General features: G+C 34.9%; 197 protein-coding genes, 4 tRNA genes and 1 riboswitch (2 of these 202 running past the window's edge). Of the genes, 76 read left to right on the forward strand and 125 right to left on the reverse strand.

Annotated elements, in window-relative coordinates:
• Positions 1 to 136, forward strand: the 3' end of a protein-coding gene (locus tag OLM58_RS18105; protein WP_264530011.1) for an o-succinylbenzoate synthase. The gene continues 911 nt to the left of window position 1, outside the view; only the last 136 of its 1,047 coding nucleotides appear in the window; its start codon lies beyond the left edge, outside the window; its stop codon occupies positions 134 to 136.
• A gap of 47 nt (positions 137 to 183) precedes the next feature.
• Here OLM58_RS18105 and OLM58_RS18110 read toward each other — a convergent pair whose 3' ends face one another.
• Positions 184 to 735, reverse strand: a complete 552-nt coding sequence (locus OLM58_RS18110) for a hypothetical protein (RefSeq protein ID WP_264530012.1) — start codon at positions 733 to 735, stop codon at positions 184 to 186.
• Between the two features lie 19 nt (positions 736 to 754).
• Complete coding sequence (locus OLM58_RS18115) at positions 755 to 1,666, reverse strand: OmpA family protein (RefSeq protein WP_264530013.1); 912 nt, start codon at positions 1,664 to 1,666, stop codon at positions 755 to 757.
• 203 nt (positions 1,667 to 1,869) lie between these two features.
• Between OLM58_RS18115 and OLM58_RS18120 the strand changes: the two genes are divergently transcribed.
• Both OLM58_RS18120 and OLM58_RS18125 read left to right on the forward strand, forming a co-directional pair.
• Entirely contained in the window at positions 1,870 to 2,343 is a 474-nt protein-coding gene (locus tag OLM58_RS18120; protein WP_264530014.1) for a CYTH domain-containing protein, read from the forward strand.
• A gap of 5 nt (positions 2,344 to 2,348) precedes the next feature.
• A complete protein-coding gene (locus OLM58_RS18125; protein ID WP_264530015.1) occupies positions 2,349 to 3,314 on the forward strand; it encodes a YpdA family putative bacillithiol disulfide reductase in 966 nt (321 codons plus the stop codon).
• A 76-nt stretch (positions 3,315 to 3,390) separates the two neighbouring features.
• Here the strand turns inward: OLM58_RS18125 and OLM58_RS18130 are convergent, their stop codons facing one another.
• Both OLM58_RS18130 and msrA read right to left on the reverse strand, forming a co-directional pair.
• A complete protein-coding gene (locus OLM58_RS18130) occupies positions 3,391 to 4,959 on the reverse strand; it encodes a protein adenylyltransferase SelO (RefSeq protein WP_264530016.1) in 1,569 nt (522 codons plus the stop codon).
• Between the two features lie 81 nt (positions 4,960 to 5,040).
• A complete protein-coding gene (gene msrA, locus OLM58_RS18135; protein ID WP_264530017.1) occupies positions 5,041 to 5,574 on the reverse strand; it encodes a peptide-methionine (S)-S-oxide reductase MsrA in 534 nt (177 codons plus the stop codon).
• Positions 5,575 to 5,755: 181 nt separating this feature from the next.
• Here msrA and OLM58_RS18140 point away from each other — a divergent pair, with 181 nt between their 5' ends.
• On the forward strand, positions 5,756 to 7,243 hold the full coding sequence (locus OLM58_RS18140; RefSeq protein ID WP_264530018.1) for an aminotransferase class V-fold PLP-dependent enzyme: 1,488 nt from the start codon (positions 5,756 to 5,758) through the stop codon (positions 7,241 to 7,243).
• Positions 7,244 to 7,265: 22 nt separating this feature from the next.
• Here the strand turns inward: OLM58_RS18140 and OLM58_RS18145 are convergent, their stop codons facing one another.
• Genes OLM58_RS18145 through OLM58_RS18165 form a run of 5 tightly spaced genes read right to left on the reverse strand, consistent with a single transcriptional unit; the run spans position 7,266 to position 10,166 of the window.
• A complete protein-coding gene (locus tag OLM58_RS18145; protein ID WP_070908015.1) occupies positions 7,266 to 7,745 on the reverse strand; it encodes a nuclear transport factor 2 family protein in 480 nt (159 codons plus the stop codon).
• A 52-nt stretch (positions 7,746 to 7,797) separates the two neighbouring features.
• A complete protein-coding gene (locus OLM58_RS18150; protein WP_264530019.1) occupies positions 7,798 to 8,325 on the reverse strand; it encodes a hypothetical protein in 528 nt (175 codons plus the stop codon).
• Positions 8,326 to 8,335: 10 nt separating this feature from the next.
• Positions 8,336 to 8,812 (reverse strand): hypothetical protein, encoded by a 477-nt coding sequence (locus OLM58_RS18155; protein WP_264530020.1) that lies wholly within the window; start codon positions 8,810 to 8,812, stop codon positions 8,336 to 8,338.
• 6 nt (positions 8,813 to 8,818) lie between these two features.
• Positions 8,819 to 9,496 (reverse strand): peptidoglycan DD-metalloendopeptidase family protein, encoded by a 678-nt coding sequence (locus tag OLM58_RS18160; protein ID WP_264530021.1) that lies wholly within the window; start codon positions 9,494 to 9,496, stop codon positions 8,819 to 8,821.
• 4 nt (positions 9,497 to 9,500) lie between these two features.
• Entirely contained in the window at positions 9,501 to 10,166 is a 666-nt protein-coding gene (locus OLM58_RS18165) for a spermidine synthase (protein ID WP_264530022.1), read from the reverse strand.
• A gap of 5 nt (positions 10,167 to 10,171) precedes the next feature.
• Here OLM58_RS18165 and OLM58_RS18170 point away from each other — a divergent pair, with 5 nt between their 5' ends.
• Positions 10,172 to 10,780: a 1-acyl-sn-glycerol-3-phosphate acyltransferase gene (locus OLM58_RS18170; RefSeq protein ID WP_413614484.1), complete on the forward strand. Its 609-nt coding sequence runs from the start codon at positions 10,172 to 10,174 to the stop codon at positions 10,778 to 10,780.
• 86 nt (positions 10,781 to 10,866) lie between these two features.
• Here the strand turns inward: OLM58_RS18170 and OLM58_RS18175 are convergent, their stop codons facing one another.
• Positions 10,867 to 11,328, reverse strand: coding sequence for a helix-turn-helix transcriptional regulator (locus OLM58_RS18175; RefSeq protein WP_264530023.1), 462 nt, complete (start codon positions 11,326 to 11,328; stop codon positions 10,867 to 10,869).
• 312 nt (positions 11,329 to 11,640) lie between these two features.
• Between OLM58_RS18175 and OLM58_RS18180 the strand changes: the two genes are divergently transcribed.
• The 4 genes from OLM58_RS18180 (at position 11,641) to OLM58_RS18195 (ending at position 16,557) form a co-directional block, all read left to right on the forward strand.
• Entirely contained in the window at positions 11,641 to 12,795 is a 1,155-nt protein-coding gene (locus OLM58_RS18180; protein ID WP_264530024.1) for a M14 metallopeptidase family protein, read from the forward strand.
• Positions 12,796 to 12,872: 77 nt separating this feature from the next.
• Positions 12,873 to 13,352, forward strand: coding sequence for an Lrp/AsnC family transcriptional regulator (locus tag OLM58_RS18185; protein ID WP_008468989.1), 480 nt, complete (start codon positions 12,873 to 12,875; stop codon positions 13,350 to 13,352).
• Positions 13,353 to 13,442: 90 nt separating this feature from the next.
• The gene (locus OLM58_RS18190; protein ID WP_264530025.1) at positions 13,443 to 16,028 is read left to right on the forward strand and encodes a phosphoenolpyruvate carboxylase; all 2,586 of its coding nucleotides are present in this window, start codon (positions 13,443 to 13,445) and stop codon (positions 16,026 to 16,028) included.
• A gap of 13 nt (positions 16,029 to 16,041) precedes the next feature.
• Positions 16,042 to 16,557, forward strand: coding sequence for a DinB family protein (locus OLM58_RS18195; RefSeq protein WP_264530026.1), 516 nt, complete (start codon positions 16,042 to 16,044; stop codon positions 16,555 to 16,557).
• A gap of 269 nt (positions 16,558 to 16,826) precedes the next feature.
• On the opposite strand, the gene recQ is transcribed toward OLM58_RS18195, so the two are convergent.
• The 5 genes from recQ to aroB form a co-directional block, all read right to left on the reverse strand.
• Positions 16,827 to 18,935: a DNA helicase RecQ gene (gene recQ, locus OLM58_RS18200; RefSeq protein ID WP_264530027.1), complete on the reverse strand. Its 2,109-nt coding sequence runs from the start codon at positions 18,933 to 18,935 to the stop codon at positions 16,827 to 16,829.
• A 134-nt stretch (positions 18,936 to 19,069) separates the two neighbouring features.
• Positions 19,070 to 19,474: a DNA primase gene (locus tag OLM58_RS18205; RefSeq protein WP_264530028.1), complete on the reverse strand. Its 405-nt coding sequence runs from the start codon at positions 19,472 to 19,474 to the stop codon at positions 19,070 to 19,072.
• A 7-nt stretch (positions 19,475 to 19,481) separates the two neighbouring features.
• Positions 19,482 to 20,450 carry a deoxyhypusine synthase family protein gene (locus OLM58_RS18210; protein WP_017498535.1) on the reverse strand — a complete coding sequence of 323 codons (969 nt, stop codon included), beginning with the start codon at positions 20,448 to 20,450 and terminating at the stop codon, positions 19,482 to 19,484.
• Between the two features lie 107 nt (positions 20,451 to 20,557).
• On the reverse strand, positions 20,558 to 21,961 hold the full coding sequence (locus OLM58_RS18215) for a decarboxylase (RefSeq protein ID WP_017498536.1): 1,404 nt from the start codon (positions 21,959 to 21,961) through the stop codon (positions 20,558 to 20,560).
• Between the two features lie 298 nt (positions 21,962 to 22,259).
• Positions 22,260 to 23,327, reverse strand: coding sequence for a 3-dehydroquinate synthase (gene aroB / locus OLM58_RS18220; RefSeq protein ID WP_070908027.1), 1,068 nt, complete (start codon positions 23,325 to 23,327; stop codon positions 22,260 to 22,262).
• A 272-nt stretch (positions 23,328 to 23,599) separates the two neighbouring features.
• Here aroB and OLM58_RS18225 point away from each other — a divergent pair, with 272 nt between their 5' ends.
• Complete coding sequence (locus OLM58_RS18225; RefSeq protein ID WP_264530029.1) at positions 23,600 to 24,769, forward strand: proline dehydrogenase family protein; 1,170 nt, start codon at positions 23,600 to 23,602, stop codon at positions 24,767 to 24,769.
• A 133-nt stretch (positions 24,770 to 24,902) separates the two neighbouring features.
• On the opposite strand, the gene OLM58_RS18230 is transcribed toward OLM58_RS18225, so the two are convergent.
• Together OLM58_RS18230 and OLM58_RS18235 are read right to left on the reverse strand one after the other, a co-directional pair.
• Complete coding sequence (locus OLM58_RS18230; protein WP_264530030.1) at positions 24,903 to 26,210, reverse strand: OprO/OprP family phosphate-selective porin; 1,308 nt, start codon at positions 26,208 to 26,210, stop codon at positions 24,903 to 24,905.
• A 40-nt stretch (positions 26,211 to 26,250) separates the two neighbouring features.
• Positions 26,251 to 28,041: an ABC transporter ATP-binding protein gene (locus tag OLM58_RS18235; protein ID WP_264530031.1), complete on the reverse strand. Its 1,791-nt coding sequence runs from the start codon at positions 28,039 to 28,041 to the stop codon at positions 26,251 to 26,253.
• A gap of 264 nt (positions 28,042 to 28,305) precedes the next feature.
• On the opposite strand from OLM58_RS18235, the gene OLM58_RS18240 reads away from it, so the two are divergent.
• The 4 genes from OLM58_RS18240 to OLM58_RS18255 all read left to right on the forward strand — a co-directional run bounded on the left by OLM58_RS18240 (position 28,306) and on the right by OLM58_RS18255 (position 29,558).
• Positions 28,306 to 28,383, forward strand: a tRNA-Val gene (locus OLM58_RS18240).
• A gap of 75 nt (positions 28,384 to 28,458) precedes the next feature.
• Complete coding sequence (locus OLM58_RS18245; RefSeq protein ID WP_264530032.1) at positions 28,459 to 28,689, forward strand: GIY-YIG nuclease family protein; 231 nt, start codon at positions 28,459 to 28,461, stop codon at positions 28,687 to 28,689.
• Positions 28,690 to 28,813: 124 nt separating this feature from the next.
• Entirely contained in the window at positions 28,814 to 29,065 is a 252-nt protein-coding gene (locus tag OLM58_RS18250; RefSeq protein ID WP_264530033.1) for a GIY-YIG nuclease family protein, read from the forward strand.
• Between the two features lie 175 nt (positions 29,066 to 29,240).
• The gene (locus OLM58_RS18255) at positions 29,241 to 29,558 is read left to right on the forward strand and encodes a GIY-YIG nuclease family protein (RefSeq protein WP_264532451.1); all 318 of its coding nucleotides are present in this window, start codon (positions 29,241 to 29,243) and stop codon (positions 29,556 to 29,558) included.
• A gap of 99 nt (positions 29,559 to 29,657) precedes the next feature.
• On the opposite strand, the gene OLM58_RS18260 is transcribed toward OLM58_RS18255, so the two are convergent.
• Positions 29,658 to 30,557 carry a hypothetical protein gene (locus OLM58_RS18260; RefSeq protein WP_264530034.1) on the reverse strand — a complete coding sequence of 300 codons (900 nt, stop codon included), beginning with the start codon at positions 30,555 to 30,557 and terminating at the stop codon, positions 29,658 to 29,660.
• Positions 30,558 to 31,395: 838 nt separating this feature from the next.
• Here OLM58_RS18260 and OLM58_RS18265 point away from each other — a divergent pair.
• The 7 genes from OLM58_RS18265 (at position 31,396) to OLM58_RS18295 (ending at position 37,399) form a co-directional block, all read left to right on the forward strand.
• Complete coding sequence (locus OLM58_RS18265) at positions 31,396 to 32,442, forward strand: hypothetical protein (protein WP_264530035.1); 1,047 nt, start codon at positions 31,396 to 31,398, stop codon at positions 32,440 to 32,442.
• 25 nt (positions 32,443 to 32,467) lie between these two features.
• Positions 32,468 to 33,031, forward strand: a complete 564-nt coding sequence (locus OLM58_RS18270) for an adenylate kinase family protein (RefSeq protein ID WP_264530036.1) — start codon at positions 32,468 to 32,470, stop codon at positions 33,029 to 33,031.
• A gap of 144 nt (positions 33,032 to 33,175) precedes the next feature.
• Positions 33,176 to 33,757: a Crp/Fnr family transcriptional regulator gene (locus tag OLM58_RS18275; protein ID WP_264530037.1), complete on the forward strand. Its 582-nt coding sequence runs from the start codon at positions 33,176 to 33,178 to the stop codon at positions 33,755 to 33,757.
• Between the two features lie 74 nt (positions 33,758 to 33,831).
• Positions 33,832 to 34,779, forward strand: a complete 948-nt coding sequence (locus OLM58_RS18280; protein ID WP_264530038.1) for an NAD-dependent epimerase/dehydratase family protein — start codon at positions 33,832 to 33,834, stop codon at positions 34,777 to 34,779.
• A 226-nt stretch (positions 34,780 to 35,005) separates the two neighbouring features.
• Positions 35,006 to 35,083 (forward strand) — tRNA-Val (locus OLM58_RS18285).
• A gap of 234 nt (positions 35,084 to 35,317) precedes the next feature.
• Positions 35,318 to 36,022 (forward strand): purine-nucleoside phosphorylase, encoded by a 705-nt coding sequence (gene deoD, locus OLM58_RS18290; protein ID WP_264530039.1) that lies wholly within the window; start codon positions 35,318 to 35,320, stop codon positions 36,020 to 36,022.
• A 261-nt stretch (positions 36,023 to 36,283) separates the two neighbouring features.
• Positions 36,284 to 37,399, forward strand: a complete 1,116-nt coding sequence (locus tag OLM58_RS18295) for a nuclear transport factor 2 family protein (protein ID WP_264530040.1) — start codon at positions 36,284 to 36,286, stop codon at positions 37,397 to 37,399.
• A gap of 71 nt (positions 37,400 to 37,470) precedes the next feature.
• Here OLM58_RS18295 and OLM58_RS18300 read toward each other — a convergent pair whose 3' ends face one another.
• Both OLM58_RS18300 and OLM58_RS18305 read right to left on the reverse strand, forming a co-directional pair.
• Positions 37,471 to 38,310 carry an alpha/beta fold hydrolase gene (locus OLM58_RS18300; RefSeq protein ID WP_264530041.1) on the reverse strand — a complete coding sequence of 280 codons (840 nt, stop codon included), beginning with the start codon at positions 38,308 to 38,310 and terminating at the stop codon, positions 37,471 to 37,473.
• Positions 38,311 to 38,335: 25 nt separating this feature from the next.
• Positions 38,336 to 39,391, reverse strand: a complete 1,056-nt coding sequence (locus OLM58_RS18305; RefSeq protein WP_264530042.1) for a serine hydrolase domain-containing protein — start codon at positions 39,389 to 39,391, stop codon at positions 38,336 to 38,338.
• Positions 39,392 to 39,750: 359 nt separating this feature from the next.
• Here OLM58_RS18305 and OLM58_RS18310 point away from each other — a divergent pair, with 359 nt between their 5' ends.
• Positions 39,751 to 40,938, forward strand: coding sequence for a PQQ-binding-like beta-propeller repeat protein (locus OLM58_RS18310; protein WP_264530043.1), 1,188 nt, complete (start codon positions 39,751 to 39,753; stop codon positions 40,936 to 40,938).
• Between the two features lie 596 nt (positions 40,939 to 41,534).
• Positions 41,535 to 43,232, forward strand: coding sequence for a potassium-transporting ATPase subunit KdpA (gene kdpA / locus OLM58_RS18315; protein WP_264530044.1), 1,698 nt, complete (start codon positions 41,535 to 41,537; stop codon positions 43,230 to 43,232).
• Positions 43,233 to 43,370: 138 nt separating this feature from the next.
• Here the strand turns inward: kdpA and OLM58_RS18320 are convergent, their stop codons facing one another.
• Together OLM58_RS18320 and OLM58_RS18325 are read right to left on the reverse strand one after the other, a co-directional pair.
• A complete protein-coding gene (locus OLM58_RS18320; protein ID WP_264530045.1) occupies positions 43,371 to 45,158 on the reverse strand; it encodes a hypothetical protein in 1,788 nt (595 codons plus the stop codon).
• A gap of 17 nt (positions 45,159 to 45,175) precedes the next feature.
• The gene (locus tag OLM58_RS18325) at positions 45,176 to 45,589 is read right to left on the reverse strand and encodes a hypothetical protein (RefSeq protein ID WP_264530046.1); all 414 of its coding nucleotides are present in this window, start codon (positions 45,587 to 45,589) and stop codon (positions 45,176 to 45,178) included.
• 336 nt (positions 45,590 to 45,925) lie between these two features.
• Positions 45,926 to 46,129, forward strand: a riboswitch (cobalamin riboswitch).
• A gap of 462 nt (positions 46,130 to 46,591) precedes the next feature.
• On the opposite strand from OLM58_RS18325, the gene OLM58_RS18330 reads away from it, so the two are divergent.
• The 4 genes from OLM58_RS18330 to OLM58_RS18345 all read left to right on the forward strand — a co-directional run bounded on the left by OLM58_RS18330 (position 46,592) and on the right by OLM58_RS18345 (position 51,430).
• Positions 46,592 to 47,881, forward strand: coding sequence for a cell surface protein (locus OLM58_RS18330; protein ID WP_264530047.1), 1,290 nt, complete (start codon positions 46,592 to 46,594; stop codon positions 47,879 to 47,881).
• 43 nt (positions 47,882 to 47,924) lie between these two features.
• Positions 47,925 to 49,166, forward strand: a complete 1,242-nt coding sequence (locus tag OLM58_RS18335; RefSeq protein WP_264530048.1) for a hypothetical protein — start codon at positions 47,925 to 47,927, stop codon at positions 49,164 to 49,166.
• Positions 49,167 to 49,178: 12 nt separating this feature from the next.
• Positions 49,179 to 50,417: a hypothetical protein gene (locus OLM58_RS18340; protein WP_264530049.1), complete on the forward strand. Its 1,239-nt coding sequence runs from the start codon at positions 49,179 to 49,181 to the stop codon at positions 50,415 to 50,417.
• 65 nt (positions 50,418 to 50,482) lie between these two features.
• Positions 50,483 to 51,430 carry a DUF4465 domain-containing protein gene (locus OLM58_RS18345; RefSeq protein ID WP_264530050.1) on the forward strand — a complete coding sequence of 316 codons (948 nt, stop codon included), beginning with the start codon at positions 50,483 to 50,485 and terminating at the stop codon, positions 51,428 to 51,430.
• 142 nt (positions 51,431 to 51,572) lie between these two features.
• On the opposite strand, the gene OLM58_RS18350 is transcribed toward OLM58_RS18345, so the two are convergent.
• Positions 51,573 to 53,024, reverse strand: coding sequence for an FAD-dependent oxidoreductase (locus OLM58_RS18350; RefSeq protein ID WP_264532452.1), 1,452 nt, complete (start codon positions 53,022 to 53,024; stop codon positions 51,573 to 51,575).
• Positions 53,025 to 53,273: 249 nt separating this feature from the next.
• On the opposite strand from OLM58_RS18350, the gene OLM58_RS18355 reads away from it, so the two are divergent.
• Positions 53,274 to 54,650 carry a hypothetical protein gene (locus OLM58_RS18355; protein WP_264530051.1) on the forward strand — a complete coding sequence of 459 codons (1,377 nt, stop codon included), beginning with the start codon at positions 53,274 to 53,276 and terminating at the stop codon, positions 54,648 to 54,650.
• Positions 54,651 to 54,727: 77 nt separating this feature from the next.
• Here OLM58_RS18355 and OLM58_RS18360 read toward each other — a convergent pair whose 3' ends face one another.
• From OLM58_RS18360 to OLM58_RS18370, 3 genes are all read right to left on the reverse strand, one after another.
• The gene (locus OLM58_RS18360) at positions 54,728 to 56,293 is read right to left on the reverse strand and encodes a serine hydrolase (RefSeq protein WP_264530052.1); all 1,566 of its coding nucleotides are present in this window, start codon (positions 56,291 to 56,293) and stop codon (positions 54,728 to 54,730) included.
• A gap of 176 nt (positions 56,294 to 56,469) precedes the next feature.
• Entirely contained in the window at positions 56,470 to 57,270 is an 801-nt protein-coding gene (locus tag OLM58_RS18365; protein WP_264530053.1) for an MBL fold metallo-hydrolase, read from the reverse strand.
• Positions 57,271 to 57,341: 71 nt separating this feature from the next.
• Positions 57,342 to 57,905 carry a Crp/Fnr family transcriptional regulator gene (locus OLM58_RS18370; RefSeq protein WP_264530054.1) on the reverse strand — a complete coding sequence of 188 codons (564 nt, stop codon included), beginning with the start codon at positions 57,903 to 57,905 and terminating at the stop codon, positions 57,342 to 57,344.
• A gap of 255 nt (positions 57,906 to 58,160) precedes the next feature.
• Between OLM58_RS18370 and OLM58_RS18375 the strand changes: the two genes are divergently transcribed.
• A complete protein-coding gene (locus tag OLM58_RS18375; RefSeq protein WP_264530055.1) occupies positions 58,161 to 58,664 on the forward strand; it encodes a YfbM family protein in 504 nt (167 codons plus the stop codon).
• Positions 58,665 to 58,754: 90 nt separating this feature from the next.
• Here OLM58_RS18375 and OLM58_RS18380 read toward each other — a convergent pair whose 3' ends face one another.
• From OLM58_RS18380 to OLM58_RS18455, 16 genes are all read right to left on the reverse strand, one after another.
• Positions 58,755 to 59,174, reverse strand: coding sequence for a VOC family protein (locus tag OLM58_RS18380; protein ID WP_264530056.1), 420 nt, complete (start codon positions 59,172 to 59,174; stop codon positions 58,755 to 58,757).
• 72 nt (positions 59,175 to 59,246) lie between these two features.
• Positions 59,247 to 59,825: a YdeI/OmpD-associated family protein gene (locus OLM58_RS18385; RefSeq protein WP_264530057.1), complete on the reverse strand. Its 579-nt coding sequence runs from the start codon at positions 59,823 to 59,825 to the stop codon at positions 59,247 to 59,249.
• 22 nt (positions 59,826 to 59,847) lie between these two features.
• A complete protein-coding gene (locus OLM58_RS18390) occupies positions 59,848 to 60,405 on the reverse strand; it encodes a DUF4256 domain-containing protein (protein WP_264530058.1) in 558 nt (185 codons plus the stop codon).
• A gap of 69 nt (positions 60,406 to 60,474) precedes the next feature.
• Positions 60,475 to 60,855 (reverse strand): DoxX family protein, encoded by a 381-nt coding sequence (locus tag OLM58_RS18395; RefSeq protein ID WP_264530059.1) that lies wholly within the window; start codon positions 60,853 to 60,855, stop codon positions 60,475 to 60,477.
• Between the two features lie 26 nt (positions 60,856 to 60,881).
• Complete coding sequence (locus OLM58_RS18400; RefSeq protein WP_264530060.1) at positions 60,882 to 61,352, reverse strand: SRPBCC domain-containing protein; 471 nt, start codon at positions 61,350 to 61,352, stop codon at positions 60,882 to 60,884.
• Between the two features lie 7 nt (positions 61,353 to 61,359).
• Positions 61,360 to 61,683, reverse strand: coding sequence for an ArsR/SmtB family transcription factor (locus OLM58_RS18405; RefSeq protein WP_017498276.1), 324 nt, complete (start codon positions 61,681 to 61,683; stop codon positions 61,360 to 61,362).
• A gap of 147 nt (positions 61,684 to 61,830) precedes the next feature.
• Positions 61,831 to 62,202 carry a hypothetical protein gene (locus tag OLM58_RS18410; RefSeq protein ID WP_264530061.1) on the reverse strand — a complete coding sequence of 124 codons (372 nt, stop codon included), beginning with the start codon at positions 62,200 to 62,202 and terminating at the stop codon, positions 61,831 to 61,833.
• Between the two features lie 211 nt (positions 62,203 to 62,413).
• Positions 62,414 to 62,782, reverse strand: coding sequence for a hypothetical protein (locus OLM58_RS18415; RefSeq protein WP_264530062.1), 369 nt, complete (start codon positions 62,780 to 62,782; stop codon positions 62,414 to 62,416).
• A gap of 145 nt (positions 62,783 to 62,927) precedes the next feature.
• On the reverse strand, positions 62,928 to 63,860 hold the full coding sequence (locus OLM58_RS18420) for a transglutaminase (RefSeq protein WP_264530063.1): 933 nt from the start codon (positions 63,858 to 63,860) through the stop codon (positions 62,928 to 62,930).
• 18 nt (positions 63,861 to 63,878) lie between these two features.
• Complete coding sequence (locus OLM58_RS18425; protein WP_264530064.1) at positions 63,879 to 64,730, reverse strand: substrate-binding domain-containing protein; 852 nt, start codon at positions 64,728 to 64,730, stop codon at positions 63,879 to 63,881.
• Positions 64,731 to 64,779: 49 nt separating this feature from the next.
• Positions 64,780 to 65,253, reverse strand: a complete 474-nt coding sequence (locus OLM58_RS18430; protein ID WP_264530065.1) for a DUF4265 domain-containing protein — start codon at positions 65,251 to 65,253, stop codon at positions 64,780 to 64,782.
• 30 nt (positions 65,254 to 65,283) lie between these two features.
• Positions 65,284 to 65,676 carry a VOC family protein gene (locus tag OLM58_RS18435; protein ID WP_017498282.1) on the reverse strand — a complete coding sequence of 131 codons (393 nt, stop codon included), beginning with the start codon at positions 65,674 to 65,676 and terminating at the stop codon, positions 65,284 to 65,286.
• 4 nt (positions 65,677 to 65,680) lie between these two features.
• Positions 65,681 to 66,121 carry a DinB family protein gene (locus OLM58_RS18440; RefSeq protein WP_264530066.1) on the reverse strand — a complete coding sequence of 147 codons (441 nt, stop codon included), beginning with the start codon at positions 66,119 to 66,121 and terminating at the stop codon, positions 65,681 to 65,683.
• A 36-nt stretch (positions 66,122 to 66,157) separates the two neighbouring features.
• On the reverse strand, positions 66,158 to 67,027 hold the full coding sequence (locus OLM58_RS18445; protein WP_264530067.1) for a nucleoside phosphorylase: 870 nt from the start codon (positions 67,025 to 67,027) through the stop codon (positions 66,158 to 66,160).
• Positions 67,028 to 67,120: 93 nt separating this feature from the next.
• Positions 67,121 to 67,453 carry a translation initiation factor gene (locus tag OLM58_RS18450; protein ID WP_264530068.1) on the reverse strand — a complete coding sequence of 111 codons (333 nt, stop codon included), beginning with the start codon at positions 67,451 to 67,453 and terminating at the stop codon, positions 67,121 to 67,123.
• Between the two features lie 115 nt (positions 67,454 to 67,568).
• The gene (locus tag OLM58_RS18455) at positions 67,569 to 68,519 is read right to left on the reverse strand and encodes an isopenicillin N synthase family dioxygenase (protein ID WP_264530069.1); all 951 of its coding nucleotides are present in this window, start codon (positions 68,517 to 68,519) and stop codon (positions 67,569 to 67,571) included.
• Positions 68,520 to 68,690: 171 nt separating this feature from the next.
• On the opposite strand from OLM58_RS18455, the gene OLM58_RS18460 reads away from it, so the two are divergent.
• Together OLM58_RS18460 and OLM58_RS18465 are read left to right on the forward strand one after the other, a co-directional pair.
• Complete coding sequence (locus OLM58_RS18460; RefSeq protein ID WP_264530070.1) at positions 68,691 to 70,667, forward strand: dehydrogenase E1 component subunit alpha/beta; 1,977 nt, start codon at positions 68,691 to 68,693, stop codon at positions 70,665 to 70,667.
• A gap of 68 nt (positions 70,668 to 70,735) precedes the next feature.
• Complete coding sequence (locus OLM58_RS18465) at positions 70,736 to 72,478, forward strand: DUF885 domain-containing protein (RefSeq protein WP_264530071.1); 1,743 nt, start codon at positions 70,736 to 70,738, stop codon at positions 72,476 to 72,478.
• A gap of 245 nt (positions 72,479 to 72,723) precedes the next feature.
• Here OLM58_RS18465 and OLM58_RS18470 read toward each other — a convergent pair whose 3' ends face one another.
• Positions 72,724 to 73,131: a hypothetical protein gene (locus tag OLM58_RS18470; RefSeq protein WP_017498289.1), complete on the reverse strand. Its 408-nt coding sequence runs from the start codon at positions 73,129 to 73,131 to the stop codon at positions 72,724 to 72,726.
• Positions 73,132 to 73,260: 129 nt separating this feature from the next.
• On the opposite strand from OLM58_RS18470, the gene OLM58_RS18475 reads away from it, so the two are divergent.
• Positions 73,261 to 73,689 carry a hypothetical protein gene (locus OLM58_RS18475; protein WP_264530072.1) on the forward strand — a complete coding sequence of 143 codons (429 nt, stop codon included), beginning with the start codon at positions 73,261 to 73,263 and terminating at the stop codon, positions 73,687 to 73,689.
• Between the two features lie 73 nt (positions 73,690 to 73,762).
• Here OLM58_RS18475 and OLM58_RS18480 read toward each other — a convergent pair whose 3' ends face one another.
• Both OLM58_RS18480 and OLM58_RS18485 read right to left on the reverse strand, forming a co-directional pair.
• Positions 73,763 to 75,022: a mechanosensitive ion channel family protein gene (locus OLM58_RS18480; protein WP_264530073.1), complete on the reverse strand. Its 1,260-nt coding sequence runs from the start codon at positions 75,020 to 75,022 to the stop codon at positions 73,763 to 73,765.
• Positions 75,015 to 75,302: a DUF3817 domain-containing protein gene (locus OLM58_RS18485; RefSeq protein WP_017498293.1), complete on the reverse strand. Its 288-nt coding sequence runs from the start codon at positions 75,300 to 75,302 to the stop codon at positions 75,015 to 75,017. The genes OLM58_RS18480 and OLM58_RS18485 overlap by 8 nt, the downstream gene beginning before the upstream one ends.
• A gap of 103 nt (positions 75,303 to 75,405) precedes the next feature.
• Between OLM58_RS18485 and OLM58_RS18490 the strand changes: the two genes are divergently transcribed.
• The 4 genes from OLM58_RS18490 (at position 75,406) to OLM58_RS18505 (ending at position 80,462) form a co-directional block, all read left to right on the forward strand.
• The gene (locus tag OLM58_RS18490) at positions 75,406 to 75,936 is read left to right on the forward strand and encodes a DUF6155 family protein (protein WP_264530074.1); all 531 of its coding nucleotides are present in this window, start codon (positions 75,406 to 75,408) and stop codon (positions 75,934 to 75,936) included.
• A gap of 110 nt (positions 75,937 to 76,046) precedes the next feature.
• Entirely contained in the window at positions 76,047 to 77,588 is a 1,542-nt protein-coding gene (locus OLM58_RS18495; protein ID WP_264530075.1) for a DEAD/DEAH box helicase, read from the forward strand.
• A gap of 199 nt (positions 77,589 to 77,787) precedes the next feature.
• Entirely contained in the window at positions 77,788 to 79,122 is a 1,335-nt protein-coding gene (locus tag OLM58_RS18500; RefSeq protein WP_264530076.1) for a DEAD/DEAH box helicase, read from the forward strand.
• 83 nt (positions 79,123 to 79,205) lie between these two features.
• Entirely contained in the window at positions 79,206 to 80,462 is a 1,257-nt protein-coding gene (locus OLM58_RS18505; protein ID WP_264530077.1) for an NAD(P)/FAD-dependent oxidoreductase, read from the forward strand.
• 174 nt (positions 80,463 to 80,636) lie between these two features.
• On the opposite strand, the gene OLM58_RS18510 is transcribed toward OLM58_RS18505, so the two are convergent.
• On the reverse strand, positions 80,637 to 81,866 hold the full coding sequence (locus OLM58_RS18510; RefSeq protein ID WP_264530078.1) for a multidrug effflux MFS transporter: 1,230 nt from the start codon (positions 81,864 to 81,866) through the stop codon (positions 80,637 to 80,639).
• 153 nt (positions 81,867 to 82,019) lie between these two features.
• Here OLM58_RS18510 and OLM58_RS18515 point away from each other — a divergent pair, with 153 nt between their 5' ends.
• From OLM58_RS18515 to OLM58_RS18540, 6 genes are all read left to right on the forward strand, one after another.
• Positions 82,020 to 82,445: a hypothetical protein gene (locus OLM58_RS18515; RefSeq protein WP_017497466.1), complete on the forward strand. Its 426-nt coding sequence runs from the start codon at positions 82,020 to 82,022 to the stop codon at positions 82,443 to 82,445.
• Between the two features lie 111 nt (positions 82,446 to 82,556).
• The gene (locus tag OLM58_RS18520) at positions 82,557 to 82,940 is read left to right on the forward strand and encodes a hypothetical protein (protein WP_264530079.1); all 384 of its coding nucleotides are present in this window, start codon (positions 82,557 to 82,559) and stop codon (positions 82,938 to 82,940) included.
• Positions 82,941 to 84,290: 1,350 nt separating this feature from the next.
• Positions 84,291 to 86,207, forward strand: a complete 1,917-nt coding sequence (locus OLM58_RS18525; RefSeq protein WP_264530080.1) for a DUF294 nucleotidyltransferase-like domain-containing protein — start codon at positions 84,291 to 84,293, stop codon at positions 86,205 to 86,207.
• Between the two features lie 2 nt (positions 86,208 to 86,209).
• Entirely contained in the window at positions 86,210 to 86,806 is a 597-nt protein-coding gene (locus OLM58_RS18530; RefSeq protein WP_017497471.1) for a PolC-type DNA polymerase III, read from the forward strand.
• A 566-nt stretch (positions 86,807 to 87,372) separates the two neighbouring features.
• A complete protein-coding gene (locus tag OLM58_RS18535; protein WP_264530081.1) occupies positions 87,373 to 87,912 on the forward strand; it encodes an SRPBCC family protein in 540 nt (179 codons plus the stop codon).
• Between the two features lie 26 nt (positions 87,913 to 87,938).
• Complete coding sequence (locus OLM58_RS18540) at positions 87,939 to 88,157, forward strand: DUF4287 domain-containing protein (RefSeq protein WP_070908068.1); 219 nt, start codon at positions 87,939 to 87,941, stop codon at positions 88,155 to 88,157.
• Between the two features lie 58 nt (positions 88,158 to 88,215).
• Here OLM58_RS18540 and acs read toward each other — a convergent pair whose 3' ends face one another.
• The 7 genes from acs to OLM58_RS18575 form a co-directional block, all read right to left on the reverse strand.
• Complete coding sequence (acs, locus tag OLM58_RS18545) at positions 88,216 to 90,123, reverse strand: acetate--CoA ligase (protein ID WP_264530082.1); 1,908 nt, start codon at positions 90,121 to 90,123, stop codon at positions 88,216 to 88,218.
• Between the two features lie 504 nt (positions 90,124 to 90,627).
• Positions 90,628 to 92,097, reverse strand: coding sequence for a ketol-acid reductoisomerase (ilvC, locus tag OLM58_RS18550; RefSeq protein WP_264530083.1), 1,470 nt, complete (start codon positions 92,095 to 92,097; stop codon positions 90,628 to 90,630).
• A 60-nt stretch (positions 92,098 to 92,157) separates the two neighbouring features.
• Positions 92,158 to 92,679 carry an acetolactate synthase small subunit gene (gene ilvN, locus OLM58_RS18555; RefSeq protein ID WP_264530084.1) on the reverse strand — a complete coding sequence of 174 codons (522 nt, stop codon included), beginning with the start codon at positions 92,677 to 92,679 and terminating at the stop codon, positions 92,158 to 92,160.
• 85 nt (positions 92,680 to 92,764) lie between these two features.
• On the reverse strand, positions 92,765 to 94,453 hold the full coding sequence (gene ilvB, locus OLM58_RS18560; RefSeq protein WP_264530085.1) for a biosynthetic-type acetolactate synthase large subunit: 1,689 nt from the start codon (positions 94,451 to 94,453) through the stop codon (positions 92,765 to 92,767).
• Positions 94,454 to 94,611: 158 nt separating this feature from the next.
• Complete coding sequence (ilvD, locus tag OLM58_RS18565; protein ID WP_264530086.1) at positions 94,612 to 96,285, reverse strand: dihydroxy-acid dehydratase; 1,674 nt, start codon at positions 96,283 to 96,285, stop codon at positions 94,612 to 94,614.
• Between the two features lie 269 nt (positions 96,286 to 96,554).
• The gene (gene leuB, locus OLM58_RS18570; protein ID WP_264530087.1) at positions 96,555 to 97,673 is read right to left on the reverse strand and encodes a 3-isopropylmalate dehydrogenase; all 1,119 of its coding nucleotides are present in this window, start codon (positions 97,671 to 97,673) and stop codon (positions 96,555 to 96,557) included.
• A 100-nt stretch (positions 97,674 to 97,773) separates the two neighbouring features.
• The gene (locus OLM58_RS18575; protein WP_017497480.1) at positions 97,774 to 98,949 is read right to left on the reverse strand and encodes a 2-isopropylmalate synthase; all 1,176 of its coding nucleotides are present in this window, start codon (positions 98,947 to 98,949) and stop codon (positions 97,774 to 97,776) included.
• A gap of 155 nt (positions 98,950 to 99,104) precedes the next feature.
• On the opposite strand from OLM58_RS18575, the gene OLM58_RS18580 reads away from it, so the two are divergent.
• The gene (locus OLM58_RS18580; RefSeq protein WP_264530088.1) at positions 99,105 to 100,649 is read left to right on the forward strand and encodes a hypothetical protein; all 1,545 of its coding nucleotides are present in this window, start codon (positions 99,105 to 99,107) and stop codon (positions 100,647 to 100,649) included.
• A gap of 175 nt (positions 100,650 to 100,824) precedes the next feature.
• Here the strand turns inward: OLM58_RS18580 and OLM58_RS18585 are convergent, their stop codons facing one another.
• Complete coding sequence (locus OLM58_RS18585; RefSeq protein ID WP_264530089.1) at positions 100,825 to 102,480, reverse strand: M1 family metallopeptidase; 1,656 nt, start codon at positions 102,478 to 102,480, stop codon at positions 100,825 to 100,827.
• Positions 102,481 to 102,659: 179 nt separating this feature from the next.
• Between OLM58_RS18585 and OLM58_RS18590 the strand changes: the two genes are divergently transcribed.
• Positions 102,660 to 103,358 carry a carbohydrate-binding family 9-like protein gene (locus OLM58_RS18590; protein WP_264530090.1) on the forward strand — a complete coding sequence of 233 codons (699 nt, stop codon included), beginning with the start codon at positions 102,660 to 102,662 and terminating at the stop codon, positions 103,356 to 103,358.
• Positions 103,359 to 103,437: 79 nt separating this feature from the next.
• Here OLM58_RS18590 and hisIE read toward each other — a convergent pair whose 3' ends face one another.
• The 10 genes from hisIE to OLM58_RS18640 form a co-directional block, all read right to left on the reverse strand.
• Positions 103,438 to 104,034, reverse strand: coding sequence for a bifunctional phosphoribosyl-AMP cyclohydrolase/phosphoribosyl-ATP diphosphatase HisIE (hisIE, locus tag OLM58_RS18595; RefSeq protein WP_264530091.1), 597 nt, complete (start codon positions 104,032 to 104,034; stop codon positions 103,438 to 103,440).
• A 145-nt stretch (positions 104,035 to 104,179) separates the two neighbouring features.
• Positions 104,180 to 104,935 carry an imidazole glycerol phosphate synthase subunit HisF gene (hisF, locus tag OLM58_RS18600; protein ID WP_264530092.1) on the reverse strand — a complete coding sequence of 252 codons (756 nt, stop codon included), beginning with the start codon at positions 104,933 to 104,935 and terminating at the stop codon, positions 104,180 to 104,182.
• Positions 104,936 to 105,018: 83 nt separating this feature from the next.
• Positions 105,019 to 105,762, reverse strand: a complete 744-nt coding sequence (gene hisA, locus OLM58_RS18605; protein WP_264530093.1) for a 1-(5-phosphoribosyl)-5-[(5-phosphoribosylamino)methylideneamino]imidazole-4-carboxamide isomerase — start codon at positions 105,760 to 105,762, stop codon at positions 105,019 to 105,021.
• Between the two features lie 104 nt (positions 105,763 to 105,866).
• Entirely contained in the window at positions 105,867 to 106,448 is a 582-nt protein-coding gene (gene hisH / locus OLM58_RS18610) for an imidazole glycerol phosphate synthase subunit HisH (RefSeq protein WP_264530094.1), read from the reverse strand.
• Between the two features lie 69 nt (positions 106,449 to 106,517).
• Complete coding sequence (gene hisB, locus OLM58_RS18615) at positions 106,518 to 107,654, reverse strand: bifunctional histidinol-phosphatase/imidazoleglycerol-phosphate dehydratase HisB (RefSeq protein WP_264530095.1); 1,137 nt, start codon at positions 107,652 to 107,654, stop codon at positions 106,518 to 106,520.
• Between the two features lie 171 nt (positions 107,655 to 107,825).
• The gene (hisC, locus tag OLM58_RS18620; RefSeq protein WP_264530096.1) at positions 107,826 to 108,875 is read right to left on the reverse strand and encodes a histidinol-phosphate transaminase; all 1,050 of its coding nucleotides are present in this window, start codon (positions 108,873 to 108,875) and stop codon (positions 107,826 to 107,828) included.
• 193 nt (positions 108,876 to 109,068) lie between these two features.
• Entirely contained in the window at positions 109,069 to 110,361 is a 1,293-nt protein-coding gene (gene hisD / locus OLM58_RS18625) for a histidinol dehydrogenase (protein WP_264530097.1), read from the reverse strand.
• 127 nt (positions 110,362 to 110,488) lie between these two features.
• Positions 110,489 to 111,346: an ATP phosphoribosyltransferase gene (hisG, locus tag OLM58_RS18630; protein ID WP_070908082.1), complete on the reverse strand. Its 858-nt coding sequence runs from the start codon at positions 111,344 to 111,346 to the stop codon at positions 110,489 to 110,491.
• 309 nt (positions 111,347 to 111,655) lie between these two features.
• Positions 111,656 to 113,056 (reverse strand): sensor histidine kinase, encoded by a 1,401-nt coding sequence (locus OLM58_RS18635; RefSeq protein WP_264530098.1) that lies wholly within the window; start codon positions 113,054 to 113,056, stop codon positions 111,656 to 111,658.
• Entirely contained in the window at positions 113,057 to 113,722 is a 666-nt protein-coding gene (locus OLM58_RS18640; protein ID WP_264530099.1) for a response regulator transcription factor, read from the reverse strand.
• A 347-nt stretch (positions 113,723 to 114,069) separates the two neighbouring features.
• On the opposite strand from OLM58_RS18640, the gene OLM58_RS18645 reads away from it, so the two are divergent.
• Positions 114,070 to 116,160, forward strand: a complete 2,091-nt coding sequence (locus OLM58_RS18645) for an alkaline phosphatase family protein (RefSeq protein WP_264530100.1) — start codon at positions 114,070 to 114,072, stop codon at positions 116,158 to 116,160.
• A gap of 234 nt (positions 116,161 to 116,394) precedes the next feature.
• Here the strand turns inward: OLM58_RS18645 and OLM58_RS18650 are convergent, their stop codons facing one another.
• Positions 116,395 to 117,393: a zinc dependent phospholipase C family protein gene (locus tag OLM58_RS18650; protein WP_264530101.1), complete on the reverse strand. Its 999-nt coding sequence runs from the start codon at positions 117,391 to 117,393 to the stop codon at positions 116,395 to 116,397.
• 170 nt (positions 117,394 to 117,563) lie between these two features.
• On the opposite strand from OLM58_RS18650, the gene OLM58_RS18655 reads away from it, so the two are divergent.
• Positions 117,564 to 118,517, forward strand: a complete 954-nt coding sequence (locus tag OLM58_RS18655; protein ID WP_264530102.1) for a glycoside hydrolase family 68 protein — start codon at positions 117,564 to 117,566, stop codon at positions 118,515 to 118,517.
• A gap of 10 nt (positions 118,518 to 118,527) precedes the next feature.
• On the opposite strand, the gene OLM58_RS18660 is transcribed toward OLM58_RS18655, so the two are convergent.
• The 19 genes from OLM58_RS18660 to OLM58_RS18750 form a co-directional block, all read right to left on the reverse strand.
• Positions 118,528 to 119,493 carry a YeiH family protein gene (locus tag OLM58_RS18660; RefSeq protein ID WP_264530103.1) on the reverse strand — a complete coding sequence of 322 codons (966 nt, stop codon included), beginning with the start codon at positions 119,491 to 119,493 and terminating at the stop codon, positions 118,528 to 118,530.
• A 74-nt stretch (positions 119,494 to 119,567) separates the two neighbouring features.
• Complete coding sequence (locus tag OLM58_RS18665) at positions 119,568 to 120,464, reverse strand: LysR family transcriptional regulator (RefSeq protein WP_264530104.1); 897 nt, start codon at positions 120,462 to 120,464, stop codon at positions 119,568 to 119,570.
• A gap of 83 nt (positions 120,465 to 120,547) precedes the next feature.
• Positions 120,548 to 122,575, reverse strand: coding sequence for a hypothetical protein (locus tag OLM58_RS18670; RefSeq protein ID WP_264530105.1), 2,028 nt, complete (start codon positions 122,573 to 122,575; stop codon positions 120,548 to 120,550).
• Positions 122,576 to 122,660: 85 nt separating this feature from the next.
• On the reverse strand, positions 122,661 to 123,407 hold the full coding sequence (gene fabG, locus OLM58_RS18675) for a 3-oxoacyl-[acyl-carrier-protein] reductase (protein WP_017497500.1): 747 nt from the start codon (positions 123,405 to 123,407) through the stop codon (positions 122,661 to 122,663).
• Between the two features lie 260 nt (positions 123,408 to 123,667).
• Positions 123,668 to 125,038, reverse strand: a complete 1,371-nt coding sequence (locus OLM58_RS18680; protein ID WP_264530106.1) for a DUF4302 domain-containing protein — start codon at positions 125,036 to 125,038, stop codon at positions 123,668 to 123,670.
• Positions 125,039 to 125,064: 26 nt separating this feature from the next.
• A complete protein-coding gene (locus OLM58_RS18685) occupies positions 125,065 to 125,919 on the reverse strand; it encodes a putative zinc-binding metallopeptidase (protein WP_264530107.1) in 855 nt (284 codons plus the stop codon).
• A gap of 22 nt (positions 125,920 to 125,941) precedes the next feature.
• Positions 125,942 to 127,426 (reverse strand): RagB/SusD family nutrient uptake outer membrane protein, encoded by a 1,485-nt coding sequence (locus OLM58_RS18690; RefSeq protein ID WP_264530108.1) that lies wholly within the window; start codon positions 127,424 to 127,426, stop codon positions 125,942 to 125,944.
• A 13-nt stretch (positions 127,427 to 127,439) separates the two neighbouring features.
• Positions 127,440 to 131,159, reverse strand: coding sequence for a SusC/RagA family TonB-linked outer membrane protein (locus OLM58_RS18695; RefSeq protein WP_264530109.1), 3,720 nt, complete (start codon positions 131,157 to 131,159; stop codon positions 127,440 to 127,442).
• Positions 131,160 to 131,390: 231 nt separating this feature from the next.
• Positions 131,391 to 132,503, reverse strand: coding sequence for a FecR family protein (locus OLM58_RS18700; RefSeq protein ID WP_264530110.1), 1,113 nt, complete (start codon positions 132,501 to 132,503; stop codon positions 131,391 to 131,393).
• 91 nt (positions 132,504 to 132,594) lie between these two features.
• A complete protein-coding gene (locus OLM58_RS18705) occupies positions 132,595 to 133,206 on the reverse strand; it encodes an RNA polymerase sigma factor (RefSeq protein ID WP_264530111.1) in 612 nt (203 codons plus the stop codon).
• Between the two features lie 575 nt (positions 133,207 to 133,781).
• Positions 133,782 to 134,210 carry a hypothetical protein gene (locus OLM58_RS18710; protein ID WP_264530112.1) on the reverse strand — a complete coding sequence of 143 codons (429 nt, stop codon included), beginning with the start codon at positions 134,208 to 134,210 and terminating at the stop codon, positions 133,782 to 133,784.
• 141 nt (positions 134,211 to 134,351) lie between these two features.
• The gene (sucD, locus tag OLM58_RS18715) at positions 134,352 to 135,224 is read right to left on the reverse strand and encodes a succinate--CoA ligase subunit alpha (protein WP_017497509.1); all 873 of its coding nucleotides are present in this window, start codon (positions 135,222 to 135,224) and stop codon (positions 134,352 to 134,354) included.
• 84 nt (positions 135,225 to 135,308) lie between these two features.
• Entirely contained in the window at positions 135,309 to 135,671 is a 363-nt protein-coding gene (locus OLM58_RS18720; RefSeq protein ID WP_202704250.1) for a nuclear transport factor 2 family protein, read from the reverse strand.
• A gap of 2 nt (positions 135,672 to 135,673) precedes the next feature.
• Positions 135,674 to 136,603 carry a UDP-3-O-(3-hydroxymyristoyl)glucosamine N-acyltransferase gene (locus tag OLM58_RS18725; RefSeq protein ID WP_264530114.1) on the reverse strand — a complete coding sequence of 310 codons (930 nt, stop codon included), beginning with the start codon at positions 136,601 to 136,603 and terminating at the stop codon, positions 135,674 to 135,676.
• A gap of 116 nt (positions 136,604 to 136,719) precedes the next feature.
• Complete coding sequence (efp, locus tag OLM58_RS18730) at positions 136,720 to 137,286, reverse strand: elongation factor P (protein ID WP_017497512.1); 567 nt, start codon at positions 137,284 to 137,286, stop codon at positions 136,720 to 136,722.
• 94 nt (positions 137,287 to 137,380) lie between these two features.
• Positions 137,381 to 138,166, reverse strand: coding sequence for an acyl-ACP--UDP-N-acetylglucosamine O-acyltransferase (gene lpxA, locus OLM58_RS18735; protein WP_017497513.1), 786 nt, complete (start codon positions 138,164 to 138,166; stop codon positions 137,381 to 137,383).
• A gap of 73 nt (positions 138,167 to 138,239) precedes the next feature.
• Positions 138,240 to 139,628 (reverse strand): bifunctional UDP-3-O-[3-hydroxymyristoyl] N-acetylglucosamine deacetylase/3-hydroxyacyl-ACP dehydratase, encoded by a 1,389-nt coding sequence (locus OLM58_RS18740; RefSeq protein ID WP_026110093.1) that lies wholly within the window; start codon positions 139,626 to 139,628, stop codon positions 138,240 to 138,242.
• A complete protein-coding gene (gene lpxD / locus OLM58_RS18745; RefSeq protein WP_017497515.1) occupies positions 139,621 to 140,664 on the reverse strand; it encodes a UDP-3-O-(3-hydroxymyristoyl)glucosamine N-acyltransferase in 1,044 nt (347 codons plus the stop codon). Before lpxD ends, OLM58_RS18740 begins: the two co-directional genes overlap by 8 nt.
• A 39-nt stretch (positions 140,665 to 140,703) precedes the next feature.
• A complete protein-coding gene (locus OLM58_RS18750; RefSeq protein WP_264530115.1) occupies positions 140,704 to 141,933 on the reverse strand; it encodes an HD domain-containing protein in 1,230 nt (409 codons plus the stop codon).
• 221 nt (positions 141,934 to 142,154) lie between these two features.
• On the opposite strand from OLM58_RS18750, the gene OLM58_RS18755 reads away from it, so the two are divergent.
• The 5 genes from OLM58_RS18755 to OLM58_RS18775 all read left to right on the forward strand — a co-directional run bounded on the left by OLM58_RS18755 (position 142,155) and on the right by OLM58_RS18775 (position 146,433).
• Positions 142,155 to 143,708: a bifunctional response regulator/alkaline phosphatase family protein gene (locus OLM58_RS18755; RefSeq protein ID WP_264530116.1), complete on the forward strand. Its 1,554-nt coding sequence runs from the start codon at positions 142,155 to 142,157 to the stop codon at positions 143,706 to 143,708.
• An 85-nt stretch (positions 143,709 to 143,793) separates the two neighbouring features.
• The gene (gene tsaE / locus OLM58_RS18760; protein ID WP_264530117.1) at positions 143,794 to 144,201 is read left to right on the forward strand and encodes a tRNA (adenosine(37)-N6)-threonylcarbamoyltransferase complex ATPase subunit type 1 TsaE; all 408 of its coding nucleotides are present in this window, start codon (positions 143,794 to 143,796) and stop codon (positions 144,199 to 144,201) included.
• A 52-nt stretch (positions 144,202 to 144,253) separates the two neighbouring features.
• Positions 144,254 to 144,727 carry a GNAT family N-acetyltransferase gene (locus tag OLM58_RS18765; RefSeq protein ID WP_264530118.1) on the forward strand — a complete coding sequence of 158 codons (474 nt, stop codon included), beginning with the start codon at positions 144,254 to 144,256 and terminating at the stop codon, positions 144,725 to 144,727.
• An 83-nt stretch (positions 144,728 to 144,810) separates the two neighbouring features.
• A complete protein-coding gene (locus OLM58_RS18770) occupies positions 144,811 to 146,010 on the forward strand; it encodes an alanine dehydrogenase (RefSeq protein ID WP_017497520.1) in 1,200 nt (399 codons plus the stop codon).
• A 36-nt stretch (positions 146,011 to 146,046) separates the two neighbouring features.
• Positions 146,047 to 146,433, forward strand: a complete 387-nt coding sequence (locus OLM58_RS18775) for a DUF4258 domain-containing protein (protein ID WP_264530119.1) — start codon at positions 146,047 to 146,049, stop codon at positions 146,431 to 146,433.
• Between the two features lie 68 nt (positions 146,434 to 146,501).
• On the opposite strand, the gene OLM58_RS18780 is transcribed toward OLM58_RS18775, so the two are convergent.
• Complete coding sequence (locus OLM58_RS18780; protein WP_264530120.1) at positions 146,502 to 147,173, reverse strand: uracil-DNA glycosylase; 672 nt, start codon at positions 147,171 to 147,173, stop codon at positions 146,502 to 146,504.
• A 110-nt stretch (positions 147,174 to 147,283) separates the two neighbouring features.
• Between OLM58_RS18780 and OLM58_RS18785 the strand changes: the two genes are divergently transcribed.
• Together OLM58_RS18785 and OLM58_RS18790 are read left to right on the forward strand one after the other, a co-directional pair.
• Positions 147,284 to 149,449: an endonuclease MutS2 gene (locus tag OLM58_RS18785; RefSeq protein WP_264530121.1), complete on the forward strand. Its 2,166-nt coding sequence runs from the start codon at positions 147,284 to 147,286 to the stop codon at positions 149,447 to 149,449.
• A 211-nt stretch (positions 149,450 to 149,660) separates the two neighbouring features.
• A complete protein-coding gene (locus OLM58_RS18790) occupies positions 149,661 to 150,074 on the forward strand; it encodes a thiol-disulfide oxidoreductase DCC family protein (RefSeq protein ID WP_264530122.1) in 414 nt (137 codons plus the stop codon).
• A gap of 192 nt (positions 150,075 to 150,266) precedes the next feature.
• Here OLM58_RS18790 and ettA read toward each other — a convergent pair whose 3' ends face one another.
• From ettA to holA, 4 genes are all read right to left on the reverse strand, one after another.
• Positions 150,267 to 151,958 (reverse strand): energy-dependent translational throttle protein EttA, encoded by a 1,692-nt coding sequence (ettA, locus tag OLM58_RS18795; protein ID WP_026110094.1) that lies wholly within the window; start codon positions 151,956 to 151,958, stop codon positions 150,267 to 150,269.
• Between the two features lie 66 nt (positions 151,959 to 152,024).
• Positions 152,025 to 152,207 carry a CAL67264 family membrane protein gene (locus OLM58_RS18800; protein ID WP_017497526.1) on the reverse strand — a complete coding sequence of 61 codons (183 nt, stop codon included), beginning with the start codon at positions 152,205 to 152,207 and terminating at the stop codon, positions 152,025 to 152,027.
• A 69-nt stretch (positions 152,208 to 152,276) separates the two neighbouring features.
• Positions 152,277 to 154,244, reverse strand: coding sequence for a hybrid sensor histidine kinase/response regulator (locus OLM58_RS18805; protein WP_264530123.1), 1,968 nt, complete (start codon positions 154,242 to 154,244; stop codon positions 152,277 to 152,279).
• A gap of 555 nt (positions 154,245 to 154,799) precedes the next feature.
• A complete protein-coding gene (gene holA / locus OLM58_RS18810) occupies positions 154,800 to 155,804 on the reverse strand; it encodes a DNA polymerase III subunit delta (protein ID WP_017497528.1) in 1,005 nt (334 codons plus the stop codon).
• Positions 155,805 to 155,904: 100 nt separating this feature from the next.
• Between holA and OLM58_RS18815 the strand changes: the two genes are divergently transcribed.
• Genes OLM58_RS18815 through OLM58_RS18825 form a run of 3 tightly spaced genes read left to right on the forward strand, consistent with a single transcriptional unit; the run spans position 155,905 to position 158,268 of the window.
• Positions 155,905 to 156,351 carry a type I restriction enzyme HsdR N-terminal domain-containing protein gene (locus OLM58_RS18815; protein WP_017497529.1) on the forward strand — a complete coding sequence of 149 codons (447 nt, stop codon included), beginning with the start codon at positions 155,905 to 155,907 and terminating at the stop codon, positions 156,349 to 156,351.
• Between the two features lie 29 nt (positions 156,352 to 156,380).
• Positions 156,381 to 157,400: a glycosyltransferase family 2 protein gene (locus OLM58_RS18820; protein ID WP_264530124.1), complete on the forward strand. Its 1,020-nt coding sequence runs from the start codon at positions 156,381 to 156,383 to the stop codon at positions 157,398 to 157,400.
• Positions 157,401 to 157,434: 34 nt separating this feature from the next.
• Positions 157,435 to 158,268 carry a flagellar motor protein MotB gene (locus tag OLM58_RS18825; RefSeq protein WP_017497531.1) on the forward strand — a complete coding sequence of 278 codons (834 nt, stop codon included), beginning with the start codon at positions 157,435 to 157,437 and terminating at the stop codon, positions 158,266 to 158,268.
• 319 nt (positions 158,269 to 158,587) lie between these two features.
• Here the strand turns inward: OLM58_RS18825 and OLM58_RS18830 are convergent, their stop codons facing one another.
• The 3 genes from OLM58_RS18830 to OLM58_RS18840 all read right to left on the reverse strand — a co-directional run bounded on the left by OLM58_RS18830 (position 158,588) and on the right by OLM58_RS18840 (position 162,671).
• Positions 158,588 to 159,208 (reverse strand): L-threonylcarbamoyladenylate synthase, encoded by a 621-nt coding sequence (locus OLM58_RS18830; protein ID WP_264530125.1) that lies wholly within the window; start codon positions 159,206 to 159,208, stop codon positions 158,588 to 158,590.
• Between the two features lie 83 nt (positions 159,209 to 159,291).
• The gene (locus tag OLM58_RS18835) at positions 159,292 to 161,628 is read right to left on the reverse strand and encodes an ATP-dependent helicase (RefSeq protein WP_070908200.1); all 2,337 of its coding nucleotides are present in this window, start codon (positions 161,626 to 161,628) and stop codon (positions 159,292 to 159,294) included.
• Between the two features lie 275 nt (positions 161,629 to 161,903).
• A complete protein-coding gene (locus OLM58_RS18840; protein ID WP_017497536.1) occupies positions 161,904 to 162,671 on the reverse strand; it encodes a sulfite exporter TauE/SafE family protein in 768 nt (255 codons plus the stop codon).
• Between the two features lie 124 nt (positions 162,672 to 162,795).
• Here OLM58_RS18840 and OLM58_RS18845 point away from each other — a divergent pair, with 124 nt between their 5' ends.
• Entirely contained in the window at positions 162,796 to 163,317 is a 522-nt protein-coding gene (locus OLM58_RS18845; protein ID WP_070908108.1) for a hypothetical protein, read from the forward strand.
• A 145-nt stretch (positions 163,318 to 163,462) separates the two neighbouring features.
• Here the strand turns inward: OLM58_RS18845 and OLM58_RS18850 are convergent, their stop codons facing one another.
• Positions 163,463 to 164,362, reverse strand: a complete 900-nt coding sequence (locus OLM58_RS18850) for a patatin family protein (RefSeq protein WP_264530126.1) — start codon at positions 164,360 to 164,362, stop codon at positions 163,463 to 163,465.
• A gap of 90 nt (positions 164,363 to 164,452) precedes the next feature.
• Complete coding sequence (locus tag OLM58_RS18855; RefSeq protein ID WP_264530127.1) at positions 164,453 to 166,525, reverse strand: M1 family metallopeptidase; 2,073 nt, start codon at positions 166,523 to 166,525, stop codon at positions 164,453 to 164,455.
• Positions 166,526 to 166,619: 94 nt separating this feature from the next.
• Between OLM58_RS18855 and OLM58_RS18860 the strand changes: the two genes are divergently transcribed.
• Together OLM58_RS18860 and OLM58_RS18865 are read left to right on the forward strand one after the other, a co-directional pair.
• Positions 166,620 to 167,357 (forward strand): diphthine--ammonia ligase, encoded by a 738-nt coding sequence (locus OLM58_RS18860; protein WP_264530128.1) that lies wholly within the window; start codon positions 166,620 to 166,622, stop codon positions 167,355 to 167,357.
• Positions 167,358 to 167,366: 9 nt separating this feature from the next.
• Positions 167,367 to 167,870 (forward strand): hypothetical protein, encoded by a 504-nt coding sequence (locus tag OLM58_RS18865; protein ID WP_264530129.1) that lies wholly within the window; start codon positions 167,367 to 167,369, stop codon positions 167,868 to 167,870.
• A gap of 222 nt (positions 167,871 to 168,092) precedes the next feature.
• Here the strand turns inward: OLM58_RS18865 and OLM58_RS18870 are convergent, their stop codons facing one another.
• On the reverse strand, positions 168,093 to 168,635 hold the full coding sequence (locus OLM58_RS18870; protein WP_264530130.1) for a DUF1697 domain-containing protein: 543 nt from the start codon (positions 168,633 to 168,635) through the stop codon (positions 168,093 to 168,095).
• A 63-nt stretch (positions 168,636 to 168,698) separates the two neighbouring features.
• Complete coding sequence (locus tag OLM58_RS18875) at positions 168,699 to 170,474, reverse strand: hypothetical protein (protein WP_264530131.1); 1,776 nt, start codon at positions 170,472 to 170,474, stop codon at positions 168,699 to 168,701.
• 255 nt (positions 170,475 to 170,729) lie between these two features.
• Here OLM58_RS18875 and recG point away from each other — a divergent pair, with 255 nt between their 5' ends.
• A complete protein-coding gene (recG, locus tag OLM58_RS18880) occupies positions 170,730 to 172,838 on the forward strand; it encodes an ATP-dependent DNA helicase RecG (RefSeq protein WP_264530132.1) in 2,109 nt (702 codons plus the stop codon).
• Positions 172,839 to 173,098: 260 nt separating this feature from the next.
• Here the strand turns inward: recG and OLM58_RS18885 are convergent, their stop codons facing one another.
• From OLM58_RS18885 to OLM58_RS18895, 3 genes are all read right to left on the reverse strand, one after another.
• Entirely contained in the window at positions 173,099 to 173,701 is a 603-nt protein-coding gene (locus OLM58_RS18885; RefSeq protein ID WP_264530133.1) for a PAS domain-containing protein, read from the reverse strand.
• A 102-nt stretch (positions 173,702 to 173,803) separates the two neighbouring features.
• Positions 173,804 to 174,658, reverse strand: coding sequence for a hypothetical protein (locus OLM58_RS18890; protein ID WP_264530134.1), 855 nt, complete (start codon positions 174,656 to 174,658; stop codon positions 173,804 to 173,806).
• Positions 174,659 to 174,689: 31 nt separating this feature from the next.
• Positions 174,690 to 175,286 (reverse strand): TlpA family protein disulfide reductase, encoded by a 597-nt coding sequence (locus tag OLM58_RS18895; RefSeq protein WP_264530135.1) that lies wholly within the window; start codon positions 175,284 to 175,286, stop codon positions 174,690 to 174,692.
• Between the two features lie 716 nt (positions 175,287 to 176,002).
• On the opposite strand from OLM58_RS18895, the gene OLM58_RS18900 reads away from it, so the two are divergent.
• From OLM58_RS18900 to pheT, 5 genes are all read left to right on the forward strand, one after another.
• Positions 176,003 to 177,064, forward strand: a complete 1,062-nt coding sequence (locus OLM58_RS18900) for an efflux RND transporter periplasmic adaptor subunit (protein WP_264530136.1) — start codon at positions 176,003 to 176,005, stop codon at positions 177,062 to 177,064.
• Between the two features lie 153 nt (positions 177,065 to 177,217).
• Positions 177,218 to 180,313, forward strand: coding sequence for an efflux RND transporter permease subunit (locus OLM58_RS18905; protein ID WP_264530137.1), 3,096 nt, complete (start codon positions 177,218 to 177,220; stop codon positions 180,311 to 180,313).
• 77 nt (positions 180,314 to 180,390) lie between these two features.
• Positions 180,391 to 181,701 (forward strand): TolC family protein, encoded by a 1,311-nt coding sequence (locus OLM58_RS18910; protein WP_264530138.1) that lies wholly within the window; start codon positions 180,391 to 180,393, stop codon positions 181,699 to 181,701.
• A gap of 27 nt (positions 181,702 to 181,728) precedes the next feature.
• On the forward strand, positions 181,729 to 182,592 hold the full coding sequence (locus OLM58_RS18915) for a bestrophin family protein (RefSeq protein WP_264530139.1): 864 nt from the start codon (positions 181,729 to 181,731) through the stop codon (positions 182,590 to 182,592).
• 317 nt (positions 182,593 to 182,909) lie between these two features.
• The gene (pheT, locus tag OLM58_RS18920; RefSeq protein ID WP_264530140.1) at positions 182,910 to 185,330 is read left to right on the forward strand and encodes a phenylalanine--tRNA ligase subunit beta; all 2,421 of its coding nucleotides are present in this window, start codon (positions 182,910 to 182,912) and stop codon (positions 185,328 to 185,330) included.
• A gap of 237 nt (positions 185,331 to 185,567) precedes the next feature.
• On the opposite strand, the gene OLM58_RS18925 is transcribed toward pheT, so the two are convergent.
• Entirely contained in the window at positions 185,568 to 186,080 is a 513-nt protein-coding gene (locus OLM58_RS18925; protein WP_264530141.1) for an adenine phosphoribosyltransferase, read from the reverse strand.
• A gap of 116 nt (positions 186,081 to 186,196) precedes the next feature.
• Between OLM58_RS18925 and OLM58_RS18930 the strand changes: the two genes are divergently transcribed.
• From OLM58_RS18930 to OLM58_RS18940, 3 genes are all read left to right on the forward strand, one after another.
• Positions 186,197 to 186,270 (forward strand) — tRNA-Arg (locus OLM58_RS18930).
• Between the two features lie 148 nt (positions 186,271 to 186,418).
• Positions 186,419 to 186,492 (forward strand) — tRNA-Arg (locus OLM58_RS18935).
• 406 nt (positions 186,493 to 186,898) lie between these two features.
• Positions 186,899 to 188,509 (forward strand): serine hydrolase, encoded by a 1,611-nt coding sequence (locus OLM58_RS18940; RefSeq protein WP_264530142.1) that lies wholly within the window; start codon positions 186,899 to 186,901, stop codon positions 188,507 to 188,509.
• Between the two features lie 280 nt (positions 188,510 to 188,789).
• On the opposite strand, the gene OLM58_RS18945 is transcribed toward OLM58_RS18940, so the two are convergent.
• From OLM58_RS18945 to OLM58_RS18955, 3 genes are read right to left on the reverse strand one after another with little or no spacing between them, the layout of a single operon-like run.
• A complete protein-coding gene (locus OLM58_RS18945) occupies positions 188,790 to 189,746 on the reverse strand; it encodes an HTTM domain-containing protein (protein ID WP_264530143.1) in 957 nt (318 codons plus the stop codon).
• On the reverse strand, positions 189,736 to 190,221 hold the full coding sequence (locus tag OLM58_RS18950) for a hypothetical protein (RefSeq protein WP_264530144.1): 486 nt from the start codon (positions 190,219 to 190,221) through the stop codon (positions 189,736 to 189,738). The genes OLM58_RS18945 and OLM58_RS18950 overlap by 11 nt, the downstream gene beginning before the upstream one ends.
• Before the next feature lie 36 nt (positions 190,222 to 190,257).
• Entirely contained in the window at positions 190,258 to 190,710 is a 453-nt protein-coding gene (locus OLM58_RS18955; protein WP_264530145.1) for a hypothetical protein, read from the reverse strand.
• A gap of 749 nt (positions 190,711 to 191,459) precedes the next feature.
• Between OLM58_RS18955 and OLM58_RS18960 the strand changes: the two genes are divergently transcribed.
• Both OLM58_RS18960 and OLM58_RS18965 read left to right on the forward strand, forming a co-directional pair.
• Complete coding sequence (locus OLM58_RS18960) at positions 191,460 to 195,662, forward strand: DUF6531 domain-containing protein (RefSeq protein ID WP_264530146.1); 4,203 nt, start codon at positions 191,460 to 191,462, stop codon at positions 195,660 to 195,662.
• A gap of 14 nt (positions 195,663 to 195,676) precedes the next feature.
• Positions 195,677 to 196,207, forward strand: coding sequence for a hypothetical protein (locus tag OLM58_RS18965; protein WP_264530147.1), 531 nt, complete (start codon positions 195,677 to 195,679; stop codon positions 196,205 to 196,207).
• On the opposite strand, the gene OLM58_RS18970 is transcribed toward OLM58_RS18965, so the two are convergent.
• The 19 genes from OLM58_RS18970 to OLM58_RS19060 form a co-directional block, all read right to left on the reverse strand.
• On the reverse strand, positions 196,200 to 196,802 hold the full coding sequence (locus OLM58_RS18970; RefSeq protein ID WP_264530148.1) for a DUF4291 domain-containing protein: 603 nt from the start codon (positions 196,800 to 196,802) through the stop codon (positions 196,200 to 196,202). The two genes, OLM58_RS18965 and OLM58_RS18970, sit on opposite strands and share 8 nt — an antisense overlap.
• A gap of 584 nt (positions 196,803 to 197,386) precedes the next feature.
• Positions 197,387 to 197,878 carry a hypothetical protein gene (locus OLM58_RS18975; protein WP_264530149.1) on the reverse strand — a complete coding sequence of 164 codons (492 nt, stop codon included), beginning with the start codon at positions 197,876 to 197,878 and terminating at the stop codon, positions 197,387 to 197,389.
• 831 nt (positions 197,879 to 198,709) lie between these two features.
• A complete protein-coding gene (locus tag OLM58_RS18980) occupies positions 198,710 to 199,204 on the reverse strand; it encodes a hypothetical protein (protein WP_264530150.1) in 495 nt (164 codons plus the stop codon).
• Between the two features lie 405 nt (positions 199,205 to 199,609).
• Positions 199,610 to 200,173 carry an SH3 domain-containing protein gene (locus OLM58_RS18985; RefSeq protein ID WP_264530151.1) on the reverse strand — a complete coding sequence of 188 codons (564 nt, stop codon included), beginning with the start codon at positions 200,171 to 200,173 and terminating at the stop codon, positions 199,610 to 199,612.
• A gap of 293 nt (positions 200,174 to 200,466) precedes the next feature.
• A complete protein-coding gene (locus tag OLM58_RS18990; RefSeq protein WP_264530152.1) occupies positions 200,467 to 201,489 on the reverse strand; it encodes an META domain-containing protein in 1,023 nt (340 codons plus the stop codon).
• 207 nt (positions 201,490 to 201,696) lie between these two features.
• Positions 201,697 to 202,062 (reverse strand): Dabb family protein, encoded by a 366-nt coding sequence (locus OLM58_RS18995; protein WP_264530153.1) that lies wholly within the window; start codon positions 202,060 to 202,062, stop codon positions 201,697 to 201,699.
• A gap of 2 nt (positions 202,063 to 202,064) precedes the next feature.
• Positions 202,065 to 202,520 carry a VOC family protein gene (locus OLM58_RS19000; protein WP_264530154.1) on the reverse strand — a complete coding sequence of 152 codons (456 nt, stop codon included), beginning with the start codon at positions 202,518 to 202,520 and terminating at the stop codon, positions 202,065 to 202,067.
• A gap of 69 nt (positions 202,521 to 202,589) precedes the next feature.
• A complete protein-coding gene (locus OLM58_RS19005; protein ID WP_264530155.1) occupies positions 202,590 to 203,198 on the reverse strand; it encodes a Crp/Fnr family transcriptional regulator in 609 nt (202 codons plus the stop codon).
• 330 nt (positions 203,199 to 203,528) lie between these two features.
• The gene (locus tag OLM58_RS19010) at positions 203,529 to 203,951 is read right to left on the reverse strand and encodes a hypothetical protein (RefSeq protein ID WP_264530156.1); all 423 of its coding nucleotides are present in this window, start codon (positions 203,949 to 203,951) and stop codon (positions 203,529 to 203,531) included.
• A gap of 13 nt (positions 203,952 to 203,964) precedes the next feature.
• On the reverse strand, positions 203,965 to 205,329 hold the full coding sequence (locus OLM58_RS19015) for a hypothetical protein (protein ID WP_264530157.1): 1,365 nt from the start codon (positions 205,327 to 205,329) through the stop codon (positions 203,965 to 203,967).
• A gap of 283 nt (positions 205,330 to 205,612) precedes the next feature.
• Positions 205,613 to 207,364: an alkaline phosphatase D family protein gene (locus tag OLM58_RS19020; protein ID WP_264530158.1), complete on the reverse strand. Its 1,752-nt coding sequence runs from the start codon at positions 207,362 to 207,364 to the stop codon at positions 205,613 to 205,615.
• A 233-nt stretch (positions 207,365 to 207,597) separates the two neighbouring features.
• Entirely contained in the window at positions 207,598 to 208,005 is a 408-nt protein-coding gene (locus OLM58_RS19025; protein ID WP_264530159.1) for a hypothetical protein, read from the reverse strand.
• Between the two features lie 9 nt (positions 208,006 to 208,014).
• Complete coding sequence (locus OLM58_RS19030) at positions 208,015 to 208,443, reverse strand: hypothetical protein (protein WP_070908132.1); 429 nt, start codon at positions 208,441 to 208,443, stop codon at positions 208,015 to 208,017.
• A gap of 155 nt (positions 208,444 to 208,598) precedes the next feature.
• The gene (locus OLM58_RS19035; RefSeq protein ID WP_264530160.1) at positions 208,599 to 209,051 is read right to left on the reverse strand and encodes an energy transducer TonB; all 453 of its coding nucleotides are present in this window, start codon (positions 209,049 to 209,051) and stop codon (positions 208,599 to 208,601) included.
• Between the two features lie 117 nt (positions 209,052 to 209,168).
• Entirely contained in the window at positions 209,169 to 210,374 is a 1,206-nt protein-coding gene (locus tag OLM58_RS19040) for a hypothetical protein (protein ID WP_264530161.1), read from the reverse strand.
• A gap of 67 nt (positions 210,375 to 210,441) precedes the next feature.
• Positions 210,442 to 211,140, reverse strand: coding sequence for a DUF1826 domain-containing protein (locus OLM58_RS19045; RefSeq protein ID WP_264530162.1), 699 nt, complete (start codon positions 211,138 to 211,140; stop codon positions 210,442 to 210,444).
• Between the two features lie 203 nt (positions 211,141 to 211,343).
• Complete coding sequence (locus OLM58_RS19050) at positions 211,344 to 212,768, reverse strand: amino acid permease (protein WP_264530163.1); 1,425 nt, start codon at positions 212,766 to 212,768, stop codon at positions 211,344 to 211,346.
• Positions 212,769 to 212,998: 230 nt separating this feature from the next.
• Entirely contained in the window at positions 212,999 to 216,316 is a 3,318-nt protein-coding gene (locus OLM58_RS19055; RefSeq protein WP_264530164.1) for a TonB-dependent receptor, read from the reverse strand.
• A 270-nt stretch (positions 216,317 to 216,586) separates the two neighbouring features.
• The gene (locus OLM58_RS19060) at positions 216,587 to 217,417 is read right to left on the reverse strand and encodes an SIR2 family NAD-dependent protein deacylase (RefSeq protein ID WP_264530165.1); all 831 of its coding nucleotides are present in this window, start codon (positions 217,415 to 217,417) and stop codon (positions 216,587 to 216,589) included.
• A 377-nt stretch (positions 217,418 to 217,794) separates the two neighbouring features.
• Here OLM58_RS19060 and OLM58_RS19065 point away from each other — a divergent pair, with 377 nt between their 5' ends.
• Entirely contained in the window at positions 217,795 to 218,556 is a 762-nt protein-coding gene (locus OLM58_RS19065; RefSeq protein ID WP_264530166.1) for a hypothetical protein, read from the forward strand.
• Between the two features lie 233 nt (positions 218,557 to 218,789).
• Entirely contained in the window at positions 218,790 to 219,821 is a 1,032-nt protein-coding gene (locus OLM58_RS19070; RefSeq protein WP_264530167.1) for a hypothetical protein, read from the forward strand.
• 30 nt (positions 219,822 to 219,851) lie between these two features.
• Here OLM58_RS19070 and OLM58_RS19075 read toward each other — a convergent pair whose 3' ends face one another.
• Both OLM58_RS19075 and OLM58_RS19080 read right to left on the reverse strand, forming a co-directional pair.
• Positions 219,852 to 221,207: an MBL fold metallo-hydrolase gene (locus OLM58_RS19075; RefSeq protein WP_264530168.1), complete on the reverse strand. Its 1,356-nt coding sequence runs from the start codon at positions 221,205 to 221,207 to the stop codon at positions 219,852 to 219,854.
• A 1-nt stretch (position 221,208) separates the two neighbouring features.
• Entirely contained in the window at positions 221,209 to 222,039 is an 831-nt protein-coding gene (locus OLM58_RS19080) for a restriction endonuclease (RefSeq protein ID WP_264530169.1), read from the reverse strand.
• A 470-nt stretch (positions 222,040 to 222,509) separates the two neighbouring features.
• On the opposite strand from OLM58_RS19080, the gene OLM58_RS19085 reads away from it, so the two are divergent.
• The 4 genes from OLM58_RS19085 (at position 222,510) to OLM58_RS19100 (ending at position 229,255) form a co-directional block, all read left to right on the forward strand.
• Entirely contained in the window at positions 222,510 to 225,332 is a 2,823-nt protein-coding gene (locus OLM58_RS19085) for a TonB-dependent receptor (RefSeq protein WP_264530170.1), read from the forward strand.
• A gap of 69 nt (positions 225,333 to 225,401) precedes the next feature.
• The gene (locus OLM58_RS19090) at positions 225,402 to 226,562 is read left to right on the forward strand and encodes a DUF4876 domain-containing protein (RefSeq protein WP_264530171.1); all 1,161 of its coding nucleotides are present in this window, start codon (positions 225,402 to 225,404) and stop codon (positions 226,560 to 226,562) included.
• Between the two features lie 11 nt (positions 226,563 to 226,573).
• Positions 226,574 to 228,082, forward strand: a complete 1,509-nt coding sequence (locus tag OLM58_RS19095; protein WP_264530172.1) for a DUF6850 family outer membrane beta-barrel protein — start codon at positions 226,574 to 226,576, stop codon at positions 228,080 to 228,082.
• A 30-nt stretch (positions 228,083 to 228,112) separates the two neighbouring features.
• Positions 228,113 to 229,255 carry a cytochrome-c peroxidase gene (locus OLM58_RS19100; protein ID WP_264530173.1) on the forward strand — a complete coding sequence of 381 codons (1,143 nt, stop codon included), beginning with the start codon at positions 228,113 to 228,115 and terminating at the stop codon, positions 229,253 to 229,255.
• A gap of 113 nt (positions 229,256 to 229,368) precedes the next feature.
• On the opposite strand, the gene OLM58_RS19105 is transcribed toward OLM58_RS19100, so the two are convergent.
• On the reverse strand, positions 229,369 to 230,686 hold the 3' portion of the coding sequence (locus OLM58_RS19105) for a SusD/RagB family nutrient-binding outer membrane lipoprotein (RefSeq protein WP_264530174.1). It continues 107 nt past the right edge of the window; 1,318 of the gene's 1,425 nt are visible here — the last part of the coding sequence; its start codon lies off the right edge, out of view — the gene reads right to left on this strand; its stop codon occupies positions 229,369 to 229,371.

Raw genomic sequence — 230,686 nt, forward strand, 5'->3', positions numbered from 1 at the left:
CTCAAAACTGCCTCAGGGTCTTGGAACCGGGGCACTCTATACAAATAATTTTGATTGTCCGCTTGAAGTTGTGGAGGGACAATTATGGTACAGTAGAATAAAGGACTGGAATTTCGATTTTCCCACCAGCTTATAAAAAAAACTGGCTTTAAGCCAGTTTTTATGGTTATGTCGATTTCGGTTTTATTCTTTTCCGCCTTTTAGACTGTCCTGCCAGTCTTTTAATTCCTGCCATTTGCCCTGATAAGCGAGTAATGCCTGTCTGGCCCAGGTACTTGGATTATGAATGGCATAATTTTCACCTCCGCCATCCAGAATGGATTGTAATTTTTCGATTGAAGCTTCTGACAGTTCGTGCCATGTTTTAATTCCTGCAGCGTTAAATAACGCTTCGATTTTTGGCCCGATACCTTCGACTATTTTTAAATCATTTTCTTTAATTTTTTTGCCGTAAGCGGTTGCTGCCAATGCACTGTCAAAAGGTATTGCAGGTATCGCTGCTGCTGCGAAAGATTGTGGAGCGTTGTTAACTTTAGCTTTTGCAGTCAATTCAGCTTCCAGAGAAGAAATTTTAGCATTCAGGTTTCGCGTATTGGCTTTGCAGGCATCCAAATCGGATTGTAGTGACAAAGCAAGTGAATCGTCACCTTTAGAATTCATTTTTCCCAGTAAGTAACCCAAAATGCCACAGATTAATCCCACTAGAGCCGGTATTAAGATACAAGGTATATTCATGATCGTATATTTTGATTGATTATTTAATTGTTATCACTGTTCTTCTGTTGTTTGCCCTGCCTTCGGGAGTGGTGTTTTCACCAATAGGCTCGTCAGGACCTTTTGATTCTGCTGTTATTCGATTTCCGTCAACACCATTTTCCGATAAATATTTTTTAGTAAACTCGGCTCGTTTTTGGCCAAGAGCTACGTTAGAATCACGGTTTCCAACATTATCACTATGTCCAATAGCTACAATTACAGCATCTTTCACGTGCTCCATATATTTTACCAGATCAGCAACTTTTTCTTTTTCTGCACGTGTTAACTTATCACTGGTTTTATTGGTATTGAAATGTAAAATGAGTGGATCACCATTGATTTTCTCTTTTAGAATAGCCCATTCATCAGTTACAGCCGGAGCGGCTTCCGGAACTTCAAAAGTATATTTGACAGGTCCAAACAGGGTATCTTTTTTCGTTTGCCATTTATCGATTACTTCACCCTTTGTGTTTAACTGCGTATCAGGTAAACCTTGCGACACAAAATACTTTTTAATGTCATTAGCTCGCGCCAGACCAAGATTTTCAAAAGTTGTTGTATTGGCTTCATCTGAAGTAGCATAACCTGTTATGGTAATTTTTTGCTTTGGATTAGCGATCAGGAATGTTTTAAGATTTTGAACTCCAATCGATACCGAATCACCCACAGGCAAAAGTGCTGTAGGACTGCTTTTAAGGAACTTGATGTTATCATTGGTACGATAATCAATTCCGGAACCATTTAGAATAAAAGGGACAATAATTTCGTCCGGAGCCACTACTTTCGATACTTTCCCGGTATCAACCGTAGGTGTTTTCATAGTGCAATTGCAGCAAAATTTCAAATACAAAAAGGTACCTAAAATAATGGTTATTACAATGCCTAACAGATAAAGTGCTTTTTTAGACATAAGTGATGAAGTTAAGATTCTATCAAATTTAACAAAAAAATAAATACATAACCTATTAAAAATCAGTTATTTTAAAGTTATTATTCTTATTTTGAGCGTATTACAAAAATGAAGTTTAATGTCTAACAATGATTCTTATGATTTCAATTCTTAGGCCAAATTAATTTGAGTAACTTGCATAAAAATTAAATTCAGACATCAAAATGGTCGAAATAGAAAGAAAGTTTCTGGTAAAATCAGCTGATTTTAAAGAACAGGCTTTTACGCACAATAAAATTGCCCAAGGATATTTAAGTGCAGTTCCGGAAAGAACAGTTCGGGTGCGTATCAAAGGCGAAAGAGGTTTTATTACCATAAAAGGAGTCAGTCAGCAGGGCGGAATGTCCCGCTTTGAATGGGAGAATGAAATTCCGCTTGATGAAGCATTGGAATTGCTTAAGTTGTGTGAAAAAGGAAAAATCGAGAAAACACGTTACGAAATAAAAGTAGGGAAACATATTTTTGAAGTAGATGAATTTTACGGAGAAAATGAAGGACTGGTGATGGCAGAAGTAGAGCTGGAATCGGAAACAGAAATTTTCGAGAAGCCGGATTGGCTGGGTGAAGAGGTAACAAATGATTCAAGATATTATAACGCTTATTTGAGTAAGAACCCTTTTAAAGAGTGGGAGAAGTAAAAAACATGAATACATATGATTTGATTATTGTAGGGGGCGGGCCAATTGGTCTGGCTTGTGCAATTGAAGCCCAAAAGAAAGGTTTGCGTTATTTGATAATTGAAAAAGGCGCTATAGTCAATAGTATTTTCAACTATCCTTTGTATATGACTTTTTTCTCCACCGCGGAAAGACTTGAAATAGGCGAGATACCGTTCAGTTGTCTGGCACCGAAGCCCGGGCGTCATGAAGCATTGGAGTATTATCGCAATATTCATCGGTATTTTAATTTTTCCATTCATTTATTTGAAAGAGTGCTTCAGGTAGAAAAATTCGCAAATTCCACTTTTAAAATTACAACTGATAAAGCACTTTATGAAGCTGCTAATGTGATAATTGCAACCGGTTTTTATGATATTCCGATTGAAATGGAAGTAAAAGGAGAGGAATTGCCTAAAGTCCGTCATTATTACAAAGAAGCCCATGAGTATGCCTTCAGGAATGTTTTGGTGGTAGGAGCAAACAATTCCTCAGTAGATGCGGCTTTGGAATGTTGGAGAAAAGGAGCTAATGTAACCATGGTCATTCGCAAAAAGGAAATCAATAGTCGGGTAAAATATTGGGCAAAACCCGATATTGAAAACCGAATTGCGGAAGGCAGTATTAAAGCTTATTTCGAATCAAATATTACTGAAATCAGGGAGAATGAAGTAGAAATAGAAACTCCTACGGGGAAAATTACTATTGAAAATGATTTTGTACTGGCTCTAACCGGATACAAACCCGATTTGGCTTTTCTGGAAAATATGGGAATACAATTATCTGAAGATGAATTAAAAACACCAACATACAACCCCGAAACTATGGAAACCAATGTGGAAGGCTTATTTTTAGCGGGTGTAATTTGCGGAGGAATGCATACGCACAAATGGTTTATCGAAAATTCTCGTGTGCACGCTAGTATGATTGTGGATTATATTACTTCAAAATAATTTTAGCCGCGAATTCACGAATTAAAACTTTGTAAAGTTTATAAAAACTAAAATTCGTGAATTCGTGGCTAAAAAATTAAGAACTACAGGAAAGCATAGAACATCCAACTTTTGAGCGGGCCCAATCCGGACGTTTGGCAAACCATTTTTGAAATTCCGGCTGTTCTTCATACGGTTTTTGCAGAAGCTGATACAATTCATCAATTAAAGAATAATCCTCTTGGTCTGCGGCATCGATAGCCAATTGCGCCATATAATTTCGAAGTACGTACTTTGGATTTATAGTGTTCATTTTCTCAGAACGCTCTTTGTCAGAAAGCGGTTCTGTATGAAGTCTTTCGATATAAAGAGTAAACCATTTCTGCCATGATTCTAAAATTGTACCTGAAATTTGTTCGGGAATATAAAACGAATCCTGAATTCTTTCGATTGCTTTTTCAGGAGAATCTGATTTTTGTACGTTGTTTAAATTTCGGAAAAAGATCGTCATGTCTGTTTCAGACAGCTGCAAAACGGTTTCCAAATCGTCAATTAACGTATTATCAGTTTCGGTTGAAATAAATAAGCCTAATTTGCTTAAAAACATATCCTTATAATCAGATTCAAAATCAATCATAAAAGACTCCAGAATTTTTTCTAAAGGTTCTGCTTCATTGATTAAAGGGTAAATGGCATTGGCCAATTGGTACAAATTCCATTGCGCAATCTGCGGTTGATTTCCAAAACGATATCTTCGGTATTGACTGTCGGTGGTGTTTGGAGTCCAGTTTGGATCGTAATTTTCCAGCCAGCCATAAGGACCATAATCAATCGTAATTCCGTGAATTGACATGTTGTCGGTATTCATTACTCCGTGTACAAAACCCACACGCTGCCAATGCAGAATCATTTCGCGGGTTGTGTCGGCTACTGTTTTAAAAAACTGCAGGTATTGCTCTTTAGGCTCTCCTTTTATTTCCGGGAAGTAGTATTTAATGTTGTACTCTACAAACTGTTTTAAATTTTGAAGTTCATTTCGGGCGGTTAGCATTTCAAAACTTCCAAAACGAATAAAGGAAGGAGCGACGCGACAAACAATTGCACCTTTTTCATAAGCAGCATTTCCATTGTATAAAATATCACGTAAAACTTGATCTCCGGACAGTATAAGGGATAACGATCGGGTAGTAGGAACTCCTAAATGATGCATGGCCTCAGCACACAGGTACTCTCTCACAGACGAACGCAAAACAGCCAGGCCGTCAGCAGTTCGGGAGTACGGAGTTCTTCCGGCACCTTTTAATTGAAGCATAAAAGATTCATCATTATGTGTCACTTCAGTTAAATTAATGGCACGGCCGTCACCCAATTGTCCTGCCCAGTTTCCAAACTGATGTCCGGCATAACACATGGCAAACGGACGAGTTTCAGGTAATATTTCTTTCCCTGAAAAAACATTCAAAAAGGATTCGGATTGAATTTCATCTGTCGAAATTCCAACCGTTTCCGCTACTTCCTGTGAAGTATGAATCAATTTAGGATTGGATGGTTTTGTTGGATTTACATACGAGAAAAGCGCATTTGAAACCTGACGAACCTCGTTGGTTTCATTTGGATCTGCTGGCAGTTCAGCAGTAAATCGGTTGTTTATTTTTAAATTTTTCATTAGAATAATCTTTCTCTGACTCCAGATTAAAACGAGTTCTGTTTGTAGTGTGTTATTTTAAGATGTGGCAAGAATACTTGTTTACTCCGTTAATTTGTCAGCATACATTTTCTTTAATTTATGAACTTTAGGATCAATTACAATCTGGCAGTAACGTGCTTCCTGATTGTTGTTGTAATAATTTTGATGGTCTGTTTCAGCTTCGTAAAAAACTTCAAAAGGAACGAGCTGTGTTACAATCGGGTCTTCATAAAAAACTTTTACTTCTTCAAAGACCTTTTCGGCAATCGCTTTCTGTTCTTCATTATGATATAAAACAATCGAACGATATTGTGTTCCGCTGTCCGCACCCTGACGGTTCAGGGTTGTAGGATCATGACTAGTCATAAATATGAAAATCAGGTCATGGTATGAAATTATGTCAGGATTAAAAGCAACTTGTACGACTTCTGCATGACCGGTTCTTCCGCTACATACTTCACGGTAGGGTGGATTTTTAATGAAACCTCCCGAGTATCCTGATTTTAAGGATTCTACTCCCTTTAAACGCTGAATTACAGCTTCAATACACCAAAAACATCCTCCACCAAAAGTGGCAACTGATAAATTTCTCATAAAAAAGTATTGTTTAAGTTTTAATGCCCTATTAATCCGATAGAATATTGTAATAAATTATAAGTAAAAAGATAGTTAAGATAAAGATATTAAACAGTTTTTTGTTCTTTGAAGTTTATAATTGATAAATTCGCAATTCTATAAAAAAGCAATATATTTGCAATTAAACTCAGGCACACTAATGAACAGCAAAAATAGTACCATCACTTTAGAAACCTATTTTCAGGATTTTAGAAAGAATATTGTAGGAATTAATCAGGAATTTTCCTCTCCGTTTGGCAAAAAGCAGATTATTTATACCGATTGGACTGCCAGCGGAAGGTTATATCGACCTATTGAAGAGAAAATTCTTAACGAATTCGGACCTTTTGTAGCCAATACACATACAGAAACTACTGTGTCAGGTACCGCCATGACAAAAGCTTATCATCATGCCAGATCGATCATCAAGCGTCATACCAATGCAAGCAATGATGATGTTTTGATCACAGACGGAACCGGAATGACGGGTGTTGTCAATAAATTTCAGCGTATTCTGGGTTTAAAAATTCCGGAGAACCTGAAAGATTGTACTGTTGTTCCTGCTGAAAAGCGTCCTGTTGTTTTTATTTCTCATATGGAGCACCATTCCAATCAAACCTCCTGGCTGGAAACCATTGCGGATGTTGAAATTATTCCATCTTGTGAAAAAGGCCTTTTTTGTCTGGATAATTTAGAGCAACTACTAGAGAAATACAGTGAAAGAACTATTAAAATTGCTTCTATAACCTCCTGTTCGAATGTTACAGGTTTAAAAACACCATTTCACGAAGCTGCAAAATTGATGCACAAGCACAATGGTGTTTGTTTTGTTGATTTTGCCTGTTCAGGACCTTATGTAGAAATTGACATGCATCCTGAAGATCCGGAAGCATATCTGGATGCAATTTTCTTTTCTCCGCACAAATTTTTAGGAGGTCCCGGAACTTCGGGCGTTTTAATTTTTAATAAAAAACTATACAACAATATGATTCCCGATTGTCCTGGTGGAGGTACAGTAAGCTGGACCAATCCATGGGGCGAACATAAATATATCGACAACATTGAGGATCGTGAAGATGGCGGTACTCCGGGTTTTCTTCAGGTAATTAAAACGGCATTGGCAATTGAGCTGAAAGAAGAAATGGGAATCGAGAATATTCTACAACGTGAACATGAGATTGTAGAGTATGTTTTTAATGAACTGGATTCTGTTTCCAATATTAAAATTCTGGCAGGTCAACATAAGGACCGTCTAGGGGTTGTTTCGTTTTTTATTGAAAATCTTCATTTCAATTTAGGAGTGAAATTACTGAATGACAGATTCGGAATTCAAACCAGAGGTGGATGCAGTTGTGCGGGAACGTATGGGCATTTCCTATTGCACGTAGATCAGGAAACATCTAATAAACTGGTGAACGAAATTACGATTGGAGATTTAATTAAAAAACCGGGATGGATCAGAATGTCAATTCATCCAACTACTACCGATAAAGAAATTGCTTTTGTTTGTGAAAGCATTAAAGATTTAGCGAAAAATCACGAGGAGTGGGCTTTGGACTATTCTTATAATAAAAATACAAATGAATTTGTTCACAAGAACGCTGGTTCGTTTGAAGACGATTTAGTGGCCGGATGGTTCAAATCGTAAAAACAAATCAACCAGACAGGTTTTAAGAACCTGTCTGGTTTGCCTGAAATTTTTTTAGGGACAAGAGTGCCTGTTCTTGAATTTTGCCTTGAAAAAATCCTGTCCAGCCCATTAAATATCCGGTAAAACCGAAAGCCTGTTTCGACCATTTCCAAACATCGAAACTGTCTGTATGTTTGATAATCAGGCCATCCTGAAAAGCAAATTCAGCGGAAATACGATTGATTACCTTTCTGTTGGTTTTGCTGAAATTATAAGTTGCAACCCATTTTGCGCTACCTGAAGAGTCATCGGCTTTAATATCTGAAAATTCAATTTTAATGTTGCCTTTACTTTTCAAAATCAACATTTCCCACATTTTAGAAACCTGTTCTTCTTTTAGTAAACCAAAGGCCGGATCGATAAAATGAATTTTTGGATGGTAACATTCGCTCATTGTTTTAGCATCGGCATTGGCAAAAGCAGTATAGAATTTTGTAATTAAAGCTTCATTCGAATTCATAAAAATGTTGTTTAGATTATAAATATAGAATTTATTGTACTAAAAAAGGTACTTACAGGACACTAATTGCGGCAGCAGTATCAAAAGTTTTTTTAGATTTATCGAATGCTGTTGAAAAGTACGCCATTCTGTTTAAAGCGGTAAAGTAACCGGTCTGATCACCAAAAGCGGCTGTATTGTTCGCTTTAATGATAAAGCGGATGGCTTTAATATCTGTTTTCTTTAGTTTTACCATTTCAGCAGGGGTGAAATAGTAATAACTAGTAGTTTTTCCGTCAAGGGTTTCTTTGATGTTTTTGTCCACACAAGCAATTACATCTCCATTAACAAGGTCAACGTATACGCCTCCTGAGATTTGAGTTTTATCATTAGAAATTCCTATTGATAGTTTTAAAACCCCTCCTTTGTCTGTTTTCGCAATCTGAACTTCCGTTTCGCCGGTAAACACATATTTTTCACAAATAAAAGTATAATTAGTTGTTGCCGGAAATGGTTTAGAGCCTTTTATACTTATGGTTTGCTGTGCATTTACGAAACCGGAAATTAACAATACGATTAAAAGAGACAGTTTTAAATTCATAGGTTTTACTTTATTGTTCTGTTATTTTTGAGTCAAATTTTTCGTCCCAATCCATTGATTTTATAGCTGAGATCAGATTATCTTCATTTACAAAAATGCGCAATTCTTTATTGGCTACTTTTTTGGTGTACAGCGCATGATATCGATAAATAACCTCTTGCCTGGTTCTGTAAACACCGTCCAGTTTTAAATCGATGAAACTTCCATAGTATTGTCTGAACCTTTGACAGGTTTTGGTCAGACGTTCTTCGGTCGTATTCTCCATTACCGATTTGGTGACTTCAGTCTCGTTAAAAGGTTTGAATTTTGAGGAATTACAGGTTTCCAGTACCCTTTTTCCCAATTCATACGCTTTTTTCTGCTGATTGGAATTTATTTCGGCAGCAGTGACTTTTTTGATCTTTAAATCTTCAGTATCTCTGTGGATTGTTTTCGATTTACATCCCATTAACAACAACAAACATATAATCAATCCTGCTTTCTTCATAACTATTTAAGTAATTTTTAATAATAAGTTGGGGTCAGGGCAATTTTCAATGTAAAAGTTCAAATCGTTGGTATTGCATACTCCTGGATAATCGCCGGAGTAGTTTTCGATGTTTCGAATAATCTGAAAGTGTACGTGTGGAGGATAGTCTCCGTTAACGGACGAACTTCCCAAGGTTCCAATCTTTTGACCTTTATTAAAAAATTTCCCAACACTGAGGTTCTCTATACTTTCTAACGATAAATGTCCGTATAAAGTATAAAATTTCTCATTTTCTATCCGATGCTCTAGAATGATGGTCGGACCATAATCTCCCAGGCCAATATTGTTTTTAAAGCTGTGTACTTTTCCATCAAGCGGTGCCAAAACTGCTGTATCCGGTTTTGTCCATAAGTCCAATCCTATATGAATGTTGCGTTCCGGAATAGAACTGTTTTTAAAAATAGTACTGCGCTGATAAAGAGTTCTTCCTTCAATATAACCACCAAAGGCTACTTCGGCATCATTTTTTTCTAAGTAGTCTGAAATAAAATCCTCAAATTCCTGGGTACAGGTAGGTTTAAAATCGGCAAGTTCCTGATTGGTTACGGATAAATCTAAAGGGATGTATTTTGAAATATCAATGGTGGAATCTATTATTTTAGTGGGAGGTAAGGCTTTTAAAATAGAGGCAAGAGGTTTCATAAATTTAAACTACTTTTTCGATAATTATTAATTCATTGTGAGCTTCAACTCGTGGGAGCATTTTTGATGCAAACAGTTTGGGGTCAATTTCAGAAATGTATTTTCGGTTTCGAACATTATGTGCTTCATCTAAAATCATGGTGTTAAATAAAACAAATCCGTGATTCTGCAATAAGGAACAAATACGTTCGCTAAAAAAACGTTCGAATAAAAAATTTGGCATTTTGATATCTTCAAAAATATCAATAATAATTAAATTATATTTATTTTTTGTTTTTAAAACAAACTCAAAAGCGTCATCAATTACCACTTCCAGTTGTTTGATTTGATTCAGGTTGAAATACTCGTTGGCTATTTTAATCATTTCGGGGTCAATTTCTACTCCGGTAATTCTGCCTTTATACTGAATTTCGTCCACCAAAGTTTTAACTACACTTCCTCCGGCAACTCCCAATAATAAAATATGATCCATTTTAAGAATGGCATCGTATCCAATATTTCGAAGACCATACCTTAAGATACGCTGCAGGCTTCCATAAGAGTAATTTGTATTTTCAGAATCAAGGACCAGTTCGCCGTTGGCCCAGGTAACTTCGATAATTTTGCTTCTTTGTGATTTTTTTTTGAATATTTTTATAGGAACAATATAACTGAACAATTTTTGGATCATTTTAAATGCTTTTACTCAAAAATACCACTTTAAATCTTTTATTTTGCAGTAAAAAAGTAATTAATGAAAAAGCGATTGTACAAATTCATTTTTTTAAGCTAATGGGCTGGAAAATAGTAGGAGTTGAAAATGCTGAAGTGAAAAAATGTGTGATGATGGTAATGCCGCATACAAGCAATCATGATTTTTATTTAGGAATTTTTACCCGTGGAATTTCTGGTTTGGAAATGAATTGGGTGGGAAAGAAAGAGTTATTCCGCTTTCCGTTTGGATATTATTTCAGAAATGTGGGAGGAGAACCGATAGATCGCACCGGTGGATTGAATAAAGTAGAATCGATTGCTGCAATTTTTGACCGTAAAGAGGTTTTTCGCCTGGCTGTAGCTCCCGAAGGAACTCGTAAAGGTGTTAAAGAATTAAAAAGTGGTTTCTACTATATCGCCCTTAAGGCAAATGTGCCCATTATTCCTGTCGCTTTTGACTGGGGGAAAAAAGAAGTCAATTTAGGAAAACCATTTCTTCCAACGGGAGATTATGATTGTGATTTGAGTGTATTGAAAAAACACTATGAAGGAGTTTTGGGTAAAATTCCTGAAAACGGATTTTGGAGCTGATTTTTTTGCTGTAGATTCCGTCACGTGAGAATTGCTTAAATGAAAAATAATTTTAAAGTTTTTCAAATACTCAAAAAAAATCAAACTTAGGGAACGTAAGTCTTGAAAGTTCCATTTTTATAAAATACCACTATTTTTTCAATTTCATTTTCTGCAGTATTTAAATTTTGATTTTTAATTTCTGCAGAGGATGTATTTTTCGTTTTTCCATTTTCTGATAAAGAATTTCCTGAAGCAGAATTTTCGTCAAATGAAATAGGGGGAAGAGATTTTGTAAATTCAGGCACCGATTCATTTTTCTTTAGATCGGAACTGTCTTCTGTTTTTGGAAAATTTCCTGTACCATTTAAAATCCAGTACAAATCAATTTCAGGAAAAACCTCCAAAATCTTGAGTACAAAATCTAAGCTGGGTTTGTTTCTGCCGGAAAGCAGGTGAGACATACTGGAACGCTGAACTCCGATTCGGTCTGCGAAAGAAGAAGCATTTAAGGCGTAATAGTCTAGTATAATTTCAAGCCGTTTTACAAAATCGTCGATGTTTACCATTGTAAATTACTGTTTAGAAATCCACTGTTTACAAATGTAATCAAAAGCAGTGCACAAAACAATTTAAGAGTTGAAAATCTTCAATTAAGTCTTAAAAAATCGCATTCATTGCTTTAATTGATTGTTGTTAATTGATTGAAAAGTAAAGGGTTGTAGTCGATGTATTAAAGTTGTAACTAATGTTTATTGGTAAAAAGAAAGGTTTTTGAAAAACAGAGTGAAAACTGTTTACAATTCTAAATTAATTTGTTTACAAAACATTTACAATTGTAAAAATAAAGATGTTTACTTTTGTAAACTAATCAAAACACGATGAATTTAGAAGAATTATTTCGCCAATATAAAGAACAAACCATAGAAGGACGTTATCTGACTTTAGATCATATTCAGCCTTTATTAGAGCAATTAAATACCAATAATCAAGTAGAGATTATTGGTAAATCGGTTTTAGGAGAATCCGTTTATAGTTACCAAATTGGGAATGGTCCAACACGTATTTATCTTTGGTCGCAAATGCATGGAAACGAAAGTACCACTACAAAAGCACTATTTGATTTTATAAATGTGCTGAACAGCGGTTCTGAATTTGCAGAGAAGATGCTAAAGAGCTTTACTTTTTACAGTATTCCAATGCTGAATCCTGACGGAGCAAGACTTTATACACGTGAGAACGCTAATAAAGTGGATTTAAATCGTGATTCGCAAAATCTTACACAGCCAGAAAGCAATATTTTAAGATCGGTATTTGAAGTTTTTAAACCACATTATTGTTTTAACCTGCATGATCAGCGTACTATTTTTGGGGCTGGTGAAACTGGAAAACCGGCAACGCTTTCCTTTTTAGCCCCTTCTTATAATGAGGAGAGGGAAGTTAATGAGAATCGTTTAAAGGCAATTAATGTTATCGCCGGAATCAATGATGTTTTGCAGCAATATATCCCCGGACAGGTCGGACGCTTTGATGACTCATTTAATATCAATTGTATAGGAGATACATTTCAGCATTTGGGAGTCCCGACGATCTTGTTTGAGGCGGGGCATTTTCCTGATGATTATGAGCGCGAAATCACACGAAAGTTTTTATTCTTCTCGCTTGTTACGAGTTTTCAATTGATTAGCGAAAACGATTTAGTTGATAATAGAATTAATGATTATTTGAATATTTCACAAAATAAAGTGGTTTTTTATGATTTTATGTGGAAAAATATCAAAATAAATTATGATGGTATCGAAATTATTACGAATTTTGTCGCACAATACAAAGAGGAATTGATTGAAAATAAGATTCATTTCAATGCTTATATAGTTGAAGTAGGCGATTTGGAAAATTATTTTGGACATTATGAATACGATGCAAAAGGCGCTGGTTATTCTGATGACTTTGGTAGTTTTCCGAAATTGAATCAAAAAGCAGATTTTTGTTTAGATAAAAATGTTAAATTTGTTAACGGGTTGATAAAAAGTTAGATTTTTTGTGAATTTGTTGTTTTTTATATATATTTTTATACTTTGTAATAGCAATTAGTAATATTAATTAAAGAATTATGAGTAAATTTCGTTTAGATGAAGTAGATCACCAGATTTTAGATATGTTAATAGACAATACGAGAGTTCCGTTTACTGACATTGCTAAAAAACTATTGATATCTGCTGGTACAGTGCATGTTAGAGTAAAAAAGATGGAGGACGCAGGGATAATAATGGGATCTTCATTAGCCTTAGACTATGATAAGTTAGGGTATTCATTTATTGCTTATGTGGGTGTGTTCCTTAATAATACGTCTCAAACTAAATTTGTATTAGAGCGAATCAATCAAATTCCGTTCGTAACAGTAGCTTCTGTAACGACAGGAAAATTCAATATTTTTTGCAAAATTAGAGCAAAAGATACTAAACACGCGAAAGAAGTTATCTTTATGATTGATGATATTGACGGTGTTTACAGAACAGAAACTATGATTTCATTAGAAGAAAGTATAAACGATAAGAAGCGTTTGATGCATACTATTTTTAAAAATATGTAATATTTTCTTGAATGCTATATCTAAATATAACCTCAAGTTTATTCTTGGGGTTTTTTTATGACCAATTAACCAACCAACTACCAATAAATTATGTACACGTTACCAAAAATCGAACGTTTCAATCAGGATGTTCTTTCAAAATACCATATTTACAATAGTGTATTTATAACATTACCTTTTGATTCAATTGATAATACAGGAGTTTTACTTCCTTTATTTACAGAGACTTGTGAGACAGGATTTAAAAAGCAGGAAACTCCTAAAGAGATTGTTAACTTCTTCTCTAATAAATTCCTGAATGATGCTTCAGAAAAAGATAAAATCGATTTAATGTTTCGATTTATTCAGTATATCGAACGTCAAATTGTATTATTTGATGCTATCGAAGATGCTGCTTTTCCGGAAGTTAATAATATGGAAGGGCGTGGTTCGTTGCGAGATATTAAAGAAAAATCTGATGCAAAGGAAAAGAATGAGGAGTTGATTGAGTTTTTAGAAAACTTTAATGTCAGAACTGTTTTAACGGCACATCCAACGCAGTTTTATCCGGGTCCAGTTTTGGGAATTATTAATGATTTGAAAGATGCTATTCGTTCAAATGATTTACTGAAAATCAAACAATTGCTGGCACAGCTTGGGAAAACACCTTTTATCCAGAATGAAAAGCCAAATCCTTATGATGAAGCGGTGAGTTTGATCTGGTATTTAGAAAATGTGTTCTATGCTACTTCAGGAGAAATTGTTCATTATTTGCAAAAAAATATCCTTCAGGGGAGTTCTATTCAGAATCAATTGATAAAATTGGGTTTCTGGCCGGGTGGTGATCGTGACGGGAATCCTTTTGTTACAACCGAAATTACTTTAAAAGTAGCAGAGCGTTTGCGTACCTCAATCCTGAAGTGTTATTATATAGAAATGAGAAGTTTAAAAAGAAAGTTAACTTTCTCAGGAGTAGATACTTTGGTTTCTGAACTTGAACATAAACTTTACCGCTCTGTTTTTTATTCTAAAGGCGAGATCTATATTACTCTGGAAGAATTATTGACGCAATTAAACAAAATTAGAACCATTATTATTGAGAAGCATCAATCTCTTTATTTAGATGAACTGGAAGCTTTTCTGGTAAAAATTAATCTGTTTGGTTTCCACTTTGCGACGTTAGATATTCGTCAGAACAGTAAAATTCACAATGCTGTATTTAAAGATGTGGTAGATTTTTATCTGAATTCGGGCTCGGAGATATTTCCGAAAAATTACTTTGATTTGTCTGAAGAGGAGAAATTAGGGGTTTTGTCGAAAGTAAAAGGTGACTTAAATTCTGCTGACTTTGAAAATGAAATTACAAGATCTACATTAGAATCTGTTCAGACCATTAAAACCATACAGCAAGCAAATGGTGAGTCTGGAGCCAATCGTTATATTATCAGTAATAACGAAAGCGCTTTGAATGTGATGGAAACTTTTGCGATGATTCGTCTGAACAATTGGGAAAATCCGACGGTAGATATTATTCCGCTTTTTGAATCTGTTGATGATCTACAAAATGCGCACCAGATTATGGAGCAATTGTATACTAATTCAGAGTACTCAAAACATCTTGAAGCCAGAGGAAATAAACAAACTATTATGTTAGGTTTCTCTGATGGAACCAAAGATGGGGGGTATTTAATGGCGAACTGGAGTATTTATCAGGCTAAAATTTCATTGACAGAAATTTCAAGAAAATACGGTATACAAGCAATATTCTTTGATGGTCGTGGCGGGCCTCCTGCGCGTGGTGGTGGAAAAACACATAAATTTTATGCTTCTTTAGGACCAAAAATAGAGAATAACGAAATTCAAATTACAATTCAGGGACAAACCATTAGTTCAAATTTTGGAACTTTAGATTCCTGTCGTTATAATATTGAGAATTTATTAAGTGCCGGAGTTACCAATCAGGTTTTTAGTAAAGAAAAGAATGAGCTAAGTATTGAAGAAACTGAAATTTTGACACAATTGGCTGATTTAGGATATGAAAAATACCTGAGTTTCAAGAATCACCCTAAGTTTATCCCGTATTTGGAGAAAATGAGTACGCTGAAATATTACTCAAAAACCAATATCGGAAGTCGACCATCTAAAAGAAGTAAATCAGAATCACTTGATTTTGCTGATTTGAGAGCGATTCCTTTTGTGGGATCCTGGAGTCAGTTAAAGCAGAATGTACCTGGATTTTTCGGCGTTGGTTCAGCTTTAAAATATTTTGAGGAAAGCGGACAGTGGGACAAAGTTCAAAATTTGTATCACGACTCCTTATTTTTCAAAACACTGTTGGAGAATAGTATGATGTCATTAGCGAAATCATTTTTACCACTTACCGCTTACATGAAAAACGATCCTGAATTTGGTGAATTCTGGCAAATTATCTACGATGAATTTTCAGAAACCAAACGTCTTTTGCTGAAAATTGCAGGGCATAAAACGCTTATGGAAAATTACCCTGATGGTATAGCATCGATTCAGATAAGAGAGCGTATTGTATTGCCGTTGTTGACAATACAACAATATGCTTTACTAAGGATTAACGAATTGAATAAGGAAAGTGTGGTAGATGAAGACTTGGTTAAAGTATATGAAAAAATAGTAACAAGATCTCTTTTTGGAAATACAAATGCGAGTAGAAACTCAGCTTAAAAATTATAAAAAAATGAACACAGCTTTATTAACAGAAAATGAATATTCTGGCGGGTTTGCCAATTACATCAAAGAAGCCGGAGATGTGAATTTATTTGAAGAACTGGAAATTTCATTGCATGAATTTATCAAATTTGTGCAAAATATCCCGATGGATAAATTTGATTATCGCTACGCAGAAGGAAAATGGACGATTAAAGACGTTATCCAGCATATTATGGATTGTGAGAGAATTTTTGCTTACCGCGCTTTGCGATTCTCGCGAAATGATAAAATGGCTTTGCCAAGTTTTGAAGAAAATGATTACGCCATAAGTACAGATTCAAATAGCAGAAGTATTCAGAGTTTATTAACGGAACTCTCCGCCTTAAGACATTCTAATTTGTTGTTTTTTAAGAGTTTGTCAGAAGAGCAGCTTAAGAGAATTGGTACAGCTTCAAATCTTCAGATTTCTGTACGTGCTCTGGGATTCGTAATAATTGGACATCAAAAACACCATCAAAAAGTTTTTGAAGAACGTTATTTGTAGATTTCTTTCTTATGTAAAAATCCTGTAGCGTTTAACTTTACAGGATTTTTTATTTTTTGTATTAAAGGGAGGAATGAATCTTTACCGCCACGACCCAAGCGATAGCGAACAGGCGAAGCAATTCACGGATTTTTTTTGCTTGTGCAATTTCGACTGATAACGAACAGGCGAAGCAAATCATATGCAGGATTCGATAAAGATTGAAGACATTCTGTGTCGAGTTTCTAGTGTGATTTCTCCTTTCAGTCGAAATGACAAAATAATGGGGTTTACTTATTTCGTTCCACAATTGCAAGTCCTAATCGAATTTTATCATAACTCATTTTCTCCTCAAAATAATCAAAGTAGGGTTTCAGAGCAGAAGGATATTCCAGTTCGATTTGAGCTTTGTGCAATTGTTTGACTTCTTCATTTGTTACAAACGAGCTTAAATCTATTTCTTCACCGTCAAGATATAGTTTGGCTAAGTGAGATATAATTGTGGTGTATCCTAAATTTCTTTTTCCGGCAATTTCTGTGACAGTTTCGCCATTTCTAAAAAGTTCTAAAGTAGTCTTATACGTGTTGCTTTCTTTTTTAACTTTCGTGTTTGTTTTTTTTGCCTTCTGAAATTGAATGATAGCCTTTATAAATTCAGCACCATATCTTTCGAGTTTTGCATTTCCGACACCATCGATTGCAAGGAACTCTTCATCACTCATTGGTCGTAAGGTTTCCATTTGTCTCAAAGCGGCATCACTGAAAATTACATAAGCAGGAACTTCTTCCTCCTGAGCAATTTCGTAGCGTAGTTTTCGTAGCGTTTCGAAAAGAGAATTTTTAGCCGTTTTTGTATTGGCTTCTTTTACTTCATTTTTATCGATTACCTTTTTAACAACTGTATTTAATTTTACTTTTTCTCCTTCAAACAAAACTTTTTTTGCAAAAGACGTCAGTAAAATTTTATTATGCTGATGGAAGGCAATTTCGAGATATCCCAGGTTGATCAACTGAATTAGGTATTGATTCCAGTCGTACCACGAAATGTCGGATCCAATTCCGTACGTTTTTAGACTTTGATAATTTTTTTCGTAGATATACGCGTTTCTCGAGCCTCTTAAAAAATCAACAATTACTGCTAACGGCTCAGATTCTTTTAAACGCACGATTGCAGAAAGAGCTTTTTGTGCTAAAATAGTTCCGTCAAAAAAGGTGGGCGGATTTTTGCAGATGTCACAGTTACCACAATTTTCTTTTACCAGCTCGCCGAAATACGAAAGCAGAATTTTTCGACGGCAGCTTAAAGCATCCGCGTATTGTTTCATTCTTTCTAATTTTGCCAATTGCACATCGGAGTTTAATCCTTCGGAAGCAAATTTCTGCAGCTGAATTACATCGGCATAACTTTCGAACATTACGGTTTCGGCAGGTAACCCATCCCGACCCGCACGTCCGATTTCCTGATAATAGCCTTCAATATTTTTGGGTAAATTATAATGTATAACCCACCGAACATTGGATTTGTCGATTCCCATACCAAACGCAATCGTGGCACAAACCACCTGACAATCATCGTTTATAAAATCATCCTGAGTTTTGGCTCGAATTTTATTGTCAAGTCCGGCATGATAAGCCTTTGCAGTGATTCCGTTCTTCTTTAGTTTATCCGCTAGTTCTTCGGTTGTTTTTCTGCTTAAACAATAAACAATTCCGGATTCATTGGGTTTCTTTTCAATAAAATCAACAATTTGTTTCACGCGGTCTAAAGCCGGACGCACTTCGAGGCTAAGATTTTTTCTGTCGAACGAGGCTACGAATGTTTTTGGATTTCTAAGTTTTAGCTGCTTGATAATATCAGTTCGGGTTGCTTTATCGGCTGTAGCAGTTAAAGCAAGAACAGGAGTAGAAGGGAAGCGACTCTTTAAATATCCCAAGTTAGTATAAGCTGGACGAAAATCATGTCCCCAGGAAGAAATACAATGCGCTTCATCAATTGCAATAAGACTGATTGTCAATTCGTTGAAAGCAACGTCCAGATAAGACAAGCTTTCCGGTGCAATGTAAACAAGCTTGAAAGTGTTTGATTTTAAATTGTCTATGTAGAATTGCTGTTCCTGACTGGATTGACTGCTGTTGATGTAGCAGGCATTAATACCATTTGTTTTTAGACTGTCAACCTGATCTTTCATCAAGGCAATTAGTGGAGAGATCACAATTGTGATTCCGGGTAAGACTAAAGCGGGCAGCTGAAAACAGATTGACTTTCCTCCGCCGGTTGGCATAATGGCTAAAGTATCCTGACCGGAAAGTATCGTGGTAATGATTGTCTCCTGATTGGGTCTGAATTTTTCAAATCCGAAATTTTCCTTTAGTTTGGCATGTAGAATTTCTGAAGTCATGGCGTTGATTGATTAGGAGGAAAAGTAAAAAGCAAATATATAGTATTTTTCTTATTTTTAATACAATAGACTTCTGAAGTCATAAAAAAAGGAACTCCAATAGAGTTCCTTTAAATTATCTTGAAAAAGATTGCTTAATCTTCGTCTTCATCATCTTCGTCGTCAGCGATATCTTCTTTGTCTTCATCGTCTTCGTCGTCATCTCCATTGTCAACATCTGGTTTGTCCTGATTGTCATCGTCGTCGTCGTCGTCAATATCGTCATCAAGATCAAGACCTTTTACAGGCTCGATTGTATCTACGTCTACGTCGATATCATCGTCTTCATCATAATTTTCGATTCTGTCGGCAAGCTTAGTACTAATTTTTACCAAATAAATAGTATCTTCAGTACGAACTTCAACAGCTTCAACTAATTCGTTTTTAGCATTTCTAAAACGGATTACATCCGAATCATCATAACCATCAGGAAATTTTTCTACCAAAAGGTTTAAAATTTCGTTGGTAAGTTTAGCGTAGTCTACTATAACTCTTTTCATATATATCTTATAGATCTAATAAATAAGCAAAAATTAATGGAGCCACAATTGTAGCATCCGACTCTATAATAAATTTAGGGGTTTTGATGTCTAGTTTACCCCATGTGATTTTCTCGTTCGGAACTGCTCCCGAGTACGAACCATAACTGGTTGTTGAATCTGAGATTTGGCAGAAATAACTCCAGAAAGGAACATCGTGCATTTCCATATCCTGATACAACATTGGTACTACGCAAATAGGGAAATCTCCTGCAATACCACCACCAATTTGGAAGAATCCAATTCCGTTAGCGCTGTTTTTTGGATACCAATCCGCAAGGAAAGTCATGTATTCAATTCCTGATTTCATGGTAGAGGCTTTTAAATCGCCTTTGATTACATAGGAAGCAAAGATATTTCCCATTGTACTGTCTTCCCATCCCGGAACTATGATAGGTAAATTTTTCTCAGCAGCGGCATACATCCAGCTGTCTTTTAAGTCAATTTCGTAATATTCTTCTAAAACGCCTGATAACAGCATTTTATACATGAATTCATGTGGAAAATAACGTTCTCCTTTATCATCAGCCTCTTTCCAGATTTTGTAGATATGTTTTTGTAAACGACGGAATGCTTCATGCTCAGGAATACAAGTATCAGTAACACGGTTTAATCCTCTTTCCAATAAAGCCCATTCGTCTTCCGGTGTTAAATCACGATAGTTTGGCACTCTTTCGTAGTGAGAGTGTGCTACTAAATTCATGATATCTTCTTCTAGATTGGCTCCAGTACAAGAAATAATTTGTACTTTATCTTGTCTAATAATTTCGGCAAAAATTTTACCAATTTCTGCTGTACTCATAGCGCCAGCCATACTTACCATCATTTTAGCTCCATTAGCCAATTGTTGTTCGTATGCTTTTGCAGCATCTACTAAAGCGGCAGAGTTGAAGTGTAAATAATGTTTTTCAATAAACTGACTGATTGGTCCTTTCATTTGTTCTTGTTTTTTTATTTTTTTTTGAATTAAAAGTTTAACCTTTTAGTTTATACTGCAAATTAATAATTTTATATTTATTAACATTTATTTAGCAGTATTTTTTTTTAAACCTTTTTAGTATATCCTAAAATCTTTAATACATCGTCAGAAGTTTGTTGTTCAGAGAACACTTCTGTAGCTAAAATGCCATTTTCATCACGATCTATTAATATATGTTTAGGCTGAGGAATCAGACAGTGGTGTAAACCACCATATCCTCCAATAGTTTCCTGATACGCACCAGTATTAAAGAAACCAATGTATAGTGGCTTTTCTTTGTTGTATTTAGGTAAATAAATAGCGTTCATATTTTGCTCTGAGTTGTAATAATCGTCACTATCACAAGTCAGGCCGCCTAATAAAACCCGCTCGTAAGTATCATTCCAGCGGTTTACCGCCAACATGATAAAACGTTTGTTTATTGCCCAAGTATCCGGCAAAGTGGTAATGAATGACGAATCAATCATATTCCATTTCTCTCTGTCATTTTGTTGTTTTTGATACAAAATCTGATAGATCGCGCCACCGCTTTCACCTACCGTAAATGATCCAAATTCTGTAAAGATGTTGGGTACATCTACTTCGGCTTCGTCACATGCAATTTTAATCTGATTGATAATTTCATCAATCATATATTGATAATCGTATTCGAATGCAAGAGAGTTTTTAATCGGGAAACCACCTCCAATGTTTAATCCGTCAAGGGTAGGGCATTCCTTTTTAAGGGCAATGTATACTTTGATACATTTTACCAACTCATTCCAATAATAGGAAGTATCGTTTATTCCGGTATTGATGAAAAAGTGAAGCATTTTTAACTCCAGTTTGTCATTCTCCTGAATTTGTTTTTTATAGAACGAAACGATGTTTTTGTATCCAATTCCTAATCTTGAAGTATAGAACTCAAATTTAGGCTCTTCTTCGGCTGCAATACGAATTCCAATTTTGAATTTTCCTTTGATTTCAGCCTGTAGTAAATCTAATTCTTCGTAGTTATCAATAATCGGAATGGTGTTTTTATGCCCGTTATTGATCAATCTTGCAATATTACTAATGTATTCGTCTCTTTTAAATCCATTACAGATTACATAAGTACTTTTGTTGATTTTACCATTTTCCAATAAATTCTCAACAATATTTACGTCAAAAGCTGAAGATGTTTCAATGTGAATGTTATTCTTGAAAGCTTCGTTCATAATGTATTCAAAATGAGAGCTTTTTGTGCAATAGCAGTAGTAGTACTTTGCGTCGTACTTATTTTTCTCCATTGATTTTCTGAACCAGGCTTTTGCCTTATTGATGTTCTCTGAAATCTGAGGAAGGTAAGTAAACTTTAAAGGAGTTCCGTATTGTTCTACCAATTTCATCAAATCGATGTTGTGAAATTGTAGATTGTCTTTGTTTAATTTGAATTCTTCCTGAGGAAAATAGTATGTTTGATTGATAAGGTCAGAATATTTTGTATTCATTTATTTTTTAATATTTAGGATGTGATATTTAATTTAGATGACGAAAATTCAATCTAAAATTCAAACCCTAATATTAGCAAATATAATTTCCAGCCTTTCGTGTTCTGCTTTCGAGCACAAAAAGACATCAAAACAAAATGGACTTTTACTATTATAAAAACGGTTCAACATTCTTAATAAAGAACTGTTGAGGCGGTTTCTGTAAGAGTTAAAATGTCTTTGTTTACTGTTCGTTTTCATCGTGGCAAATGTAAAAAATAATATATACCTAAAGCAAAGCTTTTTTATTAAAAAAAGTTTAAGATTTATAATCCTGAAACGCGTCTAGAATTAATTTATTTTCAACCGATTGGTTAATTTTTATTTTTCCGATTCCTTCGATTAAGGCAAATTGAATTAATCCGTACTCATTTTTTTTGTCGTGAATCAGCAATTCGAGGATCGGATCGATGTCGTTTTCTTCAATTTTTACGTCGTCGTAAATACTCTTAATTGCGGTTTTAATTTCGGCATATTCTGCTGCTGAGATTAAGTTTTTATGCAATGAAATATAACTTTCCAGTATCATTCCGATTGCAATGGCTTCTCCGTGTAATAGTGTCGTTTTTGTTTCACTTTCTAAAAAGTAACCCTCTATGGCATGCCCTAAGGTATGTCCGAAATTAAGGGCTTTACGGATGTTTTTTTCGGTTGGATCCTGAATGACAATGTCATTTTTTATCTCTACAGAACGGTAAATCAATTCGTCAAAATCAGCGTAATCAATTGAATTTAAATCTAAAAACTGCTTCCAGTAGGCAGAATCGTAAATCAATCCGTGTTTTAGCATTTCGGCAAGACCGGAACGCATTTCGTTTTGCGGCAGCGTTTCAAGATATTGTGTGTCAATTAATACCATTTGAGGTACGTTGATTACACCAATTTGGTTTTTTAAATTTCCTAAATCTACTCCGGTTTTTCCTCCAACAGAAGCATCAACCATAGATAATAAGGTAGTGGGGATATTGATAAAATCTACTCCGCGCTTAAAAGTCGAAGCGACAAAACCTCCCAAATCCGTTACAACACCACCGCCAAGATTAATGACAAGTGATTTTCTGTCGGCACCAAGTTCTGTCAGGACTTTCCATACTTCAATACAGGTTTCGATATTTTTATTGATTTCTCCTGCTTCAAATTCAATGATCTCTATGGTCAGATCTGTTTCTAATAAAGGTAAAAACTTTGGTAAACAGTACTCATTGGTCTGATTATCAACTATGATAAACACGTTTGAATATTTACTTTCTTTTAAGTGATGGTTTAAAGCTTCGTATGCATTTTGGTTAAAATGCACCAGATAATTATTGGCCTGAATAGATTGCATATCTCTGTCGTTGAATTGAAACCGCAAAATAAGGCATTTTTAACTAAATAATATTCAAAGTTTTGTTCTAATTTGTCTTAAAACGAATCATTCTATATAAGGTTTTAGGGTGTTTGTCTGTAATTTTCTTTCAAAAAGATTGTTGTGAGGCAAACTCTTGTGTTGCAAGCTGTAAAAATATAACAATGTTGTTAATGATATTGAAAAATAGGGTAGTGATTATTGAAAAATATTCAAAACTCTATCTATATTTGCATAAAAAACTGACCTTAATGGAAAAAATATTTGATAACACTCAGGTTGCATTTTCGCTAAAAAGTGATACGGAACTTGACAGAGCTTATTTTCTTTTTAAAATGATCGACAGCCAGCCTTTGGTGAGGATTGGAACCGCTGTTACTAATTTTGCTATTAAAGCGCATCTTCCGGTAGAAGGATTGATTCGTGCAACTGTTTTTGACCATTTTTGTGGTGGTGTAAACGAAGACGATTGTATTACAGTGGTAGACAGGATGTTTACTAAAGGTGTTTCATCAGTGTTGGATTATTCGGTTGAAGGAAAAGAAGAAGAAGAGCAGTTTGATGCTGCTTTAGAAATGACTTTAAAAACCATTGAATTTGCAAAAGAACGTTTGGCGATTCCGTTTGCAGTATTTAAGCCAACCGGTTTTGGACGTTTTGAATTATATGAAAAATTAGGCGAGAAACAAACGCTTTCTCCAACAGAACAAGCAGAGTGGGATAGAGTAGTAGCCCGTTTTGATCATGTTTGTGCTGAAGCTCACAGAAAAGATGTGGCCTTGCTAATTGACGGAGAAGAAAGCTGGATGCAGGATGCGGCCGATGATTTGGTTACCGACATGATGCGTAAATATAATAAAGAAAAAGCGATTGTTTTCAATACTTTGCAAATGTACCGTTGGGATCGTTTGGATTATTTGAAAAAACTGCATGAAGTGGCTAAGAATGAAGGTTTCTTTATCGGAATGAAAATTGTTCGTGGTGCTTATATGGAGAAAGAGAACAAACGTGCGGAAGAGAAAAATTACGTTTCTCCAATTTGTGTTTCTAAAGAAGCTACAGATGTTAATTATGATGCTGCGATACGTTATATGGCGGAGCATTTGGAAAGCATGTCCATTTTTGCAGGAACTCACAACGAATTGAGTTCTTATAAATTGATGGAAATAATGCAGGAAAAAGGAATTGCGAAAAACGATACTAAAATCTGGTTTGGACAATTGTATGGAATGAGTGATAATATCAGTTACAATTTAGCAGAGAACGGCTATAATGTTGCAAAATATTTACCTTTCGGACCAGTAAAAGATGTTATGCCTTACCTGATTCGTCGTGCAGAAGAGAATACTTCAGTTGCGGGTCAAACCAGCCGCGAATTGTCTATGATTAAAGCGGAACGCAAAAGAAGAAAAGGAAAATAAATTAAAGTAAAATTCCAACATAAAAAATCCCAAATCCCAATTGTTACGATTGGAATTTGGGATTTTTTATTGATTTGATCTTATGTATTAAATCTGATGGGTTTTTAAAACCTGTCAGGATTTGGGTATTGAATTAAAATGAAACCTGGCATTGCAAAACGACCATTCCTAATCGGTCACTTTGTTTGTAAGCGCCTGTAAGGTTTTTGTCGTAAACCGCTCTGTTTTGATAGTTTAAACTGAATTTTGGTCCTAAAGTACCGGTAGTGTAATAATTTACACCTAATTCATACATCGCCATTGGAGTGTCTAATGCTTTTAAGTCTGCAATTTGTGTGGCAGCATACGGCTGGAAACGGCCTTTTTTAGATTCGTTATCTGATTTTCCAAAAAGATATCCTAGCTGTGCGTAATATATATTTCCGGTTCCTACACCAATAAATCCGGCACCTGAACCGTTTATCAGAGAATTGTCGCCTATAGCGGGATTGGGTGTATTAACAGACTGGATGTAGTTTTTTCCGTAGTAATTATTGTTAAAAGCTGCATAAGCAGTTATAGCAGCACCTTTACTGTCAATCGGACTGTCGTAAAAGACATCAAAACCCAGTATTCGCATGTCGTCGTATGCAATAGTCGCATCGGGAGTTAAATGCCACATGGCTTTGGCTTGAGACATATAACCTAGTGCGATATTAAGGATTTTCTTTGTTCCCAAATACGTTCCTTTGTGGTAGGCATCTTCAAGTGACTCTTTGTCGTAGAAAGAGTAGGTTAAGATTCCCGCATATTGTGCTCTTGGTGTTTGTGTGCTTACCGAAGAACTGATTCCTAAATTGTCAGTTGTGTTTCGGTATGGATTGGTAATAGCAGCACGATAATTAAATTTGCCCAGATCACCTTTAGCATAAATACTTAGATTTCGGTTTCCGAATGTCGATGAAATATTAGTAAACTGCTGGTACATTGGCGTATCCAGAGTAAGATGTGAGGAAGAACTATTCGCTGAATAACGAGTTGTTCCGGCTCCCCAGGCTGTTAATCCACCGCCAATATGAAGTTTTTTACTAAAATGATATTCTCCTAAAGCATCCATAATTGAAAGCGGTGCATTTGAAGGTCCGTTGTTTTGTGTGAAATTAATATTGTTCTGTCCCAGCTGAAGATGAAAGAAAATATTCTCCGTCAGCATTCCCATTGCCTGCAAACGCAAACGTCTGATGACGATATCGTAGGTATCACTAACTTCATTTGTACCAATTTTACTTCCTTCGTTCAATTCGGCATATCTTCCCCAAACCTGAAGGTTTATTCCAAATTTGATGTATTGCGATCCGTCTTTGGAAATATTAACTACATTAAAAGGTTTTTCCTGTGCAAGAACATTGATAGTGTTTAAAACAATAAATAATAAAATTAAAACGATTCTTAAATGTGGCATTTCTATGGTTTAAGGTTAGTTAATACTGCTTACATTCTGATTAGGAGTTACTGAATTGAAGGTTGCTTAAGTTTTTATAAGTTCCGTTTTCCAGGTTGATTAATTCCTGATGTGTGCCTTCTTCGGTAATTCTTCCATGATCTAAAACGAGAATTTTATCGGCGTTTCTAATAGTCGAAAGTCGGTGTGCGATGATGATACTTGTTCTTCCTTCCATTAAAACTTCCAGTGCTTCCTGAACCAGTTTTTCACTCTCACTATCTAAAGAGGATGTCGCTTCATCTAATATTAAAATACTTGGGTTTTTAAGCAATGCTCTTGCAATTGCAATGCGCTGACGCTGTCCGCCTGATAATTTTACGCCGCGTTCTCCTACTAAGGTTTCGAATTTCTCAGGAAAACCTTCCACAAAATTAAAAGCATTGGCTTGTTTTGCTGCAGCTATAATTTCTTCATTGGTAGCATCCGGTTTTCCGTAAGCAATGTTTTCTCTAATTGTTCCGCCAAACAGAATAACATCCTGAGGAACGATACTCATATTTCCGCGAAGCTCTTCTAAATCGTAGTCATAAATACTTTTTCCATCAACCGTAATGTCACCAGATGTTCTGTCGTAAAAGCGTAAAAGGAGCGAAGAGATAGTCGATTTTCCGGCACCGCTAGGACCTACAATTGCAATTTTTTGACCAAACTCGGCAGTGAAATTTACTTCTTTTAATACCTCAACTTCTTTTCTGGAAGGATAACTGAAAGCAACATTTTTGAAGGAAAGATTTCCTTTGATTTTTTCAATTGGAGTAGTTCTTGTTTTGGCGTTAATATCCTCAGGGGTCTCTTCCAATAATTCAAAAACACGTTCCGTTGCACCAACTGCTTTTTGAATCTGCGCATACATTTCGGCAATTCCACCAAAAGAAGCACCAATAAATGTGGTGTAAAGAACAAATGATATTAAATCTCCTACGCCTTCAACTTCGCCTTTAATCGTTAAGGTGATTCCGTACCAAACCACGGCAACCACACAGCCAAAAAGACAAAGAATGATAAAAGAAGCGAAGTAACCTCTGTATTGACCGCCTTTAATAGCGATTTTTACAATTTCTTTGATTTTATTTTTATAACGCTGAATTTCGTACCATTCGTTGGCAAAAGCTTTTACATTGCTTATTCCTTGCAGCGTTTCTTCTACAATTACCTGACTTTCGGCTACTTTATCCTGTGTTTTCTTTCCGTACTTGCGAATGAATCTTCCAAAAACAACTGCCGCTACAGTGACCATGGGTACAATAGCCAGCATCATTAAAGTTAACTTTGGACTGATGTTACCTAAAATAACAAATCCACCAATAATTAGGATCAACTGACGTAAAAACTCAGCAATGGTCGTAGTGAAAGTATCCTGTAGTTGTGAAATATCAGCACTGATTCGGCTGTTTAGTTCTCCAACACGTTTTTGGGAATAAAAAGACATTGGTAGTTTTACTAAGTTTTCATACAAAGCAAAGCGGATGTTTGAAAGTGAATTTTCGGTAAAATTTACAAAAAGCGAAATTCTGAAAAAAGAGAAAATAGCTTGCAGTGTAAGGATTACCATAAGGCCAACTGCAATTTCGTTGGCTCTGTTGAGATTCTTATTGGTAACGCAATCCACGAGCATACCCATTAATTTCGGAAAGGCAAGGGCAGTGGCGCTGGTTAATAAGAGAAAAATCAATCCCAGAAAGAATTTCCATTTGTGATTTTTACCGTATTTAAAAATTCGTAGTGCTTTTTGAAGTGAATTAGAGTCTAATTTAGCTTTAGGTAAATCGTTTTCTTGATATCTAGGCATTTGAGTATACTATTAAAGGTATGCAAATGTATGATTATAGCCAGTGAATACAAAAGAATATTCGAAATTAGGCTTTGAGATTTCGTTTTTTAACTAAATGGCAAAAAAGGATGAAAAATATTTCTGTTTTAAAAGATTGATAAATAGATTACTAAAAATTATTTCGCAAAATGATGTAATTTTTCTTCAAAATAAGCTTGTAAATACAAAATCTAGTCGTAAGTTTGCACTCGCAATCAACAACGATAGCAACCTAGTAAAATAGGGCGATTAGCTCAGCTGGTTCAGAGCACCTCGTTTACACCGAGGGGGTCGGGGGTTCGAACCCCTCATCGCCCACCAATAATACCACCTCCAAAGTCAATTGATTTTGGAGGTTTTTTATTTTATAGCTTTATAGAGTTTGTTGTATATGTTTTGTTTAGTGAAAGTAAGAACAAATTCTATATAGGATTTACTTCTGATTTAAGTGAGAGACTTATTCGGCATAATCAAAAAAGTAAAGGTTTTACTGGGAGTGTTAATGATTGGAAAGTTGTTTATACGGAAGACTATAAATCTAAAGAAGAAGCTTACAAAAGAGAGCTGCAGATAAAATCCTGGAAAAGCAGAATTAAAATTCAGGAGTTAATTCAAAATAGAGGCTAGTTCAGTTGGTTCAAAGCATTCCGATTCTCATCGGAAGTGGTCGGGGGTTCGAACCCCTCATCGCCCACCAATAATACCACCTCCAAAGTCAATTGATTTTGGAGGTTTTTTATTTTATAGCTTTATGGAGTTTGTTGTATATGTTTTGTTTAGTGAAAGTAAGAACAAATTCTGTATAGGATTTACTTCTGATTTAAGAGAAAGACTTATTCGGCATAATCAAAAAAGTAAAGGTTTTACTGGGGGTGTTAATGATTGGAAAGTTGTTTATACGGAAGATTATAAATCTAAAGAAGAAGCTCACAAAAGAGAGTTGCAGATAAAATCCTGGAAAAGCAGAATTAAAATTCAGGAGTTAATTCAAAATAGAGGTTAGTTCAGCTAGTTCAGGGCATTCCGATTCTCATCGGAAGTGGTCGGGGGTTCGAACCCCTCATCGCCTACCAATAATACCACCTCCAAAGTCAATTGATTTTGGAGGTTTTTTATGTTATAGCTTTATAGAGTTTGTTGTATATGTTTTATTTAGTGAAAGTAAGAACAAATTCTATATAGGATTTACTTCTGATTTAAGTGAAAGACTTATTCGACATAATCAAAAAAGTAAAGGTTTTACTGGGAGTGTTAATGATTGGAGAGTTGTTTATACGGAAAACTATAAATCTAAAGAAGAAGCTCACAAAAGAGAGTTGCAGATAAAATCCTGGAAAAGCAGAATTAAAATTCAGGAGTTAATTCAAGATAGAGGTAGTTCAGCTAGTTCAGAGCATTCCGATTCTCATCGGAAGTGGTCGGGGGGGCGAACCCCTCATCGCCCACAAAGAAAACTCCTTAAGAAATTAAGGAGTTTTTTTATTGCTATTTATTAGAAAATTATAAGTTTAGTTTCCTTGTAAAGTAAATTCTTTCAAAAACCAAGTGTATCTCCTGCTTCTATTTGACCATGACTCTTTGAAAAGGAAGCCATTTCAAAAACCAAGCTCTTCTTCTTCTTTTCCTTTATTACAGGGGGGGGCACTTTGCAGCGTATTTTCAATCAAATCTTTGCCTCCCTCAACATTAAATAATAACCCGAAGCCAACAACATGAGGTTTGATATCCGTTTCTGGATCATAAAGTTTTGATTTGATTGTTGCTAATGAGATAATCGCATTTTGGACAGTACTTTCATTTATTTTATCAGGAATCGGAATTGCCGAAGATATTTGCCGTCCAGAAATCCCCAAAGTTTGTATTATCAATGTTCCATTTATTTGATTCTGGCTTGCCGCTATCCCTAAATTATATAAACTTCCAAGGTTTATATTTAACGAATCTTTCAAAACAATTACATTTGATTGAATTCTGAGGCCTACACCCACATATATGGGTATTCTAACTTCTAATGAAGTAGTATTTTCAGATTCTATACTATCTTTAGCAGCAATCTGTTCTTTATATTTTTTTGTGAATTCAATACTACCTGATAAAGTTTCCAAATGCTCTCGTCTATTTGAATTGGATTCTGCATAATCAAGTGAATAACCGTAGCGTGCTGGGATTGAAGTTGTGTGATATTTTATATAGTCAATTATTATCGTATAACTTTCTCCACGTCTTGCAATGGCATTCGCTCCAAAAGCTAATGAGCCATTTTCGCTTAGCTTGCCAATAGCAACTCGAGTCGCTTCGTTGGGAAAATAATAAATCATACTATCTAAACTAACGTGACGATCATTAACTGCAATCGGATCAATTGGCTGATATCCTTTTAATGCAAAAAGTTGCTTGTTTGTATAATTATTAACATCAGCTGCAGTATTTCCTGTCTTAATACCCCCGCAACTTGCTATAAGAAGTAAAATAAATACATATATAAAGTTTTTCATACAAAAAAAATTTCAAATTACACATATTAATTTTATTCAAATTAGAAACAAGAACAAACAGACTCAATCTATTGATTTTCTTTGCTTTTGCCTGAAATTTATCACTACTAATATAAAAATATTTTCTGGAATAATTAACAAGAATTTAAGTATTTTATTTGTACGACTAGATATTAGATATAATAAACAAAAAAAGTACCATTGCAATTTGCAATAGTACTCTTTCAATAAAAACAAAGTTAATAGTATCTTCCAAAACTCTAAAATCTTATTCTTTAATTGGGCTTTAATTCCAATTCTGGTACATTTTTCCAACGTAAAAAAGCTTGTATATCATGATCACGAGCGGCATTCCTTAGGAACAAGTACCATTTATCACTAATCGTATTGTAATCATATTCTCGCATCCGAGTTAATAAACGAAGGATCAGCGTACATAAATGAAAACGCATTACTGTCAGGATTTACAATTAATTTGACATCAAAGAATTGATGAAATGAATGAGAATTAAGCCTAAAGAGCAAATCATCGAAAGAATGTAAGGACTTTATGTCCGCATACTAACGCCTAATTCTAATGTTTTTTATGCTTTCAAAAAGGAATCGTTCTTTTGTTGATTTTTTAAAAATTTTAGTTTTGTAGTGATATAAAAGATTAATAGCTTTTTAAGTATAATAACTATAAATCAATTGAAGTTTATATTCTGAAACATTATGATGATAGTAGGAATATTATCTTTTTTATCTTTATTTTCGCTCAGTCGAGCTTTTTTGTTTGAAAATTACTCTACCATACCAAATATAATATACGTTATTTAAAAACTACTCCTTGTGATGTATGAAATTGTTCCATAAATTATTTAAATCTAATCGGAAGATAGAGCAGGCTGATCTGACAACTATATCAAGAACAGAAGTTTTTGAAGGGGTTTCTATTCCTGGCATAATACACAATTGGCAGTATCACTTTACCGACTTACAAGTGTATAGTGATGGACTTATTTCTTGTTGGGAAATGGTTGATTTAAAAATGTTTAAAAGTAAACTTGATAAAGGTTGGGTTGTTACATCGATTCCTGATGGAGAAGCTATTTCTATTTTTAGTTTAGGTTGTTGGAATATTGAACAAGGAGAATGGAAACACACTAAAGAAACTTTATATAATTATGTTTATTCGTTGGTAAAACAACTAAATCCAGCACTTGAAAATTTACATGATTATAAAGGTGTTAATTCAAAAATGATTGGAAAGGTAAATGTTTCTAAACACTTTATGCCAAATCCTAAACCGTATCATCTCGAGGATTCAAGTTCACTTTTTTCTGAAAAAAAATATGGAGCGAAATTTCATTTGTTTTATAGAAGTGATGATGCAAAGACCTATTTAGTTGAACTGTCATTATATCAAAGTGGAAGTATTGAGTTGTGTAATTTGCCAATAAGGAAAATTTTGAATTTTGAAGAATTAGATGAGTTGGCGAAGAAAGGAATACTAACAACTGAACCGAAGGTTGGTGAAGTTGTTACGATCTTAAATTTGGGTACTTTTAAAATCATGTCAGGGAGTGGGGTAGATATCAAGTTCAAAATAAATGAACTAACGAATAAGTTCAACGAATTAAATGGAAAGGAGAATAGTATTTCAAAATGTGCCAGGATATTTGATGAATACAAAGAAAATCCATCAAAGAGATTAAGAGATGAATTAAAAGTTGCATATGAAGAAGTACCGGAGCATCAAAGAATATTCGTGGGGACAATGGACACAAAAGATTATGAAGTTCGTCAGGTAATCTATGGTGACATTGTGAAAAAAGAATGGGAGGAATATTATGGTTATGAATATCCTTATGATGATATGCCAAAATCAATTGATGAGTCATAATAAAAAGAATAAAAACACCACATAAATGGAAATATTAGTAATAATGGGGCCTCCATATTCAGGAAAAGGTACTCAATGTGAAATTTTAAAAGAGGAACTTAAGTTTAAGCATATTTCAACTGGAGATCGATGTCGCCTGGAAAAACAGAATAAAACAGAGATCGGAAAAATAATGTCTAAATATGAGGAAAAAGGAGACTTAGTGCCTGATTCCATTATGAAAGATCTTTTTAGTAAAATTCTAGATGAAAACAGTTCAGCTAAAGGGATTATTTTGGATGGTTATCCGAGAACTGAACCTCAGGTTAACGATTTGATGGAACTCGTTGCATCTAAGGATATGGAAATAGGTAAGGTAATTAATATAGAAGTTCCAAAAGAAGAACTTTTAAAAAGAGCACAAAAAAGAGCCGAAACGTCTAATCGAAAAGACGATAAAGATGTTGAAATCCATCTGAAGAGAATTAAAGTTTTTGAAACTTTAACCCGGCCTGCAATTGAATATATGAAGTCTAAAATTAAAGTTTTGACTTTTGATGGTCTAGGAGCAATTGACGAAATAACAGAGCGAATAAAAAATAGTTTGTAAAAGGTATTGACTATGGATTGTTTTTGCATTAGTGTAAAATAAATGTATGACATTTGTTAGATTAATCTATTTGAATTACAATAACTTAGTTTGATTTTGTTGAACCTATACTGATTAAATATTGAACAAAAGACAAAATAGCAAATGGAGCAATTGAAAGCATACTTAAAAGATAATTCACGATTGAGAGAATATGTTCCAAGTGAGAGAGATTGGGAAATTATTTCCTCAAGATTTACTAAACGAGAATTCTCAAAAAAAACTATTCTTACAAGAATAGGAGAAACTGAAAATCATCTCAATTTTATTATAAAAGGTATTGCCCGATTTTATATTCCGAATGAGGAAAAAGATTTGACTTTTAATATTGTCTTTGATAACGGGTTTCTTAGTGCTTATGATTCTTTTTTAACTCAAACACCATCAACTTATAATATCGAGACGTTGACCGAATGTACTCTTTTACAACTTACATACGGTGATTTGCAAATTATATACAACGAAACGGAATTTGGTAATATTATTGGCAGGTTAGCGAGTGAAGAATTATTTTTAAAGAAACAAAAACGTGAGCTTTCGCTTTTAAATCTAACAGCCGAACAACGTTATCTGAATTTATTCTATGAACAACCAAAGCTTATACAACAAATCCCTTTGAAATATATTGCTTCGTGTATTGGAATTACACCGCAGGCTTTGAGTAGAATTCGCAAACGAATTTCTTAACTTGGGTTCATTGTTTGGATTTTTAAATAGTCATTCCTTTGTATTGAAAAAAAATAAAATTACAGATAAAAAATATGCAAACAATACTTGGAGCAAACGGGCAAATAGCGGAGGAATTAGCAAAAGAATTGCATAGGAATTTTACTACTGATATCCGTTTGGTAAGCAGGAATCCAAAAAAAATAAATGAGACGGATGAGCTGTTTCAGGCAAATTTGTTAGACCCACAAAGAACTGATAAGGCTATAGAAGGAAGTAAAATAGTGTATTTTACCGTAGGTTTACCTATGAACACTAGAATGTGGAAAGAGCAGTTCCCTATTATGATGAAGAATGTAATAACTGCCTGCCAAAAACATAAAACGAAATTGGTGTTTTTTGATAATACCTATATGTATGCTAAGACTGACGAACCGCAAACAGAAGAAAGCCCATTTGATCCCATAGGACAAAAATCAATCTTAAGAGCAGAAATTACAACAATATTGTTGAACGAAATGGATAACGGAAATATTGAAGCGGTTATTTGCCGAGCACCGGAATTTTATGGGACAGGAAAAACGCAAAGCATTACTAATACTTTAATTTTTGACAATATTAAGAAGGGCAAAAAATTAAAAGTTCCAATTAATGACAGCACGAAAAGAACTTTAATATATACACCTGACGCTAGTCGCGCAATGGCGTTAATTGGGAATACCCCGGCTGCTTACAATCAAACCTGGCATTTGCCTTGTGACGACAACAGGCTTACTTATAAGGAACTAGTTATTCTTGCTTCAAAAGAAGTTAAAAAAGAGTTGAATTATTCTGTTATAAAAATGTTTGTATTTCAACTTGTTAGTCTGTTCAGTGAACAAATAAAAGAATTAAAGGAATTGTTGCCACGCTACAAGTGCGATAACATTTTTATTTCCGATAAATTTAAAAAAACATTTCCAGAATTTAAGGTTACAACTTATCAGGAAGGAGTTGCAAGCATAATAAATGAACAGAAAAATGATAATGGAGTTTTATTATAGTTGCAAACCTTGAGATATCCGAGTCTTCAAAAGTTTATAAAAGGGCCGGAAAGTTCAATAGTTTTATTCTTTGAAGAATATTTAAAGATCTGTTGACTTTGAATACAGGGCTTGTACGCGTGATTAGTTAAAAAAAAAGATTTTTTTTCGAAAAAGGCTTGCAAATACAAAATCAAGCTGTATATTTGCACTCGCAATCACGAAATGATAGCGACCTAGTAAAATAGGGCGATTAGCTCAGCTGGTTCAGAGCACCTCGTTTACACCGAGGGGGTCGGGGGTTCGAACCCCTCATCGCCCACCACTTTTTAAGATACCTTCAAAATCTAATGATTTTGGAGGTTTTTTGTTTTATGGGACCTCTACGAAGGTGTTGTAAAGGATTTAAGCGAAAGCAAGATCTTGCTCCGGATTAGCTTATTCATATCATTCTGTTTTTTTATCAAAAGCGATTACAGCATTATGCTTTGTATTGGTATGCGAATTAATTAAATTAGAGGAGAAAAATATAGATTATAAATCAAAAAGAAATAATAATATGAGTGCACATAACAATGCAAAAAAAGGGGATATAGCAGATTTTGTTTTACTTCCTGGTGATCCAAAAAGAGCGAAGCTTATAGCGGAAACATTTTTAACAGATGTGATATGCTATAATGAGGTTAGAGGAATGTTAGGTTATACTGGTTATTACAATGGTAAGAGAATTAGTGTACAGGGTACAGGTATGGGGATGCCATCCATTTCTATTTATATTACAGAATTAATCGAAGAGTATGGTGTAGAAACATTGGTAAGAGTTGGATCTTGTGGTTCTATTCAGGATGATGTCAATATGATGGATATTGTTTTGGCCATGAGTGCGTGCACGGATTCCGGAATGAATAAATTTAAATTTAATGGGAATGATTTTGCTCCAACGGCGAATTTTGAATTATTAAAAAAGGCCTATGAAATTGCAGAGCAAAATAAGATAAAAGCGCATACAGGGTCAGTATTGACATCTGATTTTTTCTATACTGAAAGCCATTTAGGCGATCCTTTTTTAAATTGGAAAACCTACGGCGTTTTGGCAGTTGACATGGAAACAGCTGCGTTGTATTCTATAGCTGCTAAATATAGAAAAAAGGCTTTGGCTATCTTAACGGTATCGGATCATATTCTTAAAAAGGAAGCTTTATCAGCAGATGACAGACAAAATTCTTTTAAAGAAATGATAGAATTCGCATTGCAGTTAGCTTAGAAAGATTCAAACAGATAAAAAGAATTGAATTGAAATAGATTAATATATAGGTTTTGTTTTAATTCATCATCTTCCATCAAGAAACTCCTTAAGAAATTGAGGAGTTTTTTTATGCCCCATTTTTTGAAGTCATTTGCCAAAAAGAATCATTTCTACTCCTAAAAGTATAAAATTGGAGTCCGTTATTATAAATCCGGAACGTTTTAAAATACAATCAGCATAGTTTTGAGCAATATTTTAAAACCATTAAAATCCAAGTTTATGAAGAGAATCTTTCTTGCAATCTTATTTACATTAGTATCCAATTTGTCTTTTTCGCAATCAGAACAGTCTTTAATTCAGAATTGCATTCAAAACTATATTGAGGGTACATCTTACAATCAGCCTGACAGTATTAGTAAGGCTTTTTATTCTGAAGCCAGCCTTTTTTTAAGTCACAAAGACAAACCTTTATGGATCGTTCCGGCTTCGGAATATGTCACCTGGTTTCAAAAAGGCAAGAAAGGTGAATTTAACGGCCGTGTGGGCAGAGTTATTTCTCTGGAATTTTTTAATGATATTGCTATTGCAAAGGCTGAAATTGTCATTGCAGAAAAAAAACAGGAATTTATGGATATGTTTTTGCTGAAGAAAATTCAGGGTGAATGGAAAATAATCAGCAAAGCGGCCAGCAGTAAAGCAACTAATAAATCTGGAAAAAGGATTTTATTTATTGTTTCCAATGCACATTATTACGGAAATTCTACCATTTCAACAGGCAACAGTTTCGCTGAGATCGTAAATGCTTATGATACTTTTATTCGTGCAGGTTATACTGTCGATTTTGTGAGCCCAAAGGGCGGCAGTATTCCTTTGGCTTATATTAATACCTCTGATAATTTACAAAAGCAATACTTATACGATCAGGATTTTATGTACGCCATAAAACATACCGTAAGCCCTAAAGAAATTGATTATAAAAACTATAAAGCCGTTCATTATATTGGCGGGGGAAGTGCCATGTATGATGTTCCTGAAAGTTTAGATATTCAACGTATTGTTATGCAGGTGTACGAAGATAATAATGGCATTATTTCTTCGGTATGTCACGGAACAGCCGGTATTGTTAATTTGAAAACTAAAAATGGTAAATTTTTAGTGGATGGAAAAAGAATAAGCGGTTATCCTGACTCTTTCGAAAAACAAGATGGCGAATATTTTAAACACTTTCCGTTCTTAATTCAGAAGACAATAGAAGAAAGAGGTGGAGATTTTAAATTTTCAAAGAGAAATGAATCTTATGTGGAACAAGACGGTCGAATTGTTACTGGACAAAATTTTCAATCCTCAAATGGTGTTGCTTTAAAAATCATTGAATGGATGGAGAAAAACAAATAAGAAGATTTAAGAACAGTCAGCACAGACATTTAAGGAAAGAATATCAGGTTCTAAATCCATCAAAATACAATTTACTTGTGCTTTTCAAACAACCATTTTGGAATCTCTTCGGTTAGTAAAAACGGAATCACAATGTTGTTATGATTTAAATTATTCAAAGTGGTAAAAGTCAAATTCTTGTTGGAGGATAATTTTGTAAACAATTCAACACTTCCGATATATGGATTGTCATCGTCTTTTTTTCCATGAATAAGCCAGATGTTCTTCTGATTTAATTTTTTAAGATTGGAAAAATCGGGAACTGCTGCTACGGAAACCATACCGGCAAATTGGTTTGGAGCTATATTGAGTAGATTTTGCGCAGTCGATCCACCCATAGAATATCCAATTAAGTAAATCTTGTTTTTATCGATGTTTGGGTATTCTTTTTCAATGTTTTGAATTAATTCAAGTAAGGCAAAAACAGTTGCAGAAGGTTTTGAAACTTGAATTCCATCACTATTCTTTTCATAATTTGAAGAACGCTCGCTGAATTGTGGTGCGATCACATAACATTGATATTTAGTATAAATTTCAGGTCTCAGCCAAATTTTCGCGAATGGTTCAAGCTGGTTTTCATTATCATTTCCAATTCGGGTAGAGTTGTGGAAAGTAATGACCAAAGGGTATTTTTGATGATCGCTATTATCCTTTGGTGTTAGAAGTCTATAAGGGATTTTTATATTTTCTTTAGTGAATATTCTTTTTAGGAAGCTATCGGTATTCAGACTGTTCAGTGCTTTTCGGTTATTTACGAAAGTTAGACTATCAACGGTAGTTTCGCTAAACTCTTTTCTTTGTGCAAAAGAGAAGTTTAGACTTAAAGTCAAAAAAAGTATTGTGAGAATTTGTTTTGAGTTTCTTTTGCGCATAATACGGCTTTTATAAATTTGAGGTTTAATTCAACAGATTAGTTTCTCTAACGATTTTTCTAATTTCTTGTTCAAAATAATAAGCAATACTAAAATTTTCGTACGCTTGATTTTCCATAACAATAACGCTGGTTTTGGATTTTGGATAGTATAAATTGACCGCTGTAAATCCTTCACTAGGATGAAAACCGGTATGTCCGATTTCCATAATATTGGTTTTATCATTTATTCGCAATCCATAACCATAGCCAATTGGTTTATCACCGAAAAGCGGATGTGTATTGGTGATTGAATAGGCAATCATCATTTTATAAGTAGTTGGTTTTAATAGTTGACCTGAGTGCAGACATTCATTCCATTTTGCTAAGTCAGGAACCGAAACAATTAAATGACTGCCAAAATAATTATGAATATCAAAATTTAATTGTTCGTTCAGCTTAATACTACCCTCTTTTTTTATGGAGTGCCCTTTTGTTAAAAATGTATTATTTGCCTCATTGGGGTAGTAACTGTTGGTCATCCCGCATTTTTTAAACAAAGCAGTTACTAACTCTTCAAAACTTTTATGACTTTGTTTTTCCAAAACTTGTCCTGCTACGTAGTAACCAATATTAGAGTAATTAAAAGCAGCTCCCGGAGTAAATTTAAGAGGTTTGTTTATATCTTCACTGCTTAATCCCGAAGTATTGTTGAGCAATTGATTAACAGTGATGGTATCTGCCCACGAATATTTTAATTCCGGTAAATATTTGTGAATAGGGGTTTCTAAATTGATTGTTCCTTTTTCTACTTCTTGTAAGATAAGTGTAGCCGTGATTTGTTTGGCAATTGACATTGTTGAAAATTTATCAGAAATTTTCAGTTCTGTTTTCTTGTTGAAATCAGAATAACCATGTGCTTTTGCATATTTTATTTTTCCGTTTTGTTTAATAATAATTACTCCGTTAAAGTTTCTTGGATTTGTTGTTTGTATTAGACTGTCAATTTTTGCAGAAAAGTCGTCTTTCTGTTGTGCGTAATTGTTGGAGCTTATAAAAAGTACTAAAAAGAGGATTCTGAAGAGTGTAAAAGTTTGTTTCATTAAATTGTTTATTAGTAGATATCAATTGACTTTTCCTGAGCGAATGTAAGAATTATTAGAGTAAATGATTTGGTTGATTTGGAAAACAAACTAAAAATATTTCTCGTCATTGTTTAGCTGAAATTTTCTTTAAACCATGGGAGAAATGGCTTGTATACAGGTTTGTTAGAACTATAAAAGTATCCTTAATTCCTTAAGAAGTTTTTTTAGCTGTTATTTCTGGAATATTGATCTAGCAGTGAAAATTGTTTCTATATTAGTACCGTAATAATTTTAGGCATTTATCAAGCATGGAATCACTTAAAACGCAATTTCGTCTTGATAAAAAGAAATCAGTTCATTTAACCCCAAATCTAAAAATGAAAAAAAATATAATTACTCTTTTATTTGCATGTGCCGTTACCAATATGTTTGGACAGGTACCAACCGTTTCAGCACCGGTTAAAATGGAAGCTGCGGGCAATATTAGCGATAAAGTTACTCATAAAGTGCTAAAACCGTTAGCGAAAGTTGCATTGGATAAAGAGTCGATATTGATTTACGATTACGACGGTTCTCTTTTTTCCTTCAATTTAGAGTCCGAAAAAATTAACTGGACCGTAAAAGCAACAGATTCCTTTACGGAGTTGTGTGCAAATGCTATCACATTGCAGGACGGAGTAGTATATGTTCCTTTTATTAACGGAGAAATTTTTGCCATTGATAATCAGACTGGTGCTGTTTTTTGGAAATCAAGACTGGGGAATAGCACGGATCAGATCATCCTAAAAAATCAGATTCCGGTTATAAATGATGGAAAATTATTTGTAACCTCCCAAAACGGTAATATTTATGCGCTTGATATTAAAACTGGCGGTTTACTATGGAATCATAAACTGGATGCAGAAAATAATGAAAGTCCGGTTCTTTTATTTAATAACAAAGTTTTTATTCAAAGTGGAACTTCTGTTTATAGTTTTGAAGCGAATACAGGAAAACTTCTTGTTCAAAAAAGCTTTGAGGAAGCCATGCGTGGAAAACTGGTAACGGATGGGGAGGCTCTATTTACCGCAAATGAAAAAAATGTAGTTTTTGCTCTAAATCCTGATAAATTAGATGTTTTGTGGCAGTTTAAATTAGAGGAAACTCAGAACAATATTAAGGAACGTATCTTTTGCAAAGACAAGAAGGTCTATTTCGCCGCACAAGGACCCGAAGTTTCTTCGATATACGCTGTAGATTCAAAAGCAGGAACTCAAATTTGGAAAACGGATTTTAAAGCCGATAATGTTGAGTATATGGTCGAAGAAAGTGATAATATTTGGGGATACACTCGTAAAAATAAGCTTTTTCAATTGGACATTACAAATGGTGAAATTGCATTTGAATACAAATTATCAACGAGACCTATTTCAAATCTTGAATTCTTGGGCGATGATTACTTTTTTTATTATTCTGATGCGGCTTTGATTCAGTTTGAATATAAAACCAAAGACGAAAACGAAGTCTATTTGCGAACCTCAATTAAAGATGATGTGTATAGTGCATTTTTAAAATTGATTCGATAAGCAAAAAAACGCATCAGTTTTCTTCAGGTTTTATTCTGTGTCGCTTTATTCAGGGAGTGATAAGTTGTTTATTATTACTATTTCGAACTTATTTGCCTGAAGTTGAAGAATATTGTGTAAGCTGATTCGTTTTTTTGCCATACATTTCTATGTCATAATTCTTTGATACACCATAATCGTTATAATGGTTATAAAAATAACTTGTATCGTAAGTATGATTTTGTTTTTTTGTCTACGCTCTTTAGTAGCTTGTTTAAAAATTTTAAAGTAACCGGCATTTTTTTTATGTCTTTTCATGGCTTTGGAAATTAAGTTTAATAAAAGTAAACACAGTTACTTTTTGTGTTTATTACGCAAATGATGTGCCGTAAAAAGCATTTTCTAATTAATTATTTGATTTTTAGCTTCCTATTTCTTTAGATTTTTCAGAAGTAGGAAGGAAATACTATCAAAATGATAGTGTAATCGTATCAAAATGATAAGGGATTAGTGATTCTTATATTTGCTTTCGGTTGTAAATCAGGAGTTAACATTTTTATTGTTCGTATGGACTAGTTGTTGGTGCTTTTGTAAAGAACCTCAATCTTAAAAAAAATATGTTAACTCAATTAATAGTTTCACTTGGTATTCTTCTTACGGTTATTTTGCTGTCGGTCATCGTAGGCCGGGAAATGAAAAAAATATATGCAAATGAAAAAAGCATAACAGACTTCATTAATCCATTAGACCGATTGATATACCGGTTTTGTAAAATTGACCTCACGCTCCAAATGAATTGGAAAACATATTTAAAAGTATTGTTATCTGTACAGTTCATATGGTTCCTCTGGGGATTTGTTATTTTATTGCTCCAGGGAAAACTATTTTTAAACCCGGCCGGTATCGACAGTATGGAGTGGACATTGGCGTTAAATTCGACCGTTAGTTTTTTGACCAGTACTAACTTGCAGCATTATTCAGGAGAGACAGGAGCGAGTTATTTTGCACAGGTAGGCGTGTTTATGCTTTTACAGTTTTTAAGTGCGGCCACAAGTCTTTGTGCTGGTGTAGCAATAGTCAGAGGACTTGCTGCTCAATCGATACAAGGATTAGGGAATTTTTATAGCGATTTTGTAAAGTCATCTACTCGTATACTGTTGCCGTTAAGTATAATTACGGCAACTTTTTTTTTGTTTAATGATGTGCCAATGACATTTGACGAGCCTGAGAAAATTTCCTCGGTCGAAGGCAGGGAAGTAGTAGTGTCAACGGGACCTGTGGCAGCTTTTCTTCCGATTAAAGAATTAGGATCTAACGGCGGCGGCTTTTTCGGAACTAATTGTGCGCATCCATTTGAAAATCCTAACTTTTTCACCTACATCATTCATACTATTATCGTGTGGCTTTTGCCGATGTCTTTTATCATTTTCGTAGGACGGTATCTCAACAATAAAAAATTTTCAAGAATGCTTTTGGGAGTGATGCTTATGGGGTTTGTTGTAACGTGTATTCCCTTAATCTGTGGTGAAATGTCCGGTAATCCAAAACTCAGCGCAATGGGAATTGACGCATCACTAGCTAATATGGAAGGTAAAGAGGTACGTTTTGGAACGTATTACTCATCATTTTATAGCGCGGTTAATATGATAATTCCGGCTGGTACCATAACAGGTATGCACGATAGTTATATGCCGTTGTCTTCGATAGGGATGTTTATAGGAATGCAGGTAGATGCATTTTTTGGAGGTCTGGGTACCGGATGGATTAATATGTTTATTTACCTGATTATAGCTACTTTTATCGGTTCGCTGATGGTAGGACGAACTTCGGAGTTGTTTGGCAGGAAAATCTCGATTAAGGAAGTTCAGGTAGCGGTTTTGGTTAATCTTTCTGCTTTGGCGATTCCGTTACTTTTTTCCGCAATTGCAGTTCATGTTTATTTGAATGTTCCCGATGCTGTTGAGTGGCTGAGTAACACAGGACCACACGGTTTTACCACTATAGTTTACGAGTTCGTGTCTTCGATGGCAGGGAACGGAAGCGGGTTTGAAGGGCTGGGGGATAACACTCCTTTCTGGAATTTAACCACTTCGGTTACGATGCTTGCAGGCCGCTTTATTCCGATGATTGGAGCATTTCTAATCATAGCATATTTAAGTACTAAAAAAGCCGTAGCTCCTTCGCTGGGCACCTTGAGGGTTGATTCCGGTATTTTTGGAACCTTATTGTTTATGGTCATTATGATTTTGACCGTGATGTCCATGTTTATCGTTTTTGCATTGGGACCTGTACAGGAACATTTGCTCTTGGTTTAGGAATTTGTGGAGTTAAATTCTATAAAAAAGTCGTCTTAAACATAATTTTAAGGCGACTTTTTTATGGAAAAATTTCAATAGCACATGAAATAAATTAGTTCTACGTGATTTTATATTGTGCTAGAGAATAAAAACTGATTAATTGTTACTCCCAAAAGTTGGTGTTGGTATGCGTAAACCGAAAAACCAGTAAGGGTCACCTGTGAAGATATTATACGCGACTCCTGTTTGTACATAATCGTGTAAAGCTGTTATTACTATTCCGGCACCTAATTCAGGAACGTCATCTTTGTCAAAGTCCGGAGCTGAAACGTGTAATCCAACACCCCAATCCAGAAGTTTGTTATAGGTTACAGATTTTCTTCGTTGTTTTTTATCTATCCATCCTTTGAATAAGAGATTGTAATAAGGAGCCATTTGAAACTGTGTACGTATCGCAGTTGAAGTAAAAGGATCTGCGAAAATAATTCCTACAGTACTTATTACATGGGGTAAAACTTTAAACAGGTACATTTCTCTTACCTGCTCTTTTACTGCTATATCACTGGCTTTATCAAATACTGAAAGTTTAAACGCAATTCGATTTCCTTCTTCACGGTAGCCGGAATTGGCAAGATCAAATTCAAAATTCTTTTTTGCATCAGCCAAAGACAATTTTAAGACGGCATCGCTAAACTCTAAAGCAGCCGCATCTAGTTTGCGGCCCTCGATAAGGTCTTTAATAGTAGTATTGTTTAGTTTGTCTATTTTTTTTACATCAGTCGTAAGGTCATTTATAATAGTTGTAAAGGTGGCAGAAATTTTAGGAGAAAGATGTACTGCAGTTCTATTAATAGTAGCTTTTAGATCTGAGGCATTCTTATGTATACTTTGTAAAGTCGACTTAAAATAACTAATATCAGAAGTAATTTTAGAAACCAGATCGGTTATAGCTTCTCCTTGTTTATATCCCAAGCTTTTATAATAAGCTGTTCGTTTCTCGGCTTCGTACTTAAATGTTTGAATCTCGAGAGACAATGTTTTTGCTTTTGCTACAGTTTCCTGTACTTTAGGATCAGCTCCCAATTTGTCAACCTCAGTATTGATTTGATCTGCAATAGTTGTGTATTGTGTCCAGACTAATTTTTTAATAGCCTGAATTTGATAGTCGGCCAGATCAGCTATTGCTTTAAGTCCCTTATCTCTGTTTTCTTTTGCATATTGCTGTAAGTCGGTTAGTTCTTTTTTCTGTTCGGCTGTCAAAGATATAGCCCAACGTTCTACTTCATACCGTTGTTGAGGCGCTATGTTATCGAATCCATCAATATGCAAAGGGATTTTGTCTTGTTTGGTGATAAGCCAGGCACCAAATTTTATAAAGATACCTTGTTCTTTAGCATAATCCATTAGTTTAGCCTGTTCTTCTTTCAGAACTATTGTGGCGGCCGCATATGGTCTTGAAAACATGCCGTCTGTATCATTGTTATTAGGGAGACTGTCTGCGATATCGTCAATATCTTTGTCAATTTTACTGATATTATCAACTTTTTCAGCAAGTTTTTGTAATCGACTTAATTTATCATATAGATCTTTAGGATTTTCTGCAAATTCTTGATAGTTAGTATTTTTAATTATGTAATCTATTTCTTCTAAAGTTTCTTTTTGATCTTCAATGACTTTTTTTAGAGCGGTAATTTTAGTAGCAATTTCATCAGGAAGGCTTTTGCTCTTAGTTGCGGAAGATATAATATTCTCGATTTCAAAATCAATCATGAGAATACTATTAATGTCTGCAATTCGATTATTTACATAACCATCTTTTGCATTTCCATTTGAATCCATCCAATTACCATCCTGATCTTTTTCCGTTATTTTAAACAAACTTTGTGCTTTCATTGTATGAGACATACAAATGCTTAGCAATAATAAGAGTATTGTTTTTTTCATAATTTTTTGTCATAAAGTTAAAGGGAGAGATCAGCTGCAAGGGCTTTTAAAACCAAGCGGTCAGTTTTAGGTTCAGGAGATTCTAAGTACTTTTCGGCAGTGTAAACAAACCCTATGTTGTTGTATACGGCAGATATACAGGTTATCAAATATTTTTGTACATCGTTCCAATCAAGTTGAACATCAGGTTTAACACGCAAGTTCTTTAATAAAGGCAATACTAATTCCGGGACTGGTATGTGTATACATCGAACTCCTTTGTAGTAAGGATGACCGGAGTTTATTTTTGCATAACAAGTATCTAAAGCTTTTTTAGCATTAGTGGTATTTCCCAGAACAACAAGAAAAGTCCAGGGATCTGAAATAAGTTTATTGAGAGTAGCATTTGCGTCTTTTGCATTTGTACTGGAGAGGGTAAAGTTTTGAATCATAACATTGGTAATTTTTTATATTAGGTATTAGATCATTTCGCAGAAGAAGATTTAATGATTAAGTTTTGCTTATCAAAATAGTTTATTCTTCTTGTTAAAAATAATCATTATTGTAAAATGAAAACAAGTAGAAGTACTTAATTTTAAATAAATTACTAACCAGCAAGAAGGATACAAAAAGAGCGTGTTGTAAAAGTCGTTTAAGACGAAATAAGTTTGTAACATAAAGTTGTTCATGCAAGAGAAATAATATTTTAATACTAAAATCCCGGATCAATTGATAATGTGCATCTGCAATTTTTTATTTAGAATTACTCTATTGTAAAAGATAATTATATATTTGCGCCAGATTTTGGTCTGTTTTTTCTTAAGAAAAAATGGTTAAAAGGGAATCAGGTGTAAATCCTGAACAGACCCGCTACTGTAAGTTCTATGCAAGTCTTTAAACATTACTAATGCCATTGCCCCGCTTTTCGGGATGAGAAGGTTGTTTTAAAGATGGAACAAGTCAGGAGACCTGCCACAATCACATAGTTTAAGACTTTCGTGGAATAAAGTTGAAGAACAATAAACGAACCTGTCATTTTTTATGACGGGATTCTTCCTTATTGCGTTTTTAATTAGTACATCCCGGAGTTTTCTTAATTCATTTAGTGATGTATCATACAAAAAGAGAATTCTTATTTATTGTTATCATTTTTGCTTCTATTCTGCTTCAGTCGGAAGTGTTGTACAGTTGCTTTTTCTCTCTGAGAGAATCACTTCTGAAAAAGAAATCCGTATCGAGTCTGGCTTTTTGGAATGCATCATCTGTCAGGCTTTTGTCTTATTTTAATTCTGTTCCAATAAAAAATCAGTACAATTCCAGAGGTATTTGGCGGTGCCGGATTGTGTACGTTTATAAGGATAACATTGCTCTCTATTGAAGACTTTAATTAAAACTTCTTTTGTTATTTCTTCAATTTCTTCTGCTTTTACCACTACCCACCAAAACAATACCACATGTACCACAATATTTTCAAAAACTGCCGATCCTTATTGTTGTTTATTGCAGTACTCTCATTAACCAATTGTTCTGATGATAATGCATCAAATGAAAATAGCAATCCGACGCCTGTTAGTTCAGATTTAACTTTTAGCGCGCAGAGATTTACAATTGTGGCCCTGAATCCAACAATCAATGTAGGAACAGAAGCTACATACAATTGGAGTGTTACAAAAGCACCTTCAGAAAGTTATGCACTAAGTACTATTACAGCAAAGGAACTTTTATTTGCGGCAGCAGAAGCAGGAGTCTATGAATTGGCCGTTACTGTAAATGACAAAGGAAGTGTACAAACTCAAAAAGTAGTCGTTACCGTTACAAAAGAAACGAAGGAGTACAAAACCTACATTTCAAAAGTATTTGAATTTAAACCGGCTCCCGGGCAGTTTGTAAACGATCTGCCTATTGCTAATGACGGAGATACTTCTGAAAGAATTTTATCAAGAGCCAATACTTATCTGGCCAAGAAAAATGGGGATCTGGTTTCATTGGGGGCTTTTGGTGGTTATGTTGTTTTTGGATTCGATCATACCATTGTTAATGTTAAAGGCAAACGTGATTTTAGAATTTTGGGCAATGCTTTCTGGGCAGAGGCTAATCCAAATCCGAACAGTACCATGCGCGGCGGAAGCAGTGAAGCAGGAATAATCATGGTAGCTTACGATAAAAATAAAAACGGACTTCCAGACGATCAGTGGTACGAGATAGAAGGCGGTGGACATAAAATGCCAAAAACGATTCAGCATTATGAAATAACGTATTACCGACCTGATCCCAATAAAATTCCGGTGTCGGGTGGAACTACGGGTACAGTAGGTTTCGTTGATATGGAATATATTTTATGGAAAGACAATCAGGGGAAAAGTGGTTATCTGGTACAAAATAATGCTTACAATCATTCTTTAGATTACTGGCCAAAATGGCTTAAAGATCAATCTTCTATCACTTATAAAGGAACAAGATTGCCCGATAACGCAGTAGATGAAAGCGGAACGGGAAGTTATTTTGTACAATATGCTTTTTTATACGGATATGCAGATAATGCTCCAAACAATGATGACGATTCAGGAATAGATATTAACTGGGCTGTGGACGAAAAGGGAAACAAAGTAATGCTTCCTGGGATCGATTTTGTGAAAGTGTACAATGGCCTTAATCAGCAGGCGGGCTGGCTCGGAGAAACTTCGACAGAAATAATGGGGGCGACAGATTTGCATCTTTCAGGAGAAAGCATTCCTACGCGCTAACCCATTCAAAAATGTATTAAACTAAATTATTATATCAGGAATTATGAAAAAAAACTTTGCCCATTTATTATTATTGGCTTTTGCGGCGGCATTTACCGGATGCACCGATGACGATAAAAATGATGCCAACACCGGAGAAGGACTCGTCGTACCAATAGCAGTAAAGCTTCAGGATAAATTTGAAGTAAACACCTTTAAAGTTTTGAATATTACAGCTTCAGCTGAAACAAGTAATCCAAATTATCAATGGGTACTTAAAAAAAATCCGGTCAATCAGACTAAAGATTCGATTGTAGGAACTACTAAAGATTTACGATTTGTTGCTTTATATCCCGGTGCATATGAACTAACCTTAAATGTTACTGAAGGAGATAAAAAAGGGACAAGCGCTACCGTAGTGAATGTGATAAATGAGACTCAAAATTACAATCCTTACATAACAAGTATTCAGGATTTTAGTCCGGCACCCGGAATGTTTGCCAATGATTTATACAAGGACGGATTTGCGAAAGCAGATGTTATGAGGGTAGCATTGGGAAGAATAAGTGAAACCAGTGTAGGATATCCAATTGATTTAGGAGGTTTTGGTGGTTCGATTGTGGTTGGATTTGATCATATGGTGGTTAATCTGTCTGGAAAAAAAGACTTCAGAGTTTACGGAGCAGATTTAACGGATAAAGCCAATCCTCCGGCTCCGGGTTTAATTTATGTTGCTTATGATAAAAATGCTAATGGAAAACCCGATGAAGACGAATGGTATGAAATCATAGGAAGTCAGCATGCGAAAGAAAATACGGTTAAGAATTTTAAAATTGCCTACTATAAACCTGCGGTTGGTAAGAAAGTAGTAGTAAGCGGTCCAAATGATCCTTTTTTAGATCGTGAGCATGTTTATTGTGAGAACAACCAATCTCAAACGTACTTTTTGCCAAGGTCTAAAACTAAGAAGGAGTATTATCCGGCCTGGGATACTCAAAATACAGCTGTTTATGAAGGAACGAAGTTAAACGTAAATTTCGCAGCAGTACGTCCGGGGCAAACTACTTTGTGGAATTTTGAGGCTCCGGAATGGGGATACGTAAATGCCAAAAGCCCTGATATTGATATCGACTGGGCCGTAGACAAGAATGGAAATAAAGCAAATCTTCCGGGAATTCATTTTATCAAAGTAGTGAACTGTGCCAGCGAACCAATGGGACTTTGTCACCAGCAATCGTCTATGGCTACGCGATTCTCGGGAGCTGCAGATCTTCAAATAATTAAAAAATACAATCTAAAAAAGTAAGAAGGCAATAATATGAAAAAGTTTATAAAATATAGTTTGTACATGGTGCTTGCATGCGCTTTTTACAATTGCAGCAATGATGATGCAAAGCCGGAACCTGTAATTGAAGAACCTAAACCGGAGCCGATTAAAGATCCGTCTCTTACTATAAAATTGCAAGCAGATTTTGCAACAGAGCGATACAATGTTGTAGCGATTGATCCGGAAGTAACGATTGAAAACGCCAATGGTGCTGTTGCCCAATACAAATGGACATTAAAAGTAACCGGAAAAGACGGAGTGGCTAAAGATTCTGTTATTGGCGATAGTAAGAGCTTAAAGTTTATAGCACCAAAAGCACTAAGCTATGCTGTAGATTTTACCGTAACGCTGAATAAGTTAGTAAAACAGGCTTCGACAAAAGTTACAGTTGCTGAAACCGGTAAAACCTATACTTCGAAAGCACTTTCAATTATTGATTACGTGCCTGCACCACACTATAACAATGACGGTTTTGAGTTTGCAACGAAAGCGGAAGCGATAGAGAATGCACAGGCTATTTTGGCCGATGGGTCTCTTGTTGATTTGGGGACTTTCGGTGGTTATATCGTTACAAAATTCGACCATACAGTGATCAATGCTTATGGCAAACGTGATTTTACAGTTCAGATGAATACAGTTTCGAATGCTTCAAAGTTTTCTCCTGTTAGCATTATGGTTGCTTACGATGCCAATAAAAATGGGATTGCAGAGGATAATGAGTGGTACGAAATAGCCGGAAGTGAGTATTATAAATCGACTACAGTTAAGAACTATGCGGTGACGTATTACAAGCCGGACCCGAATAAAACTGCTGTAGCAGGAAAGTACGACTGGCAGTTCGACAAGGAATATCTTAAATGGGCAAATAATAAAACGGCTTCAGGTTTTATCACCAGAACAAAAAAATGGAGACGTTATAATTATTACCCACAATGGCTTGGAGATTCTTACACACTAAAAGGAACAAAAGTCAATTTGGCTACAAAAGATATTAGCGATGGAGAAGGTACAGCATTCAATGTTGGAACTTTTGAATGGGGCTATGGCGGAATCAAAGATCCTTCGATAGACATTAGCTGGGCTGTAGATGGTAATGGTACTAAAGTACATCTTCCCGGGGTAGATTTCGTAAAAGTATACGTGCCTACGTTCACAGAGATTGGCGCATTAGACCTGGTTACGAATTCCTTCAAACAGGCAGAAGATTTGAATTTTGCTGCAGGTAAGTAATCGAAAAGCGGGAATAAAACTGTTTATTAATCAACCAAGAATATTAATCCAAATTTTTATAAATCATGAAAAAAGTACTTTATTTTTTGACAGTAGGTTTGATTCTGGGACTTTCGTCCTGTAGTAATGATGAAAATCTATTAAATAGCGAAAGCGGCAGTGCAGCGGTAAAAAGCTCAGGCTTAACTTCTAAAAGTGCGGTGACCGATCCTTCGATAGGGACAACTACTACGCTTAACCTGACAAGTTCTTTATTGACCAGCGGAACATCAACAACAGGTGGGAAGTATTGGCAAAATACCTATGTAGCAAGTACCAACTTAACCGTTGACATATTTAAATTTTCACATAGCGGAACATCATCAGGTTATAATTATTGGGATGGTTTTATTGTATCAAATGTAAATGATATTACAAATTACGGTTCAGGAGCGGGTACTGGCGGATCTAACGGTTGGGTAGCCAATCAGTGGGGGACTATGGCAGGAAGCGGTTTTGGAACTTCTTCTACAATTGCGGCAGGTACTCCCGGTACAACAGGAGATCCGTACATCGTAGCATACTGGTCAAGTTATACAGATCCTAAAAATCCACAGGGAACTACTTTTAGTGAGACAAGTTTCTCTAACTGGATTAAAATTGGAAATACAGGATTGTACAATGTAAAAGGATTAAAAATCAACATGCACACATGGCCTTATTATGGTTGTTTGTATGGAGACGGTTTTGCTCAGGCATTTTCTTCAGGAGATCACTTTGAATTGTTAATTTACGGAGTAGATTCAAGCGGAACCATTACTGCACCAATTACACAATCATTGGCTGATTACACAGGAGGTTCTTTAGTAATGCCAACAGGATGGGTGAACGTAAATACTACGGCGCTTCAAGGTTTAGGGGACGTAAAATATCTTGTTTTCCAAATGGCTTCAACAGATTCACACCCGGTATACGGAATGAATACTGCAGCTTATTTCTGTTTAGACAAGCTGTCTGTAAAAAGAATTCAATAATACTAAAATTTAGCATCGAAAAGGAGTCATTGAAAAGTGGCTCCTTTTTTAGTTTAAAACATATAGGTTATATAGAATAATCTGCCTGATCTGCAAAATCTGCGAGAAAAAAAACTATAAAAAAACGCAATAAACGATTGGCTTATTTATTCTTTAAGCATCTTCCTCTTGGTTCATCGCCTTCGTGAAGTACAATTTCGGAATGCAGGAATTCAGCAGCTTCGGCAGAACCTTTTACTTTGGCAGCACTTCGCACAAGCATCTCGGATTCAAATTCAGTCAAAACACTTTCTCTTATTCCTGCTTCTCTCCAGTTGGATAGCGGTCTGCATCCTCTTACGATTCCGCGAGCCAAAGAAAGCGCGTCTAATAATGCCTGATTAGCTCCTTGTCCTTTGAAAGGGCTCATCGGATGTGCTGCGTCCCCAATCAATGTGGTCCGTTTATTTTTTGCTAATAATTCAGGACGAAGTAATTCACGGTCGTATACCGGATAACCTGAAATTTGCTCCTCTAAAGTTGCTGATAAAATTTGCGGAATAGGAGCATGCCATTGTGTTCTTCGACAAGCCTCTTCTTTTAACGCTTTCGGTCCTTGTGCACTCAGTATTTTAGCCTCGTCTTCTGACATTGGAAAACTCAGCTGCCACATTACAGAATCTTCTGTATAAGGCATCATATAAATTCGCTCATTGCCGTTAGCCGTTTGAAACACAGTTGCTGAGTCGAGTAAGGAACTGTCAATTGCTTCAAGAGCCGTTAACGGACAAATACCTAATATCACAATGCATCCCAGATAACGCAAAGGAGTAACTTCGTCACCAATTAATAGTTTTCGTACCGTACTGCGAATGCCATCAGCTCCAACCACAAGATCGGCTTTAGTAGTTATGATTTTGCCATTTACTTCAAAGTTTAAGGAAATACTTTGATCTTCTGATTCCTTAAAATCTATGAGTTGATGTCCCCATTGTACGATATCATTTCCTTCGAGTTGTTTCAGCAGTGCTGAACGCAAATGTTGTCGCGCAATATGCATATTCGTTCGCTTTGGAGCTATTTTGGTATCTGATGGAATCCATTTTCGAATTCCCCATTCCCCAATTACTTTCCCTTCCGGAGTATGTACCAAATGTCTGGTGGAAATGACCTTTTCTTCTAAAGAGAAAATACCGAATCCTTCAATGGCTTTACTGGCTTGTTGTAAGGTGAGACCATAGCCTTGTGATCGGGCATCAAAGTTAGTATCGCGTTCGTAAAGAGTAAAAGGAATTCCGCGGTGCAGACAAGCGACAGCCAATGCAACTCCTCCGATACCGGCTCCAATTATAGCAACATGGGGGTAGTTTTCTCTGTCAATAATAGTGGGATGTGTCGAAGGAATTAATCCCGATCCGTCACAGTGGAGACAGACATTCAGATGTGCTTTAGGACGGGTAGGAGGAACTCCTGAGTCCTTCGATTTTTCAAAGTTTTCCAGCGCTATCTGATACTGAAGCCGCACTTTCTTGCTGAGTCTTTGGCTTTTTTTACCGCGTCCCTGGCATTCGGGACAAATAGTCCAGTTTCCTTCTGCATTTTTGATCGTATGTATTCCCACTTTTTTTACCTAATTTAGACACTTCAGCATTTGAAAACTTTGCTATGCTTGTAACAAGACTGCAAATTTAAGACAAAAGAGGGCTAGTGCAAAATATAAGCTATCGATACTAAAAAGAGATTGTAAGAGTTATTGAAGACAACATAGCAGTTATTGTTTTACGTAGCGTATCGTGAGTGTTTGTTGCCTGCTTATTTTTGAATTATTTTTAATTCTTATCGAATAAATTTTAATTACTAAACAATGAAAATTACTTTAAAAATTAAGCTTTTGGTCGTTATGCTGTGTGCCGTGACAAATTGGTCTTTTGCTCAAAAAACAATATTTAATATTAAGTATTCCGAACAATTGGCTGTTTTTGTTTTCCTTCAGAATTTATCCGAAAACTATCCTGACAACGTTTTTAAAACCGAGTTTCAAAAATCAAAATACAACACTGAGGAATTTCAGAAACTGGTCGCAGAATTTGATCATCTGACATTGGATTACAGCTATCCATTTGAAGAATTCCCGGAAGGTTCCAAAAAACCAATGCAATCCTTTGATTTTTTGAGAAAAAACCTAATCGAAACAGAAAATTTAAAAGATTTTAAAATACGTTCTATTGGAGTTTTAACCAACAAAACCTTGAATGATCTTACGAGAATTATTTCTGCTTTTACTCCAATTTACAACGAACTCATATACAATCCCAATAAAGAAAAATTTGAAAAACAGCTCGTAGAAATTACTAAATACGCAAAGGAAAATGACATGGAGCGTTATTTTGAAATGGGTTTGATCTTTTACAATTCGAGTTGGGATACTTCAATTCCTTTTGAAATTGCATTTTATCCTTTGCCTAATTCTAAAGGCTTTACCGCGAATTCTTTTGATAATAATTTCATCAGTGCCATTCAAACAGATTTAGACGATTATAAGGATCTCTTTAGTGTAATGCTGCACGAAACGGATCATATTATTTATAACGAACAATCATTGGAGGTGAAAAAAATGATCGACAATAGTTTTAAAGAAAGCAAATCAAAGTACAGTAATTATGCCTATCATCTGCTTAACGAAGCGCTGGCAACTTCCTTAGCCAATGGTTATGTATACGCACAGCTGAACGGAAAAGCAGATAGTGGTAACTGGTACAATAAAAAATACATCAACCTCATGGCAAAAGAAATTTACCCTATGCTTAACGAGTACATTTCTCAGAAGATAGCCATTGACAAAAGTTTTATAGATCGTTATATTGAAATCTATGAAACAAAATTCCCAAACTGGATAGACGAAATGGATAATTTAATGGCTTACAGATATGTTATTTCTGAAAATGAAAAGGATTTTGACGTCATCAAACAAAAGTACCGTTACCGTTCCAGATCAGAGGATGAAACTGAAATAAGCAGAAGCGCTCTTGAAAAGATGCAAAAATCAAATCTGACTAAGATGATTATTGTTTCTAAAAATAACGCTGAAAATCTAAAACTCATTAAGAGCAGTTTTAAAGAATTAAAAGACTGGAAGTTTAATGCAGCGAAAGAGTTTGATTACAAGATATTGTTAGACGATAAAAGTCAGTTTTTCATTATTAATCAGAAGGAATCAGAACTAAAAGCATTACTTGATTGAATAGAGAAGAACAAAGTCCGCAAAGTATAAAAGAAAACTTTGCGGACTTTTTTTTAATTTTAGTATAAAAAAGAGGTTTACTTATTCACTCTTTTTAGATCCAGATCCTGAAAGTCAAAACTGAAATCAATATTAGGAGAGATGCCTTTCATCTTAATTGATTGTGCTTTACCGGTTTCATCCAATGAAAACATTGCAAAGGCATCACAATTCATTGCCTGATATTCCCATTTTATGGCAAATGTATTAGCATTATAAAAAGCCATAGGTCCATTTAATTTTGGTGAACGATAGGATCTGAACCATAACTGTTTGTTTTTTTCAAATACTTCAATTTCTCCAAACCAGTTATCAACATAAACACCAGTAAAGTCTTCGTTTTTTACTTTCACATTTTTTGCTGATTTTACTTTTTCCCAAACATTCCTGGTAACATCATCTCCTGTGTTTCTGCCTTGTTTCATCCATTCCACAATTTTATTGGTCCAGCCAAAATCGTCCAAACCTAAATAACTGTCGGAAATAGTATTGGTAACGGCAGTAAAAAGCCCGCCACCGCCATTCTCGGTGTTGGTTAAAATCACGATGCCTAAGTTTAGATCCGGGTACATCATAACAATGGATAACATTCCTGGTAAACCTCCAGTATGAGAGACTTTTAGATTTCCTTTCACATCAGTTAATCCCCAACCCAGACCGTAACCACTAAAATGCGAATTGTATCTTGGATCACGATCTACTTCTTCAACGGTATGGATACGCCACATTTCGTTGTGATTTTTCACAGAAAACAATGTTGATTTCAAGTCACTTCCATACTGTCCTTTGTTTAGGCATAAAGTCATCCATTTTGCCATATCGGCTGCGTTTGAAATGATTCCTCCCGCAGCACCGTTTATCTGTACTCCAAATCCATCAATTCTTTTTATAGCTCCGGATTCTGATGAATGTGACACTGCCAGATTGCTTTTATCTTTTATCCTGTCGCTTTGTGCAAAAGAATTGCTCATTTGCAAAGGATCAATAATTCGTGTTTGTATAAAATCTTCATAAGTCATACCACTTACTTTGGCAATTAATTCACCTGCTACAAGATACAGTAAATTGTCATAATCAAACTTAGTTCGAAAAGCAGATACAGGTTTAAAATGTTGAAAACTAGTCAGAACATCATTTATTGTAAAATTGGAGCCATCGGGGAAAAACATCAAATCACCTACACCTAATCCAAGTCCGCTGCGATGTGTCAGCAAATCCTGGATGTTAAAATTCTCAGTAACATAATCGTTATACATTTTAAAATTTGGAAGATGGTCTTTTACTTTATCTGTCCATTTCAATTTGCCTTCGTCTTCAAGAATAGAGAGCGCTGCAGTTGTGAAAGCTTTGCTGTTGGAGGCTATTTGAAAATTTGTACTTTCATTTACGGCTTTTTTTGTTTCGATAGAGGCAACACCATATCCTTTTTGGTGAATTACTTTTCCATCTTTAACAACTGCAATTGAGGCCCCGGCCACTTTAAATTTCTCCAAAGCGTCCTGCATTAAAAGATCTATTTTTTCAGATGTAATTTGTGAATAGAGAGGGGTAGAAGCGTAACAAATAAAGAGCATTAATGTAAACAGACGAGTTACTTTTTTCATAATTTTTTTTTGGTTATGGCGTTTTTTTGATTGTTAGTTGGTGTAGTTAAAAATTAACATCCACATCAGCGAATATAGGAATTATCTTTAGAATTAAGGTCTTGTGTAGTAGGTTAAAAGATGAATAATGAGTGTTTTTTTATAAGTGCTTTAACGATTTAGAAGAATACATCTATCTAAAATTTCAACGCTGTTTCAATTCCGCTTTCCAGCCATAAGAATTTCTCCCTAAATTCCGATTTCTCAATTTCGCTTTTTAGTGATTTTACTGATTGCTTAAAATGCCACCAGCCTTCGTAGTGAATTGGAATTACTGTACGGGGATTTAAAAGTCGTGTTGTTTCAAGTGCCTCCTCACCATTCATAGTAACCCTTAAATTCTTTTTCAAATAAGGAAAAGCTCCAGCTCCAAGATGCAAAATTGCGGTTTCAATTTTTTTCCTTCTTTCCAGCTCCAATAAACCTTCAAAAAGAACAGTATCTCCCGATATATAGAGGCAGCCGCCAGTTTGATCCTCCCATTCGATGGTAAAACCAATAACTTTTCCCATAACCTTATCCAGTCTTTTAATATTGGTATGCTGAGCAGGTATAGCTGTTATTTTCAAGCCTTTTACCTTCGAGCTTTCGACAGTATATTCCTCCCAGTTGTCAAGACCAATAGTATTATTGTTTTTTAAGCGTTTCACAGCGTCTTTTGTAGAGAGAACAACAGGCACAGTTTTGATAAATACCCTGCCGTTTTTGTCTAAATTATCGCTATGATGATCGTGGCTTAATAAAACCAAATCTACTTTTCCAATTTGAGTTATTGATAAGGCCGGATCAATATATTTCTTTGAAAATGCTAATGGACGACTTACATATTGTGGAAAAAAGTCGTCTTTTTTGTCCAGTGTCGGATCTGTAATAATTTTAAATCCATTGATGTTTATTAAAACACAGGCCGTGTCAATATGAGTAATGGTAACTTTCATTTTATTCTGATTTTAAGGTTAAAAAACAGGACAAAATTGAGTTTAATAACGGTTTTACCAATTGACTTTGGTCAAGAAATGCGTTTGCGGATTCTGCTGAGCGTTTCCGGAACAACACCAATGTAGGACGCAAGGTATTTGAGCGGAATCTGCTGAATGTATTTAGGTTGTTCCTCAAGAAGACTCTGATAGCGTTCCTGAGGAGTTTTGGTTAAAAGATTCAGTTCTCTTTTTACTTTTTTATCCAGTAAATATTCAGTAGCGATACGGCCCAGTTTTTTTGCTGTTTCACATTTGTCATAAAGTTTTTGCAGCTGATCGTAAGAGATAGAATACAATTGGCAATCCGTAAGCGCCTGAATGTAAACCTGTGTTTGAGTTCTGTTGTAAAAAGAATCGTATGCGCAGTAAAAGGAGTTTTTAAACGCAAAATCAAAGGTAATTTCCTTATCGTTGGTAAGTACAAAATAGCGGACAATTCCCGTATCTATAAAAGACAAATAATTCTCCAACTGACCATTAGTTAGAATGAACTCGTTTGCAGAAAACTGACGTGTTTTGATACAGCTTAAAAACTCGGCGATATCATTTTCTGAAAAGCCAAGTTTAGCAAAATACAATACTAATGAATTCATTTAAATTGATTAAAAATGGTGTTTGTAGTAAAGATACAAATTTAATGTTGAAGGTTTAAATTCTGCCGGTTCCCAAAGCTCAATTTTGTTACCGTCAGCATCCATAGTGTGAACAAACTTCTATAATCATAAGTCGCAATTTCATCGAGTACCTTAAGTATGTTGAAACCTTAAAAGATATTAATACTAACTGCTATAAAGTAGGTTTTTCTTTGTTTATTGTATATTTACATTTCAATCTAAATACTTAATTAAATGGGAATGATAGGAAACTTACTTCGAGCAAGTAAAACAAAACTTGAAAATTACATCAAAGATAGCGCTACTTTAGAGGATGATATTTACAATGAAAATGCGCCTTTAGATGTAACAATTATTGATATTGATAAAGCTTGGGATGGAATTGTTTTTTTACTAACGGGTGACAGTGCTTTAAATTCTCCAAAACACCCTTTTTATAAAATTTTGTTTAGCGGCCAAATAATTGATAATGACCAGGATTTAGGATATGGCCCAGCTCATTATTTAACACCTGAACAAGTCATAGAATTTAGTAACAAAATTTCTGAAATCACAACTGACGATTTAAGACAAAAATACGATCCGCAGAAAATGCAGAAATTAGAGGTTTATCCAGAAATTTGGGAACGTGATGTAGATGAAGCTTTTGATTACTTAAATGAATATTTTAAAGATATACAGCAATTTTACTCTGATGCTGCAAAGAATAAAGAAGCAATTGTAACTTATATCAACTAAATTAACTACTTCTTCAAATAAAATAAGAGCTCGATTATTAATAATCGAGCTCTTATTTTATTTACTTATAATTAACCATTCACAATTAATTCAAACTGGTTCCCAAAGTTCAATTTTATTACCGTCAGTATCCATAATGTGAACAAACTTTCCATAATCGTAGGTAGCAATATCATCAAGTACTGTTACACCGTTTTCTTTTAGCTGTTTGACAAGAGCTTCAATATGCTGCACGCGATAATTAATCATAAATTCTTTTTTGGAAGGAGAGAAATACGCATCATCCTTCTTAAACGGGCTCCATTGAAGAGATTCTACGACCTCAGGAGTGTCTATTTTTCTGGATTCAAAAGTAGATCCCCAATCGTTAACTTCAAGTCCTAAGTTTTTAGCATACCAATCTCTGGTTTCTTTTGGGTTTTCTGAAAAAAAGAATATGCCTCCAACTCCGGTTACTTTTGGTGTCGGGTCAGAAGAGGAGGGGTTGGTTTGATTTTTTTGGTCTTCCATAAGATTTGTTTTTAGTACTAAGATAAAACTATTCTTCTTTATTAAAACGGTTCCTACATCATCTTTAAAAAATTAGTCTTTCAATCCTTTTCCCTGAAGAATCTGATCCGTCATATTTTCTACCCTGGACGCTCTGGTTTTAGATTGTTTTGGGCTTGAAAAATACAGTAAGTAAGCCCGTTGACGGCCTGGAGTTAAAGCGTTAAAAGCAATTTCAAGAGCCTTGTCTTCATCTAGTTTTTGTTGAAATTCTTCTGCAATCTCAAATTCGGATGTTTTCTTTAATTGTACTTTCAAACCGGCTTTTTCTATTTCAATGGCCTGATAAATATACGTCTTTAAGATTGCTTTCTGAGCTTTGATTTCGTCAAGATTCGTAAAACGAATTTGTCTTGCGGCCTGAACATTCTCACTCTGCTGTATTAGAATTCCGTCCGTATCTTTCATTAAGGCTCCTTTAAAAAACAGAAAAGCACAATACTCTTTGAAAGAATGTATCAAAACAACATTATTACCATGCAGAGTATAACAGGCTGTTTCCCATTTTAATTCTTCTGTTAAATGGCAATCCAGCGCAATTTTTCGTAATTCGTCCAGTTCTTTTTGCCATTTTTCAGCATTCTCAAAGTAAAGATCAACTTTAGGGTTCATATGCTATTGTTGTTAAAAATCATTAAACTCTCAAAGACCCTCTAAAACCTCTGGCTGCATAATAAGATTCGGCGCCATTATGATACACAAATACGGTATTGTAGCGAAAATCAGAAAACAACGCACCACCCAGTTTGCGAATTTCAGAAGGTGTAACAATCCAGCTTGAAGTTTTGGCATCAAATTTACCCAGTTTTTGAAGTTCCTTGTATTGCACTTCATCTAAAAGTTCAATTCCCATCTCTTCGGCCATGTTTACAGCACTTCCGGCAGGTTTGTGTTCTTTTCTTTTTTCGAGTGCCTCATGATCAAAACACAGACTTCTTCGGCCTTTTGGACTTTCGGCAGAACAATCGAAGAAAATAAATTCTCCCGTTTTCTCGTCAAATCCAACAACATCCGGTTCGCCTTCGGTTCGTTCCATCTCATCGAGTGACCAGAGTTTTCCGGGATTTGCCTCCAGTTTTTGCTGAACCTTTTCCCACTCGAGACCAAGGTGTCTCTTCATATTGTTCTCAAAACGGATTTGTAGTACTTTTAATAATTCTTCGCTTTGTTCTGTTGATAGTTTGTTTTTCATTTGGGTTTGATTTTTTAGAAGCTAAATGTTTTTGAGTGTAAAAATTTCACGGTTATTAGTAAAAATTGACTAATTTGCTAAAATCGCTTTTCTTTCTAAAGGTCTGAAGTACCAGGACACAATAGTCAAAACAATAAGCAATACCGGACCAAATAATTCTTTTGGATGGTCTCCAACTACTAAATGCGAAAAAACAGCACCCGTCATGGTAAAGAAAAAGCCCGCATAAGCCCATTCTTTTAGTAGTGGAAATTTAGGAATTAAGATAGCTGCGGTACCTAATAATTTCCAAATACCAATCAATGTTAAAAAATACACCGGGAACCCTAAATGCTGTATCATGCCTTCCTGTTCTTTTATTTTTAGCATTTGTACGATTCCTGTAGCAGTCATTCCTAACGCCAGCCATAAGGTAGCAACCCAATAGATGATTTTGTCTCTTTTTTTCATGATTTTATAGTTTAGTTTAAGTTAGTTTAATTTAGTTTTCTGGCAGCGAATTCTTGTAATCTGTTATGAGCCATATTGATTCCCTGAGCAAAAGGCAGTTTTAACATTTGATCTCTAAGTGCAGCAGATCTGTAAATAATATGCATTTTTAACTGACTGGTTTCTTCCGTTATCGCCTCAAATTCAAGAAATTCAAGCTGAACCGGAAAAGGAGAGTTCTCCATTTCAAATGTTCGCGTAATCTTCTGTTCCGGAAAAAACTCATGAACCACTCCGTTAGCTTTAAAAACTACATTTCCTTTAGGGTCGGAAGTTTCAAATTGCCAGCTGCCATACTTCTTATTCTCGAGTTGTATTACTTTGGTTCCCATCCATTGTTCAACAATCTCGGGCTCTGTATAAGCCATGAACAATAATTTTAGAGGAAGATCAAATTCTCTTGTAATTAGTAAATCTTGCTGACCTTCTTCGGCAGTAATTTTCGTTTTTCGTTCCATAATTTGGTTATTCTTTCGGTTTATAGTTTTTCATGATACTTTCCAGTTTGTTAAAACGATCGTCCCACATTTGACGGAACGGTTCTATAAAATCAGCAACTTCTTTCATTTTTCTGGCATTAGTAACGTAATAAATTTCCCTTCCATTTTGCGTTTGCTCCAGGAGTTCACATTCCGTTAATATTTGAATGTGTTTTGAAATAGTTTGTCTTGAAGAATTAAAATTTTCAGCAATAACTCCCGGAGTCATTGACTGGATAGCCACTAAGCTTAAGATTGCCCTTCGGGTAGGGTCGGCAATTGCCTGAAATACATCTCTACGAATTTCCATTGTGCAGTTATTTGACAGCAAATATAATGCAGTTATTTGACTGCGCAAAATTTTCGACGATATTTTTTAAGAATATTTTATCGCAATTACAAGATTGTCAATGTTTTTGTGGCTTCCGAACGATGAAACCGCAGAGTAGATAAGAAGTTAACGGCTCGCAATTTTAAATTCCATTCGGGCAAGAAAGAGTATAATTGCAATTTCCACGAGAAAATAGAATACCGCTAAATAGGTTAGGTGGGTATAAAGATAGAGTAACAGGCCTGCCGTGATACCACAATATAACAGGTTTGCAAAAGCAATAATTTTTAGACAACCTCGCCAGTTCTCATTCGCTAGCCAGTAACTCGCAAATGAAGACGCCATAAGCAGACAGGCTAAAATAGCAAGGAGATAAAGTGTTTTTTTAGGAACGCCGAAGTAGATTTCCAATTCAACCAATACGACACCCAACAAAAGGGTAGAGAATAAAGCTCCTAAGCCGTCGATCAGAAATATTTTTTTCGAATTTAAAATCATAGGTTCTATTTTTGGGGGACATTTGTTTTAGTTTATTAAAGTTAGGCTTAAAATATTAAATTACAATAGTTTGACCAAAAAAAAGTTAATGAAGAAATTCACTTTCAGTAGCGTTTTATTGCTTAAAAAGAGATTGGAGAAGAGCTCCAAATAAAAAACCACTCTTTCCGGTTTATAAAAGAGTGGTTTTATTGTTTTAAGGTGTAAAACATTATATTTTTTTGAGGGTAATTTTCATTTCTTTACTGTCTAGTGTCAGTTGATCTTCCGTTATGATACTTTGACAAGGGTAAGGAGTGCCGGTTTCATCCTTTATGACTAAATTTTTACCACCTTTTGTTAAAGCATAAGTACCATTGGTGATTTCCTGAGTAAGATATCCGGTAACATGTCCGTCTTCTGTAAATGTAAGTGTGCCCTGAGTTAGAATTACATTTTTCATAGAATCTGAAATCGGTAATTTAGGCTCTACAGCAGTAATTTTCCAGGAGTTCACCAATTTATTTCGACCTTTATGACATGAAATCATTAGTACGGCCAGTAATGCAATTGCGAAGATAAATAATTTAGATTTTTTCATGATTTTGTGGTTATATGTTAAACTACAGAAAATTACAAAATTTATTCTAATTAAAAATCTAAAAATCAAATATTTATAAAATTACTGTCACACATGAAAAACCCATAAATCTAAAGGGGTTTGTGCCTGGACAGCTTCGGAAAAACTAGTTTAAGGTTAGCTCTCCCAGAATTTCTTCATACATAAAAGGTCCACCCGGATATTTGGCTGTATAGTCTAAATTCATCCATACCTGTCCGCGTTCGTCTATGTGGTAGTGGATTTTTTTGCCATAACTTTCTTTTACAAAAAGCACATTTTTGATCAGGTAATTTACTTTTTCCAAGTCAATTGTTGAACCGATAAGTATTTCAGGGTAAATATGTCCTTTAGTATGAATCAATCGGGGAGTTCCGCCAATCGATCGAACTGCCGCGGCCATCAGAATAGAATGATCGTCGCAATCGCCTGAAAAGTATTCTAAAGACTCACTCGCAGTTGCAATATAATCCCCTTCTTTAGGATCATTAACATAATTCCAACGGCTGTTGATTTCCTTAAACACGGCAAAACACTGAATAATGGTTCTGTAATCAGAATAACCTTTATGGCCTTTAAAATGCTTAGAAGTAGCCATAATGGCAAAGTTTCGAACCTTTGGATTCTGATACTCTATCGCATTGATAATTTTAGATTTATTAGGAAACGGAAGTAATTTTGCCACAATAATATCCTGTGGGAATGGATTGTCAGACATGGTGTAAATCATCGAATTGTAGTCTTCGGAGATTTCACTGAAGCCGTAATTTCCAATAACCGACCCGTAGAACAATACTAATAAATATACTGCAATGCAGAGTATAATGATGGTTCTGAGCAACATTAGAAGAAAGAAAATTGCAGTAAAAACCAGTACAAAAATCAAAACACGATCTAAATTGAATGCCCATTGTAAATCGATCAGATTTTGATGTAATATGATAAAAATTGGAACCGTAATTAAAAGACTCAACAGCATAATAATAATCCTGTCCCAGGGTGATTTCACCTGTAATTTGGATTTTAATTGCGGAAAGTCAATTTTAGGAAATTTTATCATAAGATTCAAAAGCAGTTTTTACAGCGCTTTTACGGTTTCAACAAAAGTACTTTTTTTCTCAATAATTCCCAGATCAAATAACTGATTTTGAATTTTGATAAAAGCTTTCTCAGTCAGTTGCTTCTGAGACCATTGGGTTAATTTTAGCCACTCCTGAATGTCTTCTTGTTTTTGATTGAAAAGGCCTGCCAGAGTTTTGTCAATATTTGGAATCTGAGCAAAATCCTCAGTTGTTCTATTGATTATCTCCAATATCTTCTCGACTATTTTAGGGTTCTTTTTCAAAAACTCGTCTCTGACGGCAATTACAAACGATGGCCATGGAGTAGGGCAGTCACCAACTCTTCTGAAAATACCTTTATCAACCAGTGGCTTGGTCATAAAATGCTCCCACATAAAATAATGGGCAGTTCCGTTAGTCAATGCTTCAACAGCGCCGTCAATTGTATTTATGATTTCAAACTGTAAATTATCGGTTTTCCATCCTTGCTCATGTGCATTGACATAAGCCATCAACTGAGATCCTGAACCCAATCGTGAAATGGCTGCTTTTTTATCTTTAAGATCTTTTACGGTCTCAAAAGTTGATTTTGCAGCAACATGAATCCCCCAGATCAAAGGTGATTGTACGTAGATCTGAACAATTTTACTTGGATTTCCTGCTGCAATATCTTTCAGAATACCTTCCGTCAGAATAACGGCAATGTCAGCTTCATCATTGCGAAGCATCTGACACATTTTGCCGGTTCCTTCCGGAATGTCTTTCCATTGTAAATCAATATTTTCGGCTTCAAATTCACCATTTTCAATGCACATTTGCCATGGTAAATTGAAGTGCTCAGGAACACCTACAATTTTTACAGTTTTCATTCTAAGTTTAGTTTAAGTTGGTTAAGAGTATTCTAAGTTTATTGGGGCATTAATTTTTTAATAAATCAGTTCTGTGTTTGTCTGATAAACAAGGTTCGGCAAATTCAATCACAGCATTTGCTTCGTATTCTGATAATAAGTTTTTTACAATCGAATAATCGGTGTTTTTTGCAATTTCGACTGCAAGAAAGGTATCATTTAATGCTTCTGACAAACAATTGATTGCTTTTAATTTTTCGCGTATAATTTCTTTATCAAATTCTTTTTCAAGAATAAGAACCTGTACGATCGAGTTTCCTGAATGTTCTATGGTTTCTTTGTGAATGAAACACTTTTCATTTTCATCATATTCTGCCCTAAAGGTATCATCAGTAGCAATCAAAGGACCGAAAAAGGGAATGTTATCCAATTTAAAAAGACCTTTCTCTGAATCTAAAATTTCTGCCCACATGGTTTCCGATACTATTTCTTCCAGGTAAGTGCTGTAGTATTTGAACAGGATTTTTTTATGCGTTTCTGCCATTATTTCATTTTATATTTATTGCAACCTCTATTAATTAATCTCATCGATCACTGCTTTCAAAGGCGATATCACAATGCGATAACCGTCAGGATCTAAAAACATCTTTCCGTTCTCATTCCAGAAAGGATTGGTTGCAGTTAAGATTGAGATATTGTTGCGTTCAATTCTGTCTATCAATTCGTTGTAGTCAATAATTGACTTTGGATAAAGTACAATTACATCATCTTCATCAAATGTATGATTTGCTTTTACTTTTGATTGTGTAAATTCAAAATGCCAGTCGGATTGTGGCATTCCAAGAAATACACCATCGTAATCTTTATGTTTCTCAAAGCTGCCCAAGAGTTCAAAACCAAGGACATTGATATAAAAATTAGCTATTTTTTCAATATTATCGGTATGTCGGGCAACTCTTAAAAACATAATTTTAGGATCTTATTTGATTAATATGATGTTCTAAATGTTCTACATAATCAGTCATTAGAAACTTTAAATCAATTACAGAGGCATCGCTTAAAATGATCTCATAATTCAAAGCTTTTTTATCCACATTCTTCATGATCCTTACAATTTGACGGTTTATGGAAAGCCAAAGCTGTGTAAGATCATTAATGTCCATGCTTTGATACTGATTTAAATTTACCAGATCCATTTGATTGTAAGGTCTGTGATAATAGGGTTTTTCCAGATAATTAATTTCTGTAAAACGAACCAGATTATGAATCCCTGAATCAACCAAATGTCCGATAACTTCTTTTTTTGACCATTTCCCCGGGATTTTAGCCTCTAAAATTTCACTTTTCAGAGAAGGGAAATAGGCCGAATTATCCTTCAGTAATTTTTCAAATTTTAAAATAGCATTTTCCATGAATAATCTAATTTCCGAATGGATTATAGTATTGAATTAATTTCCTGCCAGTTTATCAAGGGTATACGCAATAAGTGCATCAACCGCTTTATAAGGATCCTCGCTAAAAGTTCCCGAAGCACGATTGGCGATAATTGCATTTAACGAAAGCGCATTATGCCCTAAAAGAGCAGAAAGTCCGTATATCGCTGCAGTTTCCATTTCTAAGTTGGTAATTCTTTGCTCGTCAAAATTAAAATTATCCATTTTACTGTTTAATTCCTGATCCTGAATGTTCAAGCGTAAAACGCGTCCCTGTGGTCCGTAAAAACCTCCGGCTGTAGCAGTGATTCCTTTAAACATTTGATCCGATTCGATAATTTTTTCCAGTTTTTCAGAACATGCAATAGCATAAGGTTTTCCTTTTTTAGCATCCCAGTTTGTATGCTTGATGAAAGCCTCTTCGATATCAGCATTCGAAACTTCGTCAATTAGATAAGAACGAAGCATGTTATCAAGTCCCAATCCGTATTTAGACATCACAAAACTGTCTACAGGAATATCGGTTTGTAAAGAACCTGAAGTTCCAATTCGTATAATATTCAAAGAGGTCAGATTTTCTTTTGGCTGACGGGTTTCAAAATCGATGTTTACCAAAGCATCAAGTTCGTTTATTACAATATCAATATTGTCTGGACCAATTCCCGTTGACATTACCGATATTCTTTTTCCTTTATAGATTCCGGTTTGGGTTTTAAATTCTCTTTTTTGTGTAGAATATTCAATAGAATCAAAAAACTGAGTGATTTTTTCAACTCTGTTTTGATCTCCTACGAAAATAATATCGTGCGCAATATGTTCAGGACGAAGGTTTAAATGGTAAACACTCCCATCCGGATTAAGTATTAATTCTGAATTTTGTATCATTTTTTTTAAGGTTCTAAGTTTCTTTAAGGTACTAAGGTTTTAAGTTTTTTTGTTTCAGGTTGCTTTAACTTGAAACTTGTAACTTGAAACATTTCATCCGCCAACTCTTTTAGTTTTGAATCCTTTAGTTTTAAGGATTTCCATAATTTTGTCCCGATAATCTCCCTGAATAATTATAGAGGCGTCTTTAAAAGTTCCGCCAACACTAAGTTTGGTTTTGATTTCTTTAGCCAATACTTTGAAATCTTCGTCTGATCCTTCGTAACCTTCGATTATGGTGGTGGCTTTGCCTTTTCGTTTTTCGAATTTGCAAATCATAGGTTCCTTTTGGATATAAAGAACATGATCTTGTTCCTGAATCTCTTCAGGTTCATTGGATTCGACATGATCCGGAAACAAATTTTTTAATTGATCTTGTAAGTCCATAATTTTTATGCTAAAAAATAAATGCTAATTAAAGATAGTATGTAAAAATCAAATTCCAAATCCCAATGATGAGTTTGGGATTTGGAATTTTTAAATTTTGGAATTTAATTTAGGTTTATTTCTTGATTAAACCTAAATCTACCAAGCGTTCGTATAAATAATCTCCAGCTGTAATATTTTCGAATTTCTTAGGATTCTCTGCATCAATACAATTTTCCAAACAATCCAGCTTCATATCGCTTACCGGATGCATAAAAAACGGAATAGAATAACGAGAGGTTCCCCATAATTCTCTTGGTGGGTTAACTACCTGATGAATAGTTGATTTTAATTTGTTGTTTGTATGTCTTGACAACATATCTCCAACATTAATTACCAACTGATCGTCTTCAGCAATAGCGTCAATCCATTCGCCATCGTGATTCTGAACCTGTAATCCTTTACCCTGAGCACCCATTAATAAGGTAATCAAATTGATATCACCATGAGCAGCCGCGCGAATTGCATTTTCCGGCTCAGTAGTGATAGGCGGGTAGTGGATTGGTCTTAAAATAGAGTTTCCGTCTTTCGCATACTGATCGAAATAAAACTCATCCAGACCTAAATGTAAAGCTAAGGCTCTTAATACATAAACACCTGTTTTCTCAAGCATTTGATACGCCTCTTTACCTACAACATTAAAACGAGGTAATTCCGTAACATTTACGTTCTCAGGATACTCTGCTGCATATTTAGAAGAAGCATCCACGTACTGGCCAAAATGCCAGAATTCTTTTAAATCTCCCTCTTTGCGTCCTTTAGCATGTTCTTTTCCAAAAGAGACATAACCTCTTTGTCCGCCAATACCGGGAATTTCATAATTATGCTTAGTTTCTATTGGCAAAGCGAAAAATTTTCTAATTTCGCTATAAAGCTCGTCTACCAACTGGTCGTCTAAAAAGTGACCTTTTAGGGCTACGAAGCCAATGTTTTCAAATGCACTGCCGATTTCATTTACAAATTTTTGTTTACGTTTCGGGTCGTCCGAAAGGAAATCACGTAAGTCTACACTAGGAATGTTTTGCATACTTTACATTTTTATTTAAAGATAAAAGGCGTTGTAAAACCTTTCAGTAACAAAGGTAGAGAATATTTTAGAATTCAATTTTAAAAGTTATACTAAAATTAAAATTTTCTAACAAAAAGCTATAAAATTGTTATATTTTTCTATATTTGAAATACTAAAAACTAACCGCTAATGATCTTTTACAGACAAAACCTAACTGACACTCAATTATTAGACTTATATAAAAAAACTCTCAAACCCCGATTAATCGAAGAAAAGATGCTCATCTTAATTCGTCAGGGAAAAGTTTCCAAATGGTTCTCCGGAATAGGGCAGGAGGCCATCGCAGTAGGGGTTACCTCTATTTTAGATGACTCAGAATATGTGCTGCCTATGCACCGAAATCTAGGCGTTTTTACCAGCAGAAATATCCCGTTACATCGTTTATTCTCGCAATGGCAAGGAAAAGCAAACGGTTTTACAAAAGGAAGGGACCGCAGTTTTCACTTTGGTACTCAGGAATACAATATTATCGGTATGATTTCGCATTTGGGTCCGCAACTTGGAATTGCAGACGGTATTGCACTGGCACATAAACTTAAAAATGAGAATAAAATAACAGCTGTTTTTACAGGTGAAGGTGCTACTAGTGAAGGTGATTTTCATGAAGCGCTGAATATCGCTGCCGTGTGGAAATTACCCGTCATGTTTGTAATTGAAAACAACGGTTATGGATTATCTACACCAACAAACGAGCAATATTTTTGTGAAAACCTGGCAGATAAAGGAATAGGTTATGGTATAGAGAGTCATATTATTGATGGAAATAATATAGTGGAAATCTATAATAAACTGGCACAACTGAAAGAAGAAATGCAGAAAGATCCACATCCGGTTTTGCTGGAGTTTAAGACTTTCAGAATGCGTGGCCATGAAGAAGCGAGTGGTACCAAATATGTTCCGCAGGAGCTAATGGACGAATGGGCAGCCAAAGATCCGGTAGCAAATTACAAAAAGTATTTAATAGAAACCGGTGTTCTGACCACTGAATTTGACGAACAATTACACAGTTCCCTTAAACAGGAAATTGATGAAAACTGGGCTATGGCAAATGCAGAGCCGGAAATCGTTCCGGATTATAGCAGTGAATTAAATGATGTGTATAAACCAGTTATTTATGAAGAAGTTAAAGCTAATTCAGATGTAACTAATATTAGATTTATTGATGCCATCAGCAGCAGTTTAAAACAATCGATGGAACGGCATGAAAATCTGGTGATAATGGGGCAGGATATCGCTGAGTATGGCGGAGCTTTTAAAATCACGGATGGATTTGTGAAGTTGTTCGGGAAAGAACGTGTACGAAATACCCCAATTTGTGAGAGTGCAGTTGTTTCTGCGGGAATGGGATTGTCAATCAACGGTTGTAAAGCTATTGTTGAAATGCAGTTTGCCGATTTTGTTTCTACAGGTTTTAATCCAATTGTAAATTTACTGGCCAAATCACATTACCGTTGGGGAGAAAAGGCAGATGTTGTGGTACGAATGCCTTGTGGTGGAGGAACTCAGGCAGGACCCTTTCATTCGCAGACCAATGAAGCATGGTTTACTAAAACTCCGGGACTGAAGGTTGTTTATCCGGCCTTTCCTTATGATGCAAAAGGATTATTGAATACTTCTATAAATGATCCGAATCCGGTATTGTTTTTTGAACACAAACAATTGTATCGCAGTGTTTATCAGGATGTTCCTGTAGATTATTACACTATCCCGTTAGGAAAAGCAGCCTTATTAAAAGAAGGAGATTCGATCACTATTATAGCTTTTGGTGCCACCGTTCATTGGGCATTAGAAACGCTGAATAAAAATGCTGAAATAAAAGCAGATTTAATTGATTTAAGAACTTTACAGCCTTTGGATACCGAAACTATTTTTAATTCGGTTAAAAAGACAGGAAAAGTAATCATTTATCAGGAAGATACTTTGTTTGGTGGTGTTGCGAGTGATATTTCGGCCTTAATTATGGAGGAATGCTTTGAATATTTAGATGCTCCTGTAAAAAGAGTAGCCAGTTTAGATTCACCTATTCCGTTTACCAAAGCATTGGAGGATCAGTTTTTAGCTAAAAATCGATTTGAAGATGTTTTATTAGAATTATTGAAATATTAATTACAAATAACAAATAGTTTTGCATAAAGAACATTTTTTTTATCTTTAAACCATAAAAAATATAACTTATGAAAAAACTGTTTGTTTCAATTTTTGCAATCACGCTACTTTTTTCCTGTAACAAGAATGGGAAGTCTGAGAGCGACAAAGCATTAGATACAAAATTCGACGCTTATAAGGATCGTTTTGTTACTGATTTATGGAAGATTAACCCGGGCTGGGCTTCGGCTGTTGGTTATCATAAACTAGATAGTGTTTTGGTTGTTCCGGATGCTGCTGAGGAAAAAAGACAACTTGATTTTGTTAATTCTGAATTGGATTCTTTAAAACAATTTAAACTTGAAGATTTGTCGGATAACAATAAGACTGATTTTCAAATGATAAAAAATCAATTGGAAGCTACTGTTTTTAGCATTAAGGAAGTAAAATCTTCTCAGTGGAATCCTTCTGAATATAATGTTTGTGGAGCTTTCGCTGAAATCTTAAATGGTAAATACGATTCATTGGAAGTTCGTTTACGTGCTTTCAATGCTAAATTGAATAATGTTCCTGCATTTTATGAAGCAGCCAAAAAGAATATTAAAAATCCAACAGTTGAACATACAGAGCTTGCTATAGCACAAAATTTGGGCGGTTCTACCGTTTTTGACGTTGATTTGGCTGCGGCTTTGGAAAAAAGTAAATTAACTGCTGCCGAGAAAAAACAAATACTCGATAAAGGAATCGTTGCTAAAAAAGCAGTTACAGATTATGCTGATTGGTTAAAGAAGTTAGACAACAAAACACCACGTTCTTTCAGACTTGGTTCAGAATTATATGCTAAAAAATTCAATTTTGATATTCAATCAAGCTATACAGCGGAGGAAATCTTCAAAGTTGCTGTAGATCATAAGAAAGATTTACACGAAAAAATGTTTGTTTTGGCTGATAAACTTTGGAAAAAATACAAAGGAAACGAACCAAAACCTGCTGATAAACTGGATTTAATCAAGCAAGTAATTGACAAGATCTCTTTACAGCATACTACACCGGAGAAATTCCAGTCTGAAATTGAAAAACAAATTCCGGAATTAACGGCTTATGTAAAAGCAAAAGATTTACTGTATATCGATCCTTCAAAACCACTTGTAGTTCGTAAAGAGCCAGCTTATATGGCAGGAGTGGCAGGAGCTTCTATTTCGGCTCCCGGACCTTATGATAAAAATGCCAACACCTATTATAATGTGGGAAGCATGTCAGGCTGGACGGCTGAAAATTCAGAAAGCTACCTGCGTGAATACAACGATTATATCCTTCAGATTTTAAACATTCACGAAGCTGTTCCGGGACATTATACTCAATTGGTTTACAGTAATCAATCGCCAAGTATCATTAAATCTATTTTAGGAAATGGCGCTATGGTAGAAGGCTGGGCTGTTTATGCAGAGAAAATGATGTTGGAAAGCGGATATAAAAACTCTGATGAGATGTGGTTAATGTACTACAAATGGAACTTGAGAGCTACTTGTAATACCATTTTGGATATTAGTGTGCATACTAAAAACATGTCTAAAGAGGCGGCTTTGGATTTATTAACTAAAGAAGCTTTCCAGCAACAAGCTGAGGCAGATGGGAAATGGAAACGTGTAACTTTATCACAAGTACAATTGTGTTCTTATTTTACAGGATACACCGAAATCTATAATTTAAGAGAAGAACTTAAAAAGAAAGAAGGAGATAAATTCAATTTGAAGAAGTTTCACGAGAAATTCTTGAGTTTTGGAAGTGCTCCGGTGAAATATATCAAAGAATTAATGTTGTCTGAGGAATAAAAACAACAACAATTACGGCCGATTTTAAACTTATAGAATCGTCGTTTGCAAGATTTTGTTTTATTAAGTGTAAAACATTTTTTTGAGAACTGCGTCCTAATGGATGCAAAGTAAAAAGACTAACAGTTTATTTAACCGTTAGTCTTTTTTATTTTGGGGTTTAAATAGTAATTTACGTAAATCCGACAGGTTTTTAAAACCTGTCGGATTTGTTTTATAGGTCAAATTTTATTTTCATTTAAATTCTATTTTGACTTCGACTCTAATTCAAACAATTGAACCTGACTTTTTAAGCGGTCGATGAGTAAATTCATCATTCTTTTGTTGAGACTGGAGGAGTTTTGAATATAAGTTTCGTATTCTTCAAGGGTAAAAAGCGCCATTACGATTCCTTTTAGAGAATTTCTAAACTTAATATCTTTTTGAATGGAGTTTTCGATGGTTTGGAGTTTCTTTTCCACTGTATACGAGTAAAAATCAGCTTTGTTTTTATTGACATAGTTAATGAAAACCGCAACAAATAAATCGTTCTGAAGTTTTAAAATGGGCCTAATCGTTTGATTTTGAAATAACTCATCCGCAGAAGATTGAGCACTTATGGTTCCTAAAGTTTCGCCTCTGAATTCTTTTAAAAAAGTGTCTCTTGCTTCCATGTTTTTTCTTTAAATTTAGAAAAAAATCCGATACGATTTTTTCTATTTAAACTAAAAATGATGCAATTTCATATTATTTTAAACTCCTGAACTTTGTTTGAAATGAATTTGCATTTTAAAACCTCAAAAATGATCAAAAAAATTATACTAGCTTCTTTATCCACTCTTGCTCTAATTTCTTGCAATTCAAAAGAAAACAAAGAAAAGTACAAACATGCAGTTTATCGCGCGGTTCACAAAGGCGATACAGCAGTCTTAGACATTCATATAAACAACAAGCGGTTTTTTGGCCGTTATGAAGTATTCTACCATAAAATAGGTAAAGATTCCGGGGATGTAAGAGGGGATATGAAAGGAGATACGCTAAGAGGTGATTATCATTTTATCTCTAATGGCGGAAGCTGGAAGAGAATTCCTTTAGCCTTGCTAAAAAAAGACAATAAACTGTTCCTGGGAAAAGGAGTAATAGGAATTTATTTTAATCTTCCGCTTTTTATGCCTGAGGTACCCATCGAGTATGATAAGTCAGAATTTGTTTTTGAAAAAGTTAAGGAGTAGTTTTTAGTCGCAGTCTCAGTATTCAGTTTTATGCCGAGACTGCGACTGAAAACTGAGACTGAATACTAAAAATTTACCTCTCCAATATCTCAATCTTCGACGGCAGTTCAAATATCTCAAGATCGAAATATTCTACAGAAGCCATTATGTGATCAAAAATATCGGACATAATATATTCGTAATTGGCCCAGCGTTTATCGCTCGAAAAAGCATAAATTTCTAAAGGAACACCATTCGCAGTCGATTGCAGTTGACGGCACATCATATGCATGTCTTTGTTTAAACCGGGATGTGTCACCAAATATTGCATGATATACTTGCGAAACAATCCTAAATTAGTCATGTTTCGGCCATTAAGTGCCAACGTTTTATCAATTCCGCGTACCTCATTGTATTTGTCGATTTCGGATTGTCTGGTCTCGATGTAAGAAGAAATCAATTGCACTTTTTTCATTTGATTCAGATCTTCGTCATTCAAAAAACGAATGCTGCTGCTTTTGATCAAAACGTGTCTTTTAATACGTCGACCGTCAGATTTCTGCATACCGCGCCAGTTCTGAAAAGAATCAGAACTCAAAGCATAGGTTGGAATTGTGGTAATCGTGTTGTCAAAATTTCGAACCTTAACTGTCGTCAGGTTAATTTCGATTACATCACCATCAGCTCCGAATTTATCCATCGTAATCCAGTCGCCAATACGAACCATATCGTTTATCGCGACCTGAACGCTCGAAACAAACCCGAGAATAGTATCTCTGAAAATCAGGATAATAATTGCCGAAAGTGTTCCTAAAATAGTCAGCAATTCGCCTTGTTTGATTCCGAATAACTTCGAAATAATAATGGCAACTCCAAAAATCCAGAGAACAATCATAATAACCTGAACAAAACTGTCGATTGGTTTGTCGCTGTATTCCGGTTTTTGCTTTAAATAATCACGTAAAGCATTAAAAATGGTACGGGTAATCCATAATCCCAGCAAAACAATATAAACGCCCACTATTTTTCCAAAAACAGCTTCCCAGTATTCATATTTATCCAGAATGATCGGAACAGCCTTGTAAATAAAGAAAAACGGAATTAAATAGGCCGTGTATTTTGTGGTTTTATTGTGAATGAGGTAATCGTCAAATTTTGTTTTGGTGCGCTGCGCAAAAATGGCGGTTAGCGTAACCAAAACAAATTTTGCAAAATAATAAATGGCATAAGCCAGTATGACCATAATGGCAATATTAAAGACCAGACTCACATAAGACGCAATATTACGGCTCATGCCCCAGTCTCTAAAAATAGGGTATAAAAAGTTGAATATTTTATCCAAAAGTCTAGGCATTATTCTCCAGGTATTTTTTCTCTATATAAAAAGTTCCAAACGGAATAAGTGACGCTATCTGTATAATTGCAAAAGTTTTTAAATCCCAGTTTTGCGGTTTTTTAAGTAAAATTGCCAACAATACATATCCGATAAATAAAACACCATGTGTCATTCCTAACGGACGTAATAAGGTATGATAAAGTTCAGGATTATTGGTTTTGATGAAAAGCATATTGGTAAACAATACTAAATAAGAGATTCCCTCTAAAATTGCAGTAACTTTGAAAATCTTGAGCATATTCTATTTTTTGAGTTTAATACTAGCAAAATTAAGTATTATCGTTGGTTTTTGCAGTATCAATCAGGAAAGTAATTTACTTTTGTAATCTTAAACTTTGATAATGAGTAAACGCGATTTAAAAAAATATCTTGCCGAATTAGATAAGGAACAGCTCGAAGAGCAAATTATTGAATTGTATGAAAAGTTTAGTCCTGTAAAAGTGTACTACGATTTTGTCTTTAACTCTAAAGAAGATAAACTATTGCAGGAATGTAAAGTAAAGATTTCACACGAATATTTTCCAATCAAAAAAGCAGGAGCCAGGAAACGTCCGAAAGCAAAATTGCGACGTTCGGTAGCGCAGAAATACATCAAACATTTTATTTTGTTAGGAGTTGATCCTTTTGTGGTTGCTGATATTATGCTTTACAATATAGAAATAGCACAGACTTATTCGTCTCAAAATCCGGTTAAACAGGAATTATTCTGTAAAAGCATCTTCAATTCCTTCGAACAGGCAGTGAATTTTTCGATTTCCAATGGAATTTTACCGGATTTTAAAGAAAGAATCATCACCATTCAACAAGAAACTCTTCAACAAAAATGGGTAAATAGGTACGATTTCGAGGCAATTTTAGAGAAAATCGACTAATAAAGTGATTCTCATAAAAAATCTTATTTAAAAAAAACATTTATTTTAGGTTAAAATAAAGTGAAAAACTGTTTTTTCGGTGTATTTTTGCAAAAATCCAAAAATAAACAATGTCTCAAAACACTTTAGAAATAGAAAGAGAAGAGAAAAAAGAACTTTATGCATATCAAAAAGGCGATATTGATGCCATTTTTGATCGTTTAGACAACGCTCCTCCGAAACATCATTTATTATATCAATTGCCTACTGGTGGTGGAAAAACTGTGATTTTTTCCGAAATCGTTCGTCGCTATTTAGCTAATAATGATAAAAAAGTAGTGGTCCTGACACACCGTATCGAACTTTGTAAGCAAACCTCAAAAATGCTAAAAGGGTTTGGTGTTTCTAATAAAATCATTAACAGTAAAGTAAAAGAATTACCGGACCAAAACGATTTCTCTTGTTTTGTGGCCATGGTCGAGACTTTGAAAAACCGTATCAATGACGAAAAATTACATTTAGATAACATTGGTTTGGTTATTATTGATGAGGCACATTACAATTCATTCCGAAAATTACTAAACTCATTCAAAAATGCTTTTATTCTTGGAGTAACAGCAACGCCTTTGAGTTCAAATATAAAATTACCGATGCACCAAAGTTACAATGAACTTATTGTGGGTGATACCATTAGTTCATTGATTGACAAGGGATTTTTGGCTCGTGCAACAACCTATAGTTATGATGTTGGATTAACCTCTCTTAAAGTAGGTATTAACGGAGATTATACCGTAAAATCATCCGATGATTTGTATACGAATACCATCATGCAGGAAAAATTACTGCACGCTTATACAGAACGTTCAATAGGTAAAAAGACCCTGATTTTTAATAATGGTATCCACACTTCGTTATATGTTTATGAAACATTTAGAGAAGCTGGTTATGACATCAGACACCTTGATAATACCAGCAGCTCAGAAGAGCGTAAGGATATTTTACAATGGTTCAAAAAAACACCTGATGCGATTCTGACTTCTGTGGGAATCTTAACAACAGGTTTTGATGAACCAACGGTTGAAACGATTATTTTGAACAGAGCGACTAAATCATTAACGCTTTATTATCAGATGATTGGTCGTGGGTCCCGTAAATTACCCGGAAAAGACGAATTTACAGTAATCGATCTGGGGAATAACGCCGCACGTTTTGGTTTATGGAGTGAGCCGGTAAACTGGCAGCATATCTTTAAATCGCCTGAATTTTATTTAGAGAATCTTCGTGATGATACTGAAATTGAAATGTATTTTAAATACAGTATGCCTGCGGAATTACGTGCTAAATTCAGTAAAACTGCCGATGTAACTTTTGATGTTGATGAAGAACATAAGTTAATTATCAAACAAAATTTACGTTCAAAAGTGGTTTTAGACAAATCATTAGAACAGCATGCTTCCATGTGTGTGGACAATACAGAAACGCTACAAGAAGCAAAATCACTAGGAAAAGAACTTGATGATGATATAGAATGCCGTATCAAACGTTTTGCAAAATGTTTGAGCCAGTGTAGTAAAAACTACCGTGAATGGCTTCTTGACGATTATAAAAAGAACCTGACGTTATTAATAGGTAAGAAGTATCGTGAGAAAATCATGAACGAGCCGGACGAATAGAAAAATTTTGTTTCAGGTTTAAGGTTTCAGTTTTTTTTGGAATCTAAACAAAATTATATTCTTAAAAGGAGAAATAGCATTTTAGAGTAATTCATTCTATTGCGATTTCTCCTTTGCAAATTACTAGAAATTCATTTTTAAGTTATCAAAGCAACCTGAAACTTGAAGCCAATAAAAACAAAATAAACAAAATAAAAAGATGTCTAAACAATTCTCATCATTAGGAATTTCAGCACCAATTTTAAAAGCATTAGGCGAATTGAATATTGTTGAACCAACAGAAATTCAACAAAAAACAATTCCATTACTTCTGGCTGAAACTCAGGATGTAGTTGGTTTAGCCAAAACAGGAACTGGTAAAACCGCAGCTTTCGGATTGCCGTTGCTGCAGTTAGTTGATGCAGAATCTCCTGCTGTTCAGGCTGTCATCTTAGTTCCAACAAGAGAACTTGGACAGCAAATCTTTAGAAATTTAGAGGATTTTGGAAAACATATTCCAAATATTTCTATTGCTTCAGTTTGCGGAGGAATTCCAATAAAACCACAAATTGAGCGATTAACACAGCCTACACAAATAGTTGTAGCTACACCGGGACGTTTAATTGATTTGATTCAGCGCAAAGCGATTGATTTAAAACAAACTTCTTATTTAGTGCTGGATGAAGCCGATGAAATGGTTTCGATACTTAAGGAAAGCTTGGACGAGATCGTTGCGGAACTTCCTAAAAAACACCGTACTTTATTGTTTTCGGCTACTTTACCGGGAACAATCAAACAACTGATTCAGAACTATTTGAATAAAAATGTAGTTCAGGTTAGTGCAAATATGGAAACTGCAGGTAATCAGGGAATTGATCACGAATATATTGTAGTGGATCCAATTGAAAAACTGGATGTTTTAATGCATTTCCTGAATTCAAAAGAGGGAGAACGCGGTATTATTTTCTGTAAAACCAAAGCAGCAGTCAATAAATTGGCAAAGAATTTAGCGATCAATCGTTTTTCTTCAGGAGCACTTCACGGCAGTTTGTCACAAGGAATACGTGACAGAATCATGGAGCAATTTCGTGAAGGACATATCAATATATTAGTGGCTACAGATTTGGCAGCAAGAGGAATTGATGTAAAAGAGATTTCTTATGTGGTGAATTATCACTTACCTGACACTTATGAAAACTACGTTCACCGAAGCGGAAGAACGGCAAGGGCAGGAGCAAAGGGGCTTTCACTAACGGTTTTGCAGGAAGAAGAAGTAGTAGAAATTCCTGAATTTGAAGCAGAATTAGGAATTAAATTCACCAAATTCCAAAAGCCGTCGGCTTTAAGTCTTGAAGAAAACAATATGCTTTTATGGGCCAAACAAATTTTCAAAACAAAGCCCAATCATGAGATTTCATCCGATCTGAAAACGAAGGTAAAGACCGTTTTTCATCATCTGACTAAAGACGAATTAATTGAAAAATTGATGGCCAGTTATGTTTTGCAGAACAAAGTTGAAGTGACCGAAAAACCTGTTAAAAAATTCAAAAAGTAATATTCCGGGCGATTAACTTTGCTAATTTATGTCGTATATTTATAAGGTAATTTCATTATAATCCCAGTTAATATACAGCATATATGAAGATAGTCATCATAGGAGGTGGTTTTGCAGGAATCAATCTTGCAAAAGAGCTTGTTAACCATCCTCAGATACAGGTAACTCTTGTAGACAAGAACAATTATAACTTTTTCCCACCACTTATATATCAGGTTGCCACTGCTTTTTTAGAACCCTCAAGTATTAGTTATCCGTTTAGAAAATTCTTTGCTGGTAAAAAGAATCTTGAGTTTCGTTTAGGAGAACTGCTTTCAGTGGTTCCGGCCGAGAATAAAATTATCCTGAGTAATGGAGAATTAACATACGATCATTTAGTTTTTGCAACCGGTGCCGAAACCAGTTATTTTGGAATGGAAAATGTAATGAAAAACGCCATTCCGATGAAAACGCTAAACGACGCGATCGAAATGCGTAATGCACTGCTTAAAAACCTTGAAAAAGCAGCAATTACCAAAGACATGCGTAAACGACGCAAATTATTAACTATAGTTGTAGCAGGAGGAGGCCCGACAGGTGTGGAAGTATCCGGAATGTTTGCCGAAATGCGCAAAAGTATTCTGTTAAAAGAATATCCCGAATTAGAAACATCAGCCAGTAATGTGTATTTGGTCGATGGGGGAGACGCACTCCTCTCGCCTATGAGCAAAGCCTCTCAAGAGGATACCCTTGAGGCACTTACCAAACTTGGTGTTGTGGTAAAACTTCAAACACGTGTTGTTGACTATGTTGATGATACTGTCCATTTTGCAAATGGAGAAACAATTAAAACCAAAAACCTGATTTGGGCAGCCGGAGTTTCTGCTAAAATTTTTGAAGGAATCCCAGCAGAAAGCTATGGCCGTGGAAAACGAATGGCGACAGATGAATACAATAAAGTAAATGGTTTGACTAATGTGTACGCTATTGGTGACACAGCCATCACAGCCGGTGATAAAAATTTCCCAGACGGACATCCGCAAGTAGCGCAGGTGGCTATTCAGCAAGGATTAAATTTAGCCAAAAACTTTAAAGCAATGGTTCAAAATAAACCTTTAAAAGCATTTATGTACAATGACAAAGGTTCTATGGCAATTATTGGAAAAAATAAAGCTGTTGTAGATTTACCAAGTCCAAAATGGCATTTTAAAGGATTCTTTGCCTGGTTTATCTGGTTATTCGTTCATTTGATGTCTTTGATTACCTATAGAAACAGATTGAATACCTTCTGGAACTGGATGATTGCTTATTTTGCAAAAGATCAGTCTTTGAGAATGATTATCAGGCCGGATAAACGATAACAAAGAAAGTACATTGGGATTACAAATTCCATTTTTTTATACAATCTTGTCATTTCGACCGAAGGGAAAAATCACATTAGTAACTCGTCAAAGATTGGAGACTTTCTATGCGTAGTTTCTTGTGTGATTTTTCCCTTCGGTCGAAATGACAACCCAGAGTATATTTGTTATTTATTAGTGACCAATCGCAATATCGTCTTCTGCAGATAATTCAACTTTTTGCTTGATAGAACGTTTGCTGATATTTAAAAAGACAAAAGCGGTAATAGTAGTGCTGGTCATAATAGCCACCATTGGAGCTACAGAATCTTTAACGAAAACTCCAACAGCAAACGAAGCCAAAGCCCCAATACCCAACTGAATAGCCCCCATTAATGCTGAAGCACTCCCTGTATTTTTCGCAAAAGGCGCCAAGGTAAGTCCTGCAGTATTTGGATTCGAAATTCCGAGACAAGCCAGAAATAAAAACAACATTCCGATAGTTTGATACAATCCCAAAAGGTCATTTAAAGCTAGAATTAGAAAAAGGATACTAATAACAGACTGTGAAATCAATGCTCCAAAAATCATCTGTTCACTAGAATATTTCTTCAATAACACTGAGTTTAACTGACTTGAGCCAATAAAACTTAACGACATAAAAGCAAAAATCCAACCGTAAGTCTTGGCATCAACGTGATAAATGTCCATAAAAATGATAGGTGAGGCCGCAACGTATGAAAATAAGCCCGAAAAAGCGATAGCACCTGTAAAGGCATAAGTGTAAAACTGTGGCTCTTTAAAAACGCTGATAAAATTGGTAATAATAGGTTTTGGCTTTAATGATATTGAAGTATCAGGCTTGTAAGTATTTGGTAAACCAACTTGTGATGCAATTAATATAGCAATTCCCATACACATTAGGATAAAAAATACGGTATGCCAGCCATAATCTTCTGTAACATAACCTCCAATTGTTGGTGCCAACATAGGAGAAAGCCCAACAACAAGCATCAATAAAGAGAATACTTTTGGAATGTCTTTTACAGGAAACAAATCACGAACCATCGCTACAGAAGCCACTGTGGCAGCACAACTACCAATAGCCTGAACAAATCGTAAAAGGATAAACGAATCAATATTAGTTACATAAATACATCCCAAAGAAGCCAGAATATAAACCATCAAACCTACAAACAAAGGTTTTTTTCGGCCAAAACGATCCAATAATGGTCCATATAATAATTGTCCCGCTGAAATTCCGATAAAATAACTGGATAAACTCATGGATACTTTTGCTACCGAAGTGTGCAAATCCTTTGCTATACCTGAGAAACCAGGAAGATACATGTCTATTGAAAATGGGCCGAGTGCTGTTAAAGAACCTAAAATAAGGATAAGGGTAATGTATTTTTTTGTTGTCATTTTCTTAAAAAATTGCTTTTCATTTTTTGCAAAGGTAAAGATTTCATATCTTGTAGTGTAATTTAAACGTTTTTTAATAAAACGTTTGATTAGGTTACGCATTAATTGAACTATAAAAAAGCATTATTAACACTAATCTTAAAATCAAAAATTATGAAAAATTACATTTTAGTATTCGCGCTTATTTTTACCACAATTTCATTTGCACAAACCATTACGTCCAAAAAAGAAGAGGCAAATGTAGAGCAGTACGCATTACTGCAAAAAGTAAACAAATATTACCCGGACATTACTTTAAACAAAACCGTTACCAATTTTTATGCAGATGGCAATATTATTGACACGCATCAGGAGTTTGATTTGACAACTTCAAAATTTTCAAGCTACAAAATCGGACTTGAGCCGGATAACAAAAAATTGCTGTTTGAATACGTTTCTGATGAAACTGGAAAAGTTTATGGAGACGTAACCATTTTTAAAGGAAATGCATTGCGAACTACTTTCAATGAAAAAAACAATGAAATTAGCGTATCGCTGAACGGAAAACCAGTTTACCTGAAAAAGATAAAACAAAACTAAAACAATAGATTTTAGACTAAAAATTGAAATCAAACAGAAGCATTCGCTACGGTGAATGTTTTTTTGTTTTATATTTGAAGCTGATTGAATTACAAATACTTTTAAATCAAAATGAAGAAAATTTTCGTATTCTTATTAATGATTGTTGCTATAGCGTCCTATTCGCAAACCAATCGATTTACCGGAACCTGGAGCACTGAAAATTGTAAAACCTGCAGCAAAGAATATGTCCTGAAAATTAATATGGCACAATCCAATAATAAAATATTTGGAACGGCTGAGATTACAAGCGACAATCAGAAATTTGTCAGCGGTGTTATGGAAGTTACGGGTAATGTATACGCGCTTGGCGAAAAAGCTCAAATTACGATTAAAGGTAAAGACGGTTCCGCAGGTGCAGTTTTATTTGCAAAGGAAGATGTTTTACAATTCTCAAAAAGAGGTGGTGACGATTTAGTTCCCAAAGAAACGGTTCTGACCAAGTTGTACGAGTAGAGCTATTTACCAAGTAGTCCCGATGCATCGGGATCTTACACATAGTAGTCTCTGTATGTTTTAAATAAGTGAAACGTCTTTTATGAGAGTGGTAAACCAATGTTTTTTAGAGTAGCATGAAGTGGAAGAGAATAATATTATGTAAAATAGAAAGCATGAAATCATTATGATACAAGAATTGCATAATTGAAAAAGTTGGAATTTCAAGATGGGCATTTTGTAGAAAGTTAAAGACAAAAAACTTTACGCTGGATGAAATCCTGGAAATTACCAAAATTCTTTGTCCGGATGAATTTTATATGCTGGAATTAAAAACCGAAATTTGAACAAGCTAAAAATGACATTGATGCCGGTCGAATAATTACACTTGACAAAATGCTTCAAAAAATGCATGAACGAAATAATATTTTTTAAAGGATGTATCACAAGCTGTAAATTCAGTTTATAAAGTTTAAAAGTTTCGCTGATAATCTTGTCGATCATTATGTGTTGAATTTTGCTGTATTTGGAAAATAATTTTCAAAATAATATTTTACGAGAATCTCAGCAATCAGAAATAAGCATGATATTTTATAAAGGACGTATCACAGGCTATAAATTAAGTTTTATAGAATTTGCAAGTTTAGCTGAGAATCTTGTTAATTATTAATGAATATAATTTTGCTGTATTTGAAAAATAATTTTAAAAATACTATTCTACGAGAATCTCAGCAATCAGAAATAAGCATGATATTTTATAAAGGACGTATCACAGGCTATAATTAAGTTTTATAGAATTTGCAAGTTTAGCTAAATAATCTTATTGAACATTATGGATGCAATTTTGCAGTATTTGAAAAATAATTTTCAAAATAATATTTTATGAGAATCTCAGCAAACGGGGCTTGGCATGATGTTGAAATTTTAGTTCCCAAAGGCTTACAATATTTACTAATGGGTATCATAGTCTGGTAACAAAGCAATTCATTAAAGAAGCAGCAAAGGCTTTAAACGCCAATAAATTAGTGATTATTTACCATATACATATTGACCTATAATTTATATTATGTAAAATAGAAAATTTAAAGAATTGCTCTACTGTAATTCATGATCCTTTCGATGTTTTAAACAAAGATTATTCAAAAGCTAAATAATCGATCCTCAGAGCTACTCTGTACAGATACTTTCCCAAATGAATATCAATAAACAATTTAAATTGAGTTTCGAAATTGCAATTAACTGTTTTAAAAGCTTTAAAATGGTTATATTTAAGATTTCTTTAAAATAATTATATTCTGTATGGGATGCTTTCATTCTAAGACATAATTTTCTTATTTTTACATTCGATACTTTAAAAAAAATATCAACCGTATGAATACAATTGCTGAGCATATTGCAGATTTTTTAAAAGAATACCCGCCATTTGATAATTTAACTTTTCAGGAATTATCAGATATTGCAACTAACATTCGTGTGATCAATTTAGAAAAACATGCAGTATTATTTCAAAACAATGACCTGCTTCATGACAGCTTTTATGTTGTTGCTTCAGGTATTGTAAATCTGACCACAATTGCTGATGCCGAGGAAACTATTATAAACAAATGTCATGAAGGAGATATTTTTGGCTTACGTCCGTTTTTTGCCAAAAATAACTATATGATGACGGCTAAAGCTCGTGAAGAAAGTATTATCTATGCTATTCCAATTGCAGTTTTCAGACCATTTGTAGCAAATAATTCAGATGTTTTGAATTTTCTGTTGGAGAGTTTTGCTGTAAATTCTAGACATGCAAAGGACAATGTACATTCTAACGGAAAATTGATTTCTGATACTGCTTTTTATGTAGATCAGCAATCTGAAATGCAATACATTCAGTCTTTGGCTTACAATAATTCGCCGTTAACAACTGAATCCAACCACATTATCAAAGATGTGGCTATTTTGATGACCGAATCATTGGTAGACAATATTGTGATATGCGAAAAAAACAATCCAATTGGTATTGTAACCAATGCCGATTTATCCTCAAAAATTGCTACGGGCCGCTATCCTATCACTGAAACGATTGATAAGATTATGTCTTCGCCGGTAGTTACGGTTATTGAAAATGTTTCTTTGGCCGAAGCACAATTACTAATGTTGAAACACAATGTTACTCATTTGTGTGTTACCAAAGACGGTACAAGTAAATCTGCTGTAAAAGGAATTATTTCCGAGCATGATCTAATTGTCGCACAAGCCAGTAATCCGGGTGTTTTGATTAAGGAAGTAAAACGTTCTCAATTACCAAAAGATCTAAAACAAATCCGTGATCGTTTGTCTGATTTGATTCAGAATTCGATTCAAAAAAATATTCCAATTTCTCATGTCAGCAATATTGCAAGTGAAATTAATCTGGCTATTATTAAACGTGCTGTGGAGTTGTCTATTCTGGATTTAGGCTCCCCTCCTGCTCGTTTTGCATGGTTGAGTATTGGTAGTCAAGGGCGTAAGGAGCAGCTTCTGCTTACAGATCAGGACAGTATTCTGATTTTTGAAGACGTAGCACCGGACAAATACAGAGAGGTAAAAGATTACTTTTTAAGACTGGCTAAAAGAACAACTTCAATCTTAGAAAAAGTGGGTTACGAACTTTGTCCAAACGGACACATGGGAAGCAATATGCTTTGGTGTAAGTCATTGACTGACTGGACAAAACAATACAACAGCTGGATGAATACTCCAGGTGAAAATAGTAATGATTTAAGCAGTATTTTCTTTGATTATGAGATTGTTTTTGGAGAACCAAAAATTGAAGAAGTGATCGAAAATGTGATCTTTAAAAATGCGGTAAACAATACTTTGTTTTTTGATTTCTTAGGGAATGATGCTCTAAAACGCAATTCTCCGTTAAGTTTTTTCAAAAAATTCATAGTGGAAGAAGAAGGACCACACAAAACAAAATTTGATATTAAAACCCGTGCATTAATGCCTTTAATTGATTCAGCTCGTTTGTTAATTCTGAATGCTAATATCAAGGGGATTAAAAATACTTATTTGAGATTTAAACAATTAGCGATTACAGATTCTAAAAATGCGGAGATCTATTTAAGCTGTGCAGAAGCTTTTCTGATTTTATCTAAATTTAGAACTGTTGAAGGTTTGAAAAATGACGATTCCGGACAATATATTAATTTGAGGGAAATGTCGAAAACGGACAAAGAGAAGTTAAAAAATGCCTTAACCCCAATGAAAGACCTTGAGGAATTAATTAAGAGTAAATTTCAACTTACACAATTCTCATAAGTATGCTAGACTGGATTAAAAATATCAATAAAGAGTATCCTGATTTTTGGAAGGAATACTTAACGAAATTTGAAGTTAAACCAAACAGATTTGTGGTGTTATCTACAGAAACTTCAGGTTTAAATCCGAATAAAGATGTTATTTTGTCTTTAGGCGCATTTTCGGTTACGGATGACAGCATTGTGATTAAAGACAATTTTGAAGCTGTTTTGCTGCAGTACAAATTTTTGCAGGATAATGGACTTTCTAATGAGTTCATCATCGAAAGTAAAATGATGAAGATGCCGGAGCCCGATGCGATAGAAGCTCTGATTAATTTTATAGGAAACTCAGTTCTGGTTGGGCATCATATTAATTTTGATATCGAAATGCTGAATGCAGCATTAGAACGTCTGGATTGTGGAAGATTGAAAAATGAAGCGCTGGACATCGATATGATGTACCGAAAATTGATGGACATTAATGACAAGCAATTTTCTCTGGACGATTTAAGTGAAATATTCAAAATTCCGAAAAGCGATAGAAATTCGTCTGCGGAAGATGCATATAAAATTGGACTATTATTTCTGAAACTGAAATCGAGATTAGGAATTAAATAGAAAGAATGAATCAAAACTATATTAAAAAGAAGTAAGGAAATCACTGAAAAGTATTTCCTTTTTTTTGCTAAACATATTTCATGTATCCGAAATATAAAGGATAACTAATAAGTATTGTAAATCCGATAATCCCAAGGCTTTGGGGTTGTCGGATTTGTTGTTTTTAAGATTTTTTGTTAGGTGAATAGCTGTCAGGCTAAGTGTAGTCTAGACTTTTTAGTTTTGCAGGCCTTCGATTTTGCTTGTTTTTCGTAGCGGCAGAAAGAAATGACGTAAATCCCCCTATTGTTGTCATTTACGTACAGTATTGCCTTTTGGAAGTAATCGCATCTTTGTCTTGTTAGTTTAATTAAAAATTAACAGAGAAAGTAAAACAAAATGACAACTATAAATTCTCATCTGGCTTTTAGCGGTAATTGTCCTAAAGTAAAGACGTTCTGTGAAAAATGTCTGAACAGTCAGATTATATTTCAGACCATTGGTGAATCCCCTGGATGTTTAGCGTCACCGCAAATCAAAATAACAAATAAATATAAAGACTTTTTTAATTAACCAATTTAACAAAAATGAAAATGATATTCGTAAAAATAATAACGGTATTGGTAGCTATAGTTTCAATAGCTTTAGTAGTAGCGATGTTTACTAAAAATAAATATACTATCAGGAGAGAAATAATCATCCATAAACCCAAAGCGGAAGTTTTTGATTTTATAAAACTGAACCGAAATCAAAAATTATACAGTAAATGGCTATTGCTGGATCCTGCTACAAAAATCGAGATAACAGGTACTGACGGAACTGCGGGTTCTGTCTTGACTTTTGAAAGCAAACACCATAAGACTGGTAAAGGAGAATGGGAAATAAAAAAAGTAGAAAATAACAGAATCGATTTTGAACTTCGTTTTTTAGCACCTTATGTATTTACGGCAAATGGGCATATGGAAACAGAAACTTTAGCCGGAAATCAAACAAAGCTTATCTGGATTTATAATAGCGGAATGAACTGGCCTAAGAATTTTATGCTTCTTTTCTTTGATATGGATAAAATAATTGGAGCTGATGTAGAAGAAAGTCTAACGAACATAAAAACGATTGTCGAGAAATAAACTATAACCTTTAAAACTACAAAATTATGTCATTTCAAGCTTATTTAACCAATATTAAAACAAAGACAGGAAAAGGTCCTGATGATTTTAAAAAACTTTCAGATGAAAAAGGATTTTCAGTCAGTGGAGAATTAAAACCTGAAGTAAAAGCAACCGAAATTGTTAGCTGGCTAAAAACGGATTTTGATTTAGGTCACGGACACGCAATGGCTATTTATGCGCTTCTTAAAGGATTAAGGAAGTAAAAAAAATAGATATAAAAAAAGCTGTCGAATGGACAGCTTTTTTTATTTTGTGAAGATATTAGATCCTCCCTTTTGTAATTTCTTCAACAATTTCAGGGTTAAGCAAAGTTGAAGTATCTCCAAAATTAGAAAAATCGCCTTCTGCTATTTTACGTAAAATTCTACGCATAATTTTTCCTGAACGTGTTTTAGGCAAGCCTGAAACAAACTGAATTTTATCCAACTTTGCAATTGGTCCGATGTGATCAGAAATATATTGATTGATCTCACGGCTAAGATTAGATCGGTCTCTAACTTCTCCAGTTTCTTTTAAGATTACAAAACCGTATAAGGCATTTCCTTTAATGTCATGTGGGAATCCAACGATGGCAGATTCGGCTACTGCAGGATGTTCGTTAATGGCATCTTCAATAGGAGCTGTTCCTAAATTATGACCGGATACGATCACAACATCATCTACTCTACCGGTGATTCTGTAATACCCTACTTCGTCTCTTAAGGCACCGTCTCCTGTAAAATATTTTCCTGGGAAAGCAGAGAAATAAGTGTCTTTGTAGCGTTGGTGGTCCCCCCAGATTGTTCTAGCGATTCCCGGCCATGGAAATTTAATACATAAGCTTCCAACAACCTGATTTCCTTCAATTTCATTGCGTTTCTCATCCATCAAAACAGGTTGAATTCCCGGTAATGGCAAGGTCGCGTAGGTTGGTTTAGTTGGGGTTACAAAGGCAATTGGTGAAATCATAATACCACCGGTTTCAGTCTGCCACCAGGTATCTACAACCGGGCATCTTTTGTCTCCAACGTGATCGTTGAACCAGTGCCAGGCTTCTTCGTTGATTGGCTCTCCAACTGATCCAATTACTTTCAGTGATTTTAGAGGGTATTTTTGAATATAATCTAAACTTTCTTTTGCAAGTGAACGAATTGCAGTTGGTGCTGTATAAAATTGTGTGATTTTATGTTTTTCAATAATATCCCAAAAACGGCTAAAGTCAGGATAAGAAGGAACTCCTTCAAAAATTACGGTTGTTCCTCCATTTAATAAAGGTCCGTATAAAATATAAGAGTGACCTGTAATCCAACCTATATCAGCAGTACACCAGAAAATATCATTTTCTTCGTGATTGAAAACATTCTTAAAGGTATAAGCAGTATAAACCATATATCCCGCTGTAGTATGTACCATTCCTTTTGGTTTGCCTGTAGAACCAGAGGTGTACAGAATGAATAACGGATCTTCAGCATCCATTATTTCCGCAACACTATTATCTAAGGCTTTATCTAATAGAGGCTGTAACCATTCGTCACGGCCGTCTTTCATTTTAACTTCGTTATTGGTTCTTTTTACAACTAAAACTTTAGTTACAGACGGACAAGTTTCTAATGCCTCGTCAACAATTCCTTTAAGGTCAATATTTTTATTACCTCTGTATCCTCCATCAGAAGTAATAACCATTTTACATTCGCAATCAATTATTCTGGCAGACACAGCAGAAGCTGAAAATCCTGCAAAAACAACAGAATGAATGGCTCCGATTCTGGCACAGGCTAATACAGCTACTGCCAATTCAGGAATCATTGGTAAATAAATACAAACTCGGTCTCCTTTACGTACGCCTTGCTCGCGCAAAACATTCGCCATTTTTGAAACTCTTTCGTATAATTCGTTATACGTTATATGTAAAGCGCTTTCTGAAGGATCATTCGGTTCAAAAATGATAGCCGTTTTTTCTCCTCTTTTGCTTAAATGTCTGTCGATGCAATTTTTGGTGATGTTAACTTTTGCTTCTGTAAACCATTTTACTTCCGCATCAGCCATATTAAAATCAACTACTTTTTCCCATTGCTGGTACCAGGTAAAATTTTCCTCAGCTATTTTTCCCCAAAACTTTCTAGGCTCTCTTATTGACTTATTGTAATGTTTAAAATACTGTTCTAAATTTTCAATTTTATAATAACTCATACGTTTTTAGAATTTTTTTTTATAAATGTATTAAATATCAGTCTATTCTTAAAATTATTTAATTCATAAATAACAGGAAAAAAAAACAGATATTGAAAAAAATATTGCTTTTTAATAGGTATAATATAAAAAATGGCTTTTTGATGAAAAAAGACATATTTGTAAAAAAGGCACGATAAATGAATACCATGCCTTTTTAATTTTAACAATTTCAATAACAATTAATTTTGTAATTCTGTATTACAATCTTCCGTACTATTTTTGAAAATAGAAGCAGCTTTATTAATTAAAATGAAACTTCAACAAGTACATTTATTGCTAAATATACCCCCTTCATTAGGGATTAGCTTCACTTAACTTACAGACTTACTTTCAGAAGTTAAGTGAATGCAATTTGCATCTATATCCATTTTTCTTAATAAGTGCTTACTAATTCAAAAATATTACATCAAACGGAGATACAGAGCAGATTCCACAAACGTATGTGTGGTAATTCCCAATTTATTATCCAATTTTTTTCATTGCTGTCATTGATTCTCTCAACCATGCTCCTACTTCTTCAATAGGGTGTTGACGAACTTCTTTGTTTACAGCAATTAAAGTAGCATTGTCAACTCCATTTGAAGTAGAGAATGGTTTACCTATTACATTTGTTTCCACTGTTTTCATAAAATCTGTTAACAACGGCTTGCAGGCATGGTCGAACAAATAGCAGCCATATTCTGCAGTATCCGAGATCACACGGTTCATTTCAAATAATTTCTTTCTTGCAATGGTGTTTGCGATCAAAGGTAATTCATGTAATGATTCGTAATAAGCTGATTCTTCTATAATTCCAGCCTCTGTCATGGTTTCGAAAGCCAATTCTACTCCCGCTTTTACCATTGCAATCATCAGTACTCCGTTATCAAAATATTCCTGCTCTGAAATTGGAGCTTCTTGTGGAGCTGTTTTCTCGAAATTAGTTTCTCCTGTTGCAGCTCTCCATTTTAGCAAGTTTACATCATCATTTGCCCAATCGATCATCATGGTTCTGGAGAATTCTCCTGAGATAATGTCATCCTGATGTTTTTGGAATAACGGCCTCATAATGTCTTTTAATTCTTCAGCAATTTCGTAAGCCTCAATTTTTGCAGGGTTGGAAAGACGATCCATCATATTGGTGATACCTCCATGTTTTAAGGCTTCTGTAATTGTCTCCCATCCATACTGAATCAATTTTGAAGCATAAGCTTTGTCGATTCCTTTCTCCACCATTTTATCGAAACATAAAATAGAACCGGTTTGTAATAACCCGCAAAGAATGGTTTGTTCTCCCATTAAATCTGATTTTACTTCGGCTACGAATGATGATTTCAAAACTCCTGCTTTATGTCCTCCGGTAGCTACAGCATATGCTTTAGCCTGATCTAAACCAAAACCGTTTGGATCATTCTCCGGGTGCACAGCGATAAGTGTCGGAACACCGAATCCTCTTTTGTATTCTTCACGAACCTCAGAACCAGGACATTTTGGCGCGCACATAATTACGGTGATGTCTTTACGGATTTGCATTCCTTCTTCCACAATATTAAATCCGTGAGAATAAGATAATGTTGCTCCGTTTTTCATTAAAGGCATTATGGCGGTAACTACAGCAGTATGTTGTTTATCAGGAGTTAAGTTACAAACTAAGTCGGCAGTTGGAATTAATTCTTCATAAGTACCTACTTTAAATCCGTTTTCAGTAGCATTTTTATACGATGCTCTTTTCTCTGCAATTGCATCTGCGCGCAATGCGTATGAAATGTCTAAACCGGAATCTCTCATGTTTAAACCCTGATTCAGACCTTGTGCTCCACAGCCTACAATGACAACCTTTTTTCCTGCCAGAGCCGAAATTCCATCTGCAAATTCTGATTGCTCCATAAATTCGCAAACGCCTAATTGTTCTAATTGTAATCTAAGTGGTAATGTGTTGAAATAATTTGCCATTTTTTTTAAAAATATTTAATGAATGTTGTATTTAATAATTGGTTAATAGATGAAATAATCCTATTGGAATGCTTCTAACATTGTTGAAATTTCCATTTTTTCTTTTGAAACAGATATCCTTCCTGAGCGAACAAACTGCATAATGCCATAAGGTTTGAATTTAGCATACAAATCTTCGATTTCAGAACGTCTCCCCGATTTAGAAATCACAAAGAAATCACGGGAAACCGTGACAATTGTAGACTGACTGTCCTTGATGATGTTCTGTATTTGTTTTTCATCAAACAACAGGCTTGAAGCAATTTTAAATAAAGCGTTTTCCAGATAAATGGTTTCTTCATCTGTGTGATAAAATGCTTTTATAACTTCAATTTGCTTTTCGATTTGTCCGACAATATTTTGAACCCATTTCTCTGTTGTTTCCACCACAATAATGAATCTGGAAACACTTTCTATTTCTGATTCAGAAACGTTTAGACTTAATATGTTAATGTGACGCTTTAAGAATATTCCAGATATCCTGTTTAACAATCCCACATTATTTTCTGAGTATACCGATATGGTAAATGTTCTGTTTTCCATTGTTTTTAGTTTGTTTTGTTTCAAGTTTCAGGTTTCACGTTTTACAACTTGAAACTCAAAAAACTTGAAACATGAAACTTTAATTTTAGCTTAATCTAATTTCAGAAACACATGCTCCCGTTGGAATCATTGGGAATACGTTATTTTCTTTCTCTACCATAACTTCTAAGAAATAAGAGTCTTTTGAAGCCAGCATTTCGGCAACGGCTGCATCTAAGTCTTCTCTTTGGGTTACTTTTTTAGATTTAATGTAATATCCTTCAGCTATCGCTACAAAATTTGGATTGATCATTTTAGTAGAAGCATATCTGTTATCAAAAAACAGCTCCTGCCACTGACGTACCATTCCTAAAAATTCGTTGTTTAGGATAACAATCTTTACAGGCACCTTAGTCTGAAAAATAGTTCCCAATTCTTGTATGTTCATTTGAAAACCGCCATCTCCAATTATAGCCACTACTTCACGATCCGGTTTTCCCATTTTGGCTCCGATGGCTGCAGGTAAAGCAAATCCCATCGTTCCCAATCCACCTGAGGTAATGTTACTTTTGGTAGAATTAAATTTAGCATAACGACAGGCAAACATTTGATGCTGCCCAACATCTGAGACGATAATAGCGTCACCTTTTGAGTGTTTGTTTATCATTTCTATGGTTTCACCCATTGAAATTCCTTTATTATTGGTTGGATTTAATTCTTCTTTTATAACAGAATCGTACTCGATTTTCTTTAGCTCTTTAAATTCGTTATGCCATAAATCATGTGATTTTGATTCGATTAAGGGTAATAAAGCGGTTAAGGCTTCTTTTACATCTCCGAGAACAGCTATTTCTGTTTTTACATTTTTATCGATTTCGGCAGGATCAATTTCGAAGTGAATTACTTTTGCCTGTTTGGCATAAGTATTTAGGTTTCCGGTAACACGGTCGTCAAAACGCATTCCGAAAGCAATTAAAACATCACATTCGTTGGTTAGCAAATTTGGGCCATAGTTTCCGTGCATTCCCAACATTCCCACGTTTAAGGGATGGTCTGTTGGCAAGGCTGAAAGTCCTAAAATAGTCCAGGCAGCAGGAATTCCTGACTTTTCGAGTAAAGCTTTAAATTCGGCTTCCGCTTTTCCCAGAATAATGCCCTGTCCAAAAACAATAAAAGGCTTTTTAGCGCTATTGATTAAAGCAGCAGCTTCGGCCACTTTTTCTAATTTTAGTTTCGGAACCGGAGTATAACTTCTGATTCCGGTACATTTTTCATAACTAAAATCCAATTTGTCAAACTGAGCATTTTTTGTAATGTCAATCAATACAGGCCCCGGACGTCCGGAACGTGCGATGTAAAATGCTTTTGCGATAATTTCAGGGATTTCCGAAGCTTCGGTTACCTGATAATTCCATTTGGTTACCGGAGTCGAAATTCCGATGATATCCGTTTCCTGAAAAGCATCAGATCCTAACAAGTGCTTCCCTACCTGACCTGTGATACAAACCATTGGGGTTGAATCGATTTGAGCATCTGCAATTCCGGTAATTAAATTGGTTGCTCCAGGTCCTGAAGTTGCAATGGCTACCCCTACTTTTCCTGTAGCGCGGGCATATCCCTGTGCGGCATGTGTAGCGCCTTGCTCGTGACGTACCAACACGTGATGTAACTGATCCTGAAATTTATATAATTCATCGTAAACCGGCATGATTGCTCCTCCCGGATAACCATAAAGTAAGTCTACTCCTTCTGCTAACAAACATCTTATAACGGCTTCTGCCCCTGATATTTTCATAGTATATTGTTTTTTCAATGTCAAAAATCAATTTCAAAATTCAATGGCAATGTTAAAATCAATTTCAAACTGATTCTTTATACTTCTACTTTTTATTGCAATTGAACTTTGTTATTTTATTGATGTTGTCATTGTTTTTTGAAATTGTTATTGTAAAATTATTTATCGGTAACGCAACCTGTTGAAGCGCTTGAGACTGATCTGGCGTATTTCAGTAAAACTCCTTTGTTTACTTTTAGAGGAGGCTGAATCCAACTCTCTTTACGAGCGGCGAATTCTTCGTCAGATATTTTCAGGTTGATTGTATTTTTAACAGCATCAATAGCGATTAAATCACCATCTTTTACCAGTGCAATACCACCACCATCATAAGCCTCTGGTGTAATGTGTCCTACCACAAAGCCATGTGAACCTCCGGAAAACCTGCCGTCTGTAATAAGAGCACAGCTGCTTCCTAATCCTGCTCCAATAATGGCTGATGTAGGTTTTAGCATTTCAGGCATTCCCGGACCACCTTTTGGTCCACAATACCTGATGACGACTACATTACCGGGTTTAATTTTTCCGGCTTCAAGGCCTGGAATCACTTCAAACTCACCTTCAAAAACAACCGCAGGACCTTCAAAATACTCTCCTTCTTTTCCGCTGATTTTGGCAACAGCTCCTTCAGAAGCAAGATTTCCATATAAAACCTGAATGTTTCCGGTTGGTTTTAAAGCTTTTTGTATTTCATGAATTACTTGTTGTCCGTCTTGTAAATCCGGAGTTGAAGCTAAGTTTTCGGCCACTGTTTTTCCGGTTACAGTTAAACAATCTCCATGAATTAGTCCTACTTTCAATAAGTATTTCATTACTGACGGAATACCTCCTGCTTCATGAATGTCTTCCATCATGTATTTACCACTTGGTTTCATATCTGCAAGTACAGGAGTTCTGTCGTTAATCGCTTGAAAATCATCAAGTGTAATTTCAATATCAACAGAATGTGCCATAGCGATCAGATGCATTACGGCATTGGTTGAACCTCCTAAAACGGCTACAATTGTAATGGCATTTTCAAAAGCCTTACGAGTCATAATGTCTCTAGGCTTAATATCTTTTTCCAATAATGTTCTAATGGCTTTACCAGCAGCAAGACATTCGTCTCTTTTTTCCTGACTTAAAGCAGGATTTGAAGAACTGTATGGTAAACTCATTCCCAATGCTTCAATTGCCGAAGACATAGTATTTGCGGTATACATTCCGCCACAAGCACCTGCTCCGGGACAAGCATTTTGAATAACTCCTTTAAAATCATCCGGAGTAATTTCATTTTTAACTTTTTTTCCTAAGGCTTCAAAAGCTGAAACAATATTCAATGTTTCTCCTTTCCACTTTCCGGAATGGATAGATCCTCCGTACACCATCAAAGACGGACGGTTCAAACGTCCCATGGCGATCAGGGCACCAGGCATGTTTTTATCGCAACCCGGAATTGCAATGATGCTGTCGTACCACTGCGCCCCCGCAACTGTTTCAATAGAATCGGCAATGACATCTCTGGAAACTAAGGAATAACGCATTCCTTCTGTACCGTTTGAAATTCCGTCACTTACACCAATGGTATTAAAAATAAGTCCGACCAGATTTGCATCCCAAACACCTTTTTTAACGTCTTTTGCTAAATCATTCAGGTGCATGTTGCAAGTGTTACCATCGTACCCCATGCTCACAATACCTACCTGTGCTTTTTTCAAATCTTCTTCAGTTAAACCAATACCGTACAACATAGCTTGCGCTGCTGGTTGTGTTTGATCTTGAGTGATGGTTTTGCTGTACTTATTTAATTCCATTATTGTGTTATTTTTTTAATTTTAGTTCAAAAAAAAACCTTCCAGTATTTGGAAGGTTTATAATATAGTTTTTCAATTATATTTATACCATTCCCCATGCATATGTGATAATCACATTTACAATAATGACAGAAATAGTAATAATAATTGAGATTTGCATCTTTCTTTTTTTTAGTGAGACAAAAGTATGAAAACTTAAAGGACTAAAAAAATAAAATCTCAACATTTTACATACTTCTTGTTATTTATTTAGTTTTTAACAAAAAATATTAAACAATTGTTGATTGTCCAATGTGAACGTTGTCATTATTAAAATAGAGTAAATCGTCTTTACTGAAGATAAAATTGGATACAAAGTCTCCTACTTCGTTTGTGCCGAATTTTGAATCCGGTTTTAAATCGACAGTTACTACTTTAAATTCGATTGCTTTTTCGACTGCTTTATAGATCATGCCAGCCTCTTTGAATAGACCAAAATGTTCTAATAACATCGCCGCTGATAAAATGGAAGCAATCGGATTGGCGATGTTTTTTCCTTTCGCCTGAGGATATGAACCGTGGATTGGTTCAAACAAAGCATTCTTTTCTCCTAAAGACGCTGAGGCTAATAAACCAATAGATCCCGTTATTACACTTGCTTCATCTGATAGAATATCTCCGAATAAATTTTCGGTTAAAATCACATCAAATTGTTTTGGACTTAAAATCAATTGCATGGCTGCGTTATCTACGAACAAAAAGTCTAAAGCAACATCAGGATAACTTTGACCTACTTTCTGAACGACTTTTCTCCATAAACGGGAAGTTTCCAGAACGTTGGCTTTGTCGACCATCGTAAGTTTTTTGCGTCGGTTTTGTGCTGATTTAAAAGCCAAATGCGCAATTCTTGTGATTTCTTCTTCTGAATATTCGCATAAATCTGAAGCGTGTGTACCTTCCTCATTTAAGGTTTTAGCTCCAAAGTATGCACCTCCGGTTAATTCTCTGAAAATAGTAAAATCAGCACCATCGATAATTTCTCTTTTTAACGGAGAAGCATCAATGAGTGATTTATAAGGTTTTATCGGGCGAATGTTAGCGAACAATCCTAACTCCTTACGCAGTTTCAATAATCCTTGCTCCGGACGCACTTTCGCTGATGGATTATTATCGTATTTAGGATCTCCAATTGCTCCAAACAATACAGCATCTGTGTTTAAACAAAGGTTTAATGTCTGCTCCGGCAAAGGATTTCCTGTTTTATCAATGGCAATAGCTCCCATGAGCGCCTCTTCAAAAACAAATTCATGATTGTACACCTCACCAATAGCATGTAAAGCTTTCTTGGCTTGTAAAATTACCTCTGGTCCAATCCCGTCTCCCGGTAAAACTGCTATTTTCAAATTCATAACGTCTCGTTCTTTATGTATTTAAACCCTTTTTTTCTTTATTCTATTCTCTTTGTTCTATTATCTTTGTTCTATTCTCTTAGATCTTTGTTCTATTGAACTAGTTTCTGATTAATTCTCCCTGAATTTTTGCAGCTTCGATGATTTGATGAATATCAGCATCAATTACTTCTTTTTTAATATCGGCGAATTTCAAAAATTCAACGTACACGATATCCAGTTGCACTTTAGTAAGCTCGTAACCTACTTTTTTAGCGCGGTAAGCCAATGCAGCTCGTCCGCTTCTTGCTGTTAATATAATAGAGGACTCATTTACACCTACATCCAGCGGATCCATGATTTCATAAGTGGCTCTGTTTTTAATCACTCCATCCTGATGAATTCCTGAGCTGTGAGCAAAAGCATTAGCTCCTACGATGGCTTTGTTTGGCTGTACAATCATTCCCATACTTTCAGAAACTAAACGGCTCATTTCGTTTAATTCTCTTGTATTGATATTGGTGTCCAGATTTAAGTAAGGATGTTGTTTGAAGATCATTACAACTTCTTCTAAAGCTGTATTTCCGGCTCTCTCTCCTATGCCATTTATAGTACATTCAATTTGTCTTGCTCCGTTGATAGCTCCTGCAATGGAGTTTGCTGTAGCCATTCCTAAATCGTTGTGACAGTGACAGGAAAGGGTTACGTTTTCAATACCTTTTACATTTTCTTTTAGGTATTTAATTTTTGCTCCATATTCTTCAGGCAAACAATAGCCTGTTGTATCCGGAATATTCAATACTGTTGCTCCTGATTTTATTACTTCTTCACAAACTTTCGCAAGGAAGGCATTATCGGTTCTTCCGGCATCTTCGGCATAGAATTCTACATCTTCCACGTAGGATTTGGCATGTGCTACAGCAAATTTTGCTCTTGCAATGATATCTTCCGGAGTTGTGTTTAATTTATGGAGTATGTGAGATTGAGAGGTTCCGATTCCGGTATGGATTCTAGGTTTCTTAGCGTGCTTTAAGGCAGCTGCAGCAACATCAATGTCGTTTTTTACGGCTCTTGTCAGACCGCAGACAGTTGCATTTTCTACAATTTTACAAATCTCAGAAACCGATAAAAAATCGCCTGGACTTGACACTGGAAAACCTGCTTCGATAATGTCAACTCCCATTTTATCAAGTCGTTCTGCGATAACTAGTTTTTGTTTCGTATCTAACTTACATCCCGGGACCTGCTCTCCATCGCGCAAAGTGGTGTCAAAAATTTGAACTTTCTCTCTATTCATATTCATTTATTTAATGTAATTTCACATCTTGATAACAAATATATATTGTACTTTGCCGGCACGAAATTCATTTTAATGAAATTATACTGTTCATAAAACATTTTAAAGCGGGTTAATTAATTAAAAATCAATAAGTTATATTATTATATTTTACAATGGCTAACCATCAAAAAGATTTCTTATTTGTATTAATAAAATCACTTTCTAAATCCGAAAAAAGGCAGTTTAAGATTTTTGCAAGCCGTTTAGAGACGAGTTCGAATACCAAATTCATCGAATTATTTAACATTCTGGATAAGTCTGAAACGTATGATGAAAAGCTGATTCTTAAGAGTGGTATTATTAAAAAGGTCCAGCTATCTAATTTAAAATCATACTTATACAAACAGATTTTAGTAAGTATACGCTTGAATATTCCGAGTCAGAATATTCGTTATCAGTTGCGGGAACAAATCGATTTTGCTGTTATTTTATACAATAAAGGTTTGTACAAACAGAGTTTGAAGATTCTGGACAAAACAAAACAACTGGCGCTTGAGAATGATGAGAAATATATGGCGTATGAAATTGTAGAATTCGAAAAACTAATCGAATCACAATACATTACCCGAAGTATTCAGGGACGTGCCGACGAATTAGTGATTCAGGCCAAAGAACTGAATTATCGCAACACCATTTCAAGTAAATTATCCAATTTATCGCTGCAGCTGTACGGAATCATGTTAAAAACCGGCTATGTAAAAAGCGATGAAGAGTATAAATACATTGACGATTACTTCAATAAGCATATTTCAAAACTGGATGAAAGTAAGTTTGGTTTTCGGGAGAAATACTGGTTCTATAATGCTAATCTTTGGCGTAGTTTTCTGGTCCAGGATTTCTTAGCGAGTTATAAATATGCCTACAAATGGGTGAGATTGTTTTATGATAATCCTAATATGATTTACCTGAACCCAGTCTTTTTCTTAAAGGGGAATCATTATTTTCTGGAGTCGTTGTATATGTTGAAATACAAGTCGAATTTCAAAAAGTATCTGACGCTTTTAGAAGAAACCATTGCCGATCCAAGGTTTCCGGTGAATGATAACATTGCATCGCTTTCTTTTCTGTACGTTTATAATAATAAGTTGAATCTTCACATACTGGAAGGAACTTTTGCTGAAAGCGAATATCTTATTCCGGAGATTCTTCAGAAAATAAAGCTTCACAGCGAACATCTTGATGAGCATCACGAGATGTTGTTTTACTATAAAATTGCCTCTATTTATTTTGGTACTGAAAAGTACAATGAATCGATTAATTATTTGGATAAGATCATCAACAATAAAAATCTGTCGATGCGTGAAGATTTAATGTGCTTTGCAAGACTTTTATCGTTGATTGCACATTACGAATTAGGTAAGGATTATTATCTGGAAAATCATTTGAAGAACACGTATAAATTCCTCTTAAAGATGAATGATTTACATGAGGTTCAGAAAGAGATTATCAAGTTCATGAAAAACCTGAATAACTTCTACCCTGCCGATATTAAAAAGGAGTTTATCAAGATGAGGGCTCGTTTTATCGAACTGGAGAAGAATACTTATGAGAAGAGAGCCTTTTTATACCTTGATATTATTTCATGGCTGGAAAGTAAAATTGACAACAGGAAGATCGCTGATATTATTAGAGAGAAGGCGAAGCTGAACAGTCGATAATAAATTAGATAATTAGTCAATTTGATAATTAGATAATTGTTTCATAATCATTTTAAACTAATAAACCGGATAGGTTCTTAAAACGTGTCCGGTTTACTTTTATAAATTAGATACAAAAAATCCCAAATTCCTTTAGGTTGGAATTTGGGATTTTTTATTGAAATTTATCAATGTTTTATTCGACTATGTTCGAAGTTGTTACATAGAAATCTTTATCTACTTCGACCTTTCTGTCTTCATTAGTAGTTTTTTCAGACTGCCATTCGGTTGTTGGTTTTAACCATGTTTCCACTCCGTTTAATTTTACTCTTACGGGCATATCAAATTTAGAAACGCAATTGGTCCAGTGGTAACCAAAGGTTCCGTTTTTAAACATATACTCAAAAACCGGGATTTTTGTTGTGGTCAAATATTGAGCAAATACTCTATTAAAGTTAATTCCGGATTGTGTGTTGATGTAATCCTCGATTTGCTTGCTTGTCACAGTTTGGTGATAAAAAGTTTTATTTAAGCCTCTTAAAATCGATTTCCATTTGGCATCATCATTTATAATCTGACGCATCATGTGCAGCATGTTGGCTCCTTTTGGATACATATCACCTGACCCCTCGTTGTTTACGTCATAATTACCAATGATAGGTTTGTCGTTCTGGATCCCTTTACGGCATCCAATTACGTACTCTGCAGCAGCATCTTTTCCGTAGTAGTACTCCAGGAAAAGGCTTTCAGAGTAATTAGTAAAACTCTCATGGACCCACATATCCGCAATATCCTTGTACGTAATATTGTTGGCAAACCATTCGTGTCCTGATTCGTGAATGATAATAAAGTCAAATTTTAATCCCCAGCCTGTTCCGCTTAAATCACGTCCCAAGTATCCATTTTTATAACCATTTCCGTAAGTTACGCTGCTTTGATGTTCCATTCCTAAATAAGGTACTTCGACCAGTTTGTAGCTGTCTTCGTAAAATGGGTAAGGTCCGAACCAGTTTTCAAAAGCTTTTAGCATTTTTGGTACATCTTTAAACTGTTCTTTTGCCAAAGCTAGATTGTCTCTTAAAACATAATAGTTACAATCTAGATCTCCTTTTTCACCTTTGTATACTTCTGAGAAATTAACATAATCCCCAATATTGATGTTTACACCATAGTTGTTGATGGGATTTGAAACATACCAGTTGAAGGTTTTTGTTCCATCCTTTTCCTTTTTAACGCTTTTTAATCTCCCGTTTGAAACCTCAGTAAGGTCACCGGGAACGTTTACGCTGATCAACATGTTTTCGACTTCATCATACATATGATCTTTATTCGGCCACCATACACTTGCTCCCAATCCCTGACAGGATGAAGCTATAAAATCTTTACCATTTTTGTCCTTTTTCCAGCTAATTCCTCCATCCCAAGGCGCCTTAACGGCTTCTCTCGGTTTTCCGGTAAAACTCACTACCACTTCTTTGGTATCACCTGTCTTTTGTTTTTCAGTCAGCGTAATAAAAAAGGCATTTCCATCTCTCTTAAACTGTAATTCTTTCCCATCCTGTGTTACTTTCGTGATCTGCATAGGTTCCTGTAAATCAATCTGCATCTTATCGTACGGAGTTAAAACAGTATAACGGATTGTATTTGAACCTGAAATTGTTCTCTCTTTTGGACTCACTTTTACATCAAGATGATAGTATTTTAAGTCCCACCAGGCTCTTTCTTTTGTGATGCTTCCGCGTAAAGTGTCCTGATGTGTAAAAATAGTTTCAGACTTATTCAAAAGTCCTTGTGCATTGGCTGTAAAACCAAATAGAAAGGCGATACAAACGCCACTGAAGTATTTTTTCATATGAAACAGATATTTTCTTTTAATCGAAATTAAGAAGGCTTTTTGAGCCGTTTACACTTCAACAAATGTAAACATTCGAATCAAGTTTTGACCGATTTAATAAGGAGGATTCTAAAAATTAATGTTAAAATTCGTTTATTCTTCTGTATTTTAGCAAATCAAATTCCTATGCGTTATTTATGAGAATTCTTAAAATTACTATCCTGCTTTGTCTGATGTGCTCGATCACAACTTATTCGCAAAATATTCTTATTCCAAGAATCACTCAAAAAATAACTATTGATGGCAATTTATCAGATTGGAAAACTCTTTTTCTCGGGCCGTTTGTGGTTCATGATTCCGGAAAAAAGGCGACTCAGGATACGTATGTTTCTTTTGCATGGGATACTGATAACCTATATATCGCCTATCGTTCGATTGATTCTAAAATTATAGGTAAGGCACAGCAAAAAGACACTGAAATTTTTAACACTGATGATTTAGTTGAAATTTTTATAGATCCGGACGGTAATGGGGAAAATTATCTCGAAATTGGGGTCAATGCCTACTCTTCTTATTATGATTTACTTCTAAAATGTATCTCACCAGCTTGTGGCGGATGGGATATGAGTATCGCATTTGATGTTTTGGGATTGGAAACCCAAAGCAAAATAACGAACGAAGGATTCAATGCCGAAATTAAAATTCCCTTCTCGAGCTTGAATACGATTAAAAATGGTAATTTTTCAACACCAAAAGCGGGAACTAAGTGGCGAGGAAATGCTTTTAGAATTGATTATGGTAATACCACTGAATATCTTGCTTTACAAGCTTATAAAAGTTCTAGATTTGGTTTTCATCAACCACAGGAGTTTGCCGTTTTTGAGTTTGTAGAGTAACTGTCGGCTAATTTGTTTCAGGTTTCAAGTTTCAGGTTACTTCACATAACTTGAAACCTGAAACCTGAAACTAAACTTTTTATTTCTGACGCTTTTTCAGAACATCAACAACATCATTAAGCTGATAGCCTTTGGCTTGCAATAAGATAAGGTAATGAAAAAGCAAATCAGCACTTTCGCTTAAGAATAAATCGTCGTTATTGTCTTTAGCTTCAATAACTACTTCTACGGCCTCTTCACCCACCTTTTGAGCAATTTTGTTAATTCCTTTTTCGAATAGTGAAGCCACATAACTTTTTTCCGAATCGGCATTTTCTCTACGGGTCTTGATAGTACTTTCTAAGGTAGAAATAAAACCGTAGTTTTCTTTGTTTTCTTCCTGCCAGCAGGTATCTGCTCCTGTGTGACAGATTGGTCCTACAGGGTTTGCCTGGATTAAAAGTGTATCTCCATCACAGTCATTTTTGATGCTTACCAGATTTAAAAAGTTACCGCTCTCCTCACCTTTTGTCCAAAGTCTTTGTTTGGATCGGCTGAAAAAGGTTACTTTTTGAGTTTCTATTGTTTTTTGAAGTGATTCTTCGTTCATATATCCCAGCATCAGTACATTCTTGGTTTCTGCATCCTGAATGATTGCCGGAATTAATCCGTGTGCACTTTTAATATCTACGTTCATAGTTATTTTAGATTTTTGAGTTCAGATTTTAGATTGCTGAATTCTTTTTGTTTTTTAATTATATCGTACTCTTTTTATTCTAAACTTTAGAGTTCAGATTGTAGATTACCAGAATCTTTTTTTTCTTTAGTCTATTCTCTTTACTCTAAACCCTTACTTCAATCCCATTATTTCTAAGTTCTTCTTTCAATGCCTTTATTTCAATCTCTTTAAAGTGAAAAACACTTGCGGCTAAGGCGGCATCGGCTTTACCTTCCTTAAATGAATCTACAAAATGCTGAATATTTCCTGCACCACCCGAAGCAATTATCGGAATATTAACGAGTGCTGAAAGTTTAGCGAGTGCCTCATTCGCAAATCCGTTTTTAGTGCCGTCATTGTCCATCGAAGTAAACAATATCTCTCCTGCTCCACGTGCTGCCACTTCAACTGACCAATCGAATAAGTTGAGTTCGGTTGGTACTTTTCCTCCTACCAAATGTACAATCCATTGTCCGTTAATTTGTTTGGCATCGATAGCGACAACAACGCACTGACTTCCAAATTTCTGAGCCAGTTCATTAATTAACTGTGGATTCTTGACTGCCGAGGAATTGATCGAAACTTTATCTGCGCCATTGTTCAGTAAAATTTCAACGTCTTCAACGCTCGAAATTCCTCCTCCGACAGTAAATGGAATATTGATCTTCTCTGCGACATTTCGAACCATATTAACAAGCGTTTTACGGCGTTCTTCAGTGGCTGAAATATCCAGAAAAACCAGTTCATCGGCGCCTTCTGCTGAATACAGTTCTGCCAACTCAACCGGATCCCCTGCATCGCGAAGATCAACGAAATTAACCCCTTTTACGGTTCTCCCATTTTTTATATCCAAACAGGGTATGATTCTTTTTGCTAACATTTCTTTAATGTGTTGATTAGAAAATTAGTTAATTAGATAGTTATTCTATGTCACGTAATAAATTATCTAATTATAAAATTTTCTCATTTTCTAATTATAAAATTCTCTAATTGTTTTAAGCTAATGCGTCCTTCGTAGATTGCTTTTCCAATAATTGTTCCTTCACAGCCAAGCTCGGCTAATTTAGGTAATTCATCGAATGTTGAAATTCCGCCTGATGCGATGAGCTTAATCTCTACTTCGCTCGATTTGACATTACAGTTTTTTAAAATTTTGCTGTACAAATCAAAGCTTGGGCCTCCTAACATTCCATCTTTTGCAATATCTGTACAAATAACGTATTGAATTCCTTTGTTTTGATACTCCTGAATGAACGGAATTAAATCTTCGTCTGAATTTTCTAACCAGCCCGAAACGGCAATTTTTTCGTCCTTGGCGTCAGCGCCTAATATAATTTTCGCGGAACCATATTGAGTGATCCATTTTTGGAATATTTCTTTATTTTTTACAGCAATACTTCCGCCGGTAATTTGGTTTGCCCCACTTTCAAAAGCGATTCTTAAATCCTCATCTGATTTTAAACCACCTCCAAAATCAATTTGTAAACTGGTATGTGTCGCAATTTGTTCTAAGATTTTGTAATTGACAATTTTGCTTGACTTGGCACCGTCTAAATCTACTAAATGCAGGTATTCTATTCCATGAGCTTCAAATGATTTGGCAACTTCGATAGGATTTTCATTGTAAATTATTTTAGTGTCATAATCGCCTTTCGATAAGCGAACACATTTTCCGTCGATAATATCTATGGCGGGTATTATTCTCATTTTTTATTGGTTTTGAAGTTTGAAAGTCTAAAGTCTTAAAGTCGGAATTTTAGAGCCTTTAAAAATTGAAATTGATTATTGATATTTGATTGATATTGAAATATTTACATTTTTAAGAAATTCCAAAGAATTTTCTCTCCAACATCACCACTCTTTTCAGGGTGAAATTGCGTTCCATAAAAATTATCTTTTTGTAATGCCGATGCGTACTCTACACCATAGTTTGTTGTTGCGATCATGTATTTGCAATTTGGTGCGTAGAAACTGTGTACCAGGTACATAAATTCATTTTCGGCAATGTTTGTAAACAGATCAGATTTTAGATCATAAATCTGATTCCACCCCATTTGTGGCACTTTTACATTAGACGTAAATTTGATAACATCTACGTCAAAAATTCCTAAACCTTGAGTATTTCCTTCTTCCGTTGCATTACACATTAATTGCATTCCGAGGCAGATTCCTAAAACAGGCTGCTTTAAGTTCGGAATCAAATGATCCAAACCGCTTTCTTTCAGTTTAGTCATTGCCGAACTTGCCTCTCCTACTCCAGGAAAAATTATTTTGTCGGCCTTTTGAATTTCATCGGGATCGTTGCTCAAAACGGCTTTAAAACCGAGTCTTTCCACAGCAAACATGATGCTTTGAATATTTCCTGCGCCGTAGTTTATGATTACTATTTTCATTAATAAAAGCTTTATGCTTTAAGCTTTAAGCTTTAGGCTTATTGCCTATTGCTTATAGTTTATAGCGTTTTACAACATTCCCTTTGTTGAAGGTAAAATCATTTTTTCCGTATCTCTTTTCACTGCCACTTTTATCGCTTTTGCGAAAGCTTTAAAGATAGCCTCGATTTTGTGGTGCTCATTGGCTCCTTCCGCTTTGATGTTGATGTTTGCTTTTGCACCATCTGAGAATGATTTAAAGAAGTGGAAAAACATTTCCGTTGGCATTTTACCAACCATTTCGCGCTTGAATTCGGTTTCCCAAACCAACCAGTTTCTTCCGCCAAAGTCGATTGCGACCTGCGCCAGACAATCGTCCATAGGCAAACAAAAGCCATAACGTTCGATTCCCAGTTTATTTCCTAGTGCTTTGGCGAAAACTTCTCCCAAAGCAATTGCGGTGTCTTCAATGGTGTGATGTTCATCTACTTCCAAATCACCCTTTACCAATATTTCTAAATCCATTTGTCCGTGGCGGGAAATTTGATCTAACATGTGGTCAAAAAATGCAATTCCGGTTTCAATTTTACTTTTTCCCGTTCCATCCAGATTCAAATTAATAAAAATGTCTGTTTCATTTGTTTTACGTGTAATCGAGGCTGAACGCGCTTCTAGCTTTAAAAACTCATAGATCGTTTTCCAACTCATTGTCTGAAGAACTATAGTTTGGTCTAATTCTTCGCGTTTAGATGAAATTTCATTGCTCCCGATTCCGTCATTATCATTGATAAAAATAGCCTTCGCTCCCAGATTTTTAGCTAGTTCCACATCCGTCAAACGATCTCCTAAAACAAAGGAATTTTCTAAATCATACTCCGGGTTATTGATGTATTGTGTAAGCATTCCCGTTCTAGGCTTTCTTGTTGGGGCATTATCTTCAGGAAAAGATCTGTCGATGAAAATGGCGTCAAATTTAATTCCTTCATTCTCAAATGCTTTTAAAATGAAATTTTGTGTTGGCCAAAACGTTTCTTCCGGAAAACTATCCGTTCCCAGACCGTCCTGATTGGTAACCATTACCAATTCGTAATCTAGTTCGTTGGCAATTTTAGCTAAGTATTGAAAAGCTTTTGGATAAAATTCTACTTTCTCCAAAGCATCTAATTGGTAATTTTCTGGTTCTAAAACAATCGTTCCGTCACGATCGATAAAAAGTACTTTTTTCATAGTTTATTTTTTGTGACCTCTGTTGGCACGTTTATATTTCCTAATCTCTCGAGTTTGTTATTTCGACAAAGGAAAGATCTCTGTTTTAATGCGCAAGCTTTGTGGAGTTTCTTGCGAAGATTTATCCTTCGTCGAAATGACAAGATTGAGAATCAATCTGTGTGTAAGAATCTATTTTAACGAATTTATTTCCTTTATCAAAACAGCATTTTCTTCCGGAATGCCAATCGTCAAACGAAGGCAGTTTTCACATAAAGGCTGACTGGTTCTGTTTCGGATTACGATTCCTTTTTCAATTAACTGATCGTATCTTTTATTGGCATCATCTACTTTTACCAAAACAAAATTAGCTTCTGTTGGATATACTTTTTCTACAAAATCAACCTCAAGTAAAACTTTAATTAACTCTTCTCTTTGTTCGATAATTGAAGCTATTTCATTCTGTATTTTTTCAGGATCATTCAAACGATTTATAGCTCTCTGCTGGGTTAATTCGTTTACATTATAGGGAGGTTTTATTTTGTTGAGAACCGAAATCACAGCTTCGGAAGCATAGCAGATTCCTAATCGGATTCCTGCTAGTCCGTAGGCTTTTGAAAGGGTTTGCGTGATGATCAAGTTTGGATATTCGTCTATCTCCGTCAGCCAGCTTTCCTTTTTTGAAAAGTCTATATAAGCCTCGTCAATTACAACTAAACCCTTAAAGTTTTGAAGTAGCTTCACAACGCTCTCGTCTGAAAATGAATTTCCCGTGGGATTGTTTGGAGAGCATAAAAAGATAATTTTCGTAGAATCGTCAACAGCATCTAAGATCTGATCTACTTGTGGCTGAAAATCAGTTGAAAGTAGAACTTCTCTGTTTTCGATAGCATTAATATCTGCCAGAACGCTGTACATTCCATATGTTGGCGGAAGCGAAATAATATTATCTGTTTTAGGTTCACAGAAAGCTCTGAAAAGCAAATCGAGAACTTCATCACTTCCGTTTCCTAATAAAATCTGGCTTGTTTTTACCTTATTATTCTTTGCTAAAATGGCTTTAACCGAAAGTTGTTGCGGATCAGGATAGCGATTTACTCCAGTTTGAAACGGATTTTCATTCGCATCCAGAAAAATCATTTCGGCAGCAGTATCAAAGTCTTCAAACTCGTCACGAGCTGATGAATAAGGCTTCAAAGATTTTACATTCTCTCTTGTTATCGTGTTTATATCGAATTTCATTTTTTTTGTTTTTTTTCTTTAGAGAATAGAGTATAGAGCCAAGAGTCAAGATAGTAGACTTTTTGTCTGGTCAGTAGCTACCGTATCCTTTACTTCTATGTTCTATAGTCTTTGCTCTTTGTTCTTTGTTCTTTGTTCTTTGCTCTATATTCTTGCCTCTATATTCTTGCCTCTATATTCTTGCCTCTTGGTTCTATACTCTTTCCTTCAAACTCTTTAATCGCAATGTAACTGCATTCTTGTGAGCTTGCAATCCTTCAGCTTCAGCCATAATTTCAATGGCGGCGCCAATTTTCTGAATTCCTTCTTTAGATATTTTCTGAAAGGTCATTGATTTTACAAAACTGTCCAGATTTACGCCACTGTAATTTTTAGCATAGCCGTTTGTTGGTAAAGTATGATTGGTTCCTGACGCATAGTCTCCCGCACTTTCAGGGGTGTAATTGCCTATAAACACAGAACCTGCGTTGATAATTCCGTTACAGTAGAAATCATCGTATTGAGAGCAAATTATAAAATGTTCCGGTCCATACTCATTAATTAGATCTAAAGCGATCTGATCGTTTTCTACATAAATTAGCTTTGAATTTTCAATGGCTTTTTTAGCAATTGCTTTTCGGGGAAGTTCTTCAATTTGAATCTGGATCTCCTTTTCAACGGCTTCAATTAATCTTTTAGAGGTCGAAACCAGAATCACCTGGCTGTCTGTTCCGTGTTCTGCCTGAGACAGTAAATCGGAGGCAACAAACGCTGGTATAGCAGTGTCATCCGCAACGACCAATAATTCTGAAGGGCCGGCAGGCATATCGATGGCTACTCCAAATTGAGTTGCTAATTGTTTTGCCACAGTTACAAATTGATTTCCTGGTCCGAAAATTTTATATACTTTAGGGATTGAGTTTGTTCCAAATGTCATTCCGGCAATGGCCTGAATTCCTCCCACTTTTAAGATTTTGGTTACACCGCATAAAGTAGCCGCATATAGAATTGCAGGGTTTATTTTTCCAGATTTATCAGGGGGAGAACACAGTACTATTTCTTTACAGCCAGCAATTCCGGCAGGGACAGCCAACATTAGAACGGTTGAAAACAAAGGTGCTGTTCCTCCGGGAATGTATAGGCCAATTTTTTGAATAGGTCTCTTTTCCTGCCAGCAGTTGACTCCCTCAGTCGTTTCAATTGAGATCTTATCTGTTTTTTGAGCACTGTGAAATTTATATATGTTTTCTTTTGCTAACTGAATAGCCGCTTTTAGTTCCTCTGAAATGCTACTATTGGCTTCCTGAATCTCCTCAGATGAAACTTCATAGTTTTCCAGAGCAATTCCGTCAAAAATTGAAGTGTATTTAGCAACAGCTTCATCCCCTTTTTTCTGTACTTCTTTAAAAATTTCCTTTACTGTAACTTCGATATCATCGATTGTTTTAGTTGGTCGTTTTAGTATTTCTGACCAGGTATCTGGTTTCGGATTGTTTATTTTATTCATTTTTTTATGCTTTATGTTATAAGCTTTAAGCGCTAAGCCTTAGGCTGTATGCGGTTTAACTATGGAATATTTTTTAATTTTTTAGGCTTATAGCGTACTGCTTAAAGCCTAAAACATGCGAAGCACACTACAGAACCATTTTTTCAATTGGACACACTAAGATTCCTTCTGCTCCTTCCTCTTTTAATTGGTCAATTACATCCCAAAAGGTGTCCTTGTCAATTACCGAGTGAACGCTGCTCCATCCTTCCTGTGCAAGTGGCAAAACGGTAAGGCTTCGAAGCACCGGCAGAATTTTTCCAATTGCTTCGATTTTATCGTTGGGTACGTTCATTAGGATATATTTGGAGTTTCGTGCTCTTAAAACAGACTGAATTCTAAATTTTAAAGTATCAATGTGTTTTTGAATTTCGGGAGATACTTTTGGTGAAACTGCCAGAACAGCTTCACTTTTAAGAATTACTTCCACCTCTTTTAAATTGTTTTTGAATAGGGTGCTTCCGCTGGAAACAATATCTACAATGGCATCTGCAAGCCCGATATTAGGGGCAATTTCTACAGAACCTGAAATTTGGTGAATATCAACTGTCAGTCCGAAAGAATTAAAATACTCATTAACGGTATTAGGATATGATGTTGCAACACGCAAACCTGATAAATCCTGTATCGAATTGTATTCAAAGGTCTTAGGAACTGCAACAGAAACTTTACACTTAGAAAAACCCAGTTTTTGAATTACTTCAATTTGTCGGCCTTTCTCCACAAGTAAATTATCGCCAACGATAGCAAGATCTACGACTCCATCAATTAAATACTGCGGAATGTCTGAGTTTCGAAGGTATAAAACTTCTAAGGGAAAGTTGGAAGCTTCGGCTTTAAGCTGATCGTTTCCGTTGTTGATTGAAATACCGCAATCTTTAAGAATTTGAATGCTGTCTTCGTTTAATCGACCTGATTTTTGAATTGCAATTTTTAATGTACTCATTTTTTTAGTTTTTTAGAATTAAATAGTCTGAGTACAAAGAAGTGGTATAAAAAAACCCGTTTGATGTACTCAAACGGGTTTTAAAATATGATGATTTACACGCATACCATTAACACATCGCTTGAGAGCAATAATGAAAATGATGATGATGTAATTGATTAGAAATCATGTCTTGTTTTATTTTTTAATTCTTTGATTCGGTTGCAAATATAGTAGTTATTTTCATAAAAAAGCATTTTTTATTTTAACTTAATGGTATTTTATTGTTAAAAAATCTTTTAAGGCTTAGTTTTACAGGCCTTTCAGAAGCTATAATAGTGCTTTTTTATTATGATCAAAGTATAGAATGACAGTGGTACCTACCCCTATTTCGCTTTCCATTTTAAACTTGATATCAAGTAATTCAGTTACCCTTTTTACGATGGAAAGCCCTAATCCGGTTCCTTTAATTTCCGGATGTTCCGTAGAATTGGATCTAAAGAATGGACTAAAAATAGCGTCTAAATCTTGCTTTGCAATACCAATACCGTTATCCGAAATTCTGCAGATTGTCTTTTCATTCTCTTCAGAGAGCAGAATAGTTACTTCTCCTCCACTGTGCGAATATTTAATAGCATTCGAAATTATATTTCTGAGTATAGTAATCACTAAAAAGTTATCCGACTCAATATAATAATCCTGACGAGTATCAAATTTAATTTTGATCTGCTGATTGTTAATTCTTTCAGAGTTTAATCTGAAAACGTCTAAAATTACCCCATTTAGATAAACAGATTCTGTATTGATATTTTTCTTCTGATTTTCAAAACGAGCCATCAACAGCAGTTGATCTACAAGCATATTCAGATGGTCGACTTCTTTTATACAATAGTTGATCTTATCTTCATATTCTTTGTTATCACGAGGTTTACGAATCAATACTTCAAGTGTTCCTTTAATAACGGTAAGAGGTGTTCTTAGTTCATGAGAAGCATCAGAGGTAAACTCTTTTTCGCGTTCAATAGCATGTTCAATTCGGTTTAAAAGATTGTTTATCGTTTTCGAAAGCGTGTACAATTCATCCTTTGTTCTTGGCAATGCAATACGTGCCTTTAAATTGTCTTTGGTGATAATTTTTGAGGTGTTAATGATTTCATTGATGGGTTTTATGCTACGTCCCGCAAAGAATCTGGCTATAAAAAATAACAGGATCAAAATACCTAAAAAAGAAAGTGACATGATATCAAACAGGTTGTTCAATACCATTTTTGAATCGGCCAGGGACATGGCAACAATCACATATCCAATTTTCTTCTCCTTAAGATGGAGCGGAACCTGAATTTGTCGGATCGCATGGTCTCCCATTTTGGTGTCAAAGAGTTCAAAGTCTTCAACAGAATCATTGAATTTAAGGATTTGGGTTTTTAGATTCGGTGCTTTTTCAATTATTCTTTTATTCAGATCGAGAAACTCTACAAAAACGGGATTTACATCTACCGTGTTGTGTTCTCTTTCGTTCCATTCTTCTTCATCAATTAAAATTACTTTTCCCTTTACCTCTTTAATTTCTTGCAGGTGATTTTGAATTTCAACTTTTATTTTCTCATCAATATGACTGTAAACCGTATGTTTTACAATAGAATAAATGACGGAGAAAACGGCTAAAATTAATAATCCGGTTGTAATGATGTAATTTAAAGCAATTCTGTTTTTAAAAGAAAGTTGTGTCATCTATAAATCGTTAGCGATATAACCAATGCCGCGTATTGTTTTAATATAATCTTCTTCAATTTTTAAATTGAGTTTTTTTCTGATGGCATTCATAAAAACATCGATTACACCAGTGTCGTATTCGAAGTTTATTTCCCAAACATCTTTTAATATTTGATTTCGTGTGCAGACTTTTCCCTTATTCTGAATAAGATATTTTAAGAGTTCAAATTCTCTCTGGGTCAGCGCAACTTCTTCATTGTTTTTTAGAACAATATGTTTTAACAAATCTATTTTGATAGTCCCCAAAGTCAAATCTTCTGATCCTTTTCGATTCCTAAAGTGTATTTTGATGCGTTCTACCAATTCCTCAAAGCTAAAAGGCTTTTTGATGTAGTCATTTGCTCCTGCTTTTAGGCCTTCTATCGTTTCCTGTACAGTATCTTTAGCGGTTAAAAAGATAATTGGGGTTTTCTGATCTTTAACTCTAATGGCTCTGCACAAATCTAATCCGTTAATTTTAGGAAGCATCCAGTCTAATAAAATCAAATCAAAGTGTTGGCTGTGGATCAGCTCAAAAGCTTTAGAGCCATCATTGGCTGTCGTAATCTGGTATCCTTCTTCCTGCAGACCTTGTTGCAAAAACTGAACAATACCTAACTCATCTTCAACGATTAGAATGTGCATTTTAATAGTGTAATTTTAGTTGAACTGTAATTATTTACCTTCAAAGATAAGACTTTTGAGGTCAGAAAAGACTTAATACCATTAGAATAGCTGAAAATTATCCCGCTTAAGTAAACCTTAAGTTAACACTAAGTAAGGCAAAAGCATAACTTTATTCTGAATTAATTTAATGGGATTATTTTTGCTTGAAAAAGAAGTCAAAATAGGTAATAATCTCATATTTGACTGTAAAAGAGACTACTCGTTGTTTATTCTTAAAAAAAGTAGGTTATTTTTACTAATTTTACAATCTTAAGCAAACGAATAACTCTTTTAAATTAATAATTTCTGAACTTAAAAAGCTATTAATGTCCCTTTCAAAAAAGTTTTCCCCAATCTATAATCTGGCGATATTTTATTTTATCGTTAGTTTTCTGTTAAGAATTGTTTTGTTTTTTCATCCCATTACACAAAGTTCATTTACCATTATTCAGAGCTTAAAAATCTTTGTCCTTGGACTTATTTCTGATTTTTTTGTTTTTGTTCTGGCAAGTGTTTTTTTATGGCTTTATCTGATTTTTATATCCAATTCTAAGTATAATAAACCTTCCGGTTATATAATTCTTGGGATTTTTGCAGTTCTCTTTATCTATGCAGCTTCCGGGAAAAGTGTTTTTGACGAGTATGGAGGTGCTTTGCCAATGATCGTTATGATTTTCATCGGAATTAAGATGGGTCTCTTTGCTCTTTTATTGTTTCTTCCTAAGCTAAGGGATAAAATCAGATATTGGTTGTTTGCATTTGTAATTTTCCTGTATGTTTTGCTAATTCTGCAAAATGGTTTAAGTGAGTATTTCTTTTGGAATGAGTTTGGTGTGAAATATAATTTTATTGCGGTAAATTATTTGATTTACACTACTGAGGTTATTGGAAATATTATGGAGTCCTATCCGGTAATTCCTTTGTTTTCGGCTTTATTTTTAGTGACCGGAATTGTGACTTACTTTATCCTTAAAAAGTCCAGAAACTATATTGACCATATTCCAACTATAAGTGAGAAACTAAAAATTACGGGGATCTATCTTGGGGCATTTGCAGTTTCGCTAATTGCGATTCCAATGTTGGCAAAAACAGAAAACTCAAAGAATGTTTTTGTTAACGAGTTACAGGCTAACGGTATATATAAATTTTACTTAGCATTTGAAAACAGTAAGCTTGATTACTTTGATTTTTATAAAACGTTGCCTAATAAAGAGGCTTTTGCGCTTCTAAAACAGCAATTCGCTACTATTAACGGAAATAGTACTAAAAGAACTATCACCGGAGATTCGCTTGAAAATCATAAAAATGTGGTCCTGATTACTATTGAAAGTTATAGTGCCGATTTTATGAAGATGTATGGAAATGAGGAAAATATTACTCCTTTCTTAGACAGTTTGGCACAAAAGAGTCTTCTTTTTACCAATTTATATGCTACCGGAAACAGGACAGTTCGCGGACTGGAAGCGGTTACTTTATGTTTGCCTCCAACTGCCGGTGAAAGTGTTGTAAAAAGAGAAGACAATAAAAACAAATTTTCTACCGGAGCTATTTTTAAGAAAAAAGGATATCAGGTGAAATATTTGTATGGCGGAGATGCTTTCTTTGATAATATGCAGGATTTCTTTTCCGGAAATGGTTATGAAATTGTAGACAAGTCAAGTTTTGCACCTGAAGAAATTACCTTCTCCAATGTTTGGGGTGTTTGTGATGAAGATATGTACAATAAAGCGATAAAGGTTATGAATGCTGAGGAAAAGGAAAACAGACCTTTCTTTAATCATATTATGACGGTGAGTAATCACAGACCTTTTACGTATCCAAATAATAAAATTGATATTCCTGGTGATGCAAAATCTCGCGAAGGCGGTGTAAAATATACGGATTATTCGTTGAAAAGATTCTTTGCAATGGCAAGCAAACAATCTTGGTTTAAGAACACCATTTTTGTAATTGTAGCCGACCACTGTGCCTCAAGTGCAGGAAAAACTGAGCTTCCATTAGATAAGTATAGAATTCCGGGGTTTATTTATGATCCGAATGGAAAACCTCGAAAATACAATCAGTTAATGTCGCAAATAGATGTTATGCCAACGCTCTTTGGGTTATTAAATTTTAATTACGAAAGTAAGTTTTTTGGTCAGGACGTTTTAAAACCGGATTATAAACCACGAGCTTTTATCGCTACTTATCAGGACATGGGACTAATAAAAGACAATGTTCTGACGATTTTGTCGCCTAAGCAACAGGTAAAACAACTTGACGTGCAAATTAATCCGAAAAAGGGTATTGCTCCTGAAATTCAAATTGATTACAACGAAACTCCGATGAAAACGGAGAGAGCTGATTTAATAAAAGAAACCATTTCTTTTTATCAAACAGCTTCCTATATGCTTAAAGAGAAGAAGTATCAGCGTTAGTTTTCAGTCTCAGTCACAGTATTCAGTTGTGCTCACAGTTGAATGCTGCTTACTATTGCGGTATTGATCGCAGATGAAGTGTAAAATAAAATTAAGTAAGAAATATTATAAAAAAAACAGCCTCAGATTCATTAGAATTTGAGGCTGTTCTCATTATAATAATTAGCTATAATCTGTAAACTAAACACAGTACAGAGACCGTGACTGCGACTGAATACTTACATAGTTAGCTATTTAATCATTCTGATTTTTCATTCCAAATAAGTTTCCTTGTTGAAATAATCTGGCATCATCTTTTAAGGCTTGATTATTTCTTTGTGTCAACTCGAATGCGTCTAAATCGCTTAAATCCGGTTTTCCTGCATTTACCCACGCTGTATACCAAAAACTTGCTGTTGCTGAAATGGCTTTTTTCATTTGATTCTCCACCATTCCGTTTAATTCTTTGTGTAGTTTTTTAGCATATTCGTCAGAGAAAACAGCTGTATTGTATTTGCTCTTTACTACTTTCCCCTCAGCATCCATTTTAAAAGTCTCATTTTCCGGAGTTGCTGTTCTTAGCTTTTTATCTACATCCAACAAAGGTTGTACTAAGCTGTGAGTATCATTAATCATGTCACAAGTTGCTTTATGAACATCCTCATAGTACTGTGCTTGCGGAACGTTCAGTCTGTAGTTTTTAACAAATAATTCAGGAAGTCTACTTTCCCAAAGTGAATGAATTCCTTTTTGATCGCTTAATTGTCCGTCATGATTTGAAGAAGTATGCAATGGCATGTGTGCATCACCAACGTAATGACCTAAATCTGCTGCTAAAAATAAGATTTCAGCTCTGTTCTTCTCTTTAAAAGCTTTTGTCAGTTTTACCATCATCTCTTCGATATACCAAGGCAGGATTCCGTTGTCGTTTAAGAATTTGGCATCGTACTTTTGCTTAGCTGCTTCTAAAGTCTGTGGAAAATCTGCTGGGTTACCAAAACTCTCCATGTCGAAATAATGTCTTGGATTTTCGTCTTTATAATTTAAGGCATATTTTCTAATGTCCGGTACAGAGGCTTCTTGTGTGATAAAATCTATATGATTATAGAAGAATACCTGAAGCGGGTGTGGTAAAGCCATAACTGCGGCTTTATTAATGCGTTCGTGACCAACCATCCCCCAGGATAATGTCAAAAAACCAATTGCCAATGCGAATAATGCGATTAGTCTTGGTTTCATTTTTAAGTTTTTCATTTTTATTTTTGTTAGAGGTGCAAATTTATTTTATTTATATACATTTCAAAGTGAATAATCATAAAGATTGCAAAATTAGCTTCATTTATTTTTTTTTAAATCCGAAGTAATTGAAATTCAAATCAAAAGTTTCTTCGTAAATTCGTTACTTTTTATCTAAATCTAAAAATATGCGCCTGATTTCTATAGGGATTCTTTTCCTGCTCTACACTTCCAGCAGTTTTGCACAAGAAGATATTGTCGAATTGAAAAATGTTCAAGATACGATTCTGAATACCAAAAGAGCATTACAGGTTGCGGATCCGTTCAATCCGGTTAAAACGATGCAGCAATTGTTTCCGGGTAAAATTTACAATCTCTCCGACCATAATACTTTTATAAGCTGGAAATGCAGCAATTGCAAACCTGCTGCTTATATTGATGTCAATGGTCTCGAAGGCGATCAGTTGTTTCCTTATGAAAATGGCGTTGCAACCCGAATTTTGGGTACTCTTGATTACACAGATTCCAAAGGGAATCAGTTCAAATTGCTGTTTTTTAATCATTCTTTTTACGACGAAGATGGGTTGCAGACCGGAAGATTTTCGGGCGGACTTGTTGGCGTTGCCAAGTTTGCTAAAAACAACCAAACCTGGCAAATGAGATCTTTTCAACCTGCTATTGCGGCGTTTGGCTCTTTTGCTCAGGCTCCCTCTCCAAAATTGGTAGAGATTGGAGAAGATCAGTACGCCTTTACGCTCACCCATGTAAATGGTGGTGCGGGCGGTCCATTTGAGGGGGTTCTCTATCTGATTGCCGGATTTGACGGAAGGTACCAGCCTATTTTAGCGTCTTACAATTACAAACTCACCAATGTGGCAAGCGTAGAATGGTCGGGTTCTTACACAGTCGTAAAGGATGTAAACAAAAAACACTTTAGGGATATTATCGTTAAAACAAACGGCTCCTTTAGTAAAGCTGCCCAAGCTAATGATGAATTTGAAGTCGTTTTACTCGATGAAATTGCTGCAATGGCTAAAACTAAAAAGAAATTTAATTTCGAAATCGAAAGACGTTTTTCGTTTAAAGGAAAACAGTATAAACTGATTGATAAACCTGTTGTTAAATTCTCGAATGTGAAATAGCTATTTCTCTTTAGTGGAAAAATAGTATCGATACAAGCCCCAGAACTGCAATAAATATCCAAAGAACAACACCTTGTAGTAAAGGTTTAATTCCAACTGATTTTAAAGCATTCATACTTAAAGTAGCTCCTATCAGGAATAAAGTTATCGTTAGACCGATTTTGGCAATCGAAACAATATGTGGTGCTATGACAGCCGTTTGCGGCACATAAGTATTGAAAAGCATGGCGAGAATGAATAAACCTATGAAGTACGGAATCTTGATTTTAGAGTTTTTATTCTTAAAAAGCACGGCCGTTAAGAGAGAGATCGGTATAATCCATAAGGCTCTGGCCAATTTCACCGTAGTTGCAATCTGAAGTGCTTCCGTACCGTATTTATTGGCAGCTCCTACAACAGAACTGGTGTCGTGAATGGCTATGGCGCACCATAATCCAAAGTCTTTCTGCGATAAGTCGAGTTGATGTCCAATAAAGGGGAACACAAACAATGCTGCGGAGTTCAGAATAAAAATAACTCCCAGAGCGATTGAGGTCTGATTTTCATTAGATTTAATTACCGGTGCAATGGCTGCAATGGCGCTTCCTCCGCAAATAGCTGTTCCACAAGAAATTAAATGAGAGGTTTTCTTCTCCGTTTTGAATGCTTTCCCTAAGAAAGTTCCCAAAATTAAAGTGCTGAAAATGGATAATATAGTAAGTAAGAATCCTTCTTTTCCGGCAGAGAGCGCTGTAGACGCATTCATTCCGAAGCCTAAACCTACCACTGAAAATTGAAGTAAAAAAGTAATCGCTACTCCATTGAACTTTTCAAACGGATTTCCGAAGATATTTACCAGAATGACACCTAATAGTAAAGCAATTGGAGGTGAAATGATTGAAAACAGGCATAGAACAATTATGAAAGCAAAAATTGCCTGTTGCAGGTATGGATTAATTTCAAAAAAATGTACCGATGTTTGTTGTTTCGTTTTCAAAATAAGTAATTTGATATTTCTTGTACAAAGGTCTGTCGTTTATATCAAAGTTACCAATCGTAAAACGCGATAGGCTATAACTCTAAGTTATAATAGGAAGACAAATTTTGGATAAAAAGCTCGGTTAATGCATTTGGTTTACCCAGTAAAGTAATGATGTAGAAGTAGCGTTCAACAGATAAGTTTGCGATATCGAGCACCATTAATTCGTTGTTTTTAAGTTCTTTATCTACTGCATGTATGGACATAAAAGCCAGACAATCAGAGTTTAGAAGATATGATTTAATGCTTTCGGTACTTCCTAACTGCATTTCGATTTGTAGATCACTTATTTTTACCCCAACTTGTTTCAGAGAGTATTCTATAACTTCAAGTGTTCCTGATCCACGTTCACGGGTGATGAATTTCATCGATTTTAAATCTTCTAATGAAATTTCATTCTTTTTGATCAGCGGATTCTTGGTATTGCACACCAGTACGAGTTCATCTTTTAAAAACGGAGTGTATTTAATCGATTGGTTTTTGGATTGTCCTTCGACAATTCCAATTTCGATTTCTTTATGGATTAAGGCATTCTCAATTTGTTCTGTATTTCCGTTGAGCAAATTGACTTTAATGTCTTTTTGTTTTTGATGAAAACGTGCTAATACCGGTGAAATGATATACTGAGAAATCGTTGTACTCGCTCCCAGCCTCAGTAATCCTTGACGATCGTTAATAAAACTGCTCATTTCGAAGTCTATTTCGCGATAGATTTCAAAGATGTTTTTGGTGTGTTTCAGTAGAATTTCTCCTGCGGGAGTTAAAGCAATTTTAGAACCGTTTCGTTCGAAAAGCTTGGTTTTATAAGCTTCTTCAAGTTCCTGAATGTGTTTGGAAACCGCTGGCTGTGAAATATATAATTCAGTTGCCGCTTTAGTAAAGTTAAGGCGGAGTGCAACGGTGTAGAATACTTTTAGCCTGAAATCCATTGTATTAGTTAGTTTTGTTTCATGTTTAAAGTTTCAAGTTAGGCAAAAAAAAGTCTTTTTGTGCTACGAAACTTTTTTACTATTTAAAGTAATCCATTGTATTTACGGATAAACCACTCTGCTGTTAATACTAAGGCAATTAAAATCAATAGCCAAACCCAGTCAATCAATGGTGATTTGGTGGAAACATTCTTTTCAATCGATTTGTATTCTTTGTTCTCTATAAGCTGTTGAATAAGTTCATCTGCCTGATTTTCAAAGAAAGCTTTTCCGTTGGTTTGCAAGGCTAATTGTTTTAATTTCTGAACATCCGGATTTACAAATTGCTTTTCGATATCAAAATCTAAAATTTCAAAGTGACTTGAGTAAGAGGTATTGGTGTTCAATTCTTTTACTGTAAAGTTATATTTTCCGGTGGCCAATCCATCCAGATTTACGGAAAAAGAGTTGTTTCCTTTTAGCAAGTCGTAGTTTTTTACCTGTTTGGTTGCTGCATTTGTTATGGTAATCGTAAGTCTTGCTTTCTCATCAAACTCATAGTTCTTATTAAAGTACTGTGCATTGATCACAATAGCCTCACCGGAATTGTAGAAGCTTTCGTGTGTAACTACCAAAGATTTTTTGGAAGTAGTTGAAGCCAGATACTGAATAACCTTATCAATAAAAACGTCATACTTCTCAAAAGACTGATTGTCAATATGGCTTTGTAAACGCCATTTCCAGCTGTTTTCTCCTAAAAGAAAAGCGGTTCTTTTTGCCTGATTCTCTGTAAAGGCCAGTAATGGTGCATTTGTCGAAACATTTCTAATTTTTGAAGAAAGCAGTACTGATACATTTCCATTAGTGGTCACCGTTCCGAATAAATTTTGCAAAGGTGGAAAATTTTCAAAACCTATATTGTCTACAGCGAACAGATTAAACTGCGATTCAAATTCTGCCAGATAATCTTCTCTCTGACCACTCATTTTAAATACCAGATTTTTTTGCTGCTGATTCAAATAATTAAAGTCAGTGTTGTTTCCGGTTATGATAAAAGTGTTTACTCCCGCGAGCTTATTGTTATCGAAAATGGCTTTGAATGCTGTCGTTGGCTGGTATAAAACCAAAACAGTAGCTTCTTGCAACTGATTGATATCGTTTGGCTTAACCAGGATCACTTTACGCTGTGCATTGGTTTCAATCGAACGTTTAAACGCTGCTATATCGGGATGGTTTATAGCAGAAACTATTGCAATCGTTGACTTTTGATCAATGATTTCGACAGCAAAATTTTTGATATTATTATAGCTGTTTTTCTCTTTGATATTGGAAGAAACGGCTGCTTTAAAAATTTGTAAACCTACTTTATCAGCTGGTAAAAGCAAGTTTAAGGTTGCTGTCTTTTTAGAAGGAGAAAAAGAAACTTTTTCTTTGGCAACTACCTTACCTCCTTGTGATATGGTAAAATCAGCATTTGTGGCTTTGTCTCCTGCGTATTGAAGAAATACTTCTACAGGAAATTTATTCTTGTGAAAAGCATATTTGTTTACGTTAAGCTGATTGATTTTAAGATCTAAAAAAGTGGTTGTATCTCCCACAACCAAAGGATAAACTTTATTGACAGGATCAAAACGATATACATAATCGTTTCCTGTAGTCTGATTTCCGTCAGTTATAATTACAGTTGGAAAAATCAGGCTTTTATTGATGCTTTTTAGATTTTTGGCAACTTCGTCAAGATTGGTTTGTTTCCCTTTGAAATCAAACTTCTCCGAAGGTTTAAAATCGGCATCAAACTGGTAGGATTGAATTTCGAATTTATCCCGAAGCGCAGGATTCGACATCAATTTTTGATGTAATTCTATCACTTTTTTATTTGAATTTAAAGCGGTAATAGAACTTGAATTGTCTACAGCAATTGCAAGCGGAGTTTTGGTAACTTCCAGTGAATTTTTAGTCATTATTGGGTTTATCAATAGAAGCAATAATCCAAAAATGGCTAAAAAACGTAAAAAAGCCAAAAACCAAATCACATTGGATTTGTTTTTGGCTTTAAAAAAATATTGAAAATACGACAAACCAACTGCGATTACTAAAGAAAGTAATATTAATAGAATCGTATTTGTAGTCATATATTATTTGTTTATGGTTTAGAGTTTTTTGTTTATAGTTTATGGCTGCAGAACAATAAACAACAAACCATCAACAATCAACTTATTAGGTAAGCATTCCTCCGCAAACATTAAGTACTTGTCCGGTAACATACGCACTTAAGTCTGAAGCTAAGAAAAGACAAGCGTTAGCAACATCTTCTGCGCTTCCTCCTCTTTTTAACGGAATTCCTTCTCTCCATCCTTTTACTACATCTTCGTTTAATTTTGCAGTCATTTCCGTTTCAATAAAACCAGGCGCGATTGCATTACAACGAATGTTACGGGAACCTAACTCTAATGCTACAGATTTAGTGAAACCAATTGCACCAGCTTTTGAAGCTGCATAGTTAGTTTGTCCGGCATTTCCTGAAACTCCTACTACTGAACTGATATTTATGATAGATCCTGAACGTTGTTTCAAAAAGGTTTTTTGAATTGCTTTTGTCATATTAAAGACAGATTTCAGGTTTACATCAATAACCTGATCAAAATCTGCTTCAGACATACGCATCAACAGGTTGTCTTTTGTAATTCCGGCATTGTTAATTAAGATATCTACGGTTCCGAAATCAGCTAAAACTGCATCAACAAAAGTTTGTGCTTCATTAAAATCGGCAGCATTTGATTGGTATCCTTTTGCTTTAATTCCTAAACCGTTCAATTCAGCTTCTAAAGCTTCTGCAGAAGCTACAGATGAGCTGTATGTAAAAGCAACGTTTGCGCCATGTTTAGCAAAAACTTCAGCAATTCCTCTTCCAATTCCACGACTAGCGCCTGTAATAATGGCAACTTTTCCTTCTAGTAATTTCATATTCAAAATTAATGTTAATATTATTTCCAGCTAACCAGCTCTTTACTTTCTCCTGAGAAAAAGAGTAAAAAACAGTGCTGTGAATGACTTGTCAAATATATGATAATTCTTTTTTTAAAAAAATAACAATCGCAATTCATTTCGGAGCTAAATAATCGATCAGAATTTCTTATACTTTTTTAACTGTTAAAAATAGAAAGGGCAATTCTAAAGTGAATTGCCCTCTACTCAAAATAATAAAATAAAAATAAAACTAAAATTTATTGGAAAGCCCAGGTTGTCATTCTAAATGGACTTGAAGCGGACGTAAAAGTAAATACGGTATTAGTAGCGCCTACTGTAAAATTTTCTTTCTTAAAGTATAAACCTACCGGATTCATGAGCTGATCATCCATAGCCTTTAAGTTTGCAGGCGCAGGAATAGGAAGTGCACTGGCAAAAGTAGCTCCGGAAGTCCATTTAGGTGTAGGCGTTAAGATGATAACTTTTTTTGTTTCATCTACTGATAATGTAAAGAAATGGTATACTCTTGTTAATACATTTGCTGCGTTTGAAAATCTGTATTCAACATAGCTTCCGTTAGGAGTGTTAAACCAAGGCTGTACTCTTAGTAATGTTGTACCAGCCGGCATAGAAGCTTCAATATCTCTGAATAATGAAAGGAATAATGCTGAGTTTGTTGAGGCAGCCGTTAATATTGACCTGTCATGTCCATATACTACATTTGCATTTGCAGGTAATAGTATCTTGTAATCATCTGTTAGCAATAGAGGCTTGTTCGTGAATTTAATGGTTGCTGCCACTCCACCCGTTCCGGTTGCGGTGAAACTCTTGCTTGTAGGGTCAAAAATAAAATTGGAAAGTTTTTGACCTTTAACTTCTAAAGGAAGTTTTGAAAAAGCACCTGTCGGATTAAATGAAAAAGCAAAATTATAACTTTCTTTAACAGCAGGGTCTAAAGAAGATCCAGTCGCAAAACGAGCTGGGGCGTTATAATCAAATTGATAGTCTTTAGTTGTCGTTCCATCGTTTATCTGTAATAATCGAAATAGTGGGCTTGATGCGTCGCCAGCTAAACCATTAATGACTGGTACATTTTTAGGCAAATCAGTCCAGTCCTGAGCCGTTGCTTTTGCAAAACGTAGAAAATGTCCATTTCTATTGGTTTTAAAAATAATATCTCCATTTTTTTGTCCATAATAATAGAACTGAAAATCTCCTAAATATCCTTTTGTATTAAGTGCTGTTGTAGGTGAGTTTGCGGCATCTGACAAAAGATGTATTCTATTTTTTGTAGTAAAGACTAAACTTACAGTGCTACCTGTTTGTATATTGTACTGACTTCTGTAAGTTCCTGTATCACTAAAGTCAGATGCCATGTCTACATTTCCTTGTGGTAAAAATTTAAACAAGTGGGTCCAACCTCCAAGTTGTGTACTATCGGTATAATAAACCGCTTTCCATCCTTCAGAAGAAGAAAGTAACAAATCATTCAGTTCTTTTTGACGGCCGCTTAGTCGATCCGTTGCATTTTTATCAAATTTTGCCTCTACTTCCGGGCTCGAACATGACCCTAATAGCAAAGCTATAAAAGGAATCAGTAAATAGTTATATATAAATTTTGCTTTCATAATATTTTTTGTAAAATTTAATATTCTTAATTGTTTATTATGGCATCTGTGTTTTTTTGTGCCTCATCCCTTAGAGCATAAAAATCGATGTTAAAAGCACTTTTATAATAATTCACCACAATTGCTTCTTTGGCTTTAATACTCGCTCTACCGGCATCACTTGCTCCTGCTAATATAGCATCGTACTCTGCTTTTGAACTTGTTAAAATGGTTGAAGCTGTTTCGGCAAAATCTTCGATAATATTCAAGCGTGCATAACTTGTGATGAATCCTAAGTTTCTTGAAGTAGCAGTGGCTTCTGTATACCACGATGTTGTGTATCCGCCTGGGGTTAACTTATACCACGCCTGCTGATCAAAAGGTTTTGTTTGATTTAGAATGTGTACATACTCGTGCTGAATGGTATGAATAAATTCTGTTACATCTGCTCTGTTTTTTTTATTGAGATTGTCTACCTCAAAGAGCGTTATCTTTTGCCCCGCTTCTGCAAGTCCTAATGTCCTTGTCCCATTTGTATTTAAATTTTTACCTCCAACAAGTACAAATTCTCTTGGGGCAAGTTTTTTAACAAAATCAACTCCTCCAAGAGTAGAATAACTATCGATCCAGATTTTTTTTACCACCTCCATCGCCGGCTGAACTTTAGTGACATCAGGCGGGTATAAATATCTATTGTTGTCTACTAAATTTTGATTCCACAAATAATATACATTAATATTATATGGCGTTAAAAAATTAATACCAATCCATTTATCTAAATCTGTTTTTACAGGAATTGAATAATCAAACTGACTTTCTTTTGGCTGATTTTCATGTGCACAGGAAGCAAGAAGCAAAACTCCCGCAATTAGTACCGTTTTATATGTTTTGAATACTTTCATACTACTTTCTAATTAAAATTTATCAAGGATTTTTTTCAATACCATTATCTGACGCTCTAAGTGGTATTTGTAAGGCTCTGCGTTTATCATCTTTTTCTAGAATATTATTCCTTTCTATTTTTCCAAATGCAAGTGTATTATGCGTTACTACAAGATTAAAACGTTTAATATCAAACCACCTGTGCCCTTCTTGCATAAATTCTCTCCTACGTGCTTCAGCAATTGCTTTTATATAAGAAGTTTGCACAGGGGTTAAGGTGTAAAAAGGGGTAAATTCATTTGGAATAACGGGATATTTAGCTGTAACGACTCCTTCATTTAATAAATCTGTCGCTGCATTATAGCCGCTAGTTCTGGTACCTAAAAAGTAACCCAACTCTGTATTGGCTTCAGCCATTTTGTTTTTCATTACTAATGCTTCAATTCTATTCAGATACACATCATCATTGCTGAACAAAACAGTAGCCGCATAAGGTGTCCCTATACCAGATGTTAGATTTGTGATTTTGAAATATTCATAAACTTTTGGAAAATAAACAACTGTACCTCCGTCATATTGACCACTAGTAAATGTTAGATTGGCTTTATTCCACATATTTGTACTGTTGCCAAGAATTTCATTAGATCTGTTTGCAGCAAGACAAAATCTATACCCAACAGCCCTATTTGCAAGTGAATTTGGATAACTAATTAATAAGTTGGTTTCCCGATCTGCACTTGAATATTGAACGTCTCTTTGGGCAAAAGCCGTACCAGTATATGTTGGCCAGTCTCTAATTTTTGTTGGTTTAGAACCTAAACTTTCAGAATACTCCAGTACTTTATCCCAATCTCCTTTTATCAAATAAAAACGAGTAGCAAACGCTTTACTCGCATCCACGGTAAAATGATATTTTGGTTCTTTATAATTATTGGTTACATATTTTAGACCCTCTACAATATCCTGCTCAATAAAATCAAAAACTTCTTTTACGCTATTACGTTTGTACTGAACCAGTAATTCACTTTCGGGAGATTTAATGTACGGAACCCCTAAGTCTGTTGTAGCGGTGGCTGGATTGTAACGGTTTGACCATAGAGAAACCAGCATAAAGTGATTGTAGGCTCTGGCTATTAAAGCTTCTCCTTTTTGAGGATTTAGACTAGCCGGACTCCCGAGCTTTTCAATGGCTTCCAGTGCCTGGTTTGCTGCTGCAATTGCTTGGTAAGATGCAACCCAGAATTCTGACTGGGAATCAAATCCAATCTGAGTGTGCATTTCCCAGTTGTAACTTTGTTCGTTATATAAATTAGTGCGCGATAGTAACTCACTGTCAAAAACATTGTCAGACATTGCTTCTGCAAGAACCATATACGTTTTATTAGGGTAAGCCGAAACTAATAATTCCGAAACTTTTTCAGGAGTATCTATTTGAGTTCTGTTATCCGGTACTTCTGAAAGATAATCATCACAACTTGTAATACCGGTTAATACTAGTAAAGACAATAGTATTTTTATATTTTTCATGGTCAATAAATAGTTAAAATGAAAGATTAATTGCAAAAGTATATTGCGCTGTAATTGGGAAGGCAACCCCACCAGAGTTACGGAATTCAGGATCTTGTCCGTTTAATTTTTTGTCTGAATAAATCAACCATGGATTAACTGCCGAACCTTTTAAACTAAAACTGCTTAGACCTAACTTTTTCTTAAAATCGCTAGGAAATTCCCATCCCAATGATATATTTTTTAATCGTACGAAGTCGCCACTTGCAATTCTGACATCAGAGAAATTATAAGTGTTATAGGCTATCTGTAAATTATTTGCTCCATAATTTCTGTTCAACAATTTATCTGCAATAACCGGTACATTTGTATATTGTTCGTCACCAGGATTAATCCATCTGTTAGCAAACTCTTTAGTAAAAACAGTCAAATCAGTATATTCATTGTTGTACACAGGGTTCAGTCTTATTTTGTTTCCTCCCGATCCTACTATAAAAACATATAAGGACCAGCTTTTATAACTAAAGGTATTGGCTAAACCGATCGATTTATTTGGTTCTACTGATCCTTCGTATTTTAAATACTTAGTGACATCATTCGTGTCCTGAAAGTTAGCTTTCGTGATATTATCTTCGGCTCCGTCCTGTAATTTAAAGGTTGGTAAACCTTGATTATTTAGCCCCGTAAATTGATAAGAATACAATGAGTTTCTAGGGTGTCCTACGGTATTACCCCCATTTGCAGCAATTAAATTAAATACTGAAGGCTTATTGGCTAGTTTTGTAATTTTTTGATCGTAAACAGAGAAGTTTAATGTCGTAGACCATTTAAAATCTTTAGATACAATGTTTTGAGTGGTAAAGCCAACTTCAAGACCTTTTGTATGCATATCGGCATTGTTTCCTTGTTTTACACTTTCTCCACCAACACCTGATGTAATTACAAAATCGATAAGATCAAATGCTTTACGGCTGTAAACATCTGCTGTGAACTGCACTCTATTTCTAAACATTCCAAGATCTACACCAATATTAGTTTCAAATTGTTTCTCCCAAGTCAAATCTTTGTTTTGCAAATTAGCGATACGAATTGCATTTTCTCTGTCCGCTGTATTGAAACGATCTGTGATAAAGCTTCTATAAATGGCTAAAGAATTTGTTGCAGGTCCTGCAGTGGCGGTTAAACCATAAGAAGCTCTAAGTGCTAATGTGTTAACGGACTCTACATTTTTCATGAATTTTTCTTCTTTAATGTTCCATTTACCACTCAAAGTGTAGGTAGGCAGCCATCTTGAAGAACCTGTATTACCTTGTCTGTTTGAACCATCATAACGACCTGTAATCGATCCGGTATAACGACGGTCGTAGGTATAACCCACTTTTCCAAAGAAACCTACGGTACGTTCTCTTTCAGCACCAAAATCATAATAAGAGCTTCCTTCATTTACCAATTTCTCAATCAATTTTGGCTCGATAAAAGGGGTAAGTCCTTTTTGAAATTGAATTCCAGCCGCTGTAAAATTGTCATTATTTCTATCTACTGATCTGAACTCAGTTCCAAAGAAACCTTCAATTTCATGTTTGTCATTTAACGTATTTCTGTAGGTAATGCTATTTCTAACATTGTAAGAAGTTAAGTTATCAGTAAACTTACGCAAAAAACCACCATTGGGTAAAACCGAAGTTTTTAGTGCCGTTAAATCATTTGGATTCTGATACAAAAATACGTTAGCACTTTGAATCAAAGCATTCGGATTTACAGTTATACCGGCATTATAAGCTCCAACAACATTTGAGTCTTCATAGATTCTGTGCTCTCGTGATGTGTTGGCATAACGTGCCGAACCGGTAAAGTTGTAGGTTAAATTTTTGTTTATTTTGTAATCTATGTCTGCCTGAAAACGAATATCATTTACTTTAATACCAAGCGTATTATTTTGTAATTCTTTAATGATATTCATTGGGGCCCAGTTGTTTTGATAATATTCATAATTACCGTTTTCATCATAAGGCCTAAGTGTTCTGCTTGTGCTTAAAACATAATTAAACGGGTTAATATCAAAATCTCTGCTAACTTTTCCGAAAACCACATCATCTTTACTTTCATACGAACCAGGGGCTCCCTGATCACGGATAGAAGCAAGAGTTGATAGGGTAATATTTAATCTGTCGTTAATATAAAACGTTCCTTTTAGGTTTGATGATAGTTGCTTGACATTATCAGCAATAGACCATCCCGGATCTGTATAGTATCCTAAAGAGCCATAAAATGTGTTGTTTTTTCCACCTCCAGAGAAGCTTAATGAATGGTTTTGTGTAATAGATGGTCTAAATAAGGTCTTAAACCAGTCTGTATTTCCTAATTCGTATTTTCGCAAAAATTCATTAATGAAGGGCTGCTCATTTTTAACTCCATACTGTCCATTAGTTTGATCGTAACGATTTATTTCTCTGGCCAGAGTACCATAAACACCACTAAATCTTGCAGTTAATGATGAGCTTTGGTCCAGATAACCTTTGCCTCTCATTTCCTGAAAAATACTCATTGATTCCTGAGAATTCAGAATATCATATTGTGTATAACTTGGGACAGTTCTAACTGTATTTTCAAGAGAATAAGACACTTTTAAAGGTGAATCTCTGCGGCCTTGTTTGGTCGTTACCACTACTACTCCATTCAACGATCTTGAACCATAGATTGAAGTTGCAGACGCATCTTTCAGAATTTCAATACTTTGAATGTCATTAGCGTTTAATCCAGCAATGGCAGAACTCAATAAAGTAGACGAGTCACCCGACGCTAAATCTGCAAATGAAACGTTGATAATATCTTCTTGTACCACTCCGTCAATAACCCATAATGGTTTTGTGTCTCCAAAAATAGAAGAAGATCCACGAACCGTAATTTTAGGTGTCGTACCAAAAGATCCCGTAACGTTTTGTACAGTAACACCGGCAGCCTTACCTTCAATCATTCTGCTCACATCTACAACACCATCGACTTTCAATTCACTGCCGGAAATTTTACTGATTGCCCCTGTAAAAGTTCTTTTGGATGTTTTTTCATAACCTGTAGTAACGACAACTTCTTTTAGATTTTGCCCTGCCTCATTTAAGACAATTGTTGGTGTCGTATTTCCGATTCCAATCTCTTTTGTCTCCATGCCAACATAAGAAATAACCAGAGCAGTACTGTTTGATGGCATTTCAATCGAAAACTTACCATCAAAATCTGTTAATACAGCAATTTTAGTCCCTTTGGCTAATACAGTCGCTCCCGGTAACGGAGTACCACTGACATCAGTAACAGTGCCTTTAATAATTGGACCGGCTGCAGTTAAAAGTTCAAAAAGTGAATTGCCTGCTTCAACATTCGTAAAAGGAACTGATGAGCTGTTTTTCTGCAAGATTATCTGATTGCTAACCTCAGTATAAGTAATATTAAATGGCAATAAAATTCGATTCAAAATACTTGACAAAGTTTCATCGTTAGCATCTATGCTAACTTTTTGATTCAATTGTGGTAATCTTGAATTGTAAGAAAATTTTACGTTTGCAGACTTTTGTAGTTTAGACAAGGTGTTGTCTAAAGTTAAATTGGTTATATTAATTGTAACTTTAGTATCTAATTTCTTTTGTCCATTTACATCATTTGCCATAGCGACACTTGAAAACACAAGTGCCAGAACAAACTGAAATAGTGTTATTTTCATGATTCGATGGAGTAATCGTTGTTTAACAACTGGTTTTTTCATAATTTTGGTTTGTTTTGATTAATACTGTTCGAGTGTATTTTAAGAAACATCCTCAATTACTCTTTACAGAGAGTAATTTGATTCATCTAAGTGTCGATAATGTTACAGCATTTCGGCACTTTTTTTATGCATTTTCTTTTACATAGGCGCTATTATTATTTTTTGTTTTGGTTATTTTTCTATTCTTTAAATTTTAAAACCCAACGTTACAATTACAGTTGTAAAGTGTGATTAGTTACATCCATTAGATCTTATAATAATCTGATTTCCAATCATTTCAAAAGTGGTATTGTTACCAATACTGTTGCAGATAATTTTTAATTTTTCCATCAAAGGCTGATCGCTAAGAGAAGTGGTAAGGTGACAGTCTTTTAATTTATTTTTCGGATAATCGATATTTACCAGATAGGCTTGTTCTATAGTTTCAAAAATTTGAGATACCGGAATATCAGTAAATTCGAAACTCAGCTGTTCGATATTCCCGACACTCCGCGTAAGAACTAAATCCTGAGTAATGTTTGTTATTTTATTAAAGCTTAAATCTTTGCGTTGAAAACGTAACGCCTGATTAGGTAATAAAACAACTTCCTCCTGATCTGACTTAGCGACTAAACTATTTGATTTTACCCTTACTTTACCGGTGCGAACTAAAACTTCAACATTAGGTTGGTCGGAATAGGCCTTGACTCTGAAACTGGTACCGACTACCTTAGTGATAATTTCGTTTGCATAAACGAAAAAAGGCTTATTAGGATTTTTACTAATTTCAAAGAAACCTTCGCCGGATAAATAAACCTTTCTTTCGCTTCCGGTAAAGATCTTAGGATAACTCAATTTACTTTTAGGCTGTAGTAAAACGGAACTGCCGTCAGATAAAGTAATAATTTGAGCTTTGTCTGAATTGTTGGTTTGTTCTACTAAACCTTCATTGTTTTTGTTAATCAGTTCATTGTAGGTTACTATTGTGCTATGAGGTGTCGTATTGTTGTAAAACCATACTGATCCCAGGCTGACAACTAAAGCTGCGGCAATACCACTTAGAAAATATTTTTTAAGGAATTTTATCTTTGAACCCTGGATCGAATTATTTTTGCTTTCTTTTTCTTCTATTTTAGTCCAGGTTGTTTGTAGCGCACGATAAAGTTCTGGTTGAGTAATGGTTTGCTCAGGTACTTTCATGGCCAATAACAATGCTCTCGCATCCTGTACTAGCTTAGCACGTCGGCGGCTTTCTAATGTCCATTCTTCCCAGTCATCATTATCAATTTTAGACAAAATCCAGGACTGGAACGACTCATCAGATAAGAAATCTTCAACTTGGGTATATTTATTACGTTTTTGCATCTAGAAATAGGGTTACAAAAACATAGAGGACGGCTTTCTTATTATATACTCACCAAATTGTGATTTTTTTTTTAATTCTGTATAAATAAAACTAAAAAGTAGTTGAAGAAAGAAGAAGAATTAACGAAAAACTACCCTTCCATTCTTTGCGAAGTGTAAGTAAACCGCGGTGTAGTAAGTTACTTGCTGATTGATAATTTACCTCCAGCATATCGGCAATTTGATCAACGGTTAAGCCTTGATGGTATCTTAAATACAAAGCTTCTTTTTGTCGTGCCGGTAAATTATTTAGTAATTTGTTTAAATGAATTACTTTTTGCTTTGTGGCATAATCGTCGTCAATAAGATCATGTTCTACAGCGAATTCCAAAAGAAAAGCAATTGAATCTGTACTTGTTGACTTACGAAAAATATGATCGCGTTCGTATAAACGTGCAATACGCTTGCGTACACTCGACAATAAATAGGCTTTTACTACAACTGAACTTTGAAGCCCGTTTTTGTAAACCCAAATATCCGTAAAAACATCCTGAACACAATCCTGTACCTTTTCAGCATTTGGAGAAAGCGAGTTTCCGTAGTTTACCAGATCACCATAATATTTTTCAAACAACAGAGAGAATGATTTTTCGTCTCCATTTTTCAAGTTAGTCCAAAGCGTAAGATCGTCTGATGTTTTGAATGGTAGAGTTTTGGTATTCATATAAAATCGCAATAGAATTCTTGAAAAAAAGCACTGGTTTTTAACATAAAGAATAAGATTTTTTAACATTATTCTTTACATCTGTGCGATAAATATATAAAAGCAAACATACAAAACAAATTTTTTAATGTGAGAAAAGTGAACATTTAACATTTGGAAGAGGCTTTTTTTATTGACTTAACGGGGTTTAGCAGATAAAAGTAAAATTGAAGTGAATCTTTTATTTTTTTCTAAATGTCAGATTTTACAGCCATAGTTCTTTTGGTTTTTTTTAACATTAGCTTAAATGATTAGTTTGTATTTCATTCTAAAGCAGTAGCTGTCTTTCAAAAAAATAACGATTCCAAATTCAAATAGTAAGCTACAAAACATTGGACTGAAGCAATACTAGAATCGGTATAATATCTGACAAAAAAGATGTTTTATCGGTTTCTCACACCTAGTAGCCTCTGTGTGTTTTCAATAAGTGAAACCCCTTTTTTAAGAGTATCAAATCTATGTTTCTATGTGTTAAAAAAAAAGCCTTACTAAACTATTTAGCAAGGCTTTTGACAATTTTATATTGAAGTTTTCTTTTAGAAAGCTACATTCCATCTAGGTAATTTTGCATTTTCATCTAAGAAATTTTGCAAAACTTGTCCTTCTACTGTAGTTGGAATTCCTTTTGAATCTGCATTGAAAGTTTCGAACCAAACTACTTCAAGAGCAGTAATATTTTCTAATTTCATTTGTGCTGGCCAAGAGTATTTTCTTCCCGTTTTTGCAAATTGATGTCCGTTTACAATTTTATCGTACAATCCGCCATTTTTGCTTTTCAAAGTACCATCATTCTGAACAGTTCCGGTAGATCCTACCATGATCAATTCTTTTGCATTTCCTTCAACTGCGTAAACTACAAAAACACCTGCACCTCCTTCAGGAGCGTTACAAACTTGTTCTAAACTGTCTTCAGTTGTAAAAGTAAAACTACTGCTTACTTTAAATTTTTCTAATTCTTTGTACATATTTTTATTTTTAAGTTTCTAAGATGCTGAGATACTTAGATACTAAGTTTTTTTTGATTTATCCCTCAGGACTTTAAATGTAAAAAAGTCTCAACAGAATATTGAGACTTTCTTGGAATTTATTATTTTAAATACCCGGAATTATCCAAGTACTTCTTTTACTTTTTTACCAATTTCAGCTGGTGAATCAACAACGTGAATTCCGTTGTCTCTCATGATTTGTTTTTTAGCAGCAGCAGTATCATCAGAACCACCAACAATAGCACCTGCGTGACCCATTGTTCTACCTGCTGGAGCAGTTTCTCCGGCAATAAAACCAACAACTGGTTTACGGTTACCATCAGCTCTTACCCATTTAGCAGCATCAGCTTCTAATTGACCTCCAATTTCACCAATCATAATGATGATTTCAGTTTCTGGATCGTTCATTAATAATTCAACTGCTTCTTTAGTTGTAGTTCCAATAATTGGATCTCCACCAATACCAATAGCAGTAGTAATTCCTAAACCTTGTTTTACAACCTGATCAGCAGCTTCGTAAGTTAAAGTTCCTGATTTAGAAACGATACCAACTGTTCCTTTTTTGAAAACGAAACCTGGCATAATACCAACTTTAGCTTCACCCGGAGTAATTACACCAGGACAGTTTGGTCCGATTAATCTTGAATTTCTTTCTTTAACATAGTTATTAGCTTTAATCATATCTGCTACAGGAATTCCTTCAGTAATAGCAATAATTACTTTAATTCCAGCGTCAGCAGCTTCCATAATTGCATCAGCAGCAAAAGCTGGCGGAACAAAAATGATAGATGTATCAGCTCCGGCTTGTTCTACAGCATCTTTTACTGTGTTAAAAACCGGACGGTCTAAATGGCTTGTTCCTCCTTTACCCGGAGTTACACCACCAACAACATTTGTACCGTACTCAATCATTTGAGAAGCGTGGAAAGTTCCTTCGCTACCTGTAAATCCTTGAACAATTATTTTGGAATCTTTATTAACTAAAACACTCATGATATATATTTTATGTAGTTTTTAAAATTGTGATGCAAAAGTAAGGTTTTGTAACGTATTTTAACCTTTTTGTCTTTAAAAAAATTAAGAAAATTGACTCATTTGATAACCGCGATATAATTTATCATCTTTTATTTGCCAAATTGTGGCAAAATGAGCTAATAACATCTCTTCTCTGGGGTTCTCAATCGTTTTTACAAAGTGAGAATATCGTATTGAAACTAAGTCTTCTTCGGCAATGATATGGCTAATTCTAACCTTCGAGCGAACATAAGCACGACTAAGCTCATTTGCCATAGCCATCATAGAATCATAATCCATTTCAATCAATCCTTTGGTGCTGTTCCAGTCTAACTTTACTTCGGGATGTAAGTAAGCTTTCATGATTTCGCTATCAATTAAGGCATCTGACTTGTAAAATTTTTGAACAAATTCTTTTATAGACATAATTACTTCAATTTATTTAGAATTTCAGGAATCTTTTTGATATTGGCCATCTGTTTTAACTTCTCTCTCGATTCTTCGATTGGAGTTCCGAAATAAGATTTTCCTCCTTCAACCGATTTGGTAACTCCTGTTTGCCCCATAATAACAGACTTTGCTCCTATTGTGATGCCACTGGTCGTTCCTACCTGTCCCCAAATGGTAACTTCATCTTCAATTACTACACATCCGGCAATACCGGTTTGTGAAGCAATTAAACATTTTTTACCAATTACAGTATCATGTCCAACATGCACCTGATTGTCTAATTTTGTACCTTCGCCAATAGTGGTATCACCGGTAACACCTTTGTCAATCGTACACAGTGCTCCTATGCCAACATTGTCTTCGATAACTACTCTTCCTCCGGAAATTAACTGATCGAAGCCTTCAGGACGTTTTTTATAATAAAAAGCATCCGCTCCTAAAATAGTTCCGGCATGAATCATTACGTTGTCGCCAATTACGGTATGATCGTAAATAGTAACATTGGGATGAATCAGACAGTTTTTACCAATGATAACATTGTTTCCGATAAAACAGTTGGGTTGAATTACAGTACCTTCTCCAATAGTTGCAGAGAGTGCAATCGACACATTTGTGCCTTGAAATGGTCTGAAGTGTTTGGTTAAGATATTAAAATCTCTGAAAGGATCATCAGAAATTAAAAGGGCTTTGCCTTCAGGACAATCTACTTTTTTGTTAATTAAAACTATAGTAGCAGCCGATTGTAAAGCTTTGTCATAATATTTAGGGTGGTCAACAAAAACAATATCTCCGGCTTCAACGACATGTATCTCGTTCATGCCTAAAACTGGAAAGTTTTGGTCACCAATAAATTCGCAGTCAAGCAAATTTGCAATTTCTTGTAAAGAATGACTCTTTGGAAATTTCATATTCTATAATTAGAAAATTTGTCAATTAGAAAATGTGTCAATTGGAAAACATGTCAATTAGAAAATATTTTTGCAATTATCTAATTGACACATTGACAAACAATCTAATTTAAGAATTACTCCTTTACACGCTCCATGTAAGAACCTGAAGCTGTATCAATTTTAATTTTATCACCTTCATTGATGAACAAAGGAACGTTTACAGACGCTCCAGTTTCTACGGTTGCGTTTTTTGTAGCATTTGTAGCTGTATTTCCTTTTACTCCCGGCTCAGCATAAGTAACCTCAAGAATTACAGAAGACGGCATATCTACTGATAAAGGCAAGTCAGTTTCAGTATTTACCTGAACCATTACACTTGTTCCCTCTTTCAATAATCCCGGAGCATCTAAAATGTTTTTATTTAAAGAAATTTGCTCAAAAGATTCTGTGTTCATAAAATGAAACTCATCACCTTCAGCATATAAAAACTGGTAGTTATGTGTTTCTACACGAATAACATCAATTTTATGTCCTGCAGAAAATGTATTATCCAATACTTTCCCTGATGTTAAACTTCTTAATTTTGTTCTTACGAAAGCGGGGCCTTTTCCAGGTTTTACGTGAAGAAATTCAACAATTTTAAAAATATCGTGGTTGAATTTAATACACAATCCGTTTCTAATATCTGATGTAGATGCCATTTTGTTTTTGTTTTATTTATTTTTTGTTGAATCGTTGAATCATTTAACTATTTATTCATATAAACGATTCAACAAATAAACGATTAAATTTATTTTAATAGTTTCCGGAATACCCTTTCATGATTCCTCTTGACGAATTTCGGATAAAATCCAGAATTTCATCTCTTTCAGGAGTTGCTTCCATTTCAGCTTCAATAATGCTTAAAGCTTGTGTTGTGTTGTAATTCTTTTGGTATAAAATTCTATAGATTTCCTGAATTTCTCTGATTTTCTCAGTACTGAAACCTCTTCTTCTTAAACCTACTGAATTAATCCCTACATACGACAATGGTTCTTTTGCTGCTTTTGTATAAGGAGGAACGTCTTTTCTAACCAATGATCCACCCGAAATCATAGCATGATCTCCGATATGAATAAACTGATGAATCGCTGCCAAACCACCAATTACAGCGTGGTTTCCAACAACTACGTGACCTGCCAGTGCAACTCCGTTTACAATAATGGCATTATTACCAATTTCGCAATCGTGTGCAATGTGAGCGTAAGCCATAACCAAACAATTATTTCCAAGAATAGTTTGCCCAGAGGCTACTGTACCTCTGTTGATTGTCACACATTCTCTAATCGTACAGTTATCTCCAATAATAGCAAGAGAATCTTCTCCGCCAAATTTCAAATCTTGTGGTACCGCAGAAATAACCGCTCCAGGAAAAATATTGCAATTTTTACCAATACGGGCACCTTCCATGATCGTCACATTTGAACCAATCCAAGTACCATCACCAATAATAACATTATTGTGAATTGTTGTAAAAGGTTCAATTACAACATTTTTAGCGATTTTAGCGCCAGGATGAACATATGCTAATGGTTGATTCATCTGTATTTTTTATATTTTAAATTAAAATAGTCTAATTTGGGCAACAAACCTAAACAATAAAATTGATTAATTATTATTGTTTTCTCGCAATTTGAGCCATTAATTCTGCCTCGGTCACTAATTTTCCATTTGCGTATGCATTTGCCTGCATATGGCAGATTCCTCTTCTGATTGGAGAAATCAATTCGCATTTGAAAATTAAGGTATCGCCCGGCAATACTTTGTGTTTGAATTTGACATTATCAATTTTCATAAAATAAGTCAAATAATTTTCAGGATCCGGAACTGTGCTTAAAACCAAAATTCCACCCGTTTGTGCCATTGCTTCCACAATTAATACACCCGGCATAACCGGTGCCTCCGGGAAGTGTCCAACAAAGAAATTTTCATTCATGGTCACATTCTTTAAGCCAACCACATGACGATCAGACATTTCGATAATTCTGTCAATCAACAAAAATGGAGGTCTGTGAGGAAGCATCGCCATGATTTTATGAATATCCATCAAAGGCTCCTGATTCAAATCGTAAACAGGCACATGATTTCTTTGCTCAATCTTGATGATTTTAGCTAACTTCTTGGCGAATTGTGTATTTACAAAATGCCCTGGTTTGTTAGCGATAATTTTTCCTTGTATACGAACTCCTATAAGAGATAAATCTCCAATTACATCAAGCAGTTTGTGTCTTGCTGCTTCGTTTGGATAATGCAAAGTCAAATTGTCAAGAACACCATTTGGTTTTACAGAAATTTCATCTTTCCCGAAAGCTTTCTTTAAATTCGCCATAGTAGACTCAGAAATTTCTTTGTCTACATATACGATTGCATTATTTAGATCACCACCTTTAATTAAACCGTGCTCTAGTAATGACTCTAATTCGTGTAAGAAACTAAAAGTTCTTGAACTTGCAATTTCATTCTTAAAATCAGCTATACTTTTCATAGTAGCATTCTGAGTACCTAAAACTTTAGTACCAAAATCTACCATGGTAGTCACCTGATAATCGTCGCTTGGCATCACCAAGATCTCGCTTCCGGTCGTTTCGTCTGTAAATGATATTACTTCTTTTACTACATAAACGTTACGTTTAGCGTCTTGCTCTTCTATTTCAGCTTTTTCAATTGCTTCCACAAAATATTTTGAAGAACCATCCATGATAGGAAGTTCTGAAGCATCTAATTCTATAATAACATTGTCAAGATCACATCCAACTAATGCCGCCAAAACATGTTCAGGAGTTTGAATTTTTACGCCAAGTTTTTCTAAATTAGTACCTCTTTGCGTATTAACAACATAGTTAGCATCAGCCTCAATCACCGGCTGACCTTGCAAATCTACTCTTACAAAAGTGAAACCATTATTTATTGGAGCAGGTTTAAAAGTCATTGTAACTTCTTTCCCAGTGTGTAATCCAACGCCTGTTAGTGAAATTTCATTTTTGATGGTCTTCTGTTTAACCATTATTTCCATTTTTTGGGTTTATTATTTGTTTTTTTAATTCTTCTACTTCGGAAACTATTTTAGGCAGATTCTTGAAATGAACATACGATTTGTTAAAATCAGTATAACCAAGAGACGGTGTCCCTTGTAGAATTTCATCATCTTTAATGTTTCTTGCTACTCCTGATTGAGCCTGCAATCTTACATTATTACCTATAGTCAAGTGTCCTGCGATACCTACTTGTCCGCCAATCATACAGTTCTCGCCAATTTTAGTTGAACCTGCCACACCTGATTGCGCTGCAATTACGGTATTTTTGCCAATTTCAACATTGTGTGCAATCTGAATCTGATTGTCTAATTTAACTCCTTGTCGAATAATAGTCGAACCAAGGGTTGCTCTGTCGATGGTAGTGTTAGCTCCAATATCAACATTATCTTCAATAATAACGTTACCAATTTGTGGCACCTTACTGTATACTCCTTCATCATTGGGTACAAAACCAAAGCCATCCGCACCAATAATAGTTCCGGAATGAATGGTGCAATTGTTACCAATTATAGTTTCGGAATAAATTTTAGCACCTGCAAAAATATACACATTATCGCCAATTACAACATTATCTCCAATAAAACTGTTCGGATAAATCTTTACATTGTCGCCCAGAACCACGTTTTGCCCAATATAACTAAAGCTTCCCAAATACAAATTCTCTCCATATTTAGTTCCTTCTGTTATAAAAGACTGTGCTTCTATACCGTTTTTGTTTAATTTAACCTGATTGTAAAACTGTAAAAGTTTAGAGAAAGAAGCATAAGCATCTTCCACTTTTATTAAAGTTGTAGTAATTTCCTGTTCCGGAATAAAGCTATCATTAACAATTGTAACAGATGCTTTTGTAGTATATATGTGGTTGATATATTTTGGATTGGCCAAAAAAGTAAGCGATCCCTCCTCACCTTCTTCTATTTTAGATAACCGAGAAACTTCTACATTGGGATTCCCAACAACTTCTCCTTCTAAAATTCCCGCTATTTGTTCTGCTGTAAATTTCATTGCGACAAAAATATAAAAAATAGATTTTAAATGTTAATTTTAGATAAGTTGTTTTGGGAAACAGATGTAATATTTTGTCACCAATTTAGATAATGACCTCAAATTCAATTGATCAGATGCTTCTACAACATCCTCAATTGTTTTGTCTTTTTTGAAAATTCGTATGGGTTCAGCTTCTTTGCTATAAGCCTGATTTTTAATTTTTCCGCCAAAAATAAAATATCCGGCTTCTAATTGTGTAATATGATGTTCGTTAGCAAATTCTTCCTTCAGCGATTGTAATTCTTCGGCAGGTATTTTTTCTGCGGTAAGCTTGATTTTAAGTAAATCTCTATTAATAAGCATTTTGCTTAAAGTTGAAAGTATAAAATCATTGTGCTTTTGCCATGCTTTTAAGGCGCTAATGATATCAAAATCATCCAATTGGGAGAATAAATCTAATTTTTCAGCATCAAAATCCTCCAGAGTGACTCTGTTCTTCATAAAATACAATAGCGGCTCACTACATGGTAAAATTACGCCTTTTAGAGTAAGTTCTTTAGCTCTTTTTAGCACCTTCATCAAAATCAATTCGGCCACGAGACTTGTTTTATGCAAATAAGCCTGCCAGTACATCAGTCTTCTTGAAAGAAGGAACTTTTCGACAGAATAAATTCCTTTTTCCTCAATTACCAAAACACCGTCAACTACATTCATCATCTGAATCAAACGTTCAGAATTTACATTTCCCTCGGCTACACCAGTATAAAAACTATCCCTTTTTAAATAATCCATTCGGTCCATGTCGAGCTGACTTGAGATGAGCTGTAACATAAATTTTCGGTGGTAATCGCCTTTAAAAACCTGAATGGCCAGACTCAGTTTTCCTTCAAACTCTTCATTGAGTTTATTCATGAACAGCAACGAAATGGCTTCATGGTGTACGTCTTCTACAATACTCTTTTCCATGGCATGCGAAAAAGGGCCATGGCCAATATCGTGCAGTAAAATGGCAATATACAACGCATTCTCTTCTTCAGCTGAGATCGCAACTCCTTTAAAACGAAGTGTGTCTACTGACTTTTGCATTAAATGCATGCAGCCTAAGGCATGATGAAAACGCGTATGATTGGCACCGGGATAAACCAAATACGACAAACCCATTTGCGAAATACGACGTAAACGCTGAAAATACGGGTGCTGAATTAAATCGTAAATAAGTTCGTTCGGTATGGTAATAAACCCGTAAATGGGATCATTGAATATTTTTAACTTATTGATATGAGTCACTATTTGGTTATTTTTAGGTGAACAAATATAAGTAAATAACCATAAACAACTTTGCGTTTTTTACTTAAAAATCAACAAATGTTCTCTTTGAAAATTAATATAATAACATTATATTAAATAGATTTTCAGAAAAATTAACCATTCTTAATTCTGAATTTTATACTATATTTAATACTTTTTAAGTTCTATACTTCTAAATTGCATTAAAAATTAAATCGTTTATGGACAAGATAAAAATACTTTGGGTCGATGATGAAATCGATCTTTTAAAGCCACATATATTATTTCTGGAGAAAAAGAACTATGCTGTAACCACTTCTAACAATGGTTTAGATGCGATTGCATTATTTGAAGAAGACAATTTTGATATTGTTTTTTTAGATGAAAATATGCCCGGAATGAGTGGCCTGGAAACACTTTCGGAAATGAAAGAGAAAAAATCAGCTATTCCAATGATTATGATTACCAAGAGTGAGGAAGAGTATATCATGGAAGAGGCCATTGGTTCTAAAATTGCTGATTACCTCATAAAGCCGGTAAATCCGAATCAGATTTTGTTAAGTCTAAAGAAAAATCTGGATCATTCGAGGCTAATTTCTGAAAAAACGACATTAGATTATCAAAAGGAGTTTAGAAAAATATCCATGGAATTAGCTATGGTTAATTCTTTTGAAGATTGGATTGAGCTTTATAAAAAGTTAATTTTCTGGGAATTAGAACTTGAAAACATCAACGATCAGGCGATGATAGAAATTCTGGAATCTCAGAAAGTAGAAGCCAATTCACAATTCGGAAAATACATCGAACGAAACTATGAGGACTGGTTTGCTCCAAAGGCGGACAAGCCTATTCAATCACACAATTTATTCAAAGAATTAGTAGTTCCGGAAATTAAAAAGAAGGATAAACCTATTCTGTTTGTTGTAATTGACAACCTGCGTTACGATCAATGGAAATCTTTTGAAACCGTAGTTTCTAATTATTATAAACTGGAAAAAGAGGTTCCTTACTTTTCTATTCTTCCAACCGCCACACAATATGCCCGTAATTCAATCTTTTCAGGTTTATTGCCGATAGAGATGGAAAAACAATTTCCACAATATTGGAAAAATGATGTTGAAGATGGTGGAAAAAACCTTTTTGAAGCCGAATTTCTATCGGCGCAATTAAAACGTTTAGGTTTAAATATTAAAGAAGATTACTTCAAAATTACCAATTACGCCGGAGGAAAAAAACTGGCAGAAAATTTCAAAGCTTTAAAAGGAAACGACCTTGTAACCGTAGTTTATAATTTTGTTGATATGCTGTCGCACGCCAAAACTGAAATGGAAGTGGTAAAAGAACTGGCTTCAGATGATAAAGCATATCGCTCACTCACTTTAAGCTGGTTTAAGAATTCGCCGCTGCTCGAAATTATTCAGCAGGCACAACTTTTAGGCTTTAAATTGATTTTGACAACAGATCACGGTACTATTAATGTAAAAAATCCATCGAAAGTGGTGGGAGATAAAAATACAAGTTTAAATTTGCGCTATAAAACTGGTCGTAGTTTAACCTACGAACAAAAAGATGTGTATGTTGTCAAAGAGCCCAAAACAATTGGTTTGCCAGCGATTAACATGAGTAGTTCGTTTATTTTTGCTAAAAACGATTACTTTTTGGCGTATGTGAACAACTACAACCACTATGTGAGTTATTATAAAAACACTTACCAGCACGGAGGGATTTCGTTAGAAGAAATGATTATTCCGTTTTTGGTATTTAATCCGAAATAGAAAAAGTTCTCAGTCACGGTTTTCAATCTCAGTTTAGAGCTGAGACTGAAAACCGAAAACTAAGACTAATTAAAACAAACAAGAAATGAACATCGTTTTTTCATTAGATCAAATTAAAGAAGTAGCAACTCAAATTTTAGCAGCAAATCCAAAAAAAATCATTCTTTTCAATGGAGAAATGGGTGTTGGAAAAACTACCTTAATCAAACAATTGTGTAAAAACCTGGGAGTTCAGGACGCAACCAGTAGTCCAACTTTTTCTTTAGTTAATGAATATTATACTTCTAACAATCATATTGTTTATCACTTTGATTTTTACAGATTAAACAAAGAAACTGAAGCGCTAGATATGGGAGTTGACGATTACCTCTATTCCGGAAATTGGTGTTTTATTGAATGGTCTGAAAAAATTGCAAGCTTACTCCCGGAAGAAACTTCAACCATCACAATTGAACTGCTGGCTGACGGAAAAAGAGAATTAAAATTATCCTAAAAACTTTCAACAGAAGTCGAAAGGTCTACATTAAAGCACTAAGAATATAAAGATGAATGCCCAAAATACTGTAGAAATAATCTCTTTTTCAACTGATTTAAAAGAACACATTAAGATTCTAAATCTGGAATGGCTTAAAAAGTATTTTAAAGTAGAAGAAAAAGACGAACTGGTACTTTCTAACCCGCAAGAAGAAATTATCGATAAAGGCGGACTAATCTTCTATGCCAGATATAATGGTGAAATTATTGGAACCGTTTCCTTAATGAAAGTTGATAACACTACTTTTGAATTGAGTAAAATGGCTGTTTCAGATCAGGCACAAGGCCTGGGAGTTGGGAACAAACTGTTAACACATTGCATGACTGTTGCAAAAGAAAACAATATTAAAAAGTTGTTTTTGTATTCTAATCGCATACTGCTTCCTGCACTTCATTTGTACCAGAAATTTGGTTTTACTGAAGTTCCTTTGGGTGACGTCAGTTATGAAAGAGCGGACATAAAAATGGAGAAAATTCTGTTGTAATTCTTAAACAACTATTAGCAGAATTTTTACATTGATTTTAAAACTTTTTACGTAATTTGTACTCTTAATTTTTTGCACAACCCATGTCAATTACCTTAACTCCATTTACGAAACAGCAATTGTTGCCACAAGAAGAAAAACTTGAAATTGGCCGATTCAAAAGTGAGCTTTTTATAGGAATTCCTAAAGAAACAAGTTATCAGGAACGTCGTATTTGTCTGACTCCGGATGCTGTTAGTGCGTTGACATATGAAGGACATAGGGTAATGATTGAATCAGGAGCCGGAGAAAGCTCCAGTTACACTGATAAAGAATACTCTGATGCAGGAGCTGAAGTAACAAATGACACAAAGAAAGTCTTTGGCTGTCCCATGCTTCTTAAAGTAGAACCTCCTACAACAGCCGAAATTGAAATGATCAATCCGGAAACCATCATAATTTCGGCCATTCAATTAAAGACTAAGAAGAAAGCATACTTTGAAGCTTTAGCACAGAAAAAAATAACAGCACTAGCTTTTGAATACATAAAAGATGAAGATGGCTCGTATCCTGCCGTAAAATCACTAAGTGAAATTGCCGGAACAGCTTCTATTCTTATCGCTGCCGAATTAATGATTACGGACGAGTTTGGAAAAGGCCTTTTGTTTGGTAATATTACCGGAGTTCCCCCTACTGATGTCGTTATTCTGGGTGCCGGAACCGTTGGGGAATTTGCTGCAAAAACTGCCATAGGACTGGGTGCAAATGTGAAAGTTTTTGACAATTCAATTACCAAATTACGCCGTTTGCAGAACAGCCTTAACCAACGTATTTTTACTTCAACTGTACAGCAAAAAGCGCTACTAAAGGCTTTAAGGCGTTGTGACGTGGCAATTGGTGCCATGCGCGGTAAAGAGCGTTGCCCTATTATTGTTACGGAAACAATGGTTGAACACATGAAAAAAGGTGCTGTAATTGTAGATGTGAGTATTGACACCGGAGGTTGTTTTGAAACTTCGGAGGTTACCACTCACGAAAAACCGACCTTTATAAAAAGCAATGTGCTGCACTATTGTGTACCTAACATTCCTTCCAGATATTCTAAAACAGCTTCATTATCCATAAGTAATATCCTTACTCCTTATTTGCTTCAAATTGCAGAAGACGGTGGTTTAGAAAGTGCTATACGATGCAATAAAGGATTAAAAAACGGAATTTACATGTATCACGGAATCCTGACCAGCAAAGCAATTGGAGAATGGTTTGATTTACCGGACAACGATATTAATTTACTTGTATTTTAAGGGAACTTTAGTGTACCTTTGCAAAAATTATATTTCATGAAGTTCGTACATCGTTTTGCATATTATTTGATTGGTTTGGTTATGGGATGCTTTTTTGTAGCCCTTGTGTTCAGTGGAAAAGATACACGTTGCAATTACTTTCCAAACGCCAGAGTTTTAAATAATTTACGCACTAAGCCTTTTCAGTATTCCGAAAAAGCAATTCAGACTTTAAATGAAAAATGGGTTGACACCGCAGATATTAAAAGCACACTGACATTTGGTGATGTTGATTTTGACAATAGCAATGTGCCAGTAAACAAAGGAAAGCTTTATATTATTGAAGGTAAAACAGCTAAAAATCAAGAGATTATTTTAAAGGTAATCAACTACGAGAACAAAGCTATTCTGGAAGAGATCATTAAAAAAGATACTAAAGAATAGGTCTGCCGTTGTAACAAGCAGAGACATTTTTTTTGTACTAAAATCTGATTCTAACTAGTCATCCGTTTCTACAACCAGTCGATTTCTTTGATTGCTTTGGATTTCAAAAAATCATTAGTTTTGCTAAAATGTTTGTTTCCGAACCATTTTCCCTGATTAGCACTCATAGATGAAGGATGTCCGGATTCTAAAACACAATGTTTGGAACGATCAATTTTAGCGCCTTTTTTGTGAGCAAAGCTTCCCCATAATAGGAACACAACATTCTCTTTTTGATCTGAAATGGCTTGAATTACGGCGTCTGTAAACAGATTCCACTTCAAGTGTTTATGACTATTTGGGCTGTCTTTGCGAACCGTCAAGGATGCATTTAAAAGTAGAACACCTTGTTTTGCCCACTTTTCAAGATTGCCTGATGTTGGCATAAAGATCGAATCGAGATCGTCATTTAGTTCCCTGTAAATATTTCGCAGTGAAGGCGGAATTTTAACGGAATCATTTACAGAAAAACTCAATCCATTCGCTTCTCCTTCCCCATGATAAGGATCTTGTCCTATGATGACAACTTTTAAGTTTTGAAAAGTACAGGTATTAAAAGCAGAGAAAATCAATTCTGCAGGTGGATAACAAGTATGTGTTTGATACTCAATTTCCAAAGTTTTCATTAGCTCAGAAAAATAAGTTTTTTGATTTTCATCTTTTAACACCGTTTCCCAATCAGGAGAAAGATTGATTTTCATTTTTTAAATTTTATCACAAATTAAGCAAAGTTTTCTTCAAACTACTAATTAATAGTACTATTTCGTTTCAAAACTTTGTAACTTTGAACCTTTACAACTTACGATATATAATGATATCTATAACCGAAAAAACATTACAAGATTTACAATTTCCTACGGTACTCGAAACCATTTCAGCAGGCTGTAATACTGATATAGGAAAAGAAAAAGCTTTACAAATAACACCTTTTAGAGATCAGGAAACTTTGATGCAGGCTTTAATGCAAACATCAGAATATGTTTCCTCCTTTCAAAATAATAACGCTATTCCCAATCACGGGTTTGACGCTATAACTCACGAGATTAAGTTTCTGGCAATTGAAGATAGTTTTCTTGAAGTGGGAAGCTTTAGAAAAATTGCTACACTCTCTTCTACCTCAAACTTTTTACTAAATTTTCTTAAAAAGTTTGATGATTATTATCCAAATCTAAATGCGAGAGCTTCACGTGTTGAATACACAAAAGATATTGTGACCACTATTGATGCTATTGTAGACAAATATGGTGAAATAAAAGACAATGCTTCGCCAGCTTTATTAAGCATTCGTCAGGGCATGAACCTGGTTCGCGGTAAAGTGAACCAAAGTTTTGGAGTAGCTCTTACACAATACAATAGTCTTGGTTATCTAGATGATATAAAAGAAAGTTTTGTGCAAAACCGAAGAGTTTTGGCGGTTTTAGCCATGTACCGACGAAAAGTTAAGGGCTCTATTTTAGGAAGTTCGAAAACCGGAAGTATTGCTTATATCGAACCCGAAGCTACACTAAAATACTCCAGAGAATTAGCCAATTTAGAATACGAAGAGAAGGAAGAAATTACCCGAATTTTGAAGCAATTATCCAATGTAATTCGTCCGTACTTGCCTTTATTAATTGAATATCAGGATTTTTTGAGTGATATTGACGTTGTTGCCGGAAAGGCTAAGTATGCGAATCGAATCAACGGAATCTTACCCACTATTACAGAAGAAAGAAGATTGTTTTTCAGAGAAGCGTATCATCCGATTTTATATCTGAACAACAAACAGAAAAACGAAGTTACCCATCCACAAACCATTGAACTAAAGCAAGATAATCGTATCATTGTGATTTCGGGACCTAATGCGGGTGGAAAAACAATTTCGCTAAAAACAGTAGGTTTGTTACAGTTAATGCTGCAATCCGGAATGCTTATTCCGGTTCATGAACGAAGCGAAACATTCTTGTTTGACAGGATTTTAACAGATATTGGAGATAATCAATCTATTGAAAATCACTTGAGCACCTATAGTTACCGATTAAAGAACATGAACTACTTCCTGAAAAAATGCAACAAGAAAACTATGTTTTTAATTGATGAATTTGGTACAGGGTCTGATCCGGAATTAGGAGGTGCTTTGGCAGAAATATTTCTGGAAGAATTTTATCATCGTGAAGCTTTCGGAATTATAACCACTCATTATTCCAATCTAAAGATTTTGGCTAATGAATTGCCATATGCAACCAATGCCAACATGATGTTTGATGAAAAAACTTTGGAACCTATGTACAAACTGGCTTTAGGTCAGGCCGGAAGTTCATTTACTTTTGAAGTAGCTCTAAAAAACGGAATTCCTTTTGGATTGATTAATCGCGCAAAAAAGAAAATTGAAGTGGGTAAAGTTCGTTTTGATAAAACGATTGCAACCCTTCAGAAAGAGCGCTCCAAGCTTGAAAAAACTTCTCTTAATTTAAAAGAGGAAGAAACCAGGGCTCGTGAAGAAAGCAAAAAGATGGAAAACATCAATGTAAAGATCAAGCAAAAACTCGAAAGTTATCAGGAATTGTACGATAGCAATCAGAAAACCATTTATATCGGTCAGAAAATCGAAGACATTTCAGAGAAGTACTTCAACAACAAAAACAAAAAGGAACTTATTGGTGAGTTTTTAAAAATAGTTGAGATTGAAAATTCAAAACGTAAAAAGGCGACTCCAAAAGAAACAAAAGCAATAATTGAAAAGAAAAAAGAAGTAATTGCTGAAATCACAGTTAAAGTGGAGGAAATTCGAAAAGAGAAAAAAGAAAAGAAACTTAAACCTGTAGTTGAAAAACCTAAACCCATTCTAAAAGTTGGCGATCGTGTAAGAATGCTCGACGGAAGATCTGTTGGAAGTATTGATGCTATCGAAAAAAATAAAGCGACCGTAAATTACGGCATTTTCACTTCGAAAGTAAGTTTAGATGAGTTGGAGTTGGTTGAAGCGGTTAAAAAGTAGTAAAATTGATGTTTTTAGTACCGAAAATTAAAACAAGACAATTTAAGAGGCTAAATCTTTAAAAACAAACAAGAAGGGCGATATATTTTAAAATTGCTGTAAAATCGCTTTATTAAAGCCATTTTTAATCTTTAAATACTATTAAAAACAGAATCACAATAGATAAAACAAATAATTAGATTATTCCCTCAAAATACCACATGTTTAAAAAATGATTGATCTACCCGCAAATAAAAAAATAATTCTCTTTGATGGCGTCTGCAATCTCTGCAACTCTGCCGTGCAATTCATAATCAAGCATGACAAAAAAGACGTTTTTAGATTTGTGGCTTTGCAATCAGAATTAGGAATTTCGATTTGTAAACATTTGGGGATTAGTTTTGCAAAAATGGACAGTATTCTATTATTCAATCCTGACTCTGCATACTTTTACAAATCATCTGCAGTAATAGCTATCGCAAAAGAATTTGGTGGTCTTTGGAGACTATCAGAAATTTTTAGAATTGTTCCCATTTTTATCAGCGACCGTATTTATGATTATGTTGCCAAAAATAGATACAATTGGTATGGTAAAAAAGAAAGTTGTATGATTCCAACAGCGGAATTGAAAGCTAAGTTTCTTTAGAAAATTTCAATTTTTAAATTCAAATTTCAATTTGATACGATATTGTTATTGCGTAATATTTGTCATTTCGAGGAACGAGAAATCATATTTGCAAATCGACAAAGATCGAAGAAATGCTTTATATAATAATAAAAAATCCCAAATTCACAATAACTGGAATTTGGGATTTTTTTATTGAAAGTTTAGATTTTACTATCTAATCAATTTTCTGTATTTCAGACGTTTTGGAGTTAAATCACCACCAAGACGTTTCTTTTTATTTTCTTCATAATCTGAGAAACTTCCTTCAAAGAAATAAACTTCTGAATCACCTTCAAAAGCAAGAATGTGAGTACAAATTCTATCTAAAAACCATCTGTCGTGCGAAATAATTACAGCGCAACCAGCGAAGTTTTCTAAACCTTCCTCAAGTGCACGTAGTGTATTTACGTCAAGGTCATTCGTAGGCTCATCCAGTAAAAGTACGTTTCCTTCTTCTTTCAATGTCATCGCTAAGTGCAAACGGTTACGCTCTCCACCAGACAACATCGATACTTTTTTGTTTTGCTCGCCACCTCCAAAGTTGAAACGTGACAAATAAGCTCTTGAATTTACCTGCTTACCTCCCATCATTACCAACTCCTGACCGTCGGCAAAATTTTCCCAAATTGATTTGTTTGGATCAATGTTAGAATGTGACTGGTCAACGTAAGCAATTTTTACCGTTTCACCAACTGAAAATTCTCCACTATCGGTTTGCTGTTCTCCCATGATCATTTTGAAAATAGTCGACTTACCAGCACCATTTGGTCCAATAATTCCAACAATTCCGGCCTGTGGCAAAGTAAAGTTCAAATTATCGTACAATAATTTATCCCCAAAAGCTTTTGCTACATTTTTAGCTTCAATCACATTGGTTCCTAAACGCGGACCGTTCGGGATATAGATTTCCAGATTTTCATCCAGTTGTTTTTGATCTTCATTCAATAATTTGTCGTAGTTCTGTAAACGGGCTTTTTGCTTTGTTTGACGACCTTTTGCTCCCTGACGAACCCACTCCAACTCACGTTCTAAAGTTTTTCTTCTTTTAGAAGCCACTTTTTCTTCCTGAGCCATACGGTTTGATTTTTGATCCAACCATGAAGAATAATTTCCTTTCCATGGAATACCTTCACCTCTGTCTAACTCTAAAATCCAACCCGCAACATTGTCTAAGAAATATCTATCGTGCGTTACCGCAATTACAGTTCCGGAGTATTGTGCTAAATGTTGCTCTAACCAAAGAACACTCTCAGCATCAAGGTGGTTGGTAGGCTCATCCAAAAGCAATACATCAGGCTGTTGCAATAACAAACGACATAATGCTACACGACGGCGCTCCCCTCCTGAAAGGTTTTTAATTGGTGTATCTCCTTCCGGTGTACGCAAGGCATCCATTGCAATTTCAAGTTTTGTATCAATTTCCCAGGCACCAAGAGCATCAATTTTGTCTTGCAAAGCTGCCTGACGATCCATCAACTTGTCCATTTTATCCTGATCTTCATAGTTTTCAGGAAGACCAAACAAATCATTAATCTGATTGTACTCTTCTAAAACTGCCATCGTTTCAGCTGCACCTTCACGAACAATTTCGATAACTGTTTTAGAATCATCAAGTATTGGTTCTTGCTCTAAGTAACCAACAGTATAACCCGGTTGAAAAACAACATCGCCCTGGTAGTTTTTATCAACTCCTGCAATAATTTTTAAAAGTGAGGATTTTCCGGAACCATTAAGTCCCAAAATACCAATTTTAGCTCCATAGAAGAAACTCAAATAAATATTTTTAAGAACTGGCTTGTCTGCTCCCTGATAGGTTTTACTCAATTTTTGCATTGAGAAAATTACTTTCTTATCGTCTGACATTTGATTTATTTTTTATTTTTATGTTTATTTTTTTGATTCTTTAGAGAAATCTACTTAGATATATTTTTAAACTCTTCCTTTCAAAGCGTTAAAAACCCAGGCGTTTGCAATAAAACCAACTCCGGTCGCAGCAAATCCCCAGCCCGAAACGTCTCTGTATCTAAAAGCGCCAAGACCTATAAGTAACAAGCCCATAAGTACCATTATAAAAGTAGCCCATCCCAGAATGGTATTTTTATTCATTCCCATAATTGCGTTATTAGTATTTTAAAAGTAGTAATTTTTTAGAGATGCAAATATCGTGAATTTCCATAGATCTTAAAGTGTTTTTTGTGCAACATATTTTAAAATTGTTTCATACAAAATATCTGGATCTACCGGCTTATCAAGTTTTTCTAAAATTTTAGCCCTTTGAAAATCGTCGTTACCTATATTTTCGCAAATGGCCGTTAAAGCTACGATTGGTATTTCAGGTTTTAAATTACTAATAATTGCCGATGCCTCAAAACCATCCATAACAGGCATCATTATATCCATCAATATTATAGCATAATTTTTAGCTTTAACTTGCTCAACTGCTTCAAGTCCATTATTAGCTACATCACATTTAAAACCTTTATTTACTAAAATTTTCTTAGCGATCAGCTGATTCATTTTATTATCCTCAACCAATAAAATCTCGATATTTGAAAGTTGCTCTATTTGTCTTTCAGTAGTACTAATAAGGGTTTCATCATTGCTTTCTTTAGAAATCTCAAAATCAATCACAAATGAAAAAGTAGTTCCATTACCTTTTTTAGATTTAACATTTATCTGACTGTCAAAAAGTTCTAACGTTCTTTTAATAATTGACAACCCTAAACCACTTCCGCCGTAATTCATATTGATGTCTGTCGATTCCTGTATAAATGGTTCAAATATTTTATTTTGAGCATCTTCTGAAATTCCAATTCCCGTGTCAGAAACTTTAAATTTAATACTTTCTTTACCATTAACAGAAGCAATTAATTCTGCTTTTAAAGTTATTTCGCCATTTTTAGTAAATTTCGCAGCATTCGTCATCAACTCCATAATTACCTGAGTAAATCTTATCTCATCACACTTTAAAGTCGGTGAAATTTTATCATCAAAATCAAGTATGATCCTATTGTGGTTCGAATTATTGATTCTAAACATTTCACTGATGGAGTTTAATATTATTTCCAGGTTAATGTCTTTGTGTTCTAAGCTAATGGTATCATGGCGTTTTAGATTTTTAAAATCTACCATGTTATTGATAAAACCAAGAAGATAATCTGAAGAAAAATTCAAATTTTTAATATACTCTTCCTTTAGAAGTTCTGATTTTTCACTTTTAAGCAAATATGCTGTTCCTTTAATTGTATTCAAAGGAGTTTTCAATTCATGTGTTACCACATCAAGAAAAGTATCTTTTATTTTTGATGCCTCATTTAGCTCTCTATTTATTTTTTTTAACTCTAAGTTTTTCTTCTGTAGAATTAAATTGACCTTCATTTTATAGTTATATGCTCTAAATTGAATTATAAACAGCACTGTCAATATCAGAACAATCAAAAATGCAAAAATCAGCAAATAATTTTTATACGATTCACTTACACTTTCAAGTCTGGCTTGATTAATTTTTCCTTTATTCTCAATGTTTTTTATTTTTAAAGTACTATTTAACTTGTTTGATTTTTGAACAAGCCTCATCCTAAACTGATTGAGTCTAACATACTCTGACACTGAAATTTGATAGAATTTTGCAGCCCTTTCCAGATCCCCTATATTGTAATAATACATTGCTTTTAACTCATTCAGCTTAGCATCATAGGGAGTTCTTCCGTCTGTGGCAGGCGTTTTGGTTTGTTCTACAAGCGTCAGATACTTATTTACGCTGTCATTTTCTTTTAGATGGTAATAATCTTCAGAAATGAAGAGATATAGATTTGGTATCTTAAAATTATTCTTCTCAGCTGTGTTGCTTTTCTTGATATTTTCAAGCGAGGTCATCGCAAAATCAATAGATTTCTTGTAGTCTTTAGAGGTTTTATAATAAACGGAGAGGTTGTAGTTTATATTAATATTATCCTCATGGTTGCCATATTTTTTTATTAATCTCTGCGCTTTCAGATCATATTCATGCGATAATAACTTACTGCCTTCATAATATCTCAAATCGCCAAGAGCTTCATACAGTAAAGCTAACTCCCGCTTATCATTATAATTTTTTAAGATCTGAAAATTTTCAAACAGATAAGCATTTGGAGTTCCAAAACTTCGCAAATAGGAAATTAGCTTAATACTCTCTCTGTGAAAAAACAAAAGACTTGCCGTGTCTTTTTTTGTTTTTAGATAAGCTTTTGTTTTATTTAAGATTTTAAGTCCTAAAAGATGATTTTCAACATTCTCCGTTTGGATTAACTTTTTTACACTATCAATCTTTGACAGAATAATGTCTGAGTTTGCTTTTGACTGAATTTGAGACTGCGAATGACTCTTAAAACCAGTAGAAATACAAACGAATAGCACAAGAATAATCCTTATTCTTGAAATGCATAAATTTAAAGTAGATGGGGCCACCGAATTCTTTTATGTAAATAATATTCAGGTAATATAGTAAATTTAGATTGTTTTTACCAAAATTTTAATAAATTATATACTACTATTATGACAAATCATTCCTGTAACCGTATTAATTTTATGCATTTAGTAAATGAAAAACTAAATATTCCTTGTCAGTAGCGATTTTAAAAATCAAAATTTAAAGTGAACAAATCAGGGTAAATTGATACATTTATTACACATGAAAGCATTTGTAATAAGCTAGTATTGAGTTGCTTAATTAAATATTTTATATAGCATTTCTTTTAATAAATCGGATTGTGGTAATGCATTGGCTCCTACTCCTTTGCTTTTAACGTCAACATCACGCAGTGCGCCTACAATCTGGCTCACTTTTCGCATGGGATAGTTTTTTATTGCTAAATCATACTCCTTTAAAAAATAAGGATTGACCCCAATGGCTGCTGCAACATTTTTAGGATTTTTATCTTTAAGTCCATGGTATTTTAAAAGTTGAACAAAGAAACCGAATACTAATCCCGTCGTCATTACTAGTGGATATTCTTTAGGATTATGGGCGAAATTCTCCGCAATCTTATAGGCTTTCAACTGATTTCGTTCACCTATCGCTTTTCGCAATTCAAAAACATTATAATCTTTGCTGAAGCCAATATTTTCCTCGATATGTTGTGGCGTAATAACGGTTCCCTGTGGCAGAATAATTTGTAATTTTTCTAATTCATTATTAATTTTACTCAAATCGGTACCCAAAAATTCAACCAACATTGCATTGGCTTTTGGGTCTATTGTATATTTTTTTCCGGCGAGTACACGTTTGATCCAGTCACCGACCTGATTTTCGTATAATTTTTTACTTTCATAAACAATTCCTTTCTGAGCCAGTAATTTGGTTACTTTTTTACGTTTGTCCAACGTTTTGTATTTATAACAAAAAACCAACACTGTCGTTTCCATCGGATTGCCTACATAAGACTCTATTTTATCAATTGTTCGCGATAAATCCTGTGCCTCTTTCACAATAACAACCTGACGATCAGCCATCATAGGATAGCGCTTGGCCGTTGCTACAATATCTTCAACCGATACATCTCTTCCGTATAAAACAGTCTGATTGAATCCTTTTTCTTCCTCAGCGAGCACATTCTGTTCAATATACTCCGATAATTTATCAATATAATATGGCTCTTCGCCCATTAAAAAATAGATCGGTTTTATATTTCCGGCTTTTATGTCATTAACAATTTTTACAACTTCGTCCATTAAATTAAGTTTTCAGTATACAGTATCAGTCTTCAGTTTAATTCAAAATAAATAAGTGGTTAATTTTCAAATTGACTAATTTTCAAATTATATTTGCTTTATGCTTAAACTTAATTTCCCAACCTATACTTTCCGATTCAAAAATAGCGAAAATAAAGTGTCTATTTTTGATGAAATCAGGAAAAAATTTATCATTCTTACTCCGGAAGAATGGGTTCGTCAACATGTAGTTCAGTTTTTAATGATTGAGAAAAAGTATCCTAAATCACTTATAAACGTTGAAAAAGTACTTACTGTCAATGGTTTAAGAAAGAGGTATGATGTGGTAGTCTTCAATTCTGATGGCTCTATACATATATTGGTAGAATGCAAAGCGCCCGAAGTTAAAATCTCACAGGCAACTTTTGATCAGATTGCCCGTTATAACATGACAATGCAGGCACGGTTTTTGAACGTCACAAACGGACTGAGTCATTTTTACTGTCAGATGGATTTTGAGAATGAAAAGTATCAGTTTCTAAGAAGCTTGCCCGATTATAAAGAATAGAATAATATTAAAATAAATAAGAATTACTTTTGGATAAAATAGCTGTTGTAATTTTAAACTGGAATGGCGTAAAATTGTTAGAACAATTTTTACCTTCTGTTATCCGATTTTCTGAGGGAGCTGAGATTTATGTTGCTGACAATGCTTCAACGGATGATTCTATAGACTTTGTTAAGAATAATTTCCCTTCCATAAAAATAGTTCAAAACAATGGTAATCATGGCTTTGCTAAAGGTTACAATGATGCTTTGCAACATATTGATGCCGAAATTTATGCTTTGGTAAATTCAGATATTGAAGTTACTGAGAACTGGCTCACTCCTATCCTTGAAACTTTTGAGAATGAAAAACTAACCGCAATCATTCAGCCAAAAATTCTGGACTATAAAAATAAGGAGTACTTTGAATATGCAGGTGCAGCTGGTGGTTTCATTGATAAATATGGATTTCCTTTTTGTCGTGGTCGTATTTTTGATGCAATAGAGAAAGATAATGGGCAGTATGATGATAATTGTGAATTGTTTTGGGCTTCCGGTGCTTGTTTCTTCATCAGGAGTGAAGTTTATCATGAACTTGGAGGTTTTGACGAGACCTTTTTTGCTCATCAGGAAGAAATCGATTTCTGCTGGCGTGCTGCAAATGAAGGTCATGTGATTAAGTACGTCTCAGGTTCTACTGTTTATCATGTTGGAGGGGCAACTTTACAACAAGGAAATCCAAGAAAGACTTTTTTGAATTTTAGAAATTCATTATTAATGCTTGTTAAGAATTTACCTAAAAAGAGACTATTCTTCGTGATTTTCTTCCGAATGGTTTTGGACGGAATAGCGGGTATCCGTTTCCTTACTCAGGGCAAGTTTGGCCATACTTTTGCTATCCTGAAAGCTCATTTCTCTTTTTATTGCATATCTTTAAAGTACCTTAAAAAGCGTAAAGATTTCCAGATACAAGAATACTATATGGTTAAAAGTATCGTTTACTTGTATTACCTGAAGAAATTACAGGTATTTAAAGAAATCTTTAACATTAATCAAAATATTAAGAACTAAATTTGTAATCAACGTTTAATTAAATATAATACCTATGAGAAAAATAGTTATCGCACTATCAGTACTAATGGCCTTAACTTCGTGTGTATCGAAGAAGCAATATGCTGCTTTAGAAGCTAAGAACAAAGAGATACAAGATTTATTAAACTCTTGCACAGTTAAATTAAATACTTGTTTGGAAGAAAAAGCAGGATTAGCAGCAACTGCTGAAAGCTATAAGCAACACAATCAGGATTTAATCAGTACTTCTAAGGACTTAACTGTTTTAACTACTAAAGGAGCTGAAAATCTTGAGAAATCTTTAGAAAGTTTAAAAGAAAAAGATTTAAAAATATCTAGACTTCAGGATGCATTAACTAAGAAAGACAGTGTGACTTTAGCTTTAGTTACAAGCTTAAAAGGAGCTGTTGGAATCAATGATCCGGATATCGAAATCAACGTAGAAAAAGGAGTTGTATTTATTTCTATCGCTGATAAATTATTATTCAAAAGTGGAAGTTATGACGTAAGCGACAAAGCAAAATCTGTTTTGGCTAAAGTTGCAAAAGTAGTAAACGACAAGCCTGATTTTGAGTGTATGGTTGAAGGTCACACAGATGACGTTCCTTACAAAAGCAATGGAATTATCTTAGACAACTGGGATTTAAGTGTTAAGCGTTCTACTTCAATCGTTCGTGTATTAAGTAATGAACTTGGTGTAAACCCTGCTAAATTAATCGCTGCCGGTAGAAGTTCTTATGTACCATTAGTAGCTAATGATAGTGCTGAGAATAAAGCCCGTAACAGAAGAACTCGTATTGTGGTTATGCCAAAAATCGATCAGTTCTACGATATGATTGAAAAAGAAATGAAGAAACAAGCGAAATAATCTCGTTTTTACATACTTTATTAAACAGAAAAAGCAGGTCAATTGACCTGCTTTTATGTATCCTTAATTTTTTAATAACCAATTAAATATAAATCAAGAATAGCATTATCTTTAAATTAACTAACTAAATTTTAACAAACCTAAAGTTAATTAATTATTTTAGATAATTATATCATTTAAGTTTTTTTTTACAAATGGCCTTTCGAGGGCTTTTTTTGTTTCAAAAAGATCCTGATTTTGAGGTATGAAAATCCTTGCAACTAAAACGATAATAACGAATAAAACCCTTCTGGATATTGAAAGAGGAGTGCTTTTTCTTTTACAAAATATCAAGATCACCTTTTCCTTCTCTTACAATGACTGGCTCGTGCTCAGACAAATCAATAATTGTAGAGCCTACGTTATCGCCATACCCGCCATCAATAACCAAATCGACTAGATTTTGCCATTTTTCAAAAATCAATTCAGGATCTGTGGTATACTCAATTACGTCATCTTCATCACGAATAGAGGTTGACACCACTGGATTTCCAAGCTGACGAACAATTTCAAGAATAATATTATTGTCCGGTACACGAATCCCTACCGTTGTTTTCTTTTTAAACTCTTTAGGAAGATTATTGTTTCCGGGTAAAATAAAAGTATAAGGTCCCGGTAATGCTCTCTTAAGAATTTTAAACGTTGATGTATCAATCTGGCGTACATAGTCTGATAAATTACTTAAATCGTGACAGATGAATGAGAAATTTGCTTTCTCTAATTTGACACCTTTTATTTTTGCAATTTTTTCTAAAGCACGCGAATTGGTAATATCACAACCTAAACCGTAAACAGTATCAGTTGGATAAATCACCAAACCACCACTCTGAAGTACTTTTACCACTTTGGCTATTGCAGCTTCATTGGGTTTGTCAGGATATATTTTTATGAACTCAGCCATTTTATTATTTTGTTAAAAGTTTAATTAGTTTCAGGTTTCAGGTTACCGAATAGCAACTTGAAACTTAAAACTTGGAACATTCATTATCCCACAACATCTAATTTAGCAAATCTTAACAACAATTTCTTGATTCCACCCACTTCAAATTTTATTTCAGCTTTTTTATCAGCACCAACACCTTCCATATTGACGATTTCACCCTTTCCAAAACGTTCGTGCATCACTATATTTCCAATGGTGAGCTTATTATCAAATAAATTGGCAGCTCCATTGTTTGGACTGGTGCCGGTAACGGGTTTTAATTTTCGAATATTCAAATCCGATTTTGGTTCGTTGGCTGTAACATGTTTAGGCGGTGTACTTCCTACAGGTTTCACCAATCGTAGTTTCGACTTATCGATATCTCCAAAAATATCTCCGTCAATTGGAGATTTATAGCGATAATTGGTTTCGGCCGGTGTTAAATATTCCAGATACTGCCCGTCAATTTCTTCAATAAAACGGGATGGTTCGCTGTCGGTCAATTTTCCCCAACGGTAACGTGATTGTGCATAGGTCAAATAAGCCTGATGTTCGGCACGAGTAAGCGCTACATAAAATAAACGGCGTTCTTCTTCCAATTCACTGCGTGTACTCATACTCATCGCACTTGGGAACAAATCTTCCTCCATTCCTACTACAAAAACGTGAGGAAATTCTAGCCCTTTCGCAAGGTGAATGGTCATTAATGCCACACGATCTTCATCAGAAGTATCTTTATCTAAATCTGTCGCCAATGCCACATCTTCCATAAACTCAGACAAAGCTCCTCTTGCACCATCAACCTCTTTTTGTCCCTCAGTAAAATCTTTTAAACCATTTAAAAGCTCTTCAATATTTTGAATTTTAGCCATTCCTTCCGGCGTGGCATCTTTCTTTAATTCCTGAACAAGTCCTGTTTTCTTAGCGACATGATCTGTAACATAAAAGGCATCCTGATTTTGATCAATAACCTGAAAACTCTGGATCATTGTAACAAAATCTCTGATTTTGTTCTTTGTTCCGGCATTTAATTTAAGATCAATTTTATCAATATTAACCATTACTTCCCAAATCGAACGTTTGTAATGATTTGCCGCAATCGTAAGTTTTTCAACGGTTGTATCTCCAATTCCACGTGCCGGATAATTGATTACACGAATCAAGGCTTCTTCGTCTTTCGGATTGATTACCAAACGAAGGTAGCACAAAACATCTTTAATTTCTTTACGTTGATAGAAAGATAAGCCTCCGTAAATTCGATACGGAATATCTCGTTTGCGAAGTGCATCTTCCATTGCACGTGACTGTGCATTGGTACGGTACAGGATTGCAAACGAACCGTTATGCAATTGATTCTGCATTTTTTGTTCAAAAATCGTACTGGCTACAAAACGTCCTTCTTCGGCATCTGTTAAACTTCTGTGGACTTTAATTTTTCCGCCAAAATCATTTGCTGTCCAAACTACTTTATCAAGTTTGGTTTTATTATGTTCCATCACCGTATTTGCGGCTTCCACTATATTTCGGGTGGAACGGTAATTTTGCTCTAAACGAAACATGATTACACCTTCGTAATCTTTCTGGAAGTTCAGAATATTATTGATATTCGCTCCACGGAAAGCATAAATACTCTGAGCATCGTCTCCAACCACACAAATATTCTGAAATTTATCAGATAACGCTCTTACGATCAAGTATTGAGAGTGGTTCGTATCCTGGTACTCATCCACCAGAATATAACGAAAACGGTTTTGATATTTTGCTAAAACTTCGGGAAATCTGGTCAATAACTCATTTGTTTTCAATAACAAATCATCAAAATCCATAGCACCGGCCTTAAAACAGCGCTCTACATATTGCTGATAAATCTCTCCTAAACGCGGTCTTTTTGCCATAGCATCGGCTTCAACCAATTCAGGATTATTGAAATAGGCTTTCACTGTTATCAGACTGTTTTTGTAATTTGATATACGACCTAAAATCTGTTTTGGTTTATAAATGTCTCTATCCAGCTGCATTTCTTTTATAATAGAAGAAATCAGTCGGGCAGAATCCTGAGAGTCATAAATCGTAAAATTAGAAGGATACCCCAAGTGATCTGATTCTGCACGAAGAATACGTGCGAAAATCGAGTGAAAAGTTCCCATCCAGAGGTTTTTTGCTTCAGAAGCTCCCACAATATCTGAGATCCTGTGCTTCATCTCACGGGCTGCTTTATTGGTAAAAGTAAGCGACAAGATATTGAAAGCATCAATACCCTGAGCCATTAAATAGGCAATTCTAATTGTTAAAACACGGGTTTTTCCCGAACCTGCACCAGCAATAATAATCATTGGCCCGTCTTTTTTCAAAACAGGCTGTCGTTGCGCTTCATTGAGCTGGTCAATGTACTTTTGCATGAAATTTTTCTCCATAGTGATGCAAAATTAAGAATTATAGCTTTAATAAGCTACTAAGAATCTAAGGTTCTGAGGTGCTAAGTTTTTTGTTTTTTCTAATGATAAAGATTATCAGGCACTAAACTATTTAGTGGACATGTTTATCTAAACTTTCAAGAGAATTAGCTATTACAATGTATGAAATATATTAGTAGTAATTTATTAGAAACTAAATGGATACCAGAAACCAAAAGTAATGAAAAACTTAGACCCTTAGAATCTTAGCAACTCAGCACCTATTTATAAAACACATCGTAAGAAAATCGGATTAACGTACCAATTACGACCACTAAAAAGAAAACGCGAATAAAACCATTTCCTTTATTAATGGCGAGTTTTGCACCAAGCCACCCGCCGAGTCCGTTGCTTATCGCCATTGGAATTGCGATTGTCCAGATTATTTTCCCTTTTATCATAAACAGACAGATCGAACCGAAGTTGGTAGCGAGATTTACCATTTTGGCATTTGCGGACGCGTGAAGAAAATCAAATCCTAAAAGCGCTATAAAAGCAACCACAAAAAAACTTCCGGTTCCCGGACCGATAAAGCCATCATAAAACCCAACAATTATACTGATAACAACGGCATATAATATTTGTATTCCGGCCGAATGATCTTTAGCTTCGTGTTGTCCGAAGTTCTTCTTGGCATAAGTATAAATCAGTAAAAGTGATAACACAACCAATAAAAGAGGTTTCATAAAATCATTGCTCACGTAGGTTAGCAGTGTAGAACCCAGAAATGCAGAGGGAACAGCTAAACACATCATAATTATTAAAAGTCTCCATTGAATTACAACTTTTTTGAGGTATTGAAAGGCTGCGAAAGAAGTTCCGGTAAAAGCGGGTAACTTCAGAGTACCTATAACGGTAGAAACCGGTAAATTTGGCAATAGAATCAAACCCATTGGTGTTTGAATTAATCCACCTCCGCCTACTATAGCATCAATAAATCCTGCTGCAAAAGCAGCTAAACAAAGTAAAATTATAATGTAGGTGTCCATTCAGGCTGTATTTGAATTGATTTTAAAATCTCATCACAAAAGTATGCTACCAGTTTGTTTATTACAATAATTTTAAAGTGGATTTCTCCCTGAAAAGTATATTTTTGCTAAAAATTTAAACCCAATGGATTTTACAAGAATTATAGAATTAGCCAGTTACACTTTACCTGCTGTCGTTACCGGATTTGTGGCCTACAGTTTTTTTGAACTGCACATTAAGAATTTCGATAAAAAGCGTAATTTTTTACTAAACAAAGAAGCACATAAAGAATCTTTGCCTATACGCTTACAAGCTTACGAGCGTATGACTTTATACTTAGAGCGAATCAATCTGACCAAATTACTGATCCGAATCGCTCCAATCTCAAATGAAAAACACGATTACGAGAATTTTGTGATCGATCAGATCGAACAAGAATTTGAACACAATTTAACCCAACAAATTTATATGTCGGATGAATGCTGGACTATTATTACAACAGCAAAAAACTCAACCATACAAATCATCCGTAAAACTGCAATGAGCGATCGTGTAGACAGTGCTGATAAATTGCGTGAAGTAATTTTAAATGATTTATTGGAAAAACAATCCCCAAGCAATGCAGCTTTGGCGTATATCAAGAATGAAGTAGCGGAACTTTTCTAGATTTTTGGATTGTTGGATCTTTAGATTATTAGACTGGCTTAGAATGCTTTGATTTTGAAACTAAACCATATAAGGAGTGTTTTTCGAATGATCTAACAATCTAACAGTCTAATAATCTAAGCAAGTCTAAAATGTCTAATAGAAACTATCTATTATCACTCATAACTTCAGATTTATTCTGGGCATATTCATAGCCTTGTTCCCACCACTCCTTCATGACTTCCTGATTGAAGATAAGGGCATTATCGGTTAGCTTTGTCGGTGTGTAATACAGGTTAAGCTTCACATTTTTATTGTTTGCCAGAAGCTTTCCAATAGTAATATCATGTTTTTCGACCTGATCTAAAGCAATTCGGAACAAATCGATCATTAAAGAAAACGGATTCTTACCGATAACCGTTTTGTCCATATTTACCTCGGTTTCCAGAATAATAACGTCAATTTCCGTTGCCCCGCGATTAATGGCTTCACGGATTGGAACTAAGCTTGCAAAGCCTCCATCCCCGTATTCGTAGTTGTTTTTCTCAACAAGGCTCATAAAAGGAACATAATTACTGGAGATCCAGGACCATTCACAGAATTCTTCATAGGTACAATCTTTCACCGATTTGTATTCTGCTTCATTTTTCGTAAAATTAGTTACCGTTATAACAATATCACTGTCAAGCTTTTTTAGTTTATTGAAATCTGATAAAGAAAAATTATTTTTTATGTATCTCTTTAAACCTTTACTTTCACCAAAAGTCCTTTTTCCCTTGAAAAACTGACGTAATACGTTAAAATGATTTATGGTTACAATGTCTACACCATCTTTATTTTTCACAACAAATGGGCAAATATTAAAAATACTGGCCATGGTAACATTGGTATAAACAGAGTGAATTTTCTTAATGTGACCCAAGGCCAAATGAGGTATCAGCAAACTACCAGTCGAAGTGCCTATAAACAAATCATACTCGTGATTTTTCTCTTCGATCAGATATTGTGCGACACCGCCGGCAAATGCCCCTTTACTCCCTCCACCAGAAATAACCAATGCTCTCATATTTTTTTAAGTTGTGCGTTTTGAATTAAAATATTCACTTGCACTTTTTTTACAATTATTCAACTCTGTTTTTGTTACTACTAAAAATTGCTATTTCTTTACTTCCTCTGCCAACAAACGTTTTAGTTGGAACTGTTCCTCGGGGTTTAAATTAGTCAAAATTCTTTCAAACGAAGCACGCAAATCTGTATTTTTTAGCAAAAGACGGATCGTATCTCTCCCAAACTTCGAAAATTGCCACATGTGATGTGTTGTTGCGGAAACTAAGTTGGTCAAAACAGCATCGTTTATTATCTTAAAAGCAACTAGCTTCTCAAGAGCGTTTTGCCTGGTTGTAGCTTCGTATTTTGTTGAAGAAAAAGCTATTAACTCTGAAATTAAAACTTCTGAATTATTTGTATAATTAGGTGTTGAAAGTGCTAATGAAAGCCATAGTGTTCTTAAATTATAGTCGTTGAAACCAACCCAATTTTTTGATTTGTCCAAATATCGGGTACGGTGCTCGGGAAAGTTTCTCCACAACCAATACAAAGCAACTTCCTGTGTTTGATATGATTTGTCGTCAAGCAAACTTTCATATTCCACCCTGAAGTCTTCAGGGATTTTAGTCAAAGAAGCTGCAACTGCCTGCCGAACCTGAAGGTCATTAGTTTTCAGAGCTTGCAATAATAATGCTTTTTTTGATTCGTACTTTTCATTTTCTAATTGATTGACAATTGATTCTTTTACAGAATAGTAAATATCTGAATCTAAAGTTTTACTTAAAAATGATTCTTTCTCTGCTAAAGCTGTTTTTTTTAATTTATCAACTTCTAATCGAACCTGAATCGATTTGTTTTTACTCAATAAAGTATTGGCTGTTGCTGTGTCAAAAACAATTGATTCCAGCCAGGTTTTCTGAAATTTATCCAAATCAAAGTCGGAGACCTTTTTTATTTCATCGAAGAAGTTTTGTGTATTTACCGTTTGATAAGCGTACTTTTTAAGATAACTCTTTATTGCTTTTTTGAATGCTTTATCACCAATAGATTCATGCAATACAAATAATGCCCAGGCACCTTTTTCATAAAAAGTTAAAGAGCTGGCTTTTGCATTTAATACCGGAATAGAATCGGTCCTGGAGGCAAATTTTATTTGTTGTGCGGTATCGTATAATTTGGAGTAGAAAAAATCATCACCATAAATTTCTCTTTCGGCCAGAGCTGCAAAATAAGTAGCAAAACCTTCCTGAAGCCAATGATGTGTACTACTTTCGGCTGTAATAAGGTCACCAAACCAATGATGTGCTAATTCATGAGCGTCTACATTTGTATAATTTCGATCTTCAAAACCAATAGAATCCACGACATAACGGGTAGCAAAAAGTGTTGAAGTGGTGTTTTCCATACCGGCATATAAAAAATCACGTACCGGAATTTCGCGATAGACTTCCCATGGGTATTTAACTCCTATTTCTTTCTCCAAAAAATCAAAAATACGTTTGGAGTAACGGTACGTTGGTTCAAAACGATCTGCATCTTTGTTTTCCAGATAATACTCTAACGGGATTCTGGATTTTGCTTTCAGCTCTTTCTTATCATACTTTCCGATTGCAAGCATTAGAAGATAAGAACTCATTGGTTTATCCATTTTATACTGCCAGTGTGTTTGATTGGCGTTTACTTTTTTACTTTCTAAAGTACCATTCGAAATTACCTGATACGCGCTATCGTAGGTTACTTCTAAACTAAACACTACCTTTTCATTTACATCATCAAAACTTGGAAACCAATTGCTGGTATACCTTCCCTGCCCTTGTGTCCAGATTTGTACTTCCGAGTTATCGATATTCACAAAATACAAAGCCTGTTTTGGCTTGGCACTGTACTGAAAAGTAAGATGATTTTCTCCCTTTTGGAAATTACCAACAATCTTCAGTTCTTTATCTGTACTTATAAAAACAGCTTCTCTGTTATCTATCTGAACATTAGAAAATGCCATATTTTTTGCATCAATCGTGATCGTATCAATCGGTTTCAGAATCTCAAATTGATAATCGACTGTACCTGAAATTGTTTTTTCGAGAGCATTTACAGTCAATTGTCCGGAAACGGTTTTAAAATCAACAAATTGTGTTTGCTGTGCAAAAGTAAAAGCGGTAAAAAATAAAAGAGTATATTTCATTGAACCAAAATTGAGGGCGAAATTCCAAAGTTACAAAGGTTTGACAAACAAATCGAATGAAAGTTGTAAGTTTACCATACAAAATTACAACAGCATGCCAATACCTAAAAAAGCTTTATTTAACTGGAGCAGTGGAAAAGATTCTGCTCTTGCCCTACATAAAATTTTACAAAATCCTGATTTCAAAATTGAATGTTTATTGACAAGTGTTAATCAGCAATACCAGCGAATTTCAATGCATGGTGTTCGTGTAGAATTGTTGGAAGCGCAAGCAAAAAGTCTCGGTTTACCTTTGAAAATCATGCAAATCCCGGAGATGCCCACGATGGAGACGTATGAAGGGGTGATGAATGAAACCTTAGCTGAATTAAAAAATCAGGGAATCACACATTCCATTTTTGGGGATATTTTTCTGGAAGATCTACGGAAGTATCGCGAGACTCAATTGGCTAAAATAGGTTTTGAAGGGGTATTCCCTCTTTGGAAAATTCCGACTCAGGATTTAATACAAGAATTCATTGCACTTGGATTTAAAACGATTGTGGTATGTGTAAACGAACGGTTTTTAGATAAAAGTTTTGTGGGAAGAATTATCGATCAGGATTTCATTAACGACTTACCTCAAAACGTTGACGTTTGTGGTGAAAATGGTGAATTTCATACTTTTACATTTGATGGTCCGATTTTCTCAGAACCTGTTTCTTTTGAGATTGGTGAAATCGTTTACCGCAAGTATGAAAAGCCTAAGACTCAGGAAACCTCAAATACTGCTTGTGATACCAATTCCAGTGATGCTTTTGATTATGGATTTTGGTATTGCGATTTGATTTAAAACGAGAATATGTTCACGAAAGAAAATTCAGAAATAAAGAAAATTTTATCTTTTCTTACAGAAATTGGAATAGATATAATTGAGAAGGAATTGAATGATACTTTTCTGCCGGGTTTAGATTTAGGTCCGAATTGTGTTATTATTGATTATGATAAATTATTATATCCGGGTGATATTTTGCACGAAGCGGGGCATCTTGCCGTAACCACTTCTTCCGACAGAAAACTTGTTGGGACCGAAAAAATAGCCTCCAACTGGCCCACTGAAGCCGAAGAAATGGCTGCTATATTATGGTCTTTTGCCGCATGTTCTCATTTAGAATTACCACTCGAGCTGGTTTTTCATCCTAATGGTTATAAAAATGATGCTGAATGGCTAATCTCCAATTTTACTTCAGGAAATTTTATTGGTCTGCCTTTTCTTGAGTGGATCGGTCTTACTTTAGGAAGTGATAGTGCCACTAAGGAAGGAAAACCCGCTTTTCCGATGATGTTAAAATGGATGAGAGATTAGTTTAGATAATGTGTCAATGTGTCAATGTGTCAATTAGATAATCAGATTGTTAGATTATAGAATTGTTTCATAGTGTAATTTACTTACCGGTAGGAAATTAAAACAATTAAAAAATATTTAAACTAATCAACTCTTCAATTATCAAATTACTACATTATCTAATTATCTAATTATCTAATTATCTAATTATCTAATTATCTAATTGACACATTGACACATTCTCTAATTAACATACATGTTCAGCAAATTGGTAACGGTATTCCAGTTCCTGATCGTTGCTGTTACATTTAATTTTTTCTCAATATATTTCTGATCAAATCTGGTTTTACCTGCACCAACAGCATATTTAATAAAAATCCTGTTGCCGTCAATATTGGCTTCATCCGGCTTAAACTGACTGATTTTAAGGTCATTTATATTTTCACTTTTTAATGCAATGGATACAAAAGCCACATAAAGCTTTTTGGTATCAATATCTTTTTCTTTTAAAAATGGATTGTTGGAAAAGCACAATTCCAGGTCTTCTTTAGTAATTACAATCACAGGAACTTCATGTCCAAAAACTTTAAAAATCTCCTGTTTGATCATAAAACCTACTTTTGAAGCACTTTCTTCTTCTGTATCCACAAATACATTTCCGGACTGCAGATAAGTGCGTACGTTTTGAAAGCCCATGTTTTCAAGCATTGTCTTCAAAGCTTCCATTTTTATCATGTTGTGACCGGAAACGTTGATCCCGCGTAAAAGTGCTAAATGTGTAGTCATTTTTATAAATTTTATTCAAAGATAGAAATTTCGATTTTGTAGAGACCTTGAAGCCTCTGAGAATTACTCGTCGTCTTCGCCAATTTCAATATCAAAACTGATTAAGAAATCATTCAGTCGTTTTTTGTATTTCTTTTGAGCCTCGCTTACGATTTCTTCTGTTTCTTCATTGGTTTCTAAGGGATCAAGACTGAACTCCTTTTTAACCCATTCCTGAAACTCTTCCTTGTTTTTATTCTCTTCATAATACTCTTCGTCTTTGTAAAAATAAGCCGAATCGAAATCAACTGAAATTTCAGTGTCTAAAGTGAGAAGATGAATTAATTTACTGGTGTTTTCGGCTACTATATGAATGCCTCCTTCATCGCCGAAAACGACTATTGGGCAATCGTTTAAATCCTCATTTATCAGCCAGTAAGCATACGAACTTCCGGAACCGTTTGCTCCTGCAAACTCGATAAAGCTATTGTAAAACGCTTCTTTTTCCGACCATGTTTTTATACCGGTCTTGTCTTCTGTAATCGTCAAACCAAAACATTCCGAATAAGTTTCTGGGTCATATTTTTGCTCAAACTCGTATAGCTTTACTAAATCTGCCGGCAAAGCATACTTGCCAAACTGGACAGCAAATTCTTGCAATGAAAAACCATTATCGTATTCTTCATCCTCCTCCATTTCTTCATTTTCATTTTCCTCTTCCTCTTCAGCCTGTGAAGTCAGAAAATAAAAAGCTTCTATTACAGCACGTTTTACGCAATAAAACTCTATTCCGTTTGTTGCTTCATCATTCATCCATTGGTATTTCGGATTTCCTTCTTCATCCAGATATTCGAGAATGAGTGTAATTTCTTCAGTTTCATGACACCATAAGCCACGCATTCTAATATTAAATCCGTTTCCAATTTCTTCTGAAAGCTGACTGTATTTCTTTCCTTCGTAATCAAAAGAAACAAACAAATGTGTGGTATTTTCAATATTGCTGTAAAGTCTTTCCTCTGTTTTGAATTTTTCCATCTCAGATGCAAACTCTACGGCTTCTTTAAACTGAGCGCGAAAATCAGTATACAAATACTGATCTGATTTGCTTTGATCGACAATTGAAAGTCCTTTTTTAAAGCAATCATCATAGTAATTATTACCCAGGATCTCCGTTCCATCATCTGAAAATTCAATAAAAGAATCATTTACGATATCACTCAATCGGTGTGTTGAAGGAAGATAATTTTCAATGGTTACGATTGACCCGTCAGTATCAGTCAGATTGCTGCAAATCAAAACATCAGGTCTGCCCACATTAACAATTGTCTGAACATTGGTAAAACGTTCAAAATGCATCCACATATCATCACTGTAGATTAACCAGGCTGTAACATCACCTTTCACAAAAAGTTCTCCATGATTGTATTCTCCTAAAAGCGAATCGCATTTTAAGCCGCCGCCTAAATAATGTACACTTCCGAACAAGGTAATGTTTGTAGTGGTTGTTTCTCCTAAAACAATCAGAGCGGGTGAATTATCCGTATCAAAAGAACTAATAAGTTTTTTAACCGTTAGATTACCTTTGAAAATAAATCCGAGTATAAAAACATCCGGATTTTCATCTGTGCTGTAATCCATTTCAAAAGAATCGATTTCGACATCATTTTCCGCTAAAAGAAATATAGGATTGTCTTCGTAATCCGGAAAACGCCAGGTATCTTCAAAAATATTGTATATTTTTTGGTTGTTAAAATCAGTAAGATCGCCAATAATAGTGTGTGCTTCATGTCGGTTAATCACCTTGAAAGCGACACCTGCAAAATTCATAGTTTCAAAAGGAATTTTTTCTTCGTTAGTCATTTTATAGGATTTTGGTCTAAAAAGATCTGAACAAATCTACTCAATATCTTTATTTATTAAAATAGCCAATGAATTATTTCAGACTTTCAAATTTCCTAATTAAAATCTATCTTCGCAATTATGAAAGCGATTCGAAGATAGGAAATAGAACAAAGAGTCAAGATTTTAGATTTTACTTTAAAATCTTGACTCTTTGTTCTCTGCTCTTTATTCTTTGCTCTATACTCTAAAAATCTAAAATCTACAATTACCAAAATGTCCAACAATCTCCTTGAAACCCCCATTGAATACCTAAAAGGCGTTGGCCCCAGTCGTGGGCAGCTGCTTCGAAAGGAACTTGGAATTCATAAATATGGAGATTTGGTTAATTTTTTTCCGAACAGATATATAGACCGAACGCGTTACTATAAAATTAACGAACTTCAGAATACAGGTTCTGAGGTGCAAATTATTGGAAAAATAGTCAACATTAAAACCGTCGAATTTGCAAAGAATAAAAAGCGGCTGGTCGCTACTTTTGTAGACGATACGGGGCAAATGGATCTAAACTGGTTTCAGGGGCATAAATGGATTCGCGAAAGTCTGAAACTGAATGAGGTTTGTGTTATTTTTGGAAAATGTTCTCTGTACGGAAGTCAATTTAGTATGGCACATCCGGAAATTGAATTGTGGAGCGAACATGAAAGAAGTCTTCGTTCGGCCATGCAGCCCGTTTATCCTTCAACGGAAACACTGGCTAATAAAGGGATTTCAAACCGTACCATTAACAAACTAATGGAGCAGCTGTTTCTGGAAACTCAGGCTTTATTTACCGAAACTTTTCCAGCTTATCTAATCGAAGAATTAAGGCTTATTTCTAAAAGAGCCGCTTTGTTCAATATTCACTTTCCCAAAAGCACTGATGCTTTGGCGAAAGCGCAATACCGACTCAAATTCGAGGAATTGTTTTTTATACAACTTCAATTAATCACTAAAAACCTTATCCGAAAGCATAAAATAAAAGGACATCCTTTTACCATGGTAGGAACGTTTTTTAATGAATTTTATCAGAATCATTTACCGTTTAGCCTCACAAATGCTCAAAAAAGAGTAATCAAAGAGATTCGTTCCGATATGGGAAGCAATGCCCAGATGAACCGATTGCTACAGGGAGATGTGGGGTCCGGAAAGACAATTGTAGCTTTTATGAGTATGCTTTTGGCGATAGACAATGGTTTTCAGGCGTGCTTAATGGCTCCTACAGAAATCCTTGCCAATCAGCATTTTATTGGATTATCTGAATTGGCTAAAACGCTAAATATAAATATAAAACTCTTAACAGGTTCAAGTAAAACTGCAGCACGAAAAATAATTCACGAAGAACTGGAAAACGGAAGTTTGCAAATCTTAATTGGCACACATGCGCTACTAGAGGACAAGGTGAAATTTCAGAATCTGGGACTTGCTGTAATTGACGAACAGCATCGTTTTGGCGTAGAACAGCGTTCGAAATTGTGGAAGAAAAACGAAATTCCTCCCCACGTTTTGGTTATGACCGCTACCCCTATTCCGAGAACTTTGGCTATGAGTTTATATGGGGACTTAGACATTTCTGTAATTGACGAATTACCTCCCGGACGAAAACCGATTCAAACGGTTCATCGATACGACAGCAATCGTTTGAAAGTCTGGAAATTTCTACGTGATGAAATCGCTTTGGGAAGACAGATTTATATTGTTTATCCGTTGATTCAGGAATCGGAAAAAATGGATTTTAAAGATCTAATGGACGGTTACGAGAGTATTTCCCGTGATTTTCCATTACCTCAATACGCTATCTCTATTCTGCACGGCAAAATGAAACCTGCTGATAAAGATGCTGAGATGAAACGTTTTTCTGAAGGTAAAACCAATATCATGGTAGCAACCACCGTAATTGAGGTTGGTGTTAACGTTCCTAATGCCAGTGTAATGATTATTGAAAGCGCAGAACGTTTTGGCCTGTCACAACTGCATCAGCTGCGTGGACGTGTAGGACGTGGAGCTGAACAGAGTTATTGTATTCTGATGACGAGTTTTAAACTAAGCTCGGACAGTAAAACACGAATGGAAACAATGGTTCAGACCAACGATGGTTTTGAAATCGCCGAAGTAGATCTTAAACTGCGTGGCCCGGGTGATTTGATGGGAACACAACAAAGCGGCGTTCTGAATCTTCAAATTGCCGATATTGTTCGCGATAGGGATATCCTGGGTCTGGCCCGTAATTATGCCATGAAAATCCTAAAAGAAGACGGACCGCTGCAAAAACCGGAACACGCCATACTAAAGGCTGTTTTTATTGAACTGACCAAGAAGAAAAACATTTGGAATTATATTAGTTAAGGTTCTGAGTTGCTAAGATTCTAAGGTACTGAGATTCTAAGATTGGGATCGTTACCGACATTATAAACAAGAACACTACGGTCACCCTGAGCTAAGTCGAAGGCTTATGGCAATGTATAGAAAAAAAATATACTTCATTGTGGTAAAGACCAAGCTCTCAACTACTGATGTTTTTGGTGATTTGAATTCGTTGGGGGACAAATTCTTCTAAGTTGAGTGCTTATCTATTACAATGAAGTATATGTAGCCTAGTGAATATTCTATTTTTTAGGAGCGGCTTTCTTTTCAAACAGACCACTAAAAAGTCCTTTACTTATTTTATTCTTGTCGTCTTTTCCGGTAGCAATCAAATGATCGATATACTCCATGTACGTTTTTTTGCGTTCTTCTAAAAAGCCAATCAAATAATCTTCGGCAGCACCCATTCCGCTTACTTCTTCAATATGCAGCAGTTTTTTATACAGAGGGTCAATAAACTTGGTAATGATTTCCTCGGGTACTGATTTTCGGGTTCCAAAGTAACCAACAATTTCACCATCACCATCTGCAATAATTTTAAAATCGGTTACCACCCAATAGAATCGTCCCGTTTTAGACATATTTTTGATAATGACATGGATATTCTGGCTTGATTTAATACTATCCCATAGAAATTTAAAAATTACTTTCGGCATATCCGGATGACGGACAATATTATGAGCGTGACCGATTAATTCATGCTCATCATATCCCGAAACATCAATAAATGCCTCATTTGCATATAAAATGGTTCCTTTTGTATCTGTTTTACTTAATAATACTTTTGTTTTGTTCCAGTCGACTTCTCTGTCGGATGGAGTCGGGCGGGTAATTCTGTTGTCCATAAATCCTGTATTTAAAATTAATAAGCAATACCATTTTTTATCTTAGGCCTGTATTTTAAAATCATTAAATAACTGATTTAGAATACACTACGAGTAATTATCTTAATTCCTGCTATCAGTAGATTTCACATGAATATCGTTTACCAGATCATCAATTCTCTTGGCACTTTCACGCATCATCTCCAAATAGTTTAATAATTTATCATTGTCTGTATGCCCTTTCGAAACGTCAATAAGTTTAAGCACGGAGCTTACCGGTAATTTTAAATCCAGTGTCGTTCTGTGAATGAAATCATTATAATCTTTAGTAGCGGTTAGTGAACTGTACTTTGCAGAAGCCAGTTTCATGTTCTCTAATTCGTATTCGTCTGAAATTTTAGAAATGTGGTTTTGACTGTGTTCTTTAAAATAATACGCCCAATACCCGTTCATAAAAAACACCACTGCCGCCAAAACAACATGAACAATAAAGGTTTCTACATCAAAATTAACCTGCGAAAAATACAATTGTAATCCTTTTGGGTCGTTGAAAACCTGATTTTGCAAATACGCCAAAGCCCCATGATGCAAGACCACCAAAAGTGTCAAAGGAATCTGAAGCTTCCAGTTTTGATAGATAATTAAAATCGTACTGGCAATAAAAACGGTAAAATGCATCTCAAACAAACCATGCATTTGATAGATATACTGTGCCATAAATATAGCTAAAACAATAGCCAGCACATACTGATAAAAATTAGATTTTTTAAAGAAAAACTTTGCTGAATAGTACAACAGCAAATTTAAAACCCCTACTCCTGCTCCTATTTCAAACGTATCATATTTAAAAGCTAAAGCAATCCCAAACAGAAAATAAATCGCTAAAACATAATTGACAATGGTGTCCGATCGTTGGGTCATCGTAGACATGAAATTGTGCAAATAATCTTGTTCATTCAAACTGGCTCTTGTTTTCATAAATTAAAATGATTTTGGTTAAGAATTTGGTTTATTTATTGCATTTTGGTAACGAACATCCATAAGCTCTTAGAGCTAAAGCATCAAACGAAGGAGAATGATTTTGTTTCAATAAGGAATCAATTGCCATTTGAGCATAATTACTGTCAGCATTGGTACAATACCTGGTTTTATTATAGTTCCCGCGATAGTACAAATTCTGAGAATCGTCCAGAAGAACAGCTTGCGGGGTTGAGAAGACGCCACAGCTTTTCGCTAGTGCCGGATCGAAATAAACCGGAATTTTTGCATCAAATTTTTTCTGGATTTCGGCTATCGTGAAAGATCTCTCTTTGTTGAGCACCACAATTTTGAAATTAATCCGGTCGCCATACTTTTTAATGAGTTCTGAAACATGAGGAATGTTAAACCGAGAACAAGGACAATCGGGATTAAAGAAATGGATAAAAATGGGTTTTCGATCTGTCAAGCAGCATTTTAAATCAATCTTACTTCCTACGGCTATCGCTTTGTAATTTTGAGGAACCGGCGTAGGCAGACTGTATTTAAATTCATTCTGCCAGAAGAGAAATGAGATAGCAACAACCAACAATGCCATCCATAAACCAACAAGTAATTTTTTCAGCATAAACAAGTAAATTTGGGGTTGAAACTTAAAAAATGTCTAAACAATTGTTAACTACACTGTTTATTTATTTAACTATTTTAACTTTAAATCAAATAAAAAACCTACACATTTTAACGCTTAACCCTCAGATACATTATTATTCTCAAAAAAAACAGATCATTTTGTTTAAGCCTATCAATGTTACGAATAAAATCGATAAAGTGCAAATAAAATCGGACAAAATGCATCGAAAAATATCTTTGTCGGATTTTTATGATTCGAGGAACCCGTAATTCTACCCTTTTTGTGGGTAAAACCACAGGAAAGAAGTTCTTAAAAGACCTAAACTTTAACTAATTGAACTCGTTGGGTGCGATTATTTTTTAACAGATAAATCTCCAGATGTAATACTCACTAATAAGAGGTTTCTCTTATTTTGAACAAACAGAAGCTGCTATGATTTCTTTCAACATCCATTAAATAGGCATAAAATCGATGTTTCTATGTTTTAAATGATATTTTATATTGGTTACAATCAACGGGTTGATTAATTATTTTTATTTTTTTTAGTTCTGTATTAAACCTTGGTTCAGAAAAAGAGTCTAAGTTTAGTTTTATGTAATGTTTGTACGTACAAATGTTAAATAAAAGCTAAGCTCTCCAGATTTCACAACAAAAAGTTAAATTTGTGTGCTTACTAAAAACATACACCAAAAAAATACCTTTACCTCAAGTTTATGAAAGTAAAAAACTTAGTTTACGCCCTACTGATCATTGTATTAGGAGGTTTTATTGCCTACAGAGTCGTGTCGAATAAAAAGAAAAACGACGAATCGAAAAAGTTTGGAGACAAAGACACTCCTACTACAGTAACCGGAATAGTTGTTAAAACCGCTACCTTCGACAACAACCTGTCACTATCAGGTTCTATTGAAGCCAATGAACAAATTGAGATTCGAAGTGAAGTTTCCGGAATTGTTGAAGGAATTTATTTCAATGAAGGCAGTTTTGTAAACAAAGGACAGGTACTTTTTAAAGTAAATGACATCGAACTAAAAGCGCAACTCAGACAAGCCGTAACCCGTGAAGGTCTGGCTGCGGAAAATGAGAGACGAGCAAAATTATTGCTTCAGAAGGAAGCTATCAGTCAGGAAGAATTTGACGTTGCGAAAGCCGATCATGCCTCTGCACAGGCGCAAAGTCAGCTGATCAGAGCTCAAATCGCTAAAACTTCAGTTAAAGCTCCATTCTCAGGAAAAGTTGGTTTGCGTTCAATTTCTCCGGGAACCTACATCACTCCTACCGTTCTGGTTGCAAAACTGGTAAATACCGGTAAACTAAAAATTACATTTTCGATACCTGAAAAATATGCCGCACAAGTAAAATCGGGATCTGTTATCGATTTTAGCGTTTCAGGTTCTGATAAAGTCTATACAGCAAAAATATACGCCATCGAACCGGAAGTCGAAGTAGCTACACGTACACTACAAGTTCGTGCTATTGCGGATAATGTTGACGGAAAGCTTTTCCCGGGAACTTTTGCGGATGTCAAACTACCTCTAAACATTGTAAAAGATGCTATTGTAGTGCCTTCAGAAGCTATAATTCCGGTACAGAGCGGTAAAAAGGTATACATTGCTAATATGGGTAAAGCCAAAGAAGTTATGGTTGACGCTACGACAAGAACAGACTCTTCTATTTTAATTCTGTCAGGATTAAAGGCCGGAGATACTCTGATTACCAGTGGCGTAATGTCTCTTAAAAATGAAGCACCAATAAAAGTGAATGTAAAAAAATAGAAGATGTGAAATGTATGTTGTTAGTTGTAAAATGTATGACGTCTAACGTGACCATTAACACGCTCCAATCTATTTTCTTTATTCTTATGACTCTTTTTTTCTGCTTATTCAAAAAAAAACTAAAATCTAAACTCTAAAATCATAAATAACATTATGAGTTTATCAACAACCAGTATAAAAAGACCTGTTTTAACCATCGTACTGAATCTTTTAATTATTCTGTTCGGTTTCATTGGTTATACCTTTTTAGGTGTTAGGGAATTTCCTTCGATCGACCCTGCGCAGGTTTCTATCCGAACCAATTATACCGGAGCTAACTCCGACATTATAGAATCTCAGATTACAGAGCCTCTTGAAAAAGCGGTCAACGCAATCGATGGGATTCGAAACATAACTTCTTCCAGTAATCAGGGAAGCAGTAACATCACCATTGAATTTAATCTGGACAAAAATCTGGAAGAAGCAGCAAACGACGTTCGTGATAAAGTTTCTCAGGCCATCAGAAGTTTGCCTCAGGATATCGACGCCCCGCCGGTAGTCTCCAAAGCAGATGCCGACAGTGATGCTATTATTTCGATGACGGTACAAAGTGACACCAGAAGTTCTCTGGAATTGAGTGATTATGCCGAAAATGTGATTTCACAACGTTTGGAAACTATTCCCGGAGTCAGCGGTGTTCAAATATGGGGGCAAAAACGCTACGCCATGCGTTTATGGATTGATCCTGTAAAACTTACCGCTTATAAATGTACTGTATCTGATGTTCGTAATGCCTTAAATGCTCAAAATGTTGAATTACCTTCAGGAAAACTAACCGGAAACAATACCGAATTAACTGTAAAAACGGTTGGTAACCTTTCAAAACCGGAAGAATTCAACAACATTATCATTCGTACCAATGGAGATAAAATTGTTCGTTTAAGCGATATTGGAGGAGCCGAATTAGGTCCTGAAAACATCGAAACAAAGCTTAGTCAATCCGGTTTACCTATGATTGGTCTTGCTATAGTACCGATGCCGGGAGCCAACTATCTGGATATTTCATCTGAATTTTATAAAAAGTATGAAGCCTTAAAAAAGGATCTTCCAAAAGATATTAAACTTAATATTGCCTTGGACAATACGATCTTTGTAAAAAAATCAGTACTAGAAGTAGCCGAAACTTTAGGGATATCGATTATTTTGGTAATCATTATTATTTATTTGTTTTTCAGAGACTGGGCCATTGCATTTAGACCATTAATTGATATTCCCGTTTCGTTGATTGCGACGTTTTTCATTATGTGGCTTTTTGGGTTCTCGATCAACGTATTGACTTTGCTTGCAATTGTTTTAGCCACCGGTCTGGTGGTCGACGACGGAATTGTAGTGACCGAGAATATCTTCAAAAAAGTAGAAGAAGGCATGTCGCCAATTGAAGCCGCGATTAAAGGATCTAATGAAATATTCTATGCCGTAATCTCAATTTCTGTAACCCTTGCGGCCGTATTTTTGCCGGTAATATTTTTAGAAGGATTTGTCGGCCGACTCTTTAGGGAATTTGGCGTCGTCATTGGAGCTGCCGTTTTAATCTCGGCTTTTGTATCTCTGACTTTAACACCAATGCTAAATGCCTATTTGATGAAAGGCGGAGAACAGAAAAAATCTAAATTCTACGTAAAAACCGAACCTTTCTTTGAGAAACTAAACAGCGGTTATGCCGACTCTTTGAATCGGTTTATCGCAAAAAAATGGCTTAGTTTCCCTATTCTGATTGCTTGTTTTGGATTGATCTATTTGTTTTTCACCATACTGCCAAAAGAAACTGCACCTTATGACGATCGTAGTTCTGTGACCATGCGTATGACTACTCCTGAAGGATCCTCTTACGAATATACGGATCGTTTTATGCAGGAGATTTCCAGATTGGTAGACGACTCTATTCCGGAGAAAAAAGTGAGTCTGGTTATCACTGCACCGGGCTTTGGAGCTTCGGCCACTAACTCTGGTTTTATCAGACTTTCATTAGTCGAACCGGATCAGAGAAAGAGATCTCAGAAAGATATTGCGGATCAATTGACCAAAATGACCAAACGTTACCCTGATGCTAAAACATCCGTAATTCAACAGCCAACCATTGCGGTAAACCGTCGTGGAGGATTACCGATTCAGTATATTATTCAGGCTCCGAATTTTGAGAAACTGAGAGAAAAAATTCCGGTTTTTATGGAAGAAGTCGGCAAAAGTGACGTTTTCTCGGTTACCGATGTGAATTTAAAATTCAACAAACCCGAAATCAACGTAAGTATTGATCGTGAAAAAGCAGAAAGTTTAGGGATTTCGATCCTTGACATCGCACAAACGTTACAGCTTTCTTTAAGTGGTCAGCGTTTTGGATATTTCATTAAAAACGGAAAACAATATCAGGTAATTGGTCAGTTTGATCAAAAAGACCGTTCGAAACCTCTGGATCTGACTTCAATGTTTGTAAAAAATAAAAGTGGAGAATTGATTCAGATGGACAACGTGGTTAAAATTGAAGAACAAAGTAATCCGCCTCAATTGTACCACAACAACCGTTATATGTCGGCAACAGTTTCTGCAGGTTTGGCACCGGGAAAAAGTATTAGCGACGGTATTCAGGAGATGGACAGAATTAAAGCAAAAGTACTTAACGATACTTTTACCACTGATTTAAGTGGAGAATCGAGAGACTTTGTTGAAAGTAGTTCAAATACTTCTTTCGCCTTCGGATTGGCTTTATTACTAATCTTTTTAATTCTTGCAGCACAGTTTGAGAGTTTTATCGATCCGCTTATCATCATCTTAACCGTACCAATGGCGGTTGCCGGAGCGTTATTTTCACTATGGCTCTTCAATCAGACCTGGAATATCTTTAGCCAGATCGGAACGGTAATGCTTATCGGATTGGTGACGAAAAATGGTATTTTGATCGTGGAATTTGCCAATCAGCTACGCGAACAGGGAAAACCAAAACTGGAAGCTATTTTAGAAGCCTCAGAAGCCCGTTTGCGTCCAATTTTAATGACAAGTTTGGCGATTGCTTTAGGAGCTTTGCCAATTGCAATGTCACTTGGTGCTGCTTCCACGAGTAGAATTGGTATGGGGGTTGTAATTGTTGGAGGAACCATTTTTTCGTTGGCCTTAACCCTATTTGTGATTCCTGCTATTTATTTAATGTGGTCTAAAGCAAGAAAACATTATCCTGAATTTGATCATATCGATGAATATGAAAGAAATACGAAATAATTGATATAAAATCTGAAACCATATAGAAGCTGCGAATCTCTTCTAAAAAAGTCGAGTCGCAGCTAATCCTTCATCACATGAAAGCTAAAATAATAGTAACAAGTCTCGTTTTATTGTTGTTCTGTACAGCAAAAATCAGTGCGCAGAAAGTCTTAACCATCGAAGATGCCATGACGATCGCCTTAGAGAATAATTTCGAAATTAAGATTGCCAAAAACAGCCTTAAAATAAGCGAAACCAATGTAACAGTTGGAAACGCCGGAATGCTGCCAAGAGCTACAGCTTCGGTAACCGACAACAACAGTGTTACCAACTCGTCACAAACACGTCAGGACGGAACCACAACCTCTTTAAGAAATGCCAAAAATAACAGTTTAGCCTACGGTGTTAGTTTGGGATGGACCGTTTTTGACGGAATGAAAATGTTTGCCAAACTGGATCAGCTTAAAGAACTGCAAAAACTGGGTGATTCTGAAATGAAAAGAGTAATATTGATCAAAATCGGACAGGTCAACAGCGCTTACTTTGATTTGGTACAGCAACAGCAACAATTGTCTGCATTAGACACTACAATTGTAATTTCGAAACAAAGATTAACATTGGCACAAAACCGTTTCAGCATTGGAAAAGCATCAAAGCTGGAAGTTTTAAACGCTCAGGTTGATTTAAATTCCGATCAGGTTGCTTTGCTGAGACAAAAAGAATCCTATGCCAATGCTAAAATCTTGCTCAACCAATATTTGGCACGTGATCCTAAAATAAATTTTACCGTAACCAATGTAGTTGCTGTAGATAATAAACTCGTTTTGGTTGATTTAATAGAATTGGCTCACAAACAAAATCCCGCTTTAGAATCTCAGATTATCAACAAACGTATTGCCGAACTTCAGCTTAAACAAGTAAAAGCAGATCGTTATCCGGTGGTAAACCTGACTTCAGGATATAACTTTAATGAAAGTCAGTCCAGTCTTGGATTTACAAGTCAGAACTCTTCTAAAGGTTTTAACTATGGCTTTAATGCCACTTTAAATATTTTTGACGGGTTCAATCAACACCGAAATGAAAAGGTTGCGAAACTGCAGATCGAAAACTCACAAATTGCGATTGAACAGCAAAACATGATCCTGGATACTCAGTTAAGCACCGCTTTTCAAACGTATTTAACCAATTTAGAATTGATTGGACTAGAAGAAGACAACGTAACGATTGCCAAACAAAATTTAGATATTACTTTAGATAAATTCAGAATTGGAACTATCACAACGCTGGATTTCAGAACAGCTCAATTAAACTATGTAAATGCTAAAGTACGCTATAGCAATGCGCAGTTTCAGGCAAAATTATCTGAGATTGCTTTGAAAGAATTGGCCGGGAATATCAATTTTTAAAGTAAATTTGTTTCAAAACAAGTCTAAATGATCTCATACAACACCAAAGATTGGTTCGCTTTTATTTTTCACTTTCATAAATCGGATACCGTTAGAAAACTACTTCCAATCATGATTGCGATCGGAATTTATTCTTCGATTGTTGGATATTTGGAAGTCTCGTATTTTAAAATTGGTAAAAACGACTATATCCACAACATCCCGATCATGCACGGGATGTTGGGTTTTGTAATCTCATTATTATTGGTTTTCCGAACTAATACGGCCTACGATCGTTGGTGGGAAGGCCGGAAACTTTGGGGAGGTCTTGTGAACAACAGCCGAAATCTGGCCATTAAACTTTCGGCGATGCTGAAAGAGGAAAACGATAAAAAATTCTTCAGAAAATTTATTCCTGCCTACGCTTCCGTATTGCACAAACACCTGCACGATTCCGATACCGGAAAGCAGCTTTTTGAAGATGTAGATTTAGAAATTGATCATCACAAACACAAACCGAATCAGGTTAAAAGAATAATTTTTCAAAAAATAAACGATCTGTACGAAGATAAAAAAATCAGCGGAGAACAGCTTATTATTTTAAACGAAGAGTTACAATCATTTACAGACATCTGCGGCGCGTGCGAGCGAATCAAAAATACCCCTATTCCCTACTCTTACAGCGCTTTTATTAAGAAGTTTATCTTTTTTTATACGATGACACTGCCTTTTGGTTATTCGGTAAGTTTGGGGTATTATGTGGCTCCGGTTGTGGTTTTTATCTTTTATGTACTGGCAAGTTTGGAACTTATTGCCGAAGAAATCGAAGATCCGTTTGGCGATGATGAAAATGATTTGCCAACAAAAAAGATCTCTGAAAATATCAAAAAACACATTGAAGAGTTAATTTGATCAAATAACAGCATAAGTACTTAAAAACTTACCCTATAAAATTCTGCAAAAAAACTAAACAGATAGAGACATAGTTTTTATCTACTGAGAAAACATATAAAAGAAATACATTTCTGTCACATAAGCTATGATGCGATTTACTCCAAGTGAAACGCCTCATTTGAAGATGTAAAACTATGTTTCTCTGTGTTAAAAAGAAACTTACATATTCTAAAATTTCTCCCTGAAAGAATAGCCCGAAAAAAGCAAATAAATTGTTTCTTACTACAATGTGCAATTCTTATATTTGTAACCTCATACAAGAATAAAAAAGCAAAATGAAAATATCTTACAATTGGTTAAAACAATTTATTAAAACGGACTGGCCATCTGATCAAACTTCAGAACTACTAACAGATTTAGGGCTTGAAGTAGAAGTTGTCGAAAAATACCAGTCGGTAAAAGGCGGCTTACAAGGTGTTGTTGTGGGGCATGTATTGACCTGTGAAAAACATCCTGATGCCGACAGATTAAAAGTTACCACTGTAAATATTGGTTTAGAAGCTCCTATTCAAATTGTTTGCGGGGCTGCTAATGTTGCTGCGGGACAAAAAGTACCTGTTGCTACAATAGGAACTGTTCTATACGATAAAGAAGGCGCCGAATTCACCATTAAAAAAGGAAAGATTCGTGGAATGGAAAGTCACGGAATGATTTGTGCCGAGGATGAATTAGGTTTGGGAACAAGTCATGACGGAATTATGGTTTTGGCAGAAGGATTAGTTCCGGGAACTCCTGCTGCGGAAGTCTTCAAAGTTGTGAATGACGAAGTTTTCGAAATTGGATTGACTCCGAATCGTGCAGATGCTATGAGTCACCTGGGTACTGCCCGTGATCTAAGAGCCGGAATGCTGCAGCGTGGTGTAAACATCGAATTAATTACACCATCTGTGAGTAATTTCAGAGTTGATATGCGTACTTTGAAAATTGACGTTACAATTGAAGAGCCTCTTTTGGCACCTAGATACTGTGGAGTAACTATTTCAGGAATTACCGTTAAAGAATCTCCTGCCTGGTTACAAGATCGTCTTAAAGCAATCGGACTGACTCCTAAAAATAATATTGTCGATGTTACTAATTATGTTTTACACGAATTAGGACAGCCTTTGCATGCTTTTGATGCTGCAAAAATCAATGGGAAAATAATTGTAAAAACACTACCTGAAGGAACTAAATTTGTAACTTTAGACGATGTGGAAAGAACCTTACACAAAGAAGATTTAATGATTTGTGATGAAAAAGGACCGCTTTGTATTGCTGGAGTTTTTGGAGGTAAAAAATCCGGAGTATCAGAAGGAACTACAACTGTATTCTTAGAAAGTGCTTATTTTGATGCTGTAAGCGTGCGTAAAACCGCTAAACGACACGGACTAAACACAGATGCTTCTTTCAGATACGAAAGAGGAATTGATCCAACCATTACAGAATATGCCTTAAAACGTGCAGCACTTTTAATTCAGGAAGTAGCCGGAGGTAAAATCACTTCTGATGTGATAGAGGTATACCCTAAGAAGGTAGAAGATTTTTCTGTTTTGTTGAATTTCAGTCACGTTTCAAAAATTATCGGACAGGAGATTCCAAAAGATACAATTAAAAAAATTCTGGTTTCTTTAGATATAAAAGTAAACAGCGTTTCAGATTCAGGTTTAGGTTTAACGATTCCTGCTTACCGTGTAGATGTGCAGCGAGAAATTGATGTGATCGAAGAAATCCTGAGAGTTTACGGATACAACAACATTAATTTTTCTAAAAAATTCAATGCAACCGTTGCTAATTCTCCTAGAACAGAAGATTATAAGGTTCAAAATGTCATTGCCTCTCAACTGAACTCACAAGGGTTTCACGAAATGATGGCCAATTCATTAACCACAGCGGCATATGCAAAATTATCTTCTGCTTTAAAAGAGGAGCACAATGTTACCATACTGAACCCTTTAAGCAGTGATTTATCGACTATGCGTCAATCTTTGCTGTTTTCAGGTTTAGAAGCTATTTCGTATAACATCAACAGAAGGAATTCAGATTTAAAATTATTTGAATTTGGTAAAACGTATCATAAATACCTTAACGGATATGAGGAGCACAAACACCTTACTTTGTTAATTTCAGGAAACAGAAACAAAGAAAGCTGGACGAATCCTCAAAAAGCAACTGATTTCTTTTTATTAAAAGGATATGTAAGAGGTGTATTATCACGTTTAGGAATTGATAAAATTACCAATGCTCCGGTACAATCGGATGTTTTCGCAGAAGGAACGGCAATTTGCTACAATAGCGAGACTTTAGTAGAAATAGGAGTTGTTAAAAAATCAATATTGAAACATTTCGGAATCAAACAAGATGTTTACTTTGCTGATTTTAACTGGGATTTGATTCTAAAAATCATTACCGGAAAAATTAAATATACCGAAATTCCAAAATATCCTGAAGTTCGAAGAGATTTGGCTTTACTGATTGATAAAAGTACCACTTACGAGAGTATTTTCAATCTTGCGAGACAAACAGAGAAGTCACTTTTAAAAGATATCAACCTGTTTGATGTCTATGAAGGAAACAAACTTCCGGAAGGCAAAAAATCGTATGCTTTGAGTTTTACCATTCAGGATAACACTAAAACGCTTACAGATGCTCAAATTGACAAAATCATGTCGAAATTACAGCAGACTTTCGAAACTGAACTTGGAGCAACCTTGAGATAAAGAATAATTCCAATATACTATAAATCCCAATTCTGAATCTAATTTAGAATTGGGATTTTTTTTATCTGTTTTTAAATTTTACTCTTTAGACAATTTTACTAGTTTGAGAGAGGATATAAGATTTTTGATTAACGATTGATGATTTCGGATACCAAGGACGATACAAAACCGACAGCCTTACCGCTAGCAGCATAAAATCAGAAATCAAAAATCGTTAATCTAAATTCTAAAATCTACTTAATAGTTGATCGCAGCAAATATTGGATAGTTGCTAATTTTCTCTCTTCCGTTTAAAAAGCCAAGCTCCATCAGGAAGTTGCATTGTACGATCTCCCCTCCTAGTTGTTCTACCAATTCACAAACGGCTTTTGCGGTTCCTCCTGTGGCCAAAACATCATCGTGAATCAAAACCCTGTCTCCTTTCTTTATGGCGTCTGTGTGCATCTCTAAACTGTCTGTGCCGTATTCGAGTTCGTACGAAGCCGAAATCGTGTCGTATGGCAGCTTATTTGGCTTCCTTACGGGAACAAAGCCCGCGTCTAATTCCTGTGCCAGTAATATCCCAAAGAAAAAACCACGACTTTCGGCTCCCACCACTTTATCGATTTTTTGCCCTTTTAAAGATTCCGCCAGAATATGAACGGTTTCTTTTCTCGCAATTGGGTCATTTAGCAACGGAGTGATGTCTTTGAACAAAATTTCTTTTTTCGGAAATCCTTGAATATCACGTATATATTTTTTAATCTGCATTTTTTTTTATTTTTATATTATTTCATGCTTGCATATCTCACATTTATGCCTATCTTTGCACCCGCAATAAGCAATCAACAAAGCTACTGAAAAATAGCCAGATTGAAAAGCAAAAAGGCCTCGTGGCGCAACTGAATAGCGCATCTGATTACGGCTCAGAAGGTTACTGGTTTGAATCCAGTCGAGGTCACTAATAAAGGCAAAGGATAAAAATTATCTTTTGTCTTTTTTTTTCTCTTCAATTCCTTATTGATGAAATAGACATATGCTTATCTTTGCGCCCGCAATAAGCAATCAATAAAGCTACTGAAAAATAGCCAAATTGAAAAAAATAAAAAGGCCTCGTGGCGCAACTGAATAGCGCATCTGATTACGGCTCAGAAGGTTACTGGTTTGAATCCAGTCGAGGTCACAAACTTAAAATCCCATTTCTAATGAAATGGGATTTTTTTTTGACCTTTTTATATCGATTTAATCAGTTAATACCTCTAAAAACAAATGGTTTGGTTGTCCTGTAGAGTTGACCTTACTGGATTCAAACCGCTCCTCAACACTGTAAAACATTAGACTTACAAATTTCTTATCTTTATGTTAACAATAATTTTAGTTTTATGGAATTTGACAATGAAAATCTCAAATGAAAAATTACACCTCAAAAGACAAAAATGCTTTATAATGAAGGAATGAATATAACTTGTACTCTCAATTTTGCTTGAAATTCAGTAAGGCATTTTTATTTGTAATCTTTTATTATAATTTTACCCAACTGTCACAAAGGGCAAACCGGTAGTTAGAATTCAATAAAAAGTCAAAAAAACATGAAATCAATTCAATCAATCACTTTTATTTTATTATTTATAACACAATTGGGTATTGCTCAAAGTAAGAAAGAAAAATTAGAACAACTTTTTGAATTTTACAATCAGCAAAATCTATTTAACGGTTCTGTTTTTATTTCTGAAAAAAGAGAAACTTTACTAAATAAAGGTTACGGATTATCAAATGTAGATTTAAAAAAGGAAAATAACGCTAACAGCATTTTCCAAATATATTCCATTACAAAAACTTTTACAGCAACGGTAATTTTAAAATTAGTAGAAGAAAAAAAACTTTCATTGCAGGATAAACTTTCAAAGTTCTATCCAGATTATCCAGATGCAAGTGCTATTTCAATTGAAAGTTTGTTAACTCATACCTCTGGAATTTATGACTATACAAGAGGAAATGATATGAAAGACCAAACGGAAAAATCATTTGTTGAATTTCAAAAAACAAAACCTTTGGATTTTCCAGTTGGAACCGATTGGAGTTATTCTAACTCGGGATATTATTTTCTAGGCTATGTAATTCAAAAAGTTACTGGAATGAGTTACGAAAAAGCAGTTGAAAAATACATATTCAAACCATTGAAAATGAAGCAAAGTGGTTTTGCTTTTAAAAATCTAAAAAGTGAAAATAAAACCACTGGCTATGAAATTTTTTCTGAAAAAGAACAAAAACCATCGATTGTTTATGATCCACCTATGCCTTTTGCAGCTGGTGGAATATACTCAACTGTTGAAGATTTAAACAAATATTATAATGGCCTAAAAAATTACAAAATTATCTCCAAAGAAAATTTAGAAAAAGCATATACACCTTTCAAAAACAATTATGGCTATGGTTGGATTACAAGACCAATGTTTAAAAAAATGACAGTTGGCCATAGTGGTTATGCAGCCGGTTTTTGCAGCAATTTTGTTCAAATTCCCGAAGATGATATCTGCATTATACTGCTTACAAATACAGAAAGAGGTTTAGACACTGCCACTTATGCTATTATGAAAACTTTGTATAATTTATACGATAAAGATTACAAAATTCCAATTGTAGCCAACATAAGCTCAGAAACTTTAAAGCAATATGAGGGAACTTATCAAGTTGAAAACAATTTTGTAATTTACCTTACAGTTGAAAACAATAAATTAAAATTGCAAAGTGGAAACGGCCCCACAACTATTCTATATCCTGTAAAAGAAAATTTATTCTTCGCTGAAGAATTAATGGGTGATGTAATTTTTGAAAGAAACAAGACTTCACAAATAGAGTCATTAAGTTTTCATGTAGGAAATCAACTAAAAAAAGCAAATAAAATATTTCCTTCTTGGGGAATTGTAGGAAGTGCCACAGAAAAAGGCTGGGAAGGTCCTGATGCAAAACTTTTTGAAACTGAAACAAAAGGAATTTGGACAATTAAAAATGTGACTTTAAAAACAGGAGAGCTTAAATTTCGTTTTAATGACGATTGGACTTTAAATTTTGGAAAAGATATGAGCGACGGAATAATGCCAAAAGGAAATAATATAGAAATTTTAACAGGCGTTTATGATATTATTTTGGACATAACAGATTACGAAAAACCTAAATACAAAATTTTTAAGAAAAGTTAAAAAACAACCTACAACAGCTAAGGGATTCCTTGCCGTGAGTAGCACGAACATTAAACCTCTACGATACATACAAACCACTTTTTGATAAAACCTAAAATAATTATCTTACAAATTCACTTGAAACCAGGCTAATTTCTTTAAATCATTCATAAAATGGTTTGTAAATTGTTCAGTAAGGGTCACAAAAAAATCCCATTTCTTAAGAAGTGGGATTTTTTTTTACTTTTAAAACTACCAATAGACGCAGTATCCTTTGATAAATTCAAATAGAGTCCAAACTTTATGATGCTTTACTTAGGAACCACCGTTGGTTGCCAGATCTGCTTTTAGACCGAATATCATTTAAAACATCACTGCCAAAAGCAAAAGTATTAAGAAATATCATTACAAAAGCAAAGAACCACATTCCCATGATAACTCCTATGTTTATATGTAATAGTATAATAAAGATATACCATATTGTTCTGGTCTTCGGATACCAGATAAATACAGAATAACCTATCTCAATTATCAGAACAAATATTCCAAGCGTAACAGGAATGAATGGGTAATTAGAGATCCAGGAAAAATCGTATGTCTTAAAAATCGGCATCATCAAAGTTCTCCAAATCGCTTCTCCGTTTAACCATTGTTTTCCCAAACTTTTCTCAATACCCGTCGAGAGATATACGATGCACATTTGTATCTGAATCATTCTAATTGAAATACCAGACCATACTGATGTTTTTTTAAATTTACTAATTCCAATACTTGAATCGATTGAATAAGTAGCGTTTAAAGGAAAAAACATACCATAAAACAATGCTAACTGCGTAAAAACATCAACACCATAAATAAAACCATTACCGGTATTTATAAAGGCTAAATGTAAAAAGAAACAAATAACAGTACTTATTCTTGTAAACAAGCCAATCATCAGAAAACAACAGGCGCAGAAAAAAAGTTCTAACAGTAATGTTGTTGCCTGATCATGAGAAATACTAAAGCATTTGCTTAATGCAAAAACAATATTACCTATATGTGGCAAAAAATTATAATTACTTAATTTTGATATACTCCACTGTATAAGTCCGTACTGCCCGTAAAACTCATTAAAATTTGATTTTAGAACAACGAATTTACCTATACAGATCATACTTAACCCAACTCTGAAAAAAAATAAAGGATAAGTCGGTTTTTCAACTTCAATAAAGTTAAAAAACTTACTAGTTAATTTATAAAAAATACTAATTGGCATATATCGTGGTTTGATAATAAAGGGTTTTACTAATTTGTTTGCCTAATCTAAAATCTTTCATCGTAGGTATATTGTTTTTATATACACTAACCTTAACGCTTGTAATCAAACTGTCTTTATTCATACAATAAATTGCCCAGGATCTGGCATATAAGTCCATTTGTGAGTTACTATTTCCTTCGGCAAAATGCCATAGCATAGTTGAAAGTCTTATTTTATTTTCAGAATTTGATTCGTTAAATAAAATCTTTCGCCCTATTTTTTGATTGTTTTTAAACGCTATTAAGTCTATAGAGAAGTCATCATTTACTGTCGGGGCAAAGAACCCGAAGTTTCTATTGGTATATGTAAATGATGAATAAATTTCGAATAAAGATTTTACCGGATTCCAATTAACTAATTCGTACAAATGTGATACAGTCAATATTACTATAAGAAAATGTACAACGATAAAAGTTCTGTAGGTTTTTTTCATAGAATTAAAACGGACTATTTTAATTTTAATAAAAATTTATTGGTATTTATTTAAAATATGATAAAGCTTATCAAGCTGGCTTAGCTGCTCGTTGTTAAACTTACCTGTTTTGAAGATATTGATATTGGTATTAGTAGCTGCTGCATTAGACTTGAAAATATTAATATTGGTATTTGTTGCAGCCGCCGCCGATTTAAAAATATTAATATTTGTGTTTGTTGCAGCTTTAGTTCCAACCGATTCCGGTCTAACAGTTTTACCCTGTTTAACATCAGCTAAACCTACTGCTTTACCGGATCTTAAAGTACCTTTTTCTGTTTTCACATCAATATTGTACGAATTAGAATCAAAAGATTTTAGAATGGTCTGAATTTCTGCTTTGTCCTTTTCGGCAATTGGTTTGTTAATTTTTAAATTTACCTGGCCATAGGTTACTACCGAGAATAGAATTGCTACTATTAGCAGTGTTGTGGTTCTTAAATTTTTCATAGTTTATAATTTTTATGATTAGCGCTTACTTTTAAATGGGTTTTCAGCTAATACCCTTTTATTAAAATAGTCCATTTTAACTTCTGCTAATTAAATATTATATAATGTTTGCTATTAAGTCACAAATAAATACTGGAATACTGATGTGAATGTATAAATTATCTTACAATTAAAAAACCGTATAAACACCTGTTTTTCAAATAAATAACAAGATCACCCACAGCTTATCATCTTGCCTCGTTCAGATTAAAAAGAAAAATTCCTGATGCAAATTTGTTAGTGTTAAGATCAACATATCTCAGTAGACGCAAAAAAGACCACTTCTTGCAAAATGAGGTCTTTTATACTTTTGTGTGATAACTTTCCAGAAGTATCCAATTCTGTTATTGCTTATTAATAACAAAAAATTAATGGTGAAACTTCATATTTAGTCTTGATTACAAGAATTACAGTCCCATTTCTTACGAAGTGTGATTTTTTCTTGCCTTTTTTCTAATTCCTTAAATTAACATATTAGAGTCTTTTCTTTATAATAAATCTTACAAATTAGTTTGTGCATCCAAAATACTGTTGTATTTTCGTTCATAACTGTATTTCGATATTCTTCTTCCTACAAGAAATAAAGTAAAATTAATGTATTTACAAAAAGCTATGACCATATCATTCTTAAAGTAATAGCATTTGACAGCAAATAAGTAAGCCCCAAAATAGAAGAGAAGTGCCAAATAATTAAGCAACACCTACTAAATATGCTATTAACCGATAACCATTTAACCATTGTAGTGGGGATAGACATCCATTTTACTACCCTACCCCCTTTTAATCCTTTTCATCCTTATATAGGTATTGTCATCGATCCATTTGATTATATTCCGTTTTTAGGTGCCACTGTGCATGTAAATGGATTTAAACGTGGAAACTCAGACACCAGCGGTATCATAATACCTCTGATGCACATTCCTCTTTTTACACCGCCCTGGCTGCTAACTCCTATTATCGGCCATGAAAGCATGAACTTTTTTGCTTCTAAAACTGTATTCTCAGATGGTACCCGAATGAGTCCCAAAGGACACATGTTAATGACCTGTAATGATATTGGGATTCCACTCTCGATGTCTTTAGGGAAAACCAAAGTAGGAAAAAAAATGCTCCCGTTTGCCCCAACCCTTTTTGCTCCTACCTCATTTTCATTGCCTATCCCTACCGGAAAACCCGTAATGGTTGGTGGCCCCTATCCTCCCGATTGGGGAGGAGTCCTTACAGGATTATTAGCTAGTATTGGTTTTAGTACCTTAATGAAAAAAGTTAGGGGACTTGTTAAAAAGATTAACCTTAAAGGATCGAAAACTCCTAAAGGGCTTAAAGATGGACTCCGAAAATGTGTTAATGACCCCGTAAATGTGGTCAATGGCGTGGTGATTTATGAAGGCAGTGATTTTGATCTGGCAAGTCCGATTCCTCTAAATTGGAAACGCAGCTGGTATTCAGATTCTCCTTATGTGGGATGGCTCGGTCATGGAACACATAGTGTATACGACAGAGCGGTAGAATTATACTCCGAGGACGATGCCTTAGGACTTCGCATGGACGACGGACGACTTGTTGCTTTTCCTATCCTGATGCCCGAGGAAGAATTTTACCTCCGTGAAGAAAAAACAACTCTGAAAAGAACTCCCGACGGCTATCAGGCTTACGATCATCAAAGCAAGCTTTTTTACGATTTTACCCTTTTTGACGGTAAAAAATACCAACTTACCCAAATTAGTAATGTTAGCGGACTTAACATCGTTTTCGAATTTACAGCCAATCGTCTGAAAAAAATCATCGATGTTGCAGGCAGAGAAATCAAAGTAAGCACTAAGGACGGATTCATTCAAAAGCTGGAACTTGTCGGACCGGAAGAGGACGAACTTTTAGTAGCCTACGAGTACGATAAGCAAGGTAACATAAGTGCTATTATTGATGCACTTCAAAAGCCGACAGCCATTGAATATGAAAATCATTTAATGGTTAAAAAAACTGACCGTAACGGACAAGCTTTTTACTGGGAATATGATACCCAAAACCGCTGTATCCACACCTGGGGTGATGGTGGCTGGCAGGAAGGCTGGATGGAATACCACCCCGAGGAAGGTTATAATCTGATAACAGACTCCAACCTAGCTGTAACCACTTATTATTACGAATCAAGCCAGTTGATTACACAAGTAAAAGACGCCATGGGCAACAGTACCTTTTACGATTATACCGAGTTTATGGAACTCTATCGCGAGATTGATCCCGAAGGACGCATCCTGGGCTTTAACTACGATGACAGAGGAAACAAAACCGGTACCGTTTACCCGGATGGCACAGAAGAAATCATGATTTACGATGAGGAAAACCGCCCATCAATAGCCATAGATCCCGAAGGGAATAAGACCGTTTATCTGTACAAAGAAGACAGAGAAGATCAGCTCAAAACGATTATTGCTCCCGATAAAACCACTACTCACTTTAGTTATCACGATAATGGACTATTGGCGACAGTGGCCAAAAACAACAACAAACTCGAATTGATTTATGACGATCAATTCAATCTGATAGAATGGCGTGAGAACAACCAAAAACTAAAATCATGGGAGTACGACCATCGCGGACGCGTACAGGCGATCTACACCCCAATGCAAATGGCCGATTATTTTAGCTACGATGCACTGGACCGCGTAAGACAAATTGTAGAGAAAGACAGCAATGTCATACAGTTTACCTACAACAATTACGATGAAGTCATAGCGCTAAAAGACAATAAAAACAAGATTAAGTTTAGTTATACCCCACTGGGAAGCCTTGCCACACGCGAGCAAAATGGTGTGAAAGTGCGTTTTGATTACGACAAGATGGAACAGTTGCAAGCCATCAAAAACGAAGACAACGAAGTCTACTATTTTAGCCGCAACAAAGCCGGGCAAATAATCAAAGAAACTGCCTTTGACGGTATGGTCAAAAAATACCAGCGCAATCTCGCAGGTGAAGTGACCAGAATAGATCATGGCAACGGCAGATTTACCGAATACGAGCAGGATGCACTGGGACGCATCACCAGAGCCGATTATCATGACGGTACCTGGGAAACCTACACTTACAACAAAAACGGACTTTTAACAGAAGCCGTGAATCAAAATGTAAGCATCCTTCTGGAACGTGATGAAATGGGCCGTATCGTAAAAGAAACCCAAAAACAACAGCTCGACAAAGATGATAATGCCATTACAATTACCTCGACTTACAACAAACTGGGACAACGCACCCATATAAACACTAGTTTAGGAGCAGAGATCAGTACGCATTACGACTCAAAAGGACAGTTGGAACGCATCGAGGCACAAAGCAACGAACTCAAAGAACAGCATCAGAAGTGGGAAACCACCCTGAAACGTGACGAGTTGGGAAGAGAAATAGAGCGATTTACTACAGGCGGACTCCACATAAAAACCAGTTACAACAACAGCGGAAAACAAAAAGAACAGGAAGTATTTGCCAATGGGAAACGCACCGGATCACGCTTTTACAACTGGGATACCAACCAGCAATTGCGCAGTGCCGTAAATCAAATGACCTCTAATATCACCTACTTTGATTATGATGATTTTGGTAATCTGGCAAAGGCAGATTATAATGGTAAAGAACAGCTTTACAAAACCCCGGATGCAGTAGGGAATCTTTATAAAACTCCCGATCGCAGCGATCGTAAGTATGGTAAAGGAGGTAAACTGTTACAGGACGAAAAGTATCATTATAAATACGACGAACTGGGTAATCTGATACACAAAAGTACCAGAAACATTAATGAGGAACTAAAATTCGAAGAACCCACCAACTGGATCGATAAATTGGCAGGCAACAAAGGCGAAGAAACTAGATTACAGCAAGAACATGAACAGTGGCAGGAAGGTGATACCACCTATAGCTGGCTGGCGAATGGTATGCTCGAGAGCATTACCAACCCGGATGGAAAAACGGTACATTTTGAGTACGATGCCCTGGGCAGACGTACCGCAAAAATTGCAAACCAAAAAATAAATCGCTATGTTTGGGATGGAAACGTTTTGATTCACGAATGGAAGTACGATTTAAAAGATCGTCCTAAATTAGTTGCTACCGAAGATGACTTGGTTTACGACAAGCCAGAACCAATTAGCAATTTAGTTACTTGGGTGTATGAAGGAGGTTCTTTTGTACCAAGTGCTAAGATTGTTGGAGATGAAAAGTTCTCTATCATTAATGATTATATTGGACGTCCTATACAGGCTTATACTGAAAAAGGTAAGTTAGTCTGGGAAACGGATTATGACATTTACGGAGATCTCCGTAATCTAAAAGGTGATCGGAATTTTGTCCCTTTTAGGCAGTTGGGGCAGTATGAAGATATGGAGACCGGCCTTTATTATAATAGGTTTAGGTATTATAATCCTGACAGTGGACTTTATTTAAGTCAGGATCCGATCGGGCTTTTAGGAAGTAATCCGAATTTTTATGGGTATGTACATGATAACAATGCACTTGTTGACGCATTTGGATTAGACGAGTATTTTTTCAGAACGATATCTAAGGAGCATGCTCAAATTTTAGAGAAAACAAAAAAACTACCTGCCACAACAGAAACGTTTACATCTCCAACAGCAGCATTTTCAAGTAATTATGATGGCGTTACTTATAAATTTACGATGAAAGATGGTACCACTGATTCTTTGTCCAAAATAGGAGTTAGGGATCAATCAAAGTTAGTAAAAGCAACTTATCCAGATATGCCAGAGGTTAAATCAGGTTGGAATCAAGATTCAGCTTATTTTAAACAAGAAAAGGTAGGTAAAAAAGCTCAAATTAATATTGGATTGGGACAAGGTAAAGGTCTGAATACATTTAACAGTAATATTGTATCCTTTGAAAAAATGGAATTTGAATGTCACTAATTTTAAACTAAGCAATGATAACAAAAGAAGAAGAAAAATTAATCTATGATTTAATTTTAAACAAACTTGATGAAGAACAATTTTACCAAGCTTATCCTATAGATTTGGAAAAAAACAAAGAATATTTTTGGAATGAATTAAATAATTCTATAACTGAAAATGATTCTGAAAAAACAGAAATGTATTTTGATATAATTGAATATTTATATGATGATGAGCTATCTGAAATTAAATTGACGGCATTATATAAAAAAGCAATCTTAAAAAATTTTTCTTATCATTTAATTGAAAGATTGGTAGATTCTTTAGAAAAAACACCTTCTGCAATTAAGTATTTTGTACATGTTTTAACTCAAAATTATTTGGAAAATCAGTCAAAAGAAAATACAGAAACTTTTATGGTACCTATATGGAACAAATGTCTATGGGCGCTATCTAAAATAGATACCGACGAAACAAGAAAAATTATTTCTGAATATAAAAGTTCCGAATATACAGATATAAACGATACAGTTAATAAGCTTAAGTCTAAAATGATTAAGTAGCATTAATAGTTAATTTAATATTATCAGGTAAAAGATAAATTTCTTCTTTAGGAAGCTTATCTTTTACCATTTCGAGATTGTTATTCAAAATAAGTTGGTGTATTTCTTTAGATAAATCAGTGATATCATCAATCTGTACAATCCATTCATTTACATATTTTTTTATGGCCTCTTCTTTTAAGCCAATTTGAATAGACTTATAACTTAATCTATCTAAAAAAAGATTTTTTTCAGGATCCCATTGTATACGTACAGAAGTACTATTTAATTTTTCTTTCCAGTTTTCCTGCGTTTTATAAATATGTTCTTTATAAGTAGATAGACAAGAATTTTTCAATGCCCATTCAAATCCTTCACGTTTAATTTTGATAGCTAAAATATGTTCTTGCCCTTCTTTTTGAGCCCAGCCAGAACGATACATCATCCATAAAAAAGAAGGTTTAATCCAAGTCATCCTCTCAATTTTAAAAGGACTAACAAACGTTTGAGATTTTACTGCCGACAAAGCTATTTCCTTTCTAAAAGCCTGATAAACAATTATTGTGTCGTTATCATATAAGGCTCTAATTTCTCTTTCTTTTAAGGCTTGTGTCATATTTTTATTTATAAAAACTTTTTGGATTCTAAAGTCAATATTTACTGATTTAAGAATTAAAAAAAATTATTCTTAGAGAACGAGTAAACTCAAAGAAAAGCATTAAAATTAATTGTATTTATTAAATCAATAATCAAATATACAAAAAAACAGATATGGTAAAATTTATCTATATGAACTAGAAAAAATCGAGATAGTACCTTATGAATTTCCTGTTATAACAGATTCTTAGTATTGTATTTTAAAGTTTGTATAAGAATTTCATTCCCTCGTTCTGTAAATTATGCTTCACAAGCGCTGCGCAAACGTCTCTGACTTTGAGCCAACTTGCAAACGTCTAAATTCTAGACAAGCAAGATCAAAATAATATTAAGAAATAAATATAAAAAGTCGGGAGACTTTTATAAACTATAATAATTCAATAAGTATAAAAAAAAAACGCAAAGTCAGAGGCATTTGCGCAGCTTTTCAGTTGAACACTTCGGAAAGCTGGGTAATTTCCTTGCGGGTGCGAAGTCAGAGACGTTCGCACAACATACACGACAAATTTGCTCTTTAATTAAGAACTCTTCGTAGAGCGGGTACTAACTGTCCGAAGGGTTCATATTTATTAGATCTTCCCTCCAAGACTCATCTCCCCTCTCTAACTTTCTATAAATTTCTGTATCAAAAATCATACTTGTTCCTAAAGTTTTAACGATTAAATTAAAATCATTATTGAACTTGTTAATTATTTCAAAATTCTCATAATTACCATTTATGATATGTAACAATTTTTGAAATATTATTTGTACGTACTGCTTTATATAGCTTTCTTCTTCTACAGAACTATATTCATAGTATAAATTAGAAGTATCAACTTTATTAGCCTTTAGTAATGTTTCCAAATTAGATTTATATTCCTTGTGATTTATAACTTCAAACGTACATTCAACACTTCTATATTGTAAATTTCTATAAAATGTAATTATGACATTTGGAAAAATTATGTCATAAAATGGATTATGTTTATTAATAGTAAATTTGTATCCCCAACTATACTTATTCAATTCCTTTTCTAATTTTTCTAAAAACATAAAAATTATTTTGATTTATACCAATAAACACCTCCATCAATCCAATCACTACCAGGAGAGTATCCGTTTTCTTAAAAAATCTAATTCTCTAGCAAAATGTGTAGGATTCCCATCTTTATTAATTAAATTTCTAGGTATTTCTTCAGAAATTACTTTAATTCTGTCTCCTCTACTAATAATCTTCTGTAACCAAGGAGTATTATACCTTTCAAACCATTCATTATTCACTTTTAGCCATTTCACTTTTTCGTCTAAAATACTAGAATATTTTTGAATTAAACCATTCCAAGCACATTATTACTTAATCTTGAGTAACTTCCAGGATTTTTAATGTTTTTTAGCACTAAAGCCGATTCTGCTACCCGATCAATATCAGCAGCGTGCAAAGTCGGAGACATTCGCACAGCACACGCGACAATTTATCTATTCACTAGAACTCTTTGGAGGGCGGAGTTTAATTCTCGCATTTTTTGAAATTTAAAGTAACTATTTCATTAACTGATTCTCTCATTTTTTTGTAATAATATCTTATTTTAATTTCATTCTTTTTTTTATCTATAAAAAATATTTCGTCATTCATCTTAAAAGATGATTTCCTTGTATTTATTTTATAAGTATAATTGTATATACTATCAATGTTAATAATTATAAAATCATCCTTAAATTCTAATTTATAGTACTTGTTCTTAAATCTAGAATCGTTATAATTAGTCCAGCAATCCCAACAAGTTGTTTTTAGTTCTGTTTGAGGATATATTTTTAAAAAAAATAGTAGTAAAAAAATAAGCAACAAATACTTTCTCATATTTTTAAATTTTAATTAGAACTTTATCAGTTAGTCTTGGGCACTTCAATTGTTGTATTGACATTTTCTCTTCTGTCTACTTCGATAGTAATATTTGTTGGTTTATTTGCTTTTTTTAATTTTTCTTGTCTAGAGTCTATATCCGCTTGTAGTGTAGGTATACCTTCATTCCCACCACACACCGTAAAACATCCTTCAGAGCCGGTAACATTTCTAAAACCAGGTTTAGTTTTTGATGTAGTGTATCTGCCTCCAACATTTATATTAATTGATTCTGCCGCATCTTTATCTTTTCTCCAAGGACTTTCAATTGGCTCAGCAGGGTAATCCAATTTATTCTTATAATCAAAAAACTTCTCCTCTTTAATTTTCAACGTCTCTCTGTCGTATGATAATTCCAATAGGGCAAATAAAGCAAAATGGTTGATCTTATTAATCTGGGCATAAGAAATCAAATTAAAGATTTTGACTTTATCAGCTCTACATGATTCTTTTTTATTTACCAGATCTACAATATCCATGTATATGGAGCTGTCTAAAACCAATAGGGGACTTTCTTCCGCATCGTTATTTTCCAGATCAATATCGGACCAGTTTTCAAGTTTTATCTTTCCATTTTCAGAAATAAAAAATAATGGGTGGCGGAAGTGAAATTAGTAGTTTCGCTAGTCATGTTCAAAGAGTTGTCAGGTTAATTACTTAAATTTATAAGTTTGTTTTTCAGAGATGCAAATATAAAACTAATTGCATCCTGAGAAATAAATATAAAAAGTCGGGAGACTTTTACGGACTTTAATAATTCAATAAGCATAAAAAAAGCGCAAAGTCAGAGACATTTGTGCAGCTTTTTAGTTGAACACTTCGGAAAGCGGGGATATCTAATTACAATCCACTTTTTAATAAAGAGCAACTATTAAAAAAGTGCCCTAAGTCCTATATACATATTTCATATTCACATATCCAAAATTACCTGATTGAATTACCTTTACCTGTAACCACTCTCCGTCAATAGCAATAACCATTAATAGATCATATCTTTTAAGGTTTTCTATTACTTCATATTCATTTCCTGGTCCTTCACGCAACTTAAGGATTTCAGTATTTACAGCCAACATATCTTCAGGACTATAGGTAACTACTTTTTTTATTGTAGATTCTTTCTTTGTTTTGGATTTAAGCGACGTCCCGGAAGTAAAAGAAACTGTTGCAGCTTTTGCAGAAGAATTTACAGTCCTGCTCTTTGTTGCTTTAGGTGGTGCCGTATACCTGACAGGCTGCGAATATGAAGCACATACCCCACAACTTCCACCGTTAGAACAATGTGCACACCTACTGCAGTTCGAACAGGCACTGCAGTACGCGTTGCCAGTACATCTGCCCGCTTCCTTAAACTTTGTAAGACAACAGCTTGCCACGAGCCTATTGCTCTGTGCACTTGAGGTTAGTGCTGTAAAAATGAAAAGTGTATAAGCAAATACTATTTTAATCATAATAAATCATTTTATTTCAGACAAACCTAAAGAAAGCTTTTCAAAAAAATATACGGTTTCCCGTAATTATGATACTTTACTTTCTATGCTAAGTATACCTCGTAAGTATTTTTATTTTATGATAAAGCCTGCTTCGCAGAGTATACCTCAGAAGTACTACGTAAATGTCTCCGACTTTGCGTCAATTTGTAAACATGTAATTTAAAACATAAACTCATAAAAAAACCAGTGAAGTAAATTCACTGGTTTTTTTATTTATGATCGTCTATTTTAAGATGACTTGTAGAACAAATTTATCTTATAATACCAAACATCATGACCAATCTATCATTAAGATAAAAATTAAGAGTTTGATCGGCTACATCAAAACGTAAGTCTTTGTTGTTTAAATAAGACAGCATTTTTTGCTCTGTTTTGTTTCCTTCTTCACCGATACATGCCATAGCTGTAGCCGCTACCCTATCAAAAGAAATACGATCACCGGTAGTTGCATAAGTTCCAGTGAAGTTGTTGCAACCTGTACTTCCACTCACTCTCTTTTCTGCAGGATTAAACTTAATAGACGCCTTTCCGTAATCCTGTCCAACATTTTCAAGTGCGATTAGTTTCCAATTGTTCTTTGCAATAAAACTCCACAATTGATTTTGAGTTGGTATCGAAAATTCCATAACAATTTTGTTCTTCCCATTTCTAAACTGCACTTTGTTGTTTTTCTTTACAATTTTGAACTTTTTCTTTGTGATCGCAGCGCTAAAATCTTGTTCCAATTTCATGCCTTCGCCTTCACAAGCCATTAAAGTTCCAAAAGGAGAATCGGTCTTAATTTGATTTTTGGCAGAAAGCTTTGTATACTTTACATTGAAGATATTACATCCGTTGTTACCGTTTATTGTTCCGGTTTCATCATTAATCGTAATAAATGCTTTCCCGTTAGTTATCTTTTTTCCGTTTAACTGGGTCAAGATCATTTTGGTATTATAAATTCCTTTTTCGGCATTTACAGGAGTTTTCGAAACAATGCTTTTCAGTTTGTACTGGTATGCAGAAGCATCGGCAGGAATAGGCTCTTGTCTTTTTGTTCTTGTAACCAATATCTCGTATCGATTTCCTTTTTCAAAATTAAAACCTTCAATATGATCGTAAAATAACTGCCATTCTTTGTCTTTATCATACTTTACCTGCAGACATTCCATCGGGCCAACACCCATACAGGACACTTTACTTTCTTTTACAAACATTTTTAAACTTTCCTGGCCATATGTAATTGTTGATAATAATACCGCTACAAAAACATAAATACATTTAAATCTTTTCATTATTTTAATTTTTTAGAATACCGATTAAGTATTCAGATTATTCAATGTTTTCCTTTCAAGCACGAACTGTGCCACTTTAAAATTAAGAATGTTTTTAACATTTTTTTATCACCCCTCCTGCTCTGTGAAGTACCCTGCAAGCCATTGGATCATATTTTCGACTTTGCATTCTCCATTCAATTTTGCGTCAGTATCGCTTTTACTAAGTTAAGAAAAAGAATTGAATACTAGAATCTCTTGCAAAACCGGTTTGATATAACTGGTATTTAGCTCTTCAACAGGATCTGATTTACTGAATACTTTTAACGATTTCTGGTCCTTAAACCGGGCTGCTTCTGCACGGGTAAATCCTTTTGCTATATCTGTCACGTTTTCTCCAAAAGAAATATCTATAAGTCCTGAAACTGTACTTTGCTTTTTAAGCATTTCACTTTTAAAGTTTTGCTCCTGCTCCAATGATGCCTCCGATTTGAATTTGAATAACACCACATTTACCGCTTTTGGATTGTTCGATTTACACTGGTTTTGCCCTGGGTCTGCACAAATGGCCAGACCTAAAAATAAATACTTCATCTTTAATTCGCTTTTTCTGCCAAATCCCAGATGTAACCAAACGGGTCCTGAATTCTTGCTTTTAAATCTCCCCAAAACTGCATTTCCGGCTCAGCAATAATTTTAGCCTCTTTATCTTTTCTAATTTCGGCAACCAATGTTTTTACATCGTCTACATACAAGTAAAAAACAAAAGGAGATACCTGCCCTGAAGTAATTGGAGCAACTGCCTGAAAATCCCAATGTTCTTTATTGAGTACAAAATTGTTTCCGCGATAGCGAATTCTTGCAAACAATAGTTCTCCATTGTTTTGATCTTCCAACTCAGAAATGGAAACCATTTCCATTACTCCGGTATAAAAATCTATTGCTCTGGCTACGTCCGGTACGCTTAGAGTGGCTGTTAGCCAGTTTAATCCGGGATGTGGATGAGTACGATGTTCTACATTCTTAAACCAATTTAATTTATCTTTTTGCATGTCTTAATTATTTAGTACTGCAAAGATCGCAAGCAAAAAGATTGTATTTTTTGATGTAGGTCAAAATCGTCAGCGTTTGCGTATTCTGCTTAAAGTTTCCTGTGTTACACGCAAAAAAGAAGCAATATGCCCCAGATTAATACGCTGTACTAAACTAGGCTGTTGTTCCATAAGTGATTGATAACGCTCTGTAGCGCTTTCGGTATGCAACGAAGTAATTCTATCCTCGAGAATAACACACAGTTCTTCGGCTATTTTTCTGCCGATACGATTTAACTCCGGGTACTGTTCGTATAAAATATCTAAATCATCTACTGCAATGGCATATACTTCTGAATCTTCTAAAAATTGTATGTACTCTGGTGAAGGTTTATTGGCATACATAGGCATTATGGCCCCAAAAATTTGATTTTCTTCTCCAAACCATACGTTTATTTCTTTTTCATTCCGATTAATATAAGCTCTGAAAACACCTTTCTTTACCACAAAATAACTTGTTAGTAGCTGTCCCTGCTTCAAAAAATGATCGTTTTTTTTCTTTATAAATATTTTGGTTTTTTGCTCAATAGCCGTTTCGGCGATTGAACTCAGCGTTCCATATTTCTTAAATTGTTGAATTAATGGATTTATACTGTTCATAGCTGTTGGAAAATGCATGCATATAATTCTGAAATACATGCAACGCTTAATTTTAAGGTTTTATAAACCCAAATTTATCAAATTAAAATTTGCTATTACTCGATCGTATGAAAAACATCCCGCTTTACAGACTGTTCCTCAAACACACTCCTCTGGAAAGTATCCCTCACAAACGCTGCATAAATGTCTCTGGCTTATGCGCTACCAACTCAAATCCGCGTCTGTGAATATTGTTTTTTTTAGGATGAGTTTAGGAATTATTACTCAATCAATTTTCTTAACTATATTTGAAAAAAGGGTCCAACTTTAATTAAAAAGCTGAACCCCTTTATTTTTAAACTTACACACTTTTTTAGGATAGTGTCAATCTTATTTTACTTTTCCTCTTATTTTTATTCTAGTTACTGTAAGATTTCCATATTTTTCTAAATCTTCCTTTGTCCACTTATACTGTATATCAAGTGGTCTTTTATCAGTATCCCAGTCTAATGGTTCTTTTATGTAAACATAAAATCCCAATGGAATACTATCTATTGAAAGTTTAAGCGCTTCTTTATGTGATATAAAATAGAAAGAAAAATAAGAATGCTGATCTATTTCTGCCCTAACCAATTTTAACTCTGGTTTAATTTCTTTTAAAAGATTTTTTAAAGGTTTATTAATAAACTGCTGTTCATTTTCTCTTAATTTATTTACATCATTTGGAGTCTGAACCATTTGCTGCGCTTTACAGCCTGTATTTGCAATTAGTAACGTTATAAATATCGGGATAATTTTAATTATATTTTTCATATTGTCAGGGGGATTAATTACATGGCGATGCGGCAAATCTAAAACGAGTTATACCTTCATCATCAAGATATTCTGTTGCTTTTAAAGGCACAAATTTGCCGTTTTTTTCTTTCATAATAGCTATTCCAGCATTATATTTCTCCAACATATGGCTCATTGCTGTAGATCTTCCTTCATTTGAAGATCCTAATCCTCGCGTTTTACCTAAATCTATTTGGTCAAAAATCGGCTCAGGAAATTCAGGAGAATATCCAGGTCTTACATCAGCCGGATAATTTGTGACAAATGCTTTTGCTTGATTAGGATTTACGAGTACTATTGCATATATCTCTCCTCCAGTAAAAATATAGGTTGTCCTGATAAGATTATTATTGTTATACATCTGCAAAATGGCATATACATCTCCTGATGACGGGGGCGTATTATCAGGATGATTATGCAAAACAGCAAAAGCTGCCTGTCTTATCGTAATCGCTTCAACATTATAGCGTGTACCATTTTTCATTTCAGTCTGATAAATTGTTCCACTGGCAGAGTTTGTTAAAGTAATGCTGTGTTCAATATTTGGATCAGCACTAAGTATTTTATCTTTAGCTAATAAAAATGTAGAATTCTGAGCAAGAGTACTCATGCTTACAGCATGGGCGCAGGGATCAAGATTTGTATATGGCGGGACATAAAGACCTCCTCCGGGAAAACCTGGTACTCCTGGGCTAGGTACTGCATCAGGAACCCATCTCCAGGCGTTGCATGTAGTAAAAGGGCCTACTGTAACATAATAGGAACATTCAAATCTAGAATTTATATTACCTTTTTCTGAATAGTTGTGCAGTCTTACTTCCTGTCCTTTTTCATATTCCCCTGAGTAGATAATTTTGTTTTCCTCGTTTTGAATAGTTATATAACCAGCATATTCTGTATCTAACCTATAAAGATCAAAACTTTTTCTTTTTTCATCAAAATGAGAATCCTTAGTTGTATAAACAATCGTATATTCCCTGTTTATTCCTCTATTGTTTCCTATAAAAAGCAATGACATGTAGGTTTTGTAGTTGCTATCATCAATAACATTGGTTGTAGTATTTTCTTGTAATGTAAGGGGTACTTCAATAATGTTTTCCGTTTCAATATTTGAAACAACAGCGTTATCCCAATTTATCTTTTCTATATAAGGCAAAGTCTCTAAAATATGGTTTTTACTTTCAAACCATTTTTTTGCAACATTCGAAGAAGAATTTTGCATCTCTTGTTCGTTTATTTCTGCTTGGCATCCGATCAGAAAAAGTGGAAAAACTAACCATAAAAAGAAAAAAATTTCTTTAAACAGAAACTTCAAAATAAATACGGACAGATTCAGCCGTTTAAAAGGTAAAGTCATAATTTCGTTATTAATATTTATAATTTTAGTGGTTAAAATATAAAATTAATCTTACATATGAAATTAGAATTCCATCTTTTTAATATATCGTCAAACAAATAACAAACGATTTGAATAGTATGATATCACTTGCTCTACGATGTATCCGGTAGGCATATGTACTTAGTTTTTTAATATTCAATTATATATTTAAAAAAAAGAAACAGGATTGCTCCTGTTCCGATTTAATTCAATCCTTTTTTGACACTTTCTAGAATAATGCAATAAGTACCAAATATGACCTCTATGCTATCGTATATTTCTTTTCTGTAACCGTATTGGTAGTTTCCGTTGTTACACTGTCTATAAATCGCCATTCGGCTTCAGAACCGGATGCTGTAAATTTAAGATAGGTATATCCTCGCTTGTACAAATTGGCATATTCTAAATCATCGATCAGGACTGTAAAGGCTTGTGCCAGTTCTATCGCTTTTGTAGGGTCTGAAGTAATTCCGAAATACGATTCTAATCCCGGTGACGAAACTGAACTGCATGCTATTTCAGTCCCTATTCGTTTCCCCTGCATATCGGTAAGTTTACCCATCCATGCATTGTGGGTATCTCCGGCCAAAACCACTACATTTTTTCCGGAAAGCATCGCGTATAATTGTTCTCTTTCGGCAAAATAACCGTCCCAGGCATCCAGATTATAAGGTAAAGTTGTAGTAACTCTCGCGATTTCCTGAGCCGTTAATGAAGGATCTCCTTGTTTATGTCTCATTTTAATCACCACAAGTTGGGAGATTGTTGCCGTAAGTGCCTTCATAGTCGCTGGTGTTGCGCTTCCTAATTTAGTGACTTCTCCTAAAATTTGATTCAAAAGCATCAATAACTCAGCAGGAATCAGCATTTTGGTCATCAGGATTTGCTGGCCCAGTACTTTCCATTTAGCGGTATCTGCATTGATCTGCGATCCCAGCCATGTCATTTGTTCGCTTCCAATTAGTTTTCTGTTGGTATTTAACAGATCGGTTTTGAATTTTGTCTGGTCAAAATTTCCGCTATTATCGATATAATCACCGTAATTCAGCTGCTTATCTCTCGCAATCACTCTGGTATCCATCATGTAAAGGGAAAGAATAGTACCGAAATTGAAGCTTCTGTAAATTCTAAAATCTTTTCCTGTTTTAAGCGGAATATACTCGCTATAAGCCTGGAAAGCGGCCATTTTTCTCACCTGAAAATCTCCTTCGGAAGGCTGATGGTTCTCGGCACCGGATTTATAGGTATCGTTAGCAAATTCATGGTCGTCCCAAACGCATATAAACGGTTTTTTCTGATGCAGCAACTGCAGATTTTTATCTCCTCTATATTGTCTGTATCGTTCTCTGTAATCGCTAAGACTTGTAATCTCTCTGGCGGGTTTATGTTCTCTGCCCAGCGGGTTGGTAAACGGATTTGTTCCGTACTGTCCCGGCGCATATTCGTAAATATAATCTCCCAAATGCACCACTACATCGGCCTCTGAAGAAGCAATCGCTCCGTACACGTTGAAAAGTCCAGCCGGAAAATTAGAACAGGAAACAACAGCCATTTTTACGTCATTTACACTGTCTGTTTTAGAGGGTAATGTGCGAGTTTCTCCGATAACCGTAACTTGTTTGGTTTTGGTATTATAAAATCTATAATAATATTTTGTATTCGATGGAATATTCTGAACATCTACCGCTATTGTAAAATCATTTGTAGAAGATGCTGCTGCCTGCCCTTTTCTGGTTATTTCAGTAAACGAGGCATTCTTACTTATTTCCCAATTAATTTCGGCATCGGAGCCTGCTGAATATCTTGTCCAGATAATCACTCCGGTTTCAGTAGGGTCAAAACTGGCTACTCCTGTTTCAAAACCTTCGTTTTTCATTCCATCCGGAGCACCGTCATGGTCTGGTTTGTCATCGTTACTGCAGCTTTCAATCAATGGGGCGATGAAAACTCCTCCGGCAACCAATAAAGAATTTCTAAGAAACCTTCTTCTGCCTAAATCCTTGTTCTTTTCCATAAAAAAATTTTTATGTCAAAAAAACGATTTAATCTTAAGGCCAAAGTTATGGCATATTTAAAATTGTCTTACATTACTATTAAGAATTCATTTACTAAAATAAAGTAAGAAGTAATATTGTATAGTTATTATTTAAGTAGCGAAGTCAAAGACATTTGCATAGCTTTCCAATTGAACTCTTCAGAGATTCGAAAACTCAATTTGCCGCGAATACTAGCAATTATCAACCACTTTTACTCATAGATTAATTTTTCTAAGTACTCGTCCATTTTACTTTTCCATTCTATATCTTGGTTTTCTTCCGAAATTTCAAACATTTTTAGAATCCCGTCGATCTCATTTTTTTTTCTTTTGAAATATTCAGTGGCAATTTCTATTTCGCTAAAGAATTCTGTGTGAACCATTAATCCATAAATTCCGAATGTAATAGCAAATGGAATACTTCCGGCGTTGGCTTCAATCGTTATTCTAGAACCATTTATATTCTCCTGATCATTTAAAATCTTACCTCCTTCAGAACCTTTCTTTCCAATTGAATTTCCGTTGTTGTATCTGACCCAATTTTCGGTTAATTCAATTTCGACATTTATAAATACTTCCGGTGTTGATTTTCTAAATATTCTTTTGATAAATTCTTTCACTTTAGTTTTTTAAATATCTTTAAAAGTTACTTTTCCAAAATTTATTTTTTCCATCTCATACATAAAAGGCATATGCGAGCCGGCTGTCCATTCTCCATTTTTAAAAATAAAAGATAAATGTCTTCTCATAGAGTTTTCGGGAGCAAAAACTTGAAGATTATCCCCTTCACCAGGTTGATAATCGAAATCAAAACAGTTATTAGTATTAAGTACCATAAGCATTCTTTCGTTTGTCAAATCTTCTGTTAAAACTTCCTCCGGCCTGTACCCCATTCCGTCCATTGTCGTTTTACTGTAGCCCATGCATTTTTCTAACGTCCAGGTAAAGTCGACACGTCTTTTCTTTCTGTTTTTTCGGGAATTCTTGTGGTGAATAATGGTATCCATTCCATTTGGAACACAGGTACAAAGTTTAATTTCTTTTCCGTTTACGCACATATATTTTGAGATTAGAAATGGTTATTCAAATGCAATTTTTTCCCCTTTATTTAAATTAATGCTCTCTAATGAGGTCCCTTAACGAATCATTATTGACAGATAGTCCTTTATCTCTAATTACTTCTGATGTGCAACAAAATTTAATACTTAATTAATTACTGAATATAATATGGTATACTGTACAAACATCTTACTGGTTCACCATCTATAGTAGCCGGAATCCATTTTGGGCATAATTTTAAAACCCTCTCTAATTCTTTTCCTGACCCATATCCAAAATCACGAAGAATTTCTATCTGAGACAAGGTTCCGTCTTTTTCTATTATCATAGTCGCAAAAACTGCCCCAGCCAGATATTCATCCTCAGCCACTTCTTTAGGTACAACATAATTCTTGGCTAAGAAAATATGAAATTTTTGAATACCACCCGGATATTTAGGTAAATCACTAACAGATCCAAAGTTGTAAACCTTGCTGTCATTTTCATGAAGTTTATTTTGAGATTTGCTTTCTACTCTTATAACCGAACTTTTCTGTGGTGGTTTACTATTATTTTGGCAACTAAAGAGTAGTACAAAACTAAAAACTGTAAAATACATTCTTCTCATAGGTGTTTATTTAGTACAATTGATTTTGAATAATTTGAACTCTCACACTCCGCAAATGACTCTGCCTTTAAACCAACATGTTACTATTTATTTTAACTGATGAAAGAGGCTATAGTATCAATCTTTTTCAAAAACAAAACCTTCATCTAACAGTTTTTCTAAAGTTATATTATCAAACATATCCTTTGACAAACTCATTTTTTTAATTTTCATTTCAAGAGGAAACTGAATCGAACTCAATTTGTTGTTCTTTAGTTGAGCCTCTTTTAATTTATTATTTTTCGAAAGATTGATGTCTTCCAACATTGTATTTTGCAAACTCAAATTACTTAGCAAATCATTTTTTGACAAATCAATAGATTTTAGCGGGTTTTCATTGATATAAAGTCTTTCAAGAAATAAATTTTGAGATAAATCTAGTTCAGACAAGCCCATTGAATTAATAAACAACTCAATCAATTTAGTGTTATGAGTGACATCTAAAAAGGTATGATTGATCTTTTCATATGACCACCTGTAAAAATCTCCACCCAGATGAAGATATTTTAAATTTATATTTTTTTCAAGATTTATATTTGAAAATGCATTATCTCCAATACGTAATTCTTCTAACAGTATGTTGTTAAAAAGATTAATTTCAGATATCTGGTTCCAAGTTAAATCCAATTTCTTCAATTTATAAAGTCTTGTAACATCTATTGAACTAATCTCGCTATTTTCTAAAGTAAGATCTTCTAATTCAGGAAGTCCATTTTCACCCCAGCTACATGAACCACCATATGAACAATATATTTTTTTAAGTCTTTTATTGTTTTCATTTAGACAAGCATCAAAATTCAGCATATGGCTAATATATAATTCCTCAAGATTCACATTATGCGTTAAATCAATCTCATCGATATCATTTAAACCATCAAAAACTATTTTTCTCAGGTTTATATTTGCTCTTAAACTTAAATTTTCTAAAAATAGATTCTCTAGTTTTAAAATTTCAAGAGAGGCATTTTTTGAAAAATCAATTTCTGTAAGATGCTCACTGTTTTTAATATCAATCTTTTTTAACTTAGGGTTAAAGGTCAAGTTCAGCTCTTGTAAATCAAATGAATCTATAGTTAACACTTCCAGATTAGGAAAATACTTAATTTCATCTATACAAGTAAAGTTATACCCCTCACAATTAAGTTCGGTTACTTTCATTAACGAATCAATTTTTAGATCAGATATCATTTTTTTAAAATTCTCATCTTTAAAATGAATATCAGATATTTTCTTTGCATTTCCTCTTTCTCTAATACGCTGAAACCAAACTATTAAGTTATTCATATCTTTTTTCTGAATCTATAATTTATTGCTTTTGTAGTCAAAGTTGATACTAAATCATAAAATTCCCTCAACAAATCAACAACAATCGATACTCACCATCGTTTTCTATGGGTGCTCTATGAATACATGGCAATACTTGTTGTTTGGGATGGTCTACAGCCAGACGCCAAAGATGACCCAAGCCTAAATTAACAGGTGCTGCATGGGGATGTAACTGATAATGCAAATCGAAATAATTTTCCTCTAAAAAACTTTCGAATTCTTCCTCTGGTCCGTCGTGCAGCTCTTGTAATTTTGCACGGATTTCCGGAATTAGGATTTTTTGTTCTGCCTGCGAATTAGCAACAATATCACTTGCTGCTCCGTGGTAGGTACATAAAAAAGTATCGGTTGCAATGGGCGAACGATCTACATGAAACGAGTACACATCTGTCGAGATGAAATCAAATTCGTCATCACGTTCGTAACACTTTAGTAAATTAAGTGAGGGCGAAGCTCCAAAATCAGTTAATAATTGTAAATCTTTTAAGATAACTTCTCTGGCTATACTCCCCTTTTCGGTGAGTTCAAGTGCGATTAGATCTTCGGGGTAAACTACTGTGATATTTTCTTCTAAAGATAATTTAACTACAATTTCGTTAAAATCACCGTCCAAATTTCTGTACCAGCACAGTGCATTCCTTTCTCCTTTGAAATGAGTCTGTACCAGTTCAGAGAAAGTAGCGACTACTCCTATTTGATTGTTGTTCAAAAATGTGTTGCTCATGTATTACAAAATATTCTATTTAAACCCATAGAAACCTAGTTTTGTTACCGCGCTAAGGCATTTCATTTGCATAAATAAACATAGCAAACCCTATGCTTTTTAACTAAGTGAAACGTCTTTCGAGAAGTCAGAATCTATGTTTCTATGTGTTTAAGAATGATTATACTCAACGGATAATAGCAGACTAATCCGGTAAAAGTTATTTATTTTTTTGTTTTATAAACTTTGTAAAATATAAAAAGAATACCCAACCAAATAGGAATTAATTCTACGGATAACTTCATATCGGTCATCCACATGATGGTTAAAATTCCCAATAAAAATACCAAACAGATATAATTACTTACCGGATAAAATATCGATGGAAACATCGTTTTAGTGCTTTCCTGCTCTTTCGTACGCCTGAATCTTAGATGCGTGTAAGAAATCATTCCCCAATTGATAATTAAAGAAGATACCACTAAAGACATTAAAATGCTAAAAGCTTCTTCTGGAATTACTTTATTGATTAAAATACAGATCGCTGCAAAGCAGGAAGAAATTAAAATAGCATTAATAGGTACATATTTATTATTTAACTTCTTTAAAAACTTAGGTGCATTACCCTGATCTGCTAAACCGTATAACATACGTGAGTTACTGTATACACTACTATTGTATACTGATAAAGCTGCGGTTAAAACAATTAAATTAAGCACATTGGCAATCAGGCGGGTAAAGTATATTTTGGTACCAAACAACTCAAACTCCATTCCGTTTAAATTTTGAAAAACCATTACAAACGGACTACTGTCTGTCGTTATTTGTCGCCAGGGAGACAAAGCAAATAAAATAACCAATGCTCCTACATAAAAGATAAGGATTCTATAGATCACCTGATTGGTTGCTTTTGGAATGTTTTTCTCCGGATTTTCTGCCTCAGCAGCGGTAATTCCAATTAGCTCTAAACCACCAAAAGAGAACATAATCAGTGCCATTGCAGATAACAAGCCCTGAAAACTACCCGATGCTGTTTTTTCAAAGAAACCTTTCGGAAAAAAACCGCCATCGTTGTATAAATTATGAATGGTAGCTTGCTCCCCTCCTGTACCACTTATCAGCAGATAAGTACCAAAAAGGATCATGGCAATAATGGCAACCACTTTTATGATTGAAAACCAAAATTCGGTTTCTCCGTACACTTTTACCGAAGCGAAATTTAAAGCATTTATAACGAGGAAGAAAAATAAACTGGATGCCCACAGCGGAATTTCGGGCCACCAAAACTGTACATAAACCCCAATGGCTGTAAGTTCGGCCATACTCACCAGAATGTATAAAATCCAATAATTCCAACCTGATGCAAAACCCGCAAAAGAACCACAATATTTATAAGCAAAGTGACTAAAGCTTCCTGAAACAGGCTCTTCGACAACCATTTCGCCCAATTGTCTCATAATAAAAAAGGCTATAATACCGGCAACTGCATATCCCAGAATAACAGATGGTCCTGCTAATACAGCCGCTGGGCCAATACCGAGAAAAAGACCGGTTCCTATTGATCCTCCTAAAGCAATTAATTGAATGTGACGGTTGGTCAGCCCACGTTTAAGCTGATTCTCTTCTACGACTTCCTGATTATTTTTCACAAATTAGATTTTTAAATGAGTTGACAGCGAAGATAAGTTAAAAAAGGAATCGTACAAAGTATGTTCTGCACTAAAACTTTTATGAGATCGCCCTACGATTGAGAGCTTTCTGAAAGCATGCCAATGACAACCCCCGAATTCTAATTTTTAATGCGAAGATTAAAAAGAAAAACGGCATTGAATTTTGTTTCAATGCCGTTTTTAAAATTTATTTAAAAGAAATTCTCAGGTTATTTTCCAAAAATATATCGAATTGAAAATTGTGCCTGCCAAACATCAAATGCTGAAGCATTTTTCTGGAATGTATCTTTAATTAAATATCGGTTTCCATCAGGATCTGTTTGCGTAGCCAGGGTATAAACCGGAACATTGCCTGCGGTTGTAGAAGAGTAAGCCAATACGTTAGGATTAGTGGCTCTTTGTGTCACTCCCCAGTTTTTGTTGATCATGTTTGTAAAATTCAGAATGTCTGCTCTAAATTGGAAAGAGTTCTTTTTACCTGCTATTTTGATATAAACGTCTTGCGAAATAGACAAATCTAATCGGTGCAACATCGGCAGGATAGCTGCATTTCTTTCTGCATATTGACCTCTTCTTGTACGAAGATATTTGTCCTGATCAATGTAGGCATCGAATGCTGCTCTTTGTTCTGCCTCTGTATAAGTCCTGGTTGTTGTAACGTCTTTTACAGTACTTGATACTGTTAGAGGTGCAAAACTAAGTTGGGATGCACTATTTGGTACGTATAACAGATCGTTTCCGTTTACTCTGTCTCCATTCATATCACCACTATAAGCATAAGTAAAAGGATTCGCTGTTTCTCCGATATACCCCAGATTGATGGAAGTAGCACCGCCCAAACCTTTTCCGTATTCAATTCTGTATCCCAGAACACCAACTAAACGATGGGGTGTGTTATTATTGGATAATGATACGTCTAAATCATTATTTCCGTTTACAGATCTGGCACTTGTCCATGATCCTGAAGCAATAGATCCCGGAGAAATTAAATCGGCAGCTTCAGAATGTGTGTAGGCGAAAGATCCCCAAAGTCCTTTTTGGTATGGATACTCTAGTTTGAAGGTTGTAGAATAAAAATATCCTTTATCAGAATTGGTTAAAACAATCCCATTTGAAACATTATCATTTATTCTCGTTCCGTTATCATTTCTTGAATATCTTGGACGGTTATCTGCTCCTGTAAAAGTTCCGACTGGTGCGTCAAAATTGGCATTATAGTAATTGATTGCATTGATATTTTTTTGGATTACTCCTTCAATCGTACCTACAAATCCAAATGGAAGTTTTTGGTCGACCGCCATCGTAGTTTTCCATACTTGCGGATATTTGAACTTTTTATCTGTAAAGGCTAAATCAAAAGTGGAAGGAAGCGTTGGAGTTGACGGAGTGAAATATTGTGCAGGCCTTGGTGTAAAACCATAACCTCCTGCGGCTAAAGCAGCACCACTTGCATCGATAAAACCTGTAAGCACACCATTATTTCCAATTTGGTTTGACAAATATACGGCAGGGGCTCTTCCGGTAAATACACCTGAACCTCCTCTTACTATGGTTGAAGCGTCTCCATTAAAATCTAAATTGAAACCTACTCTTGGTTCAAATAAATATTGTGCATCGGGCATTTCTCCTGTATTGAATTTTTCTCCGTTTGCAAAAGTCATCGCCGTTACTGTTGGATTCTCTAACGCAGTGTCGGCAAACCATACTCTGGATGCTCTAAGTCCTACTGACAGTTTGAATCTGTCGCTTAGTTTAATTTCGTCCTGAGCATATAAATCCAGTTTGTTTGTTTTCAGAACCTGTAAAGGTTCAACTGCACCCGGTAAAGCGGAGTATCTGTACTGAAAACGTGCAGGTGAAGTAGCCGTTGCTGTGGAAGGTGCTCCTCCATTTGCTGCTGATTGATCTGCTGCTGCGTAAAAATCTGCTAAAGAGTTGAATATATAAACACCATTTGATCCGGAAAAGAATAAATTGCTTGATTTGAAGTATTCAAAATTAGCTCCTAAAATAATGGAATGTTTACCAATAGTTTTGGTTAAGTTGTCTGTAAAATGCAGCGTTGAATAACTAAGTTTGTTTCCTTGCGTAAATGGATCTAAACCTACAGATATATAATTTGCTGTACCCTTCTTGATATCAATTGTAGGGAACAATCCTCCTCCCTGAAGCCCTCTGTCTTCAATTTGTTTATCGTAACCAGCGATAAAATTGTTGTACCATGAATTACCTAATTTACTGTTCAATTCCAATACAATAGATCTGGTATTGTCTAAGATTGTATAACCACTGTTTTTGAATGACATTGCTAAGGTACTTGTTCTTCTGTTTCCAAAACCTAATGAGTTGGAATTTGAAGTTAGCTCGTCTGACGATGAATCATGATGTACATAACGTGCCGTAAGTTTATGATTATCATTAATATTCCAGTCTATTCTCGCTAAGAATTTTTTAGATGTTTTAGTAGCATCATAGTTTTCCCATGGACCTGTTTCATAACCAAACTTATCTCTCATATAATTAGAAAGAGTCTGCATTTCCTGATAAGTCGGTTCTGATATCTGAGCCCCGCCTTGTGGCGATCCTGTGGAAGTCCATGTTGTTGCCGGGCTTGTATTTTCGATGGTTTCGAAGTTTCCAAAGAAAAATATTTTGTCTTTAATAATGGGTGCTCCAATACGTGCTCCCCATATTTTTTCATCAAATTTTCCGGGTTTGATAGTCACATCTTTTCCGGGATGTGTTCCAATAAAACTGGATTTATTGCTTCTGAAAGAGTTATAAACCGATCCTTCGATTTCGTTTGTTCCACTTCTGGTAACAGCGTTAATTCCAGACCCAAGAAATCCCGACTGACGAATATCGTAAGGGGCAATATTAACCTGTAGCTGCTCTATAGCATCAAGTGAGATAGCTGTCGATCCTGTTCTTCCTCCCGCCTGAGATTCGCTCCCAAGGCCAAAACCATTATTAAATACAGATCCGTCAATAGTAAAATTATTCAATCTTGAATCCTGACCGCCAAAAGTACCATTAGCACCGGCGTTTGCATTGTATTTAGTGATAGAGTTTACAGAACGCGCTCCTAATACGGGAACTGCTACAATTTCTCTGTTTGTAAATTGCTGTGACGCCCCTGTTTTTCCTTTGTTAAAATTTCCATTGGATTTTGTTGTCACTACGACTTCCTGTAAAGCGTTTGGCTCTTCGTCGATTTTAACGTTTACGGTTAGATTGTTTCCTAAACCAACATTAATATCTGTGATTTCAGTTGTTTTGTAACCTATGTAAGTTACCTTTAAAGTATATGGGCCTCCCGGTCTCAAACCCTGTGCTGCATATCCGCCATCAAACCCCGTTGTCGAATAGTATTTAGTTCCGGTAGGTTTGTGAATTATTTCCACAGTAGCTCCAGGCAGGGGCTCTCCTTTGTTTGATCTAATCGTTCCTGACATTGCTGAACTTGTAACTTGAGCATGACCATAGGCCGATAGAAGAATAATCAAAATAAAAATAACTTTTCTCATTGTATTGTTCAATATTTAAGTTTTTAGGAGACAAAACTACAGCACCTAAAAGCAATAATATTAAAGTAATGTTAAATATACCGCGACTATGATTATTATACAGTTTCCCAGTTTTCTTCAAGGTAAAGAGCTTGAAGTTTATTCGTCCTAAGCTAGGTTTAACGTGTTGAAAGGCATTTCTTTTACGCATAGAGACATTGCCTTTTTAAGGTTAAAAAAGGCGTTTCATTAGTTAAAGTAAATAAAGTGAACGATGAGAAAGAAAACAGGCTATTTCCCAATTACATTCTGCAATATCTCTCTTATTGTTTTTAAGGTCTCTGTAGAAGTTTCGCGAATGATTATTTTATTTTTCTTCTCTTTAATACGTTCCGTGAATAAATTATCCTCGGTATTAATATCGACTATTGTTCCTCCGTACTTCAAAGTAGTTTCTGCAATAGCCATCGGCAGATTTGTCGCTCCGGATGTTCCAACAATAAAGAGAATACCAGAATTCTTGGCAATTTTTAAGGAACTGAATTTTTTGTTTGTTTTTTCGTCGTAATACTCATCAAACCACAAAATATTGGGTCTCATCCAGCTGCCGCATAGTTTGCATTTAAGCAATTCTATATCTTCTTTTGTCAAATCCTCGTCTATATCTTTTCCTTTGACTTCTATAGGCAATTTTTCTATTTCCTTACAGCCGTTCGAACATTTAATTTCTCTGGTTTTCCCATGTATTTCGTAGATTCTTTCTGTACCGGCACGTCTGTGCAGGTTGTCTATATTTTGTGTTATCAAATGGAATCGCTCTTGCAAAAGACTTTCAATTTTTACTATTTCATGGTGACTCTCATTGGTCTGAGCGTTTTCAAACATCTTTTTTCTAAACAGTGAATACTGCCAAACCTCTTCAGGATTTTCTTTGAAGTATTTAAAAGTTCCAAACTCTTCCGGTTTATGAAATTGAGTTCCTTTTACCCATATCCCGTCTGCTCCTCTGTAAGTTGGTATTCCACTTTCGGCAGAAATTCCTGCACCTGTTAAAAATGTAAATCCATTTCTATTGCTTTTATGATAAACCTGACTTATGATTTCAGTAAGTTGTTCTTTCATTTTTTAAATCTTTCAATACTTATTTTACTCTTTTATGTTATATCCAATAACACTTTGACATCAGAACTTTAGAATCTTTTTATCTAAAACTATTTACCTTATGCCCTGATTATTTAAAAAAGCCAATTTAAAGAATAATTTAAGTTCGAAGTGATATTATACTACATTTTCGTAATTTTTTCATGGAATATGGAGATTTACTTTTCTTACCTACTAAACTTAGTCTTCTTTTTTTCTAAATACTGATGTACATTTGGCTTAACCATAATCCAGTATAATTTCCACACATGTTTAAAAATACACTTCTCTGTTTAGCTTCAATTATATGTTTTTATGCCTGTAACCGTTTTGAAAAGGAGAAAGCCCAAAAAACTGTAATGGCAAACGATAGTTTAAGAAACGCAACCCTTAATGCAGCAAAAATCGAATCAGAAATAACAGGTAATACTATTTATCCGGTTTATAATCTCACGAGCAATACGACAGCTATAGTTATTGAAATATTTAATTCTGACAAAATATCCGAATATGAAAAAATCTACCGGAAAATAAATGAAACAGATTCATTAGAAACTTATTTTTACAATCCCTTAACTGCAAAAAATAGAAAATTCGAATATTATGACACTTTAGGGATTGTTCAACTTGTTAAAAGTAACATCTTAGAAAAAGAAATCAAGAAAATTATACAGCCAAAATACTATGTGTATGGAACCAAAGGATTCTCAGAAATGGCTGTTGATGAAGTACTTTGCAGAATTGATGATTGTAGAGAGAATTTTATAGCTTTAACTCTCAAAAACTATGATACTGCCAAAAATGGCAAACCTCTCATCTGTAGTGTCAAACCCTTAAAACTTAATTACGGAAAAAATTACTTCGCCGTTCAAAGAAAAATTCAAAAAATGGATGACAGTATCGTATACCGATATAGCGACGCTGACAGCACCAAAACAAAAGTTTTTGCTAATATAGGACCTGCTTATTTTGTTTACAATGACGATTTTTTATGGGGAAAAAACGCAGACCAGTCCAAATGTAAATTTCCAGAAAGGAGAATCCTTATCCAGGAGAAAAACAATACTTTTAAAACCATACTTCTTGGCGGATTGGATTTGTATGGATTAAGTTGTGATTAGCAGGTGATATTGAAAAATGAATGTTTAGCGTAATACCTGTTGCGTAGTAAATGGATAATCTAAAAAGATCAAAAATGACCCGCTCTACGAAGAGTTCAATTGAAAGGCAGGTAAAATGTCTCTGACCTTGCGTATTTTTAATCCCGCAAATCAATTAGAAAAGAATTTTGAACCTCTAAATTAAAATGACAAAATAAATTTTATCTTTCCGGTAAACTAAAACTTAAAATTAATTGAATACCATTAAGAGCAAACTGACTTTAATTCTTTTGTCTTTTGTCATTTTTTATTCTTGTAAGAAAGAGGATAAGAGTTCTGATAAAAGTAGTAACCTAAAGAATCTACAATCTGATAGTAAGGACAATACTATTAAAGGAGGAAAAACCACAACTCTATTTTCCTTTAATACTGCTGAGAATACCGAAATAGTAAAAATTTCCGGAAGTGAAGTTAGTGATGATGATATCTATTCACTTGTTGGAGACAAAAACATACTGCTAGTTTCAAAGTATAAAAAAAATAAGCCACAACAATTAATTCAAAGTGACACCTTATTAATAAGTGATTATAATCATGTTACTATAGACAGACAACTCTTTTTAAGGAAAAAAATAAATAATGCAGATTATTTTCTATTTGCCTTAATGGAGTCTCCTTTAGGTAATGGAGATCCTAGCTTGTATTTGAGTTTTATAATGTTAAACTTAAATACTCTTAAATATTATACCTTAAAATATGAAGGCGAACCTACTCTAAGATCTGATAATGCGGTTGATGGAAAATTTTTAGAAAATACAGAATTAGATCGCGATACTACAATCAAAAATGAGCTATATCACTTCGCGAATAAGAGTAAATGGATTTATAATCCGTCTGGAGAAGAAAAGGATATTAACTTTTATAAAAATTTTGAACAAAAATGGTATAAAGACAATTATACTGAAGATGGAAAATCATCTTATCCAGCTGTTGTGAAAAGTACTTATTATTCGGAGGATTTATTCCAATTTAACGGAAGAGGTAATGACGATGGAGCCATTGAAAATGCAGCTTTTAAAATTGTTCCCTACTTTCGTCATAACCTCATTGGATATGACAAAAATAAAAGATTATACTTTCCAATTAAGGTCGAATCATGCGCTCACGGATGTGCTAAAACTATAGAATTTCTGTCTGATCATGAAATAGAAGTATCGTACGAAATGAATGTGCAACAGCCTGATACTATAGATCTGAATAAAATAATATTTACAAATATGCCCTAGCTTTTTTTTTAAAGAAGTTACAAACCTATCCTAAATCTCCATTTCATTCCCCATTAATGGAACGGTACATTTAAAGTGGTACTGCTTCTGGATTTTAACTCGTAGTTCATCGGCAGGCAGGTTTTCACCGTGTACCAGAAAAACGCATTTCGGAGTGTTTTCGAGAGCAGACAGCCAATTTAACAGGTCTTTTTGATCTCCGTGTGCGGAGAGCCCTTCGATCTGAAAGATTTTTGCTCTTACGGAATAATAGTTTCCGTATATTTTGATTTCTTTGGCCCCCTCAAGTAATTTTCTTCCCCGGGTACCTTCTGCCTGATAACCCACAAAAATCACTGTAGTTTTTTCGAGGCTTATGTAATGTTCAAAATACGACAATACCCTCCCTCCTGTTGCCATACCACTAGCGGCGAGGACCACTTTCGGCTGAGGATTTTCTATAATCCGCATGGTTTCTTCGTACTCTGAAACTATAGTGAACATTTTAGACATTTCGTGGCAATCCTCGACGGAAAGTTTATGCCATTGCAGGTTTTCTAAGAATACATGCAGCGCATTAGCCCCCATTGGAGTATCGAGTATATAGGGAACGTCCGGAATTCTTCCTTCTTTTTTGAGCTTCCACAATAAAAACATCACCGATTGCACCCGCTCGACAGCAAAACCGGGTATGATTACCGTCTCTTTTTTTGCTATGGCTGTATTTATAAGTGTTTCCAGTTCTTTCTTTACGTCCAACTCTGCATGCAGTTTGTTTCCGTAGGTACTTTCCAGGAAAATATAATCGGCCTTTACGGGTTTGGTTGGTGGAAACATCAATACATCATCATCACGCCCAATATCACCAGAAAATACAAGCGTTTTACCTTCGGCATTTACAGTAATACTACACGCTCCGATAATATGTCCCGCATTTTCAAAAACGGCAGTACTATCCTCTGCAATCTCTACTAATGTGTTTGGTGCTATTATTTTAAAAAATGGAGTAACAGCTTCTGCCTGCTCTACGGTATAAAGCGGTTCTGCCTGTTCATGTTTAGAGTATTCTTCTTTGTTGGCCCTTTCGGCTTCTTCTTCCTGAATTTTGGCACTGTCTAAAAGCACTAGTCTGGCTATCGCTTTGGTTGGCGCGGTACAGTATATTTTACCTTTAAAACCCTGTGCTACTAATCGGGGCAGCCAGCCGCAATGATCCAGATGACCGTGCGTAAGAAGCACAAAATCTATTGTGGAAGGTAAAACAGGTAACGGATCCCAGTTCAGTTCTCTCAATGCTTTTATACCCTGAAAAAGTCCGCAATCAATTAATATCCTGCTGTTTTGTGTTTCTATGAGTGTTTTTGAACCTGTAACGGTTCCTGCACCTCCTATAAATTTTACTTTCATCTTAGATAAGTTTACAGATTTGTGAAGCTTCGTGTACGATATTCTTGATTCGGTTTGGACTCAGTCCAATTTTTTTTAGTCCTTCCTGATCGTCAAGAAGGTCTTTTACCAGTATCTGATCGAGGAAAAGCAATTTTTCTTTTTCGACCATTGATAGTGTTGTCAGGCAGGTAATAGGATAAAGCGCTCCCCTATCAATTTTGTTTTTAAGATTTTTATCTGGCGGATAATCCCAGCTTAAAAGAGAGATTCCGCTACAGTTGGCAAAATCCTGCGCGTCTTTGGTAAAACGATTGTTAGTTACTATGATACAGGATGTGAAAGTTTCATTATTAGAAAAAATAATATGTCGTTTTTCTCTTAAATCATTAAAACGAGAAAGAATATACATGGGGACTTTTACATCTGAAGCCCCATCTTTACTTCCGTGAAACTTGCATTCTATCATCGTTATCACATCGTCTCTCATAATAGCAACGTCTACTTCATGCGAGACGCATTTACCCTGTAGCGTTAGATTTATTTTGGTTTTAAACCCTTCTGCGGCGTATAATCTTGCTATGAATTTCTCAAAATAGAAACCCGCAGGACCAAGCATCTGCAAAGCCTGTCTGATATTGTAACGGGCAGCATATCCATTTGCGGTTTTCTTTAAAATTGCAAATGCCATCTTGTAGATTTCTTTGGTGGTAATACCATCATAAATCTGCTTTTCGATCTGGATCATAGATTCTGTTATAACATCAGGAGCAGCTCCAGATTTTTTAAGGGAAAGCTTCAGTTTTTCTTTGTCGAAAGGAACTTTGTGTCCCGAGTGCTTCGTGATTTTCATAACAGATAATGAGTTTTAGTAACTGTTTTAGTTTGCTTACGAAAGAACAGTAAGCAGCTAGGTGTGATTCAATTCTAACTTCTTGTATTGGCTTCTACCACTAGTTTCCGGGGCTGGAAACCTCTATTTTGAACTTTATTTCTTCTCAATTCTTAGGAAATACAGCTCTTGAAGGTTTGATATTTTTTAAGCAAAACAACCCTTGTTACTCTCGTTTTCTGTTTGCAAATCTGAATAGAATTTCCATAAACAGTTGATCTGCCCAACGATATAAGCAGTTGCTATGATAACAAATTTCGGGAAATATTTTTGATAATCGGCATTTTCACTCTAATTTTTAAATAGCGAGCAACCGTCATAAAATATATTTTATTAACAATTATTTTTATTCAGTCTAAATTAAGTTATATTTGCAACGATTAACCGCCTTTTTGTTATATAGCTTATTCAGCTACCAGATATTTAATACAATGACTTCTTTTAATAGCCTTATTACATTCCTGCTAAAAAGGATTGTATCAGTTCTGCTTTTATTATTCTCTCTTTTTTCTAATCTTGGTTTTTCTCAAAACACTGCTAAAATTACTCTTCAGATTACCGTTTACGATGCTGAAAGTAAAATTCCTTTAAAAGGTGTATTACTTTCTGCAGAAGGAATTAGCAAATACGAAGCGCACTCAAACGATTTAGGCAGCATAATTTTAAACTCCATTCAAAGTGGCCGTTACATACTTAAACTTTCACATTTGGGCTACGAAACGATCGAGAAAAATCTCGAGTTTAAAACGGGACAAAGTCTTTCTTTCGGATTAGTTCCGTCAAGTGTACAGTTAAACGAAGTAGTCATAACGGCTGTAGAATCTCGTGGTATGACCAGTACTTCTGTTATTGATAAAAAAGCCATGCAGCATTTACAGCCTTCAAGTTTCACCGATTTGCTGGAGTTACTTCCTGGCGGACGCTCAAAAGATCCTGTATTTAATGCTTCAAATCATATTAAATTAAGAGAGGTTGGAACAGCAGATTCTAATTATGATATTTCTTCACTTGGAACTTCTTTTGTAATTGACGGGATTCCAATAAATACCGATGCAAATCTACAGTATACCACCGGCCCCAATATGACTATCACACCGGGTTCAGGATATGCCAATACACGCCGCAATACAACTTCTAAAGGAGTAGATATGCGCTCTATTTCGACAGATCAAATTGAGAGAGTCGAAATTGTTAGGGGAATTCCTTCCGTAGAATATGGTGATTTGACGAGCGGACTTATTAAAATTCAACGAAAAAGAGGGCGTACTAATTGGGAATCTCGTTTTAAGGCTGATGAGTTTAGCAAATTATATTATTTAGGAAAAGGTTTTGAATCTGAAGAAAAAAGATTGATTCTGAATGTGGGAATTGATTATTTAAATGCAAAATCTGATCCTCGTAACAGTTTTGAAAACTACAAAAGAATTACATCCTCTATACGTGTACAAAAAATTTGGGAAAATGATTCGCATCAGCTTCAATGGGATTCGAGTTTAGATTATAGCGGTTCTATAGACAATGAAAGAGCGGATCCGGATGTGGGTTATACCAAAATTGACCGATATGCTTCAAGCTATAATCGGTTTTCATTGGCAAACTCTTTTGATTTAAAGTTTAAAATAGCACCGTTTTTAAAAGCAATTCATTCGTCGGCAGCAATAAATCAGCAATTCGATAAAATTGAGCAAACCAAATGGGTTCAGGTCTCAAGTGCAACAGCTATTCCTAATACTACCGAACAAGGTGAATCTGACGGAATTTTTCTAACACCACAGTACATTTCTAATCTTACTGTTGACGGAAGGCCTTTTGATGCCTTTTTTAAAACAATGGGAGATTTTGAAATTCATTTATTTGGAATAACACATGCTTTAAAAGCGGGTTCGGAATGGACTTATTCAAAAAATAACGGAAAAGGACAGGTTTACGATACTACTCATCCCCCATCTCCTGAAATGTCTACACGTCCCAGATCGTATAAAGACATTCCGGCGAGTACTGATCTTTCTTTTTTTGTCGAAGATGTCCTGTCCATTCCAATTGGCAAACACCAATTAAATCTTGCAGGAGGCCTTCGGGCGATGTCGCTGTTGAACGTGCCATCGGCTTATAGCATTTCGGGGAAATACTATTTAGACCCCAGAATTAATACGCAATGGGTATTTCCATCTTTTAAAATGGGGAAACATTTCCTGAAAACAGAACTTACAGCCGGTTTCGGGCAGTATACCAAATTCCCAACACTGGCTCAGCTTTACCCGGATTTTATCTATAATGATCTGGTGCAATTGAACTATTATCATAATACACCGGAGTACCGAAGAATTAATTTAATGACTTATAAAACATCTGCTGTAAATTACAATCTAACACCGGCTATAAATAAAAAATGGGAGGTTCGAGCGGATTTCTCTTATGACAATAATCGTTTTTCGGTTACTTTTTTCAATGAACGTATGAATTCCGGATTTAGAAATAATTCTCAATATCAGGCGCTATCGTATAAAAAGTATGACCATAATTCTATTGATCCTTTAACCTTAACGTCACAACCAAATTTAGCCGATATGCGTTTTGTTAGAGACACACTATTAACGTCATACAACATCACTAATAACGGAAGTAAGCTGCTCAAAAGCGGGGTTGAATTTCAATTTTCTTCAAAACGTTTCACGACAATTAATACCCGATTTACTCTAAATGGAGCCTGGTTTAAAACCACTTATAGCAATAGCAGTCCGGTTTACAAAAGAGGACAGAAAGATATTATCATTGATGGGAAGAGGCTTCCTTACTTAGGACTGTATCAATTTGATGATGGTTCTGAAAAACAGCAGTTCAATACCAATTTGATTGTAGATACCTACGTTCCTCCTCTTGGCTTAGAGTTCTCGGGATCTTTTCAGTTTTTATGGTTTAGAAGTGATCGGTCGCTTCCTATGAACGGAACACCAGTTGCTTATATTGATCCTTCTGGAAAACAGCATCCCTATCTCGAAAAAGATCAATCAGATCCTATTCTGCAATGGCTTAATATTAAATACAATGATGCTCTTTTTCAAAAAAAATCAATCCCGATGTCGATGAATATGAATCTGAAAGTATCTAAAGATTTTTACAAGAGATTTAGAATTTCCATGTTCGTTAACCGACTCTTCAGTTACTATCAAAACTATGAAATTAATGGTCAGAAGATCGAGCGACGCGGTCTTACTTCACCTTATTTCGGGATGGAATTAAACTTGAATTTTTAACTTTTAATATTAAATAAATACCCAATTATCAAAATCAGATTACTACCCATTTATCTAACAATAGCCATAATGGCACTATTATCATCCTGTTCTAAAGATGATGATAACAACAATAAAGAAACGGCTTTAACCTTAACAATTGTAAATCCCGAAGATCTAAACAGCGTTATCTTTTCTGATGTTTCCGTTTCTTTTAAAGAGCATAATACCGGTAAAGTAACCCAAAGTAAAGCTTTAAATAACAATCTCTCTGTTTCTCTAAATGAAGGTTCTTATGAAATATCTATTGACGGAAAAATCAAATATACTATAGACGGTAACATTGCCGAAGCTTCGGTAAGCAGCTATAAAGAAGCGGTCGTGATTACTGGTGGAAGTACCGCTGTTTCTTTAAATCTTTTCCTCAAGACAACACAATCTGATTTTGTGATTGAAGAGGTATTTTTTACTGGAACCAAAACACCACAGGGAAAACAATATTTAGGTGACAAATACTTTAAAATTCATAATAATACGGATAAAGTATTGTATGCAGATGGGTTAATGATCGCGCAATCGGAATTCATGACAACTGACAAACAAGACTATACCCCGAATATCATGGCGCAGTCGTTTGCGGTATCTGCTGTTGCAATTGTTCCCGGTAACGGAACTACTTATCCAATCGCTCCGGGTGAGTTTTTTGTAATTGCCGAAGATGCAATCGACCATAAAGAATACAATTCAGGTTCGTTAGATTTAAGAAAAGCAACTTTTGAATTTTATACAGAAGACGCTGATGATGTTGATAATCCTTCTGTTCCAAATATGGAAAGTTTATTCTCTTCTATGATAATTCATAACAGAGGTTTTAAAAGTTTTGTTATCGCTCGTATGCCCATAAACAAAACAAAATATTTAACGGATTATACCTATAACTACGAATACAATCTGGTATTTGGCGGAGAAAGTTATCCAATGGGCGAAAACGTGTATTCGATTCCAAATTCATGGATTGTAGACGCTGTTAATTTAAGTGTTGAATCTGAATTTAAATGGATTGTTACTGCTCCATCATTGGATAAGGGGTGGACTTATTGTGGAAAAGTAGATTCAGATGCAACGCGTTATGGGAAAAGTGTTCGTCGTAAAACGCTTTCTACTACTTCAAACGGCAAAAAAATACTAAAAGACACTAATAATTCAACATTAGATTTTTCCCCTGAGGTTAAACCTTCTTTAATGAATTAATGAATTTAATCATGAGCTTTCGTTCCCTATTTCTATTTATTATTTTGAGTTGCAGTTTACTGCAGGCACAGGACAGTACTTCTGTGCTCCTTCGCATTCATGAAGACTTGTCTCCCGAGAATACTTTTGCCCGACGATTTTATACCAATCCTGCAAATCAGCATTATGCCCGCCGTTATTCTTTATCAGAATTGAGCGCGGGTTATAGCTCGGCAGCACAGCAAACCAATATCCAGCAATTGGGAAATGGAATTCGTCAATTTCTTATTAAGGCACAATCGTATTATAAGATTAACTCTGAAAATACTGTTTTTGGAAACGCTCATTACAAGAATGGTAAACGCAAAAATGTGCGTTGGAACGAAAGCTCAGATTATCAAATAATCTACCCTTATGTAACGGCAGATTCTATAGGGGGTGATCTTTCGTATGAAGAGTACTCCTTCAGTGGCGGTTATGCTAAAGCTTTGAATAAAATAACTCTGGGGATTAATGCTAATTACAGGGCATTAATGGAGTATCGGGATATTGATCCAAGACCTAAAAATACGGTTTCAGATCTTAATGTTTCTACCGGTATTTCCTTAAACATTAGCGATCATTATGTATTAGGTTCGGCTTTAAATCTGCAAAAATATACACAATCTAATAATCTAAAGTTCTTTAGCGAATTAGGGGCTCCTGCAGTTTATCATATGGTAGGACTTGGCGTTTACAATAAATTACTTACCGGAAATAAACTTAGTTCGTATTATGACGGAAGTGGCTATGGCGTCAATGTGCAGTTTTTTCCAAAAGACCGAAATGGCTTTGGTTTACTACTGGGATACCATCAATTTGGTTATGAAAAAATCATGACCGAATTCCAAAACCTTGTCGCGTCTACAATTTTAGAGAATCAGTATGAAGGAGAGTTTTCTTATTTCAAAAAATCAAAAGAAAAGTTTTGGGGTGCAAAAATTGGACTTTTTTACACAGACCGAACTGGAAAAGAAAATATATTTGACAACCAAAGTACCACATCTTACATCAAGATAGCCGAGCATACCAAATACACCAATCAGGTTACATCTGTTGTGTTTTCAGGATTGTACTACATTCCAAATCCTGAATTATCATGGTCGATTGCGCCAAGCTTTACCTTAAAAAGTACTGCGGAAAAGTATCTCGATCCTCTTCGGACTATTGACCTACAGCAAGGTATCGGCCGATTGGATTTTGCCATTTCAAAACTTTTAGCTCCATCCTTACTTAATGTTTCGGCTTCACTCGAACACAACTGGATTTTAAGTTCAGAAATGGAATTAAGCGATCGTAGAACCAATTCAATTTTTAATATGCTCAATTATAACTTTGCTTTTTTGTCCTCTCCGTACACTAAAATAAATCTCGCTGCAAGATGGGATTACAAGTACCAACCTGATCTTAACTTTTTCATTAAGACAAGTCTGGATTACTACCGTTTTCCTCAAAAACAAAACAACACTTTTTTTCAAATGTCAATAGGTTTGACATTTTAATTTAGATTATACCCCCACTATCCGCTTATAATGAAGTCTTTTTTATTAAAAACCTCTTTTTCTATTCTTTTCATTGGCCTAATTTATGCATTGTTAAGTTTCAGTGCTACATTTAGTGAGAAACTCGTAAGTTCAAACTGGCGTGAAATCTATAGTAAACCAACCAGTCAATGGCCAAAACCTAACGTTGATAGCGGTGTGCAATGGCAGGAATTCGAATCTCTTGCGATCGATACGAGTTACTATGACACCATGGAAAATCCTAAAGTAATTTTAGGACAGCTGCTTTTTTTCGATCCCAAACTTTCGGGGTCTAATCAGGTATCCTGCAGCAGTTGCCACGATCCGGAACTGGCATGGGGAGATGCGCGTGAAGTATCTTTAGGGAATGATCATTTGCAAGGAAAAAGAAATACGCCTTCGTTATACAACATCGGAGCCCGAAAATCATTCTTCTGGGACGGCCGGGCAGCAACTTTAGAAGAACAAGCTCAAGGGCCCATTACAGCACATCATGAAATGAATATGGTACCTGAGAATCTGGCTAAAAAGTTAAGAAAAATTAAAGGTTATCCTGTTTTATTCCAAAATGCTTATGGAGATTCTGAGATTACTTATGAGAAAATCCTGCAGTCACTGGCCGTATTCCAAAAAACAATTTTAAGTAAACGAAGCCGTTTTGATGCCTTTATAGATGGCGATTACACGCAATTATCAGATCAGGAAATCTATGGTCTGCACCTTTTTCGAACCAAAGCAAGATGTATGAATTGTCACTCCGGAAAATACCTGACCGATGAATCATTCCATAATATCGGGCTTACTTATTACAAAAGGGAATATGAAGATTTAGGACTTTATACGGTTACTAAAAAAGCAGAAGATGTTGGGAAATTCCGAACTCCTTCTCTTCGTGATGTAATTTATACAGGCCCCTGGATGCACAATGGCTTATTTGATAACATCACTGGAATTGTAAATATGTATAACAGCGGCATGCACATGATTGATCCCGATGAAACAGAAAAAATAGCAGATCCTCTCTTTCCTAAGACAGATGTTTTAATGCAGCCGTTAAATCTTACTGATGACGAAATTGTAGCTTTGGTTTCTTTTATTAAAACGTTATCCGGAAGACAGTATAAGATGGAAAGACCACAAATACCAAGATAACTTTGGTCTTTAAATGAATAATACTTCAGAGAAAATTTCCTCTGAAGTATTATCTGTTATAATTGATTACGGACTGGTTTAAGCCGTTTGCTTTGTCCTTTTTAAATTAAGGTTTACTTTGCGTCAAACCATAGTTTTGTAGTCAGCAAATCTTTTCCCTGAGCAGATACAGCTGTCTGATAGCTGGCTCCATTCAGTGACTGCTCTGTTCCCGGATAAAAGAAACGTGAAGGAATCTGTCCGTTTAGAACCGTAGCCGGCCCCGCTTTCAATACAGGATAGTCCAATCTTCTCCATTCTGCAAAAGCATCAAGACCCTGCCCAAAAAATGCGATCCATTTTTGTGTACCAATCGATTTAGCATAATTCGCTGCGTCATACTTTACCACTGCCTGATTAAGATAATTTGAAATTGTAGTGGCATCAGTAATTCCAAACTGATTGAACGATGCTGTAATCGCATTTTTATACAACTGCTCTGCATCTCCGGCAATGTAACCGCGAGCCACCGCTTCTGAAAGATTAAACAATACTTCGGAATAAGAAACAATTACCGCTGGTGATGACGAGGTTAAAAAATAAGCTCCCGGTTTTGATGTTTTAGCAAATCCCTGGCTGTTGGCATCACTATTTGATAATCCGTTAGCACCTCCTACATATTTTCCAACGCTTGCATCTGTTGGCAACTGAGCATAAACCGGCAAACGCGGATCGGAGAATTCATTTAACTTATCCACCAATGTTTTCGAAATACGAAAATCATCACGGGTTTCAAACCAGGCCGAAGCAGGATTTTGCTGAGGCGAACTCGTGTAAGTAAACTTAAAAGTTTCATTGTTGTTGCTAATTACACCGGCAGCATCTGTAGTCGCATCGATCGCCGCTTGTTTGGCTAAGACAGGTTCTTTATCGGAAATTCTCAATGCGATACGCAAACGAAGTGAATTTACCAATTTTTTCCATTTCGAGATATCACCTTTATAAGCCAAATCTCCAGTTACACTTCCACCAGTCGGATTTAGTAAAGACTGCGCTTGTTTTAAATCTTCCAATAAACCTGTGTACACTTCTTTTTGTGTATTGTATGCAGGGGTTACTTTTAAGCCTGCTTCTTTATACGGAATGCTCCCGTAAGCGTCTGTAAGCAATAAAAATGCCCATGAACGCAGGGTTAACGCAATTCCTTTGTAATTTGGATTTGCCTGCTGATCCGGAAATTTCAGAATCGTGTTTAAATCTGTAATCAAAGTGGCGTATCCCGTGTTCCACAATGAAGTGAAAGAAGTGTTCGACACGTCATATCTGTCCGGTTCTGTATACTGAACTTTAGCCCAATGCTGTACAAATAGTAACGATGCATTAAAATTATTGTCGGCTCCCCAGTACAAATCGGCTCCCTGCTTTAACGTACCTGTTAATAGATAAGGTGCT

The organism is Flavobacterium sp. N502540, assembly GCF_025947365.1.
Classification (GTDB): Bacteria; Bacteroidota; Bacteroidia; order Flavobacteriales; family Flavobacteriaceae; genus Flavobacterium.

Excerpts from the sequence above, each read along its gene's own strand:
- OLM58_RS18110 (WP_264530012.1), bottom strand. The coding sequence starts at position 735 with ATGAATATACCTTGTATCTTAATACCGGCTCTAGTGGGATTAATCTGT.
- OLM58_RS18115 (WP_264530013.1), bottom strand. The coding sequence starts at position 1,666 with ATGTCTAAAAAAGCACTTTATCTGTTAGGCATTGTAATAACCATTATT.
- OLM58_RS18120 (WP_264530014.1), top strand. The coding sequence starts at position 1,870 with ATGGTCGAAATAGAAAGAAAGTTTCTGGTAAAATCAGCTGATTTTAAA.
- OLM58_RS18125 (WP_264530015.1), top strand. The coding sequence starts at position 2,349 with ATGAATACATATGATTTGATTATTGTAGGGGGCGGGCCAATTGGTCTG.
- OLM58_RS18130 (WP_264530016.1), bottom strand. The coding sequence starts at position 4,959 with ATGAAAAATTTAAAAATAAACAACCGATTTACTGCTGAACTGCCAGCA.
- msrA (WP_264530017.1), bottom strand. The coding sequence starts at position 5,574 with ATGAGAAATTTATCAGTTGCCACTTTTGGTGGAGGATGTTTTTGGTGT.
- OLM58_RS18140 (WP_264530018.1), top strand. The coding sequence starts at position 5,756 with ATGAACAGCAAAAATAGTACCATCACTTTAGAAACCTATTTTCAGGAT.
- OLM58_RS18145 (WP_070908015.1), bottom strand. The coding sequence starts at position 7,745 with ATGAATTCGAATGAAGCTTTAATTACAAAATTCTATACTGCTTTTGCC.
- OLM58_RS18150 (WP_264530019.1), bottom strand. The coding sequence starts at position 8,325 with ATGAATTTAAAACTGTCTCTTTTAATCGTATTGTTAATTTCCGGTTTC.
- OLM58_RS18155 (WP_264530020.1), bottom strand. The coding sequence starts at position 8,812 with ATGAAGAAAGCAGGATTGATTATATGTTTGTTGTTGTTAATGGGATGT.
- OLM58_RS18160 (WP_264530021.1), bottom strand. The coding sequence starts at position 9,496 with ATGAAACCTCTTGCCTCTATTTTAAAAGCCTTACCTCCCACTAAAATA.
- OLM58_RS18165 (WP_264530022.1), bottom strand. The coding sequence starts at position 10,166 with ATGATCCAAAAATTGTTCAGTTATATTGTTCCTATAAAAATATTCAAA.
- OLM58_RS18170 (WP_413614484.1), top strand. The coding sequence starts at position 10,172 with ATGCTTTTACTCAAAAATACCACTTTAAATCTTTTATTTTGCAGTAAA.
- OLM58_RS18175 (WP_264530023.1), bottom strand. The coding sequence starts at position 11,328 with ATGGTAAACATCGACGATTTTGTAAAACGGCTTGAAATTATACTAGAC.
- OLM58_RS18180 (WP_264530024.1), top strand. The coding sequence starts at position 11,641 with ATGAATTTAGAAGAATTATTTCGCCAATATAAAGAACAAACCATAGAA.
- OLM58_RS18185 (WP_008468989.1), top strand. The coding sequence starts at position 12,873 with ATGAGTAAATTTCGTTTAGATGAAGTAGATCACCAGATTTTAGATATG.
- OLM58_RS18190 (WP_264530025.1), top strand. The coding sequence starts at position 13,443 with ATGTACACGTTACCAAAAATCGAACGTTTCAATCAGGATGTTCTTTCA.
- OLM58_RS18195 (WP_264530026.1), top strand. The coding sequence starts at position 16,042 with ATGAACACAGCTTTATTAACAGAAAATGAATATTCTGGCGGGTTTGCC.
- recQ (WP_264530027.1), bottom strand. The coding sequence starts at position 18,935 with ATGACTTCAGAAATTCTACATGCCAAACTAAAGGAAAATTTCGGATTT.
- OLM58_RS18205 (WP_264530028.1), bottom strand. The coding sequence starts at position 19,474 with ATGAAAAGAGTTATAGTAGACTACGCTAAACTTACCAACGAAATTTTA.
- OLM58_RS18210 (WP_017498535.1), bottom strand. The coding sequence starts at position 20,450 with ATGAAAGGACCAATCAGTCAGTTTATTGAAAAACATTATTTACACTTC.
- OLM58_RS18215 (WP_017498536.1), bottom strand. The coding sequence starts at position 21,961 with ATGAATACAAAATATTCTGACCTTATCAATCAAACATACTATTTTCCT.
- aroB (WP_070908027.1), bottom strand. The coding sequence starts at position 23,327 with ATGCAATCTATTCAGGCCAATAATTATCTGGTGCATTTTAACCAAAAT.
- OLM58_RS18225 (WP_264530029.1), top strand. The coding sequence starts at position 23,600 with ATGGAAAAAATATTTGATAACACTCAGGTTGCATTTTCGCTAAAAAGT.
- OLM58_RS18230 (WP_264530030.1), bottom strand. The coding sequence starts at position 26,210 with ATGCCACATTTAAGAATCGTTTTAATTTTATTATTTATTGTTTTAAAC.
- OLM58_RS18235 (WP_264530031.1), bottom strand. The coding sequence starts at position 28,041 with ATGCCTAGATATCAAGAAAACGATTTACCTAAAGCTAAATTAGACTCT.
- OLM58_RS18250 (WP_264530033.1), top strand. The coding sequence starts at position 28,814 with ATGGAGTTTGTTGTATATGTTTTGTTTAGTGAAAGTAAGAACAAATTC.
- OLM58_RS18260 (WP_264530034.1), bottom strand. The coding sequence starts at position 30,557 with ATGAAAAACTTTATATATGTATTTATTTTACTTCTTATAGCAAGTTGC.
- OLM58_RS18265 (WP_264530035.1), top strand. The coding sequence starts at position 31,396 with ATGAAATTGTTCCATAAATTATTTAAATCTAATCGGAAGATAGAGCAG.
- OLM58_RS18270 (WP_264530036.1), top strand. The coding sequence starts at position 32,468 with ATGGAAATATTAGTAATAATGGGGCCTCCATATTCAGGAAAAGGTACT.
- OLM58_RS18275 (WP_264530037.1), top strand. The coding sequence starts at position 33,176 with ATGGAGCAATTGAAAGCATACTTAAAAGATAATTCACGATTGAGAGAA.
- OLM58_RS18280 (WP_264530038.1), top strand. The coding sequence starts at position 33,832 with ATGCAAACAATACTTGGAGCAAACGGGCAAATAGCGGAGGAATTAGCA.
- deoD (WP_264530039.1), top strand. The coding sequence starts at position 35,318 with ATGAGTGCACATAACAATGCAAAAAAAGGGGATATAGCAGATTTTGTT.
- OLM58_RS18295 (WP_264530040.1), top strand. The coding sequence starts at position 36,284 with ATGAAGAGAATCTTTCTTGCAATCTTATTTACATTAGTATCCAATTTG.
- OLM58_RS18300 (WP_264530041.1), bottom strand. The coding sequence starts at position 38,310 with ATGCGCAAAAGAAACTCAAAACAAATTCTCACAATACTTTTTTTGACT.
- OLM58_RS18305 (WP_264530042.1), bottom strand. The coding sequence starts at position 39,391 with ATGAAACAAACTTTTACACTCTTCAGAATCCTCTTTTTAGTACTTTTT.
- OLM58_RS18310 (WP_264530043.1), top strand. The coding sequence starts at position 39,751 with ATGAAAAAAAATATAATTACTCTTTTATTTGCATGTGCCGTTACCAAT.
- kdpA (WP_264530044.1), top strand. The coding sequence starts at position 41,535 with ATGTTAACTCAATTAATAGTTTCACTTGGTATTCTTCTTACGGTTATT.
- OLM58_RS18320 (WP_264530045.1), bottom strand. The coding sequence starts at position 45,158 with ATGAAAAAAACAATACTCTTATTATTGCTAAGCATTTGTATGTCTCAT.
- OLM58_RS18325 (WP_264530046.1), bottom strand. The coding sequence starts at position 45,589 with ATGATTCAAAACTTTACCCTCTCCAGTACAAATGCAAAAGACGCAAAT.
- OLM58_RS18330 (WP_264530047.1), top strand. The coding sequence starts at position 46,592 with ATGTACCACAATATTTTCAAAAACTGCCGATCCTTATTGTTGTTTATT.
- OLM58_RS18335 (WP_264530048.1), top strand. The coding sequence starts at position 47,925 with ATGAAAAAAAACTTTGCCCATTTATTATTATTGGCTTTTGCGGCGGCA.
- OLM58_RS18340 (WP_264530049.1), top strand. The coding sequence starts at position 49,179 with ATGAAAAAGTTTATAAAATATAGTTTGTACATGGTGCTTGCATGCGCT.
- OLM58_RS18345 (WP_264530050.1), top strand. The coding sequence starts at position 50,483 with ATGAAAAAAGTACTTTATTTTTTGACAGTAGGTTTGATTCTGGGACTT.
- OLM58_RS18355 (WP_264530051.1), top strand. The coding sequence starts at position 53,274 with ATGAAAATTACTTTAAAAATTAAGCTTTTGGTCGTTATGCTGTGTGCC.
- OLM58_RS18360 (WP_264530052.1), bottom strand. The coding sequence starts at position 56,293 with ATGAAAAAAGTAACTCGTCTGTTTACATTAATGCTCTTTATTTGTTAC.
- OLM58_RS18365 (WP_264530053.1), bottom strand. The coding sequence starts at position 57,270 with ATGAAAGTTACCATTACTCATATTGACACGGCCTGTGTTTTAATAAAC.
- OLM58_RS18370 (WP_264530054.1), bottom strand. The coding sequence starts at position 57,905 with ATGAATTCATTAGTATTGTATTTTGCTAAACTTGGCTTTTCAGAAAAT.
- OLM58_RS18375 (WP_264530055.1), top strand. The coding sequence starts at position 58,161 with ATGGGAATGATAGGAAACTTACTTCGAGCAAGTAAAACAAAACTTGAA.
- OLM58_RS18380 (WP_264530056.1), bottom strand. The coding sequence starts at position 59,174 with ATGGAAGACCAAAAAAATCAAACCAACCCCTCCTCTTCTGACCCGACA.
- OLM58_RS18385 (WP_264530057.1), bottom strand. The coding sequence starts at position 59,825 with ATGAACCCTAAAGTTGATCTTTACTTTGAGAATGCTGAAAAATGGCAA.
- OLM58_RS18390 (WP_264530058.1), bottom strand. The coding sequence starts at position 60,405 with ATGAAAAACAAACTATCAACAGAACAAAGCGAAGAATTATTAAAAGTA.
- OLM58_RS18395 (WP_264530059.1), bottom strand. The coding sequence starts at position 60,855 with ATGAAAAAAAGAGACAAAATCATCTATTGGGTTGCTACCTTATGGCTG.
- OLM58_RS18400 (WP_264530060.1), bottom strand. The coding sequence starts at position 61,352 with ATGGAACGAAAAACGAAAATTACTGCCGAAGAAGGTCAGCAAGATTTA.
- OLM58_RS18405 (WP_017498276.1), bottom strand. The coding sequence starts at position 61,683 with ATGGAAATTCGTAGAGATGTATTTCAGGCAATTGCCGACCCTACCCGA.
- OLM58_RS18410 (WP_264530061.1), bottom strand. The coding sequence starts at position 62,202 with ATGATTTTAAATTCGAAAAAAATATTTCTGATCGACGGCTTAGGAGCT.
- OLM58_RS18415 (WP_264530062.1), bottom strand. The coding sequence starts at position 62,782 with ATGAAAAAATCTAAATTATTTATCTTCGCAATTGCATTACTGGCCGTA.
- OLM58_RS18420 (WP_264530063.1), bottom strand. The coding sequence starts at position 63,860 with ATGATAAAATTTCCTAAAATTGACTTTCCGCAATTAAAATCCAAATTA.
- OLM58_RS18425 (WP_264530064.1), bottom strand. The coding sequence starts at position 64,730 with ATGAAAACTGTAAAAATTGTAGGTGTTCCTGAGCACTTCAATTTACCA.
- OLM58_RS18430 (WP_264530065.1), bottom strand. The coding sequence starts at position 65,253 with ATGGCAGAAACGCATAAAAAAATCCTGTTCAAATACTACAGCACTTAC.
- OLM58_RS18435 (WP_017498282.1), bottom strand. The coding sequence starts at position 65,676 with ATGTTTTTAAGAGTTGCCCGACATACCGATAATATTGAAAAAATAGCT.
- OLM58_RS18440 (WP_264530066.1), bottom strand. The coding sequence starts at position 66,121 with ATGGAAAATGCTATTTTAAAATTTGAAAAATTACTGAAGGATAATTCG.
- OLM58_RS18445 (WP_264530067.1), bottom strand. The coding sequence starts at position 67,027 with ATGATACAAAATTCAGAATTAATACTTAATCCGGATGGGAGTGTTTAC.
- OLM58_RS18450 (WP_264530068.1), bottom strand. The coding sequence starts at position 67,453 with ATGGACTTACAAGATCAATTAAAAAATTTGTTTCCGGATCATGTCGAA.
- OLM58_RS18455 (WP_264530069.1), bottom strand. The coding sequence starts at position 68,519 with ATGCAAAACATTCCTAGTGTAGACTTACGTGATTTCCTTTCGGACGAC.
- OLM58_RS18460 (WP_264530070.1), top strand. The coding sequence starts at position 68,691 with ATGATCTTTTACAGACAAAACCTAACTGACACTCAATTATTAGACTTA.
- OLM58_RS18465 (WP_264530071.1), top strand. The coding sequence starts at position 70,736 with ATGAAAAAACTGTTTGTTTCAATTTTTGCAATCACGCTACTTTTTTCC.
- OLM58_RS18470 (WP_017498289.1), bottom strand. The coding sequence starts at position 73,131 with ATGGAAGCAAGAGACACTTTTTTAAAAGAATTCAGAGGCGAAACTTTA.
- OLM58_RS18475 (WP_264530072.1), top strand. The coding sequence starts at position 73,261 with ATGATCAAAAAAATTATACTAGCTTCTTTATCCACTCTTGCTCTAATT.
- OLM58_RS18480 (WP_264530073.1), bottom strand. The coding sequence starts at position 75,022 with ATGCCTAGACTTTTGGATAAAATATTCAACTTTTTATACCCTATTTTT.
- OLM58_RS18485 (WP_017498293.1), bottom strand. The coding sequence starts at position 75,302 with ATGCTCAAGATTTTCAAAGTTACTGCAATTTTAGAGGGAATCTCTTAT.
- OLM58_RS18490 (WP_264530074.1), top strand. The coding sequence starts at position 75,406 with ATGAGTAAACGCGATTTAAAAAAATATCTTGCCGAATTAGATAAGGAA.
- OLM58_RS18495 (WP_264530075.1), top strand. The coding sequence starts at position 76,047 with ATGTCTCAAAACACTTTAGAAATAGAAAGAGAAGAGAAAAAAGAACTT.
- OLM58_RS18500 (WP_264530076.1), top strand. The coding sequence starts at position 77,788 with ATGTCTAAACAATTCTCATCATTAGGAATTTCAGCACCAATTTTAAAA.
- OLM58_RS18505 (WP_264530077.1), top strand. The coding sequence starts at position 79,206 with ATGAAGATAGTCATCATAGGAGGTGGTTTTGCAGGAATCAATCTTGCA.
- OLM58_RS18510 (WP_264530078.1), bottom strand. The coding sequence starts at position 81,866 with ATGACAACAAAAAAATACATTACCCTTATCCTTATTTTAGGTTCTTTA.
- OLM58_RS18515 (WP_017497466.1), top strand. The coding sequence starts at position 82,020 with ATGAAAAATTACATTTTAGTATTCGCGCTTATTTTTACCACAATTTCA.
- OLM58_RS18520 (WP_264530079.1), top strand. The coding sequence starts at position 82,557 with ATGAAGAAAATTTTCGTATTCTTATTAATGATTGTTGCTATAGCGTCC.
- OLM58_RS18525 (WP_264530080.1), top strand. The coding sequence starts at position 84,291 with ATGAATACAATTGCTGAGCATATTGCAGATTTTTTAAAAGAATACCCG.
- OLM58_RS18530 (WP_017497471.1), top strand. The coding sequence starts at position 86,210 with ATGCTAGACTGGATTAAAAATATCAATAAAGAGTATCCTGATTTTTGG.
- OLM58_RS18535 (WP_264530081.1), top strand. The coding sequence starts at position 87,373 with ATGAAAATGATATTCGTAAAAATAATAACGGTATTGGTAGCTATAGTT.
- OLM58_RS18540 (WP_070908068.1), top strand. The coding sequence starts at position 87,939 with ATGTCATTTCAAGCTTATTTAACCAATATTAAAACAAAGACAGGAAAA.
- acs (WP_264530082.1), bottom strand. The coding sequence starts at position 90,123 with ATGAGTTATTATAAAATTGAAAATTTAGAACAGTATTTTAAACATTAC.
- ilvC (WP_264530083.1), bottom strand. The coding sequence starts at position 92,097 with ATGGCAAATTATTTCAACACATTACCACTTAGATTACAATTAGAACAA.
- ilvN (WP_264530084.1), bottom strand. The coding sequence starts at position 92,679 with ATGGAAAACAGAACATTTACCATATCGGTATACTCAGAAAATAATGTG.
- ilvB (WP_264530085.1), bottom strand. The coding sequence starts at position 94,453 with ATGAAAATATCAGGGGCAGAAGCCGTTATAAGATGTTTGTTAGCAGAA.
- ilvD (WP_264530086.1), bottom strand. The coding sequence starts at position 96,285 with ATGGAATTAAATAAGTACAGCAAAACCATCACTCAAGATCAAACACAA.
- leuB (WP_264530087.1), bottom strand. The coding sequence starts at position 97,673 with ATGAATTTGAAAATAGCAGTTTTACCGGGAGACGGGATTGGACCAGAG.
- OLM58_RS18575 (WP_017497480.1), bottom strand. The coding sequence starts at position 98,949 with ATGAATAGAGAGAAAGTTCAAATTTTTGACACCACTTTGCGCGATGGA.
- OLM58_RS18580 (WP_264530088.1), top strand. The coding sequence starts at position 99,105 with ATGGCTAACCATCAAAAAGATTTCTTATTTGTATTAATAAAATCACTT.
- OLM58_RS18585 (WP_264530089.1), bottom strand. The coding sequence starts at position 102,480 with ATGAAAAAATACTTCAGTGGCGTTTGTATCGCCTTTCTATTTGGTTTT.
- OLM58_RS18590 (WP_264530090.1), top strand. The coding sequence starts at position 102,660 with ATGAGAATTCTTAAAATTACTATCCTGCTTTGTCTGATGTGCTCGATC.
- hisIE (WP_264530091.1), bottom strand. The coding sequence starts at position 104,034 with ATGAACGTAGATATTAAAAGTGCACACGGATTAATTCCGGCAATCATT.
- hisF (WP_264530092.1), bottom strand. The coding sequence starts at position 104,935 with ATGTTAGCAAAAAGAATCATACCCTGTTTGGATATAAAAAATGGGAGA.
- hisA (WP_264530093.1), bottom strand. The coding sequence starts at position 105,762 with ATGAGAATAATACCCGCCATAGATATTATCGACGGAAAATGTGTTCGC.
- hisH (WP_264530094.1), bottom strand. The coding sequence starts at position 106,448 with ATGAAAATAGTAATCATAAACTACGGCGCAGGAAATATTCAAAGCATC.
- hisB (WP_264530095.1), bottom strand. The coding sequence starts at position 107,654 with ATGAAAAAAGTACTTTTTATCGATCGTGACGGAACGATTGTTTTAGAA.
- hisC (WP_264530096.1), bottom strand. The coding sequence starts at position 108,875 with ATGAAATTCGATATAAACACGATAACAAGAGAGAATGTAAAATCTTTG.
- hisD (WP_264530097.1), bottom strand. The coding sequence starts at position 110,361 with ATGAATAAAATAAACAATCCGAAACCAGATACCTGGTCAGAAATACTA.
- hisG (WP_070908082.1), bottom strand. The coding sequence starts at position 111,346 with ATGAGTACATTAAAAATTGCAATTCAAAAATCAGGTCGATTAAACGAA.
- OLM58_RS18635 (WP_264530098.1), bottom strand. The coding sequence starts at position 113,056 with ATGACACAACTTTCTTTTAAAAACAGAATTGCTTTAAATTACATCATT.
- OLM58_RS18640 (WP_264530099.1), bottom strand. The coding sequence starts at position 113,722 with ATGCACATTCTAATCGTTGAAGATGAGTTAGGTATTGTTCAGTTTTTG.
- OLM58_RS18645 (WP_264530100.1), top strand. The coding sequence starts at position 114,070 with ATGTCCCTTTCAAAAAAGTTTTCCCCAATCTATAATCTGGCGATATTT.
- OLM58_RS18650 (WP_264530101.1), bottom strand. The coding sequence starts at position 117,393 with ATGAAAAACTTAAAAATGAAACCAAGACTAATCGCATTATTCGCATTG.
- OLM58_RS18655 (WP_264530102.1), top strand. The coding sequence starts at position 117,564 with ATGCGCCTGATTTCTATAGGGATTCTTTTCCTGCTCTACACTTCCAGC.
- OLM58_RS18665 (WP_264530104.1), bottom strand. The coding sequence starts at position 120,464 with ATGGATTTCAGGCTAAAAGTATTCTACACCGTTGCACTCCGCCTTAAC.
- OLM58_RS18670 (WP_264530105.1), bottom strand. The coding sequence starts at position 122,575 with ATGACTACAAATACGATTCTATTAATATTACTTTCTTTAGTAATCGCA.
- fabG (WP_017497500.1), bottom strand. The coding sequence starts at position 123,407 with ATGAAATTACTAGAAGGAAAAGTTGCCATTATTACAGGCGCTAGTCGT.
- OLM58_RS18680 (WP_264530106.1), bottom strand. The coding sequence starts at position 125,038 with ATGAAAGCAAAATTTATATATAACTATTTACTGATTCCTTTTATAGCT.
- OLM58_RS18685 (WP_264530107.1), bottom strand. The coding sequence starts at position 125,919 with ATGAAAGTATTCAAAACATATAAAACGGTACTAATTGCGGGAGTTTTG.
- OLM58_RS18690 (WP_264530108.1), bottom strand. The coding sequence starts at position 127,426 with ATGAAAAATATAAAAATACTATTGTCTTTACTAGTATTAACCGGTATT.
- OLM58_RS18695 (WP_264530109.1), bottom strand. The coding sequence starts at position 131,159 with ATGAAAAAACCAGTTGTTAAACAACGATTACTCCATCGAATCATGAAA.
- OLM58_RS18700 (WP_264530110.1), bottom strand. The coding sequence starts at position 132,503 with ATGCAAAAACGTAATAAATATACCCAAGTTGAAGATTTCTTATCTGAT.
- OLM58_RS18705 (WP_264530111.1), bottom strand. The coding sequence starts at position 133,206 with ATGAATACCAAAACTCTACCATTCAAAACATCAGACGATCTTACGCTT.
- OLM58_RS18710 (WP_264530112.1), bottom strand. The coding sequence starts at position 134,210 with ATGTACAAAGAATTAGAAAAATTTAAAGTAAGCAGTAGTTTTACTTTT.
- sucD (WP_017497509.1), bottom strand. The coding sequence starts at position 135,224 with ATGAGTGTTTTAGTTAATAAAGATTCCAAAATAATTGTTCAAGGATTT.
- OLM58_RS18720 (WP_202704250.1), bottom strand. The coding sequence starts at position 135,671 with ATGTCTATAAAAGAATTTGTTCAAAAATTTTACAAGTCAGATGCCTTA.
- OLM58_RS18725 (WP_264530114.1), bottom strand. The coding sequence starts at position 136,603 with ATGAAATTTCCAAAGAGTCATTCTTTACAAGAAATTGCAAATTTGCTT.
- efp (WP_017497512.1), bottom strand. The coding sequence starts at position 137,286 with ATGGCATCTACATCAGATATTAGAAACGGATTGTGTATTAAATTCAAC.
- lpxA (WP_017497513.1), bottom strand. The coding sequence starts at position 138,166 with ATGAATCAACCATTAGCATATGTTCATCCTGGCGCTAAAATCGCTAAA.
- OLM58_RS18740 (WP_026110093.1), bottom strand. The coding sequence starts at position 139,628 with ATGGTTAAACAGAAGACCATCAAAAATGAAATTTCACTAACAGGCGTT.
- lpxD (WP_017497515.1), bottom strand. The coding sequence starts at position 140,664 with ATGAAATTTACAGCAGAACAAATAGCGGGAATTTTAGAAGGAGAAGTT.
- OLM58_RS18755 (WP_264530116.1), top strand. The coding sequence starts at position 142,155 with ATGGACAAGATAAAAATACTTTGGGTCGATGATGAAATCGATCTTTTA.
- tsaE (WP_264530117.1), top strand. The coding sequence starts at position 143,794 with ATGAACATCGTTTTTTCATTAGATCAAATTAAAGAAGTAGCAACTCAA.
- OLM58_RS18765 (WP_264530118.1), top strand. The coding sequence starts at position 144,254 with ATGAATGCCCAAAATACTGTAGAAATAATCTCTTTTTCAACTGATTTA.
- OLM58_RS18770 (WP_017497520.1), top strand. The coding sequence starts at position 144,811 with ATGTCAATTACCTTAACTCCATTTACGAAACAGCAATTGTTGCCACAA.
- OLM58_RS18775 (WP_264530119.1), top strand. The coding sequence starts at position 146,047 with ATGAAGTTCGTACATCGTTTTGCATATTATTTGATTGGTTTGGTTATG.
- OLM58_RS18780 (WP_264530120.1), bottom strand. The coding sequence starts at position 147,173 with ATGAAAATCAATCTTTCTCCTGATTGGGAAACGGTGTTAAAAGATGAA.
- OLM58_RS18785 (WP_264530121.1), top strand. The coding sequence starts at position 147,284 with ATGATATCTATAACCGAAAAAACATTACAAGATTTACAATTTCCTACG.
- OLM58_RS18790 (WP_264530122.1), top strand. The coding sequence starts at position 149,661 with ATGATTGATCTACCCGCAAATAAAAAAATAATTCTCTTTGATGGCGTC.
- ettA (WP_026110094.1), bottom strand. The coding sequence starts at position 151,958 with ATGTCAGACGATAAGAAAGTAATTTTCTCAATGCAAAAATTGAGTAAA.
- OLM58_RS18800 (WP_017497526.1), bottom strand. The coding sequence starts at position 152,207 with ATGGGAATGAATAAAAATACCATTCTGGGATGGGCTACTTTTATAATG.
- holA (WP_017497528.1), bottom strand. The coding sequence starts at position 155,804 with ATGGACGAAGTTGTAAAAATTGTTAATGACATAAAAGCCGGAAATATA.
- OLM58_RS18815 (WP_017497529.1), top strand. The coding sequence starts at position 155,905 with ATGCTTAAACTTAATTTCCCAACCTATACTTTCCGATTCAAAAATAGC.
- OLM58_RS18825 (WP_017497531.1), top strand. The coding sequence starts at position 157,435 with ATGAGAAAAATAGTTATCGCACTATCAGTACTAATGGCCTTAACTTCG.
- OLM58_RS18830 (WP_264530125.1), bottom strand. The coding sequence starts at position 159,208 with ATGGCTGAGTTCATAAAAATATATCCTGACAAACCCAATGAAGCTGCA.
- OLM58_RS18835 (WP_070908200.1), bottom strand. The coding sequence starts at position 161,628 with ATGCAAAAGTACATTGACCAGCTCAATGAAGCGCAACGACAGCCTGTT.
- OLM58_RS18840 (WP_017497536.1), bottom strand. The coding sequence starts at position 162,671 with ATGGACACCTACATTATAATTTTACTTTGTTTAGCTGCTTTTGCAGCA.
- OLM58_RS18845 (WP_070908108.1), top strand. The coding sequence starts at position 162,796 with ATGGATTTTACAAGAATTATAGAATTAGCCAGTTACACTTTACCTGCT.
- OLM58_RS18850 (WP_264530126.1), bottom strand. The coding sequence starts at position 164,362 with ATGAGAGCATTGGTTATTTCTGGTGGAGGGAGTAAAGGGGCATTTGCC.
- OLM58_RS18855 (WP_264530127.1), bottom strand. The coding sequence starts at position 166,525 with ATGAAATATACTCTTTTATTTTTTACCGCTTTTACTTTTGCACAGCAA.
- OLM58_RS18860 (WP_264530128.1), top strand. The coding sequence starts at position 166,620 with ATGCCAATACCTAAAAAAGCTTTATTTAACTGGAGCAGTGGAAAAGAT.
- OLM58_RS18865 (WP_264530129.1), top strand. The coding sequence starts at position 167,367 with ATGTTCACGAAAGAAAATTCAGAAATAAAGAAAATTTTATCTTTTCTT.
- OLM58_RS18870 (WP_264530130.1), bottom strand. The coding sequence starts at position 168,635 with ATGACTACACATTTAGCACTTTTACGCGGGATCAACGTTTCCGGTCAC.
- OLM58_RS18875 (WP_264530131.1), bottom strand. The coding sequence starts at position 170,474 with ATGACTAACGAAGAAAAAATTCCTTTTGAAACTATGAATTTTGCAGGT.
- recG (WP_264530132.1), top strand. The coding sequence starts at position 170,730 with ATGTCCAACAATCTCCTTGAAACCCCCATTGAATACCTAAAAGGCGTT.
- OLM58_RS18885 (WP_264530133.1), bottom strand. The coding sequence starts at position 173,701 with ATGGACAACAGAATTACCCGCCCGACTCCATCCGACAGAGAAGTCGAC.
- OLM58_RS18890 (WP_264530134.1), bottom strand. The coding sequence starts at position 174,658 with ATGAAAACAAGAGCCAGTTTGAATGAACAAGATTATTTGCACAATTTC.
- OLM58_RS18895 (WP_264530135.1), bottom strand. The coding sequence starts at position 175,286 with ATGCTGAAAAAATTACTTGTTGGTTTATGGATGGCATTGTTGGTTGTT.
- OLM58_RS18900 (WP_264530136.1), top strand. The coding sequence starts at position 176,003 with ATGAAAGTAAAAAACTTAGTTTACGCCCTACTGATCATTGTATTAGGA.
- OLM58_RS18905 (WP_264530137.1), top strand. The coding sequence starts at position 177,218 with ATGAGTTTATCAACAACCAGTATAAAAAGACCTGTTTTAACCATCGTA.
- OLM58_RS18910 (WP_264530138.1), top strand. The coding sequence starts at position 180,391 with ATGAAAGCTAAAATAATAGTAACAAGTCTCGTTTTATTGTTGTTCTGT.
- OLM58_RS18915 (WP_264530139.1), top strand. The coding sequence starts at position 181,729 with ATGATCTCATACAACACCAAAGATTGGTTCGCTTTTATTTTTCACTTT.
- pheT (WP_264530140.1), top strand. The coding sequence starts at position 182,910 with ATGAAAATATCTTACAATTGGTTAAAACAATTTATTAAAACGGACTGG.
- OLM58_RS18925 (WP_264530141.1), bottom strand. The coding sequence starts at position 186,080 with ATGCAGATTAAAAAATATATACGTGATATTCAAGGATTTCCGAAAAAA.
- OLM58_RS18940 (WP_264530142.1), top strand. The coding sequence starts at position 186,899 with ATGAAATCAATTCAATCAATCACTTTTATTTTATTATTTATAACACAA.
- OLM58_RS18945 (WP_264530143.1), bottom strand. The coding sequence starts at position 189,746 with ATGCCAATTAGTATTTTTTATAAATTAACTAGTAAGTTTTTTAACTTT.
- OLM58_RS18950 (WP_264530144.1), bottom strand. The coding sequence starts at position 190,221 with ATGAAAAAAACCTACAGAACTTTTATCGTTGTACATTTTCTTATAGTA.
- OLM58_RS18955 (WP_264530145.1), bottom strand. The coding sequence starts at position 190,710 with ATGAAAAATTTAAGAACCACAACACTGCTAATAGTAGCAATTCTATTC.
- OLM58_RS18960 (WP_264530146.1), top strand. The coding sequence starts at position 191,460 with ATGCTATTAACCGATAACCATTTAACCATTGTAGTGGGGATAGACATC.
- OLM58_RS18965 (WP_264530147.1), top strand. The coding sequence starts at position 195,677 with ATGATAACAAAAGAAGAAGAAAAATTAATCTATGATTTAATTTTAAAC.
- OLM58_RS18970 (WP_264530148.1), bottom strand. The coding sequence starts at position 196,802 with ATGACACAAGCCTTAAAAGAAAGAGAAATTAGAGCCTTATATGATAAC.
- OLM58_RS18975 (WP_264530149.1), bottom strand. The coding sequence starts at position 197,878 with ATGTTTTTAGAAAAATTAGAAAAGGAATTGAATAAGTATAGTTGGGGA.
- OLM58_RS18980 (WP_264530150.1), bottom strand. The coding sequence starts at position 199,204 with ATGGATATTGTAGATCTGGTAAATAAAAAAGAATCATGTAGAGCTGAT.
- OLM58_RS18985 (WP_264530151.1), bottom strand. The coding sequence starts at position 200,173 with ATGATTAAAATAGTATTTGCTTATACACTTTTCATTTTTACAGCACTA.
- OLM58_RS18990 (WP_264530152.1), bottom strand. The coding sequence starts at position 201,489 with ATGAAAAGATTTAAATGTATTTATGTTTTTGTAGCGGTATTATTATCA.
- OLM58_RS18995 (WP_264530153.1), bottom strand. The coding sequence starts at position 202,062 with ATGAAGTATTTATTTTTAGGTCTGGCCATTTGTGCAGACCCAGGGCAA.
- OLM58_RS19000 (WP_264530154.1), bottom strand. The coding sequence starts at position 202,520 with ATGCAAAAAGATAAATTAAATTGGTTTAAGAATGTAGAACATCGTACT.
- OLM58_RS19005 (WP_264530155.1), bottom strand. The coding sequence starts at position 203,198 with ATGTATTTCAGAATTATATGCATGCATTTTCCAACAGCTATGAACAGT.
- OLM58_RS19010 (WP_264530156.1), bottom strand. The coding sequence starts at position 203,951 with ATGAAAAATATAATTAAAATTATCCCGATATTTATAACGTTACTAATT.
- OLM58_RS19015 (WP_264530157.1), bottom strand. The coding sequence starts at position 205,329 with ATGACTTTACCTTTTAAACGGCTGAATCTGTCCGTATTTATTTTGAAG.
- OLM58_RS19020 (WP_264530158.1), bottom strand. The coding sequence starts at position 207,364 with ATGGAAAAGAACAAGGATTTAGGCAGAAGAAGGTTTCTTAGAAATTCT.
- OLM58_RS19030 (WP_070908132.1), bottom strand. The coding sequence starts at position 208,443 with ATGTGCGTAAACGGAAAAGAAATTAAACTTTGTACCTGTGTTCCAAAT.
- OLM58_RS19035 (WP_264530160.1), bottom strand. The coding sequence starts at position 209,051 with ATGAGAAGAATGTATTTTACAGTTTTTAGTTTTGTACTACTCTTTAGT.
- OLM58_RS19040 (WP_264530161.1), bottom strand. The coding sequence starts at position 210,374 with ATGAATAACTTAATAGTTTGGTTTCAGCGTATTAGAGAAAGAGGAAAT.
- OLM58_RS19045 (WP_264530162.1), bottom strand. The coding sequence starts at position 211,140 with ATGAGCAACACATTTTTGAACAACAATCAAATAGGAGTAGTCGCTACT.
- OLM58_RS19055 (WP_264530164.1), bottom strand. The coding sequence starts at position 216,316 with ATGAGAAAAGTTATTTTTATTTTGATTATTCTTCTATCGGCCTATGGT.
- OLM58_RS19060 (WP_264530165.1), bottom strand. The coding sequence starts at position 217,417 with ATGAAAGAACAACTTACTGAAATCATAAGTCAGGTTTATCATAAAAGC.
- OLM58_RS19065 (WP_264530166.1), top strand. The coding sequence starts at position 217,795 with ATGGCAAACGATAGTTTAAGAAACGCAACCCTTAATGCAGCAAAAATC.
- OLM58_RS19075 (WP_264530168.1), bottom strand. The coding sequence starts at position 221,207 with ATGAAAGTAAAATTTATAGGAGGTGCAGGAACCGTTACAGGTTCAAAA.
- OLM58_RS19080 (WP_264530169.1), bottom strand. The coding sequence starts at position 222,039 with ATGAAAATCACGAAGCACTCGGGACACAAAGTTCCTTTCGACAAAGAA.
- OLM58_RS19085 (WP_264530170.1), top strand. The coding sequence starts at position 222,510 with ATGACTTCTTTTAATAGCCTTATTACATTCCTGCTAAAAAGGATTGTA.
- OLM58_RS19090 (WP_264530171.1), top strand. The coding sequence starts at position 225,402 with ATGGCACTATTATCATCCTGTTCTAAAGATGATGATAACAACAATAAA.
- OLM58_RS19095 (WP_264530172.1), top strand. The coding sequence starts at position 226,574 with ATGAGCTTTCGTTCCCTATTTCTATTTATTATTTTGAGTTGCAGTTTA.
- OLM58_RS19100 (WP_264530173.1), top strand. The coding sequence starts at position 228,113 with ATGAAGTCTTTTTTATTAAAAACCTCTTTTTCTATTCTTTTCATTGGC.